Genomic DNA, 227,575 nt, shown 5'->3' on the forward strand with positions numbered 1-227,575 from the left:
CCATGAGCTCGCGGCGCTCGGCCGGGACCCAGACGTCGGCGCGGTCCTCGTCGACGAGGTGGATCGCGGTGGTGCCGGTGGCGTAGTCGCCGGTCGGCTCGGGGATCGCGAGCGGCGCTTGCGGTGCGGGCCCCTGGGCGGCCGCCGGGACGGCCCCGAGGCCGAGCGCGGCCGCGGCGGCGGCCGCGACGAGGACGGTGCGTCTCGTGCTGCGTTGCAAGATGCGTCCAATCGGGAGTGGGTGGCGCGGGCCCGGTCGGGCCCGCACCGTCAACTCTGGCCGCTGGAACGCCCGCCGCCCTGGGCAATTCGTCCGGAGTCCCTCCGTCTTTCGACGGATATTCGGGGCCGCGGACCCCTGACGTTCGTCAGGGGCGGGTTCAGCGCGGGCCGGGCGCGGGGGCGATCTTGACGGCGCAGACCTTGAACTCGGGCATGCGGGAGATCGGGTCGAGCACGTCGGAGACGGCGGCGTTCGCGTTGGCGGCGCCGGGGAAGTGGAACGGGCTGAACACGGTGTCGGGCCGGATGTCGGCGCTGAGCCGGGCCGGGGCGGTGTAGGAGCCGCGCCGGGAGGTGACGCGGACCAGGTCGCCGTCGCCGATGCCGTGGCGCACGGCGGTGTCGGGGTGGATCTGGAGGAACTGTTCGCCGTCGAGGGAGCCGATGCGGCGGGTCTGGGCCCCGGACTGGTACTGCGTGAGGATGCGGCCCGTCGTCAGGTACAGCGGGTACACCGAGTCGCGGCGCTCGGCGGGGTGGCGGTGGTCCACTGCCGTGAACCGGGCCCGGCCGTCCGGGGTGAAGAACCTGAGGTCGGTGAACATGCGCGGCGTGCCGTCGTGGTCCGGGGCCGGGACGGGCCACTGGAACGACTGGGTCTCCATGCGCCCGTAGGTGATCCCCGAGTAGTCGGCCTTGCCGCCCGCGGAGGCGCGGCCGAGTTCGGCGAAGACCGCCTCCGGGTCGGTCGAGTAGGCGCCGGGCGCGTCGAGGCGCGCGGCGAGCTCGCTCATGATCCACAGGTCGGAGCGGACCTCCCCGGGGGCGGGCCGCAGCGACCGGCGGCGGATGACGCGGCCTTCGAGGTTCGTCATGGTGCCGTCCTCCTCTGCCCACTGCGTCACCGGCAGCACGACCTCGGCGAGGCGCGCGGTCTCGGACATGACGAAGTCGAGCGACACGAGGCAGTCGAGGTCCTTGAGCCGGTCGGCGACCCGCGCGGCCCGCGGCGCTGACACGACCGGGTTGGAGCCGAGCACGAACAGCATCCGCACCTCCTCGCCGCACTTGCGCAGCAGCTCCACGGCCGAGACCCCGGGGCCGGGGATCGTCTCGGGATCGACGCCCCACACGCCCGCGACGTGCTCGCGCGCAGCGGGATCGGTGATCATCCGGTACCCGGGGAGCTGGTCGGCCTTCTGCCCGTGCTCGCGCCCGCCCTGCCCGTTCCCCTGCCCCGTGAGGCACCCGTACCCCGAGGACGGGCGTCCCGGCAGGCCCAGGGCCAGCGCCAGGTTGATCCACGCGGTGACCGTGTCGACGCCCTTGGCGTGCTGCTCGGAGCCGCGCGCGGTGAGGATCGCGGTCTTCCTGCCCGCCATGAGGCGCGCGGCGGCGTACAGGTCGGGGACGGAGACGCCGGTGATCCGCTCGACGAACGCGGGCCAGTACCCGGCGGCGGTCTGGCGGACCTCGTCGAACCCGGACGTGTGGTCGGCGATGTAGGCGCGGTCGAGGAAGCCCTGCTCGATCGCGATGTGCAGCAGGCCGTTCGCGAGCGCGAGGTCGGTGCCGGGGGCGGTCTGGAGGTGGAGCTGCGCGGCCTCGGCGGTGGCGGTGCGCCGCGGGTCCACGACGATGAGCTCGGCGTTCTGGAGGAACCGCATGAACGGCGGCATGGTCTCGGCGGGGTTCGCGCCGACGAGCACCACGACCTCGGCGTCCTTCAGGTCCTCGGCGGGGAAGGGCAGGCCGCGGTCGACGCCGAACGCGCGGTTGAGGGCCGCGGCGGCCGAGGACATGCAGAACCGGCCGTTGTAGTCGATGTGCTTGGTGCCCAATGCGAGCCGGGTCCACTTGCCGAGCTGGTAGACCTTCTCGTTGGTGAGCCCGCCGCCGCCGAAGACCCCGACGGCGTCCTTCCCGTGCGCGGCCTGCACGGCCTTGACGCGGGCCGCGACGTGGTCGAGGGCCTCGTCCCAGGACACGGGCCTCCCGCGAAGGAGCGGGGTCGTGATCCGGTCGGGGTGGTCGAGCAGCTCGGGGGAGGTCCACCCCTTCTTGCACATCCCGCCGCCGCGCGGCGCGGCCGTGACCGTGCCGTCCGCGTCCTCTTCGAGCCGCATGCCGCACTGGAGCGCGCAGTACGGGCAGTGCGTGTCGGCGCTGCGGAGGACGGGGAGGCGGGTGCGGGAAGAGTCCTGCATGGCGGAGCCATTCCGGTTCGGGGAAGCGAGCGAAGCGAGCGGCTGGGTGGGGCGACGGGTGCGGGACATTGGGCGAGTGTGCCCAGGGGGCGTTTCACGTTCACGTGAGCGGTGTTTCAGGAATGCTAAGTGGCCCGCAATCGCCGGGAGGCGGCGATTGCGGGCCGTGCGCGAAGGGTCAGACCTTGGCGTACGCGAGGCTCGGGGCCTTCGCGACGAGCACGGTGCGCTGGTAGCACCACCAGTTGAGGACCAGGAAGAACGCGTACGCGCCGACGAACGCCCACATCGCGGGGACCACCGACCCGGTCGTCTCGTTCGCGATCCGGAAGCCCTGGTTGATGAGGAACCCGCCGAACGCGCCGATCGCGGAGATCCACCCGAGCGCGGCCGCGGTGATCTTCTTGGCCTGCAGCACTTCCGCCTCGCTCGCCCGGCCGCCCGCCGCGGCGGCGGCCTCGGCCTGGAAGATCGCCGGGATCGACCGGTACGTGGAGCCGTTTGCGACCCCGGAGCAGACGAACAGGACCATGAACGAGGCGAAGAACAGCGCGAACGAGCCCGCGTTGATGCCCCAGATCGCGCCCATCGCGCCCACGGCCATGAGCGCGAACGCGCCGGAGGTGATCGGGGCGCCCGCGAGCCGGTCGGCGAACCAGCCGCCGACCGGGCGCGCCAGGGAGCCGACGAGCGGGCCGAGCGCGGCGATCCACAGGGCGTTGAACTCCGGGAACGCGAGCTTGATGACCAGCGGGAACGCGAACGAGTAGCCGATGAACGACCCGAACGTGCCGATGTACAGGACCGACATGATCCACGTGTGGCGCTTCGCCAGCGCCGGGACCTGCTCGCGCAGCGGCGTCCGCGACACCGCCAGGTTGTCCATCGCGCGCCAGGCCATGACCGCGGCGAACACGGACAGGACCAGCCACAGCAGCGGCACGTTGTGCAGGTAGAACGCCTGCCCGGTGTCGGTGGTCCCCTGCGAGGAGCCGAGGACGGCCGCGCCGATCACCAAGGGCCCGAAGAACTGCACGGCCGCGACGCCGATGTTCCCGCCCGCGGCGTTGACGCCGAGCGCGGAGCCGCGGTGGCGCTCCGGGTAGAAGTACGAGATGTTCGCCATCGACGACGCGAAGTTCCCGCCGCCGAACCCGGCCGTGACGCCCGCGACGACGAACAGCCAGTAGGGCGTGCCCGGCGTCATCACGCAGTACGCGAGGAGCCCGGTCGGGACCACCAGCAGCGCCGCCGAGACGATCGTCCAGTTCCGGCCGCCGAACAGGGCCACTGCCGCGGTGTAGGGGATGCGCAGGAACGCGCCGACGAGGTTCGGGACCGCGGTGAGCCAGAACAGCTGGCTGACGGTGAAGTCGTACCCCGAGGCCGCCAGGTACGGGGTGATGATGCTGAACATCGTCCACACCGAGAAGCCGAGGTGCTCGGCGAGCACGGACCACACCAGGTTGCGCCGGGCGGTCCTCCGGCCGGTCGACTGCCAGAAGCCCTCGTCGTCGGGGCGCCAGTTCGAGATCCAGCCTCTGCGGGGGGCGGCCGTGCCGGCCGGGGGCGTCAGTGTCGAAGTCATGGCGACAGCCTCTGCGGGCGGCGTTGCCTGGAGGTGCGGCGGCCGTGCCGGGCCCGTGAAGTTCACCTCACGGTCCTGTTACGGGCGGTGTGAACGCCGGGGCCGAGAACCCCGTCACATCGGCCGATGCCATAGGTTGGCCTCTATGGAAGCCGCCATCGAGGTCGCCGACCTCCGCAAGACCTACCGCGGCCGCCGGACCGGCGAGGTCCGCGCGGTCGACGGCGTCAGCTTCCGCGTCGAGCGCGGCGAGTTCTTCGGCATCCTCGGCCCCAACGGGGCCGGGAAGACCACCACCCTGGAGATCGTCGAGGGCCTGCGCCGGCCCGACTCCGGGGACGTGCGCCTCCTCGGCCGCTCGCCGTGGCCCCACTCCCCCGAGCTGACCCGCCGCCTCGGCGTGCAGCTCCAGGCGTCCGCGTTCTTCGAGTTCCTCACCGTCGCCGAGCAGATCGGGACGTTCGCGGAGCTGTACGGCGCGACGAAGGCGCGCGCCGCCGAGATGCTCGACCTGGTCGGCCTCTCCGAGCACGTGCACATGCGCTGCGAGAAGCTCTCCGGCGGCCAGCAGCAGCGCCTCTCGATCGCGTGCGCGCTCGTGGGCGACCCCGAGCTGGTGTTCCTCGACGAGCCGACCGCCGCGCTCGACCCGCAGGCCCGCCGCAACCTCTGGGACCTCATGCGCGCCATCAACGACGAGGGCCGCACCGTGGTGCTCACCACGCACTACATGGAGGAGGCCGAGGCGCTCTGCGACCGGGTCGCCATCATGGACGCCGGGCGCATCAAGGCCGTGGACTCCCCCGCCGAGTTCGTGCGGAAGCTCGACGCGCCCACCAGGGTCACCGTCGCCGCCGGGCAGCTCGACGACGCCCGCATCGCCGAGCTGGCGATCGACGGGACGGCCGCCGCCGCGGACGGCGCGGTCGTGTTCGAGACCCGCGACCCGCGCAAGCTCTTGACCGCGCTGGCCTCCGACGGGGCCCTGGAGGGCCTGGCGGTGCGCACGGCGAACCTCGAAGACGTGTTCCTGCACGTCACCGGACGGGAGTGGCGCGGATGAGCGCGGTGACCGAGGAGCGCACCGGGCGCGAGGCCCCGGCGGGCACGCGCGGCCGGGCGTTCTGGAGCCTGTTCAAGGCCCTGGGCCGCGGGTGGGTCCGCGACCGCAGCCAGATCTTCTTCACGATGCTCCTGCCGCTCATGTTCATGGTGCTGCTCGCGAGCGTCTTCGGCTCCGGCGACACCGCGGCCTCCCGGATCGTCGCCGTCGGCGACGTCGCGGTCCTGGAGGGCGCGGACGCCGACGAGTTCGCCGTGTCCGAGGCGCCCGACCTGGACGCGGCCCTGGAGATGCTCCGCGAGGGCGACGCGGACGCCGCGGTCGTCCAGGACGGCGCGACGGTGAGGATCTACCCGTCGGGGACGAACTCGACGTCCGGCGCGATCGCCGAAGGGCGGCTCTCGGCGCTCGTGGACGACGTGAACGTCGAGGTCCTCTCGGCCGCGGCGCCGGACGAGCCGGTGCTCGCCGCCGACGTCGAGGAGGCCGACGGCGGCGCGCTCCAGCCGATCCAGTACCTCGCCCCGGGCATCCTCGCGTGGGGCGTCGCCATCTCGGGCGTGTTCGGCGCGGCCGGCACGATCGTGGACTGGAAGCGCGACAAGCTCATGCGCCGCCTGCGCCTGACCCCCGCCTCGGTGGGCACGTTCCTGGGCGCGAAGGTCTCGGTGAACCTCGTGGTCGCGGTCGCGCAGACCGCGGTGTTCCTGGCCGTCGCGGCGCTCGGGTTCGGGCTGCACCTGTCGGCGTGGACGTGGTTCGCCGCGCCGCTGGTCCTGCTCGGCACGTTCGCGTTCCTGGCGATCGGCGTGGTCATCGGCGGCATCGCCCAGACCAGCCCGGCCGCGGCGGGCCTGTCGAACCTGGTGACGATGCCGATGGCGTTCGTCTCCGGCGCGTTCTACCCGCTCGCCCTCTCTCCGCAGTGGGTCCAGTGGCTCTCGTACGCCTCCCCGATGCGCTACCTCAACGAGGCCCTCCAGTCGGTCGTCGTCTACGGCGAGTCCCCGGCCGCGGTCCTCCCCCAGATCGGCTTCCTCGCGGCCTTCGCCGTCCTGGTCGCCCTCGTCTCCTGGAAGACCTTCAAATTCGACGAGCTGTGAGCACCGCGTCGTAGACGTCCCTGCGGGTGACGCCGAAGCGGACCGCGACCTCCTTCATGGCGGTCTTGCGGTCGGTTCCGGCGTCCTCCAGGGCGGCGACGGCGGCGGCCATGGCCTCGGGGGTGGCTTCGCTGGCGTCGGGGCCGGTCCAGCCGGAGAGGACGAGGGTGATCTCGCCGCGGGGCGGGTCGGCCTCGGCGCCTTCGGCGAGTTCGGCGAGGGTGCCGCGGCGGATCTCCTCGTGGGTCTTGGTGAGCTCGCGGCACAGGGCCACGGGGCGGTCGGGGCCGAAGGTTTCGGACATCGCCCGCAAGGTATCCGCTACACGGCGCGGCGACTCGAAGAACACCATCGTGCGCTTCTCCTCGGCGAGGTCGCCGAAGAGGCGGCGGCGCTCGCCGTCCTTGCGGGGCGCGAAGCCCTCGAAGCAGAACCGGTCGCACGGCATCCCCGAGAGGGCGAGGGCGGTCGTCACGGCGCTCGCGCCGGGCGCGCATGTGACGGGAACACCGGCGTCGATGGCGGCGCGGACGAGGCGGAAGCCGGGGTCGGAGACCGAGGGCATGCCGCCGTCGGTGATGACCGCGACCCGCTTGCCTTCGCGCAGCTGTTCGAGGAGGGTGTCGGTTCGCCCCGCCTCGTTCGCCTCGAAATACGAGGTGATCTGCGCCCCTGGGACCACATCCAGCTCACTGAGGAGCCGCCGCAGCCGCCGGGTATCCTCTGCGGCGATGACGTCGGCCCGGCCCAGCTCGGTCCGCAGACGTGATGAGGCGTCCTCTGGATTTCCCAGGGGCGCACCGAGAAGCACCAAAACGCCCGAATCAAGTGTCGACACCGGGACAGTATCCCCCACCAACGGCGGCGGGGGCCCGGGCCGGTGAACGCGCCGCGACGGGCCGCACATGCAGGATGCCGCGTCATGCTGTCGGGTACCGGACATTGCCCTTACGCGTGAGCGAACGGTAACGGATACTCGTAGTGACAACACAGGCGACATAACGCTAACCGCAAGCCCTCTGAACCCAATGGAGGCCGCCTTGTCCGTGATCCTCAGAGTAGGAGCGGGTCTCGCCGCTCTCATCATCGGCTACTACGTTCTGAGTTTCGTAGCGGACCATTGGGCATGGTTCGCTTCGGTGGCGATCCTGTTGGGGGGCACGGCGATAGCGGGATGGGTCCTGTTCCGCAGCCGCGGCCACGAGCACCGCGACCGCACGCTCACCGCCGAGCGCCACGAGCTCATGCGCAACGTCGACCGGATGAACATGCCCACGTTCGACGCCATGGTCGGCCAGCTCCTGGTGGGCCTGGACGCCAAGCGCGTCAAGAAGTTCGGCCACCGCAAGAACGACCTCGGCTGCAACTTCGTCGTCACCTTCAACAACGGCAAGCGCATCATCGTGCGCGCCAAGAAGGACGACAAGCAGCTGCGCCGCCGCAACGGCAACCGCCACGTGCAGATCCTCGGCGGGGAGATCAAGGCCCGCTGGGACTGCGACGCCGGCGTCATCATCACCAACGCGAACCTGCACTGGATGCACCACGCGGCCCGCAACGAAGCGGTCGCGCGCCAGCTGGGGGTCCTCATCGTGGACCGCGACCGCCTCGCGGAGTGGATCGACACCGGCCAGCCGCCGGCCGAGCTGCGCCCCGTGCGGGCCGCGATCCAGGCCGGGACCGGCGCGGCGCAATGACACGGCCGCGGCCCCGGGCTCTCGCCCGGGGCCGCGTCTGCGCGTGTCCGCGTTCAGGTGTCACGAGGCCGCGAGCGTCGCGTCCGCGGTCGCCTCCTGGCCGTCGCGCGTGTACGTGATGGCGACCTTCGTGCCCGAGGCCGTGCCCTGCACCGCCGCGACCACCTCGGAGGCGCTGGTGATCGGGTTGCCGTCCACGGCGGTGATGATGTCGCCCTCCTTCAGGCCCGCGGACTCGGCGGGCGAGCCGCCCTCCACGGACAGGACCATCGCGCCGTTGCCGTCGGTGTCGGCCACCGAGACCCCGAGGTAGCCCTGCTCGACCGAGCCGCCCTCGATGAGCTGCTCCACGACGCTCTGCACGGTGTTCGACGGGATCGCGAAGCCGAGGCCGATCGAGCCGGAGTCGGTGGTCGCGATCGCGGTGTTGATGCCGATGAGCTCGCCGTTGCCGTTGACGAGCGCGCCGCCGGAGTTCCCGGAGTTGATGGCCGCGTCGGTCTGGATGAGGCCGGTGAGCGTCGAGCTCGACTGCTGCTGGAAGCCCTGCTGCTCCTCGCCCGCGACGGTCATGGACCGGTCCAGGGCCGAGACGATCCCGGTGGTGACGGTCCCTTCGAGGCCCAGCGGCGAGCCGAGGGCCACGGCGGCGTCGCCGACCTGGATCGAGTCGGAGTCGCCGAACGTGATCGGCGTCAGGTTGTCCACGCCCGACACCTGGATGACCGCGAGGTCCTGGGTGGTGTCGGTGGCGATGATCTGCGCGTCGGCGGTGGTGCCGTCCGAGAAGCGGACCTCCACGGTCTGCGCGCCGTCGACCACGTGGTTGTTCGTGACGATGTAGCCGTCGTCGGAGTAGACGACGCCCGAGCCCTCCGCGGAGTCGGTGACGATCGTGACGACCGACGGGCTGACCTTGTTGACGATGTCGGTGTAGGTGAGGCCGTCCCCGGCGTTCATCGACACGGACTCGACCACGGTGGTGCCCGAGTTCCCGTCGTTGAGGAACCACCCGGCGACGCCCCCGGCGCCCCCGGCGACGAGCGCGAGGGCCAGCGCCCCGGCGACGATCCTGCCGCGGCCGCGCCGCGGCGGGGCGACGGCCGCGCCGTGGCCCTGGTACATCGGCGGGACCTGCGAGGGCTGCCAGCCAGGGGCGGGGGCGGCCATGTGCGGCGCGCCGACCGGGGCCGGTGCGGGCGCGCCCGCGGGGAGGACGCGGGTCTGGTCGGTGGCCGGGCCCTGGGGGCCCTGCGGGGCGGGCGCCTGGTGGACCGGCGGGTGGGCCGGGGCCTCCGGGTAGGCGGCGGGCGGGGCGGGCGGGAGGCTCGCCTCGGGGGCCGCGGGCGCGGCGGGGTGCTGGTCGGCGGAGGCGTGGTCGTGGAAGTGCTCGGGGAGCGGCTGGTCCGCGGCGGACGCGGCCTCAGCGGGGTTCGGAGCCCCGTCGGGGCCCTCCGGCGCGGTCCCCTCGGGGCCCTTGGTGCTCTCAGTGTTGCTCATGTAAGCAGCTTGCAGGGCCCAGCTCTCGGCCCGCTGCGAAAACGCCTTAAAACCCTTTAATGAACCGAGTCCCGCGCAGAGGCGGGCGCACTGGTCAGACGGGTCGGGCAGGCGCGGGCAAGCGCTGCCCTCGCGGAGCGCGCCTCAGAGGTTCCCAAGAATCGGCTCGGAGGGGCCTAGTCGTCCTGCTCGGCGGGCTCGGCCGCGAGGCGCACCGTGAACGCCGTGCCCTCGCCGGGCCGGGACGCGACCTGGACGGTCCCGCCGTGCGCCTTGACGATGGCCGCGACGATCGCCAGGCCCAGCCCCGAACCGGGGTGGACGACCGCGTCGGAGCGGAAGAACCGCTCGAAGACCCGGTCGGCGGTCTCCTGCTCCATGCCCGGCCCGTCGTCGGCGACGGTGAGGAGCACCGTCCCGTCCTCCGAGGCGAGCTCGACGCGCACGATCGTGCCCGCGGGCGTGTGCCGCAGCGCGTTCGACAGGAGGTTGTCGAGGACCTGCCGCATCCGGGCCCGGTCCGCGGCGACCACCGTCGCCGACCCCGGGACGCACGTGAAGCTCAGCTCGTGGTCCTCGGTCATGACCGCGTGCGCCGCGACCGCCTCGTGCGCGAGCGGCGCGAGGTCCACCGGCTCGGTCTCCACCGGCCGCTCCTGGCCCAGGCGCGCCAGGTGCAGGAGGTCGCCCACGAGCAGGCCCATGCGCTTGGCGGCCTCCTCGATCTGGCGGATGTAGTGCTGCCGGTCGGCCTCGGGCATCTGCGGGTTCGAGCGCACCAGCTCCGCGTACCCGCGCACGCTCGTCAGCGGCGTGCGCAGCTCGTGCGAGGCGTCGGCGATGAACTCGCGCATCCGCTCCTCGGAGTCGTGCGCGCGCTGCTCGGAGTACTCGCGGGCCCGAAGGGCCCCTTCGACCTTGGTGAGCATCGAGTTGATGGCCCGGCCCACCCGGCCGACCTCGGTCGCCGGGTCGTGCTCGGGGACGCGCCGCGAGTAGTTCCCCGCGGCGATCATCGCCGCGGTGTTCTCGATCTGCCGCAGCGGCGAGAGGCTCGCCCGCACCAGGCCCACGCCGATCGCCGCGAGGCCCGCGAGGACGCCCGCGCCGATGAGCAGGTCCACCCACACCAGGCCCGCGACGGTCTTGTCGAAGTGCGCGAGCTTGTACGACAGCACGTAGTAGGCGTCGCCCTGGAGGTTGTGGTCCTCGGGGTCGTACTCGGGGTCGTTGGTGCCGACCATGGACCCGGTCAGGCCCAGGACCCGCCACCGGGTGGTCCCGTCGGCCGAGAGCGCGGTGAACGCCTCCCCGTCGGCGGCCACCAGGTCCTCGTAGTCGAACACCGGGTAGTCGGCGCGGTCGGTGGGCCGGTCGAACCGGTTGCCCTCGCCGTAGAGGATCGAGAAGACGTACTGCTCGGGCCGCACGGTCGGGGTGCCCTCGTCCTCCATGTCCTCGGGGTCGAACACGTCGGGGCTGAAGTTGAGGAGCTGCGCCTCCAGCTCCTCGTCCACCGTGCCCAGGAAGTAGGAGTGCAGCGCCAGGATCGTGGACACGCTGATGAGGATGAGGGACCCGGCCACGAGGACGAGCACGGCCGCGGTGAGCCGGACCCTCAGCGGGGTGCGGTCCCACTTGTCGCGGGCGCCTTCAAGGACGCGCGGTGCGCTCAACGATGCTGCTCCCGCAGGACGTACCCGATGCCCCGGAGGGTCTGGATGAGCTTCGGCTCCCCCGTGTCGATCTTGCGCCGCAGGTACGACACGTACGACTCCACGATCCCGTCGTCGCCGCGGAAGTCGTAGCGCCACACGTGGTCGAGGATCTGCGCCTTCGACAGCACCCGCCCGGCGTTGATCATGAAGTACCGCAGCAGCTTGAACTCGGTGGGCGACAGCTGCACGGCCTTGCCCGCGCGCCACACCTCGTGCGTCTCCTCGTCGAGTTCGAGGTCCGCGTACTGGAGGCGCGAGGGCCGCGGCAGCTCGCCGGAGGAGCGGCGCAGCACCGCGCGGATGCGCGCCACGACCTCTTCGAGCGCGAACGGCTTGGTGATGTAGTCGTCGCCGCCGACCGACAGGCCCGTGACGGTGTCGGCGGTGTCGTCGCGGGCGGTGAGGAAGAGCACCGGCGTGTGGTCCGAGCCCGACCGCATCCGGCGCACCACCTCGAAGCCGTCGAAGTCCGGCAGGTTCACGTCGAGGACCACCAGGTCGGGGCGGTGGCGGGCCACCGAGCGGAGCGCCTCGTCGCCCGAGCCCACGGCGTGGACGGCGAACCCGGCGTACCGCAGCGACGTCGCGAGCAGCTCGCAGATGTTCTCGTCGTCCTCCACGACCAGGAGGGTCGCTTCGGTCTCGGCGCTCGGCTGGCTGGTCGAAAGCGGCATGTGCCTCATCTTCGCGGTCGGGGCGGGCCGGTCGGCACGACGGGCCGGTGCTCCGCTGGTCACAGGTGGTCCTGAAGCATACGCCGGGCGCCATGGCGTGCCAAGCGGTCGCGGCCCGCGCCCGCGGTGGGTGACCGTCCGCACTGATGCGGATCACGTTCGTGTGACCTTTTTCTGAAGAGTGCGTGGCTTTGCGGTCGTCCGGCGCGCGCGAGCTGTTTTCGGTCGGAGCCGTCGGATAGACTTCGTATTCCAGCCGAGTACGGCAGGTGTGCTCGGGCAAGGATCCCAACAGGGGCGAGGATCGCAATATGACGCTGTCTATCGAGACCGCCACCACCGACACCGGTGTCGTCACCGTCGAGCTCTCCGGCGAAGTCGACTACGCCACGGCGCCCCAGATCCGGGAGACGATCACCAACGCTCTCGAAGCGGGCGGCGCCACCGCCATCCGGGTCGACGTCGCGAAGGTGACGGTCCTCGACTCCACCGGCATCGGCACCATCGTCGTGGCCTACCGCATCGCCCGCGAGATGGGCGTCGCGCTGGCCGTCGTCAACCCCAACCGCTTCATCACGCGGCTGTTCACCGTCGTCGGCGCCGAGGAGCTCCTGGAGGAGCCGACCGAGACGTTCTCCGGCAAGGAGCCCAGCGCGGCGGGCTAGCGCGCGCCACCCCCGCACGCAGCGTGCCGAGAGGCTCCCGCAGGGCGCACCGCGCCGGTGTGTCGAAACAGACTTCCACCCGTATCCACCTGCTGCGCAGCACATACGCGACGGTCCTAGTGACCGGACCCGCAACGGCGTTACCGGTACTACAGTTCCTCCCCCTCCCGGTTACCCTTGAGTCCGGGGACTGCCGTCCCCGTCCACGCAGCGTCAAAGAAGAGGCGATTCAGTCGTGTCGAGTGCGACTCCGGGCAATCCGCTGACCGATTTCGGTGCCAATGAGTGGCTGGTCAACGAGATGTACGAGCGATACCGCGAAAACCCCGACAGTGTGAGCGCCGGGTGGCGCGAGTTCTTCGGGGGCGATCCGACGACCGCGCACCTCAACGGCGGGAAGCCGGCCGCGCAGGCCGCTCCCGAGCCGGCGGCTGCCGCACCGGCCCCCGTCAAGGCCGAGCCGGTCGCGCAGGCCGCGCCGCCGGTCGCGGCGGAGCCCGTGAAGCCCGCGCCCGCTGCCGTGGCACCCGAAGCTTCGACCGAGAAGGCGACCCCAGACGTGAACGAACCCGGTACCAAGCCGCTCAAAGGCGTCGCGGCCAAGGTAGCCCAGAACATGGACGCGTCCCTGGAGATCCCGACGGCCACGTCCGTCCGCGCGGTCCCCGCGAAGCTCCTGTTCGACAACCGGATCGTCATCAACAACCACCTCAAGCGCGGCCAGGGCGGGAAGGTCTCCTTCACGCACCTCATCGGCTACGCGCTGGTGCAGGCGGTCAAGGCCCACCCGGGCATGAACGCCTCCTACAAGGTGGTCGACGGCAAGCCGCAGCTCGTCACCCCCGAGCACGTCAACCTGGGGCTGGCGATCGACCTCGCCAAGCCCGACGGCTCGCGCACCCTCGTGGTGCCGTCCATCAAGAACACCGAGACCATGGACTTCCGCGAGTTCTGGCAGGCCTACGAGGACCTGGTCCGCAAGGCCCGCAACGGGAAGCTCACGATGGAGGACCACGCCGGGGCGACGCTCACGCTGACGAACCCGGGCGGCATCGGCACCGTCCACTCCGTCCCGCGCCTGATGAAGGGCCAGGGCCTCATCGTCGGCGTCGGCGCCATGGAGGTGCCCGCGGAGTTCGCCGGGGCCTCCGACGAGACCCTCTCGGACCTGGGCGTCTCCCGGATCATGACGGTCACCTCGACGTACGACCACCGGATCATCCAGGGCGCCGAGTCCGGCCAGTTCCTGGCGACCCTCCACAAGCTCCTGCTCGGCGACGGCTTCTTCGACGAGGTCTTCCGCTCGCTGCTCATCCCGTACGAGCCGGTCCGCTGGGTCCGCGACGTGTCGAAGACCCACGAGGGCCAGATCGACAAGAACGCGCGCGTCATCGAGCTCATCCACGCGTACCGGGTCCGCGGCCACCTCATGGCCGACACGAACCCGCTGCACTACGAGATCCGCCGCCACCCCGACCTCGACATCCTGTCGCACGGCCTCACCCTGTGGGACCTCGACCGGACGTTCCCCGTCGGCGGCTTCGCGGGCCAGCAGCGCATGAAGCTGCGCGACATCCTCGGCGTCCTGCGCGACTCCTACTGCCGCCGCATCGGCGTGGAGTACATGCACATCCAGGACCCGGAGGAGCGCGCCTGGCTCCAGCGGCGCATCGAGGTCCCCTTCGAGAAGCCGAAGGTCGAGGAGCAGAAGCACATCCTGGGCCGCCTCAACGCCGCCGAGGCGTTCGAGACGTTCCTCCAGACGAAGTTCGTGGGCCAGAAGCGGTTCAGCCTCGAAGGCGGCGAGTCGCTCATCCCGCTGCTCGACCGCATCCTCAACGAGGCCGCGGGCGCCGAGCTCGACGAGGTCGTCATCGGGATGCCCCACCGCGGGCGCCTGAACGTCCTCGCGAACATCGTCGGTAAGAAGCTCTCCAAGATCTTCACCGAGTTCGAGGGGCACATCGACCCCAAGAGCATCGGCGGCTCCGGCGACGTCAAGTACCACCTGGGCCTCAAGGGCCGGTTCACGTCCCCGAACGGCCGCGACGGCATCACGGTCTCCGTGGCCGCCAACCCGTCCCACCTCGAAGCGGTGAACCCGGTCCTCGAAGGCGTCGTGCGCGCCAAGCAGGACCGCCTCAACCTCGGCGAGGAGGGCTTCACGGTCCTGCCCGTCGCCATCCACGGCGACGCGGCGTTCGCGGGCCAGGGCGTGGTCGCCGAGACCCTGAACCTGTCGCAGCTGCGCGGCTACCGCACCGGCGGCACCGTCCACGCCGTCGTCAACAACCAGGTCGGCTTCACCACCGCGCCCGCGCACTCGCGCTCGTCGCTGTACTGCACCGACGTGGCCCGCATGATCCAGGCGCCGATCTTCCACGTCAACGGCGACGACCCCGAGGCCGTCACCGAGGTCGCCAAGCTCGCGTTCGCCTACCGGCAGCAGTTCCGCAAGGACGTCGTCATCGACATGGTCTGCTACCGCCGCCGCGGCCACAACGAGGGCGACGACCCGAAGATGACCAACCCGGAGATGTACCAGGTCATCGACGCGAAGCAGTCGGTCCGCAAGCTGTACACCCGCGCGCTCATCGGCCGCGGCGACATCACCATGGAGGACGCCGAGGAGTCCCTGGCGGACTACCAGGCGCAGCTGGAGCGGATCTTCCGCGAGACCAAGGAGGCCCTGGCCGGGCAGACCGGCCCGCTGCCGTGGCGCCACCAGCCCGAGCCGGTCGCCGACATCGACACGTCCGTGGACGCCGAGACGATCGCCATGATCGGCAAGGCCCACACCACGCTCCCCGACGGCTTCGCGCCGCACAAGGCCGTGCGCCGCGTGCTGGAGAAGCGCAGCGAGATGTCCACCTCCGGCAGCGTCGACTGGGCCTTCGCCGAGACGCTCGCGTTCGGCTCGCTCCTCATGCAGGGCAAGGCCGTCCGCCTCGCCGGGCAGGACTCGCGCCGCGGCACCTTCGTGCAGCGCCACTCCGTGGTCATCGACCAGGAGACCGGCGGCGAGTACACGCCGCTGTCGAACCTGGGCGAGCACACCGCCAAGTACTTCGTGTACGACTCGCTGCTCAGCGAGTACGCCGCGCTCGGCTTCGAGTACGGCTACTCGGTGGAGAACCCCGAGATGCTGGTCCTGTGGGAGGCCCAGTTCGGCGACTTCGTCGACGGCGCCCAGACCGTCATCGACGAGTTCATCTCCTCCGGCGAGGCCAAGTGGGGCCAGCACTCCAGCGTCTCGCTGCTGCTGCCGCACGGCCACGAGGGCGCCGGCCCGGACCACACCTCCGGGCGCATCGAGCGCTTCCTCCAGCTGTGCGCCGACGAGAACATGCGCGTGGTCAACTCCACGAGCCCGGCGAACTACTTCCACCTGCTGCGCCGCCAGGGCCTCGACCCGGTCAAGAAGCCCCTCGTGGTCTTCACGCCGAAGTCGCTGCTGCGCCACAAGGCCGCCGTCAGCCAGCTGGAGGAGTTCACCACCGGCCGCTTCCAGCCCGTCCTCGGCGACCCGGCGCTCGCGTCCGGCGAGATCCGCGCCGAGAACGTCAAGCGCGTGCTCCTGTGCTCCGGCAAGGTCTACTACGACCTGGCCGCGGCCCGGGCCGCCCGCGGCGTCACCGACACCGCGATCCTCCGCGTCGAGCAGCTGTACCCGCTGCCCGCCGAGGAGCTCAAGGCCGCGCTCGGCGCGTTCCCGAACGCCGTCGAGACCGCCTGGGTCCAGGAGGAGCCCGCGAACCAGGGCGCGTGGTCGTTCATCGCGCTCAACCTGCTGGAGCAGCTCGGCGGGGTCCACCTGCGCCGCATCTCCCGCCCGGCCGCCGCCGCGCCGTCCACCGGCTCGCCGAAGGTCCACGAGGTCGAGCAGCAGGCGCTCATCGACGTCGCGGTCCCGCAGCCGCAGTAAACGACGAGAACCGAAGGGGGAGGCCGTTCCCGGCCTCCCCCTTTCGGCGTCCCCGGGGCCGCGTGCGGCGCCCCGGGGAAAACAAGTTGCGCATCGGTAGCGCTTCCATGTATGCGCACTCTTGACTCCTTCGATGAGACCGATAACAATGGCGGAACGGCTCACCCTTCGATCGGCCGTCCCGACAAAGATCACATTGGAGTGATGCATAGATGCCGAACCATCCCCCGCCGCCTGGAGCGGTCTCCAGGCGGGCGCTCCTCACCGGGACGGCGGCCGCCGCGGGCCTGGGCCTCACCGGATGCGGCTCCCTCGCGGTCTCGCTCAGCGACAAGACCGTCGTCAAGCAGTGGAACCTCCTCGCCGGCGCCGACGGCGCCATCATGACCGACCTGCACACCCGCTTCGAGGACGAGCACCCCGACATCGACCTCCAGGCCACCACCCTCGGCTGGGGCACCCCGTTCTACACCCGGATCGTCATGGGCGCCTCCGGCGGCAACGGCGCCGACGTCGCCACCGCCCACGTCTCCCGCATCAAGAGCCTCTCCCCCGCCACCCTCCTCGACCCCTACGACCTCCAGGAGGTCGAGGACGCCGGGCTCGACCCCGACGCGTTCCCCGCCGAGATCTGGGAGAAGTGCTCCGTCGACGGCGACCTGTACGCCATCCCGCTCGACACGCACGCCCTCGTCAACTACTACAACCGCTCGATCTGCGAGCAGATCGGCGCCCTCAACCCCGACCGGACCCTCCTGGAGACCCAGGGCCGCGAAGACTACTTCGACCTCCTCCGCGAGGCCAAGGCCGTCACCGGCGAGTACGGCACCTCGCTCGACACCTTCGGCGGCTGGCGGCAGTTCTGGGCCTGGTACCGCCAGGCCGACGGCGAGATGACCTTCGGCGACGGCGACTACGAGATGGACGACGACAAGGCGCTCCAGGCCATCGAGACCATGTACCTCATGGCCGAGGAGGGCCTGTGCCCCACCTTCGCCGACGGCGCCCAGTGCGCCGCCAACTTCGAGAACGGCGCCGCCGGGTTCGTCCAGGTCGGCAACTGGGAGATCACCCGCTTCCGGGCCTTCGACGAGGCCCAGGGCCTCGACTTCTCCATGGCCGAGATGCCCGACTTCTACGGCAACCGCCGCACCCAGGGCGACAGCCACTCCTTCGTCCTCCCCCACCACAACCAGTGGGACCCCGAGGTCCGCCGGGCCACCATAGCCTACGTGGCCTTCATGATCCAGAACTCCTTCGACTGGGGGGCCGGGGCCGGGCACACCCCCGCCTACCTGCCCGTCACCGAGAGCCCCGAGTACCAGGCCCTGGAGCCGAACGCGGAGTACTCCGGGGTCGTCGACAACGTCCAGCTCGACCCGGACGTGTGGTTCTCCGGCTCCGGCGCCCGGCTCTTCGACGAGTCCGGCTCCGTGTTCCAGCAGGTCTACAGCCTGGCACTGAACCCCGAGGAGGCGCTGGCGCTGCTCAAGGAGCGGATCCAGGACCTCGTCTCGCTCCCGAACCCGGTCGATTGAAACGATCCAAGGATCTCCCCATGACTGCGCAAACCGAGACGCCCGCCGAGGCGCAGGCCGCGACGACGCGGCCCCCGAGCACCCCGAACGCCAAGCGGCGCGACTGGACCGGACTGTGGTTCGTCCTCCCGTTCTTCGCCGCCTACGCGCTCTTCCTGATCTGGCCGACCGTCCTCGGCCTCTACTACTCCTTCACCGACAAGTCGATCACCGGCCGCACCCCCAGCTGGGTGGGCCTGGACAACTGGGCCGAGGCGTTCGCCGACGACCGCGCCTGGAACGCCCTGTGGAACACCGCGGTGTTCACGCTGTACTCGACGCCGCCGCTGGTGGTCCTCGCGATCGTCTTCGCGCTGCTGGCGAACCGGGCCCGCCGGGCCGGGTGGTTCCTGCGCCTGGCGTTCTTCGCGCCGTTCGTCGTCCCCGTCTCGGTCGTCACGACCATCTGGACGTGGATCTACCAGCCCGACGGGGGCCTGCTCAACCACTACCTGGAGCTGTTCGGGATCCAGAGCCCGGACACCCCGACGATCTGGCTCCAGGACGAGCACCGCGCCATGTGGGCCGTGGTCATCACGACCGTGTGGTGGACGCTCGGCTTCAACTTCCTGCTGTACCTGGCGGCGCTCCAGACGATCCCGCAGGACGTCTACGAGGCGTCGGCGATCGACGGCGCCGGCTGGTTCCGGCAGCTGCGCAGCATCACGCTCCCGCTGCTCAGCCGCACCACGGGCCTGGTGATCACGCTCCAGCTGATCGCGTCCCTGCGCATCTTCGACCAGATGTACCTCATGACCGGCGGCGGCCCGAACCGGGCCACCGAGGTCGCCATCCACTACATCTACATCGCGGGCTTCGAGGGCTACCGGATCGGCTACGCGTCCGCGCTGTCGTACGTCCTGTTCGTGCTCATCCTGCTCGTCTCGATCGTCCAGTTCCGGCTGTTCTCACGGAAGGGGGCCTGACATGACCGCAGTGCTCGACAAGCCCGCCGAAGCGCCCGCGCAGGAGCCCCCGCGCCGTCGCAGGTTCAAGCGCCCGTCCGTGGGCGCGGTCATCGTGTACGTCGCGGTGGTGCTGCTCGCGGTCCTGTGGCTGCTGCCGCTGCTGTGGGCCCTGTCCACGTCGCTGAAGACCGAGACCGAGGCGAGCCTCGGCCAGGACGTGCACTGGATTCCGCGCGACTGGTCGCTGGAGGGCTACCGCACCCTGTTCCAGCAGGGCGACCACCTGGTGTGGATGGTGAACTCGACCGTGGTGTCCACGATCGTCACGGTCCTGACGCTGGTCCTGTGCGTCCTCGCGGCGTACGGGTTCTCGCGGTTCGACTTCCCGGGGAAGAACGTGGTCTTCGGGATCATCATCGCGGGCCTCATGGTCCCCGGCCAGGCGCTCATCATCCCGCTGTTCGACATCGTGGGCTTCCTCAACCTGTCGAACACGTACTGGGGGCTGGCGCTCCCGCAGGTGGTCGCGCCGGTCATGGTGTTCATCCTGAAGCGGTTCTTCGACGCGGTCCCCCGCGACTACGAGGAGGCCGCGAAGATCGACGGCGCCGGGCACCTGCGGGTGCTGTGGAGCGTCATCCTGCCGCTGTCGGGGCCGATCCTCGCGGCGGTCGGGATCTTCACGTTCATCGGCTCGTGGAACAACTTCCTGTGGCCGCTGCTGGTCGCCACCGACCCGTCGATGATGACCCTCCCGGTCGGCCTCGGCGTGGTCACGGGCGGGTACGGCCTGCTGTACGCGCAGAACATGGCGTCCGCGGTCGTGGGCGCGCTGCCGCTGCTGGTGGTGTTCATGATCTTCCAGAAGCAGATCGTGAACGGCGTGGCGGGCGTGGGCCTGAAGTAGCGCACGTGGACGGGGCCCGGAATCGAGTTCCGGGCCCCGTCGTCGTTCGTCTCTCAGAGCGGTCCCCGCGTGCTCCAGCGGTCGCCGCTCACTCCGGCACTGCCGTCAGATCCGGTCCCTTCATAGAACCCCCTCCTTGACGAGGCACGACGCCGGGCTGTAGCCGACGGTGTCGCCCGACTGGACCCTGATCCACTCGGTCTCCCAGCGCAGGCCCGCGCAGCCGATGGTCCTGCCGCCCTGGGTCGGCTCGCACGCGCCGTTGACCTCGGTCTTGTTGTGCAGCCGGAGCAGGCGCCGCGCGCCCATGTCGGTCTCGGTGAACACCGAGACCCCGAACGTGGCCTTCACCGTGTACTTGCACGACAGGTCCTGCTCGTGGGTCCAGCCCTCGGAGAGGATGGCGTGCTGCGCCGCGATCGGGCGGGCCTCGGTGCCGGCGGCCCCGGCCGCCTCGGAGGCCGAGCTCTCGCCGTTCCTCGCCAGTGCGATGGCGACGACCATGATCGCCGCCGCGATCGCGACCCTGACCAGGATCTTCCTGGTCACGGTCCACGTGCTTCCGGCGGCGGACTTGATGCCGCCCTTGACCCGTCCCATTACCGACATGGCCGCTGCTCCCTGCTTTCGGAGTGACCTCCATTACAGGGTGGGGGCAGCCGGGACCGGCCGCGGGAGAACCCCGCAGAAACCGGCCCCACTGTCGTACTTACGACGCTGTCGCGCGGGGGCCTCAGCCGTTGGCGACGACGACCTTCCCGAACGCGTCGCCCGAGGCCAGGCGGCGCAGGGCCTGTTCGGCGTCGGGGAGGGCGTGCACGGAGTCGATGACGGGCTTGAGGCCGCTCTCGGCGCAGAACAGGAGCAGTTCCCGCAGCTCGGTGAGGGTGCCCATGGTCGAGCCGACGATCTCCAGCTGCTTGAAGAAGACGTGCCGCATGTCCACTTCCGCGACGGGCCCGCCGGTGACGCCGCAGTTGACGAGGCGCCCGCCGGGCTTGAGGGACTTGATCGAGTGCGCCATGACGGGCGCGCCGACCGAGTCGACGACGACGTCCACGCGCTCGGGCAGGCGGCCCCCGGCCTCGACGGGCACGGCCCCGAGCGCTTCGGCCTTCTCGCGCCGCTCGGGGGTGCGCCCGGTGGCGTACACGCGGGCGCCGAGGGCCCCGGCGAGGACGATCGCGGCGGTGGCGACGCCGCCGCCGGTGCCCTGCACCAGGACGGCCCCGTCGGCGCCGAGGCGGCCGCGGGAGGTGAGCATCCGCCAGGCCGTGAGGTACGCGGTCGGCAGGCACGCGGCCTCGGCGGCGGTCCAGCCCTTCGGCACGGGCACGAGGTTGCGGGCGGGCACCGAGACGTACTCCGCGAGCGTCCCGGGGTGGAGCTCTGAGAGCAGGGTGCGCTTGGGATCGAGGGTCTCGTCGTCGAGCGAGGGGTCGGCGATGACGGGGTAGACGACGACCTCGTCGCCGTCGTCGGTGCGCCCCACGGCGTCGGTGCCGAGGATCATCGGGGTCTGCTCGGCGCGCAGGCCGACTCCGGCGAGGGACCAGAGGTCGTGGTGGTTGATCGAGGCCGCGACGAGTTCGACGCGGGTCCAGTCCTCCGGCACCGCCGGGGGTTCGATCTCACCCACCGAGAGCGCGTCGAACGGGTCCTCGGGATTCACGTTGCGGGCGTAAGCGGCGAGCATCGGGACTGACCTCCGTCTCGTTGTTTTCACTGTCCACCATGGTGTTCTGTGAGCAGCGCTGTCGCGTACCCAACTCTAGGGGCCGGGCCAAATGGGGCGGCCGGAGAGGTAGGGTCGGCGGTGGAATCACAACCCACTGAAGGAAGCTGGAGGGGCGCATGTTCAAGCCTCTGTTCAAGCGGCTGCTGCCGCAGATCTCGGCTTCCGCTCACTGCGACCTGCCGTGCGGGGTCTACGACCCCGCCCAGGCCCGCATCGAAGCGGAGTCGGTCAAGGCCATCTGCGAGAAGTACCAGGCCAACGAGGACCCTGAGTTCCGCACCCGGGCCCTGATCATCAAGGAGCAGCGCTCGAACCTGGTCAAGGAGCACCTGTGGGTGCTGTGGACCGACTACTTCAAGCCGCCGCACTTCGAGAAGTACCCGCAGCTCCACACCCTCGTGAACGAGGCGACGAAGCTCGCGGGCGCCTCGGGCGCCAAGGGCTCGGCCGACCCGAAGGTCGCCGAGGAGCTGCTGGCGAAGATCGACCAGATCGCCGAGATCTTCTGGGAGACCAAGAAGGCCTAGCGCCTTCGCGAATCGTGTGGAGCGCCCCCGTCCCGAGCCGCGGGAGGGGGCGCTTCTCCGTTCGGGCCGTCCCCGCGAGTGGGATTTCGCCCGGGGTGTTCCGCACCCGGGCCGCGGTCCGATTATCCTTTGCAGCGAGAGGGGTCCGCGGTCTCGGGCTCCTCGGTCACAGGAAGCGGTTATGCCGGTGAGCGATGAGCGCGACGACGTGCTGCTGCTCGACGTCCCCTCGACGGGCGACTACCTGTCGGTGCTGCCGACCGCGACCGCGGCGGTGGCGACCCGCCTCGGGTTCTCGCTCGACGAGATCGAGGACCTGCGGGCGGCGGTGAACGCCGCCGTGGCGCTCCTGATCCCGCCCGACCCCGGCCGTCCCCGGCCGTTCCGCCGCAAGGGCGGCGACGAGCCCCTCAAGTGCCGCCTGGAAGTGGGCGAGGAGGCCCTCCAGATCGTCCTCAGCCGCCCCAAGGGCGAGCCCCTCCCCGACGCCGGGTCCTACCAGTGGCAGGTCCTCAGGGCCCTCACCGACGAGGTCGAGGCCGAGGTCCACGACGCCACCACCACGATCCGCATCCGCCAGCGCCGCCCCGCCACGGAGGCCGACGCCGACACCGAGCGCCACCAGATCCACTAGCGCCCGCCGCCGCCCCGCGGAATGTCATACCCCTCCGGCACTATCGAGACCGGGGGCCCTTCCCAGCGCCGGAGCCCGGCCGTTGCGATGCCTCCGGAGCACTGGGATGTCATACCCCTCGGGAACCATTGAAAACCGGGGGCCCACCCCACCGCCTTCGGCGGGCCGTCAGCGTGTCCGGGGCCGGACAAGCTTGAAGGCCCGGCGGGCGGCCGGGCCTTCCAAGCTTCTGTTGTCGCAAATTCGAGGGATGGGTTACATCAAGGGATTGCGCAGTACTAGCCGACGACCTGGGTGGCGAGCGTGCGCAGCGCACCGGAGCGGCGCTTCACCTCGCGGCGCTCGATCTCGCTCATGCCGCCCCACACGCCCGCGTCCTGACCGCTTTCGAGCGCCCACCGCAGGCACTCCTCGGTCACGGGGCAGCGCCGGCAGACGTTCTTGGCCTGCTCGATCTGTACCAGTGCCGGACCGGTGTCCCCGATGGGGAAGAACAGCTCGGGGTCCTCGTCGCGGCAGATGGCCTCGTGGCGCCAATCCATCAAAACATCTCCTTGCTAAGCATCAAGCATCTTGCTTTCACGGTGTTATGAGTCAGTTCTTGTGTTCGGGCGTCGCGGGCCGCTGGGGCCACGCGCCGGGCGTTCAGGTCGCGCTCCGCTCGCACGCCGAACCGTGTTCCGCCGGGCGTGAAGCCGCGGCGGTCGCACCACACGGAAGGGGCGCTGACGGGCACTCGGCACGGATCGCGGTTCCCCGTAAAGGGAATCGTTGTCACCGCGGGCTCGGAATGCCCTCGCGTCGCGCCAGCACCGTTGCTGAACGCTCTGGGCCGGGGGGCACACCCGCCTACGGCGTCGGCCGCCCAAATGGCGACTGCAAACTTACAGCTCCGCGAGCGGATCTGCGACAAGTCCGCACCGTGACCCGGGCCCTTGTGAATACTTTCACAAGGTTGTGCTTTGTCAAGGGTTCGACTCCGGAAATGAGCACGAAGTGAGTGAACTCACCGTGCTACCTCGAAGAAGACTCCGGGAACTCGTTCCGCCGTGTCGCGGGGACCCCTACCGCGGGCCCTCGTGCGACACCCGCCACACGTTCCCTCCGCGCGAGCCGAAGCCGTTGTCCGGCTTGCAGGCTTCGTAAAGGAGGGGGTCGGTGACAGCCAGTCGAACCGGTTTGACACACTGGTACTCAAGGTTGGCAGACACACCTGCTAGGAAAGTCCGCCAGGGCAGAAGTACCCACAACGCCCGGTCTATACGCACCGAAAAGACGATATTCGGTTGTAAGTCTCACGCCGTCCCGGAAGGGATGGCGAAATCAACCTTGCCTGCTCACGGGCGACTTGTCAACACCCACCTAGAGGTTTTCCCAAGTTGTTAGCAGGCCACCCGCAGCGCCTTCGGCACCGAGCCGAGTTCGAGTTCGGTGCGCTCTCCGAGATAATCCCCGTCGAGCTGGAACGCCTGCGGGAGCGACGCGCGCAACCGGATCCTGGAGAGATCGTGATGCGTCACCGCGTGCTTCCCGTCGGGTCCGTCACGTCCCACCAGCAGTGAAGCGGCGGTCCGAGCGGCGTCCGACAAACCCAGTTTACGCAGAATCAGGACATCAAGTCCAGCATTAAAGGACGCCCGCGCGTTGAGATTCACCGGAAGGGCGCCGAGGTACGTCCACGGTGCGCAGTTCTGCACCACGACCATCCCGGTCGATTCGATCTCCTCACCCGTGGACAACTCCACTTCGATCGAATCCCCTTCCACACCATGCTCATTCAGTTCCGCCATGACGGCGCGGGCGTAGTGCGCGCCGAGATTGCGCTTCTTGCGGTACGACTCGACCTTCTTGATGATCGACGCGTCCCAGCCGAGCCCGGCGCAGAACGTGAACAGCCGGTCGACCCCTTCCCCCTGCGCGCGACCGAGACTGACGGTCCGGGTGCGCGGCGAGTCCACCAGCGCCGACACGATCGCCATCGACGCGCGGCGCCGGTCCCACGGCAGGCCGAGAGCCCGCGCGAACACGTTCGTCGAACCGGCCGGGATCGGCGCGAACACCGGGGCCTCCTCGGCGGGCCGCCCGTCGGCGACCAGGCCGTTCACGACCTCGTTGACCGTGCCGTCGCCGCCGAGGCTCAGGACCACGTCGTACCCGGCGTCGGCACCGCGGCGGGCGAGCTCCTCGCCGTGGCCGCGCCCTTCGGTCTTCTGCACCGTCAGGTCCAGCACCTGGTCGAGCTTTTTCACGACCCAGCGCGTGCGGCGGCGCGAGCCGGTGGAGGCCTTCGGGTTCACGATGAGCAGGCCGCGCTGTGGCGCTGCTTTCAGGTCGCGCATAGGCGCAGCGTAGCCCGGGATACGGTTGGCGTGTGAACGAAACCGACGCCGACATGGGCGCGGTCACCGAAAGCCACGGTGACAGCGCACGTCCGTGGACCCTGACCGCAGCCGCCGGCGTGTTCTGGCTCCTCGCAACGGGACTCGTCGCGGCCGGGGCCTGGGGCCTGATCGAGATCCTCACCGGCCACGTCGACACCGTGAGCGGGGCCGTCGGCATCGCGCTCATGGCGTGGCTCGCGGCGCTGTACTACTGGTTCATCGGGCGCCGGCTCCTCCAGCGCCGCGACATCGTCGCGCAGGCGGTGTTCCAGGCGCTCCTGTGGCTGCCGGTCGGGTACTACCTGCGCGAGGCCGCGCACCCGGTGATCGGGGTCGCGGCGTGGGCCCTGGCGGCGGTGATGCTGGCGCTGGTGCTGTGCGGCCCGAGCCGCCGGGCCGTGGGCTTCGGCGAGCACCGGCCGTTCAGCGAAGGCGAATAGCCGGGCTTGAACCGGCGACCGCTTGGACCACAACCAAGCGTTCTACCGGCTGAGCTACGCTTCCGCGGCGCGTTTGGCGATGAGGTCGAGCAGTTCCGGTGCGGGGCCCAGAGGTTCACCCGTGTGGACGACGCCCGCGTCGCGTGCCGAGGCGAGCGCGGCGTCGCACAGGACGCCGGGGGCGATGAAGTAGCAGACGGCCGCGACGCGCTGGGCGCCTTGGGCCTTCAGCGCGGCGACGGTGTCGGCCGGGCGGGGGCCGGGGCCCGAGGCGAAGCCGGGGCCGGCGGGGACGCCGAGGAGGCGGCCCGCTTCCTCCGCGACCGCGGCGACGTGCGCGCGGCCCGCGTCGACGCGGGTGCCCGCGGCGCACACCACGAGCCCGTCGACGCCGTAGGGCAGGTCGCGGATCAGGGCGTGCGCGAGGGACGGGTCCCCCACCGGGCGGGCGACGGCGACCGCGAGCCCCGGGCGGGACGCCTCGGCGCGCTTGGCGACCTCGGGGAGGTCGGTGCGGGAGTGGTAGGCGTCGGTGAGCAGCAGCGGGAGCGCCACGGCCGCGCTCTCGCCGGTGTCGGCGATGGTGTGCAGGACCTCCACCGGGTGCGGCTCGTTGAACTCCAGGAAGCCGACGTCGGCTCCGGCCGCCCGCGCGATGGCGCGGACGGCCTCCGGGGAGCGCGGGTCGGGGCTGCCGTGGGCGACCAGGACGATCGGGCGCGGCGGTCCCGAGGGCGCCGGTCCCGCCGCGGCCCCGGCCGCGGCGGGGTCCGGCGCCGGGCGGTCAGACATGCAGTCCGCACTCGGTCTTGTCGAACGCGGCCCAGCGGCCCGCGCGCGGGTCCTCGCCGGGCGCGGTGCGGCGGGTGCACGGCCAGCAGCCGATGGATCGGAAACCGTCCTTGAGCAGCGGGTTCACCGGGATGTTGTACCGCTCGATGTACGCCTCCTGGTCGGCCTCGGTCCACTTCGCGATCGGGGAGACCTTGACCTTGCGGCGCGAGAGGTCGAAGTCGACGACCTTCGTGTTCGCGCGGGTCGGGCCCTCGTCGCGGCGCAGGCCGGTGGCCCAGCCGTCGTAGTCGGCGAGGGCCGCGTTGAGCGGCAGGACCTTGCGGAGGGAGCAGCACTCGTCGGGAGCGCGGGAGAACAGGCGCGGGCCGAACTCGGCGTCCTGGGACAGGACGCTCTGGTCGGGCTGGATCGAGCGCACGTTGACGTCCATGGTCGAGGCGACGAAGTCGCGGACCGCGAGGGTCTCCGGGAAGTGCAGGCCGGTGTCGAGGAAGACCACGTCGATGCCGGGGGCGACCTCGCTGGCGAGGTGGACCACGGCGGCGTCGGCCATCGAGGAGGTCACACAGAAGCGCTCGCCGAACTCGCCGACCGCCCACTCGACGATCTGGTGGGCCGTGGCGTCTTCGAGGCGCTCACCCGCCGCCATGGCGAGGTCACGGAGTTCGAATGGGTCTCTCTCTATCCCGTTGCTGCTCATGCTGCTTCACTCCGATCGGGGTGTTCGCTCCGGCGCGGGGCCGTGAGTCTCTGCGGGCGCGGAGCGCCCTCGTTGTCGGGTGGGGGCGGGTGACGGGTGGGAAGGCGGCGCGATGATCGGCGCGGCCGCCATCCCGTGGTATTTGACGGCGAAGACGCGGGTGCAGTCCGCGCAGTGCCATCCGCCCTTGATGTCGACGTCGCTGTCGTCATCGGGCGCGTAGGGCCTGAGGTCTTCCTCCCCGCAGTACGGGCAGTGGTAGGGGACGACGCGGCCGCTCACTGGAGGTCCGTCTCCTCCGCGCGGTGGACCCACTGCGCGAAGGTCTCGCCCTCGGTGCGGCCCGCGAGGTAGCGGCGGGTGACGCGCTCGACGTAGTCGCCGAGGTCCTCGGAGGCGACCTTGAGGCCGCGGGACTTGCGGCCCAGGCTCGCCGCGGCGGCATGGCCGCCGCCGAGGTGGACCTGGAAGCCCTCGACCTGCCGGCCGTCCTTGACGACGAGCTGGCCCTTGAGGCCGATGTCGGCGGTCTGGGTGCGCGCGCACGCGTTCGGGCAGCCGTTGACGTGGACCGACACGGGCGTGTCGAGCTCGGGGACGCGCTTCTCCAGTTCGGCGACGAGGTCGCGGGCGCGGTCCTTGGTGTCCACGATCGCGAGCTTGCAGAACTGGATGCCGGTGCAGGCCATGGTGGACCGGCGCCACGGCGACGGGTTCGCCTCCAGGCCGATCGCGCGCAGGTCCTCGACGGCCTCGTCCACCTTGTCGGCGGGGATGTCGAGGAGCAGGAGCTTCTGGAGCGGCGTGGCGCGCACGCGGTCGGAGCCGTACTTCTCGGCGATGTCGGCGAGCTGGCCGAGCATCGTCCCGGAGACGCGGCCGACGACCGGCGCGAGGCCGATGAAGTACTTGCCGTCGTTCTGCCGGTGGACCCCGATGTGGTCGAGGAGCTTCTCGGGGACCGGGGGCTGCTCCAGGTCGGGGAGCTTGCGGCCCAGGTACGCGTCGGATTCGAGGACCTCGCGGAACTTCTCGGCGCCCCAGTCCTTGACGAGGAACTTCAGGCGCGCGCGGGTGCGCAGGCGCCGGTAGCCCCAGTCGCGGAAGATCTTGACGACGTTGACCCACACGTCCACGATGTCGTCCTGCGAGACCCAGGTGCCCAGGCGCTGCGCGAACATCGGGTTCGTGGAGAGGCCGCCGCCGACGTACAGGTCGAAGCCCGGTCCCAGCTCGGGGTGGTGGGCGCCGACGAGCGAGATGTCGTTGGTCTCGTAGGGGCTGTCGGGGAGCCAGCCGATCGTGGACTTGAACTTGCGCGGCAGGTTCGAGAGGCTGCGGTCGCCGATGAAGCGGTCGTAGATCTCCTGGATCTGCGGCGTGGCGTCGATGACCTCATCCACGGCGACGCCCGCGACCGGGGAGCCGAGGATGACGCGCGGGCAGTCGCCGCAGGCCTCCTGCGTGTCGAGGCCGACCGCTTCGAGGCGGCGCCAGATCTCGGGGACGTCCTCGACGCGGATCCAGTGGTACTGGACGTTCTCGCGGTCGGTGACGTCGGCCGTGTCGCGCCCGAACTCCTTGGAGATGTCGGCGACGGTGCGCAGCTGCGCCAGGTTGAGCTGGCCGCCGTCCATGCGCACGCGCATCATGAAGTACTTGTCGTCCAGCTCCTCTTCTTCGAGGATGCCGGTCTTGCCGCCCGCGATGCCGGGCTTGCGCTGCGTGTACAGGCCCCACCAGCGGAAGCGCCCGCGCAGGTCGGCCGGGTCGATCGAGTCGAAGCCGCCGTGCGAGTAGATGGTCTCGATGCGCTGCCGCACGTTCAGCGGGTTGTCGTCCTTTTTGGACTGCTCGTTCTTGTTGAGCGGCTCCCGGTGGCCCATGGCCCATTGGCCCTGGCCTTTGGGGCGGGACGGTTTGCGCGTTGGCGTTGGCACGGTACTCCTCATCGCGGACACAGGTGTGGCGTGGTTCGTCGGCGGAAAGCCGGAAGGAATTAAGCGCGCATCAGACAAGCGGCGCTGAACACACGGCAGAAGTCGACGTGGCGGCGTGCCACCAGTCGGAGCCCGTGTGCGCGAGACATGCCTAGAAGCATGACACAGGTTCCCGTCCACTGCACTCGACGTCCCGCTCCCTGGACAGCAGGTCACATGAGCGTGACACGCGTATGGCCGGGCCCCGTGGTCGCGGGGCCCGGCCGTACCGGTGTGCGGGACGGTTGTTACACCTCGCGCGCGTCACCGCCGGGCGGTCACTCCTCGGCGGTGCGGCGGCTCGCAGCGAACGCGACGATGGCGCCGACCGCGGCGAGCGCCGCGCCCACGCCGAGCGGCAGGGCGAGACGCGCGCCGGTCCCGGCGAGGCCGCCGGGCCCGCCGCTGGTCACGAGGGTCGCGGGCTCGCTCGTGGCGGTCCCGGTCGAGGGCCCCTCGCTGGTGCCTCCGGTGGTCGGGCCGTCGGTGGTCGGTTCGTCGGTCGTGGGCCCGTCCGTGGACGGCTCCTCGGTCGTCGGGCCGTCCGTGGTGGCGTCGTCGGTGGTCGGCACGTCGGTGCTGTTGACCGGGACCGTGGAGGGGTTGTCGTCCTCGCACTCGGGCAGGTCGCCGTCGAACGGGTAGGCGTGGAGCTCCTGCCCGGAGCCGCCCTGAGAGCTGGAGCCGTGGACGAGGTTCCCGGTGAGGAGCATGCGGCCGTTGGTGCCCGACATGGTGACCTCGGTGGTGGACGACTGCTCCCCGGCGAGCACGGAGCCCTGGAACTGGGTGGTGCCGCGCAGGTTCACCTCCGCGGCGTCGGGGAAGTTCCACAGCAGGCGCGAGCGGTACTGGACTTCCGGCCCGGAGTTGACGTTCAGCGTGCGGGCGTCGCCGTAGAGGTTGACGAGGATCGTCGCGCCCGCCGGAATGCCCGCGAAGCGCAGCGCCTGCTGGCCGCCGGTGCCCGAGACGAGGTCGGCGTCGACGGCGAAGACCTGGAGCGAGGAAGTGCCGTCACCGGTGAACACGGTCTCGTAGCCGAGGTTCTGGACGGTGCCGGTGGTGGTGCGCCGGACGCCGTCCCTGGGGTAGGCGTAGCAGTGGCTGGCGGCCGAGAGGTCGTCGCGCAGGCCGTCGTAGGGGTCGACCGCGGCCGCGTCGGTGACGGCGTCCGGATTCACCTCGCCCGTCGCGGTCCCGGCCACGCGGACGACGCCCGAGTGCGAGCCCTCCTCCGCGAGGAGCCGCTGCCCGGAGGCGACGCTCAGGTCCCCGCCCACAGCGAGGTAGTCGGAGCCGTCCGGCGGGGGCACGCGGGAGCCGACCCCGGCGATGCCCACGTTGTACGCCGCGCCGCCGCCGCTCTTGGCCTGGTCGAAGTCGCCGAGGACCACGTTGCGGCCCTCGGACTCGGCGGCCGTGCCGCGCACGTGGAAGTACCCGCCGACGAAGACGTTCACGGAGTCGTCGTAGCCGATGACGCCGCCGTTGTTGTTGTCGTCGGGGTACTCGTCAGGGCAGTCGAGTCCGGCGCACGGGCCGATGTCGCCGGGCAACGGCGCGGCCAGCGCGCCGGGGACGGCGAGCATGTACGCGGCGCCCGCGACGAAGACCGCGGCGGCGGTGACGGCCGCCCGCAGCGCGACGGGGCGCGATCGGGTCGCGGGCATGGCGTCCTCCAGTCCACAGTGGCGACTACTGGGACTGTTGTAGCAGGTTCAGGGCCCGAACCCGGGGAGAACGCCGGGTGCTCCTACTGGAGTGCGCCGTGCCGACCGCTTCGCCCGTCCGGCTCCTTCGTCACTGGAGGGCGAAGTCCACGACCGCCTCGGTGCCGCCTTCGGCGCGCGGGCGCATGTCGATGGTGCCGCGCAGCTCGCCCGTGACGAGCGTGTGGACGATCTGGAGGCCCAGGCGGGTCGAGTCGGCGATGCGGAAGCCCTCGGGGAGGCCCTTGCCGTGGTCGGAGACGGTGACGCGGAAGTGGTCGCCGTCGCGCTCGACGCCGATGACGACCTCGCCGTCCTGGCCGGGCGGGTAGGCGTGCTCGACCGCGTTCTGGATGAGCTCGTTGACGACCATGACCAGCGGCGTCGCGTACTCGGAGGGCAGGACCCCGAAGGTGCCCTCGCGGCGCAGCGTCACCTTCGACTCGGCCACGGAGACCTCGACGGCCATGGAGGCGACGCGGTCGACGATCTGGTCGAAGCCCACGGACTCGTCCGAGGACTGCGAGAGCGTCTCGTGGACGAGCGCGATCGAGGCGACGCGGCGCACCGACTCCTCCAGGGACAGGCGGGCCTGCGGCGAGCCGACGCGGCGGGCCTGGAGGCGCAGGAGCGCGGCCACGGTCTGGAGGTTGTTCTTGACGCGGTGGTGGATCTCGCGGATCGTGGCGTCCTTGGTGACCAGCTCGCGGTCGAGGCGGCGGACCTCGGTGATGTCGCGGACGAGGACGAGCGCGCCCGCGGCCTTGCCGCCGGGGCGCAGCGGCAGCGCGCGCATGAGGACCGTGGCCCCGCGGGCCTCGATCTCCTTGCGCCGCGGCGTGCCCCCGGCGAGCGCGTCGGCGATGCGGCGCGCGGCGTCGGCGCCCGCATCGGGGCTGGAGGGGAGGCTGCGGGTGAGCTCGGCGAGGTCGCGGTCGCGCAGGTGGCCGGTGACGCCCATGCGGCGGTATGCGGACAGCGCGTTCGGGGAGGCGTAGCGGACGAGGCCGTCGGCGCCGATGCGGACCAGGCCGTCGCCGATGCGGGGGGCGGTGGTCGGCTCGCCGGGCAGCAGGGGGGGCGGGAAGCCGCCGTCGGTGAGCATCTGCACCAGGTAGTCGGCGGTCTTGAGGTAGTTGAGTTCCAGGTGGGAGGGGCTGCGGGTGTCCGAGAGGTTGGTGTCGCGGGCGGCCACGGCGATGACCTGGCTGCGGTCGCGGCGGCGCACCGGGATGGCCTCGTGGCGGGCGGCGACGTCGCCGCGCCAGACCGGGTCGCCCTCGCGGAAGATGCGGCCCTCGGTGTACGCGACGCTCAGGTGCTTCGCGTCCTCGCCTTCGAGGAGGCGCCCGACCTGGTCCTCCTCGTACGCGGTGGGGCCGGTCGTGGGCCGGACCTGGGCGAGGCACACGTACCGGCCCGGGTGGTCCTTGACGGCGCCCCAGAGGAGGAAGTCGGCGAAGGAGAGGTCGGCGAGGAGCTGCCATTCGGCGACGAGCCGTTGCAGGTGGGCCGCGGAGTTCGACGTGAGGTCGGTGTGCGCGCTGATCACATCACGGAGTGTGGACACCGGACCAATGGTAGCGGCGGGCCGCGGGGCGCGGCCCGTCCTCTACGGCAGGGTCATGTCGGGCTTGTCGAGCTCCTCGACGTTGACGTCCTTGAAGGTCAGGACCCGGACGTGCTTCACGAAGCGGGCGGGGCGGTACATGTCCCAGACCCACGCGTCGCTCATCTCGACCTCGAAGTAGGTCTCGGCCTCGGCCCCGCGCACGTTGACCTCGACCGCGTTTGCCAGGTAGAACCGCCGCTCGGTCTCGACGACGTAGGTGAACTGCCGCACGATGTCCCGGTACTCCCGGTACAGCTGCAACTCCATGTCGGTCTCGTACTTTTCGAGGTCCTCGGCGCTCAACGCTCCTCCTTCAATGCGACGGTAACCACGATAGTGCGCGCATGCCCCGCCGCGGACGCGGCTTGCCTTGCAAGCCCCGGATTCACGCCGGGCGGACCCGGTCGGCCGGGTTCAGGCGGGGGCGGGTACGGCGAGCGCGGCGACGTTGGCGTACGAGAAGCGGTGCTCGTCGCAGGGGCCGAAGCGGCGCATGGCCTCCTCGTGCGCGGGCGTCCCGTATCCCTTGTGGACTGCAAAGCCGTATTCGGGGCGGCGGGCGTCGAGCTCGGCCATGATCCGGTCCCGGGTCACCTTCGCGACCACGCCCGCGGCGGCCACGCACGCGGCCGTGCGGTCGCCCTTGACGACTCCGAGGCTCCCGGGCAGACCCGGGACGGGGAAGCCGTCGGTGAGCGTGTACCCGGGCCGCTCGGGCAGGCGCGCCACGGCGACGCGCATGCCCTCCAGGTTGCAGACGCCGACGCCGCGCCGGTCGATCTCGCGCGGCGTGTAGCTGACGACGGCGATGAGCGCCCGGGAGCGGTGGAGCCGCTCGAAGACGCGCTCGCGCGCGGCCTCGGTGAGCAGCTTCGAGTCGTTCAGCTCCTCCAGTCGCGCGCTCGGCGGCAGGATCACCGCCGCGACCACCAGGGGCCCGGCGCACGCGCCGCGGCCGGCCTCGTCGGTCCCGGCGACCGGCCCGAGGCCGCGCCGGGTCAGGGCGGCCTCCAGCGCGTACAGGTCGCCGTCGCGCCGCATCCGGGAAGGGGCCGGGCGGAGCACGGTCAGGAGGGGTCCGGGACGTCGTCGAAGGTCTCCGGGATGGAGAACCAGTTGAAGTCGCCGAAGGGCCAGAACAGGACGAACGCCTTGCCGATCACGGCGTCGACCTCGATGGTGGAGGCGTCGACGTTCCCGCCGGTGCGGATGAACCGCTCGCGCGAGTCGCCCGAGGCCGAGCGGTGGTCGCCCATGACCCACAGGCGCCCCTCGGGGACGACCACGTCGAACGGGTCCTGCGAGGGCGGGTCCTGCTCGCCGGTGACCGGGTTGGTGAACAGGTACGAGTCCTCTTCGAGGGCGACCCCGTTGACGGTGATCCGCCCCTGGTCGTCGCAGCACACGATGTGGTCGCCGCCGACGGCGATGACCCGCTTGATGAACTCGTCCTCCTCCATGACCGACCGCCACGACTCGGGCGCGGTGAAGACGATGATCTCGCCGCGCTCGGGTTCGGAGAAGTCGTACACGAGCTTGTTGACGAGCACCCGGTCGTTGATCTGGAGGGTGTTCTCCATCGAGCCGGACGGGATGTAGTAGGTCTGGACGACCCACGTGCGCACCACGATCGCCACCAGGATGGCCACGCCGAGGAGGATGGGCAGTTCCTTCCAGAACGACCCCTTCTTCTTCGGCTGCTGCTTGTCGGAGGTCTCCTCGGCGCCCTCGCCGTCGGCGCCGGGCGCCTGCCCTTCTTCGATCACGGTGCGAGTCTACGCGCTCGCGCTCCGACGGCAGGGGCGGTGGTCGCGGTGGCGGGCAACGAAGGCGGTGCGTGCCAGGCGGTGCCCCACGCCGCCGGGAGGCCGTCCCCGGCGGTGGCCGAGGCGGACTGGGCCCCTTCGGTTCCGGTGGTCCCGTCGAGCGCGTCGAACGAGTCGGGGATCTCCAGTTCGGTGGCCCGGTCGGTGGGCCACACCAGGGCGATGGCCCGGCCGATGATGTTCTCCACCGGGACCGGGCCCTGGCACCGCGAGTCCTTCGAGTTGCCGCGGTGGTCCCCCATCACCCACACCTCCCCCTCGGGGACGGTGACCTGGTCGAAGCGGCGCGAATGGCACGTGCCGGGCTCGGGTTCGACGGGCGCGTTGTCGTACACGTACTCGTCCTCGTGGAGCGAGACCCCGTTGACGACGACGTTCCCGTCGGCGTCGCAGCACATGACGGTGTCGCCGCCGACGCCGATGACGCGCTTGATGAAGTCCTTCTCGTCGGGCTCGGCGAGGCCGATGAGGTCGAGGACGCCGGTGGTGATGTCGTCGAGGACGCCGCCGTCGCCGCCCGCGGGCCGGTACTCGGGGTCCCAGGAGTCGGTGCCGCGGAAGACGACCACCTCGCCGCGCTGGGGGGTGCGCAGCGTCGTGGTGAGCTTGAGGACGAGGACCTTGTCCCCCTCCTGGAGGGTCTGCTCCATCGAGCCGGACGGGATGTAGAAGGGCTGCACAGCGAACGTGCGCAACAGGACCGCCGCGGAGAACGCGACGACGAGCAGCAGCGGCAGCTCGATCCACAGCGACAGGTACTGGCGCTTGTGCGGCTGCGAGAGGCGGGACTCGGACTCCTGCTTCGGCTTCCCGACGGCATCGTGCGCGCCGGACACGACGCGGTGGGAGGCGGAGACCCGGTCGTGCGATCCGGTGACGCGGTCGTGGGAGGCGGAGACCCGGTCGCGCGCGCCGGTCGGTCCCTCCGGGCCGCGGAGGCGCTGGGTGGCGTCGGTGGCGGCCGGGCGGCCCGCGAACGGGACGCCGGGGCGGCCCTGCGGCTTCGCGGGGCCCTTGGGGGGCACGGGGGCGCCGGGCCCGCCGGGGCCGGGGAGGCGGCTCCAGTCGATGCGGCGGGGTCCCTTCGCCCCGTCGGAGGAACCGGGACTCATGCGGTGAGCGTAGCGGAGAACACGGGAAATGGAAAAACCCCGGGCGGGTGCCCGGGGCCTTCCGACGACGCGTGAGGATCAGACCTCGCGGCGCTCCTTGATCTTGGTCGCGGCCTTGCCCTTGCGCTCGCGCAGGTAGTAGAGCTTGGCGCGGCGGACCTTGCCGCGCATGGCGATCTCGATCGAGTCGACCATGGGGCCGTGCACCGGGAAGGTGCGCTCGACGCCGATGCCGTAGGAGATCTTGCGGACCGTGAAGGTCTCGCCGAGACCGCCGCCGTGGCGGCGGATCACGACGCCCTGGAACACCTGGACACGGGACCGGTTGCCTTCCTGGATCCGGACGTTGACCTTGACGGTGTCGCCGGGACGGAAGTCCGGCACGTCGGCGCGCATGGAGGCGGCGTTCAGCTCATCCAGAATGTTCATTGGTTTCAACCCTCGTTGACGAAGAAGTTCAGAAGTTCCGATCCGGGAGAGGTACCGCTTGAACGGGCGGGACGTCACGGGGAACCGTCTTACTCTGCCACACCCTGCTCCGGGGCGGCGAGCCCGGCTCCTTCGAGGAGGACCCGGTCACGTTTGTCGAGGCTACCCGGGTCGAGCCGTTCCAGCAAATCCGGGCGGGCCCGCGCGGTGCGAAGGAGCGCCTGCTCACGGCGCCACCGGTCGACCTTGCCGTGGTCCCCCGAGAGGAGGACGGGCGGGACCTCGTGGCCGCGCCACTCGGCGGGCCGCGTGTAGGCGGGGGCTTCGAGGAGGCCCGCGTTGTGCGACTCGTCGTCCAGGGACGCGGCGTTGCCGAGGACCCCGGGGACCAGGCGCGCCACGGCCTCGACGATCGCGAGGACCGCGACCTCGCCGCCGAAGAGCACGTAGTCGCCGATGGAGACCTCGGTGACCTCCATCGACTCGGACGCGTACTCGACGACCCGCTGGTCGATGCCCTCGTAGCGGCCGCAGGCGAACATGAGCCACGGCTCGGCCGCCAGCTCGTGCGCCATCGCCTGCGTGAAGGGCCTGCCCGCGGGACTGGTGACGAGCAGGCGCGGCTTCTCCTCGCCCGGCACGAGCTCGTCGAGGCACTCGCCCCACGGCTGCGGCTTCATGACCATCCCGGCGCCGCCGCCCGCGGGGGCGCCGTCCACCGAGTGGTGCACGTCGTGGGTCCAGCGGCGCAGGTCGTGGACGTTCAGGTCGAGCAGGCCCCGCTCGCGGGCGCGCCCGATGAGCGAGAGGTCGAGGGGGGCGAGGTACTCGGGGAAGACGGTGACGACGTCGATCTTCACTACAGCTCCAGCAGGCCCGGGGGCAGGTCCACGGTGATGACCTCGGCCTCGAAGTCGATCTCGGTGACCATCTCGGCGACGAACGGGATGCGCGCCGGGTGGGTGCCGGGCCGCCGGACCACGAGGGTCTCGTGGCCCGCGCCGTGCTCGACGCGCGCGACGGTGCCGACCTCGGCGCCGTCGGCCTCCACGACCTTGAGCCCTTCGAGGTCGTCGTCCCGGAACTCGTCGTCGGCGAGGTCGTCCTCGTCCACGTCGACCGAGAGCAGCACGCCGCGCAGCAGCTCGGCCTCGGTGCGGCCGGGCACGCCCTCGAAGCCGACCATGGGCCGGCCCTGGTGCCAGCGCACCGTGACGGCCTTCAGGGGGCCGTTCTTGGTGGCGTACTCGACGCCGGGCTGGAACCGGGCTTCGGGATCGTCGGTGCGGACCTCCACGACGAGTTCGCCGCGCAGCCCGTGGGGGCGCACGATCCGGCCGACCACGACCTCTGCCATTGCTTGCCTCTCCATGCAGCACGACAGCCCCGAGGCGAACCCCGGGGCTGTCGTGTCAGGACTCAGTAGGAATCGACGACCTCGACGCGGATGCCGCGACCGCCGATCGAGCCGATGACCTGCCGCAGCGCGTTGACGGTGCGGCCGCCGCGGCCGATCACCGTGCCCAGGTCGTCCGGGTTGACCCGGACTTCCAGGCGCTTGCCGCGACGCGAGTCGACCAGACGGACACGGACATCGTCAGGGTGATCGACGATGCCTTTCACAAGGTGTTCAAGCGCTGGTCGCAGCACGGTCTACTCCCCTTTTTCGTCGGACGCCTCGGCGGCCTCCGCCTTGACCTCTTCAGTCTTAGCGGATTCGTCGGCCTTCTCGGCGGACTTCTTGGACTTCGACGCGGGCTTCGTGTCGCCGGCCTTGGCGGCCTCCTCCGACACGTACGCCTTCGACGGGTCGATACCGGACTCCTTGAGGGCCGCCACGTACAGCGACTCCTTCTCGGGCTTCGGCTCGGCGACCTTCAGCGGTCCCGGCTCGGGCAGGCCCTTGAAGCGCTGCCAGTCGCCGGTCTTGCGGAGGATGGCCTTGACCTGGTCGGTCGGCTGGGCGCCGACGGAGAGCCAGTGCTGGACGCGGTCGGACTTGACCTCGATCCGGGACGGGTTCTCCTTCGGGTGGTAGATCCCGACGTTCTCAATGACCTTGCCGTCTCGCTTGACCCGCGAGTCGGCGATGACGATGCGGTACTGGGGAGTACGGATCTTCCCCATGCGCGTGAGGCGAATCTTCACTGCCACGTTCTTGTTACTCCTGTAATAAGGATCACGCAGCGCGCACGCCTTCCAGGGGAATCACTCCGGATTGCGTTCGCACTGAAACCTGGCTTTGCGTCACGGTTGTTGAGAGGGCACCCGTCCCAAAGCTCATGTACAGCGACCGAGTCTAGCGCACGGGTCGATCAGTACGACCGGGCGAGGTAGGCGATGAGACCGGGTTCATCCAGGGAGTCCGGAACGGAGCCGTCCTCGCGTTGCAGGACCCGCACGGTGACCGAGGATTCGGCGGCCTTGCGCTCCCCCTCGACGCCGCAGGCGTCCCAGGGCAGGCGGGCGTAGCCGGTCTGGGCGGCCTCGACGGCCTCCTCGACGGTGGCCGCGTCGGCGGTGTGCGACTCCCGGAACTCCAGGGCCTCGTTCCACAGCTGCTCCTGCGCGCCCTGGAGCGCGGCGGCGACGGCCTCGGCGAGCATCCCGAGCGGGATCGTCTGCTTGGAGCCCTCGACGCGCGAGACCACGGTGGCCTCGCCGTTCTTGAGGTCGCGGGGGCCGATCTCGATGCGGACCGGGTAGCCCTTGAGCTCGGCGTCCACGGCGCGGCGGCCGAAGGCCACGTCGGCGCGGTCGTCGAGGCGCACGCGCAGGCCGTCGCCCTTGAGCTCGTCGAAGACCTTGCGCGCGGCGGTCTGGACCTCGTCGGTGTCCTTGACGGCCATGACGCAGACCTGGACGGGCGCGAGGTTCGGGGGCACGCGCAGCCCCGCGTCGTCGCCGTGGCCCATGATGAGCCCGCCGATCATGCGGGTGGAGGTGCCCCAGGAGGTGGTCCAGCCGTGGGCCTGCTTGCCGTCCTTGCCCTGGAACTGGATGTCGAAGGCCTTCGCGAAGTTCTGGCCCAGCTCGTGGGAGGTGCCCATCTGGAGGGCCTTGCCGTCGCGCATGAGCGACTCGACGGCGAACGTGTTCAGGGCCCCGGCGAAGCGCTCGGCCTCGGTCTTGATGCCGCGCAGCACGGGCAGCGCGAGCACGTTCTCCATGAAGTCGGCGTAGACCTCGTGGAGGATGCGCAGCGTGAACGCGTGGGCGTCCTCATAGGAGTCGTGGACGGTGTGGCCCTCCTGCCACAGGAACTCCGAGGAGCGCAGGAACAGGCGGGTGCGCAGCTCGTAGCGCATGACGTTGCACCACTGGTTGAGCAGCAGGGGCAGGTCGCGGTAGGAGTTCACCCACTTCGCCATGTACTCGCCGATGACGGTCTCGGAGGTGGGGCGGATCGCGAGCTTCTCTTCGAGCTCCTTGCCGCCGCCGTGCGTGACCATCCACAGCTCGGGCGCGAAGCCCTCGACGTGGTCGGCCTCGCGGGTGAAGTAGGACTCGGGGATGAGCAGGGGGAACGAGGCGTTCTCCGTGCCGGTCTCCTTGATGCGGGCGTCCATCTCGGCCGTCATGCGCTCCCACAGGGCGAAGCCGGTCGGACGGATCACCTGCGAGCCGCGCGCCGGCCCGTTCTCTGCCAGCTGGGCCTTGGCGATGACGTCCTGGTACCAGCGAGGGAAGTCCTCGCCCTGCGGTGTGAGTACATTGGCCATAATCAGGGATTCTACGGGCCGGGCCCCGCCCGGCCGCAATCGGATTCCGCCGCCGCGGCATCGGTCGGACGGCCGATGGGGCGATTGCGAAATCCCGGTCCTTCGGCCCTGATACAGGACGGCGAACGTCGCATAAGCTGTCGACGTGACAACACCCATGCTGGCAGGCGACCGCGGCCTGACGGCCGCAGAGGTTGCCGAGCGCGTCGAGGCCGGAGCCGTCAACGAGGCCAAGCGGCACACGAGCCGCCCGTTCTCGGCCATCCTGCGCGCCAACCTGTTCACCCCGCTGAACGCCGTCATCGGCGTGCTGGCCGTGATCGCCGTGACGTTCGGCGGCTGGAAGCAGGGCCTGTTCGCGGGCGTCATCATCGCGAACATCCTCATCGGCACGATCCAGGAGCTGCGCGCCAAGCGCACCCTCGACAAGCTCTCGCTCATGAACCAGGCCAAGGCGAAGGTCCTGCGCGACGGCGAGGTCCAGGAGATCGACCCGAACCGGATCGTCAAGGACGACCTGGTGCTCGTCGAGCCGGGCGACCGCGTCGTCGTGGACGGGCCCGTCGTGGAGTCCCGGAACCTGGAGATCGACGAGTCGCTGCTCACCGGCGAGGCCGACCCGGTCGCGAAGGCCCCCGGGGACGCCGTCAGGTCCGGGTCCTTCGCCGTCGCGGGCACCGGCCTGTTCCGGGCCGAGCACATCGGCGCGGACTCCTACGCCGCCAAGCTCGTCGAGGAGGCCAGCAAGTTCACGCTGGCCCGCTCGGAGCTGCGCGAGGGCATCAACCGGTTCATCAAGCTCATCAACTGGCTCATCGTCCCGATCGCGATCCTCCTCATCGTCAGCCAGGCCGCCGACGCGCAGAACTGGCGCGACATCATCGTCTCCACCGTCGCCGGGATCGTCCCGATGATCCCCGAGGGCCTGGTGCTCCTCACCTCCGTGGCGTTCGCCGTCGGCGTGGTCCGCCTCGGCGCCCGCAAGTGCCTCGTGCAGGAGCTGCCCGCCATCGAGGGGCTCGCCCGCACCGACGTGCTGTGCCTGGACAAGACCGGGACGCTCACCGAGGGCGGCATGGACGTGGACGAGATCCGCCCCATCGAGGGCGGCGACCGGGCCGCGTCCCTGGAGGCCCTCGCGGCGCTCGCCGCGGCCGACGACAGCCCCAACCCGACCATGCAGGCCGTCGAGGCCCACCTCGCCGAGGAGTCGGTGGCGGACCCGCGGTGGCGGGTCATCGACGTCATGCCGTTCTCCTCCGCGCGCAAGTGGTCGGGCACGCGCTTCACCGACCACGGGACCTGGCTCCTCGGCGCGCCCGACGTGCTCCTGGACGCCGGCGACCCGGTGCTCCTCGAAGCCGACATGCTCGCCGCGCAGGGCCTGCGGGTCCTCTCGCTCGTCACCGCCGAGTCCGCGTCCACCAAGGGCGGCGTCACCGGCGTGAAGGCCCAGGCCCTCGTGGTCCTGCGCCAGCGCCTGCGCTCCACCGCCGCCGCGACGCTCGCCTACTTCAAGGAGCAGGGCGTCGCCGTCAAGATCATCTCCGGGGACTCCCCGGCGGCGGTCGGCGCGGTCGCGGCGCAGCTCGGCGTCGAGGGCGCCGCGGACACCGTGGACGCCCGGCGCCTCCCCGAGGACCCCGAGGAGCTCGCGGACCTGCTGGAGCGGGCCACGATCTTCGGGCGCGTGAAGCCGCACCAGAAGCAGGCGTTCGTCAAGGCCCTCCAGTCGCGCGGGCACACCGTGGCCATGACCGGCGACGGCGTCAACGACGTGCTCGCCCTCAAGGACGCGGACCTGGGGATCGCGATGGGCTCGGGTTCGGCCGCGGCCCGGTCGGTCGCGCAGGTCGTGCTGCTGGACGACGAGTTCGCGACGCTCCCGCACGTGGTGGCCGAGGGCCGCCGGGTGCTGGGGAACATCGGGCGGGTCTCGAACCTGTTCCTCACCAAGACCGTGTACGCGATCGCGCTGGCGCTGTTCATCGCCGTGGGCGCGTCGATCGCGTGGTTCGCGGGCAACGACCCGCTGCCGTACCCGTTCCTGCCGATCCACCAGTCGCTCATCAACGCGTTCACGATCGGCATCCCGGCGTTCTTCCTGGCGCTGGCGCCGACGTTCGACCGGGCCCGGCCCGGGTTCGTGAAGCGGGTCCTGAAGTTCGCGATCCCGGCGGGGATCTGCTGCGCGGTGCCGACGTTCGCGGTGTACCTGGCGTCGCTCGCGCACGACGGCTACGACTCGAAGCAGCCGCAGACGACGGCGGCGATCACGCTGTTCAGCCTCGCGCTGGTGGCGCTGGCGATCGTCGCGAAGCCGTACACGTGGTGGAAGGGCCTGCTGGTCGGGGTGTGCGCGGGCGCGTTCGTCCTGGTGCTGGCGGTGCCGCCGTTCGCGCGGTTCTACGAGCTGTCGCTGCCGGGCGTGTGGAACACCACTGCGGCGGCGATCGCGGTCGGCTGCGGCGTGGCGGCCCTGCTGTTCTGGCTGGTCGTGCGCCCGAAGCACCTCGCCGACTGACGCCGTCTCGACCCGTTCCCGGGCCCCGCTACATCCGGTGTAGCGGGGCCCGGCGGTTTCTGGCGGGCGTGTAGCGCCTCTGGAGTGAAGGCAGATATTCACTCAGGAGGCCGACCATGGCAAGCGAGACCGCGATCCGGGCCGAGGGGCTCGTCAAGCACTTCAAGGACATCAAGGCCGTCGACGGCGTGGACCTGGAGGTCCCGGCGGGGACCGTGTACGGGGTGCTCGGGCCGAACGGGGCGGGGAAGACGACGACGGTGCGGATGCTGGCCACCCTGCTGCGTCCGGACGCGGGGACGGCGACGGTGTTCGGGAACGACATCGTGTCGGACCCGTCGGCGGTGCGCACGCAGGTGAGCCTGACGGGGCAGTACGCGTCGCTGGACGAGGACCTGACGGGCGCGGAGAACCTGGTGCTGCTCTCGCGGCTGTACGGGTTCGGGAAGCCCGCGGCGCGGTCGCGCGCCGGGGACCTGCTGGACGCGTTCGGGCTCTCGTACGCGGCGGGCAAGCAGGTCAAGTCGTACTCGGGCGGGATGCGGCGGCGCCTGGACATCGCGGCGTCGATCATCATCACGCCGAAGCTGCTGTTCCTGGACGAGCCGACGACGGGCCTGGACCCGCGCAGCCGCAACCAGGTGTGGGAGGTCATCCGCACGATCGTCGGCGAGGGCACCACGGTGCTGCTGACGACGCAGTACCTGGAGGAGGCCGACCAGCTCGCGTCCCGCATCGCGGTCATCGACACGGGGAAGGTCATCGCCGAGGGCACCCCGGGGCAGTTGAAGTCCTCGGTGGGCGCGGGCTCGATCAAGCTGCGCCTGCACCACACCGACCAGCGCGAGCACGCCAGGACCGTCCTCGCCGAGGCCCTGGACGCGGAGGTGGAGCTGGACGACGACCCGGTGGCGCTCACCGCGCGGCTGCTGCCCGGGCAGGACAACGCCGTGCAGGGCGCGCACGCGCTGAGCGAGCTGGCGAAGGCCGGCATCCTCGTCGACGACTTCTCGCTCGGCCAGCCGAGCCTGGACGAGGTCTTCCTCGCCCTCACCGAGCGCGTCGGCGCCTAGACAGCCCACTTGAGAGAGACAGAGGACGAACCGATCATGGCTTTCACCGAGACGAAGACGAGCACCGATCAGGACGCGCCGGCGCCTGTTGAGAAGGAGCGGCTGCGCAAGCTCCTGAACCAGGGCGAGCGGCCGGCGCCGCCGAGCGCGTTCGCGTCGGCGCGGGCGTTCGCGTGGCGCTCGATGCTGAAGATCAAGCACGTGCCCGAGCAGCTGGGCGACATCCTGGTGTTCCCGATCATCATGCTGCTGATGTTCACGTACCTGTTCGGCGGCGCGATTGCGGGCGGCACCGGCGACTACCTGCAGTTCCTGCTGCCGGGGATCATGGTCATGAGCATCGTCATGACGACGATCTACACGGGCATGTCGGTGAACATCGACATCAACAAGGGCGTCTCGGACCGGTTCCGGACGCTGCCGATCTGGCGGGCCGCGCCGATGGTCGGGTACCTGCTGGCGGACATGTTCCGGTACGCCGCGGCGGGCGCGATCATGTTCGGCACGGGCATGATCATGGGCTACCGGCCCGAGGGCGGCGCGGCGGGCGTGCTGCTGGGCGTGGGGCTCCTGCTGGTGTTCTGCTTCGCGTTCTCGTGGGTGTGGACCTGGCTGGGCCTGATCACGCGGTCGGAGAAGACCGTCATGTCGATCTCGATGTCGATCATGTTCCCGCTGACGTTCCTGTCGAACATCATGGTCGACCCTTCCACGATGCCCGGCTGGCTCCAGCCGGTCGTGAAGAACACGCCGATCTCGCAGCTCGTGGACGGGGTGCGCGGCCTGTTCGACGGGACGTCCCCGTCGGGGGCGGTCCTGACGACGCTCATCTGGTCGGCCGGGTTCATCGCGGTGTTCGGCTTCCTGACGCTGCGGGCCTACAACCGCAAGTGAGCTTCATCGAAAACACCCGGCGGGGCCGGGAGGGCTGAAGCCCTCCCGGCCCCTTCGCGTCACAGGCTCCATTTCGGGGCGTCGGGTCCGGGCCGGTAGGCGCACGAGGAGCCGGTGGTGACGGCGGCGCGCAGGTGGCCGCCGAGCGCGGGGTGGCCGTCCTCGATCTTCTTGAGGGTGTTGCGGATGCGGTTGGTGACGGACTTGCGGGCCCGCTCGTGGTTGTCGCCGAGGCGCCGGGACCGGCCGCCGAGCCCGGTGGCGGCCTTGAGGTGCTCGATGAGGGCCTGGCGCTCGGCGTCGAGCGCGGCGGCGCGGGCGTCGTCGCCGATCGCGGCTGCGGTGTCGATCTGCTCGTCGAGCGTTTCGAGGTGCTCGCGGAAGCGGGTGCGGGACTCGGGGTCGAGGAGGGCGTCCCCGCCGAGGCGGGCGTCGGCGGCGACGGCCTCGGACGGGTCGAGCAGGTCCGCGGCGGCGATCTCCTCGCCGGGGCGCGAGAGGAGTTCGCGCAGGTCGGCGAGGCCCTTGGCGTGGGGCAGGTGGAGGACGGCCCCGGCGTAGGCGAGGGTCCAGGTGGCGCCGTCGCGGCGGAACACGTTCCCGGCGGCGGGCGCGAGAGGCGAGCGCAGCTCGCGTTCCCGGTCGCCCCCGCTTGCAACGGTGCCCGGCGGGTACGACAGTCCCCGGCCGCCGACGGGGCCGGTCGAGTCGAGGGCGGGGTCGGCGACGAGGGCGGTCCGGCCGCGGGCGGGACCGGTGCGGTCGGCGAGGCGGGCGGCGTGCTCGCGGGCGAGGTCGGCCCAGGGGCGGGCGCCGAGGAGGTCGGACTGCTTGGCGGCGGCGGCGAAGTGGGCGGCGGCGCGGTCGGGTTCACCGAGGAAGGCGGCGAGGGTGCCGAGCCAGTGGCTGACGGGGCCGCTGATGCTGGTGCCCCACATGGCGACGAGCCATTCGCCCGCGTAGGGCGCGAGTCGGTCGTGGACGTCCCGGGCGAGGTCGGGGTCGTCGTCGGCGACGGCGAGTTCGGCCTCGAAGCGGAGCATGAGGGACTCCCAGGACCCGAACAGGTCCTCGGCGGCGAGGAGTCGCTCGTGGACGGCGCGGGCCCGCGCCGTGTCCCCCGAGCGCAGGGCAGCGATGGCGGCCAGCAGGTCGCCGTGCCAGTGGCCGAAGGTGCCGTGCCGGACGCCGTGGACGTCGTCGGGCACCCCGCCGCGGGCGAGCTGGAGCTCCCAGCGCAGGTGGGCCAGCAGGTCCTGGTAGGCGCGGTCGTCGGAGACGAGCCCCGCGGCGCCGTCGATGTGGGCCTCGGCCTCCGCGAAGCGGCCCTGGACGATGTCGATGACCGCCTGGTCCACGTGGGACCCGCCGTGCCAGCGCTCGGACTCGCCGGCCTCGGCGAGGGAGCGGAACTCGGCGAGCTGGGCGAGGAACGCCGGGTCGCCCTGCTCCAGGAGCACGACCCACCGCAGGGAGGAGGCGAGGAGGCGCATCTCCTCGTCGCCGGTGCGGCGGGTGATCTCGGCGAGCTCCTCGACGATCTCCTGGCGGCGGGCGGCGGTGCCGGGGCCCCAGGTGGCGGCGTGGGTGGCCCACAGGCCGAAGGCGATCTCGTCGTCGTCGCCGCGTTCGCGGGCGGCGATCATGAAGCGGTACAGGAGCTGCCGGGTGAGGGCCTCGTGCTCCAGGGCGGGGTCGGCGGGCTCCCCGGCGAGGCCCTCGTAGGCGATGGCCTTGAGGCGCATGAGGTCGTCGATGCGCTCGTTCTGAGGGACGTCCATGGCGGCGCGGGTGAGGAGCATCGGGTCGCCGTGGTCCTCGGCCTCCTGGAGGGCGAGGGCGTAGAGGGCGCGGGCCTCGGGCTCGCGTTTGAGCCACTGGAGGGCCTCGCCGAGCTGGAGGCGCAGGACGACGCGCTGGCGGACCATCGCGGGGGTGCAGCGCTCGACGGCGCGGCGGAAGTACTTCTCGGCGCCGCCGAAGCTCATGCAGGAGCTGGACCTGGCGCCGGCGCGGGAGATGAGGTCGACGGCGGTCTCCGGGTCGAGGTCGTCCCCGGCGAGCCAGGCGTGGTGGGCGATCTCGGTGATGAGCATGTGCTTCTGGAGGGACTCGTCGGCGACGAGGGCGCGGACGACGCAGCCGTGGTGGTGGGCGGCCTCGTCGGTCTCCATCGTGTTGTAGAGGGTCTCGCGGACGAGGTCGTGGACGAACACGTACCGGTCGCGCTCGCGGCGGACGAGGCGGGTCTGGCAGGCGGTGTCGAGGGCGCACTCGATCTGCTGGAGGTCGATGCCGGAGGCCTGGGACATGATCCCGGCGTGGAACTCGCGGCCGCCGACGGAGGCGAGGACGAGCATCTTCAGGATCGGTTCGGGGAGCTGGTCGAGGCGGCGGCGCAGGGCGTCGCGCATCCCGGCGCTGGTGGCGTCGACGGGCTGGCCGGATGCCCACAGGAGGGCGGTCTGCTCGACGAAGAACGGGTTGCCGCCGGTGCGGCGGGTGATCTCGGCGACCGTGCCGGGGTCGGGGGCCGAGCCGACGGTGGCCTCCACGAGGGCGGCGACGCCGTCGTCGGCGAGGCCGTCGAGGCCGACCATGGCGGCCTTGGAGACGAGCTGGAGCATGCGGCCGCGGAGGCGGTGGCCGGGGTCGATCTCGGAGTCGCGGTAGGTGCCGACGAAGAGGATGCGCTCGAAGAAGGTGTGCTGGCAGGCGAACTTGAGCAGTTCGATGCTGGCGGTGTCGGAGAAGTGCAGGTCGTCGAGGACGATGAGGAGGGGCCGCACGCGGGAGGCGTTGATGAGCAGCTGGGTGACGGCGTCGTGGAGTTCGAACTCGACGGGCCGGGCGCCTTCGCCCTCGCCGAGGAACACGTCGACGGCGGGGGCGGGGCGCAGGGACCGCCAGACGTCGTCGCCGAGGCGCCCGCGCAGGGAGCGCAGGACCTGGAGCCACAGCCAGTTGTCGGGGACGGCCTCGGACTCCCAGGAGGTCGCGAAGGCCACGAGGAGGTCGTCGCGGCGGCCCGCGGCGGCCTCGGTGACCAGGGCGGTCTTCCCGATGCCGGCCTCGCCGACGACGAGGACGAGGCCGCCGTGGCTGGCCGCGGTGCGGTCGGCGGCCGCGCGCAGGGCGGAGGCGGGGTGGTCGCGTCCGATGAGCAGCGAGTCAGTCACCCGACCAGTGTGGCCGAAGGGTCCGACGCCCGCCAATCGCTTCTGTTTTCACTGTCGGGTTTCGGACGAAGCGATTTCGCGGCGATCCCCCTGCTCAGGGCGGTCCGGTCGGGCAGGATGTCGGTATTTGCCCGGTGGATTCTCTCGAACCTGTGCGCGGTTTCCGGCGAGTACCTAAAGTCCTACGGAAAGTTAGGCATCCCGGTGCCGACGGGGCGGTCGGGCCGTTCTCACCGACGGTCAAGGCAGGACCGCACCTGAGCCGGGGGCGCCGACGATCCACAGGAGCAATCCTCATGGCACAGTCCACGTCCAACGGAGCACGTAAGAACACCTGGCGAGCGGTCCTCATCGGGGCCGCCGTACCGTTCGCCGTCCTCGCCGCCGCACCGGCGGTCGGGGCCGCCGAGACCGCAGAACCCGTCCAGACCGTCGCCAGCGAGCAGCTTCCGCCGCTCCCGGTCGACCCGCCGCCGCTGCCGGGCGGGCTGCCCGACCCGACGGCGCTCACCGACCTCGCGACCTGCCTCACGGACCTCCAGGCGGCGCTCGACGCCGGCGCGGAGATCCCCGCGGAGAGCCAGGACGAGTACGAGCAGCTCCCGCCGCTGCCGGTGCCCGCGCCGGACCTGCCGGTGCCCGGCGGCGACTCGCCGCTCCCGGACATCGGGGCGCTCGCCCAGACCTGCCAGGACATCCTCGCCACCGTGACCGGCGCCGTGCCGGACCCGGGCCTGCCCGTCGACCCGCCGGTCGACGTGCCCGCGGTCCCGAAGGACTAACGGACGCAACGTGGAAGGGGCCCGCAGCATCCTGCTGCGGGCCCCTTTCCCGCGTCTTGTCCGCGGCGCCGTCTCACTTGAGGCGCTGCGCGGCGTCCGCGACGGCCTCGTCGGTCGCGGTCAGGGACAGCCGCACATGGCGGTTCCCCTTGGCGCCGTAGAACTCCCCCGCGGCGGCGAGGATGCCGCGGTCGGCGAGCCAGGCGACGGTGTCCCAGCAGTCCTCGTCGCGGGTGGCCCACAGGTACAGGCCCGCGCCCGAGTGGTCGATGCGCAGCCCGGCGGACTCGACGGCGGCGCGCAGGACCTCGCGGCGGCGCCCGTACCGCTCGCGCTGGGCGATCGCGTGCTCCTCGTCGTGGAGGGCGGCGATCGTGGCGCGCTGGACGGCCCACGGGACCATGAAGCCCGCGTGGCGGCGGATCTCCAGGAGGTCGGCGACGAGCGCGGGGTCCCCGGCGAGGAACGCGGAGCGGTACCCGGCGAGGTTCGAGCGCTTCGAGAGCGAGTGCGCGGCGAGCAGGCCGGTGAGGTCGCCGTCGTTGACGCGCGGGTCGAGGACCGACACCGGCGGGCGGTCGTCGTCCCAGCCGAGCGTCAGGTAGCACTCGTCGGAGGCGAGGACGATCCCGGAGTCGCGGGCCCAGCGGACCAGGCCGCGCAGGTGCTCGACGGACGCGGTCTCGCCGGTGGGGTTCGTCGGGTAGTTGATCCACGCCAGGCGCAGGCGCGAGGACGCGGCGTCGCGCGGGTCGGCCACGGGGACCGGCTCGGCCTTCGCGAGGATCGCGCCGATCTCGTACGTCGGGTAGGCGATCTCGGGGTAGGCGACGGTCTCGCCGGGCCCGATCCCCAGCTGGAACGGCAGGTTCGCGACCAGTTCCTTGGAGCCGACGGTCGGCAGGACCGCGACGTCCTCGGCGACGCCGGTGTGGCGGTGCAGCCAGGAGCGCATCGCCGCGCCGAGCTCGGGTGGCCCCGCGACCGTGGGGTACCCGGGCATCGCGGCGGCCTCGTGCAGCGCCGCCTGGATCGAGTCGGGCACCGGGTCGACGGGCGCGCCGACGGTGAGGTCGACGAGGCCGTCGGGGTGCGCGGCCGCGCGCTCCTTGTACGGGGCCATGCGGTCCCACGGGAAGCGCGGCAGCCGCCGCGCGGGCGAGGCGCCGTGGAGGCGGCGCAGCGCCACGGGGCTACTCCGCCTTCGCGGGCAGCTCGGCCACGAACGGGACGTCGCTGTCGATCTTGCCGACCTTGGAGGCCCCGCCGGGGCTGCCGAGGTCGTCGAAGAAGTCCACGTCGGCCTTGGTGTAGGCGGCCCACTCCTCGGGGACGTCGTCCTCGTAGAAGATCGCCTCGACCGGGCACACCGGCTCACACGCACCGCAGTCGACGCACTCGTCGGGGTGGATGTAGAGCTTGCGGTTGCCTTCGTAGATGCAGTCGACGGGGCATTCTTCAATGCAGGCCCTGTCGAGCAGGTCCACGCACGGCTCGGCGATTACGTAAGTCACGAGTCGTCCTTCCTACAGCGCGCAGTCGGGCGGACTGCGCTGAGATGAGCCTAAAGCTTATTTCCTCTACGAGACCCGAAGGCTTGGGGTGCGCCAGATGCTGGGACCGGAACACGTCGGCCGCCGCGTGGCGGTTCGGATCAGACTGCGCGACGCCCGGCCCGGCCGGCGGTTCACGGACGTCACGGGGGAGCTTATCGAGTTCGGCCCGGACCACTGGCTCGTGCGGCCCGCCGCAGGGGCAGCCGTCACCATCGACGCGGCCGCCGTCGTCGCGGCCCGCCCGATCCCCCCGAAGCCGACCCCGTTCTCCGAGATCATCGGGCTGGAGCGCCTCCTCGCCCAGACCTGGCCCGCGACCGAGACCGCCCCGCTCGGCGGGTGGCTCCTGCGGGCCGCCGCCGGGTTCACCAACCGTGCGAACTCGGTCCTGGCGCTCACCGCCCCCGAGGGCGGCACCGACGCGGCGGCCGCGGCGGTCGTCGCCTGGTACGAGGCGCGCGGCCTGGTCCCGAAGATCTCCATGGCCGGGCCCGTCACGCGCCGCCTCGAAGACGAGCTGGCCGAGCGCGGCTGGACCCCGGAGCTGGACACCGTCGTGATGGTCAAGGCCCTCAAGGACAACCGCTACGACGGCGAGGCGGTCCTCACCCGCGCCCCGAGCGCGGCGTTCCTCGCGCAGACCGACCGCGGCGCCCCCGAGACCGCCCCGCTGGTCCTCGGCTCCGGGCCCGACCGCGCCTACGCCGAGATCCGGCGCGGCGGCGTGCTCGCCGCCCGCGGGCGCGGGGCCCTCGCCGGGGACATCCTCGCCGTCACCAGCGTCGGCACCGACCCCGGGCACCGCCGCCAGGGCCTGGGCGCCGAGATCGTGGCCGCGCTCGAAGCATGGGGCGCGGAGACGACGGCGGCGCGCGCCGTCCTCCAAGTGGAGGCCGACAACGCGCCGGCGATCGCGATGTACGAGCGGCTCGGGTACGCCGAGCGCTACCGGTACCGCTACCGGGTCAGGCGTCAGGCCTTAGCGGCCGCGGTCCTCTTCGAGGGGCTGGCCTTGCGCTCGAACGCGATCCGCGTGGCCTTCAGCTCGCGGCCGTACACGTCCACGCCCAGGGCCATGACGATGAGGAACCCCACCCAGCCCGACAGGGCCAGCAGCGCGAAATAGATCGGGATCTGCGAGAACACGCCCTGGAGGTCCGGGTAGTCCACGCGCGCGATCAGCGGGTTGACGAGCACCGCGAACAGGGTCGCGACCAGGAAGATCACGAGCAACTCGCCGGTGATCTCCTGGCGGCGGCGGCGCACGCCCCACCAGATCCCGGCCGCGATCGCCACGGCGGCCATCGCGCCGAAGGTGTACAGGCCCACGAGGTCGCCGACCGCGGTGCCCTCGCCCCACACGTTCGAGGCGATCCGGCCCGCGAGGTTCGCGGCGATCAGGCCCAGCGCGAAGCCGTAGATCGACGGCCAGTGCGGCATCAGGAGGCGGCTGAGGAGGGTCACGGTCGGGACTCCTTCGGGGCAGAGGGGGCTTTGCTCGGTCTGGGACGAAAATACCGCCACAGCGCGACGGCGATCCCGGCGGTACCGGCCAGGAGCAGCGCGTAGCCGTTGAAGCCGCTGGTGATGACGAGCGACCCCGCCTCCGTCGGCATCGAGGCGGCCAGGACCACCGCGAACCACGCCAGCGACGTCAGCAGCGCGCCCCACCTGGTCCCCGTCCACCACACCGCCAGCGCGGCAAGCGACCAGTTCCCGGCGAACGCGAGCGCCCCGGCGAGGGGGATCGCGACGCCGTCCCAGTAGGTCGGGACCAGGAACGATTCGATCAGGGCGGCGAGGGCCGCCGCGGCCGTCACCACGACCGCGCCGCCGACCCGGACCGCCGTCTCCAGACCTCTCTCACGCACGGTGGCGATCCTACGGCAGCAAGCTAAGTGGGCGCCGCCCCGGCGCGTTGGAGGCGCCCTCCCGTACCACCGGACGGGACAATACGCTCATGACCACGATACGAGAGACAACTGCCACGAAACGCCGACGATTCCGACAGCTGTTTCCCGAACGGTCCGACTTCCAGCACGTCCGCCGCCACTGGCACACCGACCTCCTCGCCGGGGTCACCGTCGCGGTCGTGGCCCTGCCGCTCGCACTGGGATTCGGGATCGCCTCGGGTCTGGGGGCCTTCGCGGGCCTCATCACCTCCATCATCGCCGGGGTGCTCGCCGCGCTCCTGGGCGGCTCGAACCTCCAGGTCACCGGCCCGACCGGGACGATGGCCGTCGTCCTCGTGCCGCTCGCGGCGACCCATTCGCACACCGGCGTCATGCTCGTGGGCATCATGGCCGGGCTCATGCTCGTGGCGCTCGCGCTCACGGGCGCCGGCCGGTACGCGCGGTACGTGCCCGTGCCGGTCGTGGAGGGCTTCACCGCGGGCGTCGCGATCGTCATCGCCGTCCAGCAGTTGCCGTCCGCGCTCGGGCTGCCACCGCAGAACGAGCACATGCTCACGGGCGCTTGGGAATCGCTCCAGGCGTTCGCGGCGAGCCCGGACTGGGCGCCGGTCGGGGTCGCCGCGGGCGTGGTCGTCGCGATCCTCCTCGGCTCGCGCCTGCACTCGCAGATCCCCACGCCGCTGCTCGCGGTCATCGCCGCCAGCGCCGCCGCGTGGTTCGCGGACCTGGACGTGGCGGTCATCGGGTCGCTGCCGCGCACGATCCCGGCCCCGGACGCCGGGTTCCTCGCGTTCGCGGCGGAGGCCCCGCAGCTCGTGGCCGCGGCGGTCGCGATCTGCGCCCTGTGCGCGCTCGAATCGCTCCTGTCGGCCACGGTGGCCGACAACATGACCGTGGGCCGCCACCACAACCCCGACCGGGAGCTCCTCGGGCAGGGCGTGGCGAACCTGGTGACCCCGTTCTTCGGCGGCATGCCGTCCTCGGGGGCACTCGCGCGGACCGCGGTGAACGTCAGGTCCGGCGCGGCCGGGCGGCTCGCGTCGCTCACGCACGCGCTCGTGCTGGCGGTGATGATGCTGGCGCTGGCGCCGCTGGTCGCGCACATCCCCCTGGCGGCGCTCGCGGGCGTGCTCATCGCGACGTCGATCCGGATGATCGAGGTCGGGTCGATGCTCGCGCTGGCGCGGTCGACGCGCGCGGACGCGGCGGTCATGTGGCTCACCCTCGGCGCGACGGTGGTGTTCAACCTGGTGTGGGCGGTCGCGGTGGGCATCGCCCTGGCGGGGCTGCTGGCGCTGGGCCGGATCTCCCGGTCCGTGTCGGTGGAGGAGGAACCGATCGACCACGACGACCACCACGACGAGGAGGCGGCGCTGCTGCACGAGCACATCGTGGCCTACCGCCTGGAGGGGCCGCTGTTCTTCGCGGCCGCGCACCGGTTCCTGCTCCAGCTCCTGGACGTGGCGGACGTGCGGGTGATCGTGCTCCGCATGAGCCGGGTGTCCACGATGGACGCGTCGGGGGCGACGGTCCTGGCCGACGCGATCAAGCGCCTGGAGCACCGCGGCATCGCCGTGTACCTCTCAGGCCTCGAACCAGTCCACGCCAAACCCCTTGAGGCCCTTGGAATCCTGGAGCCGCTGTGGCAGCAGGGGCGACTGTTCGAGCACACCAAGGAGGCGATAGCGGCCGCCCGCCAGCGCCTCAAGGCCGACGGCCTCCTGGAGCAGCTCGAAGCCCTAGAGCAGTTCGAAGCGGAGCCGCGAGGGTTCGGCGGGGAGGCCGAAGCGGAGCGCCCATAGGCGGTCGGCGGTCCCGCGGTGGTCGGCGGTGTCGACCGAGTCGACCACCGCGTCGTCGGGGTTGACGCCGTGGAGGACGAGGGTGCCGCGCTCGCCGGTCCACACGGCGCGGTCCCCTTCGAGCTCGGGCCTGATGCGGCTGACGAAGACCTCGGTCAGCTCGGGCCCGAAGTCGCGCAGGGCGATCCCCTCGTCGGTCCAGGCGAACTTGCGGATGAGCGCGCCGTCGCCGTACGCGTCGACGTACACCTCCAGGCCCTCGGGCCCGTCCACGAGCTCGGCCCGCGAGTCCTCGCCGGGCTGCTGCGCGGCGCCCTCGACGGTGGGCACGGAGTGCCATGCCGCGGACGGGTGGACCTGCTCGTACCGCTCGTCGCCGAAGTACGCGGCGGTGTACTCGCCCGCCCCGGCGTCGCACAGGAGCTGCTCGCCGTCCACGGCGATGATGAACGAGCCGAGGTCGAGGTGGTTGTGGGGCTCCTCGTTGTACCCGCCCTTGACGGCCAGCGCCCACAGGCGCCGCCCGATCTGGCGGCGCTCCACGAACCAGCCGACCTCGGGCAGGAGGGTCCTCGCGGGGCCGACCTCCTCGGGGAGCGGGCGGCCCCATTCGAGGGTGCGGGTGAGCGGGGCCCACCGCGCGCACTCGTCCTCGGCGAAGGTCTGCGGCCGGTCGGCGGCGGGCGGGACCGCGCCGAGCCGGTCGTGGAGGCGGGTGAGCAGGCCCGCGGGCAGGACCGGGTCGGCGTCGGTGTCCCCGAACGTCGCGAACGACCCGGGGTAGAGCTGGGCGCGGGCCGGGAACGCGGCGATGGCCTCGTTCCCTTCGAGGAGGTCCTCCCCGGTGGCCTCGCGCCAGGCCTCGGCGAAGTACGTGAAGTACCCGAAGCCGTAGATCCAGTAGTAGACGCCCTCGACGCAGCCGCCGTCGGGCCCGAAGGAGAACAGGTAGCTCTGGAGCGCGGGCAGCACCCGGCCGCGGATGACGTCGGTGTCGTACCCGAGCGCGAGCGCGGCGAGACCGGCGGCCCCGGCGCACACGGCGGTCCAGTTGGAGATGCGCAGCTCCCACCACAGCGGGAACTCCGACTCGAAGAACGGGTCGAGCACGCGCTCGCGGATCTCGGCCTCGACCTGCTCGGCGCCCTCGACGTCCTCGCGCAGGCGCAGGATCTCGGCGAGCGTCTGCGCGGTCTCGCACGCGAACAGGTCGACGCACGTGCGCGGGTCGAAGTCCTCGCCCCAGTGCGCGGGCAGGGCCCAGGACCGCTCCTGGCAGACGTCCTTGACGAGCGAGGAGAGCGCGGCGGCCTCCCCGGTGATGGCGAGCGCGGCGAGGTGGCGGCGGCGCGCGAAGTACTGGACCTCGTAGGGGAGGCGGCGGCCGGTGGCGGCGAAGTCGTCGGCGAGCGCCGGATCGAAGTCCGGCACGGGCCTCGCGGCGATCTCGCGCAGTTCTTCGAGAAGCGCCGTACGAAGGTCACTCATCGACCAACGCCTTTCCGGGTGCGGGGTGGAGATCGGGCGGGGGATCCGGCCGTGGCTCAACGGTAACGCGGGCCCGCATTCCGTCATAGACTCCCTCGTATGCGCATCGGCGAGCTGTCGGAGCGGACGGGCGTCCCGGCCGCCACGATCAAGTACTACCTGCGGGAGCACCTCCTCCAGGCGGGCGAGCACGGCGAGGGCAACACCGTCGAGTACGGGCCCGAGCACGTGCACCGGCTGACGCTGATCCGGGCCCTCTCCGAGACCGCGGGCCTCTCGGTGGCGCAGATCGGCGAGGTCCTCACTGTGCTTGCGCGCCATCCGGAGTCGGCCTTCCAGGCCCTCGGCGCGACCCTCGCCGCGACCCACCGCGACCCGACGTTCTCCCTCGCCAGCGAGGGCACCACGGAGGCCGCGGAGCGGACCGTGGACCAGCTGCTGGGCGAGTACGGCTGGGCCGAGGTGGCGCCGCCGATGTACCGCGACGCCATGGTCACGGCCCTGACCGCGTTCTACCGCTTGGGGAACCCGGACCCGCAGGAGGTCCTGGAGCACTACGCGGACGCGGCGGCGGCCCTGGCCTCGGCCGACATGGAGGCCGTCGCGGAGGCCACGAAGGTCGAGGGCGTCGACGTCGAGCAGGCCGTCACGGCCACCGTCCTCGGCGAGACCGTCTTCGCGGCCCTGCGCCGCATCGCCCACATCGCCGCCTCCGCGCGCACGCAGGCCGCCCAGGGCCCCTCGGGCACAATCTAGGACGTGAACGCACTCCGCTTCGACCGCGACCCGAGCCGCCCGAACCTCCTCCACCTCGTCTACGACGAGGTCGTGCAGGCCACGATCGACCTCGACGACCCGTCCTACCTGGACGCGGAGTACATGCAGCGGATCGCGTACCTCGTCGACGCGGCCGCCGAGCCGAAGCGGCCCCTGCGGGTCCTCCACCTGGGCGCGGGCGGCCTCGCGATGGCCCGGTACGTGGCCGCGACCCGGCCCGGCTCCTACCAGCAGGCGGTCGAGACCAACGACGACCTCATCGAACTGGTCCGCGCCGAGGCCCCGCTGCCGCGCGGCGTCAAGGTGAAGATCCGCCGCACCGACGCCCGCGAGGCGATCGAGTCGGCCCCCGACGCCTCCTACGAGCTGATCATCACCGACGTCTACGACGGCGCCCGCGTCCCCGCGCACGTCACCAGCACCGAGTTCCTCCACGGCGCGAACCGCGTCCTGCGCCCCGGCGGCCACTACGCGGTGAACCTCTGCGACGGCGGCCAGATGAAGTTCCTCAAGCCCGCCCTCGCCGCGATGCGCGAGGTCTGGCCCCACGTCGCGGTCATGGCCGAGCCCGCGGTCCTGCGCGGCCGCCGCTTCGGCAACGTCGTCGCCGTCGCCTCCAGCACCGAACTGCCGATCGCCGAACTGCGCCGCCGCTGCGCCGGCGCCGCCTTCCCCTGCCGCGTCGTCGAGGGCGCGGAGCTGCGCGAGTACATCGCCGGCGCACCCCCGGCCACCGACACCACCGCCATCAAGTCCCCGCCCCCGCCCCGCTCCCTCCGCAGCTTCTGACCGCCACCCGGCTTCGGACCGCCGCCGAGCCTCCGCCACCGAGCCCCCGCCGCCGAGCCCCCGCCGCCGAACCGCTGTCGTACCCCTCGGGCACGTTTGAAAGCGGGGGCGACTCGCGACGCGAGGGGTCCTCGCGAACCGTCCCGGCGGACGGTCCAGCCGCGGGTGGGCCGTTCGGACAATAAAGCCGCAGGATAGTGGCCCTGTCTCCCGTCGCGTCACGACTGTCCGGTCTCGATCGGTGAAGGCGCTCACAGAGGACTTGGCGATCCGGGTCACCCCGTACTAACGTCGGCGCCTGTTCCGGTCGGGTCCTCAGGGTTCCCCCAGAGACCCACCCGTCCGGACCGCCGAGCCGCGCAGCGCATGACGCCCGTTCCTCCCGGTGCAGGGCGAGACACCGCAACGCGGGCCGGGGACCCAGCCGCGCCGTCCCCCCATCCTGACGGCGCCGGGGTGAATCCCGCCGAGAGTCTCGGCGGGTAGGGCGATCTTCCCTGCCCGAACCCGACAGCTAACCCGGTAGGCGGCCGAGGAAGAAAGGCCACCTGGTGGCTCAAACCTGCACAGACATCGACCATCGCTCGCGCGCCAGCGCGATCCTCCGCCGCGTCGCCGCCTACACCGGCGTGACCGTCGCCACCGTCGGGCTCGTGACCGCGTTCGCCGGCAGCCGCGCCCACGCGGCCGACATCGACTACGACTCCGCTTCAGCCGCCGAGATCGAGGACCACCTGGAGGACCTCGAAACCGAGCGCGACACCACGGCCGCCACGATCACCGGCCTCCAGACCGACCTCGCCGCCGCGCAGGCCGTCATCGACGCCGCGGCCGCCGACTACGGCTCCTCCGACGTCCAGCTCACCTACGTCACCGCCGCGGTCGAGTCCGCCGAGGACGAGCTCGGCGCGAAGGTCTCCACGCTCGTCGCGTACGCGCAGGAGCAGACCGACAAGTACGCCGAGGCCGAGGCCGCCGCCGAGACCAGCGAGACCCTCACCGCGCAGATCGCCGACCTCACGACCGAGGTCGACGGGCTCGACGCGCAGATCGAGGAGGCCCAGGACGCCTACGACGAGGCCGCCGCGGCCGAAGCGGCTGCCGCAGCCGCGGAGGCCGAGAGCGAGAGCGCCTCGACCTCGTCGTCCTCCTCCTCTTCCTCTTCGTCCTCGTCCGGTTCGACGGCCGAGTACAGCGCCGACGCCGCGACCGCCGCGGTCCAGTTCGCGCGGGACCAGCTCGGCGAGTCGTACGTGTTCGGCGCCGCGGGCCCCGACACGTGGGACTGCTCGGGCCTGGTCACGGGCGCCTACGGCGTCTCCGGGATCTCCCTGACCCACTCGACGTGGGCGATCTGGGACGAGACCTCCTCGATCGGCCGCGACGACCTGAAGCCGGGCGACCTGGTCTTCTACAACGGCCAGAACCACATGGCGATCTACATCGGCGACGGCAAGGTCATCCACGCGCCCAAGCCGGGCGACGTCGTGAAGATCTCCGACCTCGACATGGGCATGTCGATCGACGGCTACCGCCGGGTCTGATCCGCTGCGGGGCGGCCGCTGCGCGAGCAACGCTCGCGTTCGCGGCCGCCCCCGCTTTCAAGCGTGCCGGCCGGGTACGACACGGCGGCGCGGCGCGATCCGCCGCAGACGGCAAGACGGAGGGCCGGGGCTTTCGCCCCGCCCCTCCCCCGTTCGTATCAGCGTTTACGCCTTCAAGCCGCCTCGGCCATGACCTGGTCGTTGGCGAGCTCCTTGAGGCGCGCGAGCGCCTGGATCTCCAGTTGGCGGATGCGTTCGCGCGACAGGTGGAACCGGTGCGCGACCTCCGTGAGCGAGTGCTCGCGGCCGTCTTCGAGCCCGTAGCGGGCCTTGACGATGCCGGCCGAGCGCTCGTCGAGGTGGTTGAGCATCATCTCGATCCGCTGCCGCTCCATCCCGGCGAGGACGACGTCCTCCGGGCTGGGCTCGTCGGAGTCGGCGACGAGGTCGCCGAGGTTGGTGTCGCCGTCGTCTCCGATCGGCGTGTCCAGCGAGACGGTGTCCTGGCTCCAGCGGATGAGCTCGTTGACCCGCTCGACCGTGACGCCGAGCGCGGCGGCCACCTGGTCGGGTTCGGGGTCGCCGCCGAGTTCACGGGTGAGCTGGCGGGTGACGTTGCGCATCCGGTTGACGTCCTCGACCAGGTGCACGGGCAGGCGCACGGTGCGCTCCTGCTGGGCGATGGCCCGGCTGATCGCCTGGCGGATCCACCACGTGGCGTAGGTCGAGAACTTGAAGCCGCGCGCGTAGTCGAACTTCTCGACCGCGCGGACCAGGCCGGTGTTGCCCTCCTGGATCAGGTCGAGCATGGGCATCCCGGAGCGGACGTACCGGCGGGCGATCGACACGACCAGCCGCAGGTTCGCCTTGATGAACTGCTCCTTCGCACGGGCGCCATCCTCGATCAGGCGCCCAAGCTCCTTCTCGGTGGCCCCGCCGAAGGTCTCCCCTTCACCGAGCAGGTGCTTCGCGAACAGACCCGCCTCGACCGCCTTCGCCAAGTCGACCTCGGCGGCCGCGTCGAGCAGCGGCGTCTTCGAGATCTCGTGCAGGTAGACGCCTACAAGGTCTCGTTCCTCAGCGACCTCTTGGGTGGTGAGGGTGGGTGTTTCAGTAGTATCCACGCTCAAGGTCTCCTCCAGCTTCCTCGTCCCCCGACACCGCGTGAACGGTGTACCAGTTACAACGACCGCTTCGTTGCGTGGAATTCCGTGCCCCGGTGTTCGATGCGCCACGGTTACGAAACTGATGCGAACGGGTGCCCTTTCGGGTGTTCGCGCAATCCCGTCGTCCGGTCTCGCGGGCTATGCTCGGTTCACGGCTCCTGTCACTGGGACGGGGGCGGGGATCGTTCATGATGCCTCTGAGACGGAGATCACCTCACCGGCGTCGCGGTGGGGCGATCCGATTCCTGGTCACGGTATCGTCTCCGGCCTGCTTCATCGCAAACCTTCAATCTCTAGGGGTACACGCGCCTTACCTTGAAAAAGTTGAGAGATCATCTCTTTGCGGCCCGAATCACTCGGATACCGGCCGGGAAGGCGGCGACGCTCTGATACCCGCACCATAGCGGACGGTAGCGGTGACAAGCAACACCATTCTCAGCTGTTGTTGTCGGATTCCGAGCACCCCTCGTTCCCCTTCAGTCTGCGCCTCCCCGGGCCGCCGCGGGGGCCTTCCGGGCCCGTGACGCGAAGATCACGCCCGTGACCGGCGGCGCGTAGAGTTGGCCGGGTGACAGAAGAACGCCTTGTGTGGGTCGACTGCGAAATGACCGGCCTCGACCCGGACACCGAAGCCCTCATCGAGATCGCCGTGCTCGTCACCGGGCCCGACCTCGAACCCCTGGACGAGGGCATCGACATCGTGATCGCGTGCGACGAGGCCGTCCTGGGGAACATGGGCGCGTTCGTGGCCGACATGCACGCCAAGTCCGGTCTCACCGACGAGGTGCGGGCCTCGAAGATCTCGCTCGCCGACGCCGAGGACCAGGTCCTGGAGTACGTGAAGCGCTTCGTCCCCGAGGCGCGCACCGCCCCCCTGTGCGGCAACTCCATCGCCACGGACCGCACGTTCATCACCAAGTACATGCCGGGGCTCGACGGGCACCTGCACTACCGGATGATCGACGTGTCCTCCATCAAGGAGCTCTCGCGGCGCTGGTACCCGCGCGTGTATTACAACCAGCCGCCGAAGGGCCTCGCCCACCGCGCGCTCGCCGACATCAAGGAGAGCGTGCAGGAGCTGGAGTACTACCGCCGCACCGTGTTCGTGCCGCTGCCCGGGCCGACGACCGAGGAGGCCAAGGCGGCCGCCGCGGCGCTGGTCGAGGCCTCCGGTGAGACCCCGAACACCCAACCCCGTTGACATCAGGCGCGGCCGGGTGGCTATTATTGTCCCCGGCTTCCTTGTTGAAGCCCGATGGTGGTCGTAGTTCAGCTGGTAGAACGCTTGGTTGTGGTCCAGGAGGTCGCGGGTTCAAGTCCCGTCGATCACCCCATCTGAAAAAGCCCCGCGGCGACGCCGCGGGGCTTTTCGCATGCCTGGTCAGCGGTTCCGCTTGCGGCGCAGGCGCTCTTTGCGCTTGCGCTCCTCGGCGGGGCGCATGATGAACCGCTCGGCGGCCGTCAGGGCCGTGCCGATGACGGCGAGCGGGACGATGACCCAGATGGGCCAGAAGTAGATCGAGCCCTCGGTGAGGGCCTCCACGACCGCCCACACGCCGAAGTTGATGCCGATCGGGATCGAGAACCCGAACCACAGCCACTTGATCCAGTCGGGGGTGCCGAGCTTCTCGGGCTCCTGGGCGTCGATGATCCGCTGGTACGCGGGCAGGTCCGAGAGGACCACCTCGGCGTCGCCGACGGTCTGGGCCGCGAGGAGCACGTCCACGCGCTTCTCGTACTCGTCGAGGTCGATGTACCCCTGGTCGACCGCGGCGCGGAGGATCTCGGTCAGGGCGCCGCGCTCGGCGTTGCCGATCCGCATCGTGCGGTCGCCGTACCGTTCGAGGGAGGACATGTCGGGGGCTCTCCTTGGGGGACGGGGGTTCGGGGCGGTTGAGTGGACGCGGTCGTCAGTGGCCGTAGTGCCTGCGGCGGTCGCGCCGCTCGTCGCGGCGGTCGCGGCGGCGCTCGTCCCGGTCGCGGTCGTCGTCGTCATCGTCGTCGCCGCCGAAGCCGAGGTTCACCACCTGGAGGACCGTGGCGATGCCGAGGCCGAGGATGGGCCAGATCGGCCAGAAGTACGTCGGCTCGCCGGAGCCGATCCAGGTCGCGAACCACACGCCGGTCGTGATCAGGCCGACCGTGATGAGGCCCTGGAGGGCCGGGATGCGGCGCAGGCCGCCGCGGCGGCGCTCGGCCGGGGCGGACGCGGTCGCCGGAGCGGCCTCGCCCGCGGGGACGACCTCGGACTCCTTCGGGCGGCCGCCCGGGAGGTCCTCGAAGATGAGGTCGAGCTCGGCGTTGGTCTTGGCGCCGTACGCCGCCTGGGAGCGCTCATCGAACTCGGCGAGGTCGATGCGCCCCTCGTCGAGCGCCGCGCGAAGCTGCTCGATCGCCTTGTCGCGGTCGGCGTTCGAGATGCGCAGCCTGCTGTGGTCTTCGGTCACGAGGCCATTATGGCACCGGGGGCCTATTCGCCGCGAGCCGCGCTCGCAGCGAGTTCGCCCAGTTGTTCGACCCCGCCGTCGGGGGCCGTCAGGACCCACACGCCGTCCTCGCAGAGGGCGATGGTGTGCTCGGTGTGGGCGGCGACGGAGCCGTCGTCGGTGACGATGGTCCAGCCGTCCTCCAGCTCCGCGGTGTCGGGCGAGCCGAGGGTGACCATGGGCTCGATCGCCAGGGCCATGCCGGGGCGGAGCTTCGGGCCCTCGCCGGGGCGGCCGTAGTTGAGGATGTGCGGGTCCTGGTGCATCTCGGTGCCGATGCCGTGCCCGCCGAAGCCGGTGACGATCCCGTACTCGCCCGAGTGCTCCACGGAGTGCTCGATCGCGTGCGAGATCCCGCCGAGGCGCTTGGACGTCGCCGCGGCCCGGATGCCCGCCCACATGGACGCCTCGCACGCCTCGCGCAGCGCCCGCAGCTCAGGGGCGACCTCGCCGACCTCGATGGTGATCGCCGCGTCCCCGTGCCAGCCGTCGACGATCGCGCCGACGTCGACCGACAGGAGGTCCCCCGCCTTGAGGACGGCGTCCTCGGACGGGATGGCGTGGACGACCTGCTCGTTCACCGACGAGCAGATCGAGGCGGGGTAGGGGCCGAAGCCGATGTCGTAGCCCTTGAACGAGGGGACCGCGCCGGAGGAGCGGATGACCTGCTCGGCGATGCGGTCGAGTTCCGCCGTCGAGACGCCGGGGCCCGCGGACTCGCGCATGGCCTGGTGGACCTCGGCGACCACGAGGCCCGCGGTCCGCATCTTGCGGATCTGCTCCGGGGTCTTGTACTGGATCCGGTCGCGACGGCGGAACACGCCGCTACTCCGCGGCGCCGATGGCGCCGAGCGCGCGCTCGGTCACCTCGGCGACCTCGCCGATCGCGTCGATCCGGACGAGCTTGCCCTGCGCCTCGTAGTAGCCCACGAGCGGCGCGGTCTGCTCCGCGTAGACCTTGAGGCGGTTCTTGATGGTCTCCGGCTGGTCGTCCGTGCGCTGGAAGAGGTCGTCGGAGTCCGGGTCCGCGGGCGGATCGAACTCCAGGTGGTAGACCTTGCCGGTGGACTTGGAGACGCGGCGGCCCGACAGGCGCCGCACGACCTCGTCGTCGCTGGCGACCAGTTCGAGCGCGGTATCGAGGACGGTCCCGGCGGCCTTGAGGATGCCGTCGAGGACCTTCGCCTGCTCGGTGTTGCGGGGGTAGCCGTCGAGGAGGAAGCCGTCCCTGGCGTCGTCCTGCGCGAGGCGGTCCGCCACCATGTCGTTGGTGACCTCGTCGGGGACGAGGTCGCCGGCGTCCATGTACTCCTTGGCCTTGAGGCCCAGCGGGGTGCCGCCGGAGACGTTGGCGCGGAAGATGTCGCCGGTGGAGATCTTGGGGATGCCGAGCCGCTCGGCGATGATCTCCGCCTGGGTGCCCTTGCCGGCCCCGGGCGGGCCTACGAGTACCAGTCGCAAAGAAGTTCCTCCCGTGTCGTGCTGCCGATCCTCGGCGTCCTGGCGTTCGCCGAGCGTGCCGATAGCGCGGCCTGGGCGGCCGCGCTGTGGCACCGAGTTCAATCCTGCGTCAGCGCAGGAAGCCCTCGTAGTGGCGCTGCATCAGCTGGGACTCGATCTGCTTGACCGACTCCAGGCCGACGCCCACCATGATCAGCACCGAGGTGCCGCCGAACGCGAACTGAGCGAACAGCTGCTGGTTACCGAACGCGATGATGGCCAGATTGGGAAGGATAGCGATCGCGGCCAGGTAGAGCGAGCCCGGGAAGGTCAGGCGTGACAGGACTCGCTGCAAGTAGGTCGCGGTCGGGTTGCCGGGGCGCACGCCCGGGATGAACCCGCCGGCCTTCTTCATGTTCTCCGCGACGTCGTCGACCTTGAAGGTGATGGAGACGTAGAAGTACGTGAAGAAGATGATCAGGAACGCGTACAGCGTGATGTAGACCCACGAGCCCTGGTTGAGCAGGTACCGGTCGATGAACTGGACCCACGACGCGTCGCTGTTCTGGTTGAGCTGGCGGAACAGCGTCGGGATGTACAGCAGCGACGAGCCGAAGATGACGGGCACGACGCCGGCCTGGTTGACCTTGAGCGGTATGTACGTGGACGTCCCGCCGTACATTCGGCGCCCGACCATCTTCTTGGCGTACTGCACCGGGATGCGCCGCTGCGACTGCTCGATGAAGATGACCGCCACCATGATGGCGATGCACAGGCCCACGATGACGGCGAACATGAACCAGCCCTCGGACTCCTGGAGGGACCAGAACTGGCCGGGCATCTGGGCGGCGATCGAGGCGAAGATCAAGAGGCTCATGCCGTTGCCGACGCCGCGCTCGGTGATCTGCTCGCCGAACCACATGATCATCGCGGAGCCCGCGACCATGACCGCCACGACGACCACGACGGACATCCAGTAGGGGATGTTCGCGTCGGTCTCGGACAGGTCGGGCAGGATCGGGCTCGGGCACGTGGTCTGGAACAGGATGCCCGACCGCGCCAGCGCGATGTAGCCGGAGGCCTGGAGCAGGGCGAGGCCCAGCGTCAGGTACCGGGTGTACTGGGTGATCTTGACCTGGCCCGGCTGGCCCTCCTTGCGGAGCTGCTCCAGCCTGGGGATCACGACGGTCAAGAGCTGCATGATGATCGACGCGGTGATGTACGGCATGACGCCGAGCGCGAAGACCGAGAGCTGGAGGAGCGCTCCACCGGTGAACAGGTTCAGGAGGCCGAAGACGCCGGCTTCATCCGTCGGCTGGATGTTCAGGCAGGACTGCACCGCGGCATAGTCGATGCCGGGGCTCGGCATCTGCGCACCCAGTCGGTACAGACCGATGATCATCAGGGTGAACAGGATCTTCTTGCGCAGATCCGGGGTCCGAAACGCGCTGATGAAGGCGGAGAGCAATGCGGTTCCTCCTGAACAAGACCCCCTGGCGGGGCCCATGGTGTTGCGGTGCAACACCTTTCGTTACCAGTGGGCGTGTGAAGTTCGTAGCGAGAGGGTCACGCGCCCGAGGAAGACGGTGGTCCTCGCCAAGGGAGCCTAGCAGGCGCATTCGGACGCAGAGTATTCGGCACTCAGCATGACGAAACGGGCCGGAGTTCCCTCCGGCCCGTTTGCGCAGATCAGTTGTCCGACCGCTGTGGCTGTCCGCCTACTCGGCGATCGCCTCACCGGTCTTCTTGTCCACCACGGTGGTCGAGCCGCCGGCAGCGGAGACCTTGGTGGTGGCGGAGGCGGAGAAGGCGTGCGCCGACAGGTCGAACTTGACGCCTTCCAGCTCGCCGGAGCCGAGGACCTTGATGAGCTCCTTCTTGTTGAGGACGCCCACCTCGATCAGCTGCTCGGGGCCGACCTGGCCGCCCTCGGGGAAGAGTTCCACGAGGCGGTCGAGGTTGACCACTTGGTAGACGAGCTTGTTGTGCGGCTTGAAGCCCTTGAGCTTCGGGAGGCGCTTCTGGAGCGGCAGCTGGCCGCCCTCGAACGCCGCCGGCACGGTCTTGCGGGCCTTGGTGCCCTTGGTGCCGCGGCCGGCGGTCTTGCCCTTGGAGCCCTCACCGCGACCGACGCGGGTCTTGGCCTTCTTGGCGCCGGGGGCCGGCTGCAGGTCGTGAATGCGGATGCTCATGACTACTCGACCTCCTCGACGTCGACCAGGTGACGGACGCGGTGGACCATGCCGCGGTACTGCGGGAGGTCCTCCTTGTAGACGGTCTGGCCGATCTTGCGGAGGCCGAGCGTCTGGATGGTCGCGCGGGCCTTCGGCTTCTCGCCGATGACCGACTTGTGCTGGGTGATCTTCAAACGTGCCATGTCAGATCCCCCTAAGCCTGCGCAGCCTGGGCGGCTTCGGCGCGGGCGCGGAGCAGGCCCTGGGGAGCGATGTCCTCCAGCGGCATGCCGCGGCGGGCCGCGACGGCCTCCGGGGATTCGAGCTGCTTGAGCGCGCGCACCGTCGCGTGGACGATGTTGATCGCGTTCGAGGAGCCCAGGGACTTCGACAGGACGTCGTGGACGCCGGCGCATTCGAGCACGGCGCGCACGGGGCCGCCCGCGATGACGCCGGTACCGGCGGAGGCGGGCTTCAGGAGCACCTTGCCGGCCGCGTCCTCACCGAACGTCTCGTGCGGGATGGTGCCGCCGATGCGGGGGACCTTGAAGAAGTTCTTCTTGGCCTCTTCCACGCCCTTGGCGATGGCCGCGGGGACTTCCTTGGCCTTGCCGTAGCCGACACCCACGTTGCCCGCGCCGTCGCCGACCACCACGAGGGCGGTGAAGGCGAAGCGCCGGCCGCCCTTGACGACCTTGGCGACGCGGTTGATGGTGACGACGCGCTCGATGTGCGGGGACTTCTCGGCGCGGTCGCGACCGCGACCGCCGTCGCGTCCTCCGCGACCCTGACCGCGACCGCCGCCGCGGCGGTCGCCGCCGCCGCCGTCCCGGCCGCCGGCCGCTTGCTGTTGATCAGCCACGAGACTGATTCCTTTCGTTCGCTAAGCGCCAGCCCGGAACCGGGCTGACTCGCATCGGATGTCCGGGTTCGGGACCCGGAGACGTCGCGCCGGAGCGCAACTTCTCGATTATGCCTGGTCAAGGGTCATGCGGCGAACGGCGGGGTGGGGATGAGGCAGGCGACACAGGCCGCCGCGCGTGTCCCGAACGCGCGGCGGCCTTATATATGGCGCGATTGCGCGGTCTACCGGACCGTGACGGCCCAGCGCTGACCGGCCGCGCCGGTGCAGGGGCTCTGGACGATGGCGGCGCCGTCGGTGGCGGAGGAGCCGCTGACCGAGACGCACAGCCCGGAGTGCTGGGCGACGATCAGGTAGCCGCCTCCGGCGGCGGCGCGGAGCGAGAAGCGCTGGTTGCCCCCGGCCCAGCAGCCCCACTGGCCGACGGGGGCGCCGCTGGCGGTGGACTGGTCGAGGACGTCCCAGCACTTGCCGGTGGCGGTGTTGGCGATGGAGCCGACCTTGGAGCCGGGGTAGACCGGGTCGAAGGTGAAGGCCTGGGGGGCGCCGTTCCAGCACCCGTACTGGATGAGCGTCGTCCCGTCGGCGCCGGAGCCGGAGGGCACGTCGATGCACTTGCCGGAGCCCGTGTTGACGAACTTGGTGGAGTAGGGGTTCCCGTCGTCGCTGCCGACGACGCCTTGGACGGTGCCCGCGGCGGCGTCGATGTTGAGGGTCGAGTACCAGGTGAGGCTCATGCTGGTCGAGCTGGGGAAGCTGATGGGGAGCCAGACGTACTCGCTGTCCATGGGCTTGCCGCCCCACTGGGGTCCCCAGCGGTCGCCCATGTAGAGGTAGCTGGTCCCGGCGGTGCCCTGGACGGTGGTGACGAAGGTCGGCTGGGAGCCGTAGGTGGTGGAGTTCCCGGCGTTGGACCAGCCGGACCAGGCGCCCTCGGGGAAGTTCGCGGTGGTCGCGTACTGGGTCTGGTTGGCGTTCCAGCCGGTGGCGCCGGAGGTGACGAGGAAGTAGACCCCGTTGCGGACGAAGACGGCCGGGGCTTCGCGGTGGTAGCCGTCGAAGACGTAGACGAGCTCGTCGATGGCGAGGTAGTCGTCGGTGAGGCGGTAGACGTTGAGGTCGTAGTTGACGTCGGCGGCGGAGATGAGGTAGCCGGTGCCGTCGGTGTCGACGAAGAGGGTCATGTCGCGGGAGTCGTACCCGGCGGGCCGGAAGGAGCCCTGGTACTCGTAGTCGCCGTCGACGGTGTCGGAGACGGCCACGGCCACTTCGGCGTCGCCGTAGTCGACGCCGTTCTCCTTGTGGGCCCACAGGACGTACTTGTCCGTGGCCGCGTTGTAGATGACTTTGGGCCGCTCGATGTTCGCGGGCGAGAGCTCGGGGTCGGACTCGGCGCTGAGGATGTCGTTGCGGAAGGTCCAGTTCACGAGGTCGGTGGAGCTGTACATGGTGACTGCATCGAAGAGGTAGCCGTCGCGCTGCTCGCCGACGAGGTAGTAGGTGCCGCCGACCTTGAGCATGCCGCCGCCGTGGGCGTGCATGAGGTTCCCGGAGGTGTCGGTGATGGTCTGCCCGTTGTCGAACGCCACCGCGGCGGCTTCGGCCGGGGCGGGGGCGCCGAGGCCGAGCACGGCGGTCGCGAGGGCCGTCGCCGCCGCGAGCGCGCCCAGTCGTGAGGACATCGTCGTCTCCTTCGCTTGGGCCCGTGAGGAAGGGCCTGATCGATCGATTTCGATATTTGCACAGATTTCCTTTCTTGTAAAGACCCTTCGACTAACGGGTTTAGTAACATATTCTTTCGATTCTCCGGCGAACTCGATAAAGCTACTCGCCAGTCATCCCCCGTTCGGGCAATTCTTAAAAGTCAACTACCTGACAGTCACCGGGGAAATGTAATCGCGACTTGTCCGAATCAATCGGATACGCGTGAGACGCGTGTAATCACGTAAATACTCAAACTGGACATTTGCCAACCCCCAAGTGACGCACCGTGATCGCAGGCCGGTGGCGACGGGACACATGGCCTGCTCAGGACTCTGTAGTGTGGTGGTCACAACCCGAATCGCCGAACGCACGACGCTCCATTGAAGAAGAGTCGATGCGCTTATCCGTCGTGCCTTCAGGAGGCTTATCGAATGCGTCGGCTCCGGCCGCAACTGATGCGGCTCGCCCGATTCTCAGGCGTCGGCCTGACCTGTTTCGCAATTCAAGCCGGGATACTCCTGGCGCTGAAGGGCTCCGGCGCGCCCGGCCCGGTCGCCAATGCGGTCGGGTTCCTCGCCTCGGCCCAAGTCAACTTCCTCTTGTCCACCTACTTCACCTGGGCCGACCGCCGGTCGCCGCACGTCCCGTGGCCCCGGCGCTGGGGGTCCTTCCAGGCCACCGTCGCGGTGAGCCTGGCCTGCAACACGGGCGTCTACGCCCTCGCCTCCGGGTTCCTGCCGCCGGTCGCCGCCGCCGCGGCGGGGGTGTGCGCCGGGGCCCTCCTCACCTACCTCGCGAGCGACCACCTCGTCTTCCGCCGCCGCAGGGCCGCGCAGACCGACCACTTTGGAGATTCAATTGACGATCATCGCCGACCAGCCGCAGCACTCCCCGGTCCGCACGGCGGCGCCGCCGCCGACTGACGGCGTCGCCGTGGTCATGCCCGCCTTCCGCGAGGAGGCGAACGTGGCCGCCACCGTGCAGGACTTCCTGTCGACGCTCGTGCGCGAGGGCGTCCCCCACGCCGTGATCGTCGTGGACGACGGCAGCGACGACCGCACCGGTGCGATCATCGACCGGCTCGCCACGGCCCACCCCGGACGCGTCATCGCCGTCCACCACGAGCACAACCAGGGCTACGGCGCCGCCGTGCGCACCGGCCTGGAGACCGCCCTGCGGCGCACCGGGTTCCGCGAGATCCTCCTGACCGACGCGGACTGCCAGTTCCGCGCCGGAGACCTGGTGCGCCTGCGCGAGCACAAGAAGGAGGAGCGCGCCGACGCCGTGATCGGCTACCGCCGCAGGCGCGCCGACCCGTGGCGCCGCCGCCTCAACGCGAAGATCTGGACCACCCTGTGCAAGGCCCTGCTCCAGGTCCCCGGCCGCGACGTCGACTGCGCGTACAAGCTCATCGACCGCTCGCTCCTCCAGGACCTGCGCCTGTCCGGCGAGGCCGCCGCCATCTCCCCCGAGCTCCTGTGCCGCATCTCCGGCGACGGCGCCCGCATCGTCGAGCACCCCGTCGAGCACTACCCCAGGGAGCACGGCGAGCAGACCGGCGCGCGCCTCTCGGTCGTCGTCAAGTCCCTCGTCAGCCTCGCGGTCGTCTACGCCCACATGGTCCGCGACGCGCGGCGCCTCGGATGGGCCCGGCGCCTGGCGACCCCGAAGGACCCCGGCGCGGCCCTGGTCGCCCTGGCCGCGTGCGCCGTCGCCGTGGCCGCCTACCTCTACTTCGCCGACCACGGGTACCTGCTGGCGTACAAGGACGCCAACTCGCACCTGCTCATCGCCAGACGCGTCGTCGACAGCCCCACCGCCGGGCTCGCGCAGCTCGGCGGCGTCTGGCTGCCGCTCCCGCACCTCCTGGCCGCCCCGCTGTCGCTGTGGGAGGGCCTGTACCTCAACGGGTTCGCCGGGGCGGCCGTGTCCATGGCGTCCTATGTGGTGGCGGTGCGGTTCCTGTTCGCCCACGCCCGGTCGCTCTCGGGCCACTGGGCCGGGGGCCTCACGGCCGCGGGGCTCTTCGCGCTCAACCCGAACGTGCTGTACCTCCAGGCCACGGCCATGACGGAGCTGCTGCTGTTCGCGTGCGCGATCGTCGCGCTCCACTACCTCCACGAGTGGTGCGCCGAAGGGCGCATCCGCGACCTCTCGCTGGCCTCGGGCGCGGTCCTCGCCGCGACCCTGACCCGCTACGAGGGATGGATCCTCTTCGCCGTCGCCGCCGCGATCGTCGCGCTCACCGCGCTGCGCCGCCACCGCAGGTACTCGCACACCGAGGGCTCCCTCGTCGTGTTCGGGTTCGTCGCCGGCGCCGGGGTCCTCGGCTGGATGGCGTGGAACCTCGCCATCTTCGGCGACGCCATGAACTGGAAGTCCGGCGAGTACGCCGACTCCTCCCTGTGGGTCGCCGACGGCGAGGCCAACGTCGGGTCGCTGCCGACCGCGATGGAGACCTACGGCCTCGCCTCGCTCCACAACCTCGGGATCGCCACGGCCGCACTGGGGATCGCCGGGCTCGTCCTCTACGCGGTCCACAAGCGTGCCCGGTCGCGGTGGCTGGTGCCCTACGCGATGCTCGTCTTCGCGCCGTTCTTCGTGTGGGCCCTGTACACCGGCGAGCGGCCCCTCCACGTCAGAGAGGTCATGGGCGCGCTCTACAACGTGCGCTTCGGCCTCATCATGCTCATCCCCGCCGCGGTCTTCGCCGGATACCTCATCGGGAAGCTGGTGCCCCTCCTCCCCGGCCGGCGCGTCGCCGCGGCCGCCCTGGCGGGGGCCGCCGTCGTCGGCGCCACGCTCGCCGTCGACGGCGCCGTCACCCTCGACGAGGCCGTCGAGTACCGCGCCAGCGGATGGGAGGCCGACAACGCCGCCGTCTCCGAGTGGCTGCGCGAGCACCACGACGGCGGCACCACGCTCATGATGTCGTTCGAGAACGAGTCCGTGACGTTCGAGTCCCAGGTGCCGACCGGCTCGCTCATCTACGAAGGCTCCTACCGGATCTGGGAGGAGGCGCTCGCGGACCCGCACGCCGCGGGCGTCGAGTGGATCTACATGCGGGCCGTGCCCGGCTCCGAGGACGACGTCTGGGAGGCCCTGTGGGGCACCGAGGCCCTCGACGACCACTACGACCTCGTCTACGACGAGGGCGACCGGTTCGTCTACCGCGCCGAGGACGGTGGCGCCGAATGAACCTCGACGCCCCGCCCGCCGGGCTCAGCGCCCAGCGGCTCCTCTCGACCGGCCAGACCGCCCTCGCGCTCTCGGTCGTCGGCGTCGTCGCCGCCGCGATCGCGATCGACCTGCTCACCGGCTTCGGGCCCAGCCCCCTCCAGTGGGCGCAGGGCGGCATGTTCGCCCTCATCGTCCTGTACCTGGCCGTCATCGGCTTCAAGCTCGCGATGGTCCTCGGCTCCGGCCGCTCGACCGCGATGCGCTTCGAGCCCGGTGCGCTGGAGACGTTCCCGGACTCCGAACTGCCCCGGTACACGGTGCTCGTGCCGCTGTACCGGGAGGCCGCGGTCGTCCCCGGGCTCGTCCGCCGCCTGTCCGCAATGGACTACCCGCCGGAGAAGCTGGAGATCCTCCTGCTCGTGGAGGCCGACGACGGCGAGACCCGGGCCGCCATCGCGCAGCAGCGGCCCGGGCGGACCTTCCGCACGGTCGTCGTCCCCGACTCGGGGCCGAAGACGAAGCCGAAGGCGTGCAACGTGGGCCTGGCCCAGGCCACCGGCGACCTGTGCGTCATCTTCGACGCCGAGGACCGGCCCGACCCCGACCAGCTCCGCAAGGCCGCCCTCGCGTTCCGGGTCCTCCCGGACCGGGTGGTGTGCGTGCAGGCCGAGCTCCAGTACTGGAACCCGTGGACGAACTGGCTCACCCGGTGCTTCTCGGCCGAGTACGCCACGAACTTCAGCCTCACCCTCCACGGCATGGACCGGCACCGGCTCGCGATCCCCCTGGGCGGCACGTCGAACCACTTCCGGATCGACGCGCTGCGCGACCTCGGCGGGTGGGACCCGTTCAACGTCACCGAGGACGCCGACCTCGGCATCCGCATCGCCCGGCGCGGCTGGGACGTCAGGATGATCGTCTCGGTCACCGAGGAGGAGGCGAACTCGCGGCTGGGCAACTGGATCCGCCAGCGCAGCCGGTGGATCAAGGGGTACCTCCAGACGTGGCTGGTGCACTCGCGCGAGCCGCTGAAGCTGTGGCGGGAGCTGGGGACGAGGAAGACCCTGGCGATCCACCTGACACTCGGCTTCTCGACGGTGACGACGCTGATCAACCCGCTGATGTGGCTGATGACGCTGTCGTACTTCGTGTTCGGGCCGGAGTGGATGGAGCCGCTGTTCCCGCCGGTCGTGCTCTACGGGGGCATGTTCGCGATGATCGCGGGCAACGCGCTCATGTGCTACGCGCTCATGCTCGGCTGCCTCAAGCGCGGCCTGTACGCGGCGGTGCGGGCGATGCTGACGGTCCCCTTGTACTGGGGCCTGATGAGCGTGGCGGCGTACAAGGCGTTCGGGCAGCTGCTGCGGCCCAGCAAGCGGCATTTCTGGGAGCTGACGGTCCACGGGCTGGACACGTCGGACGAGGTCGACGAGGAGGTCGTCCATGCTCGGTAAGAGGTTGGGCCGCTTGGCGGCCGGCGCCATCGTGGGCGCCGCGCTGCTGGTGGCGCCGGGGGCGGCGGAGTCGGCGCCCCCGGAGGAGTTCGAGCGGCTGCTCGTCGTGGGCGGCCTGGAGGAGCCGACCTCGTTCCGGTTCACGCCGGACGGGGACGTCCTGATCGCGGAGAAGAACGGCGCGATCCAGCTGCTGCACGACGGGGAGCTGCACGACCACCCGCTCATCGAGCTGGCGACGGCCGGGTCCGACGAGCGGGGGCTGCTGGGGATGGAGCTCGACCCGGACTTCGCATTGAACGGGTACGTGTACGTGGGGTACACGGCGTCGGACAACCTGGACCGGTTGAGCCGCTTCACGATGACCGGGCACGAGATCGACCCGGACTCGGAGCTGGTGCTCATCCAGTCGCAGCAGAACGCGAACGTGTTCCACCACTCCGGGAGCGTCAAGTTCGGTCCGGACGGGAAGCTGTACTGGACGCTCGGGATGAACACGAACAACCAGAACCCGCCGAACCTGGGGAACGTGCACGGCAAGATGCACCGCATCAACGCCGACGGGTCGATCCCCGCGGACAACCCGTTCGTGGACACGCCGGGCGCGGAGCCGTCGGTGTGGGCGTACGGGCTGCGGAACTCGTTCCGCTGGGATTTCGTCCCCAGTGGACCGAATGCGGGGAGCGTCCTCGCCGGGGACGTGGGCGGCTCGGAGTGGGAGGAGCTCAACCTCGTCGAGCGCGGCGCGAACTACGGGTGGCCGCACGTGGAGGGGGTGTGCGACGACTGCCCGTACGCGCAGCCGGTGTATGCCTACCCGCACACGGCGCCGCCCGCGAGCGCGGGCTCGATCTCCTCGGTCGAGGTGTACGAGGGCGGGCTGCTCGGGGAGCAGTACGAGGACGCGGTGTTCTTCGCGGACTACACGCTCGGGTTCGTGAAGTACCTGGAGATGGACGCGTCGTTCGAGTCGGTGGTGTCGGTGCACGACTTCGACCTGGACGCGGGGACGCCGGTGGAGCTCCAGACGGGCCCGGACGGGGCGCTGTACCAGTTGAACATCTACCCCGGGGAGCTGTACCGGATCGCGCCCTCGGGCGGGAACCGGACGCCGATCGCGAAGGCGAGCGCGACCCCCGACAACGGTTACGCGCCTTTGGAGGTGGAGTTCTCGTCGGCGGGCTCGTCGGACCCGGACGGGGACGCGCTCGACTACGCGTGGGACTTCGGGGACGGCGGCGTCTCGACCGCGGCCGACCCGGTGCACACCTACACCGAGGACGGGGTCTACCAGGCGGTGCTGACCGTGGACGACGGGGAGAAGTCGGCGCAGACGCAGGTCGAGGTCCAAGTGGGCAATACGAGACCGGAGGCGGTGGTGCTGACGCCCGAGGCGGGCCTGACCTACGACGGCGGGGACGCGATCGCGTTCACGGGGGCGGCGACCGATCCGGAGGACGGGGCGCTGGAGGGGGCGTCGCTGTCATGGACGGTGCAGTTCCACCACGCCGACCACGTGCACCCGTTCTACGGCCCGGCCGAGGGCGCTTCGGGTGAGATCGAGATTCCGCGGGCGCCGCACGGCGGGGACAACACGTTCTACCGGATCGCTTTGACGGCCACCGATTCCGGGGGCCTGACCGACACGGCGTACGTGGACGTGCATCCGAACACGGTGGAGGTGTCGATCGGCACGGACCCGCCGGGCCTGGAGTTCACGCTCGACGGGCGGCCGTACGAGGCGACGTCGAAGCGGATGGTGGTGGGCACCGAGTACGTGCTCGGCGCGGAGTCGCCGCAGTACGCGGAGGGTTCGCGGTTCGCGTTCGCGGGCTGGTCGACCGGCGCCGAGCAGCAGCACGTGTTCACGGTGCCCGACGAGGACGTGTCGGTGACGGCCGGGTTCGCGGAGCTGCCGTATCCCCCGGACCCGTGGGAGTCCCACGACATCGGCGAGCGGACCCAGTTGGGGCTCAGCAGCTTCGACGACGGCGAGTTCACGGTGACGGGCGCGGGCTGGGACGTCTGGGACCAGACCGACGAGTTCCATTTCGTGCACCGGCCGCTCGTCGGGGACGGGTCGATCACGGCCCGTCTGACCTCGCAGGAGGCGACGAACCCGTGGGCGAAGGCCGGGATCATGGTCAAGGAGGCGGCCGAGGAGGGCGCGACGTACGCGGCGGTCGCGGTGACCCCCGAGCACGGGGCGCACTTCCAGGCGGACTTCGGGACCGACGGCGGGGGCTTCGCGTACACCGAGGGCGAGGCGTGGCTGCGGTTGACGCGCGCGGGCGACGAGTTCACGGCCGAGCTGTCCGCCGACGGCGAGGCGTGGACGGTGATCGGCTCGGCCACGGTCCCGATGTCGGCGAACGCGCGGGTGGGCCTGTTCTCGACCGCGCACGACAACACGCGGTTCTCCACGGCGGTCTTCGACTCGGTCGAGGTCGCGGCGGCGGACCCGGGGCTGACGTGCGAGGACGTGGGCGACCCGGCGATCGCGGGCTCGGCGTCGTTCGACCCCGACGGGACCGCGACGCTCACGGGCGCCGGGGACGACATCTGGGGCGACGCGGACCAGTTCCACTACTGCCACAAGGCCCTCGAAGGCGACGGCGAGATCATCGCCCGGGTGGCCTCGCTGGAGGACACGAACGACTGGGCCAAGGCCGGGGTGATGGCCAAGTCCGCGGCCGAGGAGGGCGCCCCGTACGCGGCGGCCATGGCGACCGCAGCCGAGGGCGTGCACTTCCAGACCGGGTTCGACACCGATGTGGACGGACCCGACACGGCCGCGCCGGTGTGGCTGCGGCTGGTCCGGGAGGGGTCGCAGGTGACCGCGTACCACTCCCCCGACGGGCTGGCGTGGGAGCCGTTCGCGGCCGCTGCGCTCGCGGGCCCGGCGACCGTGGGCCTGTTCGTGACCTCCCACGACGGGAGCGAGGCGAGCACGGCCGTGTTCGACTCCGTCGCGGTCTACGACGCCGCGCCGCAGGTCCCGGAGCCGTGGACGTGCGAGGACGTCGGCGGGCCGCGGATGCCCGGCGACGCGGTCTTCTCGGGCGGCACCTGGACGATCGTGGGCGCCGGGGACGACATCTGGGGCGACGCCGACCAGTTCCACTACTGCCACCAGCCCCTCGACGGGGACGGGCAGATCACCGCGCGGGTGGCCTCGCAGGAGGACACCGACGACTGGGCGAAGGCCGGGGTCATGGTGAAGGCCGCGCCCCAGGAGGGCGCGGAGTACGCGCTGCTGGGGGTCACGCCCGCCAACGGCGTGCATCTCCAGTCCGGGTTCGACGCCGACACCGCCGGGACCGGCGACGGGGCGCCGATGTGGCTGCGGCTGAGCCGGACCGGCGACACCGTGACGGCCTCGTGGTCGGCCGACGGCGAGGTCTGGTCGGCGTTCGGGACGGTCGAGCTGGCGGGCGACGCGGTGATCGGCCTGTTCGTCACCTCGCACGACGGCTCCGACCCGGGCACGGCCGTGTTCGACTCGGTGGCCGTGTCGTAGACCGGCGCCGGGGGTCAGCGGAAGCCCCCGGCGCCGACCGCCGCTCGGGACGCGAAGGGGGCGTCCCGGGCGGCGGACTACTTGATGGCCCCGGCCGTCAGGCCCTCCTGGATCTGGCGCTGGAACAGCACGTACGCGACGAAGATCGGGATCATCGCGAGCACCGTCCCGGCGAACAGCGCGCCCGAGTCGCCCTCGTAGCCCTGGCGCATGGCGAGGTTCGCCAGGCCCTGGGAGATGACGGCGTCGTCGGGGTTGCGGCCCATGAGGACCAGCGGCAGCAGGAACTGGTTCCACTGCCCGATGATGTTGAAGATCGTGATCGCGATGAGGCCCGGCTTCGCCATCGGCAGCATCACCTGGAAGAACAGCCGGTAGTGCCCGGCGCCGTCCACGATCGCGGCCTCCGCGACCCCCGTTGGGAGCGTGCGGAAGAACGCGGTCAGGAAGAACACCGTGAACGGCAGCGAATAGGCGATGTAGACGATGATGAGCCCGGTGTAGGTGTTCAGCAGGCCCACGTTCCCGAGGGTCTTGAACAGCGGGAACAGGGCCAGGAACACCGGGAACATCATCCCGGCCGCGAACCCGAAGTAGATGACCCGGTTCCCGAAGAACTGGTACCTCGCGAGCACGTACGCGGCCATCGCGCCCAGGAGCATCGTCCCGGAGACGCTGAAGACCATGACCTGCAACGTGTTCAGGAAGAACGCGCCGATGTGCCCGTTCGTCCACGCGTTCGCGAAGTTCTGCCAGTGCAGCGACTCCGGCAGCGCCAGCGGCGCCGAGGCGATCTCCCGCGTCGTCTTGAACGAGGAGAGCACGATCCACACCACGGGCACGATGACCATGAGCGACCACAGCCACAGGAAGCCCTGGGAGAAGAAGTTGAGCACGGCGCCTTCGCGCGGGGCGCCGGAGGCGCGGGACTTCGCGGCGGGGGCCTTGACGGGGGTCTCGGTTGCCATGTCGAACCTCAGTACTCGATCTGCTCGCGGCGGCCGAACCGCAGCGACACCACGGCCAGGGACAGCGCGGCGAAGAACAGGACCACGCCGATCGCCGACGCGAACGCCTGCTCGCCGTGCTTGAACGCGTACTTCCAGATGACGCCGCCGACGACCTCGCTCGCCGTGTCGGGGCCGCCCTGCTCCGGTGTCATCAGGTACACCAGCACGAACACGTCCAGGGCCACGATGGACAGGTAGATCCACGCGGTCTGGACCGAGTCCCACAGCAGCGGCAGCGTGATCTTGAAGAACATCTGGAACCGCCCGGCCCCGTCGATGATCGCCGCCTCGTAGATGTCGCGCGGGATCGACGCCATCGCCGAGGAGAAGAACACCAGGTAGAACCCGACCGCGCTCCACACCAGGACCCCGATGACGGCCGCGAGCACGAACCGCTTGTCCGCGAGGAACCCGTTCACCGGCGTCGGCAGCCCGATCGCCCCGAGCGTCCCGGTGATGAGGCCGCCGAAGTTCTCCGGCGCGTACACCTGCTTCCACAGGATGCCGACGATCGCGACCGACAGCACCTGCGGGAAGAAGTACACGACCTTGTGGAACCGCGACCCGGCCACGCCCTCGATGCGGCCCTGGCGGCTGCGCCCGCCCAGGTTGAGCATGAACGCGAAGAACAGGCCCAGCGCGATCGTCACGACCGGCAGCACCACCAGGATGATCCCGGTGTGCCGCAGGGCGGGTAGGACGAACCGCTCGTCCTTGAACAGGTTCACGTAGTTGTCGAACCCGATGTAGTTGAAGGAGTTGCTCGACCCCGACCAGTCGGTCAGGGAGATCTGGAAGGCCTGGGCGAACGGCAGGATCACCAGCCAGGCGTAGAGTCCCACCGGCAGCGCCAGGAAACTCAGGATGAACGGGTACCTGCCGTGCTTCACGTCCCAGGCCCTCCTCTCGCTGCGGACCTAGTCCTCGTGGGTGAACTTGTCGATGGTGTCGTCGGCGGCCGTCTCGTCGGCCACCGCCTGCATCCGGTCGATGAACTCCGCCGCCGTCGACTCGCCCGACAGGAGCGATCCGAGCGCGGGCCGGACCTCCTCGTTCATCTTCGTGTACCAGAACCGGAAGAACGGCTGGAACAGGTCGTCGGGGTTGGACACCAGCGCGTCGGTCGCCTGCGCCGCGGGGTTGTCGAGCTCCACGCCCTTGACGATCGTCGCCGCCTGCACCGTGTCGCCGAAGATCTGCGCGCCCTCCTTGGAGAGCATGATCCGCAGGTACTCGTACGCCCCGGCCAGGTTCGTCGCGTTCTTCGGCACCACGAACGGCTCCTCGCCGCCCGCGCTGATCAGGCCCGGCTGCACCGAGCCCTCGAAGGCCGGGACGCCCATCGGCATGTACTCGAAGTCCGCGGGCGCGATCGACGCCTGCTCGTTCGGCAGCCACGACCCGCACGGGATGAACGCGGCCTTGCGCTCGTTGAACGCCGTCTGCGACTGGATGTGGTCGATGCCGGGCGTGCCTTCGAGGATGTACCCCTCGGTGTAGAGCGCGGCGAGCGCCTCGGCGGCCTTGACGACCGACTCGTGGCGCCACGCGTCGGGCTCCAGGTGGTCGATCGCCTTGAGGACCTCGACGCCGCCGTGGCGGCCCGCGAGGATCAGCAGCAGGTCGTACAGGTACACCGGGTGCTGCCCGGCGTACGTCCACGGCGCGATCCCGGCCTCCTTGATGGTCGGGCAGAGCGCGAGCATCTCCTCCCACGTCGTCGGCGGGGTCCAGCCCTGGTCGCGGAACAGCTTGGCGTCGTACCAGACCGTCCACGCCGAGAACACGTAGTTCAGGGCGTACACCTCGCCGTTGTAGGTGCCGGAGGTGAGCACGCCGTCGCGCAGGGTCTCGCGGACCGTCACCGCCGGGTCGTCGTACGAGGGCGCGTCGAGCAGCGGCGTCAGCTCCGCGAGCTCCCCGTCGGAGACGAGGGAGTCCATCGGGATCTGCTGCGCGCCCGAGTTGTCGAGCACGTCGGCGGGCTTGCCCTCGGCGAAGCGCGGCTGCTGCGTCTCGGCGATCGCCTGCGTGGCGAGGAAGGTGATCTCGGCGTCCGGGAACGCCTCGTTGTAGATGGCCTGGTGCGCGACGGCGTACTCGTTGCCGAAGCCGCCGTCGAAGATGACGACGTCCAGGGGCGCCGACGGGTCGACGCTGAACGGGTTCTCGGCGTCGTCGCCGACCTCCACGTCGTCGACCTCGTCGTCGCTGCCGCTGGTCGCGCACGCGCCCAGCGAGGAGGCCGCGAGTCCGGCGGCGGTGGCCCCGAAGAGATTGCGGCGGTTGAAAAGCGGGCGGTTGTTCCTCATGGGTATCGCTCCTGAGCGGGGGTAGAGGGTGTTGGTGCAGATCGGTCGGGCGGTCAGCCGGCGCCGTTCCGGGGCCGCGGCGTCGGTCGGTGGCCGACCACGGCTCGCGCACGCGATTCCAGGGCCTCGCTGGCCTCCGGGAAGCGCCGCTGCGCGACGGCTATGTGGACGAGATCGGCCACCAGGAGCTGGGAGTGCCTGGCGGCCAGCAGGTCCGCGCGGTGCCCGGTCTGGCGGGACGCGGACACGAGCACGACGTCGGCGATCTCGGCGATCGGCGAGTCGGGGAACGCCGTGAGCGCCACGGTCAGCGCGCCCCGGCTCCCGGCCTCCGAGAGCATCTCGACGATCTCCACGGTCGTGCCGGACATCGAGGCGGCGATCGCCACGTCCCGCGGGCCGAGGATCGCGGCGCTGGCGAGCGCGTCGTGGACCTCGGTCCAGGCCCACGCGGCGACGCCGGTGCGGTAGAAGCCCATCTGGAGCTCGCGGGCGACGATGGCGCTGGAGCCGACGCCGTAGACGTCGACGCGGCGGGCGCTCGCCACGGCGGCGGCGACGCGCTCGACGGCGGCGATGTCGAGGAGGTCCATGGTGCCGCGGAGCATCGCGGCGTCGATCGTGATGAGCTGCTTGAGGACTCGGTCGAGCGGGTCCTCGGGGCCGATCTCGCGGCCGATGTTCACGTCCCAGCCGGTCTCGTGCCTGGCCGAGGCCCTGCCGGTCTCGGTGGCGATGGCGACCCGGAGGGCCGCGTAACCGTCGTATCCGAGGTGACGGCAGAATCGTGTGATGGTTCCTGGGGAGGTGCCCGAGAGCTCGGCGAGATCCATGATCGTCGCCCGGGCCGCGGCTTCGGGGTCGGCCAAGACCTGGTCGGCCACTTTGGACATTGCCTCGGAGAGGTCGTTCGCGCCCAAGCGGATCCGTTCGAGGACACCCGCGTCCGCTGGGGCAGGCGGGGCATCTGTCCGGGTTCGGTCCATGGGCGACCCTTTCGGGAGGTGGATTCAAGAAAAACTATTACCTATGCCACACTCGTGTCAAGTTCATGAGAATTATTTTTACTGGTTTGCACCTAGAGCGGATACTGCTGGTAGCGCGAGAAGCGAGGACCCTCATACATGCATGCAAGACTCGCCGTCGGCCTAGACGCCGGCGGGACCAGCAGCCGCGCCGTCCTCATCGATGAGAGCGGAGCGGTGCTCGGCACCGGCGCGTCCGGCCCGGCCAACCCGGTCGGCGGCGACCGGGAGATCGCCCTGTCCAACATGGCGCTGGCGTTCCAGCGGGCCCTCGGCGGCATCGACCCGGCCGAGGTCGGCTCGGTGTGCGTCGGCACCGCGGGCGCGCTGTCCCTGACCGAGGAGGTGCGCGAACTCTCCGCGGACCTCAAGCGGCGCTTCGCGACCGCCTGCGAGGTCGAGGTGGTCTCGGACGCGGTCATCGCGTTCGCGGCCGGGTCCTCGGCCGCCGACGGGACCGTGATCGTCTCCGGGACGGGCGCGGTGGCGTTCGCGATCCGCGACCGCACCCCGGCGCTGCGCTCCGACGGCTACGGCTGGCTGTTCGGCGACGCGGGCTCGGGGTTCTGGCTCGGCCGCGAGGCCGTGCGGGCCGCCCTGCGCCACATCGACGGCAACGGCCCCGGCGGCCGCCTCGTCGAGGCCATCATCGCCGCCATCGCCCCCGACAAGCGCCGCTCCGGCGCGCTCGTCGCCAAGTGCATGGCGGACCCGCCCGTCCGCCTCTCGCGCTTCGCGGCCCTGGTCTGCGAGGCCGCCGACGGCGGCGACGCGGTCGCCGAGTCGATCGTCGCGCGGGCCGTGGGCCACCTGGCCGAGTCGGTCTCCTACGTCGTCGACCGCGAACTGCCGATCGTCATGGCCGGCAGCCTCCTCACCCGACCCACCCCCATCGCCGCGCTCCTCCAGGAGCGCTTCCGCCTGGTCTACCCCAAGGCCGGCATCAGCAAGGCCACCGATCCCGCCATCGGCGCGGCCTGGATGGCCGCCAGCGCCTTCGTCACCGACCCGGCCGAACGCGCCCGCCTCCACCGCCAGCTCGCCTGGCGCTGACACCCGCCCACGACGAAACGCCGCCCCCGCCCCGACTGTCACACCCATCAGTGACACTCGAACCGGGGGCGGCGCCGTTCACCCGCCGACGCGGCGTACCCGAATGCCGCCGCAGCCAGCGAATGTCGTACCCCAGGGGCACAGTTGAACCGGGGGCGCAAGCGCCCCCCTCCATTCGGCGACCCCGCGAACCGCCGGGGCCGCCGCGCCGCCCGCCGCCGTACCAGTGACGCCGCCGTAGCAGTGACACTGTCGTACCCGGCGGGCATCGTTGAACCGGGGGCGGCCGGCGGCCGCGCCCGATCCGGCGCGCCCTCAGGCCGCCAGCGCGCCCGAGAGCCTGCCGTCGGCGCGCTCCAGGCGCGCCTCCGCGTCTGCGGCGCCGACGCCGAGTTCGAGCATGACGACCGCGGTCTTCACGCGGTTGCCGGAGGCCGCCAGGGCGGCCTCGGCCTCGTCGGGGCCGGCGCCGGTGATCTCGCGGATCATGCGGACCGCGCGGGCGGCGAGCTTCTGGTTGGCGACCTTCATGTCCACCATGTAGTTCCGGTAGACCCTCCCGAGCCGCACCATGCTGATCGTCGAGATCATGTTGAGCACGAACTTCTGCGCCGTCCCCGACTTCAGCCGCGTCGAGCCGGCCACGACCTCCGGCCCCACCTCGACCTCGATCCGGTGCTCGGCCGCCTCCGAGAGCACCGTGCCCGTGTTGCACGACAGCCCCACCGTCAGCGCACCGCGCCGCCTGGCCTCGCGGACCGCTGCGACGACGAAGGGGGTGCGGCCGCTCGCGGCCAGTCCGACGACCGCGTCGGCCGGGCCGATGCCGTCGTCGGCCATCGCGGCCTCGCCCGCGGCCGCGTCGTCCTCGGTGCCCTCGACCGCGCCGCCCTCGGCGGCCTTGCCGCCCGCGATGACCGCCTTGATCAGGTCCGGGTCGGTCGAGAACGTCGGCGGGCACTCGGCGGCGTCCATCACGGCCATCCGCCCGGCCGTCCCGGCCCCGACGTACCGCAGCCGCCCGCCCTTGGCGAGCCGGTCGGCCACGGCGTCGATCGCGGCGGCCACGTCGGGCAGCACCGCGGCGACGGCGGCGGAGACGCTCGCGTCGGCCTCGTTCATGGTGCGCGCCAGGTCGAGGGTCGACAGATCCTCTATCCCCGCGTACCGGGGGTCGGCGCGCTCGGTCGCCAGCATTGCCAACAGGGTTCGCGCTTCAAGGCGCTCGGTCGGTTCACTCACAGTTGCGAGCGTAGCGCAATGAAGTAAAATTTCACCCATCAAGGTTGGAGTGAAGAATCGCGCCGCACCGTGACGAATCGCCCGCGGGTGTACCGTGACGTCATGCCAGCAAGCCGCACCGAAGCGCCCAACCTCCTGGTGCTCATCAAGTCGGTCCTGCCTTCGCTCTCGAAGGCCGAGACCAAGGTCGCCCAGGAGATCATCCGCGAGCCCGAGGCCGCCTCCACGCGCACCATCACCGAACTCGCCCGCGCCGCGGGCACCTCCGAGGCCACGGTCGTCCGCTTCTGCCGCTCCCTCGGCCTCGCCGGCCACCGCGAGCTGCGCATGCGCGCCGCCCAGGCCGTCATCGGCACCGGCGACGGCCCCGACCGCGAGATCGCGGGCGGCGACATCCCCACCGGCGCCGACATGTCCCGCATCATCGCCACGATCTCCTACGCCGACGTCGGCGCGATCACCGACACCGCCAACGCCCTCGACACCGCCGCCTGCGAGGCCGCCGTCGCCGCGCTCGCCGCCGCCGGGCGCATCGACGTGTTCGGCGTCGAGGCCTCCGGGATCGTCGCCGCCGACCTCGTGAAGAAGCTGCACCGCATCGGGTCCGTGGCCTTCAGCTGGCCCGACGTCCACTCCGCGCTCGTCGCCAGCGCCCTCGCCGGGCCCAAGGACGTCGCCGTCGCGATCTCCCACTCCGGCGCGACCACCGAGACCGTGGAGTTCCTGGAGGCCGCCCGCGACCGGGAGGCCGTCGCCATCGCGATCACCAACCACGCCCGGTCGCCGCTGGCGCAGGCCGCGGACCTGGTGCTGACGACCGCCGCGCGCGAGACGACGTTCCGCTCCGGCGCGACGGTCAGCCGCATCGCGCAGCTCATGGTCGTGGACTGCCTGTTCGTCGGCGTGGCCGCCAAGCAGCGCAAGCGCACCGCGAAGGCCCTCGCGGCCACCGCCGCGGCGGTGTCGCACCGCCAGCGGACGTGACGATCGCGCGCGGCGGTCACCGCGCCGCGCGCGATCAGCTCGTGGGCCGCGCTACCAGTCGCGGGCCGCGTCCACTTCGTCCCGCAGCTGCGGGAGCCGGTCGTGGAAGATCCCGGGGCACTGGGTCGAGTTGAAGTCCATGTGCCCGTAGATCTCGCTCGACGGGATGCCGTACTGCTCGCACGCATACGCGCACAGCGTCACCAGCGACTCCCATTGGGCCGCAGTGGGTACGGCGCCGTCGTGGTAGGCGCCCTCGTTGGAGATGCCGAGGGCGCTGCCGTTCTGGCCCGAGGTGTGGATGCCCATGATGAAGCGCTGCCCCGAGCGCAGGGCCGCGAGGCTCCCGGTGGTGCCCTCGGTGATCCAGCCGCCGCGGCTGACCACGAAGTTGTAGCCGGAGTCGCGCCAGCCGTTGCCGTCCATGTGCAGGTCCTGCACCCATTTCGCGTGGGCGTGGGCCTGCGCGCGGGAGTAGTCGGTGGTGTTCGCCGAGACCGTGTGGTGCACGATCAGCTTCGCGGGGCTCCCCTGGATGACGGGGTTGGTGCCGTTCGGGGGCCGCGCGCCCCAGACGGTGGTCGCGTCGACGTCGGGTTCGACGGCCGCGAAAGCGGGCGAGGCGCTCGCGGCGGTCACGCCCGCGGCGGCGATGAGGGCGCCGGTGCCAAGGAGGGCGCGGCGGCGGATGCGGTGGTCGTCCATGGTCTGCCTCCAGGAACGCCGTGGGCCGGGCCCCTCGGCCCGGCCCACGCGTCGCGCTAGGTGTTGTTCGCCAGCGCGAGGAGCCGCGCGGTCGAGCCGTTGAAGTAGTTCCGGTCGACGTTCCCGGAGATGCCCGAGACCGAGCCGGTGGACGTGTACTGCCAGAACGTCCAGGTGGTGCTGCTCCATCCGGCGGGGAGCGACGGGGTCGAGGCGCCCCAGTGCGCGACCCACAGGGGGCTCTTGGAGGCCATGCCGGTCCAGGAGCCGGTGCAGGTGTTCCACCACGAGGCGGTCGTGTAGATGACGACGTCGCGGCCGGTCCGGGACTTGTACGTGTTGTAGAAGTCGGTGATCCAGTTGCGCATCGAGGTGGTGCTCAGGCCGTAGCAGGCCGCGCCCGAGGGCGGGGCCTCCAGGTCGAGGGCCCCGGGGAGGGTGAGGCCGTCGGCCGACCAGGCGCCGCCGTTCGAGGCGAAGTAGGTCGCCTGCGCCGCACCGGTGGACGAGTTGGGCCGCGCGAAGTGGTAGGCGCCGCGGATGACGCCCGCGGCGTGCGCGGCCGGGTAGTTGGTGTTGAACCGGGCGTCCTTGAAGGTGGTGCCCTCGGTCGCCTTGATGTAGGCGAACTGGATGCCGGAGTTCTTGACGGACGTCCAGTTGATGGCGCCCTGGTAGTTCGAGACGTCGATGCCCGCCAGGCCCTGGGCCTGGGCGGGGCTCGCGACGGCGAGTCCGGTCGCGGTCAGGACCGCGGAGAGGAGGACCACGACCGCTGCGCGCAGTCCGTGGCGTCTTCTGAGGTTGCGGAGGGTTGCGAAGAGGTTCACACGATGCTCCCTGCTTGTCAGGAGATCTCACAAATGGGGGGAGTGCCTGGTTTGGCACTTGGCCCCAGTATGTAGATAAGTTCCACGAACAGTCAAGCCTGTGAAAATAACTTTCCGTTGCGTGGCGGTGAACGTGCTACTTGTAGCCGAGGCCGTGGCCGAAGGGGTAGAGCACGCCGCCCGAGGCGCTCGGGACGTCGACCGGGAGCGTCCCGGTCGGCTCGACCGCGCCCGCGATGACTTTGGCGAGGGCGGCAAGGGAGGGCGCGGCGTAGGAGTAGGCGGCGAGGCTCGCGTTGGCGCCGGGGAGCTGCGCGGCGTCGTAGGGCGTGCCGACCGCGGCGGTCACCACCGGGGCGGCGCCGTCGAGGAGGGCCGCCACGAGGTCGGCCTGCGGGGAGCCGGCGCGCACGTTGCGGGTGGCGACGACGACGAGGTCGCGCCCCGCGGCGGCGGCCACGGCGGCCGCGACGGCGTCGGCGTCCGGGTCGTCGCCCGTGGTGAGCGCTTCGGCCTGGAACCCGTTGGCGCTCAAGGCGGCCGCGAGCCGCTGGGTGGTGTTCTCGCCCCACCCGGTGACCAGGACCGAGCCGGAGGCGAGCGGCAGCGTGCCGTCGTTGGCCAGGAGCGTGACGGAGCGGTCGGCGATGTCCTCGGCGGCGGCGCGGTTCGCGTCGGTGCCGACGGCCTCGGCCGCCGCGCCCTCGTCGGCCTCCGGATCGTCCACAATGCCACGTGAATGCTTCAAGTCGAGAATGCGCCGCACCGATTCATCGATGCGCTCCTCGGTGAGCTCCCCCGCGGCGACGGCGTCGAGGACGGCCCGGTGCGCGAGCGGGAAGTCCGGGGGCATGAGCAGCAGGTCGGCCCCGGCCAGGAGCGCGAGGACCGGAACGCGGTCGTCGCCGTACTCGGTGCGCACGCCCTGCATGTCGAGCGCGTCGGTGACGACGACGCCGGTGAACCCGAGCCGCTCGCGCAGCAGCCCGGTGAGGATCGGCGGCGACAGCGTCGCGGGCTTGAGCGAGTCGTCGAGCGCGGGGAACTGGAGGTGGGCGGACATGACCATGTCGGTCCCGGCCGCGATGGCGGCCTTGAACGGCGGCGCGTCGACCGCCTCCCACTCCTCGGCGGTGTGCGTGATGACCGGCAGGTCCGCGTGGCTGTCGGTCGAGGTGTCGCCGTGGCCCGGGAAGTGCTTGGCCGACACCGCGACGCCCCCGGCCTGGTACCCGCGCACCTGCGCGGCCGCGAAGTCGGCGACGAGATCCGGGTCCGAGCCGAACGAGCGGACCCCGATCACCGGGTTCGCGGGGTCCACATTGACATCCGCATCGGGAGCGAAATTGTGGTTCAGGCCCATCGCGCGCAATTCCGCGCCCGCGATCCGCGCCGCCTCTTCGGCGGCGGCGGTGTCCCGGGTCGCGCCCAGCGGCATCGCGCCGGGGAACTGCGTGGCGGGCTCGCCGATGCGCACGACCGAGCCGTACTCCTGGTCCGTGGCGATGAGCAGCGGCACCGCCGAGGCGTCCTGAAGGCCGTTCGAGAGCCGCGCGACCTGCTCGGGGTCGGCCAGGCCGTTGGCCCAGTCGAAGTAGATGACGCCGCCGGGGCGGTAGGCCGCCACGAACGCGGCCCCGTTCTCGGCCCCGAGCCGCTCCAGGTTCGAGGCGACCGCGTCGGGGTCGGCGGTGTCCGCGGACTCGCCGTGGACGTACACCATGAACAACTGGCCGACCTTGTCCTCCAGGGACATCGACGCGAGCAGCTCCCCCACCGGGTCCGCGGTCGTCTCCTCCACCGGCTGGTCCCCCTCGGGCTCGTCGGGCTCGTCGCCGCCCGCGGTGGCCTCGGCGATCACGGCTCCGCCGCCGACGACCGCGAACGCGGCCGCGACACTGGACAGGAGCACGGTCTTTCGGGAGAGCTTCACCGGACGCACCCGCCCATGGTCGCTCAAGGCCTCCCGGCGCCCGCGCCCGCCCCCCTCCGGGGACGCCCAAATCACCCTGACGGGAAGTTTTCCGGCACAGTGCAGGCAAGACGAAAGCCGGGCCGGAGCAGATGCTCCGACCCGGCTTCAAGCCGTCCTAGCGGACTAGAACTTCAGACCGGCCTCGCGGGCGGCGTCGGCCAGGGCCGCGACGCGGCCGTGGTACTTGACGCCGCCGCGGTCGAAGACCACGGTCTCGACGCCGGCGGCCTTGGCGCGCTCGGCGACCAGCTTGCCGACTTCCTTCGACTTCGCCGTCTTGTCGCCCTCGAAGGCGCGCAGACCGGCCTCCACCGTCGACGCGGCGGCCAGCGTGCGGCCCGTCACGTCGTCGATGACCTGGGCCACGATGTGCTTCGAGGAGCGGAAGACCGCCAGGCGCGGCTGAGCGGCCGTGCCGGTGATCTTCTTGCGGCCGCGGAAGTGGCGGCGGTTCTTGCCGATCCGGCGGCGCTCGGACACCGACCCGGACGGGCGGCGGTTTTCGAGTTTGCTCGCCATTACTTACCTGCCTTCCCGGCCTTGCGGCGGATGCGCTCGTCGACGTACTTGACGCCCTTGCCCTTGTAGGGCTCCGGCGGACGCAGACGGCGGATGTTCGCGGCGACCTGGCCGACGAGCTGCTTGTCGATGCCCTCGACGTGCAGCAGGGTCGGCTTCTCGACGGTGAACGAGATGCCTTCCGGAGCGTCGACCTGGATGGTGTGGGAGAAGCCGAGGCTCATCTCCACGCCCTTGCCCTTGGCCTGCGCCCGGTAACCGGTGCCGTTGATCTCCAGGGACTTCTTGTAGCCCTCAGAGACGCCGACGACCATGTTGTTGACGAGGCTGCGCGCCAGGCCGTGGAGGGCCCGGGACTTCCGCTCGTCGTTCGGGCGGGTCAGGGAGTAGGTCCCGTCCTCGCCCTTCTCGATGCCGATGGGCTCGGGCAGCTCATGGCTGAGCTGGCCCTTGGGGCCCTTGACGGTCACCGTCGCGCCATCGACCTTGACGTCGACGCCGGAGGGCACCAGAATCGGCTGCTTCCCAATGCGGGACATGCTTAATACCCTCCTGCTACCAGACGTAGGCGATGACTTCGCCGCCCACGCCGCGCTTGCGAGCCTGGCGGTCCGTCAGCAGGCCCTGGGACGTGGACACGATGGCCACACCCAGGCCGCCGAGGACGCGCGGCAGCTCAGTGGACTTGGCGTAGACCCGCAGGCCCGGCTTGGAGACGCGGCGCAGGCCCGCAAGGGACCGCTCGCGGCGCTCGCCGAACTTCAGGTCGATGACCAGGGTCTTGCCGACCTTGCCCTCTTCGGGCTCCTCGGCGCGCCAGTCGGCGATGTAGCCCTCCTGCTTGAGGACCTCCGCGATGGAGGCCTTCATCTTGGAGTGCGGCATCGCGAGCTGGTCGTGGTACGCCTGGTTGGCGTTCCGCAGACGGGTCAGCATGTCTGCGATCGGGTCGGTCATTGTCATTAGCGTTGTTTACCTTTCTCACCCCGGTTCCCCGCCTTGTAGAGCGCGGCGGGGCCTGTGGCGATCGGAGCTATGGGCCCTGGGTTACCAGGAGGCCTTGTGGACGCCCGGGAGTTCACCCGCGTGGGCCATGTCGCGCACGCAGACGCGGCACAGGCCGAACTTGCGGTAGACGGCCTTCGGCCGGCCGCACTTCTGGCAGCGGGTGTAGGCGCGCACGGCGAACTTCGGCTTCCGCTTGGCCTTCGCGATGAGGGCTTTCTTCGCCATTAGTCGTTCTCCTTGAACGGGAAGCCGAGCAGCTTCAGGAACGCCCGGCCTTCGTCGTCGGTCTTCGCGGTGGTCACCAGCGTGATGTCCATGCCGCGAACCCGGTCGATCTTGTCCTGGTCGATCTCGGGGAACACGGACTGCTCGGTGAGACCGAAGGTGTAGTTCCCGTTGCCGTCGAACTGCTGGTCCGAGAGCCCGCGGAAGTCGCGGATGCGCGGCAGCGCGATCGCCAGCAGGCGGTCGAGGAACTCCCACATGCGGTCGCCGCGGAGGGTCACCTTCGCGCCGATCGCCTGGCCCTCGCGCAGCTTGAACTGCGCGATCGACTTCTTGGCCAGACGCACGAGCGGCTTCTGGCCGGTGATCGTGGCCAGGTCGGCCAGGGCACCGTTGATGAGCTTCGAGTCGCGCGCGGCCTCGCCGACACCCATGTTGACCACGATCTTGGTCAGACCGGGGATCTGGTGGATGTTCGCGTACTTGAACTGGTCCTGGAGCGCCGGGCGGATGTCGGAGCGGTAGGTCTCCTTCAGCCGGGGCTCGATCTTCTCTGCAACGTCAGTCATTACAGGTCCTTACCCGTCCGCTTCGAAATGCGGACCTTGCGGCCGTCGTCGCCGAACCGGTAGCCGACGCGGGTCGGCTGGTTGTCGGCGTCGAGCACCTGCACGTTGGACACGTGGATCGCGGCTTCCTGGGTGACGATGCCACCCGTCTTCGATCCACGCGCCGTCTGGCCGGCCTTGGTGTGCTTCGTGATGCGGTTGACACCCTCGACGAGCACGCGCTCGCGGTCGGGGTACGCCTCCAGCACCAGGCCCTCGGCGCCCTTGTCCTTGCCCGCGATGACGCGGACTCGGTCGCCCTTCTTGATCTTCATCTCTTACAGCACCTCCGGTGCGAGGGAGATGATCTTCATGAACTGCTTGTCGCGCAGTTCGCGGGCGACCGGCCCGAAGATACGGGTCCCTCGCGGTTCGCCGTCCTTGACGAGGACGGCGGCGTTCTCGTCGAACTTGATGTACGTGCCGTCGGGACGGCGCGTCTCCTTGACCGTGCGGACGATGACGGCCTTGACGACGTCGCCCTTCTTCACCCCGGCACCCGGGGTGGCGTCCTTGACGGAGGCCACGATCGTGTCGCCGATCCCGGCGTAGCGTCGGCCGGAGCCGCCGAGCACCCGGATGCACAGGATCTCCCGCGCCCCGGTGTTGTCGGCGACCTTGAGCCGCGACTCTTGCTGAATCACGTCCCGGTCCCCCTACTTCGCCTTCTCAAGGATCTCGACGATGCGGAACCGCTTGGTCTTCGACAGCGGGCGGGTCTCCATGATGGAGACGCGGTCGCCGATCGAGGCCTCGTTGTTCTCGTCGTGAGCCTTGTACTTCTTGTTGGACTTGATGACCTTGCCGTAGAGGGCGTGCTTCTTGCGGTCCTCGACCTCGACGACGGCGGTCTTGTCCATCTTGTCGCCGACTACCAGGCCTTCGAGGACCTTGCGGCGGCCGCGAGTCTGAGTTTCCTCGCTCACTTCTCAACCTCCTCCGGCGCGGCGCTCAGGCCCAGCCGGCGCTCGTTCATGACGGTGTAGATCCGCGCGATCTCCTTGCGGACCAGACCGAGCTCGTGGTTGTTCTCCAGCTGGCCGGTGGCGTTCCGGACCCGCAGGTTGAACAGCTCTTCCTTCTTCTCCACGAGCTTCGCCTGGAGTTCCTTCTCGTTGAGCTCGCGCAGCTCACCGGTGTCGATACCAGTAGCCATCACTACTCACCTGCCCCTTCACGAGAGACGATGCGGCACTTCATCGGGAGCTTGTGGATCGCCCGCTGAAGGGCCTCGTGGGCCGTCTCCTCGCTCGGGTACGAGAGCTCGAACATGACGCGGCCCGGCTTGACGTTCGCCACCCAGAACTCGGGCGAGCCCTTGCCGGAGCCCTGACGGGTCTCCGCGGGCTTCTTGGTGATCGCTCGGTCCGGGAAGATCGTGATCCACACCTTGCCGCCACGCTTGATGTGGCGGGTCATGGCGATACGAGCGGACTCGATCTGGCGGTTGGTCACGTAGCTGTGCTCCAGCGCCTGGATGCCGTACTCGCCGAAGGAGACCTTCGTGCCGCGAGTGGCCTTGCCCTTGCGCTTGGGAGCGTGAGGCTTCCGGTAACCGCGCGGCGGTTTCCGTGGCATGAGCATGTCGCTTAGCCCTCCTGCTTCTCAGTGGCGGGCGCGGCGGCAGCGGCCTCCGCAGGCTGAGCGGCGGCCCCGCGGCCACCAGGGACGAGACCGCCACGGGCGCCCCCGCCGCCGGCACCGCCGCGGCCGCCGCGTCCACCGCGGTCGCCGCCGGCGTCACGACGACGCTGCACCTGCTCGGCCTGCTCCTTGAGCGTGGCCTCACCCTTGTAGATCCACACCTTCACGCCGATGCGGCCGAAGGTCGTGGCGGCCTCGAACAGGCCGTAGTCGATGTTCGCGCGCAGCGTGTGCAGCGGGACCTGGCCCTCGCGGTACTGCTCGGAACGGCTCATCTCGGCGCCGCCGAGGCGGCCCGAGCACTGCACCTTGATGCCCTTCACGGTCGGGTTGCGCATGGCCGACTGAATGGCCTTGCGCATCGCGCGACGGAAGTTGACACGGCTGGACAGCTGCTCCGCGACGCCCTGGGCCACGAGCTGCGCATCGATGTCGGGGTTCTTGACCTCGATGATGTTCAGCTGGACCTGCTTGCCGGTCAGCTTCTCCAGGTTGCCGCGCAGACGATCGGCCTCGGCGCCCTTGCGGCCGATGACGATGCCCGGGCGGGCGGTGTGGATGTCGACGCGGACCCGCTCGCGGGTGCGCTCGATGTCGACCTTGCTGATCCCGGCGCGCTCCAGACCCTGGGTCATGAGCTTGCGGATCTTGACGTCCTCGCCGACGTACTCGGCGTACTCCTTGTCGGCGTACCAACGCGAGGTCCAGTCGGCGCTGATGCCGAGGCGGTACCCGTGCGGGTGGATCTTCTGACCCATTAGGCGGTCTCCTCCTCTTCAGCGGACTCGGTGGACTTCGCCTCGGCCTCGACCGGCTTCGGCGCGGCCTTCGGGCGGCGCACCGACGGAGCGGCGCTGGAACCCTTGGCCTGGACGGACTCGACCACCACGGTGATGTGGCTGGTGCGCTTGTTGATCCGGTAGGCGCGACCGTGGGCGCGCGGACGGTACCGGCGCATGGTCGGGCCCTCGTCGACCTTGATCTCGGACACCAGAAGCGATTCCGGGTCCAGACCGAGGTTGTTCTCGGCGTTCGCCTGAGCCGACGCGATGACCTTGTAGACGACCTCGGCCGCGCTGAACGGCGCGAACTCCAGGGTCGTCAGGGCCTCGTCCACAGGCAGGCCACGCACGAGGTCGACGACGCGGCGCGCCTTGCGGGGTGCTACGCGGACGTACCGCGCCACCGCGCGCGCCTTCGGAGCCTCCTGCTCCACTGTTGCCATCGTTCTAATCCTTCGTTCGTTTCTCAAACCCGTGGCCTAGCGGCGACGGCTCTTCCGGTCGTCCTTCTCGTGCCCGCGGAACGTGCGGGTCGGGGCGAACTCGCCGAGCTTGTGCCCGACCATGTTCTCCGTGACGTAGACCGGAACGTGCTTGCGACCGTCGTGGACGCCGAAGGTCAGCCCGATGAAGTCCGGGGTGATCGTCGAACGGCGCGACCAGGTCTTGATGACGTTCTTGCTCTTGGTCTCGACGGCGACGTCCACCTTCTTCTGGAGGTGGTCGTCGACGAACGGGCCCTTCTTGAGGCTGCGAGCCATGGCTTACTTACCCCGCTTCCGGTTGGCGTGGCGACGGCGCACGATGAGCCGGTCGGTCGGGTGGTTCTTCTTCCGGGTGCGACCCTCGGGCTTGCCCTGCGGGTTCACCGGGTGGCGACCACCGGACGTACGGCCCTCGCCACCACCGTGCGGGTGGTCGACCGGGTTCATGACGACACCGCGGACGGTCGGGCGCCAGCCCTTCCAGCGCATGCGGCCGGCCTTGCCCCAGTTGATGTTGCCCTGCTCGGCGTTGCCGACCTCGCCGACGGAGGCGCGGCAGGTGACCTGGACCAGGCGGATCTCGCCGGAGGGCATGCGCAGGTGCGCGTACTTGCCTTCACGGGCGAGGAGCTGGATCGAGGCGCCGGCCGAGCGGCCCAGAGCGGCGCCGCCGCCGGGCTTGAGCTCCACCGCGTGGACCGTCGTACCGACCGGGATGTGGCGCAGCTCCAGCGAGTTGCCGGGCTTGATGTCCGCGCCCGGGCCGTTCTCGATGGTGTCACCCTGCTTGATCCCCTTGGGGGCCAGGATGTAGCGCTTCTCGCCGTCCGCGTAGTGCAGCAGCGCGATGTTCGCGGTCCGGTTCGGGTCGTACTCGATGTGCGCGACCTTCGCCGGCACGCCGTCCTTGTCGTGGCGACGGAAGTCGATCACGCGGTAGCGACGCTTGTGGCCGCCGCCGCGGTGACGGGTCGAGATCTTGCCCGAGTTGTTGCGGCCGCCGGTCTTGGAGATCGGGCGCAGCAGCGACTTCTCGGGGGTCGAACGGGTGATCTCGGCGAAGTCGGAGACGCTGGAGCCACGACGCCCAGGCGTCGTCGGCTTGTACTTGCGAATAGCCATATCGGTTAACTCCCTGCGTCTCTTAGGCGATCTGTCCGCCGAAGATCTCACCGAGACGACCGGGGTCGCCCTCGACGGTGACGATCGCGTGCTTGACGCTCTTGCGCTGGCCCCAACCGGTACGGGTGCGCTTGCGCTTGCCCGAGCGGTTCAGGGTGTTGACGCTCTTGACGTCCACGTCGAAGATCTCCTTGATGGCGATCTTGATGTGGCTCTTGTTGGCGCGCGGGTCGACCTCGAAGGTGTACTTGCCCTCGCCGAGGAGGGTGTAGGTCTTCTCCGAGATGACCGGCTTGATGATGATGTCGCGCGGGTCGGCGACGGTCACTTCGCTGCTCACGCCGCGACCTCCTCGTCGGTCCGGTCCGCGATGAACGCCTCGATGGCGGCCTCGCTGAACACGATGTCCTCGTTGTTGAGCACGTCGTACGTGTTGACCTGGCCCCAGTCGAGCAGGTGCACCTCGGGGAGGTTGCGCAGGCTCTGGGCCGCGGTCTCCTCGTCGCGGGAGAGGACCACGAGGACCTTCGACGCGCCGGTGATCGCCGCGAGGGCGGCCTTGGCCGTCTTGGTCTTCGGGGTCTCGTCCGCGATGAACGAGTCGATGACGTGCACGTTCTCGCCGCGCACCCGGTCGGTGAGGGCGCCCGCCAGAGCGGCCGCCTTCATCTTCTTCGGGGTCCGCTCGGCGTACGAGCGCGGCTGCGGGCCGTGGACGACGCCGCCGCCCGCGAACTGCGGGGCGCGGGTCGAGCCCTGGCGCGCGCGGCCGGTGCCCTTCTGGCGGTACGGCTTGCGACCGCCGCCGCGGACCTCGCCGCGGGTCTTGGTCTTCGCCGAACCCGAGCGGGCGGCCGCGAGCTGGGCCGTCACGACCTGGTGCATGAGCGGGATGTTCGGCTCGACGTCGAAGATCGACGCCGGAAGCGCGATGGTCTTCCCGGTCTCCTCACCAGAGGCGTTCTTCACGATGATTTCAAGGCTCATGCTTATGCCACCTGCTTCACTGCGGAGCGGACGAGCACCAGGCCGTTCTTCGGGCCGGGCACGGCACCCACGATGAGCAGGAGCCCGCGCTCGGCGTCGACCGCCTGGACGCGCAGGTTCTGCGTGGTGTGGCGCGAGCCGCCGTGGCGGCCGGCCATGCGCATGCCCTTGAACACGCGGCCCGGGGTCGCGCAGCCGCCGATGGAACCGGGGGCGCGGTGGACCTTGTGCGCACCGTGCGAGGCGCCGAGGCCCTTGAAGCCGTGGCGCTTCATGACGCCGGCGAAGCCCTTGCCCTTGGTGGTGCCCGTGACGTCGACGATCTGGCCCGCCTCGAAGGACGTGGCCTCGACGGTCTGGCCCAGCTCGTAGTCGGCGGCGTCCGAGGTGCGCAGTTCGACGAGGTGGCGACGCGGCGCGACGCCCGCCTTCTCGAAGTGCCCCTGGAGCGGCTTGGTGACGTTCTTGAGTTTGATGTCGCCGAAGCCCAGCTGGACGGCCGAGTAGCCGTCGACGTCGGGCTTGCGGACCTGGGTGACCACGTTCGGGCCGGCCTGCACCACAGTGACGGGAACGGCGCGGCCGTTCTCGTCCCAAACCTGGGTCATGCCGAGCTTGGTGCCCAGGATTCCCTTGATCTGCCTGTCCATTGGTCCCCTACAGCTTGATCTCGATGTCGACGCCGGCCGGGAGGTCAAGGCGCATCAACGAGTCGACCGTCTTCGGGGTCGGGTCGAGGATGTCGATGAGGCGCTTGTGCGTGCGCATCTCGAAGTGCTCTCGCGAGTCCTTGTACTTGTGCGGCGACCGGATGACGCAGAAACGGTTGATCTCGGTCGGCAGCGGCACCGGCCCGGAGATGGCAGCACCGGTACGGGTGACCGTCTCCACGATCTTGCGGGCCGAGGAGTCCACGACCTCGTGGTCGTAGGCCTTCAGCCTGATGCGGATCTTCTGTCCCGCCATGTGTCCTAACCTAACGTAAATTGGCTGTTCAGACCGCTCCACGCGGTCGGGCGTGTCGCGAGTTTGAGACTGGCTCGGGCACGCGAATGCCCTCTGCTGGTCTTTCTGGCTCGCCCGCCTGCCCGTCGTGAACGGTCCCTCTCAGCACAGCAACAGCGCCTACTAGGGCCCGCGGGCCGGGCGTGAGCACCGCGCACGTCGAAAGCGCGCTGGTGCGAACGCAACCTGAATATTATGCCTGCTCCCCCGAATGCCCAGCAAGCTGGGGTCGGGGAACAGTGGGGCAGGTTACGCGGATGCAGCTATATCGGCGTCCGGAACGTCACGAGGCGACGCCCTCCGGAAGCGAATGAACCGGGGCGGCTCTCGCGAGCCGCCCCGGAACGGGTCTTACTTGACGACCTTGGTCACACGGCCGGAGCCGACCGTGCGGCCGCCCTCGCGGATCGCGAAGAGCAGGCCCTCGTCCATGGCGATGGGCTGGATGAGCTCCACCTTCATGTCGGTGTTGTCGCCCGGCATGACCATCTCGGTGCCCTCGGGGAGGGTCACGACGCCGGTCACGTCGGTGGTGCGGAAGTAGAACTGCGGGCGGTAGTTGTTGAAGAACGGGGTGTGGCGTCCGCCCTCGTCCTTCGACAGGATGTACACCGCGGCCTCGAAGTCGGTGTGCGGGGTGGTCGTGCCAGGCTTGACGACGACCATGCCGCGCTCGACCTCTTCGCGCTTGGTGCCGCGGAGCAGGAGGCCCACGTTCTCACCGGCGCGCGCGTCGTCGAGGGTCTTGCGGAACATCTCGATGGCGGTCACCTTGGTGGTGATGGCGCCCTCGCGGATGCCGACGATCTCGACTTCCTCGTTGGGGAGGAGCACACCGCGCTCCACACGACCGGTGACCACGGTGCCGCGGCCGGTGATCGTGAAGACGTCCTCGATCGGCATGAGGAACGGCAGCTCGGTGGCGCGCTCCGGCTCCGGGACCGAGTCGTCGACGGCCTGCATGAGCTCGGCGACGGCGTCGACCCACTTCTGCTCGCCTTCGAGGGCGCCCAGCGCGGAGACCTGCACGACCGGGGCGTCGTCGCCCGGGAAGTTCTGGTCGGACAGCAGCTCGCGGACCTCCATCTCGACGAGTTCGAGGATCTCCTCGTCGTCGACCATGTCGGCCTTGTTGAGCGCCACGACGACGTAAGGAACGCCGACCTGGCGGGCGAGCAGGACGTGCTCGCGGGTCTGCGGCATGGGGCCGTCGGCCGCGGACACGACCAGGATCGCGCCGTCCATCTGGGCCGCGCCGGTGATCATGTTCTTGATGTAGTCGGCGTGACCGGGGCAGTCGACGTGCGCGTAGTGACGCGCCTCGGTCTGGTACTCGACGTGCGAGATCGAGATCGTGATACCGCGCTGGCGCTCCTCGGGAGCGTTGTCGATCTCGTCGAACGGCGTGTACGGGTTGAGGTCCGGGAACTTGTCGTGCAGGACCTTGGTGATCGCGGCGGTGAGCGTGGTCTTGCCGTGGTCGACGTGACCGAGCGTGCCGATGTTCACGTGCGGCTTGGTCCGCTCGAACTTTTCCTTAGCCACTTCGTCCTCCTGTGGACTGGGTAAATCTGGTTTGACTTATCTGACCTATTGCGTCGCTTCGGATTTCAGCGCCTCTGCTGGCAACAGGTGGTCAGCGGTCCCGCCCAGGCTCGGGCGGGGAGCCGCTTACTCGCCTGTCGCCTTGGCGATGATCTCCTTGGCGACGTTCGTCGGGACTTCGGCGTAGGTGTCGAACTGCATCGAGTAGTTCGCGCGCCCGGCCGTCTTCGACCGCAGGTCGCCGACGTAACCGAACATCTCCGACAGCGGCACCTTGGCCACGACCGTGCGGTCGTTGCCGCGCTCGCCCATCTCCTGGACCATGCCGCGACGGGAGTTGATGTCGCCGATGACATCGCCCATGTTCTCTTCGGGGCAGATGACCTCGACGGCCATCAGCGGTTCGAGGATCACCGGACGAGCCCGCTTCGCGGCCTCCTTCAGCGCCATGCGACCCGCGATCTTGAAGGCCATCTCCGAGGAGTCGACCTCGTGGTACTGGCCGTCGACCAGTTCCATCTTGACGCCCACCAGCGGGTAGCCCGCCAGGACGCCGTCCTCCAGCGCGGACTCCGCGCCGGCCTTCACCGACGGGATGTACTCGCGCGGGATGCGGCCGCCGGTGATCTTGTCGTCGAAGGCGAAGATCTCGTCCTCGTTCGACTTCATCTCCAGCGGTTCGAGGTTGACGAGTACCCGCGCGAACTGACCGGAACCGCCGGTCTGCTTCTTGTGCAGGTATTCGACCTTCTCGACGCGCTGCGTGATCGTCTCGCGGTACGCCACCTGCGGCTTGCCGATGTTCGCCTCGACGTTGAACTCCCGCTTGATGCGGTCGACCATGATGTCGAGGTGCAGCTCGCCCATGCCCGAGAGCACGGTCTGCCCGGTCTCCTCGTCGGTCTTGACGCGGAAGGTCGGGTCCTCCTCGGCCAGGCGCTGGATCGCGGTGCCCAGCTTGTCCTGGTCGGCCTTCGACTTCGGCTCGATGGCCACGTCGATGACCGGCTCGGGGAAGATCATCGACTCCAGGATGACCTGGTTCGACGAGTCCGACAGCGTGTCGCCGGTGGTGGTGCCCTTGAGGCCCTGCACCGCGATGATGTCGCCCGCCTGCGCCGACCCGCGCTCTTCGCGCTTGTTGGCGTGCATCTGGTAGATCTTGCCGATGCGCTCCTTGCGGCTCTTGGTCGAGTTGATGACCTGAGTGCCGGTCTCGACCGTGCCCGAGTAGATCCGGACGTAGGTGAGACGACCGAGGTGCTTGTCGGTCTGGATCTTGAACGCCAGCCCCGCGAAGGGCTCCTCGACGTCCGCGTGGCGCTCGGCCGGGGTCTCGTTGTCGGTGAGGGTCCCCTGGATCGCCGGGATGTCGAGCGGGCTCGGCAGGTAGTCGATGACCGCGTCGAGCAGGGGCTGGACGCCCTTGTTCTTGAACGCGGTGCCGCAGATGACCGGGTTGATCTCGTTCGCGATCGTGGCCTTGCGGATCGCGGCCTTGACGTCCGCGACCGAGATGTCCTCGCCCTCCAGGAAGCGCTCGGCGAACTCGTCGTCGACGTCCGAGAGGGTCTCAAGGAGCTTCTCGCGGTACTCGGCGGCCTGGTCGGCCATGTCCGCCGGGATCTCCTCGATCTCGTAGTGCTCGCCGAGGCCGGTCTCGCCGCGCCACACCTTGGCGTGCATCTCGACCAGGTCGACGACGCCGATGAAGTCGGCCTCGTTCCCGATCGGGAGCTGGATCACCGCGGTGTTGGAGTTGAGGCGGTCGCGCATCATCTCGACGCACCGGAAGAAGTTCGCACCCGTGCGGTCGAGCTTGTTGACGAAGCACATGCGCGGGACGTTGTACTTGTTCGCCTGCCGCCACACGTTCTCGGTCTGCGGCTCCACGCCGGCCACGCCGTCGTAGACGGCGATCGCGGAGTCGAGCACGCGCAGCGAACGCTCCACCTCGACGGTGAAGTCGACGTGGCCGGGCGTGTCGATGATCTGGATGATGTGGTCGTCCCACTCGCACTTGGTCGCAGCGGAGGTGATGGTGATACCCCGCTCCTGCTCCTGCTCCATCCAGTCCATCGTGGCAGCGCCGTCGTGGACCTCACCGATCTTGTGCGACACGCCCGTGTAGTACAGGATGCGCTCGGTCGTGGTGGTCTTACCGGCATCGATGTGGGCCATGATGCCGATGTTGCGGAGCTTGGCGAGCTCTGCGTTGGCTTTGTTAGCCACGATGTCTCCTTCTCACTACCAGCGGTAGTGCGCGAACGCCTTGTTGGAATCGGCCATCTTGTGCGTGTCCTCGCGCTTCTTGACCGCGGCACCGAGACCGTTCGAGGCGTCCAGGATCTCGTTGGTCAGACGCTCGACCATGCTCTTCTCGCGGCGGTCGCGGGAGAACCCGACGAGCCAGCGCAGGCCCAGGGTGGTGGCGCGCTGCGGGCGCACGTCCACGGGGACCTGGTAGGTGGCGCCGCCGACGCGGCGGGAACGGACCTCAAGGGTCGGCTTCACGTTGTCAAGGGCGCGCTTGAGGATCACCACGGGGTCCGAGTCGGCCTTCTTGCGGCAGTTCTCAAGGGCCTCGTAGACGATCCGCTCGGCGAGGCGGCGCTTGCCGTCCTTGAGCACCTTGTTGATGAGCTGGGTGACGAGCACCGAGTTGTAGACCGGGTCGGCGGTAAGCGGCCGGCGCGGCGCGGGACCTTTACGCGGCATGGCTTACTTCTCCTTCTTCGCGCCGTAGCGGCTGCGGGCCTGCTTGCGGTCGCGGACACCCTGGGTGTCCAGCGCGCCGCGGATGATCTTGTAGCGGACACCCGGGAGGTCGCGGACACGGCCGCCGCGGACCAGCACGATGGAGTGCTCCTGGAGGTTGTGGCCGACGCCGGGGATGTAGGCGGTGACCTCGGTGCCGTTCATGAGGCGCACGCGGGCGACCTTGCGCATGGCCGAGTTCGGCTTCTTGGGCGTGGTCGTGTACACGCGCGTGCACACGCCGCGGGCCTGCGGCGAGCCCTTCAGCGCGGGCGTCTTGTTCTTGCTGGTCTTGGCCTGGCGGCCTTTGCGGACCAGCTGCTGGATAGTCGGCACTAGGCGGACCCCTCTCAACAGTGCGGTTGCGTACTCTGTTCCGACGCCATCTGTTCCCCGTGCCAGAGCAGGCGTAAGCGCTGCTCAGTGGCGTGGGTTCCTGTCCCCCGCGTTCGGGCGTGTCGCGTCTCTCCGGACCCATACCCGCGCCCGGCGGACCGGAGTCCGCCAGATTGCGAGTTCAGACGCGTTCGCGAAGCGATCTCCTCGGAGACCGGCTAAAGAGCCGTGTTCGCGAAGCCCCCAGTGCGAGGGATGCGTGCCGATGGCGCCGGCCCGCGGGACCTGGGTCCCGAGTGCCTTGCAGACACGCAACCTGGCCTGGCTCTCACGGGGACCGAGCTGCCGGAGTTGACAGGGCCACCATGCCGCTCAAAGCGGTGTCCAGGCGCAAGGGAGAAGCCTACCTAGCCTAACGAACAAGGTCAAAGCCGATTTCGCCCTGAGCGGCATCCGTGTCCAGTGTCACGGAGCCCGGGGAGAAAGGGCGCTGTCTCGTCCATGCGGCGCGGTAAGCACACCGCAGCCATCTTATCTCGCGGGACGCGCGCGCCCCGCGCGGGGAGCCCGGTGGGAGTGCTTGTTCACCAGGGCTTCCCCTGGACGTCAGGCGACCCCGCCGCCGTAGGGCTCCTGGCCCGCCGAGCGGGCCATCGCGACCACCCAGACCAGCAGCGCCGCAACGACAACGGCCCCCGCGATCCCGAGCGCCGCCCAGGCCGTGCGCCGGATGCCCGGCAGCCTGGAGGCCCCGAGCAGGAACCCCTCCGAGGCCCGGATGTCGGCCTCGGCCTGCCGCGCGAGCATGAGCGCGATCACCGCCGGCACCGCGCCGCCGACGAACACCGACAGCGCCGCCCCGACCCCGGCCAGCATCCTGGCCGCCACGACCTTCGTCGACTCCACCGGCTCCGGATCATCCGGATGCCGCACCCCCTGCTGCATCCGCCCATCCTATGGGCCGACGGCACGCGTGGCGCGACACACCCTCCACACGCCCTGAAGGTTCCCTCCAGTAAGGCATACCCTCGGGTAGCAATTGAGAGTATGGTGACATGTATGAAAGTAAGCCTGAGCATCCCGGACGAGGACATTCGCTTCCTCGACAAGTACGCTCACGACCACGGCTTCCCCTCACGATCCGCGGCGGTGCAGCACTGCATCGCACTGCTGCGCAACGCTGAGCTCAAGCAGCAGTACAAGCTCGCAATGCAGGAGTGGCGGGACTCGCCCGACTCCGAGCTCTGGGAGAGCACGGTGGGAGACGGCCTCACCGATGCGTAGAGGAGACATCTACCGCGTCGACTTCGATCCCATCCGCGGCGCCGAGGCCAACAAGATCCGACCGGCGGTCGTCGTCAGCAACAACATGCTCAACGAGGCGGTCGGAGAATTGGGGTACGGCGTGATCACCGTTGTGCCGCTGACGTCGAACATCAAGCGGGTCTTGCAGTTTCAGACCCTGCTCCGCTCGGCCGACACCGGGCTCCCCTCCGACTCCAAGACGCTGACGGAACATGTCCGGTCGTTGAGCTTCGATCGATTCATCCAGCGGGTGGGCGGCCTCAACGCCGAACTGCTCGCCAACGTCGACGCCGACCTTCGGCTGTATCTCGACCTGTGACGACGGCTCCCCCGTAGCCGCCGCGGCAGACAGCGAAAGAAAGACCGGTGGGCCGGTGGCGCGAAGCGCCACCGGCCCACCGGTTTCTTGCATGCCGTCGGGAATCGGCGGGTGTTGCTAGAAGGTCCCCAGGTCGTACGAGTCCTCAAGGCTCACGGCCGGGCCGCCGCCGTAGGCGAAGGCCGAGGCGGTGGTGTCCTCGTAGCCGCCGAGGGAGTAGACCGCGGCCTTGGCTTCCTCGGTGGGCTCGACGGAGACGTTGCGGTACTTGGCGATGCCGGTACCGGCCGGGATGAGCTTGCCGAGGATGACGTTCTCCTTCAGGCCGACCAGCGAGTCGGACTTGCCGGAGATCGCGGCCTCGGTGAGCACCCGGGTGGTCTCCTGGAACGAGGCCGCGGACAGCCACGACTCCGTCGCCAGGGAGGCCTTGGTGATGCCCATGAGCTGCGGGCGGCCGGAGGCCGGCTCGCCGCCGTTGGCGATGATCTTGCGGTTCTCCTCCTCGAAGGAGAGCCGGTCGACCAGGGAGCCCGGCAGGAACTCCGAGGTGCCCGAGTCGATGATCGTGATCCGCTTGAGCATCTGGCGCACGATGATCTCGATGTGCTTGTCGTGGATCATCACGCCCTGCGACCGGTACACGTCCTGGACCTGCTCCACCAGGTGGCGCTGAACCTTCCGCGGACCGAGCACGCGCAGCAGCTCGTGCGGGTCGATCGTGCCCTCGACGAGCTTCTCGCCGACCTCGACGTGCTCGCCCTCGCCCACGCGCAGGCGCAGGCGGCGCGGCACCTTGTCGACCACGATCTCCTCGGAGCCGTCGTCCGGCGTGATGATGATCTTCCGCGACTTCTCCGCGTCCTCGATGCGCACGGTGCCGCTCGCCTCCGCGATCGGCGCCTTGCCCTTCGGGATGCGGGCCTCGAAGACCTCCTGCACACGCGGCAGACCCTGCGTGATGTCCTGCGACGTCGCCGCACCGCCGGTGTGGAACGTGCGCATGGTCAGCTGGGTGCCCGGCTCGCCGATGGACTGCGCCGCGATGATGCCCACGGCCTCGCCCAGGTCGACCTTCTCGCCCGTGGGCATCGAACGGCCGTAGCAGGCCGCGCACACGCCCTGGCGGGACTCGCAGGTCAGGACCGAGCGGACCTTGACGTTCTGCACGCCCGCTTCGAGCAGCGTCGCGATGTGGTCGGAGTTGAGCGAGGTGTTCCGCTCCAGGACCACCTTGCCGTCGACCTCGACGTCCTCGGCGAGGTTGCGCGCGTCGATCGAGGAGTCGACGATGTCGGACTCGATCAGGCGCCCGTCGACCTCGGTCGCGAACTGGAAGTCCAGCGCCCGGTCGGTCCCGCAGTCGTCCTCGCGGATGATGACGTCCTGCGACACGTCCACCAGACGACGGGTCAGGTAACCCGAGTCGGCGGTCCGCAGCGCGGTGTCCGCGAGGCCCTTGCGCGAGCCGTGCGTCGAGATGAAGTACTCCAGCACCGTCAGGCCCTCGCGCAGCGAGGACTTGATCGGGCGCGGGATGATCTCGCCCTTCGGGTTCGCCACCAGGCCGCGCATGCCGGCGATCTGGCGGAGCTGGAGCATGTTGCCCCGGGCCCCGGAGTTGATCATCTGCCACAGCGGGTTCTCCGGCTGGAGCGTCTCGTTGAGGTCTTCGAGCACCTCGGCCGTGGCCTTGGTCCAGATCTCGGTGAGCTCGCCGCGCCGCTCCTCGGCCGTCATGAGGCCGCGGACGTACTGCTTGTCGATCTTCGCCGAGTCCGCCTCGTACTTCTCCAGGATCTCGGCCTTGTGCGCCGGCTCCACGACGTCCTCGATGCCGATGGTCACACCGGACCAGCCGGCCCAGCGGAAGCCCGCGGACTTCAGCGCGTCCAGGCAGGCGCCCAGCTGCACCTTCGAGTAGTGCTCGGACAGGTCGTGGATGATGTTCGACAGCTGGCCCTTGCGGACCTCGTAGTTGACGTACTCGAAGTCCGGCGGCAGGCACTCGTTGAAGAACACCCGGCCCAGCGTCGTCTCCACCAGCAGCGGCTCGCCCGGGGTCCAGCCCTCGGGGGCCGTCCACGGCTCGGCGCCGGCGCCGTTGTTGATGTGCTGGATGCCGTCCAGGCGGATCCGGATGGGCGACTGGAGGTCCAGTTCGCCGCGGTCCTTCGCCATCTGCGCCTCGCCGACGTCCGAGAACGCCCGGCCCTCGCCGACCCGCCCCTCGGAGCGGTGCGACAGGTAGTACAGGCCGATGATCTGGTCCTGCGTGGGCAGGGCCACCGGCTTGCCGTCGGAGGGCTTCAGGATGTTGTTCGACGCCAGCATCAGGATGCGGGCCTCGGCCTGGGCCTCGGCGGACAGCGGCACGTGCACGGCCATCTGGTCGCCGTCGAAGTCCGCGTTGAACGCGGTGCACACCAGCGGGTGGAGCTGGATGGCCTTGCCCTCGACCAGCTGCGGCTCGAACGCCTGGATGCCGAGGCGGTGCAGCGTGGGCGCGCGGTTGAGCAGGACCGGGTGCTCGGAGATGACCTCTTCGAGCACGTCCCACACGACCGGGCGCGCGCGCTCGACCATGCGCTTGGCCGACTTGATGTTCTGCGCGTGGTTCAGGTCCACCAGGCGCTTCATCACGAACGGCTTGAACAGCTCCAGCGCCATCTGCTTCGGCAGACCGCACTGGTGCAGCTTCAGGCGCGGGCCGACCACGATGACCGAGCGGCCCGAGTAGTCCACGCGCTTGCCGAGCAGGTTCTGGCGGAACCGGCCCTGCTTGCCCTTGAGCATGTCCGAGAGCGACTTGAGCGGGCGGTTGCCCGGACCGGTCACCGGACGCCCGCGGCGGCCGTTGTCGAACAGCGCGTCCACCGACTCCTGGAGCATGCGCTTCTCGTTCGCCACGATGATCTCGGGCGCGCCGAGGTCCATCAGGCGCTTGAGGCGGTTGTTGCGGTTGATGACGCGGCGGTACAGGTCGTTCAGGTCCGAGGTCGCGAACCGGCCGCCGTCGAGCTGCACCATCGGGCGCAGCTCCGGCGGGATCACCGGCACGCAGTCGAGGACCATGCCCAGCGGCGAGTTGCCGGTGGCCTGGAACGCGGCCACGACCTTCAGGCGCTTGAGCGCGCGGAGCTTCTTCTGCCCCTTGCCCGTCGCGATCGTCTCGCGCAGGTTGATCGTCTCGGCGTCCAGGTCGAGGTTCTCCAGGAGGTTCTTGATGGACTCCGCGCCCATCCCGCCCGTGTAGTACTCGCCGAAGCGCTGCTGGAGCTCGCGGTACAGCATCTCGTCGCCGATGAGCTGGCGCACGTCCAGCTTGCGGAACGTGTCCATGACCTCGTCGAGGCGGTCGATCTCCCGCTGGGCCTTGTCGCGGATCTGGCGCATCTCGCGCTCGCCGCCGTCCTTGACCTTGCGGCGGACGTCGGCGCGGGCGCCCTCGGCCTCCAGCTCGGCCAGGTCGGCTTCGAGCTTCGAGGCGCGCTCCTCGATCGCGGCGTCGCGCTGCTGCTCCAGGTGGCGCTTCTCGGCGACGATCTCGTTCTCCAGCGTCGGCAGGTCGCGCTGGCGCGCCTCGTCGTCGACGGCGGTGATCACGTAGGCCGCGAAGTAGATGACCTTCTCAAGGTCCTTCGGCGCCAGGTCCAGCAGGTAGCCCAGGCGCGAGGGGACGCCCTTGAAGTACCAGATGTGCGTCACGGGCGCGGCCAGCTCGATGTGGCCCATGCGCTCGCGGCGGACCTTCGAGCGCGTCACCTCGACGCCGCAGCGCTCGCAGATGATGCCCTTGAAGCGGATGCGCTTGTACTTGCCGCAGTAGCACTCCCAGTCCCGGGTCGGACCGAAGATCTTCTCGCAGAAGAGACCGTCCTTCTCGGGCTTGAGGGTCCGGTAGTTGATGGTCTCGGGCTTCTTCACCTCGCCGTGAGACCACTGCCGGATGTCCTCCGCGGTGGCGAGGCCGATCTTCAACTTGTCGAAGAAGTTGACGTCGAGCACTGAACTCTTCTTCCCCTTGTGCTGCTTCTGTAAGGATGGGATGAGACGTAAGGCGGGGGCCCTGAGCGGGCCCCCACTCGACGTCAGGCGCTCTCGAAGTCCACGCTTGAGGGCTCCTCGTGGGACAGGTCGATCCCGAGCTCCTCTGCCGCGCGGAAGACCTCGTCGTCGCTCTCGGTCATCTGGATGGCCTGCCCGTCGGCGGACAGCACCTCCACGTTGAGGCAGAGCGACTGGAGCTCCTTGAGCAGCACCTTGAACGATTCGGGAATGCCCGGTTCGGGGACGTTCTCGCCCTTGACGATCGCCTCGTAGACCTTCACGCGGCCCACGACGTCGTCGGACTTGATCGTCAGCAGCTCCTGGAGCGCGTACGCCGCGCCGTAGGCCTGCATGGCCCAGCACTCCATCTCACCGAAGCGCTGGCCGCCGAACTGGGCCTTGCCGCCGAGCGGCTGCTGGGTGATCATCGAGTACGGACCGGTCGAACGCGCGTGGATCTTGTCGTCGACCATGTGGTTCAGCTTCAGGATGTACATGTAGCCGACCGAGATCGGGTCCGGGAACGGCTCGCCGGAGCGGCCGTCGAACAGCTGCGCCTTGCCGGTCGGGGCGACCATGCGCATCCCGTCGCGGTTGGGCAGCGTGTTCGCCAGGACGCCCTGGACCTCCTCGGGGTGGGCGCCGTCGAACACCGGCGTCCCGACCTTGGAGTCCGCCGGGGCCTCGTCGGCGCCGATGGCCTTCAGGGCCTGCTGCCAGGCCTCGTCGAAGCCCTCCAGCTTCCAGCCCGTCTTCGCCGCCCAGCCCAGGTGGACTTCCAGCACCTGGCCGATGTTCATTCGGCCGGGCACGCCCAGCGGGTTGAGCAGGATGTCGATCGGGGTCCCGTCGGGGAGGAACGGCATGTCCTCCTGCGGCACGACCTTCGAGATGACGCCCTTGTTGCCGTGGCGGCCGGCGAGCTTGTCGCCCACGCCGATCTTGCGCTTCTGCGCGATGTACACGCGGACCAGCTCGTTCACGCCCGGGGACAGCTCGTCGCCGTCCTCGCGGCTGAAGGTGCGCACCCCGATGACCGTGCCGGCCTCGCCGTGCGGGACCTTCAGAGACGTGTCGCGGACCTCGCGGGCCTTCTCGCCGAAGATGGCGCGGAGCAGGCGCTCCTCCGGGGTCAGCTCGGTCTCGCCCTTGGGCGTGACCTTGCCGACCAGGATGTCGCCGTCCTCGACCTCGGCGCCGATGCGGATGATGCCGCGGTCGTCCAGGTCGGAGAGCATCTCCTCGCCGACGTTCGGGATGTCCCGGGTGATCTCCTCCGGACCGAGCTTCGTGTCGCGGGCGTCCACCTCGTGCTCGTCGATGTGGATCGAGGTGAGCACGTCCTCTTCGACCAGGCGCGAGGAGAGCACGATGGCGTCCTCGAAGTTCTGGCCCTCCCAGGTGGTGAACGCGACCAGCAGGTTCTTGCCGAGCGCCATCTCGCCCTTGTCCGTGGACGGGCCGTCGGCGATCGGCTGGCCGGCCTCGACGCGCTCCCCCTCGGTGACCAGGGGCACCTGGTTGATGCACGAGCCCGCGTTGGAGCGGCGGAACTTGTGCAGCAGGTAGGTGCGGCGCATGCCGTTGTCCTGCGCGATGGTGATGTAGTCGGCGCTGGAGTCCTCGACGGTCCCGTCGGCCTCGGCGACGACGACGTCGCCGGCGTCGACCGCGGCGCGGTACTCCATGCCGGTGCCCACCAGCGGCGAGTCGGTCTTGATGAGCGGCACGGCCTGGCGCTGCATGTTCGCGCCCATGAGGGCGCGGTTGGCGTCGTCGTGCTCCAGGAACGGCACCAGCGCGGTCGCGACCGAGGTCATCTGGCGCGGCGAGACGTCCATGTAGTCGATCTCGTCGGCGGTGAGGAGCTCGGCCTCGCCGCCGCGGCCGCGGGCCAGGACCTGCGCGTCGACGAACGAGCCGTCGGCATTCAAGAGCTGGTTCGCCTGCGCGATGGTGAAGCGGTCCTCTTCGTCGGCCGTCAGGTAGTTGACCTCGTCGGAGACCTTCCCGTCCACGACCTTCCGGTACGGCGTCTCGATGAAGCCGAACGGGTTGACGCGGGCGAAGGTGGACATGGCGCCGATGAGGCCGATGTTCGGGCCTTCCGGCGTCTCGATCGGGCACATGCGGCCGTAGTGCGACGGGTGCACGTCGCGCACGTCCATGGCGGCGCGGTCGCGGGACAGACCACCGGGGCCGAGCGCCGAGAGGCGGCGGCGGTGGGTCAGGCCCGTGATCGGGTTGACCTGGTCCATGAACTGCGACAGCTGCGAGGTCCCGAAGAACTCCTTGATCGCGGCCACGACGGGGCGGATGTTGATCAGGGTCTGCGGCGTGATCGCCTCGACGTCCTGGGTCGTCATCCGCTCGCGCACGACGCGCTCCATGCGCGAGAGGCCCACCCGGATCTGGTTCTGGATGAGCTCGCCCACGGTGCGCAGGCGGCGGTTGCCGAAGTGGTCGATGTCGTCGGGCGCGTAGCCCGGCTCGGCCGAGTGCAGGCGCAGCATGAACTCGATCGTCGACGCGAGGTCGTCCTCGGTGAGGACACCGGTCGAGATCGGGTGGTCCAGGCCGAACTTCTTGTTGACCTTGTACCGGCCGACCTTGGCGAGGTCGTAGCGCTTCTTGTTGAAGAACAGGTTCTCCAGCAGCGACTGCGCGTTGTCCTTCGTCGGCGGCTCGCCCGGGCGGAGCTTGCGGTAGATGTCGAGCAGGGCCTCGTCCTGCGAGTTGATGGTGTCCTTCTCCAGGGTCGCCATCATGAGCTCGGACCAGCCGAAGCGCTCGCGGATGCGGTCGTTGTCCCAGCCGATGGCCTTGAGCAGCACGGTCACGGCCTGGCGGCGCTTGCGGTCGACGCGCACGCCGACGGTCTCGCGCTTGTCCACGTCGAATTCGAGCCACGCGCCGCGGCCGGGAATGACCTTCGCGCTGGTCAGGTCGCGGTCCGAGGTCTTGTCGGGCTGCTTGTCGAAGTACACGCCGGGCGAGCGGACGAGCTGCGAGACGACCACGCGCTCGGTGCCGTTGACGATGAAGGTGCCCTTCGGGGTCATCATGGGGAAGTCGCCCATGAAGACCGTCTGGCTCTTGATCTCGCCGGTGGTGTGGTTGATGAACTCCGCCGTGACGAACAGCGGGGCGCAGTAGGTGAGGTCCTTCTCGCGGCACTCCTCGATCGGGGCCTTGACCTCGTCGAAGCGAGGGTTGGAGAAGGACAGGCTCATGGTGCCCGAGAAGTCCTCGATCGGGCTGATCTCCTCAAGGATCTCGTCGAGGCCGCTCACTGCGTCTTCGCCCACCCGGGCGCGGTAGGTCTCGTTGCCGACGAGCCAGTCGAACGAGTCGGTCTGGAGCGCCAGAAGGTTCGGGACTTCGAGTTTCTCTTCGATCCTGCCGAACGAGATACGGCGGGGAGCGTGCTTGCTCTTGCTGGAGCTGGTCTTGCCAGTGCGGGAAGCTGCCAAGATTCGTCCTTCCGAGGACCTGAGTGTTACGACGGCCGGCGCATGCCACAGTCACCGCATCGATGCGGGATCGACGAGGACAGCCGGATACGGGCATCGAAACGAGCGGTCATGCTGGGCATGACGTCAAACGTGAGTCGAAAGCCTGGAATCCCCACCGTCCGCGACCCTCACCGCGTCAAGAAGGCGTGAAGGAGGCAGCGCAAATTATTACCCTAGCGTACACTCCGGCAGACTGTCAACTGCCCCGCCGTGCGGCGGGGTGAGTGGTGACGACCATCTCTCTGGCTGCCGAAGTTCCTCCCGGTCCGGGCCGGTCCCGCGTGGGGGCCGTCGTGCTGTCCTGCCTCTGCGCCACACAGTGGCGCTTGAGGAACTAGTTTGCAGGATCAAGTCACACTTCGTCAAGTCAGGCGTCTCATTCGCCCGGATGCGCCCCTTCGCCCCGGTCGGGCGGAGCGGGCGGGAAGCAGGCACGATGCGTCCCCCGGGGGCGGCGGAACGCGCCGCGCGCCCCGGGCGTGTCGCGGAAGGTGCGGGCGCGGGACGCCTGCGCGTCGCCCGCGGCCGGGTCCAGCCCGGCCGAGAAGCGGCGTCTCGCGCCCGGGCACCTGCGGCGGCGAGGCCGCCGCACTTGTACAACGAGCCCGCGCCGGGAAGGTGACGCGGGCTCGGCGGCGGGAACGGGGCGGCCCGGGCCGCGCCCCATCTGCGCGACCCGGGCCTTTTCTTCCCCGATAGAGAGGTGGTCTCTGGTGGTGCGAACGGCGCGCTAGGCGTCCAGGAGCTCCTGGGCCTTGCTGATCGCGTCGTTCATCTCCTCCTGCCAGGCGTAGACGTCCTGCTCGATGGCCGCGTAGGCCTCGACGTGGACCTCTTCGTAGGCCTTCTCGGAGGCGTCGACGTAGCCGACCTCCTCGCCGCAGGCGTCGAAGTCGACGGCCGTCTGGATCTCGTAGGCCTTCCAGTCCTCGTAGGAGTCGCCGGCGTCCTCGGGGAGCGGCGGGATGACGGCGTCGCTGTCGCCGAGCATCATGTCCTGCTCCTCCTCGGAGGCGTCCTGGTAGTAGAGCGCGTTGAAGAACTCGTAGACGGGGAGCGAGTTGTACTCGTCGAACTCCCAGCCCTCGTAGCCCTTGCCGGTGATGCAGTCGACGAGCTCGCCCTGGAGGTCGGCCATCTTCGCGCCGTACGCGGCCTCGATGTCCTCCCACATGGTCTCGTCGGCCCAGGAGGGGTTCTCGGGGCGGTAGGACCAGTAGGAGTAGGACTCCTCGGAGCCGCCCTCGCCCTCGTAGGTCTCCTCGACGAGCTCGGGCTCGCCGTAGAGGGCCTCGATCATCTCCAGCTGGCAGCCGCCGGGCTTGGGCTCCTCGTCCATGTCGTCCTCGCCGACGTCGATCGAGCCGTCGTCGACCTCTTCCTCACCCTCCTCGGCGGACTCGTCGACGCCCTCCTCGGACCACTCGCCCTCGCCGGACATCATGTCGGCGTAGTCCTGGGCGGTGCCGTACTGCCACTCGGCGTACTCCTGGCCCTGGTAGGCGACGTACCAGCCGTACTGGTCCTCGGGGGCGAGGGCGTCCCACTCGGTGGTGTCGGGCTCCTCCCAGGTGCCCTCCTCCTCGTACTCCTCCTCCTCGGCGGCGTAGTAGTCCTCGGCGGCCGGGTCCTCCCAGCCGTCGGGGCTGTTCGCCCACTGGCCGAAGCCGTACTCGGCGGCCTCGTCGGCGCCGACGAGGAAGGCCTCGTGGGGGTAGTAGGAGGTGAGCGAGTCCTGCACCTCGGGCTCGTAGGCCTGCATCATCCACGGCTCGTGGACGGTGTACCCCGCGGCCTCCAGGCACTGCTCGACGATCCGGAACTCGGCGGCGGCGAGCTCGGAGTCGACGCGGTTGCTCTCGTTGAGCATCTCGACCAGACGGTCCGCATCGGACTTCTCGGCGTCCTCGCCGAGGCCGAGCATGCCGCAGCCGGCGGTGAGCGCCAGCACGGCGGCCGCGCCTATCGCGGCGGCCCCTCTTGTCCCGGGCATCGTCGTTCTCCTCGCGTGTCAGGTGTGTCTACCGGCAAGACGAGGCGGTGCCCGGATTTCGTTGCAAGGCTTCGGGGAATCTTCTGAAAATCTCTCAGGCGGCACGAAACCGGGGCCGCACTGCGCGATGCAGTGCGGCCCCGGTCTCCGTACGCAGGGCTGGGAGGCCCCTGGCGTCTAAGGGAAGTGCTACTTGAGCGACACGGTGGCGCCGGCGCCTTCGAGGGCCTCCTTGGCCTTCTCCGCGTCGTCCTTCTTCGCACCTTCGAGGACGGCCTTGGGGGCGCTCTCGACGAGCTCCTTGGCCTCCTTGAGGCCGAGCCCGGTGAGGGCGCGCACCTCCTTGATGACCTTGATCTTCGACTCGCCGGCCGAGTCGAGGACCACGTCGAAGGTGTCCTTCTCGACAGCGGCTTCCTCGCCGCCGGCGGCGCCGGCGACGGCGGCCACGGCGACGGGGGCGGCGGCGGTGACGTCGAACTTCTCCTCGAACGCCTTCACGAAGTCGGAGACCTCGAGGAGCGTCATGCCCTCGAACTGCTCGAGCAGCTCGTCGGTGGACAGCTTAGCCATGGTGTGTTCCTTTCTGTAAAGTCTCGGGCCCGCCCGGGATTACTCCCCGGCGGCCGCTTTCTTGTCCTGCAGCGCCGCACCGAGTCGTGCCACCTGCCCGGCGGGGGCGGCGAGCACGGAGGCGGTCTTCTGCGCGGTGGCCTTGAGCGCACCGGCGAGCTTCGCCAGCAGCACCTCGCGGGATTCGAGGTCGGCGAGCTTGTTGATCTCATCGACGGAGAGGGGCTTGCCCTCCATGTACCCGCCCTTGATCACCAAGGCCTCGTGCGACTTCGCGAACGCTCGGAGCCCCTTGGCGGCCTCGACCGGGTCACCCTGGATGAAGGTGATCGCGGTGGGGCCGACGAACAGCTCGTCCAGGCCGGTGACACCGACCTGGTTGGCGGCGCGCTTGGCGAGGGTGTTCTTGGCGACGCGGTACTGCGTCCCCTCGCCGAGGGAACGCCGGAGCTCGCGCAGTTCGGCAACGGTCAGCCCGCGGTACTCGGTGAGCACCGTGGCGGTCGCGTTGGAGAAGTCGTCGGCGAGTTCGGCGATGGCGGTCGTCTTGCCCGCCGGGTATTCCCTGTCAGCCATGTTTCCCTCCTTTCTCGGCTGGTCAATCCACAACCGTGCGGAGGCGACAAAAAAGGCGCCCTCGCGGACGCCTCATCACTGGGACCTTCGGGCCGGAGCCCGCACCATGGTCGCTTCGAGTAGTCGCCCTACGTCGGTCCCCGGAGGGTTTACAACCGCGCAAGGCGGTGACCGAACGGTCTATGGGTTGTTCTCCGCCACGGTACACCCCTGACATGCGAAACCCCGGCGCAGGAGGCCTGCACCGGGGCTACGTCACACCTTGGGGGCGCTACTTGATCTTGACCGCCTGCGGGTCGACCGGGATGCCCGGGCCCATGGTGGTGGAGATCGTGGACTTCTTGATGTAGACGCCCTTCGAGCTGGCGGGCTTGAGCCGCTGGACCTCTTCGAGGGCCGCGTTGTAGTTCTCCGCGAGCTGCTCGGCCGAGAAGCTGGTCTTGCCGATCGGCAGGTGCAGGTTCGCGTGCTTGTCGACGCGGAACGCGATCTTGCCGGCCTTGATCTCGGTGACGGCCTTGGCGACGTCCGGCGTGACGGTGCCGGTCTTCGGGTTCGGCATGAGGCCGCGCGGGCCCAGGATCCGCGCGATCCGGCCGATCTTGGCCATCTGGTCGGGGGTGGCGACGGCGGCGTCGAATTCGAGCCAGCCCTCGGAGATCCGCTTGACGAGCTCGTCGGAGCCCACCTCGTCGGCGCCCGCGGCGACGGCCGCCTCGGCCTTGTCGCCCTCGGCGAAGACGATGACGCGGACGGTCTTGCCCGTGCCGTGGGGCAGGGAGACGGTGCCGCGGACGAGCTGGTCGGCCTGGCGCGGGTCGACGCCCAGGCGGAGCGCGACCTCGACGGTGGCGTCGAACTTCGTCGGGGAGGTCTCCTTGGCGAGGCCGGTGGCCTCGACCGGGGCGTAGAACTGCGTCCGGTCGACCTTCTTGAGCAGGTCTTGGTACTTCTTGCTGCGCTTCATGTTCCATCCTTCGGATGTCGTGGTGAGGGCGGGCGCGCGCCCCTCCACTGGGTTCGCCGCCGGCGGCGCCGGCGGAAGTGACGTTCGGGTGGCGCTAGCCCTCGACGGTGATGCCCATGGAGCGGGCGGTGCCGGCGACGATGAGCGACGCGGCGTCGAGGTCGTTGGCGTTGAGGTCGGGGAGCTTCTTCTCCGCGATCTCGCGCACCTGGGCCGAGGTCACCTTGCCGACCTTGACGCGGTGCGGCTCGCCCGAGCCCTTGGGGACGCCGGCGGCCTTGAGCAGGAGCTTCGCGGCCGGCGGGGTCTTGAGGACGAACGTGAACGAACGGTCCTCGTACACCGTGATCTCAGCGGGGAGGACTTCGCCGCGCTGGGATTCGGTGGCCGCGTTGTAGGCCTTGCAGAACTCCATGATGTTGACGCCGTGCTGACCGAGGGCGGGGCCCACCGGCGGAGCCGGAGTGGCCTGACCACCCTGGAGCTCCAGCTTGAACGTCACAACGGCCTTCTTGTTGGGAGCCATCGTGTCCTTCTCTTCCTGGGATTACGCGGGGCCGTTCCCCCGCGTCTTCTTGCGAGCGCAGCAGCGCCTAGCTGCTGCGCAACCGCTCCAGGGTACCCCGTGAAGCTTTGGGTCCCTGGAGCGAGGTGTGTGAGCTGTAGCTCGTGCTACAGCTTCGAGACCTGGTTGAAGTTGAGCTCGACCGGGGTCTCGCGGCCGAAGATCGACACGAGGACCTTGAGCTTCTGCTGCTCGGCGTTGATCTCGGCGATCGTGGCGGGCATCGAGGCGAACGCGCCGTCGACCACGGTGACCGACTCGCCCTCGGCGAAGTCGACCTTGATGTCCGGGTCGGACGAGGAGGCGTCGGCCGAGGACTCGTCCTTCGGCTTCTGCTCGGGCGGGAGCAGCCACTGGATGACCTCGTCGAGCGGGAGCGGGCTGGGCCGGTCGGTGCGGTCGACCACGCCGACGAAGCCGGTCACGCCCGGGGTGTTGCGCACGACCGAGTAGGACTCGGGCGTCATCTCCATGCGGACGAGCACGTACGAGGGGAAGACCTTGGCCTCCACCTTGGAGCGCTTGCCGTTCTTGATCTCCACCTCGGTGTGGGTGGGGACCTCGATCTGGTAGATGTAGTCCTCCATGTCGAAGGACTGGATGCGGTTCTCCAGGTTCGAGCGCACGCGGTTCTCGAAGCCGGCGTAGGAGTGCAGCACGTACCACTCGCCGGGGGCGAAGCGCAGCTTCGCGCGCAGCGCCTCGGCCGGGTCGACCTCGGGCTCGGTGGGCTCCGCGGACTCCTCGTCGGTCTCCGGCTCGTCGTCGACGTCCGCGACCTGGGCGGCAGCGGCCTGCGCCGCGGCTTCTTCCTTCAAGGCCTCGTCGAACTCAGACACGCTTGACTCTCATTCCGGCTCGGTGCCCGCGGACGGCGGGACACTGCGACTGTGCTTCGGTTTCTCGGATGCGGCGGCGCCGCGCCGCCGAACGGCCTCGCCGCCTCGGACAGGGCCGCCTGTGAAGTCGCGCGCCGGCGGAACCGGCGCGCGTCATACCCACTAGGGTAGCCGCTCCGCGGCGCGCCGCGACTCAGGCACCGTCGAAACGGCGCAGGTCACGCGAACCGGTCGGCCCCCCGGGCCGGGAAAACTCAGGAGTCGGCGCCGAAGGCGCGGCGGACGAGGTCGCCGAAGAGCAGGTCGAGCCCGCCGATGTACGCCATCATGATGCCGACGAAGACGAGCACCACGATCGAGTAGGTGATGAGCTGGCGGCGGGTCGGGTAGACGACCTTGCGGAGCTGCTCGACCACCTCGCGCAGGAACCGTCCGAGCTTCTTGAAGGGGTTGCGCTCGGCGGTCTTCTCGCCCTGCTTGCGGGTGGGACGACCCTTGTCGGCGGTCGCATCGGAGCGGCTGGTGTCGTCGGCCACGTCGGCTTCCTCCAGGGTTCGTCGCTGATCGGGGCGGTCAGGCTTGCAGCATACCGGACTAGCCGGACGCCCCCGCGTCGCGGCGTCGCGCTTCGTATGCGGCGCTGATCTCCAGCTTGCGCTCCCGCCAGTGCTCGTGCATGAGCCGCATCTCGACCTTGATGAACTCCATGAACGCGGCCGTCTGGATGAGACGGTCGCGGCCCGGCCCCTCGGGGAGGCTCTCGATCCCGATGACGGCGGTGTCGCGGTAGCGGTCGAGGAAGCCCGAGCGGTCGAGCATGATGCCGCCCCAGATGTCCTCGTCGTTGAGGCGGTAGACGTCGGCGCGGGTGGAGGGGCGGCGGGTCTTGAAGACCAGCCCGGCGGCGAGCAGCTCGCGCACCGCGCCGGAGACGGCCGCGAGGCTGATGCTCAGGCCCTCGGCGATCTCGGCGGCCGTGTAGGTCTCGTCGTCGTCGACCAGGATGTACGTGAAGACGCGGGCGGCCATGCGCTGCATCCCGCTGCTGATCAGGATCGCGGAGAACTGCTCCACGTAGTCGAGCATGGCCTTGCGCTCCGCGCTGTGCTCTTCCATGACTCTCCTTCGCCGCGTCCTGATGCGTGTTGATGATATCTTGACGCTCTACATGTTTCACAAATTTGTGAAAACTATGATAGCTTGAGCGCATGAACGCAGTGATCCGCACTGAGAACCTGGTCAAGCGCTTCGGTCACGTGACCGCGCTCGATCATCTCAACCTCGAAGTGGCCCAAGGCGAGACCCACGGATTCCTGGGCCCGAACGGCGCCGGCAAGTCCACCACCATCCGCGTCCTGCTCGGGATGCTCAGGTCCGACGAGGGCCGCGCCGAACTCTTCGGCGCCGACCCCTGGAAGGACGGCGCCGAACTCCACAAGCGCCTCGCCTACGTGCCCGGCGACGTCGCCCTGTGGCCCGGCCTCACCGGCGGGGAGACCATCGACCTGCTCGGGCGCCTGCGCGGCGGCGTCGACAAGGGCAAGCGCGACGAGCTCCTGGAGCGCTTCGACCTCGACCCGCGCAAGAAGGGCCGCTCCTACTCCAAGGGCAACCGGCAGAAGGTCGCCCTCGTCGCCGCGTTCGCCGCCGACGTCGACCTCCTCCTGCTCGACGAGCCCACCTCCGGCCTCGACCCGCTCATGGGCGCGGTCTTCAACGAGTGCGTCAAGGAGGCCGCCGCCCAGGGCCGCACCGTGCTCCTCTCCAGCCACATCATGAGCGAGGTCGAGGCGCTGTGCGAGCGGGTGAGCATCATCCGCAAGGGCGTCATCGTCGAGACCGGCTCGCTCGCCGAGATGCGGCACCTGTCGCGCTCGCGGCTGCGCGCGACCCTGAAGAACCCCGTGCGGGGCCTGGAGGACAACGAGGGCGTCCACGACCTCGCGGTCGACGGCCTCGACATCGACTGCACCGTCGACGCCTCGGCGCTCGACGACGTGCTCGCGCAGCTCGCCGTCGCGGGCGTCGCCGGGCTCACCTGCGAGCCGCCGTCCCTGGAGCAGATCTTCATGCGCTTCTACGGCGACGAGCTCGCCGCGTCGGGCGTCCACGAGGGGAACGGCAGATGACCACCGCAGCAGCGGAGATCGAGTCCGGCCTCGGGACGCTCGCCGGGACCGGCAAGATCCTCCGGTTCCAGCTCCGCCGGTCCCGCATGTTCCTGTTCTGGTGGATCGCGGGCATCGCCGGGTTCACCTGGATGGTCGTGCCCGTCATCGCCGACCAGTACACGACCGAGGCCGAGCGGGCCGGGTTCGCGGCCACGATGAGCTCCCCCGCGATGCTCTCGATGAGCGGGCCCGCCGAGTACGTCCACGCGTACGCCGAGAGCGTCGGCGCGCTGTTCGCCCACCGGATGATCCTGTGGACCTGCGCGATGACCGCCGTCATGTTCGTCCTGCTCGTCACGCGCCTCACCCGCGCCGACGAGGAGACCTCCCGTTCGGAGGTCATCCGGTCGCTGCCGATCGGGCGCCGCGCCGACCTGGCCGCCGCGCTGCTCGTCAGCGCCGGGGCCGCGGTCGTCCTCGGCGGGCTCCTGGCCCTCGCCGCCACGGGCCTCGACGGCGGGGACGGGACCAGCCCGCTCCTGTTCGGAGCCGTCCACACCGCGGTCGGCCTGGTCTTCGCGGGCCTCACGGCCGTCGCCGCGCAGCTCAGCGAGAACGCCTCCACCGCGACCGGGTACGGACTCGCCGCGCTCGGCGCGTCGGTCCTGTTCGCGGGCGCCGGGAACGCCGAGGGGAACTGGGCGACCTGGCTCTCCCCGATCGGCTGGTCGCAGCTCACCTTCGTGTACACGCCCGAGCAGCGGTGGTGGCCGCTGCTGGTGTCGGTGCTCGTCGCGGTCGCGGCGGTGCTCGTGGCGTTCACGCTGGTCGCGCACCGCGACTTCGGGCAGGGCATGTTCGCGGCCCGCCGCGGCCGCGCCGAGGCCAAGCCGGGGCTGAGGTCCGCCGGGGCGCTGACGCTGCGCCTCACCCGCGGGCTCATCTGGACCGGCGCGATCACGCTCCTGCTGCTGGGCATGGCGTACGGCTCGGTCCTCGGCGGCGCCGACGACTTCGCCGACGGCCTGTCGGCGGCGCAGAAGGAGATCCTCGACCGGGGCGGGGCCGACCTGAAACTGAGCTTCGCGACCACGTTCATCTCGATCAACGCGATCGTCGCGGCCCTGTTCGGCGTGCTCGTCGTCGGCCGCGGCCGCAAGGAGGAGACCGTGGGGCGCGGCGAGCTCGTCGCCGCAGGGCCCGTGTCGCGCCTCGGCTGGCCCGGCACGTACCTGCCGGCCGCGCTGTTCGCCGCCACGGTCACGAACATCCTCGGGGGCCTCGGGCTCGCCGCGGTCGGCGCAGGCGGCGACGGCGGCCTGTTCGGGAAGATCATGACCGGCACGCTCGTGCAGCTCCCGGCGATCTGGGTGCTCGTCGCGTTCGTGTTCGCGGCCTTCGCGTGGCTGCCGCGCGCGGGCTGGCTGCGGTGGCTCGCGTGGACGTGGACGCTCCTGGTCGTCTACTTCGGCGGGCTGCTCAAGCTCCCGGAGTGGGCGAAGGCGGTCTCCCCGTTCGACCACCTCGGGAACTACCCGGCCGAGGACTTCTCGACCGCGGCCCTGGTGGTGCTCACCGTGATCGCCGCGGCCCTGGCGGCCTTCGCGTACGCGGGGCTGCGCCGCCGCAACCTCAGCTTCAACTGATCGCAAGGGAAACCAGGCGCCGCCGGTCCGTCAACACCCCGGACCGGCGGCGCCGCCCTATGCGCCCCTCCGGGGGCGGGATTGTCGTACCCCCGTGCTTCGCTGTGGTTCCATGGGCAGCGTGCTGGACCTCCGCTATGAGTTGACCGATCCGCCCGCCGAGGAGGAGTCCCCACTCGACCCGGCGCAGCGGGCGGCGGTGGAGCACGCCGCCGGGCCGCTGCTGGTGCGCGGCGGGCCCCAGACCGGGAAGACCGAGGCGCTCCTGCGGGCCGCCGCCGCGAAGGTGGAGGCCGGGGCCGACCCGGCGTCGATCCTGTTCTTCGGCCTGCGCCGCCAGGACACCGCGTACTTGCGGGCCCGCCTCAACGCCGCCACGGCCCACCGCTCGGCCGCCGAGGTCGGCGTGTACACCTTCCCCGCGTTCGCGTTCGCGCTCCTGCGGTCCGCCGCCGCCGCGGAGGGCCGCGAGGAGCCGCGGCTGCTCACCGGCCCCGAGGCCGACGCGCTCATCCGCTCGATGCTCGAAGGCGAGGACTTCGGGTGGCCCGAGGGGTTCGAGGAGGCCGTGCGCACCTACGCGTTCGCGCAGCAACTGCGCGACCTGGTGCTGCGCAGCGGCGAGCGCGGGCTCTCCGCGCCCGAGCTGACGCGGCTCGCGCTCGACCACGACCGGCCCGAGTGGGGCGCGGCCGCGCGCTTCTACGACCGGTACGTCACCACGCTCGCGCTCCAGTCGATGTCGAGCGCCCTGTACGACTCCGCGGAGATCGTGCGGGCCGCCGCGGCCGCGCTGCGCGCGCGTCCCGAGCTGCTCCCGCGGCCCTCGTGGGTGTTCGTCGACGACCTCCAGGACGCGACCCCCGCGCACCTGGGGCTGCTGCACCTGCTCGCGGGCGAGGGCGGGAACCTCGTCGCCGCGGGCTCCCCCGACGCGGCCGTCTTCGGCTACCAGGGCGGCGACCCGGAGTCGGTGCGGGAGTTCCCCGACCGGTTCCCCACCGGCGCGGGCGAGGAGGCCCCGGTCGTCCAGTTGAACGACGTCCACGACACGGCGCTCGCGCCGCTGGCGGCGACGACGGTCCTGTCGCGGCGGCTGCGCGGCTCCGACCGCGACCGGCGCCGCGGCACCCGCTCGGAGGAGCCGGGCCGCGCCGAGGTCGTGTACCTGCCCTCGCCGACGCGGGAGGCCGTGTACATCGCCGACACCGCGCGCCGCGCCCACCTGCTCGACGGGGTCCCCTACGGCGACATGGCGGTCGTCGTCAAGTCCGCGTCGGCGATCCCGCACCTGCGCCGGGCCATGCAGCACGCCGGGGTGCCGACCCGCCAGGCCGCCGACGACGTGCCGCTCCCGGCCCACCCCACGGTCCGGGACCTGCTGCGCACGGTCCTGGTCGGCCGCCACCCCGAGCGGCTCGACGAGGCCGTCGCGGCCGGCCTGCTGCACTCGCAGTTCGGCGGCGCCGACCCGTTCGCGGAGCGGCGGCTGCGCCAGGAGCTGCGGCGGCTGGCCGTCGCGGCCGACGACTTCTCCCCCGGCGCGGACCTGCTCGTGGAGGCCCTCGCCGACCCCGCGCGCATCGCGGCGCTCCCCGACGAGGAGTGGGCCGCGCCCGCGCGGCGGCTCGACGCGCTGTTCACCGCCGCCCGCGCGGGCACCGGCATCACCGAGACGCTGTGGACGGTGTGGGAGGCGTCGGAGCTGAGCGAGAAGCTGCGGCGGCGGGCCCTGTCCTCGGACCGGCGGGCGCAGCGCGCCGACGCCGAGCTGGACGCGGTCATCGCCATGTTCGACCTCGCCGCCGACTACGAGAAGAAGCAGCCGGGCGCGGGCGCGGAGGTCTTCTGCGAGCACGTGCTGCACCAGCAGCTCCCCGGCGACTTCCTCTCGGCGCGTGCGGAACTGGGCGACGCGGTGACGCTCGCGACCGCGCACGCCGCGCACGGGCGGCGCTGGGACTTCGTCGTCGTCGCAGGCGCGCAGGAGGGCGTGTGGCCGAACCTGCGGCCGCGCGGCTCGCTCCTGGGCGCGGAGGCGCTCGTGGACGTCCTCGACGGGCGCGCCGACGTCGACCAGGTCGCGCAGCTCCTCGACGAGGAGCGGCGGCTGTTCTACAACGCGTGCACCCGCGCGCGCACCCGGCTGCTGGTCACGGCCGTGGACTCCGACGACGCGCAGCCGAGCCGGTTCTGCGGGGAGCTGGGCGTCGAGCCCGCGGCGGCGCCGCGGCGCGGGCGCCCCCTGAGCCTGGCGTCGCTCGCGGCGCGGCTGCGGGAGGCGGTGGTGGACGCCGGGCACGCCGAGCGCGACGCGGCCGCCGCCGGGCTGCGGCGGCTCGCCGGGACGGGCGTGCCGGGCGCGGACCCCGCGAAGTGGTGGGGGCTCGCGCAGATCTCGGACGAGCGGGCGCTCGCGCTCGCCGGGGAGACGGTCCGGATCTCGCCCTCGCAGGTGGAGACGACGCAGCAGTGCGGGCTGCGGTGGGTCCTCGAATCGCACGGCGCCGACGACGGCGACCTGCTGCCGCGCCACCTCGGAACGCTCCTGCACGCGGCCGCGGAGGCGGTCACGGTCGATCCGGGGGCCGACCCGAAGGCGGTCATGGAGCAGGTCGTGGGCGAGCACTTCGACCGGCTGCCGTTCGAGGCGCCCTGGCACGCCGAGCAGCAGCGGCGGCGCGTCTCGGGCGCGGTGGAGCGGTTCGCGGCCTGGCTGGGCGCGAACCAGAGGGAGCTGATCGGCGCGGAGCGGTCGTTCCGGGTGAAGCTCGAACTGGGGCCGCCGGGCGTGGAGGTCGTCATGTCGGGGCAGATCGACCGGTTGGAGCGCGACGGCGACGGGCGGCTGTACGTGGTGGACCTGAAGACCGGGAAGACCGCGCCCACCAAGGCCGAGGTGGAGCAGCACGCGCAGCTGGGCGTGTACCAGCTGGCGGTCGCGGAGGGCGCGTTCCCCGAGGGGGGCGAGCCGGGCGGCGCCGAGCTGGTGTACCCGAACATCGAGAACAAGTCGACGAAGACCGTGGCGCAGGGCCCGCTCGGGGAGGCCGAGAACCCGGACTGGGCGCGGAACCTGGTGGCGGACACGGCGAACCGCATGGCCGGGTCGGTGTTCGAGGCCCGCAACACCAGCAAGTGCGAGACCTGCTCGGTCAAGCACTGCTGCCCGATCGCGGACGAGGGACGGCAGGTCACCGATGAATGAGGCGCGGGTGAGCGAGGCGCGGGTGGGCGGCCAGGTGGGCGAGCGGGTCGCGGGGCACCGGAGCTTCGGCGCCGTCGGGCTCGCGAACCGGCTCGGGCAGCCCTCCCCCACCGAGGAGCAGCGCGCGGTCATCGAGGCGGGGCGGGACCCGCTGCTGGTCATCGCGGGCGCGGGCTCGGGGAAGACCACGACGATGGCCGACCGGGTGGTGTGGCTCATCGCCAACCGGGTGGTGCGGCCCGAGCACATCCTCGGCCTCACGTTCACGCGCAAGGCCGCCGCGGAGCTGGCCGCGCGCGTGCGCGACAAGCTGCGGCGGCTCACCGAGTCGCTCCCCGAGCTCGCGGAGCTGCACGGCGAGCCCACGGTGTCCACGTACAACGCGTACGCGGGCGGCCTGGTCGGCGAGCACGGGCTGCGCATCGGCATCGAGCCGGGCACGCGCGTGGTCACCGACACGGGCCGGTGGCAGCTCGCGCGGGACCTGGTGTGCGCGTGGGACGGCGAGATGAGCGAGTTCGACGTGAGCGTCGACCGCGTCACCGAGCTGGTGCTCCAGCTCGCGGAGCAGCTCGCCGAGCACCTGCGGGACGGCGCCGACCTGCGCCGCTTCGACCGGGACCTGTACGAGCACTTGGAGGAGCGGTCCTCCGCGCGGTTGAACGACGAGTTCCGGAACCTGATGTCCCTGCGCCGCAAGCGGGACCAGCTCCTGCCGCTGGTGGAGGCGTGGGACCGGCGCAAGCGCGAGCTCGGCGTCATGGACTTCGCCGACCAGCTCTCGCTGGCCGCGCAGCTCGTCGCGGGCGCGCCCGAGATCATCCGCACCGAGCGCGACCGGTGGCGCGTGGTGCTCCTCGACGAGTACCAGGACACCTCGTTCTCGCAGGTGTCGCTGCTGCGGGACCTGTTCGGCGGCGGGCACCCGGTGACGGCCGTGGGCGACCCGAACCAGTCGATCTACTCGTGGCGCGGGGCCTCGGCGGGCACGCTCCAGCGGTTCCCGCAGGACTTCCCGGCCGCGGGCGGGACCCCCGCCACGGTCACGTACCTGACGAAGTCGTGGCGCAACCGCGAAGCGGTCCTGGAGACCGCGAACGCCGTGTCCGAGCCGCTGCGCGCGGGCGCGGTCCCGCCGCTCACGGTGGGCGCCAAGTTCGACGACGAGCACGGCATCGGCTCGGTCGAGGCGGCCATGCACCTGACGGCCGCCGACGAGGCCGAGTGGATCGCCGCGCGCCTCGCCGCCGTGTGGGAGCCCGGCGCCGACGAGACCGCCGCGGTCCTCATCCGCAAGCGCCGCCAGATCCCGGCCCTGCACCGGGCGCTCACCAATGCGGGCCTGCCCGTGCAGGTCGTGGGCTCGCTCGGGCTGCTGTACTACCCGGAGGTCGCCGAGACCGTGGCGATGCTGCGGGCCGCGGCCGACCCGATGAACGGGCCCTCGCTCATGCGGCTGCTCGCGGGGAACCGGTGGCGGATCGGGCCGAGGGACATCGCGGCGCTGTGGACGCGCGCGCGGGAGCTCGCCCCCGACTCGCGCGGGTTCGAGCCGGACGCGGGCGCCGACGCGGAGGCGTCCCTGGCGGACGCGCTCGCCGATCCCGGTGCGGCCGAGCGGTACTCGACGCTCGGGTACCTGCGGTTCGGGCAGCTGCACGAGGAGCTGAGCTGGATTCGCGGGCGGCTCGGGCAGAGCCTGCCCGACGTGGTGGGCGACGTGATCGCCCACTCGGGTCTCGACGTGGAGGTCATGCTCCACCACGGCGACCTGTCGAATCTGGACGAGTTCACGGACATCGCGGCGTCCTACGAGAACGACACGCTCGGGGCGAGCGTCCCGGGGTTCCTGTCGTACCTGGAGTCGGCGGCGAAGCGCGAGCGCGGCCTGGTCGTGGAGGGCGCGAACCCGGCGGGCGGGGTGGTGCAGCTGATGACGGTGCACGCCGCGAAGGGCCTGGAGTGGGACGTGGTGTCGGTGCCGGGCCTGTGCGAGGGGGTGCTGCCGACGTCGGTGAAGCGCGACTCGACGTGGGTGTCGGACGCGGCGCGGCTGCCGTACGGGCTGCGGGGCGACGCCGAGAACCTGCCGGTCCTGTACCTGGACGAGGCGCACACCCCCGCCGACGTGAAGAAGGCCGTGCAGGACTTCAAGACCGACGACCGGGAGGCGCGGCTCGACGAGGAGCGGCGGCTCGCGTACGTGGCGCTCACGCGGGCGCGGCGCTCGCTCCTGGCGTCGGGGTACTGGTGGGACGCGGAGGCGCGGTCGGCGCGCAAACCGGCGCCGTTCCTCCAGGAGGCGCGGAACGCGGGCGCGGAGGTGCCGGTGTGGACGGACCCGGGGCCGTCGAACCCGCTTGAGGACCAGGCGCGGACGGCGCAGTGGCCGGCCAAGGCGCCCTTGGGTTCGCGGCAGGCGGTGTTCGCGGAGGCCGCGGAGCTGGTGCTGTCGGCGCCGGAGCCGGAGCGGGAGGGGCCGCTGGCGCGGCAGTGGCGCGAGGAGGCGGAGCTGCTGCTCGCGGAGCGGGACGAGCGCGAGTCGGGGGTGGTGCGGCTGCCGCGGCCCGCGCGGCTGTCGACCTCGCAGCTCATGGCGATGCGCGCCGACGAGGAGGGCTTCGCGGCCGAGCGGCGGCGGCCGATGCCGCAGCCGCCGCGCCCGGCGACGCAGCGGGGCACGGAGTTCCACTCGTGGGTCGAGGAGTTCTTCGGCGGCGGCACCCTGTTCGACCCGGTGGACCTGCCGGGCGCGGCCGACGAGGCCGTGGACCAGGCGGACCTGGAGCGGCTCAAGGCCGCGTTCCGGGCCTCGGCGTGGGCGGGGCGGCGGATCGCCGCGCAGGAGGTGCCGTTCGTGGTCGAGTACGAGGGGACGGTGGTGCGCGGGCGCATCGACGCGGTGTTCCACCGCGACGGCGGCGGGTACGACATCGTGGACTGGAAGACGGGCCGCCCGCCGCGCGGCGAGGCCGCCGAGCACGCGGCGCTCCAGCTGCGCGTGTACCGCAAGGCGTGGGCGCGGCTCAAGGGGATCGACGAGGCCGAGGTGCGCACGGCGTTCCACTACATCGCGGCCGACCACACGTGGTGGCCCGACGTTTAGCGCCCCGTTCAGCCGCAGCTCGCCCCGGGTTTGCACCGCCCCGTTAACGTGACGGGCGAGTTACACGGCCCTACCCGGGGCCGAGCCCGACCCCCCGATTGATTGGACCCGATGGACATCAACGTCAAACTCCGCCGCGCCACCGCCCTGACCGGCGGCGCCTTCGCCCTCGCCCTGACCCTGGCCGCGTGCGGCGCCGGGAACGACACGCCCGAAGGCGCGGTCGAGGGCTTCCTCAAGGACGGCGCCGAGGACATGGTGAACGCCATGCTCGACGGCGACGGCGAGAAGGCCGCCGACATCGCGGGCGACTACTTCTGCGCCGACGACATCACCGGCGTCGAGGACGCCGCGGCCCAGTTCGAGGGCATGACCGACGAAGAGAAGCAGCAGTTCGAGGAGATGGCCGGCGACACGTTCTCGATGTTCGAGGACATGTCCTACGAGATCGGCGAGACCACCGAGGACGGCGACACCGCCACCGTCGAGGTCTCCATCACCGCGAACGACGAGACCACCGACGAGTCCTTCGACCTCGTCAAGGAAGACGACGCCTGGAAGATCTGCGGCTACATGGCCTAAGGCTCCCGACGGGGAAGGGCCCGGCGACCTCTCGGTCGCCGGGCCCTTCCCCGTCTCCTGCTGCTTCCCCTACCGCTTCACCACTGCGGCCTTCACGGTCTCGCCCTCCCCGGCGTCGCCGGAGGTCGCGGTGTCGGGCAGGTCCGCGAAGTCGAGCGCCAGCGCGAGCGTCTCGGCCTTGACGAAGTCCAGGTGGGCTTCGACGGCCTCGCGCACGGCCGCGGAGGCGTCGACGGTGACGGCCACGCGGTCCGAGACGTCCAGGTCGGCGTCCTTGCGGGCCTGCTGGATGACGCGGACGAGGTCGCGGGCGAGGCCCTCGGCGGCGAGCTCCGGGGTGACCTCGGTGTCGAGGACGAGCACGCCGCCCTCGTTCGGGAGGGCCTCGGTGTGGTCGGCGTCGACGGCGACCATGGTGAGCTCGTACTCGCCGTCTTCGAGGGCGACGCCTCCGGCGGTGACGGCGCCGTTCTCGGCGGTCCAGTCGCCGGACTTGACGGCCTTGATGACGCGCTGCACGTCCTTGCCGAGGCGGGGCCCGAGGACGCGCGGCACCAGCTTCAGGTCGGACTTGGAGTAGGCCTCGACGTTCGCGTCGAACTCGACGGCCTTGACGTTCAGCTCGTCCTTGAGGAAGTCCGCGAACGGCGCGAGCCGCTCGGCGTGCGGGGTCGCCACGGTGACCTTCGCGAGCGGCAGGCGCACGCGGAGCTTGCGGGCCTTGCGCATGAACAGGCCCACGGAGGCGATGTCGCGCACGGCGTCCATCGCCTCCACGAGGGCGTGGTCGGCGGGCAGGTCCGCGGGGTCGGGCCAGTCGACAAGGTGGACGGAGCGGCCTCCGGTGAGGCCCTTCCAGATGTCCTCGGCGACCATCGGCAGCAGCGGCGCGGCGACCTCGGTGGCGGTCTTGAGCGCCGTCGCGAGCGTCGCGAACCCGGCCTCGTCGCCCTCCCAGAAGCGGTCGCGGGAGCGGCGCACGTACCAGTTGGTGAGGCTTTCGAGGTAGGAGCGGAACGCGGCGGTGGCGGCGACGAGGTCGTAGCCGTCCATGGCCTCGGTCATGGCCTCGACGAGTTCGCGGGTCTTGGCGAGCAGGTACTTGTCGAGGCGGTGCTCGGAGGCGAGCGCGGCGGCGCGGGCCTCGGCGGGGCTCGCCTCGTACCCGGCGGCGCCGGCGTAGAGCGTGTAGAAGTACCAGACGTTCCACAGGGGCAGGACGATCTGGCGGACGGCGTCGCGGAAGCCGGTCTCGGTGACGGGCATGTCGCCGCCGCGCAGGACCGGGGACGAGACGAGGAACCAGCGCATGGCGTCGGAGCCGTACTGCTCGTAGGACTCGCGCACGTCCGGGTAGTTCTTCAGCGACTTGGACATCTTCTGGCCGTCGGCGCCCAGGAGGGTGCCGTGGACGAGCGCGGTGCGGAACGCGGGCCGGTCGAACAGGGCCGTGGAGAGGACGTGCAGGAGGTAGAACCAGCCGCGCGTCTGGGCGGTGTACTCGACGATGAAGTCGCCGGGGAAGTGGTGCTCGAACCAGTCGGCGTTCTCGAACGGGTAGTGGACCTGCGCGAAGGGCATGGACCCGGACTCGAACCAGCAGTCGAGGACCTCGGGGACGCGGCGCATGACGGACTTGCCCGTGGGGTCGTCCGGGTTGGGGCGCACGAGGTCGTCGATGTGGGGCCGGTGGAGGTCGGTGACGTGCACGCCGAAGTCGCGCTCCAGTTCGGCGAGGGAGCCGTAGACGTCGGTGCGCGGGTAGGCGGGGTCGTCGCTGACCCACACGGGGATCGGGGAGCCCCAGAAGCGGTTGCGGCTGATGTTCCAGTCGCGGGCGTTGGCGAGCCACTTCCCGAACTGGCCGTCCTTGATGTGGCCGGGGGTCCAGTCGATCTCCTGGTTGAGCTCGACCATGCGGTCGCGGAAGCGCGAGACGGCCACGAACCACGCGGAGAGGGCGCGCTGGATCAGCGGGGAGCCGCAGCGCCAGCAGTGCGGGTAGTTGTGGTTGTAGGTGTCGTGGCGCAGGAGCCGCTGGGTGGCCTTGAGGTCGTTGATGATGAGCTTGTTGGCGTCGAAGACGTGGACGCCCGCGTACGGGGGGACCTCGTCGGTGAACTTGCCGGAGTCGTCGACGGGGACGACGGGTTCGATCCCGGCGGCGTCGGTGACGACCTTGTCCTCCTCGCCGAAGGCGGGGGCGATGTGGACGACGCCGGTGCCGTCCTCGGTGGTGACGTAGTCGGCGGCGAGGACCTGGTGGGCGTTCTCGCGGCCGGTGAAGAAGTCGAACGGCGGGTTGTAGCGCAGGCCGATGAGGTCGGCGCCCTTGTGGCGGGAGACGACTTCGGGGGCCTCGCCGAGTTCGCGGGCGTAGGCGCCGAGGCGGGCCTCGGCGAGGAGGTAGCGGCCGTCCTCGTTGGCGACGACGACGTAGTCGACGGCGGGGTGGACGGCGGCGGCGAGGTTCGACGGGAGCGTCCAGGGCGTGGTGGTCCACACCAGGAGCTTCACGCCGTTCAGGGGGCCGTCGGCGACGACGTCGAGGCCGACGGTGACGGCCGGGTCCTGGCGGTCCCGGTAGGTGTCGTCCATCTTCGTCTCGGTCGCGGCCAGCGGCGTCTCGCAGCGCCAGCAGTACCAGAGGACGCGGTAGCCCTCGTAGATGAGGCCCTTGTCGTACAGCTCCTTGAACGCCCACATGACCGACTCCATGTAGGTGAGGTCGAGGGTCTTGTAGTCGTTCTCGAAGTCGACCCAGCGGGCCTGGCGGGTGACGTAGTCGTGCCATTCGCCGGTGAACTGGAGGACGGAGGCCTTGGCGGCGGCGTTGAACCGGTCGATGCCGTAGGCCTCGATGTCGGCCTTGGACTTGAGGCCGAGCTCCTTCTCGGTGGTGACCTCGGCGGGCATGCCGTGGGTGTCCCAGCCGAAGCGGCGCTCGACGCGCTTGCCGCGCATGGTCTGGTAGCGGGGGACGATGTCCTTGACGTACCCGGTGAGCAGGTGCCCGTAGTGGGGCAGGCCGTTGGCGAAGGGCGGGCCGTCGTAGAAGACGAACTCGTTGGCGCCGTCCTCGCCGGCGGGGCGGGCCTCGATGGAGGACTGGAAGGTGTCGTCCTTGGTCCAGAAGTCGAGGACGCGGCGCTCGACCTCGGGGAGGTTCGGGCTCGCGGGGACGCCCCGCTTGGGGTCGTCGAGTGGATAGGCCATGGGACCCGGGTCTCCTCACACACGCGTTTTGTTTCCGTGTGCGAGGACGAGACGCGCCCTCTGGGGGGCGGCCCGCGGTACCACCTCGCTTGGCGCACTGGTGCGCCCGCTCGTTCGGCGGCGGTGACGGGCCGCGTCCGTCCGGTTCTAGTGGGGCCCGCCTCGCGCGGGGCGCGGTGGGCCGGTTCTTCCGGAAGCTCGCCGGTGATGGCCGGGTCGACGCTGTTGCACGCAAGTGTAGCGCTGCCGGGCGGGGCGGTCGCGGGCGTTTCGCCGCGGCGCGCGGGCGCGGTCACCGGTCGGCGTCCCACCGTGCGGGCATGTAGTATTCGGCCTGTGAGATTCCACGCGAACAACTGGTGGTGGCGTCGCTGAGGCGGCGTCCGGCTTTCGCGTGCGAGTGAAGCGAGCGACCGTCTGGTAGGCGGTCGCTTCGTCGTATCCGGGGTCGGCCGCCTCAGGACGGGACTATTGACCCAGTTTCTTTCGAGGAAGAGGCCCTTGATGACCTTGTTCAAGACCCCGTCGGGCGTGACGGTCGAGCGGACGGTGTCCGAGCTCGACTCGCCCGACCTCACCGCGGTGGTGGCGCAGGTCGAGGCCCGCCGCGGCGGCGTCCTCTCCAGCGGCATGGAGTATCCCGGGCGCTATTCGCGCTACCACCTCGCGTACGTCGACCCCTCCCTGGAGGTGGTGGCGCGGGGCCGCTCGGTGACGGTGCGGCGGCTCAACGCCCGCGGCTACCTGCTCGTGGACGTCCTCGCCGACGCGCTGGCCGCGGCCGGGGTGGGCGAGGTGACGCGCGAGGACGGCGAGGTGCGCGTGGACGTGCCGGCGCCGACCGGGCGCGTCCCCGAGGAGCTGCGGTCGAAGCAGCCGACGGCGTTCTCGGCACTGCGGGTGGTGCTCGACGCGCTCCGCTGCGACGACCCGTACCTGGGCCTGTGGGGGGCGTTCGGGTACGACCTGGCGTACCAGTTCGAGCCGATCCCGTACGCGAAGGACCGGCCCGCCGACCAGCGGGACCTGGTGCTGCACCTGGCCGACGAGCTGTACGTGGTGGACCGCAAGCGGGAGACCGCGCAGGTGCGCCGGTACGAGTTCTCGCTCGGGGACCGGTCGACGAAGGGCCTGGCGCGGGAGACCGAGTCGCTCGACTACGTCGCGGCCGAGGCGGTCCCGGAGGGGCCGGTGCCGGGCGTGTACGCCGACACGGTGCGGCGCGCGAAGAAGGAGTTCAAGGCGGGCAACCTGTTCGAGGTCGTCCCGGGCCACGAGATGTACGCGGCGTGCGACTCGCCGACGGCGTTCTACGAGCGGCTGCGCACGGCCAACCCGGCGCCGTACGAGTTCCTGTTCAACCTGGGCGAGCGCGAGTACCTGGTGGGGGCCTCGCCGGAGATGTTCGTGCGGGTCACCGGGGACCGGGTGGAGACGTGCCCGATCTCGGGGACGATCGCGCGCGGCGCGGACCCGCTGCACGACGCGACGCAGATCGCGGCGCTCATCGGCTCCGCGAAGGAGGAGTCGGAGCTGACGATGTGCACCGACGTGGACCGCAACGACAAGGCCCGCGTGTGCGTGCCCGGTTCGGTGAAGGTCCTGGGGCGCAGGCAGATCGAGATGTACTCGCGGCTGATCCACACCGTGGACCACATCGAGGGGCGGCTGCGGGAGGGCATGGACGCGCTGGACGCGTTCCTGACGCACATGTGGGCGGTGACGGTGACGGGCGCGCCGAAGACGTGGGCGATGCGGTTCATCGAGGAGCAGGAGACGACGCCGCGGCGCTGGTACGGCGGGGCGGTCGGGTTCGTGGGCTTCGACGGGACGATGAACACGGGGCTGACGCTGCGGACCGCGCAGATCCGCGGGGGCGTGGCGTGCGTGCGCGCGGGCGCGACGCTGCTGTACGACTCCGACCCGGCCGCGGAGGAGGCCGAGACGCACCTGAAGGCGCGCGCGCTGCTGGAGACGGCGGCGGGCGGCCTCGGCGCGGCGGCCCCGGTGCCCGAGCCGATCGAGGTCGCGGGCGGACCAATGGGGGTCGGGCGGAGGGTCCTGCTGGTGGACCACGAGGACTCGTTCGTGAACACGCTCGGCGACTACTTCCGGCAGCACGGCTGCGAGGTGACGACGCTGCGGTTCGGGTTCGACGTGCCGTCAGTGCTCGACGAGCTCGCGCCGGACCTGGTGGTGCTCTCGCCGGGGCCGGGGCGGCCCGAGGACTTCGACACGGCGGCGCTGCTCGGCGAGATCGAGCGGCGCGGGCTCCCGGCGTTCGGGGTGTGCCTGGGGCTCCAGGCGATGATCGAGCACGCGGGCGGGCGGCTGTCGCTGCTCGACGAGCCGAGCCACGGCAAGCCCGGGAACGTGAAGGTCAACGGCGGCGGCCTGTTCGACGGGCTGCCCGACGAGGTGACCGCGGCCCGGTACCACTCGCTGTACGCGACGGCCGACCAGGTCAGGGGCGAGTTCACACCGACCGCGGCGATCGGCGGCGTGGTGATGGCGATCGAGGCGCCCGCCAAGCGCTGGTTCGCGGTGCAGTTCCACCCGGAGTCGATCCTGACCGCTTCGGGCGCGCACGGCCACCGGATCGTGGGGAACGCGCTGCGCCTGACGGCGTGAGGGCTTGAGGACGGGGCCGGGGAGCGATGCTCCCCGGCCCCGTTTCCGTTGTCCCGCTATCGGTCTAGGAGGTGAACTCCCAGTCCTGGACGCAGCCCCACGCGCTGTGGCCCCAGTTGCCGTTCCAGTAGACCTCCATCCAGAAGTCGCTGGAGAGGCCGCACGCGGTGTATTCACCGCCGGCGACGCGGGTGCAGGACGTCTGCACCCAGGTCCCGGCCGGGATCGACCCGATGATCGCCGACTCCGCCTCGGCGCGGAGGCGGTGGTTGACCCCTTCCGCGAAGCGGGCCCGGCAGGTGCGCTGCTCGGCGGCGGCGTCGGGCGCCGCCGCGTTCTCGATGCGCGACTTCACGGGCGTCGGCGCTTCGACGGGAGCCGCCGCGGCCGAGGATGTGGTGGACAGCGACAGTGCGAGCGCTGCCGCCGCGACACCGATGGCAGTGAAGATCCTCTTCATTACCATGATCACCCCTTTGGTGAACTTGATCAGGACTGCGCCTTGTGACGCACTCACTACCTAAGTACGACCAAGTGCTTAATTTGGTGCAAAACGGTCAATGTCGGGAACCTGACAGAAATCGCCCGGCGCGTCGGATCGCATCGACGGGGATGCGGGGCTCGCGTGTTCGAATGCGGCCATTTCAGGATCGCCCGCGGCATGTCGGTCGACCGTGATCGGATGGCGGGATGGCGAAAACCGTGTACAACACCGCGACCACCGTCGACGGGTTCATTGCCGATCCCGACAACTCCCTGGAGTGGCTCTTCACCGTCCCGGGCGGCTCGCCCGAGGCGGACGACGGCGAGGAGACGCCGCTCGACGAGTTCGCCGAGTTCCTCAAGGGCGTCGGCGCGATCTGCATGGGCTCCACCACCTACGAGTGGATCCTCGAACACGAGCACCTCCTGGAGCACCCGGAGAAGTGGGAGTACGAGCAGCCCGCGTGGATCTTCACCAGCCGGGACCTCCCGGCGGTCCCCGGCGCCGACATCACCTTCGCCTCGGGCGGCGTCGCCGCAGTCCACGCCGCGATGACGGCCGCCGCGGGCGGCAAGGACCTCTGGATCGTCGGCGGCGGCGACCTCGTGGGCCAGTTCTTCGACGCCGGCCTCCTCGACGAGGTCCGCGTCAGCCTCGCCCCGGTCTTCCTCGGCGCGGGCGCGCCGCTCCTCCCCCGCCGCATCCTCTCCGACCGCCTCGAACTCATCGAGGCCAAACCCAGCGGCCAGTTCGCCACCCTCGCTTACCGGGTGAAGAACTAAGGGCCGCTCGGGAACCCGGCCGGCCGCCCACCGGCCCGCCGGGCTCCCGACCGCCCCGGGCCGCCACCGGCGGCCGGAGACTCGCCCGGCCGCCCCGGTCCCGGCCCGCCCCGTTTTGTTCGCGTCGTCGCCCGTCCGGCCGGATCGCCGCCGGGCGTCGACGCTGTTCGTGGCTCTCGATGCCGGGGCCGATCTCGCCCGCCCCGGGCTCGGGTCTTCCTGCCGGGTTCCGGCCCGGCCTATGCGGCCGGGCCGGAGGCGTTAGTCGTCGTCGCGGTCGTCGTCGTCATCGTCGTGGCGGTCGCCGCCGTGATCGTCGTTGTCGTCATCGTCGTGGTCGTCGTCATCGGAGTCGTCCGAGTCGTCGTCCTGGTGGGTGCCGAGGATCGAGCCGTCGAGGGCGTTGACCGCGACGTCCCACTCGATGCCGTCGGCATCGGTGATGTCGATGACCCACACCGGGAAGTCGGCGCTGCCTTCGAGGTCGACCTCGCGGACCGTGCCGTCGATCTCGGCGAGCGCGGCCTCGACGGCCGCGTCCTCGCCGATCGCGGCGTCGGGGAGGACGAAGTCGTCGTCGCCGTGGTCGTCCCAGGCGTCGTCCCAGTCGCCGCCGTGGTCGTCGCCGGTGGTCGGGTCCGTGCTCGTGCCGGACTGGTCGCCGCCCGAGTTCGCGGACTCGAAGGGGTCGTCGTCGGCCGCGAACGCGGCGGCGGTGCCGCCGCCGAGGAGGAGGGCGCCTGCGGCGCCCGCGATCACGAGGGTGCGGTGGCGGCCGGTGAAGCTGCGGGCCTTCGCGAACTTCGTGAGGTTCTGGGTCGGGGTCTGGTCGTTCATGGCGGGTCCTTTCGGGCCGTGCTGATCGGATGCAGGCAACCATGCGCCGCCGAACCTGAAGCCAAGCTGAAGTCACCTGAAGACGGCTTCAGGTTGGGGGCGTGGAGAAAGAAGCATCCGGTGTTTGCACTGGCAGGCGTCGAAATCGCGGGCCGCGCCCCGACTTCAGCTTGGCTTCAGGTTCGCTGTGCCAAGCTTCGGAACATGCGTTTGCTGATGGTGGAAGACGAGCAGCGGCTGGCCGAAGTGGTCGCCGCCGGGCTGAAGGCCGAGGGGTACGCCGTGGACCTCGCCCACGACGGCCGCACCGGCCTCTCGATGGCCCGGAGCGGCGGGTACGACGCGATCATCCTCGACATCATGCTGCCCGGCCTGAACGGCTACCAGGTGTGCGCGGCCCTGCGCGAGGCCGGCGTCGAGACGCCGATCCTCATGCTCACGGCCAAGGACGGCGAGTACGACGAGGCCGAGGGCCTCGACACCGGCGCCGACGACTACCTCACCAAGCCGTTCTCCTTCGTCGTCCTCCAGGCCCGCATCCGGGCCATGCTGCGCCGCGGCAGGGCCTCGCGCCCGGCGGTGTGGCGCTTCGGGGACCTCGCCGTCGACCCCGCCACCCGCACCTGCCGCCGCGGCGACACCGCCGTGGAGCTCACCGCCAAGGAGTTCGCCGTCCTCGAATACCTCGCCACCCGCGCCGGGGAGGTCGTGTCCAAATCGGAGATCCTGGAGCACGTGTGGGACTTCGCCTACGACGGCGACGTCAACATCGTCGAGGTCTACATCTCCAACCTGCGCCGCAAGATCGACGCGCCCTTCGGCAGGGCCGCCATCACCACCGTCCGCGGGGCGGGCTACCGGCTGGCGGCCAATGGTGGATAGGGCGACGCGCAAGGCGCTCAAGGAGTCCCGGCGGCACTCCCGCGGCAAGCGGCTCCTGTGGCAGCCCGAGTCCGTGCGCGCCCGCACCACCGTCGGCGCCACGGTCGTGGTCGCCATCGCGCTCGTCGTCGCCGGGTTCCTCGTCGTCACGCTCCTGCGCGACAACCTCTACGGCCGCGCCGAGCTCACCGCCGAGGTCAGCGCCCGCTCGATCGCGGGCCAGCTCGCCTCCGGCACCGCGCCCGCCGCCGTCGAACTGCCCGACGACGACGAGGCCGCGCAGATCCTCGCCGCCGACGGCACCGTCGTCGCCTCCAGCGAGGATCTCGCCGGGCTCGGCCCGGTCGGCGACTTCGCCCCAGCGCCCGACCCGGTCGAGGAGACCTCCGCAGAGTCCACCGGGGACGAGACCCCCGCGCGGGACGACGACTCCACCGATGACGACTCGGACGACGATGACGACGACGACCGGACCGAGGACGACGACCACGGCGGCAGCGACGACGATGACGAGACCACCGCAGAGGACACCCCCGCCGAAGACGTGGAGGACTCCCGCGGCGCCGTCGGGTCGTCCGTCGAGTACGCCACGGTGACGCTCCCCGGCGAGGACGCCTCCTACCGGTTCGCGGCCATGAACGCCACCGCGCCCGACGGCACCGCGTACACCGTCTACTCCGGATCGTCGCTGGAGACGCAGGAGGAGGCCGTCGACAGCGTCACGGCCATCATGTGGTGGACGCTGCCCGCGCTGGTCGCGGTCGTCGCGCTCGTGACCTGGCTGGTGACGCGGCGGGCGCTGCGCCCGGTCGGCGCGATCCAGAAGGAGCTCATGTCGATCACCGGCGGCGACCTGTCCCGGCGGGTGCCGGTGCCCGCGAGCCGCGACGAGATCCACAGCCTCGCGGTCACCACGAACACCACCCTGACGGCCCTCGACCACGCGGTGTCGCAGCAGCGGCGCTTCGTCGCCGACGCCTCCCACGAGCTGCGCAGCCCGCTCGCGATCCTCCGCAGCCAGATCGAGATCGCCAGGGAGCACCCGGAACTGCTCGACCTCGACGCCACGCTCGCCGACGTCATCCGGCTCCAGGACCTCTCCGCGGACCTGCTGCTCCTCGCGCGCCTCGACGCCGGGGAGCGGCCGCCGCACGTCGCGGTGCCCTTCACCGAGCTGGTGCGCGAGGAGGTCGCGCGGCGCGCCGCCGCCGACCGGGTGCCGGTGCGGCTAAACGTGGAGGAGGACCTCGCGGTCTTCGGCGTGCGCGGGCACCTGGCGCGCGCCGTCGGGAACCTGCTCAACAACGCGCAGCGGCACGCCGCGTCCGCGGTCACGGTGACCCTCGCCGCCGAGGACGACGAGTGGCTGCGCCTCGACGTCGGCGACGACGGCAACGGCGTCCCCGAAAGCCAGCGCAGGCGGATCTTCGACCGGTTCGTGCGGCTCGACGAGTCGCGCAGCCGCGACGACGGCGGCGCCGGGCTGGGCCTGGCGATCGTGCAGGACGTGGTGCTCGCGCACCGCGGCATGGTCCGGGTCCTCGAATCGCCGGAGGGGGGTGCGTTGTTCAGGGTCGCGCTGCGCAGGGCCGACCGCCGGTCCCCGCGCGAGGACGCGGAGGCCGAGGGGGCTTAGGCGGCCGGGTCCTCGGGCGGCCTGCGGCGGCGGGCGGCGGCGAAGAGCACGATGCCGAGGACCAGTGCGCCCGCGGCGACCGCTGTGAAGGCGATCGTGGGCGAGCCGGTGTCGGGCAGGGGGCGGCCGTCGACGGTGAGGGCGGCCGAGTTGTCCGCGGGGTCGCCGTCGAGGTTGACGCCGTCGACGCCGCGGAAGAAGGCGTCGACCTCGACGCGGCCGGGCGCGCCGGTGGCGTCCGTGGCGTCGACGGTGACGGTCACGTGGATCGATTCTCCGGGGCCGAGTCCCCAGAAGGCGCAGGCGAAGTCGATGCGGTCGAGTTCGGTGCCGGCTTCGAGCGCCTCGCGGCGGGCGTCGAGTTCGGCGTCGTCGAAGCAGCGCCAGCCGGGGCTGCCCTCGGTGTCGGCGGCTTCGACGGAGAGGATCTCGGCTCCTGCGGGGAGTTGTCCGCGCAGGAAGTAGGACGGCTCGCCTTCGGAGGCGGGGCGGGTGAGGGCCCTGGCGGGGCCGTCGTTGCCGATGGGGACGGCCAGTTCGGTCTCGTCGCGGTCGAGGTCGGCGCCTTGGACGGTGAGGTCGTAGGGGTTGCGGGCGGTCTCGATGATGAGGGCGCCGTCGCCGTCGCCGGTGAGAGGGTCTTGGTCGGGGGCGGGGTCGAGGGTGAGGAGGTCGGGTGAGTCCGGGTCCCACCAGGGTTCGCCGAAGTCGCGGTCGAAGACGTCCCGGTTGATCGCGAACAGTTCGTAGCCGCATCCGCAGACGGCGAGCGGGCCGGGCGCGTCGGGGTCGACGGTGTACTGGATCGGTTCGGCGAGTTGGAAGGTGGTGCCGGGGGCGTCGTCGTGGTCGAGGAAGAAGCAGAACTGGGTGGCGAACACGGGCTCCCAGATGTTCGGCGAGCAGTTGTCCCAGGGGGCGTCGTGGCCGACGCCTTCGGCGCCCATGTTGGCCAGTCCCGCGCCGAACGCGGCCACGACGGCGTAGGTGTCGTCGGGGAGGGCGCTGTTCTGGGTGAACCGGGGCTGCACGTCCACGATCGTTCCGGCGGGGACGTCGGTGAAGGCGAGGTCTTCGGCGGCGTAGTCGCGGAAGACGCCGTCGTAGCGGTCGGCGACGACGTCGACCGTGCCGGTCGCGGTGTGGACGGCGGCGTCGTCGAGGAGCACGGTGAGCGTGTAGTCGTATTCGCCGAGGGGCGTGCCGGTGGCGGCGGCGATGGTGAACGTGAAGCGGTTCGCGGTGCCGGGGTCGGCGGTGGCGCATTCGATGAGGGGGACGTTGTCGGGCGTCTCGCAGCCGGGTCCGGCGCCGAAGTAGATCGTGGCGTCGGCGGTGTCGACTTCGAGGCGCATGGCGAGGACGCCGGTCGGGTCCTGCGCGAAGTCGACGTCGAGGGTGGCGTCCCGGGGCGGGTCGCCGGGGACCTGCGGGTTGTCGAGGTCGAGGAGGACGTTGGCGGGCACCGGTTCCTGCGCGGCGGCGGGGGCGGCGGTCAGGCCCGCGGCGGCGGTGGCCGCGAGTGCGGCGGCGACCGCCGCCGCGAGGCGCCGGGTTCGGGTTGCGGTCATGGCGGGCTCCCTGAGGGGTGGCCCGGGCCGTTGGGGGCGGGCCCGGGCGTGTCGTGCCTGTACTGGGGAGACGTCGCCGCGGGCCGGCGGGTTGCGGGTCCTTTGGGGAACAGCGGGTGAACCGGGGTCAGGAGATGCGGGCGCCGATCGGGACGTCGGCGTCGGGGGCGAGGAGCACGACTTCGTCGGTGCCGTCGACGGGGACGCCGAGGACGAGCACTTCGGACATGAAGTCGGCGATCTGGCGGGGCGGGAAGTTGGTGACGGCGACGACGGTGCGGCCGACGAGCTCGTCGGGGGTGTAGCGGGCGGTGATCTGGGCACTGGAGCGTTTGACGCCGAGGTCGCCGAAGTCGATCCAGAGCTTGTAGGCGGGTTTGCGGGCTTTGGCGAAGACTTCGGCGCGTTCGATGCGGCCGGTGCGGATCTCGGTGCGGAAGAAGTCGTCGGCGCTGCTGTGCCCGGGTGTCTGGTGTGCCATGCGGGGAGGATATCGCCGCGCGTTCAGGCGCGGAACCGGGTTTCGAGGTCGCGGAGGGCGTCGGGGGTGAGGCGGCCGTAGAGGCGCAGGCGGGCGATGCCGCCGTCGGGGAAGATGTTGAGCCGCACGGCGGTCGCGGGGCGGTCGCCGGCGAGGAGGAACCGGTGGGGCGTGTCGGGTTGGAGGGCGGTGCGTTCGAGGAGGGGGAACGTGTCGTCGCCGTCGGCGGCGTCGAGGGAGGCCCAGCCGGGGGCGTTGTGCTTGAGGTGGGTGGTGTCGAGTTCGGCGATGCGGACGGTGCCGCGTCCGGCGAGGCGCACGTCGAGCCATTCGTGGCCGGGGGTGCGGCGGCGGGCGGTCTCCCAGCCGTCGGCCTGGCTGGCGGGGAGGCCGGGCATGATGGCGCCGGCCGGGTTGGAGTAGAAGGCGTTGGAGGCGCCGGTGACGGTGGCGCCGTTGGCGAGTGCGGCGAGGTCGAGGGGCAGGTCGGCGAAGCCCGCGGGGTCGGGGACGGGGGTGCCGTGGACGCGGAGCCGGGCGACGCCGCCGTCGGGGTGGAGGTTGAGGCGGACGTGGGTGTAGCGGGTGGGGTCGTCCACGTCGTACTCGTTGCGGTGGTCGCCCTTGGCGTCGGCGACGGGGACGACGGTGCGCCAGTCGGCCTCCAGGAGGTCGGCGAGGGCGGGGTGGCCGTCGGCGCGGCAGGCGTCTACCGAGATGCGGGGCGGGTAGTTGCCGGTGAAGTAGGCGGTGTCGACGGCGACGGCGCGGATGACGCCGGGGACGCCGAGGCGGACGATCGCCCAGTCGTGGCCTTCGTCGCGGCGGCGGCGGGTCTCCCAGCCGTCGTAGACCTGGCCTTTGGCGCCGAAGGTGTGCGCGCTGTGGACGACGGGGTAGGGGCGGATGAGGTGCTCCTTCTCGGCGAAGGACTCGTCGTTGGCGGCGATGACGGCGCCGCCGAGGGCGCGGGCGGCGAGGTCGGGAAGGCTCCAGGCGGTGCCGTTCATCGGGGGCTCCTTCGCAGTTGGCGGCCGCGCGGTGCGGCCGCGGTGTCGATGCGCTTGCCGCGCAGCCAGGTGGCGGCGACGCCGCCGGTGAGGCGGCGGCCGTCGTAGGGGGTGACGGGGTGGCGGTGGTGGAGGTCGGCGGCGCGGACGGTCCATTCGCGCTCGGGGTCGAAGGCGACGAGGTCGGCGTCCGCTCCGGCGGCGATGCGGCCCTTGCGGTGGAGGCGTGCGAAGTCGGCGGGGCCGCGGGAGGTCCAGGCGGCGAGGTCGGCGAGGCCGTGCCCGCGGGTGCGGGCCTCGGTCCACAGGACGGGGAGGCCGAGCTGGAGGGAGGCGATGCCGCCCCAGGAGGTGGCGAAGTCGCCGGTCTTCATGGCCGGGGGGCTGGGCGAGTGGTCGGAGACGACGAAGTCGATGCGGCCCTGGGCGAGGCCGTCCCAGAGGGCGTCGCGGTTGGCGGCGCCGCGGATGGGCGGGCAGCATTTGAACGCGGTGGCGCCGTCGGGGATCTGCTCGGCGGTGAGGGCGAGGTAGTGGGGGCAGGTCTCGGCGGTGACGGCGACGCCGTCGCGGCGGGCGCGGGCGAGCGGTTCGAGGGCCTCGGCGGCGGACAGGTGGAGGAGGTGGACGCGGGCGCCGGTCGCGCCGGCGGCGTCGATGACGTCGCGGATCGCGTCGGTCTCGGCTTCGGGCGGGCGGGTGGCGAGGAAGTCCGCGAAGGCCGGGGCCGCGGGGGTGTCGCGGAGGCGGGCGGGGTCCTCGGCGTGGACGAGGAGGACGGCGCCGAGGGCGGCGACGGCGGCGCAGGCGCGGCGCAGGCCCTCGCGGTCGAGGGGCGGGAACTCGTCGACTCCCGATGGGGCCGTGAAGCATTTGAAGCCGAAGACGCCCGCGTCGTGGAGTGCTTTCAGTTCGGTCTCGTTGCCGGGGATCGCGCCGCCCCAGAAGCCGGTGTCGACCCAGGTCTTGCCTTTGGCGGCGGCGCGCTTGGCGGCGAGCGCGGGGGCGTCGACGGTGGGCGGGAGGCTGTTGAGCGGCATGTCGATCAGGGTGGTGACGCCGCCCGCGGCGGCGGCGCGGGTGGCGGTCGCGAAGCCCTCCCATTCGGTGCGGCCGGGTTCGTTGACGTGGACGTGGGTGTCGACGAGCCCGGGGAGGAGCGCGAGGTCGCGGAGGTCTTCGGTGCGGCGCGCGGGGATCGGTTCGTCGTAGTCGCCGATGACGGCGATCCGCTCGCCCGCGACGGCGACGGCCGCGGGCCGCTCGCCGTCGGGGAGGACGGCGCGCCGGGAGCGGAGCACCAGGTCGTAGACGACGGGCCCGGAAATGTCGGAGGGGTCGGCCATCATGGTGACTCCAGGTGCGGGAGTGATGACGGGAAGGGGGTGGGGCCGGAGCGGCCGGGAGCGGCGAGGCGGCTCATCGGGGTTCGGCTTTCGCGGCCTTGTAGGCCCGCCAGGAGCCGTGGGCGGTGATGTCGGTCAGGCCGGGGAGGCCGGCGCAGTCGTCGCGCAGGCGCATGCCGAGGGCTTCGGCGCCGTCGGCGAGGCCGACGACGCCGAGTTCGAGGTCCGGGGGTTCGGCGGGGAGCAGGGAGGTGCGCAGCACGAGCAGGTCGATGTCGTAGAGCTCGCCGGTGACGGCGGCGCCGTCGGTTCCGGGGGGCGCCGCCTGGAGGGCCGGGTGGTCGTCCGCGACGCCGTCGAGGGGCACCGAGTGGAGCCGGTAGATCGGCAGGGTCGTGGCCGGTCCGATGAACGGGGCGCCGCCGATGAGGTGGTGGAGGTTGCCGCCTTTCATGCCGCCTCCGTTGAGGAACATGTGGACCATGGTCGGCTCCTTCGCTCAGTGGTGGATGGGGCCTTGGGCTTCGGTGAGGAAGCCCGCGGCGGCGCCGTTGCGGACGGCGGTGATCTCGGCGAGGATCGACAGCGCGGTCTCCTCGGTGGTGCGGCCGTTGAGGTCGAGGCCGATCGGAGACCTGAGGCGGGCGAGCGCGGCCTCGGGGACGCCGGTGTCGCGCAGGCGCGCGAGGCGGGCCCGGTGGGTGGCGCGCGAGCCCATGGCGCCGATGTACCCGGCGTCGGAGGCGAGGGCGCGTTCGAGAAGGGGGACGTCGAACTTCTCGTCGTGGGTGAGGACGCACACCGCGGTGTCGGCGTCGGCGTCCGCCTTGTCGAAGTGGCGGTGCGGCCAGTCGACGACGACGTGGTCGGCTTCGGGGAAGCGGATCGCGGTGGCGAAGACGGGGCGGGCGTCGCAGACGGTGACGCGGTAGCCGAGCTGCTTGGCGATCCTGACGAGCGGCCCGGCGAAGTCGACGGCGCCGTAGACGAGCAGCCGCGGCGGCGGGGTGTGCACTTCGACGGCGAACTCGCCGGTGCGCCCGGAGGCGGCGGGCAGGTCGGGGCCGCCCAGTTCCAGCGGTCCCGTGCCGTGCCCTTGGAACACCCCTTCGGCGGTGATGGCGACGGCCTGGCCGATGCGGGGCCCTTCGACGGCGCGGAAGAGGGTGACCGGTTCCCCGGCGAGGATCGCGTCGAGGGCGGCGGCGACGGCGGTGTCGTCGGGGGCGACGCGGACGATGAGGACGTCCATGGTGCCGCCGCAGGTGAGGCCCACGGCGAGGGCGTCCTCGTCGCTGTACCCGAAGGACTCGACGGCGGGCTCGCCGGTGTCGAGCACGTCCTGGCAGCGGAGGTACACGGCGGCTTCGACGCAGCCGCCGGAGACGCCGCCGACGGCCGCTCCCTGGCCGTCGACGGCGAGCGCGGTGCCGAGCGGGCGCGGCGAGGACCCGGTGGTCCCGATGAGGGACGCGAGCGCGAAGGGGCGGCCTTCGCGCATCCAGGCGCGCAGCACGGCGGCGATGGTGTTCATGAGGGCCTCCCGACGGTGAGGTGCTCGGGTCTGACGGGGACGCGGGTGAGCGCGAGCCCGGTGGCGTCCCGGATCGCGGCGACGATCGCGGGCGTGGAGGACAGCGTCGGGGGCTCTCCGGCGCCGCGGAGCCCGTACGGCGCTTCGGGGTCGGCGTTCTCGACGATGACCAGGCGCATCGGGGGCATGTCGAGGATGGTGGGGATGAGGTAGTCGGTGAAGGACGCGTTTTTGACGCGGCCGTCGTCGGTGACGATCTCCTCCATGACGGCGAGGCCGAGCCCTTGGGCGCTGCCGCCCTGGATCTGCCCTTCGAGGGCGACCGGGTTGAGGGCCTTGCCGACGTCCTGGACGCACGTGAGGTCCACGACCTTGACGAGCCCCAGCTCCACGTCGACGTCCACGGTGGCGCGGTGGACGCAGAGCGCGAGCTGCACGTGGCTCTCGCCCTGGCCGGTGACGGGGTCCATGGGCTTGGTGGCGCGGTGGCGGAACACGCGGGTGGCCTCGATGGGGCCGTCGGCGAGGTCGCGGTCGCGCCACAGTTCGCGGACGGCCTCGCACGCGGCCTTGACGGCGCCGCCGGTCATGTACGACTGGCGGGACGCGGAGGAGGACCCGGCGGACCCGGCCTTGGTGTCGTTGGGCAGCAGCACGACCCGTTCGATCCCGAGTTCGGTGCGGGCGATCTGGGTCTGGAGGTTCCAGTGGCCCTGCCCGACTTCGGCTGCGGCCGTGTGGATGTAGGCGACGGGTTCGCCGTCGTGCTCGGGCCCGCCGAGTTCGAGGCGGACGCGCGCGGTCGAGTAGTCGTCGAAGCCTTCGGAGTAGCAGATGTTCTTGAGGCCGACGCCGTAGCCGACGCCGCGGCGCACGCCTTCGCCGTGGGTGGTGTTGCCGGTCCCGCCGGGGAGTTCGACGATGTCGCGCCCGGGGGGCACGGGCGGCACCGGTATGTCGGCGAACCGGTCGAGGAGGTCGCGCAGGGGCGAGAACGGCTGCCCGTCAACGGCTCTCGCGGGGTCGTAGGCGTCGACGACCTGGCCGTTGACGAGCTTGTCGCCTTGGGCGAGGGCGTTGCGGCGGCGCACTTCGAGGGGGTCGAGGCCGAGCGCGTCGGCAATGGCGTCCATTTGGGACTCGTAGGCGAAGCAGGTCTGCACGCCGCCGAAGCCGCGCATCGCCCCGCACGGCGGGTTGTTGGTGCGCGCGCCCCATGCGTCGACGCTGACGTGCTCGACCTTGTAGGGCCCCACGGCGAGCGACGCGGCGTTGCCGACGACGGCCTCACTGGTGGAGGCGTACGCGCCGCCGTCGAGGACGATGTGCGCCTTGACGTACACGAGCCGCCCCTCGGCGTCGGCGCCGTGCTCGTACCGCATCCGCGCGGGGTGGCGGTGGACGTGGCCGAGGAACGACTCGGCCCGGTCGTACATCATCTTCACGGGCCGCTTCGTGCGCAGGGCGAGCATCGCCATGTGGACCTGCACGGACAGGTCCTCGCGGGCGCCGAACGCGCCGCCGATCCCGGCCATCGCCAGGTGGAGGCGCTCGGGCGGCAGGCCCAGGCACGGCGCGATCTGCTCCAGGTCGGAGTGGAGCCACTGGGTCGCCACGTGCAGCACGAGACCGTCCTCAGTGGGCACCGCCACGCCGGACTCGGGGCCGAGCGGCGCCTGGTCCTGCATGCCGACCTCGTACTCGCGGGCGACCACGACGGCCGCCGCGGCGGTCTCGGGCTCGCCGAGCCGCACCGGCTGGTACCGGAAGTACTCCCCCGCGGCGACCGCTTCGCCTGCGTCGCAGCACGGTTCGAGGACCTCGTACTCGACCTCGACGAGCTCGGCGGCGCGTCGGGCGAGGTCGAGGGTCTCGGCGGCGACGACCGCGACCGGCTCCCCCTGGTAGTTCACTTCACCGGACGCGAGCACCGGCTGGTCGGCCTCGATGAGTCCGTAGTGGAGCTTCCCGGGGACGTCGGCGGCGGTGAGCACCGCGGCGACCCCGGGCAGCGCCAGCGCGGCGGCGGTGTCGACCGACCGGATCAGCGCCCGCGCGTGCGGGCTGCGGAGCGTGTGGCCCCACAGCATCCCCGCGAACGCGAGGTCCGAGGCGTACTCGAAGGCCCCGTTGACCTTCGCCTCCGCTTCGGGCCGGATCGGCGACTGCCCGACCCGGCCGTCGGTCACCCGCACGGACGGAGCACCCGGCTGCGGGGCGCGGGCCGACGCCCCGCCGACGCCGCCGCCGACCGCTTCTCCGGTCGGAGCGCCGGAGTGCCGCACGCCGCCGTCACCGGCCCGCGAGCGCGCGGCGGGCACGGCCCGCCCGGCGCTGCCCTCGCTTCCGGAGGCTCGGAGCACGGACGGCTGCTCGGCGGCTCCCTCGACCCGTGTCCGCCCGACGGCGGTCACGCGGCCGGGCGAGTCCCCGGCGACCGCATCGGCAGACGTGCGCCCTGCGGAGGAGCCGGGGGTGTGCCCGACCCCGCCGGCTGCCCAGGGCGGCGGGGTCGGAGTCGTCGCGGGTTCAGGCATCGCGTGCCTCCCTCAGGTCGGCGCTGGCGGCGGCGAGGTCCTTGGCGAGCGTCTCGGTGTCGGCGGTGCGCAGCTCCCCGTCGGCGACGACGGTCCGCCCGGCGACGGCGAGGAGCCGCAGGGGCGCGGCGGGCCCGAGGACGAGGGCCGCGACGGGGTCGGCGATCCCGGCGTGGCCGAGGCCGGTGAGGTCCCACAGGGCGACGTCGCCCTGCTTGCCGGTTTCGAGGGAGCCGATCTCGGCCTCGCGGCCCAGCACCCGCGCGCCGCCGCTGGTGGCCAGGCGCAGGGCCGTGCGGGCGTCCATCGCGTGCGGGCCGTGGAGCTGCCGCGCGGTGTAGACCGCCTGCCGCAGCTCCTCCCCGAGGTGCCCGGCCTCCTGGCTCGCGGCGCCGTCGACGCCGAGGCCCACGGGGACGCCCGCGGCGAGCATCCCGGGGACGTCGGCGAGCCCGGTCCCCAAGCGGGCGTTGGACGAGGGGCAGTGCGCGACCCCGGTCCCGGCCGCGCCGAGGCGGGCCCGGGAGCGGTCGTCCAGGTGGACGGCGTGCGCCAGCCAGACGTCGTCGGCGATCCAGCCGACCCGGTCCATGTACTCGACCGGGTCGCAGCCGTGGACCCGCGCGCAGAACTCGGCCTCGTCCACGGTCTCGCACAGGTGCGTGTGGAGCCGCACGCCCTTGTCGCGGGCCAGCGCCGCCGATTCGCGCAGCAGCTCGGTGGAGACGGAGAACGGCGAGCACGGCGCGACGCTGATGCGCAGCATCGACCCGGGCGCCGGGTCGTGGTGGCGGTCGACGGCCTCGGCGGTTGCCGCGAGCGCGGCGTCGAGGTCCTCCACGATGCGGTCGGGCGGCAGGCCGCCGTCGGCGACGCCGCGGTCCATGGAGCCGCGGGCGAGCTGCAAGCGGACGCCGACGCGGGCGGCGGCGGCGATCTGCACGTCGACCAGCTCGGCGGCCTGGCCGCCGGGGTAGACATAGTGGTGGTCGGCGGCGGTGGTGCAGCCGGACATGGCGAGCCATGCGAGCCCGGCGGTGTTGGCGGCGGCGACGTGGTCGGGGCGCAGGCGACCCCACACGGGGTAGAGGTCCACGAGCCATTCGAAGAGGGTGTGGTCGGTGGCGTATCCCCTGGTGGCCCATTGGTACAGGTGGTGGTGGGTGTTGACGAGGCCGGGGGTGGCAAGGCAGCCGGTTCCGTCGATGCGCTGCGCGCCTTCGACATGCGGGGCGGGGCCTGGCCCGACGGCGGTGATGACGCCGTCTTCGACGACGACGTGCCCGGCGGCGTGCTCGGTGCCCGCGGCGTCGACGGTGGCCACAAAGGAGTTCTCGATCACGATCGCGGTCATCGGGCACGCTCCGGGGTCGGATTGTCACACCCGGCGGGGAGGCTTGCGGTCCCCGGAGCGAATGCGGAAGGAGGTGGCGGGATGCGGTGATTCACGGGCGCTCACCGGCCAGGGCGGCGGCGGCCGTGTGGACGGCGTCGATGATCTTCTCGTAGCCGGTGCACCGGCACAGGTTCCCGGCGAGGGCTTCGCGGATGTCCGCGTCGCCCGGGTCGGGGTCGCGTTCGAGGAGGTCGGCGACGGACACGAGCAGTCCCGGCGTGCAGAACCCGCACTGCACGGCCCCGCACTGCACGAAGGCGTCGCGCACGGGCCGCGGGACCGCGCCGACGACGGTCTTGACCTCGCGGCCTTCGCACTGGGCGGTGGCGACGAGGCACGCGCACACGGGCGCGCCGTCGAGCAGGACCGTGCACGACCCGCACTCGCCCTGCTCGCAGGCGTTCTTGGCGCCGGTGAGTCCGAGCCGGTCGCGCAGTGTCGACAGGAGGCTCTCGCCGGGCCGGTCGATCTCGGCGGCCAGTTCGGCGCCGTCGACGTGCATGGTCACGCGCATCGCGGCCTCCTCGGGTCGGCGGGCCGGGCGATGCCGCGGTGCGCGGCGCGGTCGCGCTCGGCCGGGTTCGGCACCCGGCGGGGGCGGTCTGCGTGCTGGTAGGCCGCGGTGTCGGCGCGTCGCGCCGCCGGGATCATCGCCCGGCGCGGGCGCTCCGGGTGCCGGACGGCCGCGGTGTGGGCGCTTCGCGCCGCCGGGTTCGCCGCCCGGGGTGTGCGGGCCAGGTGCGGCGCGCGGCCGGTGGTGCCGGTGGGTGCGGTCATCGGGACCTCCTCGGCCGGACCGGTCGGGGCACCGCCGCCATGGCGGGGCCGGGTCGGTCGGACGGGTCGTCTTGGGTGCGGCCGGTGGTGCGGGTGGGTGCGGTCATCGGGGGCTCCTGTCGTGGGCTGCGGTCCAGACGCGGCGGAGGGCTCGGGCGGCGCAGACGGCGAGGGCGTGGCGGCGGTAGGCGGCGGTGCCGCGGACGTCGTCGATGGGGCGGGCGGCCGCGGCGACGCGGCGGCCGAACTCGGCGGCGAGGGTGTCGTCGAGGCGGCCCGGGTCGGCCCAGGGCAGGTCGATCGCCTCGGCGTCGGGTGCGGTGAGGGGCACGGGTCCGGCGGAGCCGATGCCGGTGCCGAGGCGGCGGGCGTCGAGGTCGAGCGCGAGGGCGAAGGAGCAGACCGCGATGACCATGGCGTTGCGGGTGCCGACCTTGAGGAACTGCTGCGGCCCGGCGGCCTTGGGGACGGTGACGGCGGTGACGAGTTCGCCCGGCCGGAGCGCGGAGCGCTTGGGGCCCAAGTAGAACTCGCCGATCGGGACGGTCCGCACGCCGCCGGTGGAGGTGAGCTCCACGGTCGCGCCGGTGGCGAGGAGCGGCGGGTGGCCGTCGCCCGCGGGCGAGGCGGTGGCGAGGTTGCCGCCGAGGGTGCCCCTGTTGCGGATCTGCGGGGAGCCGACGGTGCGGGCGGCGGCGGCCAGGCCCGGGAGGACCGTCGCGAGCTCGGCGGTGATGCGCGCGTACGGGACGCCCGAGCCGATGCGGATCGCCGGTCCCTCGTCGGTCCACTCGCGCAGCTCCGCGAGGCCGGTGAGGTCGAGCATCGCCTCGGGCCGGGTGTGCCGGTAGTTGACGGCGACCATCAGGTCGGTGCCCCCGGCGACGGGGACGGCCTCGGGGTGCTCGGCGAGGAGGCGCACGGCCTCGCCCACCGCCGCCGGGCGGTGGAAGTCGAACCGGGTCGCGACGGTCACGGCGCCTCCCTTCGGACCGTGCCCTCGATGAGCCCGTAGGGCAGGTCGCCGGCCTGGAAGACCGCGCCGGGGTTGTCGAGGCCGAACGGCGCGAGGTCGACGAGGTAGTGGTGCCGGTTCGGCAGGGACAGGCGCACGTCGCGGGCCTCGGGGACCGCCTTCAGTATGCGCTCGCCGACGGCGTAGAGGGTCTGTTGCAGCGAGAGCGAGTAGGTGTCGGCGAACGCCGCGGCCAGGGCGGCGCGGGCGGCGTCGAAGGCGGTGTCGTACGCCGCGGGTACGGTCGCGTAGTCCCAGGTCGCGGTGACCGCGGTCGCGAGGATGCGGTCGGCGGTCTCGGGGAGGGTCGTGTACCCGTCGGCGAGGAAGCCGCCGAACTCGGAGTCGGTGGTGTTGAGGAGCAGGAGGTCCTCGACGCCGGCGGTGATCGCGGCAGCCCCGCCGTCGTAGGCGGCCTCAGCGGTGCGGATCTCGCCGCCGTCGCCGCGGGCGAAGGAGTGGTCGCCGATGCGGGTCCACGGGTGCTCCTCGACGCGGACGCGGGCGTGCGTGATGGAGGGGGTGGTGTCGACGAAGTGCCGGGCCAGGCGCTCGGCGAACGCCTCGACGGTGCCGATGCCGTCCCGTGCGAAGGCGTACGCGGTGTTCTTCTGCGTGTCGGTGGGGAGGACGCCGGTGTTGTCGCCGGAGTAGTGGGTGGCGTCGAGGTCCCCGGCGAGCGCGGTGTGCACGGTGAGGTCGCGGATCGTGTGGCGCGCGGTGGCGCGGTCGACGTGGACGAGCCGGATGCCGGACTTGCCGTAGCTGTTGGGGCCCAAGGTGAACCCTGGCGCGGGTGCGTTCATCTAGCTGCCTCGATACGTGGAGTAGGCGAAGGGGCTCAGCAGGAGCGGGACGTGGTGGTGCCCGTCGGCGACGGTGAAGGCGACGTCGACTTCGGGGTAGAACGTGTCGGTGCCGCGCGCGGCGAACCACGCGCCGGTGTCGAACCGGAGCCGGTGGACGCCGGGCGCGGTGCGCCAGGCGGCGACGCGGCCGTCGGCGTCGGTGCTCCCGGTGCGGACCACCATGTAGGCGTCCCCGCCGGGTGCGCTGTCCTCGCGGCGCAGGAGCGTGAGGCGCACGCCCGCGGCGGGGCGGCCGGTGGCGGCGTCGAGCACGTGGGAGGAAACCGTGGGGGCGGGTGCGGCGGCCGCGCTCAGGGCGTCGGTGGCGGCGGGAGCCGCGTCGTGGTCGGCGGTGCTCATCGGTCCTCCCCGAACGCCTTGCCGAGCCGGAAGGCGACGATCTTGCGGAGTTCGGCGCGGGTCTCGGCGCGTTCGGTCGGTTCGTCGTTGGCGAGGCGGCGGCGGGCCGCGGCGAGGATGTCCTCGGCGGCGAGGCCGGTGGCGCAGATGAGGAAGACACGGCCGAAGCGCTCTTCGTAGGCGGCGTTGGCGTCGGCCAGCTCGGCCCGGACGGCGGCGTCGGCGGTCATCGCGCGGGCCTGCTCGCTCCGCGACCACTCGGCCTCGGGCCCGGCGGGTACGGCCGGTTCACGATCGCCGACGGGTGCGGGGAGGCCGGCGGCGCGGTCGGCCGACACCCCTGACACCGGTTCGGTGCCGTTCGGCGCGGCCGCATCGAAGCCGGTGGCGCGGTCGGCCAACGGTCCCGGCGCCGGTTCAGCGCCGCCCTGCGCGCCCGGTGCACCGAATCCTGGAGCGTCGACACGCCCGGCCGGGACCGCCGCCGGATGCGGGCGCCCCGCGCCGCCGCCGATGCGCGGGTGGGCGTCCACGGCGCGTTCGACCTCGGTGTCAGCGAGGGCGTCGAAGGCCGCGAGGGCGGCGGCGGTGAGCGCGTCGAGGGACTCGTAAGGCCGGTCGGCCGCGAGGCGCCGGGCCCAGGCGGGCGAGGCGCAGCAGGCCGTGAGGACCCGTGTCGCGGACTCGGGGTCCGCGGTGTTGAACCCACCGAGCGTCCACATCGGCGCCTCCCGTTCACGTCCGGTCCTCCGCGGTGTCCCCACAGCGTCGCAGGTTTGTCACCGCGTCGGGCAATTGAAGCCGAAACGCGAGGCAGAAGGCATTGTCAACGCCTATGAAACCTTGGTTTCCCGGTCGTTAAATGCTGGAGGATCGTCCAAAGCCGGCGCGTCGGCGGGGCTATGGTGGGCTGTATCCACCGCGTCCCGAACCCGCCTGAGAAGGCCGGACCCCCTGGGGGCCACCATGCGACTGCGTACCCTGCTTCAGATGCCGGAACTGGGCCTGACCCTCGTGTCGGGCCGCCACCACCTGGACCGGGAGGTCCGGTGGGTCGTGCCGACCGACCTGCGCGACCCGCGCCGGTACCTGTCCGGCGGCGAGCTGGTGCTCACCGGGATGATGTGGCGCCGGGCCGAGCGGGACTCGGACGCGTTCGTGCGCAACCTGACCGCCGCCGGGGTGACCGCGCTCGGCGCGGGCGACCACCCGGACTTCCACTCGGTGCCGTCCGATCTGGTCGACGCTTGCGCCGCCCACGACCTGCCGCTGTTCACCGTGGACGCCGAGGTCGCGTTCGCGGAGATCACCGAGCGGATCGTGCAGCGCCTCTCCGCGGGACGCTCCGGCGACCTCGCCTCGCTCCTGGACCGGCACCGGCGGCTCATCGCCGCCGACGGCATCGGCCAGATCCTCGAACTCATCGACCGCGAACTGGGCATGGAGTGCCTGGTCCTGTCCCCCGCGGGACGGGCCCTGCGCGGGAGCCTCGAACTCGGCGAATCGGAGCGGGCCGCCGTCGTGGCCCGCGCGCACGCCGCGGACCGGCTGCCGCAGAAGGTGACCCTGGACCGGCACCGCTGCTGCTCGGTGTTCGGCATCGGCTCCACCATCCACACCGGACGCTTCCTGGTCGTGGACGACGACCACACCCGCTGGCCGCCCGAGCGCCGCCTCGTCGCCGAGCAGCTCTCGGCACTGCTCATGCTCGAACTGGACGACCCGTCGCAGCGCCCCGCCCCCCACGTCGAACTCGTCACCGCGCTCCACGAGGGCCGCGCCGACGCGCACCTGCTGCGCTCCGCGGGCCTGCCCGCCGACGGCCCCGCCACCGTCATCGCCGCGACCGGCGACCCCGAGGCCCTGCGCGAGGCCGTCGTCGCCGAGACCCTCCACTACGCAACGGCCGCAACGACCGAAGACCCGCTGCGCCCGCCGACGGCCGCATGGGCGAGCCGCGGCGGCGAGACCGTCGCCGTCCTCACCGGCATAGCCGCCGGACCCGAGGAGCGCGCCCGCCTCGTCGCGTGGGCGAGGCGCGCCGCCGCCGTCCTCCAAGCCGCGCACCCGGGCGGGACCGGCGCCGTCGGCGTCGGCATCGCCGACCCCGTCGCCTCCCCCGGTGGGCTCGGCGGCGCCCTCGAACAGGCCCGGCACACCGCCGCGCTCGCCCAGCCGCGGCCCGGCCGCATCGAGGTCGCCGAACCCGACCACCTCGTGTCCCACCGGATGCTCCTGGCGGCCGTCCCCCCTGACGTGTCCCGCGCGTTCCGCACCCGCGTCCTCGACCCGCTCCTCGAATACGACGCCCGCCACCGCTCCGACCTGCTGCCGACCCTGCGGCGGTTCCTCGAATGCGACGGCTCCTGGCGCCAGTGCGCCGTGAGCCTCCACGTCCACGTCAACACCGTCCGGTACCGCATGCGCCGAGTCGAGGAGCTCACCGGCCGCGACCTGCGCAATCCCCTCGACCGGATGGACCTCGCACTGGCGGTCAGCCTCGACTGACCGCCCCCAGACGGGCGGCGCAGGGGGCGCCGCCGCACATTCCGCCGCGAGGCGGGACCAGCACAAGGGGGATCGACACATGGGGAACACCGCGGGGCTCGTGCTCGCCGCAGGCGCCGGAAGGCGCTTCGGCCAGCCGAAGGCCCTCGTCGAATACGACGGCCGCAGCCTGCTCGACCGGGCCGTGGCCACACTGCGGGACGGCGGGTGCCGCCAGGTCCTGGCCGTGCTCGGCGCCGGGGCGGAGCAGGCGCTCTCCGCAGCGACGGAGGCGTTCACGCCGGTCGTGAACCGGCGCTGGGGGCAGGGGCTGTCGACGTCGCTGAAAGCGGGGCTCGCGGCCGTGCCCTCGCGCTACGACGGGGTCGTCGTGACCCTCGTCGACCAGCCGCGCATCGAGGCCGAGGCGGTGCGGCGGCTCATCGCGGCCGCCGCCGAGGGGGCCACGGTCGCGATCGCGACCTACGCGGGCCGGCGCGGCCACCCGATGTACTTCGCGCGCGAGCACCTCGACGGCATCGCCGCCGGGGCCGTCGGGGACCGGGGGGCCCGCGACTTCATCGCCGCGAACGGGGACCTCGTGGCCGAGGTCGCGTGCCCGGGCGACCCGGTCGACGTCGACACCCCGGCCGACCTGGCGGCGCTCCAGCACCCGAGCCCCGCCTAGCGGGGCGCCGGGCGCACTGCTGCCAGCGTCGTCAGCGGTGCACCCTAAGCGGTGAACCAGAGGTCGATCTCGCGCTTCGCGGACTCCTCGGAGTCCGAGGCGTGGATGAGGTTCTGCTGGTTCGACACCGAGAAGTCCCCGCGGATCGTCCCCGGCGCGGCCTTGCGGCCGTCGGTGGCGCCGGCGAGCAGCCGCACCACCGGGATCGCCTCGTCCCCGGACACGACCAGGCTCACCAGCGGACCCGACGTCATGAACGACTTCAGCCCCTCGTAGTACGGCCGCCCCACGTGCTCGGCGTAGTGCGCGTCCGACAGCGCCTCGTCCATCGTCCGCAGCCGCAGCTCCTCGACGCGCAAGCCCTTGCGCTCCAGGCGGGACAGGACTTCGCCGACGAGCCCGCGCCTGACGGCGTCGGGTTTGATCAACACGAGCGTGCGCTGCTCGGCCACGTGGAACTCCTTGGAAGCGTCTGTCGGATCGGTGGCTGCCATCGTAAGCGATGTTGTGCCGGTTGCCTCACCCACGTACGATTCACGTTGAAACCCGGTTTCCCAGTTGCGGATGAGGTGTCCCAGATGCCCCCAAGACAGCCACCCCGTCCCGCCCCGCGGCCTTCCAAGGCCCCCAGCCGGGGCGGCGCGAAGGGCGGGGCCGCCCGCGGTGGGACAAAAGGTGCGGCGAAAGGCGGCGCCGCCAAGGCCGGGGCCCGCAAGGCCGCGCCCGCCAAGGCGCAGCCGCGCAGCGTGCGCCAGCAGCAGGCCCGCGGCCAGACCGCCGAGCAGCTGCGGCAGCAGCGCCTCCTCCAGGACCAGCAGCGCCGCCAGCAGCAGGCCCGCTGGTGGGCGATCAACCAGCACGCCATGAAGGATCTGCACTCGCGCCAGCACCACGCGGCGGGCGGCGAGGCGATCGGCACGGTCCTCAACGCGGACAGGCGGATGCGGTGGCGCACCTCGCGGGCGATCGGCGCCATCACTTTACTGATCCTGGCGTTCTTCTTCACCTCCATGGCGATCGGCGCGCAGAGCGTCGGCATCGCCGTGCTCGCGTTCCTGTGCCTCGCGGGGTGCATCGCGTTCTTCACGATCGAGCACTCGGCCCGGCGATTCCCGCAGCCGGTCCCCGCGCCGCCGCTCATCGGGCAGCACCGGCTCGAAGACCTCATCGTCGAGGACGACCCGCCGCGCGGCGCCCCCGTCAAGAAGGAGCCCGAACGCGGCTCCCTCGACGACCTCTTCCAGCCCGACCGGCCCGAGACCGCGCCGATCCCGGAGCCGCCCAAGGCACCTGAACCCCCGGCCGCGGCGGTCCCCGAGCCGCCGGCCGCGACGCCGATGACGGCGGTGGCCGAGCCCGTCGAGGCGGAGCCGCTGACCGAGTCGGTCGAGGCGCCCGAGACGGCTGCCCCGGCCGCCACGCCTGAGCCCGTCGCAACTGACGAGGCCGCGCCGGAACCGGCCGCATCGAGCGAGACCAAGGACGAACCCGCTGCGGCCGAAGGACTTCCGCAGCGCGAGCCCCCGGCTCCCGCCCGGGACGCGGCCGCCCCCGGACCCCCGCTGTTCGTGGTGTCCGAAGCGCTCAAGGCCGCGTCCGAGCCGTCCCCGGAGCGGCGGGCCGAACCGGTCGAGGCCGCCGAGGAACCCGCGGCCGAGCCCGGACCCGCTGCGGCGCAAGCCGAAGCGCCCCCGCTCGCCGAGGCGCCAGTGGACTCGGCGTCCTCGGAGTCGGCCCCGCTGCCCGCCGACCCGCCCCCGGGGTTCACGCTGCCGAGCGAGCAGATCGGCGGGGAGACCAAGGTCGAGGTCGTCGACATGCCGCTCGACGCGCCCGCCGACGACGAGCCGCCGTCGAAGGGCCCCATCGCCGAAGCCGCGTCGAAGCTCCGCTCGCCGTCCCCGCCGCGCCCGCGGGCCTCCGACGAAGGGAGCAGCCTCGCGCGCGACCTCGCCGAACTGCTCCTGTCGGAGCAGCGGCTCGGGGGCACCGACGTCACCGACGTCGCGGCCACGCTCGTCGTCGCCGACTTGGAGCGCTCCGTCGAGTTCTACAGGGACGCTTTGGGCCTGGCGATCTCCGACCGGACCGCCGAAGCGGCCGTCCTCGACGCGGGCTTCGGGAAGATCCTGCTGTGGGAGCGCCCCGACGCGCCGCCCGGCGAGACCGGGATCATGCACCTCACCTTCGAGGTCGGCGACATCGACGCCGCGTTCACGCAGATGAACGAGGCGGGCGTCCAGTTCCTGCACCTGCCGCGGACCGCGCTGCTGGGGCAGAACTACGAGATGCGGGCGGCCGCGTTCCGGGACCCGGACGGGCACGGCCTGGCGATCACCGAGCACCGGGAGCGCGACTAAACATCTGATCGAAGCCGTTCCCGCCCTTGCGAACCGGAGTGTGCCCAATGCTCATCGTCGGCGAGATCCACACCGCACTGCTGCCGCACTCGCGACCGCTGACACCCGAGGAGGCCCGCGCGGCCCTGTCGCTCGCCGTGGGCGAGACCGTCGTCCAGTGGGCGCGGCCCGTCCCGCACACGGCCTCGCCGGTGCTCCTGCACGGCGTCGACTGCAAGCTGCCGCTCGCGCCCAAGCAGGACAACCGGCACGCCGACGACAAGTCCGCGAACGGCACGGTCCGGGCCGTGGGCACGGTCTGCTCGCGGGCGGTGCTCACCGGCGGGCACCTCCTCCAGGGCTCGGCGTGGACGGCCGTCGCCCCGCCGCAGCAGCCGCGGCGGATGCCCTGGTCGTACTACCTGGCGCGGCCCGGGACGCTGGAGACCATCGGGAACTTCGAGGCCGAGCGCCTCGCCCGCGCGTTCCTCGTCGCCGAGAACCGCAGGGACCGCTCCGAACTGCTCGACACCGCCGCCATCGCCCGCCACTCCATCCACGACGTGCTCTCGCGCCCCGTCCTCGACCAGCGCCCGCCCGTCAAGACCGGCTCGACCCGCCTGCGGTGGGCCGCCATCGCCGACCCCGGCACGCGCCGGGCCGTGGCGTTCCGCCTGGTCGGCAACGACCGGCGGCGCATGAGCATGGTCACCGGCGTGGTCGACCCCGAATCCATAGCGGCCGCCGCAGAGGATCTGGCGATCCACGACTGGCTCCTGACGGCCGTCGCCGCGCGGATCGCGCTCGCGAAGATCGGCGACGACCCGCGGCACACCCTGCGGACCCTCCGCCCGGTCGTGGACCACCTGCTGCACCTGTGGTCGGCGGGCGCGCGGACCTCCCGCGACCTGGAGTTCATGTGGGACTCGCTGGAGCGGCGCCCGGGACTGTCGCGGCAGTGGGCCACGATGACCGAGCGCGTGCGCTCCCAGATCGACTACGGCGCGGCCGATCTCGCCGCGAAGATGCTCGACATGATGGAGCAGAACCAGCGCCAGGGCGGGTCCGCGGATCGGTTCTTGCGCTAGAGCGGCCCCTGGAAGATGTAGGACAATCGGTCCACCAGCTCGTCCGGGAGCGACATGCCCTCGCGCTCGGCGGACTTGCGGATCTGGTCGAGTGCGCCCGTGTCGGGGCGGACGCTCCCGCAGATGACGCGCACCGCGTGCTCGACCTCCAGGAAGTCCACCGACAGGACCGACACGGTCCGGTACGCGGGGAACGGGAACGCCTTCTTGTTCAGCTGGAGGATCGGCGGCATCTCCGACCACCGGTCGGGGAAGCGGTTCCCGAGTCGCTGACCGGGCACGTGGCCGTGCTCGGCGGGCACGAGCGACTCGACCGGCTCGGGCACGCCGATGCGCTTGCCCTGGTCGCGCAGCACGCCCAGGCGGATGAGCTGCCACACCGCGGCGAGCATCGGGCACGACCAGCGGCGGCCCTTCGGGGTGTCGTTCCACAGCTCCACGTCGAGGAACACCGAGTGCTCGCGGCGGGCGTTCTGGCTCGGCGGGATCCACCGCAAAGGCGCGCCCATCGCGATGCCGCGCGGCTTCGGCGTGGGCACGCCGTTGGGGAGCCAGCCGAGGTCCGAGACGGGCGGGCGCGAGCCGTTCGTGCCCGGCGGCGGCTCGAACACGATCCGGTCGGCCACGAGCGCCGCGAGCTGCAAGGGCCCCATGCGGTCGCACGCGGACTCGCGGGCCAGGTAGTCGATGCGCAGGCCCGCGTCCGCGGCGGCCTCCGAGACCTGGGCGATGAGGTGCTCGGGGTCGGGCAGGTCCTGGTGGAAGTAGTCGTCCACGAGGTAGCAGGTGCTCACGCGCGGCGTGCGCCCGCCGAGGCGCTTCGACAGGGCTTCGGTGGTGCCGTGGACCCACGCGGCCGCCGACGCCATCTGCTCCTTGAGCGCGTCGGGCCGGGCGAGGTCGTCGGCGTACAGGTGCCCGACCTCAATCGAGAGGTGGGACATGCCGAACCGCTCGGTGCGCTGCTTGGCGCTGGTCTCCTCGTACGTCATTCGATCCCCCGGACGCTCGCTTCGAGTCCGGGCACGAACAGCTCCTCCGCCGAGCGGGACGCCAGGTCGGAGAAGGCCCGGACGGTCTCCTGGTTGGCGATCCGCAGGGTGACCGTGTCGGCGTCGGTGATGATCTGCTCGCGCCACTGGAGGACCGGGTCGAGCGGCACCGAGCCGAGGAGGTTCATGCGGCCGAGCTTCAGGCGCGCGGCCATCTGGTGCAGGTCGGCGTCGATCTTGCGGAGCCACCGGATCTGCGTGGCCTCCAGGCCCTTGAGGTCGGCCCCGTCGGGGTCCACGACCGCGGTGCGCACGTAACGGATCGAGGCCAGGAGCTTGCGCTGGTACTCCTCGCCGTAGGACTTCGCGGTCTCGACCAGGCCGCGTTCGCCGTAGACGAGGGAGTGGGCGGCGATGACGTGCTGCTTGGTCCAGCGGTGGTAGACGATCCACCGCCACGGGAGGTTCGCCAGCTCGGGGCGGGCGGTGGCGGCCATGACCATCTCGGTGGCGTGCGAGCGCCCGGCGGAGAGGTCCACGATGACGAGGTCGAACTCGCGCGAGAGCTCTTGCAGGAGTTTGACGCAGCGGTCCACGGTGTTCTCGTCGCCGGGGAACTCCGAGCCGTCCGCGTCCCCGGGGCACAGGACCAGCTCCCCGGCCCCGTCGGGGCGGGCCTGGAGCTCGGTGCGGTCGCTCACGGCCCATACCGAGTGGCGCTCGGGCTCGGAGGCGAGGTCCTGGAGGTACTCGTGGATGCCGTTGCCGTACGTGCCGTGCTCCAGGTCGTCGATCCCGAAGATCGCCCCGGCCGTGGGCGAACCGAAGTCGAAGTCCACATAGCACACGTTCATGCCCTGGACGGCCCGCCGGTACGCGAGGTTGCACGAGGAGACCGACCGGCCCGTGCCGCCCTTGTCCGAGGTCGCGAACAGCAGCATCGTCACACTCCGGTCTCGGCGTCGCGGCCGGCCGAGATGAGCCGGTCGAGGTCGATGAGGGCCTTGACGCCCAGGGAGAACGCGGTCGCGGGCCGCTCGTCCACGACCTCCTTCGCATGGCGGATCGTCAGCCCCACCGACCGGATCTCCTGCGCCAGCGCGGGCCCGGCGTTCCCGGAGCCGCGCAGCAGCTCCTGGTCGTAGATGTGCTCGGCCTCCACGAGGAGCTCGTGCGCCAGGGTCTCCAGGCTGCGGGAGCGGGCGGGTTCGGAGCCGGCGAACTTCGCGGCGAGGACCATGGCCTCGACCACGCGGATGGTGAAGTGCCAGGACGGGTCCTCGAACCAGTTCGGCAGCTCGGTGAAGACCTGCTTGGGCTGGTCCCACAGGCGCGCGGCGCCGCCGTCGCGGATGCGCCTGCGCGCCAAGTGGTCCCAGACGAGGTCGGCGACTTCGAGGAGTTCGGCGCGGGCGTCGATGGTGACCAGGAGCCCGGCGGCGTTGTAGATGCGCTTGAGCAGCAGGGGCGCGAAGTCGACCATGTTCCAGATCATCGCGGGGCCGTCGAGCTTCTCGATGCCCGCGAGTTCGGCCTTCACCCCGGGGAAGTGCATCTCGATGGACCGGTCGCCCACGAGGGGGCGGCGGGTGATGCGGCCGCGGTTGGCGAGTTCGACCAGGACGTCGGCGAGGCGGATGAGGTCGTCGTCGCCGCCGCGGCTGGAGCCGAAGGTCTCGGTGGCGACGGCGCAGACCAGGAGCGTGTAGTAGTCGTACTCCAGGCCGTCGGTGGTGCGCCAGGGGACGTCCTCCAGGGGCCATTTGGAGCCGCCGCCGAAGGACGCGACCATGGCCCAGTAGCGGCGGGTGACGTCGAGGCGGATCTGGAGCGACTGGGCGAGGCGGCGCTCCTCCTCGGTGAGGAGGTTGCGGCGCATGACGAGGTCGGAGTAGAGGGTGGCGATGGCCTCGATGGCGACCACGGTGAAGTAGAGGTACGGGGCGTCCTCGGCGCGGCCGGTGCGCTGGGTGGAGGTGTCGGAGACGTCGGGGATGTCGGGGGCCTTCTCCACGACGGACCAGGACCAGCCGATCTCGAAGAGCTTGGTGGGGGCCTCGACGCCCGCGGTGCCGCCGGAGCCGACGGTGATGGTGCGGAGGGTCGCGATGATCTCCTCGGCCTCTTCCCTGAAGCGGCGCACGATCTTGCGGTCGGGCTGGCCGTCGACGTTGATGAGGGCGATGAGCTGGCGGCCGAAGTCGTCGTCGGCGTCGAAGGTGGAGACGGCGAAGGACCGCAGGAGGCCGGTGATAGCGCCGAGGAGGCGGCGGTGGACGGTCTGCTCGACCTGCGCGAGCTCGTTGACGAGGTCGGCGCGGCCCATGCGGTCGACGGTGGGCGAGAAGTCGGCGAGGAACGTGAGGGCGGTGAGGCTCAGGGGGATCGCGAGCGCGAAGCCCTCGGTGACGTCGATGGCGCGCTGCTCGGCGGTGGCCTTCTGGCTGCGGTCGACGCGGTGCATGTTGGAGCCGCCGGAGTAGACGGGGACGCCTTCGGCGTCGACGTGCTTCTCCATGTAGTCCCTGATGAGCCGCATGATGCGGATGGGGATCTCCACGGCGTCGCCGAGTCCGGAGAGCGCTTCGAGGACGGCGTCGCTGGTCGCGTCGGGGTCGGCGTAGCGCAGGTCCTGGAGTTCCTGGGCGGGGTAGAGCAGGCACAGGAGCTGCTGGGCGTCGCCGACGGCGTCGGAGTCGTTGCGCCCGCCCCAGTGCCACTCCTTGCGCCGGGAGCCGTCGTCGGCGGGCCGCCAGCTGTAGGCCACCTGGGCCTTCCAGATGTCGAGGAGCTGTTGCCGAGGCTGCATCTTCACAGGGGATCACCGCCGTGCGCTCTGGGCCGAAACGGACAGCTTCACTATGTCACGCCCAAGCGACGCAATCGGACTCGCAGAACGCGTTCTGTCGGCTACCCGACAGACCGCTTCTCGTAGACGCGGCAGGGCACCTCGTGCACCGGGACGACGGTCTCGCGTTCGAGGCTCATGCCGAGCTTCTCGGCGACGCGGACCGAGGCCGCGTTGTCGGCGTGGATGCAGGAGACGACCCGGTCGAGGCCGAGCTCCCCGAAGGCGAAGCCGACGACGGCGCGGGCGGCCTCGGGGGCGTAGCCGCGGCCCCAGCGGTCGCGGGCGACGCGCCAGCCGACCTCGGTGGCCGGGAGGATCTCGGGCAGGAACGAGGGGGTCGCGAGGATGCCGAGCCCGACGAGGTCGCCGGTCGCCCGCTCGGTCACCGCGAACGCGCCCCAGCCGTGCTCGTTCCAGTGGGCCGCGGCCTTCGCGCACAGGGCCTCGGTCTGCTCCAGGGTGCGCGGCTCGCCGGACCCGATGTAGCGCATGACCTCCGGGTCGGCGTTGACCGGGGCGAGGGCCGCGGCGTCGCCGGCGGCCAGGGGCCGCAGGAGGAGCCGTTCGGTTTCGAGGACGGTCATCGCTTCGGGGGCTTCGCGAGCTGGCGCTTCACCGACCAGCAGTAGGCCCACACGAGCGCGAAGACGATCCCGGCGACGCCGAGGGACCAGTGGAGGGGCCAGCAGGCGACGACGGCGAGCTGGAGGACGGCGCCCGCGGGCCAGACCCACGGGCGCTTCGCCATGCCCGACAGGGCGATGCACAGGACCACCAGGACCACGATCGCGATCGTCGCGGGGGCCGGGTCGTCGAGGATCATGCGCATGGGGACGATCGCCATGAGCAGCGCCAGGGCCTCGAAGACGAGCGCGAGGGCCGCGAGGCTGCGGGCGGCGCGCTCGGGGTCGCGCAGGCCGGAGCGGTTCGGGTCGAGCGCCTCGGGGGCGGCGTCGGGGGCCGGGCCGTCGGGGTCAGCCACGGCGGCCGACCAGGATCTTGCGGGCGTCGGCGACGGTGAAGACCGAGCCGGTGACGAGGACGCCGCCGCCGGACTCGTACAGGTCGTCGGCCTCCTCGGCGAGCTCGATGCCGCGGGCGACGGCGTCGCGCAGGTGCGGGTAGACGTGGACGCGCTCCTCGCCGAAGACCTCGACGGCGAGCTTCGCGAGGGTCGCCGCGGGCATGGCCCGGTCCGAGGAGGACTTGGTGACCACGATCTCGTCGAGGACCGGCTCCAGGAGTTCGAGCATGTGGTCGACCTCCTTGTCGGCGAGCATGCCGACGACGCCGACGAGCTTGCGGAAGTTGAACTCCTCCGCGACGGCCTTCGTCATGGCCTCCATGCCCGCCGGGTTGTGCGCGGCGTCGAGGATCACGGCGGGCTCGGAGCGCACGACCTCCAGGCGGCCCGGGGAGGTGAACTCCGCGAACGCCTGGCCGACCACTTCGGCGTCGAGGGCCTTCGGCTCGCCCGCGCCGAGGAGCACCTCGACGGCGGCGAGCGCGAGGGCCGCGTTGTGCGCCTGGTACTCGCCGTGGAGCGGCAGGAACAGGTCCTGGTAGCGGGCGGCGCGCGTCTCGATGGTGAGGAGCTGGCCGCCGACGGCGACCTCGCGGGCGGTGACCTCGAAGCCGCGGCCCTCGGGGACGAGCTTCGCGCCGACGGACTGGGCGCGGCGCAGCAGCGGCTCCATCGCGGACCGCTCCTGCACGGAGGTCACGAGCGTCGAGCCCTCGTGGACGATCCCGGCCTTCATGGTCGCGATCTCCGCGAGCGTCTCGCCGAGCCACTTGGTGTGGTCGATGCCGATCGGGGTGATGACGGCGACCTCGGCGTTCAGGATGTTCGTGGAGTCGGTCTCGCCGCCGAGGCCGACCTCGATGACGCCGACGTCGATCGGGGTGTCGGCGAAGGCGCCCATGGCGAGCGCGACGGTCATCTCGAAGTAGGTGAGCGGCTCGGACGCCTCGCGGTCGACGAGCTCGGCGAGCGGCGCGATCTCGTAGTACTGCTGGGCGAGGCGCTCGGGGCTGATGGGCTCGCCGTCGACGTTGATGCGCTCGGTGACGTCGTTGAGGTGCGGCGAGGTGAACATGCCGGTGCGCAGGCCGTGCCCGCGCAGGAGCCGCTCGATCATGCGGCTGGTCGAGGTCTTGCCGTTCGTCCCGGTGATGTGGACCGAGCGGAACGACCGCTGCGGGTCGCCCATGAGGTCGAGCAGCTGCTTGATGCGGTCGAGCGTGAAGTCCCAGCGGGAGAACCCGCGGGACTCCAGCGCCGCTTCGACCTGCGCCAGTTCGGCGTTCAAAGTGTCAGTCCCCCAGTGAGAAAGAGGAGGCCGGGGCCGGATGCGGCCCCGGCCCCCGCCTAAGCGAGTCGTGCGAGCTGCGCGGTGGCGCGGGCGATGTCGGCCTCGGCGGTCGCCTTGCGCGCCTTGATCTTGTCGACCACGGCGTCAGGGGCCTTCGCGAGGAACGCCTCGTTGCCGAGCTTCGCGGCCGTCCCGGCGAGCTCCTTCTCCGCGGCCTTCAGGGCCTTTTCGAGCCGCGCTCGCTCGGCGGCGACGTCGATCGTGCCCGACGTGTCGAGCGCGACCGCGGCCTGGTCGGAGACGGCGAGCTCGGCGGTGGGCGTGAAGCCCTCGCCCTCGGCCTCCAGCCGGACGAGCGCGCGGATGAGCGGCTCCTGGTCGGCCAGGCCCGCCGCGTCCAGGCCCGTCAGGCGCGCGGGCACCGGCTGGCTGGGCTTGACGCCCTGGTCCGAGCGGAAGCGCCGCACCTCGGTCACGAGGTGCTGGAGGGCGCCCACGAGGCGCTCGGCCTCGTCGTCGGCGCCCGCCGCCGTCGGCCACGCGGCCACCGTCAGCGAGCCGCCGTCCTCCTCGGTCCCGGTGAGCGTGAGCCACAGCTCCTCGGTCACGAACGGGATCACCGGGTGCAGCAGGCGCAGGAGCTGGTCGAAGACGTGGCCGATGACGCGGCGGGTCTCCTCCGCGCGCGGCCCGCCCTCGGCGAGCACCGGCTTCGTCAGCTCCAGGTACCAGTCGAACACGTCGTCCCACGCGAAGTGGTACAGCGCGTCCATCGCCTTCGCGAACTCGTACTGCTCCAGGAAGGAGTCGACGGCCTCCACGGTGTGCGAGAGCCGCGAGAGGATCCACCGGTCGATGAGCGACGGGTCGGTCGGCAGGTCGCCGTCGACCGTGGCGCCCGACATGAGCGCGAACCGCGTCCCGTTCCACAGCTTGTTGCAGAAGTTCCGGGAGATCTCGGCCAGGCCGATCGAGGCGATGCCGTCGGCGCCCGGGTTGGCGTCGCGGGCGAGCATGAACCGCAGCGCGTCCGCGCCGTACCGGTCGACCACTTCGAGCGGGTCGATGCCGTTCCCGGAGGACTTCGACATCTTCTTCCCGTGCTCGTCGCGCACCAGGCCGTGCAGCACGACCTCCGCGAACGGGGCCTTGCCCATGGCGTACGTCCCGAACATCATCATCCGGACCACCCAGAAGAAGATGATGTCCCAGCCGGTGATGAGCGCCGCGGTCGGATAGAACTTGTCCAGCGCCGGAGTCTCCTCCGGCCACCCGAACGTCGAGAACGGCCACAGGCCCGAGGAGAACCACGTGTCGAGCACGTCGGGGTCCTGCACGTAGCCCTCGGGCGCGGTCTCGCCCGGTCCCACGCACACCTCTTCGCCGTTCGGGCCGTACCAGATCGGGATGCGGTGGCCCCACCACAGCTGGCGCGAGATGCACCAGTCGAGGAGGTTGTCCACCCACGAGAAGTAGCGCTTCTCCATCTCCGGCGGGTAGATCTTCGTCTCGCCCGAGCGCACCGCGTCCCCGGCGAGCTTCGCGAGCCGCTCCACCTTCACGAACCACTGGAGCGACAGGCGCGGCTCCACCGTGGTGTCGCACCGCTCGCAGTGGCCGACGGCGTGCACGTACGGGCGCTTCTCGGCCACGATGCGGCCCTCGGCGCGCAGCGCGGCGGCGATCGCCGAGCGGGCCTCGAACCGGTCGAGCCCCTCGAACGGCCCGTGTGCGGTGATGACGCCGCGCTCGTCCATGATGAGGATCGACTCCAGGTCGTGGCGCTGGCCGATCGCGAAGTCGTTCGGGTCGTGCGCGGGCGTCACCTTCACGGCGCCGGTCCCGAACTCGGGGTCGACGTGCGCGTCGGCCACGATCGGGATGCGGCGGCCCGTGAACGGGACCTCCACGGTCGTCCCCAGGAGGTGCTTGTAGCGCTCGTCGTCGGGGTGGACGGCCACGGCGGTGTCGCCGAGCATCGTCTCCAGCCGGGTCGTGGCGACCACGATCGACTCGTCCCCGTCGCCGTAGCGCATCGACACGAGCTCGCCCGCGTCGTCCTGGTGCTCCACCTCGGCGTCCGAGAGCGCGGTCATGCACCGCGGGCACCAGTTGATGATGCGCTTGGCACGGTAGATCATGCCGTCGTCGTACATGCGCTTGAACATCGTCTGCACGGCGGACGAGAGCCCGTCGTCGAGGGTGAACCGCTCGCGGTCCCAGTCGACGCCGTCGCCGATCTTCTTCATCTGCGAGGTGATGCGCTCGTGGTAGACGTCCTTCCACTCCCACACGCGCTCGATGAAGCCCTCGCGGCCGAGGTCGTGGCGGGACAGGCCCTCCTTGTCGGCGAGCTGGCGCTCCACCACGTTCTGCGTGGAGATGCCGGCGTGGTCGGTGCCGGGGAGGAACAGGGCCTCCTTGCCGCGCATGCGCTCGCGCCGCACCATCCAGTCAATGAGGGTGTGGTTGAGCGCGTGCCCCAGGTGGAGCTGCCCCGTCACGTTCGGCGGGGGGATCACGATCGCGTAGGGCTCGCGGTCGGAGTCGTCGGCAGCCTTGAACCGGCCGTCGGCTACCCACTTCGCGTAGCGTCGCGCCTCTACCTCTACGGGCGCGTACGTCTTCGGCAGGTGGGTTTCCGGGGCCGGTGTCTGCTCAGCTGCGTCTGTCACCGTTCCAGTCTACGAAGCCGCATGGTGAGAAGGCGAAGAGGTTTAGCCGGTGTCGCCGAGAACGCTCCGCGCGGCCGAGGCGACGTCGGTCTCCCCGTTCGCGACGGCCTCCGCCAGCGCGTCCGTGACCCGGTAGCGGCGGCGCAGGTCGGCGTCCACGCGGGCGCGGATCTCGGCGGCGGCCCGCTGGCGGCGCTTGAGGGCGAGCCGGTCGCCCTCGGAGAGCCAGTCGCGGTGCTTGCCGATGGCGGCGACGAGGTCGTCGATGCCCTTTCGCTCGGAGGCGACGGTGGTGCAGACGGGCTGGCGCCATTCGCCGGGTTCGCGGCGGACGAGGCTCATCATGGCCTTGAGGTCGCGGACGGTGCCGTCGGCGCCGGGCCGGTCGGCCTTGTTGACGACGTAGACGTCGGCGATCTCCACGACCCCGGCCTTGACGGCCTGGATGCCGTCGCCCATGCCGGGGGCGAGCAGGAGGAGCGTCGTGTCGGCGAGCGAGGCGATCTCGACCTCCGCCTGGCCGACGCCGACGGTCTCGACGATGACGGTGTCGAAGCCGAGCCCTTCGAGGAGGCGCACGCCCGCGGTGGTGGTGGCGGTGAGGCCGCCGAGGTGGCCGCGGGTGGCGATGGAGCGGATGTAGACGCCGGGGTCGAGGGCGTGGTCGGCCATGCGGACGCGGTCGCCGAGGATCGCGCCGCCGGTGAAGGGGCTGGAGGGGTCGACGGCGAGGACGCCGACGCGCAGGCCCTGCTCGCGCCAGGCGGCGATGAGCGCGGACACGAGCGTGGACTTGCCGACGCCGGGCGAGCCGGTGATGCCGACGATCTGCGCGTCGCCGCCCTTGACGAGCCTCGACAGCTCGGGGGCGGCGGCGGTGTTGTTCTCCACGACGGTGAGCAGGCGCGCGGTGGCGCGGCGGTCGCCGGCGCGGGCCGCGGCCACGAGGTCGGCGAGGGCGGGTTCAGTGCGGGCCATCAGGCTCCCTTGAGGACGATGGCGTCGCCCTGGCCGCCGCCGCCGCAGAGCCCGGCCGCGCCGAGCTTCCCGGGGGCGAGCTGGCGGGCGAGGGTCTGGGCGAGGCGGGCCCCGGAGGCGCCGATGGGGTGGCCGAGGGCGATGGCGCCGCCGTCGGGGTTGACGCGGTCGAGGCCTGCGCCGAGGGTCTCGGCGGAGGCGAGGACCACGGCGGCGAAGGCCTCGTTCATCTCGATGACGTCGAGGTCGGCGACCGTGGCGCCCGCGAGGCCGAGGGCCTTGGCGATGGCGCCTGCGGGCTGGTCGAGCAGGGAGTTGTCGGGTCCGGCGACCGTCGCGTACGCGAGGATCTCGGCGGTCCAAGCCCAGCCGTTGGCCTCGGCGGTGGACTTGCGGGCGAGGACGAGCGCGGAGGCGCCGTCGGAGATCTGGGACGCGGAGGCGGCGGTGATGGTGCCGTTCTCGGTGAACGCGGCGCGCAGTTGCGCGAGGCCCTCGGGGGTGGACTCGGGGCGGACCCCTTCGTCGGCGTCCACGTAGCCCTTGCGGGTCTCGACGGGGGTGATCTCCTCGGCGAGGCGCTCGGCGGCCTTGGCGGCCCGCTGGTGGGACTCGGCGGCGAACGCGTCCTGGGCCTCGCGGGTGATGGCGCGGCCCTTGAGGTGGCGCTCGGTGGACTCGCCCATGGAGATGCCGTCGTAGGCGTCGGTGAGGCCGTCGTGGGCGAGGTGGTCGAGGAGGACGGCGTCGCCGTACTTGAAGCCGCGGCGCGAGCCGGGCAGCAGGTGCGGGGCGCGGCTCATCGACTCCATGCCGCCTGCGACGACCACGTCGGCGGCGCCGCCGCGCAGGATCTGGTCGGCGAGGCCGACGGCGGTGAGCCCCGAGAGGCACACCTTGTTGACGGCGAGGGCGGGCACGCGCATCGGGAGCCCGGCGGCGACGGCGGCCTGGCGGGCGGGGTTCTGGCCGCACCCCGCGGACAGGACCTGTCCGAGGAGGACCTGGTCGACCAGGTCGGGCGCGACGCCCGCGCGTTCGATGGCGGCTCGGATCGCGGTCCCGGCCAGGTCGGTGGCCGGGATGTCGGCGAGCGCCCCGTTGAAACGCCCGATGGGTGTCCGGGCGGCGGCGAGGATGACTGTCCTGTCTTCAAAAGCCGTGTCGTTCATGGCGGACCTCCGTTGGTCGATTCGCTCGATACGCTCGATCGTATGACTTACACGGACGGAATCGGATTGCGGCGCATCGATCACGTGGGCATCGCGGTCCCCGACCTCGACGCGGCCCTGGAATGGTACGAGGGCGCGCTGGGGGGCCGGGCGGTGCACCGGGAGGTCAACGAGGCGCAGGGTGTCGTGGAGGTCATGGTCGCGTGGCCCGAGGGGGGCGCGCAGGTGCAGCTGCTCGCGCCGCTGACGCCGGAGTCGACGATCGCGAAGTTCCTGGGGTCCAAGGGCCCCGGTCTCCAGCAGCTGGCGTTCACCGTCGAGGACGTGGAGAAGGCCGCGGCGGTGCTGCGCGCGAGGGGCGCGCGGCTGCTGTACGACGAGCCGCGCGGGGGCACCGCGGGGTCGCGGATCAACTTCGTGCACCCGAAGGACGCGGGCGGCGTCCTGGTGGAACTGGTCGAACCCGCTTAGGGCCCTTGCAGGTCAGGAACCCGCATCACCGGCAGTGTCGGATAGATGACGCCATTCGGGTGATACCTGGAGGACACCGAAACTTCACCGCGTTCGACATCCGTGTCGTTCCAAGGGATTCGCCCGATTTGCGGCTAGTGTTGCGGGTGGTTCGACCTCCACAAACCCCTGACCTTGCTGTCGACATTCGCAGTCGCGTCTGCAAGTATTGGTCCATGTCGCAGCAGCCCTCCAGCAGTACCTTTTTCGACAACGACCAATCGGTGCCGGAGTTCCCCGTGCAGTTGCGGGGGTACGACCGTCACCAAGTGGATGACTTCATCCAGAAGAACATCGCCAAGCTGACGCAGACCGAGCAGCAGCGGACCGAGGCCGAGCAGCGGATGACCGACGCGCAGCGTCGCCTGCGCCAGGCCGAGCAGCGCATCCAGGGTCTTGAGCAGCGCCTCGCCGAGCAGCAGAAGCAGCTTGAGGAGAACACGCGCCCGACCCTGTCCGGTCTGGGCACACGTGTGGAGCAGATCCTGCGTCTGGCCGAGGAGCAGGCCAACGAGCACCGCGCCGAGGCGAAGCGCGAGACCGAGGGCATCCTCTCGGCCGCCCGCCTTGAGTCCCGCGAGATCACCGACGCCGCCCGCGGCGAGGCCGGCTCCCTGAAGCAGAACGCCGAGCGCGAGGCCAACGCCCTCCGCACCCAGGTGGAGCGCGAGGTCGCGGAGCTGCGGACCAACGCCCGCCGCGAGTGCGAGACCCTCCGCGCCGACGCCGAGCGCGAGACCAAGCAGCTGCGCACCGCGACCGGCCACGAGGTCGCCGAGCTCAAGGCCTCCGTCGAGCGCGAGGTCGCGACCCTCCGCGCCACGGCGGACCGCGAGATCACCCAGCTGCGCGCCAAGGCCGCCCGCGAGGCGGAGGAGAAGCGCGCCGAGGCCGCGAAGCTCTTCGCCGAGGCGAAGGAGAAGCGCGACAAGGACCTCCAGGCCCTCGACCTCGAACTGGCCGAGCGCAAGGAGAAGGCCGAGCGCGAGGAGTCGGAGCGCCACACCCGCGCCGTCGCCGAGACGCAGAAGCTCGTGTCGGACGCCGAGAACCGCGCCCGCGACGCCGAGGAGCGCGCCAAGTCCGCGGAGACCCGCGGCGAGGAGAAGCGCTCGGAGGCCGACAAGTACGCCGAGGACACCACGTCCAAGGCCAAGAAGGACGCGAACAAGCTCGTCACGGACGCCAAGTCCGAGGCCGAGCGGCTGCTCGCCGACGCCAAGTCCGACGCGGAACGGGTCACCAAGGACGCCGAGACCAAGGTGTCCGAGCTCACCGCGAAGCGCGACCAGGTGCAGGAGACCCTGCGGAACCTCAGCGGTCTGGTCAGCGGCGCCCTCGGCGGGGCGCTCGGGCAGCAGGACGGCGACAAGTAGAAAAACCCGACGAACAAGTAAACCTGGCGAATCCGCGTTACCGTCGAGACCTACGACAGTGAAGAATGATCGTAGGCGTAGGTCGACGGTGGAGGAACCACAGCTCGGCCGCGTCCCGTCACATCCGGTCCCTATCCGGAGGTGGCGGGACGCGGCTTACGTGAGGATGAGGGCATGGCGCGTGAAGACAGACTCGACGATTCCGAACTCCTGACCGGCTTCGATGAGGGCGGACCCATCGACCGGGGGTTCGAGACGGCCCTGCGCGGCTACGACAAGCGGCAGGTGGACCGGTACCTCCAGCAGATGCAGCTCCAGATGGACACATTGGCGGGGGAACGCGCCGAGGCGCTCGCGCAGATCGACCGGCTCGTGGTCCAGATCCAGCAGTTGCAGGCGCAGATCCAGGAGCTGCGGCGCCGCAGCGCCGCGGGCGACAACGCCTCCTACCGGCACCTCGGCGTGCGCATCGAGCACATGCTCACCCTCGCCGAGGAGCAGGCCGAGGAGATCAAGGCCAACGCGCACGCCCAGACCCAGCACCTGCACCAGCGTGCCGACCAGCGCCTGCGCGAGGCCGAGGCGCAGATCGAGCAGGCCCGCAAGGACTTCGAGACCACGCTGAAGGCCCGCCGCGCCGCCGCCGAGAAGGCCGAGGCCGACCGCCGCGCGATCATCGACGCCGAGATCAACAAGCGGGCCCGCGAGGCCCAGGCGATGGTCGACCAGGCGAAGGAGCGCGCCGCCGCCCTCGTCGCCGAGGCCGAGCAGGACGCCGAGAACAAGCGGGCCGCCGCTGACGAGCAGACCCGGCAGCTGGTCGCTCACGTCGAACGCCTCCGCACCGAGGCCCAGCAGCTCAAGGACGACGCCGCCCTCGCCTCCGAGCAGGCCGTCGCCGAGGCCCGCGAGAAGGCCGACCGGATCGCCGCCGAGGCCGAGGCCGAGGCCGAGCGCAAGCGCGCCGAGCACGAGGCGGAACTGCGAGACCTGCGCACCGAGGCCGTCGAGAACCTGGAGCGGTTCAAGCAGGAGACCGAGACGTTCGCGCAGACCGTCCGCACCGAGGCCGAGAACGAGTCCACGCGCCTGCGCGCCGAGGCCGCCGACAACGCGACCCTCACCCGCACCGAGGCCGCCGACGAGGCCAAGCGGCTCCGCCAGGAGGCCCAGCGGCGCGTCGAGGAGGCCGAGGCCGAGGCCCAGCGCGTCACCGCCGAGACCGAGGAGAAGGTCGCGGCCCTCGCGGCCGAGGCCGCCGAAGCCGCCCGTCTCCAGCGCGAGACCGCCGAAGCCGAGGCCCTGCGCCTCACCGAGGAGACCGAGCGCGAGACCCAGCGCCTGCGCGACGAGGCCGCCGACGCGAGCCGCCAGGAGCGCGAGGCCGCCGAGACCGCCGCCCGCCGCCTCACCGAGGAGACCGCCGCCGAGACCGAGCGCCTCCGCGGGGAGGCCGCCGCCGAAGCGGACAAGATCACCGCAGAGGCCGCCGCCGAGGCCGCCCGCATCCGCGAGCACGCCGACCAGGCGAAGGTCGAGGCCGAGGCCGACGTCGAACGGGCCCGCGCCGAGCTCGCCGAGATCGAGGCCGAGCGCGAGCGGCTCGTCGCCGAAGCCAAGGCCCAGGCCCAGAAGATCCTGGAGCAGGCGAACCTGGAGGCCGAGCAGGTCCGCAGCGAGCGCGACCAGTACGTCTCGGAGGCCGAGAAGAAGGCCGACAACGCCAAGCGCCGCGCCGAGGAGCTCTCCAAGTCCGCCAAGCAGACCGCGCGGCGCGACTCCGAGGCGATCCTCTCCACCGCCCGCGCCCAGGCCAAGAAGCTCGTCGAGGAGGCCCGCGCCGGCCGCACCGAGGAGCCCCAGGACGCGCCGGTGAACAAGCCCGCCGCCAACAACGGCCGCAAGCGCCCGCAGAACGGCGGCAAGCAGGCCAGCAGCAGCGAGGCGGCCGAGAAGGTCTCCTCCTCGTAAGACAGGGACACGGAAGGGCCCCGCACCGATCCGGTGCGGGGCCCTCCTGCTACCGAGGGGAGCCTCGGTCCCTAAGTGCTGGAAGCCTTCTCGGGCTCCTTCGCGTCGGGTTTCGCCGCCCGCTTGGCCTCGCCCGAGCCCCCTGGGGTGACCCCCACGAGCGGGACGTTGCCGCCGCCGGTGGCGCGCTTCTTGTTCCACACGTCGAACAGGACCGCGGCCAGCACGACCAGGCCCAGGATGACCTGGACGGTGTCGGTCGCGATGCCGAGCACGGTCATGCCCTGGTTCATGATGCCCATGACCAGGCCGCCGATGACGGCGCCGATGATGGTGCCCACGCCGCCGGTGACCGACGCGCCGCCGATGAACGACGAGGCGATGGCCGACAGCTCCAGCGTGTTGCCCGCGCCCGGCGTCGCCGAGTGCAGGCGGGCGGTCACGATGACGCCGGCCAGGCCGGCCATCGCGCCCATGATCACGAACACCCAGAACGTCGTCTGCTTGGTCTTCACACCGGAGAGCAGCGCGGCCTTCTCGTTGCCGCCGCCCGCGTAGATGTGGCGGCCGAACACGGTGCGGTTCGCGATGAACGTGAACAGCAGCACCAGCGCCAGCAGGATCCAGCCGATGATCGGCAGGCCCTTGTACGAGTAGAACGTGTACGCGGCCACGACGATGACCGCCGCGACGACCACGGTCTTCACCAGCCACCCGATCTGGGAGGAGCCGGCGATCCCGGCCTTGTTCTGGCGGGCGCGCCCGCGCACCTGGAAGAACACCCACAGGACCGCGCCCAGCAGGCCCAGCACCAGGGTCGGGATGCGCAGCTCCACGCCGCCGACGTCGTACCCGGAGGCGAGCGTGTTGAACGTGCCCGTCGTGCCGATGGTCTCGGCGTCGAGGACCTTCAGGGTCAGGCCGCGGAAGATGAGCATGCCCGCGAGCGTCACGATGAACGCCGGGATGCGCACGTACGCGATCCAGAACGCCTGCCAGACGCCGATGAGCGCGCCGATGCCGATGGCGAACAGGACCGCCGCCCACCACGGCCAGTCCCAGCGCGACAGCGCGATCGCCGACATGGCGCCGGAGAACGCGAGGACCGAGCCCACCGACAGGTCGATGTGGCCGTTGACGATCACCAGCATCATGCCGATCGCGAGGATCAGGATGTACGAGTTCTGGAGGATCGCGTTGGTGAGGTTCTGCGCCGTGATGAAGTTCTGGTTCTGGATCGCCACGGAGAGCACCTGGAACAGGATCATGATCAGCACGAGCGCGACGATCATGCCGTAGGCGCGCAGGTTGATGTTGCGCAGCGCGCCGAGCAGGCTCGGACGCGGCTTGGTCTGGACGGTGGTCATTGGCGTTGCTCTTCTCCCCCGCTGGCGGTCTCAAGGGTCATGAGGCGCATCAGCTCTTCCTGTGTGGCATGTTCCCGGTCGACCTGACCGGTGATGTGCCCGGCGCTCATCGCGTAGATGCGGTCGCACATGCCGAGCAGCTCGGGCAGTTCGGAGGAGATCATGAGGACCCCCTTGCCCTGGTCGACCAGCCGGTGGATCAGCTCGTAGATCTCGTACTTCGCGCCGACGTCGATGCCTCGCGTCGGCTCGTCGAGGATGAGCAGCTCGGGTTCGGTGAACACCCACTTGCCGAGCACGATCTTCTGCTGGTTGCCGCCGGAGAGGTTCCCGGCGAGCGAGTGGACCGACGGCGCCTTGACCCCGAACTCCTTGCGGAGGCGCTCGGAGACCGAGTCGACCCGGTCCTGGTCGACCACCCCGCGCTTCGACAGCTTGTGGAGGCCGGGGAGGGTGAAGTTCTCGCGCAGGTCGTAGTCGAGGTGCAGGCCGTAGTGCTTGCGGTCCTCGGTGGCGTAGGCCAGGCCCGCCTCGATGGCCTCGGGGACGTTCCGCAGCTGGACCGCCTTCCCGTCCATGAGCGCGGTGCCGGAGATGTTGGACCCCCAGCTGCGCCCGAACAGGCTCATGGCGAACTCGGTGCGGCCCGCGCCCATGATCCCGGCCAGGCCCACGATCTCGCCGCGGGCGACGTTCAGCGACGCCCCGTTGACGATGACGCGCTGGCGCTGGTCGGGGTGGTGGACCGTCCAGTCCTTCACCTCGAAGAAGACCTTGCCGGTCTTCGGCTCGTGCGGCGGGAACAGGTGCTCCAGGTCGCGGCCGACCATGGCCTTGATGAGCCGGTCCTGCGTGACCGCGTCGGCCTCGGTGTCGAGCGTCTCGATCGACTTGCCGTCGCGCAGCACGGTGATCCGGTCGGCGACCGCCAGCACCTCGCCCAGCTTGTGGGAGATGATGATGCTGGTGACGCCCTCCTCGCGGAGCTGCCGGAGCAGGTCGAGGAGGTTGTCGGAGTCGGTGTCGTTCAGGGCCGCGGTGGGCTCGTCGAGGATGAGCAGCTTGACGTCCTTGGAGAGCGCCTTCGCGATCTCGACGAGCTGCTGCTTGCCGACGCCGATCTTCTCGACCAGCGTGGCCGGGCTGTCCTGGAGGCCGACCTGCGCCATGAGGCGGGCGGCCTCGGCGTTGGTGCGGTCCCAGGAGATGATGCCGCGCTTCTTCTGCTCGTTGCCGAGGAAGATGTTCTCGGCGATGGAAAGCTCGCCGACCAGGGCGAGCTCCTGGTGGATGATCACCACGCCGGAGGCTTCGGAGTCGCGGATGCTGCGGAACTCGGCGGGCGCGCCGTCGAACTCGATCCCACCCTCGAAGTCCCCGTGCGGGTACACGCCCGACAGGACCTTCATCAGGGTCGACTTGCCGGCGCCGTTCTCGCCGACGAGTGCGTGGATCGTGCCCCGCTTGACCCCCAACTCGACCCCGGACAGTGCGAGCACGCCCGGGAACCGCTTGGTGATCCCCCGCATTCGGAGGATGTCTTCAGACATTGATTCGTCCTATTTGGAGAATTGGACTGCTCTGGGGAGAGAGGTTCGGGGGCACCCTAGGCGTGCGGGGCGCCCCCGAGAGCAAGGGTTGCGGGTCGGCTACTGGAGCTGGTCCTCGGTGATGTAGCCCGAGTCGATCAGCTCGGCCTGGTAGTTCGTCGCGTCGACGCTCACCGGCTCCAGCAGGTACGCCGGGACGACGTGGTCGCCGTTGTCGTACGTGGTGTCGTCGTTGATCTCCGGGTCCTTGCCCTCAAGGATGTCCACCGCCATGTCGACGGTGACCTCCGCGAGCAGGCGGGTGTCCTTGTAGACGGTCATCGACTGGGTGCCGGCGATGATGTACTTCACGGAGTCGACCTCGGCGTCCTGGCCGGTCACGATCGGCATCGTGGTGTAGCCGGCCCCGTCCAGGGCGGCGATGATGCCGCGGCTGATGCCGTCGAAGGGCGCCAGCACCGCGTCGACCTGCTGGCCGGCGGTGTAGAACGAGGTGAGGATGGTCTCCATGCGGTCCTGGGCGACGGCGCCGTCCCAGTTCTCGGTGGCGACCTGCTCCAGGTCGGTCTGGCCCGAGAGGACGACGAGCTGGCCGCCGTCGATGTAGGGCTGGAGGACCGCCATCGCGCCGTCGAAGAAGTACCTGGCGTTGTTATCGGTCAACGCGCCCGCGAACAGCTCGATGTTGAACGGGCCGGCCTCGCCGGCGTCCAGGCCCAGCTTCTCGGCGATGTAGGTGCCCTGGAGCGTCCCGACCTTGGTGTTGTCGAAGCTGGTGTAGTAGTCGACGTCCGGCGTGTCCAGGATGAGGCGGTCGTAGGCGATGACCTTGATGTCCGCCTCCTTCGCCTGCGCCAGGGCCCCGCTCAGGGACTTGTTGTCGATCGCGGCGATGACCAGCACGTTGACACCCTGGCCCACCATGGTCTCGATCTGGGAGACCTGGTCGGCGGCCACGTCGTTCGCGTACTGGAGGCTCACCTCGTAGCCCTTGTCCTCGAACGCGGCCTTCAGGTTGTCGCCGTCCAGGATCCAGCGCTCGGAGGTCTTCGTGGGCATCGCGATGCCGACCTTCTTGCCACCGCCCGAGCCCGAGTCGCCGTCCTCGGACGCGCAGGCGGAGGCGACGAGGGCCACGGCGGCCGCGCCGATGGATCCGGTAAGCAGGTGGCGTCGGTTGACGTTCATCTGTTAGTACTCCTTCGTACCGGGCGGTGCCGGGGCATGACCGACGTCGCCCTGGGGTCAAGACGGATTCGATAGTTCAACGTTTTTCCACAACCGTCAACAGCGGATGCGTCTCGTGTCCGAATCGTTGCTTTTCCAGTTCACCGAATTCCGACACTCGATCCCCACAGGGCACATCGGACTCCGGACGGGATCAAGGATATGACCGTGCGTACCGGTTCGGTCACCCTTTCGTGCCACATCCGGATGGCCGACTACCGCTCGACCGATCGGATGGGATAGCCTCACATTTAGTGCCAAATCACGACACCGATCAGCGGACCCCCTGAGGAGGTGAGGATGTCGAGCACCCAGACCGTCGGACCCGCCGCCGTCGACCGTTTACTGCACCGGGACGCGGTGTGCAGCGTCTTCAGCGGCACCGTCGCGGCCGACCCCGCCGACCTCCTGTGCGTGACCGTCGCGCACGAGCGCGTCGACGGCTCCCGGCGTGAAGTCTTCCTCGAATGGGCCGCGAAGCTCACCGGCCTCCCCGCCCATCCCCATCTGTCCCCCAGCTCGGCCGTCGGCCTGACCGAGAACGGCCGCCCGTACCTCGCGGTGGGCACGGCGCGGCGCACCCTCGCCGACCTCCTCGCCGACCAGGGGCCCATGCCCCCCGGGCAGGTGCGCGCCCTCGGCGTGGCCCTGAGCGACGCCGTCGCGGTGTACCACCGCGCGGGCCTCATCCACGGCGCGATCCAGCCCTCGCACATCCTCGCCGGGTCCGGGCACCACCTCCAGCTCACCGCCTACGACGTCACCGCCCCCGTCCTGGCGGCGCCCCTGCCCCCCTCGCCCTACACCGCCCCCGAGCACCTCGACGCCGCCGTCGCGGGCGAGGTCGCCGCCAGTCCCGCGGGCGACGTGTACGCGCTCGCCACCGTCCTCTACGCCGCCCTCGGCGGGCGGCTGCCGTGGGTGCGCCACGCCCGCGAGGACGCCGCCGACCCGCTGCTGCGCGCCGCCCCCGTGCCGCACGTGCCCGGCGTCGTCTCGGACCTCACCGACCTCATCGGGGCCGCCCTCAGCCCCGACCCCCGGCGCCGCCCCACCGCCGACGTCTTCCGCGAGCACCTGACCCGCATCCCCCTCGGCGGCCCGCTCGCCCCGGGCCCGCGCCCCGACGCGGTGGCCGCCGGCCTCCTCCCTCGGCGCGGGCTGCGCCCCGTGACCGTGGCGCTCTCGACCGAGCTGGCGCCCTACCGGCCGGGCCGCGAGCGGGTGGGCCTGCGCCCGCGCCTGCGCTCGATCGCCACCGCGACCGCGGGCATCGCCCTGACGGGAGCGCTCCTCGGCGGGGCCGCGCTCGCGACCTACGCCGCGACCAATCCGGAGAGCACCGGCACCGTCTGCACCGATCCGGCCGTGCTCGGCATGCGCATCAGCGAGCAGCTTGAGGACGGCGAGGTCGTGGAGAGCTGGTGCGCCGACGGCGGCGGCTATGTCGCGGCCACAGTGGACTATCCGGGCGGGTCGGGCGGCGACGGCGAGGGCTCGACCGAGCGCCGCGTCTGGCGCATCGAGGGCGAGGACCTCGTGGCCGTCACCGGCTGCACCGACACGGCGATGCCCCCGAGCATCATCGAATTCCTCGAATGCGTCTGAGCCCGGGGGCGGGTCGGCGGACCTGAGTGCAGGTCAGTCCCGCTCGGGCTTGGGCAAGAAGCCGCCGAAGGCGGCCACGGTCTTGTCGGCGTAGGCAGAGGTGTCGCCGCGCTCCATCGGTCCGTCCCATGTGGTCGGCAGCGGGCCGTGCCCGGGGAGGATGCGGGAGACGATGCGGTCCAGGGCCTCTTCGGCCTTGCCGACCCACAGGTGCCCGCCGCCGGGGATCTCGACGACCTCGGCCTGCGGGACGGCGGCGAAGCGGCGCTTGGCCTCCGGGTACTGGAGGTAGTCGTCCTGCTCGGGGATGAGCGCCAGGAGCGGGCGGCCGTCCTCGGCCCACCGCTCCAGATCCTCCTCTTTGGAGTAGCGCAGGGGCGGGGAGAGGAGCACCGCGCCCTCGACGCCGGGCTCCAGGCCGTACTTGAGGGTGAGGTCGGTGCCGAAGGACCACCCGACGAGCCACAGCCGCGGGAGCTCGGCGAACTCGGCGTGCTCGACCGCGGCGGCGAGGTCGAAGCGCTCGCCCACGCCGTGGTCGAACGCGCCCTGGCTCTTCCCTTGCTGCGACTCGGTGCCGCGCGTGTTGAAGCGCAGCACCGCGATGTCGGCGAGGGCGGGGAGCCGCCACGCGGCCTTGCGGAAGACGTGCGAGTCCATCATGCCGCCGTGGGTGGGCAGCGGGTGGACGCACACGATGGTCGCCACTGGCTCGCGGTCGGCGGGCAGGGCGAGTTCGCCGACGAGTTCGAGCCCGTCGGCGGTGTGGAGCGTGAGCGCCTCGCGTCTGGCGGGGAGCATGCTCGCGGATCTGATGACAGCCACGCCGGAATTATCCCCGCCGAGGCCCGTGCGGGGCCACCCGCTGTGTCGCACCCCTCGCCGCGTGGGTTCCTACCGTCCCTAAACGGGCTCAGCGCCAGCGGCCGGGCTTGCGGCGGTCGCGGGCGTTCCAGCAGCCCGTGTGCCAGTGGCGGCGGTCGTCGCCGTCGCCGTCGTCGGCCCATGCGACGACGTGCGGTGTGCCCGGCTGGATCTCAAGGTCGCAGCCGGGGCACCGGTAGACCTTCTCGGCGCCCGCGCCGGGGATGCGGCGCACGCGGACGGGGCCGCCGGGACCCTCGACGAGGCTCGGGTCCTGGGCGCCGGAGGTCGGCCGCCGGGGCGAGTCCCGGCGGCGGTTCTTTCGGGGCACGGTCTAAGCGGGTTTGGCGTCGTCTTCGGCCGCCGTCGCGGCGGCCGTCGCCTCAGCGGCGGCGGCCTCGCGCGCGACGCGCTCGTTGAGCCGTCTGACGTGCTTGTTCATCCCGCGGATGAGGAAGATCGTCACGACGACGAGGAAGACGGTCACGAACAGCCCGAGCGGCCCGGCCATCGCCTGGTCGCGTTCCGGCCCGAACTCTTGTGCCAGGATCTCGATTCCCACGGTCCAACCGTATCCCGGCCGCTCAGCCCTCGTTCAGGGCCGGGAGCCGCCAGTCGACCGGCTCACCGCCCTGCTCGGCGAGGAGCTCGTTGACGCGGCTGAACGGCTTGGAGCCGAAGAAGCCGCGGCGGGCGCTCAGCGGGGACGGGTGCGCGGACTCGATCGAGGGGATCGGGCCGAGGAGGTCCTTGAGCTTGCGGGCGTCGGCGCCCCAGAGGACGGCGACGGCGGGGCCGCCGCGCTCGGCGAGGGCCTTGATGGCCTGCTCGGTGACGGCCTCCCAGCCCTTGCCGCGATGCGAGGCCGGGGTGCCGGGCGCGACGGAGAGGGAGCGGTTGAGCAGCAGCACGCCCTGGTCGGCCCAGGGGGTGAGGTCGCCGTTGGCGGGGAGGGGGTGGCCGAGGTCGTCGCGGTACTCGTTGAAGATGTTGACGAGGCTCTTGGGGAGGGGGCGCACGTCGGGGGCGACGGCGAACGACAGGCCGATGGCGTGCCCGGGGGTCGGGTAGGGGTCCTGCCCGACGATGATGACCTTGACGTCGTCGAAGGGCTGCTGGAAGGCGCGGAGGATGTGCTCGGAGGCCGGCAGGTACTTGCGGCCCTCGGCGACTTCGTTGCGGAGGAACTCCCCCATCTTGGCGACGTCGTCGGCGACGGGGGCGAGGGCCTTGGCCCAGCCCGGTTCCATGAGTTCGTCCAGAGTTTTCGTCATGCCTCAGATGCTAGGACCCTCCACCGACACGAAGTACCCCGCGTCGCGCAGGGCCGCAACGATTTCGGTCGCGTGTTCGGAACCGCGGGTCTCGATCGAGAGGTCCACGGAGACCTCGCCGACGCTCAGGCGCGGGTCGGAGCGCTGGTGGTAGACGTCGACGATGTTGCCCCCGTAGCGGCCCACGAGCCTGAGGACCGTCGCGAGCGCGCCGGGGCGGTCGGCGCAGCGCAGGCTCGCGCGCATGAAGCGGCCCGAGGCGCCGAGGCCGTGCTCGATGAGGCGCATCAAGAGGAGCGGGTCGATGTTGCCGCCGGAGAGGACGGCGACGCACGGCTCGTCGTAGGCCACCGAGTAGTTGAGGAGCGCGGCGTACGCGGTGGCCCCGGCGGGCTCGACCACGAGCTTGTTGCGCTCCAGGAGCGACAGGAGCGCGCGGCTGATGTCCTCCTCGGTGACGGTGACGATCTCGTCCACGAGGCGCTCGACGTGCACGAACGGCACGTCGCCGGGGCGCCCGACCGCGATCCCGTCGGCGATGGTGTGCATCTTGTCGAGCTTCACGGGCCGCCCGGCGGCCAGGGACGTGGGGTAGGACGCGGCGCCCTCGGCCTGGACGCCGACGATGCGGATGCCGGGCTTGAGCTGCTTGGCCGCGGCCGCGATCCCGGCGATGAGCCCGCCGCCGCCCACGGAGGTGACGATCGTGGCGGTCTCGGGGAGCTGTTCGAGGACCTCCAGGGCGATGGTGCCCTGCCCGGCGACGATGTCGCGGTGGTCGAAGGGGTGGATGAGGGTCGCGCCGGTCTCCTCGGCGAAGCGGTGCGCCGATTCGAGGGCGTCGTCCACGGTGAGGCCGCCGAGGACGACGTCGGCGCCGTACCCCTTGGTGGCGGCGACCTTCGGGAGCGGCGCGGCCTCCGGCATGAACACCGTGGAGCGGATGCCGAGGGTCGAGGCGGCGAGGGCCACGCCCTGGGCGTGGTTGCCCGCGGAGGCGGCGACGACGCCGTGGCGGCGCTCGTCCTCGCTGAGGCCGGAGACGCGCATGTAAGCGCCGCGGATCTTGAACGACCCGGCCCGCTGGAGGTTCTCGCACTTGAGGTGGACCCCGGCGAGGACCGGGTCGCGGGAGGGTTCCAGCGGGGTGCGCCGGACGATCCCGGCGAGCGCGTCCACGGCTTTGCGGACGTCGGAAAGGGTCACGAGCTCCGTCACGCCTCGATCGTAGTGCCCGCGGTGCGGACGGTGCCCGCACCTGGTTCCGGGGCCGGTTCCGCGCTTCTCCCGAACGCCCCGAAAACGATTGCCAGCGACCGAAATGTCGATTCCGGTGCCCCTTGGGCGGTCATTTTCGGGTTCCGAAACCCCAGCTCGCACCCAGGGTGAATCGTCGTTCACCTCACGCGACCGCACTACTGCAACAGCGGGTGACCCCCGTTACCCAGGGAGACCGGAAGGCTTAAGCTACGAGCAGTCATCCCGTAACCGTGGCGAAGCTCGCGGGACACGTACCGGCCGCCCGCCCAGCGCCGCCGCCCGGCATGGCCGTCCGGCCCGCCACCCGACCGCAACCCGTCCATCCCCTTGAACCCCTGGAGTCAACGGTGACTGCTGTCACGCTGAAGAACGTGTCGAAGGTGTTCCCCGGCGACACCCTGGCCGTGGACTCGCTGAGCATGGAGGTCAACCACGGCGAGTTCCTCGTCCTGCTCGGCCCCTCCGGCTGCGGCAAGTCCACCGTGCTCCGCATGGTCGCCGGACTGGAGACGCCCTCGGACGGCGAGATCCTCCTCGACGGCGAGTACGCGAACGACCTGCCCCCGCGTGAACGCAACGCCGCCATGATCTTCCAGACCTTCGCGCTCTACCCGCACATGACCGTCGGCGACAACATCGGCTTCCCCCTCAAGCTCGGGAAGGGCAACGGCGCGCAGTCCGTGCCCGACGCCGTCGGCGACATGGCCGGGGCCCTGGGCATCTCGGACCTGGTGGACCGCAAGCCGAGCCAGCTCTCCGGCGGCCAGCAGCAGCGCGTCGCGATGGGCCGGGCCCTGGTGCGGCGCCCCAAGCTGTTCCTCATGGACGAGCCGCTGTCCAACCTGGACGTCGGTCTGCGCGCGGAGCTGCGCACGGAGATCTCCTCGCTGGTGCGCCGCCACGACGCGACCACCCTGTACGTCACGCACGACCAGACCGAGGCCCTGACGATGGCCGACCGGGTCGCGGTCATGCGCAAGGGCGTCCTCCAGGACGTGGGCACCCCCGACGAGGTGTACGAGCGGCCCGCGACCATGTACGTCGCGGCGTTCCTCGGCACCCCGCGCATGAACCTCCTCGAAGCGCGCGTGAACGTCTTCCTCGACCGCTACGTGGCGCTCGACTTCGGCGACCAGGAGCTGCGCCTGCCCTGGCACGACCTGCGCGGCCGGGCCGTCGCCCGCTACCACGGGGAGAACATCGTCGTCGGGATGCGCGCGGAGGCGCTCGCGCCCGTCGCCGAAGGCCACCCGGGCCAGTCGATCCAGGGCCGCGTCCGCTTCTACGAGCACCACGGCCACGAGACGCTCGTGTTCCTCGACATCGGCGCGACCGCGGTCGTCCCCGACGGCATCGGCGACAAGCCGGACCTGGCGCGCTCGGGCTCCAAGCCGCGGCGGCGCCTCGGCGGCCTGTTCTCCGGCTTCGGGCAGGCCCCGGCCGAGCGCCGCGGCGAGACCGACAACGGCCCCATCCGCAAGCCCGCGGACCTCGTCTTCCGCCTCCCCCCGCACATCCCGGTGTCCGCGGGGCAGCCGATCACCGTCGCCGTCCACATGGACGCGCTGCACTACTTCGACAAGTACGGCAAGCGGATCGACGTCGGCTGGACCCAGCGCGCGTAGGAACGCCGAAGGGGGCCCTCCGCGGAGGGCCCCCTTTCGCGCGCGGTGCTAACCGAGGAACTTCTCGGCCTCGACGATCTTGACGGAGATCTCGATCTCCTTGGGGGTCTTGTAGACGACGGTCTCGCCGATCTTGTGGCCCAGGATCGCCGCGCCGAGCGCGGAGTCCGGGCTGTACACCGTGAGGTCGGTGGTCGCGGCGATCTCGCGGGAGCCGAGGAGGAACTTCTCGGTGTCGTCGGGGTCGCCGTCGAACGCGATGGTGACGACGGTGCCGATCTGGATCTCGTCGGAGTCCTTGGCCTCGCCGACCTTCGCGTTGCGCAGCAGGTCTTCGAGCTGGCGGATGCGCCCCTCCTGCTTGCCCTGCTCGTCGCGGGCGGCGTGGTACCCGCCGTTCTCCTTGAGGTCGCCCTCCTCGCGGCGGGCGTTGATCTCCGCGGCCATGAGGGGTCGGTTCGCGACGAGCTCGTCCAGCTCGTCCTTGAGGCGGTCGTAGGCCTCCTGGGTCAGCCAGGTGCCCTGGTTAGCGTCGGTAGCCATGTGTTCTCAATCCTCCGATTAGTGCGATCCGTAGTGCGGGTCCCGCCTCAGCGCGCCGCGTGCCGGGCGCGGGCCCCGGATAGCGAAAGGCCCGCCGACCGGAATGCGGTGCGACGGGCCGGAAGTCTGTGCTCAATCGGCCTGCCAGCACCTCAGTACTTCACCGGTGTTGGCGTCGCCCTCCACCGGGAGGACGTAGGTCATCTCCACGCGGGTGGAGTCGTCCGCCGGGACCTCCACCTCGGCGTAGCCGATCTCGGCCCCGGCGAGGTCGCGGGAGCGGACGGCGCAGGTGGCGCCCTCGCCCGCCGGCTTGTAGACCTCGAACGTGACGGCGACCTGGCCCTCGATCGAGTCGTCGTAGGCGAGCAGGCGCTCGGTGACGTCGTTCTGGCCGTTCGCCTGGACCAGGAGCCAGGCGGCGACGACGCCCGCGGTGATCACCCCGGCCGTGAGGACCGCGGTCACCCCCGGGCGGCGCTTGGAGGGTTCGCGGCGGTGACCGTAGCGACCGTCGGGGAAGGACACGTCAGCCGTTTCCGGCACGCGTCCGTCCGTGGTCTGCGTCTCAGTCATTGGCGCGGCTTTCCTTCGCGATCAGCGGCTTCGCCGCCGGGAGTCCGGATTCCGGGAGAAACCGGGAAGCATTGATTATCGAGTATCGTTGCACAGAATGCCGGAGCCGACAACTACCGCGGTGCGCGAGTCGGTCCGAGCGATGAGGATCCCTGTCTCCCAGCCAGCGAGGTCGACTGCTGTGACGAACCGAAGCACCCTGCGTCTGATGTGCGTGCACGCCCACCCCGACGACGAGTCGAGCAAGGGCGCCGGGACGATGGCGCGCTACGTGCGCGAAGGCATCGAGGTCCTCGTGGTCACGTGTACCGGCGGCGAGCGCGGCGACGTCCTCAACCCCAAGATGGACCGCCCCGAGATCCAGGAGAACCTCCCCCGCGTGCGCAGCGAGGAGATGGCCCGCGCCCGCGAGATCCTCGGCGTGCAGCAGCACTGGCTCGGGTTCACCGACTCAGGCCTGCCCGACGGGTGGCTCCCCGACTCCGGCATCGCGCTCCCCGACGACGCGTTCTACCTGGTGCCCACCGAGGAGGCGGCCGCGCCGCTGGTGGAGATCATGCGCTCGTTCCGGCCCCACGTCGTCACCACGTACGACGAGGAGGGCGGCTACCCGCACCCCGACCACGTCAAGACCCACGAGATCTCCGTGGCGGCCTTCGACGCCGCCGGGGACCCGGAGCGGTACGCCGACCGCGGCGAGCCGTGGCAGCCGCTGAAGCTGTACTACAACCACGGCTTCGGCAAGGCGCGCATCGAGGCCCTGCACTACGCGATGGTCGACGCGGGCCTGGAGTCGCCGTACAAGGACTGGATGGACGCCGGGGACTGGACCCGCGACAAGAGCGAGCGGGTGACCACCCGCGTCGAGTGCGCCGAGTACTTCGAGATCCGCGACGCGGCCCTGAAGGCCCACGCGACCCAGGTCGACCCGGACGGGTTCTGGTTCGCCGTGCCGCGCGCGATCCAGGAGAAGGCGTGGCCGACCGAGGACTACGAGCTCGTCGAGTCCCGCATCGAGTCGCGCCTGCCCGAGGACGACCTCTTCGCCGGGCTCCGGTAGCGCCGGTCTTATATCACTTGGGCCCCAGGGGAACCTGGGGCCCCTTTCTCCACTTGCGACGACCTCCTCGACGGCGGATCGTCCCCTCCTGCGCACCCTCCGTGAGGAAACAACTGTCGGGCTCCCGACACCACGGTGTAATTCTCCGGAAAGTGCGAGAACCTTGCTGCAAGCGCGCTCCCGCGGGATACCGTGCGGGTGAAACCGGGCCGCACCCAGGACCCCGAGCACTCCTTGCTGAGGCGGGCGCAGAACGGAGGTGGAGCCATGGTGAGCCGTGAGACGACGCCCGCGCGGACGAGGTCGTTCGTGGGCAGTCTGCTCGTCGCCACGCCGAGTCTTCAGGACCCCAACTTCGACCGCACCGTCGTCATCGGGGTCGGGCACGAGTCCGACGGCGTCCTCGGCGTGGTCCTCAACCGCGCCACCGAACGCAAGGTCGCCCACTACCTGGACCAGTGGGCGGTGCTCGCCGGGCACCCGGCGGTCCTGTTCGAGGGCGGGCCGGTCCAGCCCGACGCCGCGATCGGCCTCGGCTGGCGCAAGGCCGACGCGCCCTTCTCCGACGCGTTCCGGCCCGTGCTCGGGCGACTCGGCACCCTCGACCTGTCCCGGGACCCCGACGAGGTCGCGCCGCTGCTGGAGGGCATGCGCGTCTTCACCGGGTACGCGGGCTGGTCGCCGGGCCAGCTGGAGTCCGAGATCGAGGCGGGCGCGTGGATGGTCTTCGACGCCCTCCCCGCCGACCCGTTCTCCGCGAGCCCCGAGGACCTGTGGTCGATGGTGTGGAAGCGCCAGGGCGGCATGCTGTCCGCGGTCGCGCACTACCCGTCCGACCCGGCGATGAACTGACGCGCCGGGACGCGGCCACGGCGAACGCCTGCGGAGCCGTAAATTCGCACCGGGCCGCCAGGCCATGAGGATGACCACGGCGGTGTAGAAGACGAGGTTGAGGCCGGAGAGGGCCAGGAGGCGGCCGCGGTGCTGCTCCAGCAGCTCCCCGTCCATGACCCCGTGCGCGTCCTGGAGCTCCTTGCCGATGCGCGCGAGCACCGCGGGGATGACGGCCGCGCCGTTGACGACGGCCACGACGTACAGGGTCGAGGCGATGATGAGCCAGGCGTCGGCGAAGGAGTAGCGGTCGCTGGTGGTCGTCGCGAGCACCCCGAACAGGGCCGCGACCAGGGTGAGGGCGTTGAACAGCATGGTGCGCCGCCCGGCCTGGTGAACGCGGTCGCCGTCCCTCTCGCGCAGCCCCCGCTCCCCCAGCCACGGCATGAGCATGGCCGGGCCGACGCAAACGACCACGCCCAGCACGTGCAGGACCACCAACAACGTGTGCATAGTGTGATCTTAAGGACATAGCACTCAGCGGGCGGTGGAAACGGCCGCTCCGAGGACGCGCAGCGACCACTCCTCCCCGGCCCGGTGCCCGGCGGCGCGGTGCGCGTCGCGGGCGGACTCGGCGAGGGCGCGGGCGCCGTCCGCGTCGCCGCGGAGGAGCCTCACCTCGGCCGTCAGGTTGCGCGCCATGGCCTCAGCGGTCCGGTACCCGCCGTCCTCGGCGAGCGCGAGGAGCTGCGCCGCGTCGGCTTCGGCGGCGTCGGCCGCGCCGAGCGCGATCCGCGCGGCGGACCGCTCGACGAGGGCCCTGATCCGGGTGGAGGCGAGTTCGCCGCGGACGAGGCCGAGGACCTGCGCGGCGGCGGCCACGGCCTCCTCGTGCCGCCCGGCCCCGTTGAGCGCGGCGGCGGCCGCGGCGAGCCCGATGGCCTTGCTGGCGCGGTCGCCGCGCAGGTCAGCCTGGCGGACCACCATGTCCGCGTAGGCGAGCGCGTCCTCGTGGCGGCCCTGCGCGGCGCACAGGTCCGCGAGGAACGCAGCGGTCGAGGCGCCGAGCTCCCGCTCCCCCGCGCCGACCTCGATCGCGGTGACCCGGTCGAGCGCGCGTGCGGCGGCGGGCACGTCGCCGAGGGCGATCGACACGGCCGCGAGGCCGCGCAGGTGCGAGGCGGCCAGCGCGGTGTCCCCGGCGGTCTCGGCGAGCGCGAGGGCCTCGGTGAGGAGGCGGTGCCCGGTGCGGGGTTCGCCGAGGTCGGCGGCGATGACGGCGAGGGCGCCGAGGTTGACGCTGGCGGCGCGGGTGCGGCCCGCGGCGCGGTTCATGGCGAGGGCCGCTTCGCCGTGGTCCCGTGCGGTGCGGGGGCGGCCGAGGTTCCAGGTGGCGAGGGCGAGGTTGTGGCGGGCGGAGGCTTCGCCGAAGTCCCAGCCGAGGCGGCGGGCGCGGTCGGCGGCGCGTTCGGCGTGGCGGGCGGCGTCGGTGAAGTCGCGGGACTTGACGTAGGCGGTGGACATGCACAGTTCGGCGGCGGCCTCGCCGGGGAGGCTGCCGTCGGCGTGGTGGAGGGCGGCTTGGCCGAGGGCGAGGAAGTCGGCGGCGCCGAGTTCGGCCCAGGCGTGGCCGCGGAGGATGTCGGCGAGGCGCCAGGCGGTCTCGCCGCTGGCGGTGCGGGCGACGGCGACGAGTTCGTCGCGTTCGCCGTCGAGCCAGCGGGCGGCCTGCTCGGGGGTGTCGGGGGCGGTGCGGGCGGGTCCGGGGAGGCGGGCGTAGCCGGGGTGGCGGGTGCGGCAGGCGGCGTCGGCGCGGTCGAGGTACCAGTGGTGGAGGCGGTCGAGGGCGGCGGCGCGCTCGGCCGGGTCGGCGAGGCCGCGGGCGTGGTCGCGGATGAGGTCGTGGAGGACGAGTCTGCCGCGGGGGTCGCGGTTCGCCATGTGGGCGTGGACGAGTCGTTCGGCGGCGGTGTCGGCGGCGGTCGGGTCGAGTCCGGCGAGGACGCCCGCGGCCTCGGTGGAGAGGGACCTGACGGGGACGGGGGCGAGGAGGCGCAGGATGCGCCGGGCGTCTTCGGGGAGGGCCCGGTAGGAGCGGTCGAAGACGGCGGCGACGCCTTCGGCGGGGGCGCCGGGGCGGTCGGGGTTGGCGGCGGCGAGGCGCAGGGCGAGCGGGAGGTATCCGGCGGCGCGGGCGAGGTCGGCGAGGTCGGGCCGGTCGGCGGCGCGGGGGAGGCGCATGAGGGCCTTGAGGAGCGCGGTGGCGTCGGCGGGGGCGAGGGGTGCGAGGCGGAGGCGGTGGGCGCCGTGGGGGGCGAGGTCGTCGAGGCGGTCGCGGCTGGTGGCGATGACGAGGGAGCCGGGTCCGGCGGGCAGGAGCGGGGCGATCTGGGCGGCGGACTCGGCGTCGTCGAGGAGGACGAGGAGGCGCCGTCCGGCGGTGGCGGTGCGCAGGCGGGCGGCGGCTTCGTCGGGGTCGGCGGGGACCTGGTCGCCGGTGCGGCCGAGGGAGCGCAGGAGGGCGGCGAGGGCTTCGGCGGGGGCGAGCGGCGGGAGCGCGGTGCGGCCGCGGAGGTTGAGGTAGAGCTGGCCGTCGGGGTAGTCGGCGGCGATGCGGCGGGCCCAGTGGACGGCGGTCGCGGTCTTGCCGACTCCGGCCATGCCGGTGAGGGCGATGAGGGGCGCGGGCGGGATGCCGTCGGCGTCGCTGCCGGTGCGGGCGGCGTCGAGGTCGCGCAGTTCGGCGGCGCGGCCGGTGAACCCGGCGGCTTCGGCGGGCAGTTCGCGCGGGACGGTGCGGGCCGCGGCTCTTGGCTCGGTCCGGTTGCGGGCCATGGGGGTCCAGGTGCCGTCGAGGGTCGCGGCGGCGAGGCCGCCGAGGCGGTCGTCGTCGCGGAGGACGGCTTCGTGGAGGCGCTGGAGGAGCGGCCCGGGGTCGATGCCGAGCCCGTCGGCGAGGGCGGCGCGGGCCTCGCGGTAGACGTGGAGGGATTCGGCGCGGCGTCCGGCGCGGTGGAGGGCGAGCATGCGCAGGGCCGCGAGGCGTTCGCGGTACGGGTGGGCGCGGGCGAGGTCGGCGAGTTCGGCGGCCGCGGCATCGTGGTCGCCGAGGTCGAGGCGGGTTTCGAGGTGCTCCTGGCGGGCGAGGAGCCGATCCTCGCCGAGCCGGGCGGCGGCGTCGCGGAGGGGGCCGGTGTCGGCGAGGCCCTCGTAGGCGTCCCCGCGCCAGAGGCGCTCGGCGGCGGCGTACTCGTCGGCGGCGGTGTCGAGGCGTCCGGCGGCGCGGTCGCGGCGGGCGGCGGCGGTGCGGGCGGCGAACACGGCGGCGTCGAAGTCCGACTCGCTCACGTCGATGCGGTATCCGCTGGGGCCCAGGGCGATCCGTTCGGGTTCGCCGAGGGCGCGGCGGAGGCGGTGGAGGCACACGAGGAAGGCGTTGCGGGCGTCGCGCGGCGGGCGGGCGTCCCACATCGCCTCGGTGAGGTCCTCGACCGGGACGGGCCGTCCCGCACGGGCCAGGAGCGCCGCGAGCAGCCGCCGCTGGAGGGGCCCGCGCAGCGGCAGGGGTCCGCCGCGGGTCACCTCCAGGGGCCCGAGGACGCCGAACCGGAGCGCCTCCGTGTCTGCCTGCACTCGCTTCACCGACCTCGTGGAACACCGTCCGGCCCAGGCTAGCGGGCGCGGTGTAAGCGGGCCGTAAGCAGGGCCCGGGAGGATGGCCGCGACCGCCGGGGCAGCAGGGCCCGCGGCGAGTGAGGAGTGGCCGTGGCGAAGGTGGGATGGCTGGTCCGCGGGCGTGGATCGGAGCAGGTGATCATCACCGCGCCCGACGCGGGCCCGGGGGTGCGCGAGGCGGTCGAGCGGCTCGCGGAGGCCCTCGACGGGTTCCCGGGGCGCAAGCCCGCGTGGTTCCGGGTGCTGGAGCGGGTCGGGTACTGGTGGTACCTGGTGTGCATGGTCGCCACCGCGGCCGTGTTCGCGGTGTGGGGCGCGAACGGCCTCGCGCTGAACCTCGTCTACGGGTTCTTCTCGGGGGTCACCGTCGCCGTGGTCACGGGCGTGGTCCTCACCGGGGCCGCGCACCTCCAGACCCGGATCGGCGGCGGGAAGTCCGCCGAGCAGGTGCGCCGCGAAGTCGCGGCCCTCGCCCGGCCGGGCGGCGGCGTGGCCGAGCGGGTCGAGGCGGTCCTCGCGAAGGACCCGTCGCTGGAGCGCCGCGTTCATCTCCTCGCGTGGGACGCGGCCGAGATCCACGGCGTGGAGCGCAGCGCCGCCGACGACGAGCTCACCGACCTGTGGGAGCTCGCCGACCCGGCCGCGGCCGCCGAGCTCGACGAGGAGATGCGCCGGATCCGGGAGATCGCCGCACGGCTCGACAAGCGGAAGAAGGACAAGCGCTGACCGCGCTCCGGGCCCTGTGGTGGGCCGCGCTGACGGGGGCCGTCCCCGCGCTGATCCTCGCGATCGGGGGCGGCCTCGTCGGCGCCGTCGTGTACGCGTTCACCGTGTCCCCGTGGGGAGGCGCGAAGATCGCGGTCGGGCTGCTGCCGGTCCTGGCGGCCCTCGGGTACGGGCTGTGGGCGCTCGCCGCCGCCGACCGCGCGCCGCACGGCGGCGCGGTCGTGGACGAGCGCGCCCAGCCGCGCCTGTGGGCGCTGGTCCGCGCGCTCGCCGCGGCCGCGGGGACCGGCCCGCCCGACGAGATCCGCCTGACCGGGGACGCGAACGCCTCGGTGCGCGAGGACCGCCGCCGGTTCCGGACGCACCGGAGCATGGCCGTCGGCGCACCGCTCGTCGCCGCGATGACGGCCGCGCAGCTCGCCGCGGTCCTCACCCACGAGCTCGCGCACTACGCCAACGGGGACACCCGGTTCGCCGGGGCCGTCCACCGCTCCCGCCGCTCCTACGTGCGGACCCTCGACGCGCTCGACCGGGACGACCTCCTCCAGCGGGGCCTGCACGCCGTGCTCCACCGCTGGGGCGCCGTCGTGCTGCGCGCCTCCGCGGGGCTCGCGCGCCGCCAGGAGGAGGCCGCGGACCGCGCGGCGGCGCTCGCGGTCGGCTCGGCGGCGACGGTCAACGCGCTCTGGGCGCTCGGCCCGCTCGACGCGTCCCCGGCGGGCCCGTTCGACACGCACCCGCCGAGGGCCGAGCGCATCGCGGCGGTCGCAATGCTCAAGGCGCCCGGGACCGTCCCGGTCCCCGCGGGGGACGCGGCCGGGCTGCTCGACGACCCGGGCCCGCTGTTCGAGGCGGTGCTCCGCGGACCCGCCCCGCCTTCACCCGCCGACGCGCTGCTCGCGGGCGCGGCCCGCGCCACCGGCCGCGAGCCGTCCCTTCCCTCGCTCCTGGACGCGCTCGACCGGGGCCTCCTGCTCGAACTGGCCCCGGGCCGCCCGGGGGACCCGCCTCGGGTGCGCCGCGAGCGCGCCCGCCTCGCCGTCCGCGACGGCCTGGCGTCGGCGCTGCCGAACGCCTCCCCGGAGGCGCTCGACGCCGCCGTCGCCGACCGCCCCGACACCGCGCCCCTGCGCGCACTGCTCACCACGACCACCTGAAAGGCGAACACAACGTGGCACTGCTCCTGAAGGCCAAGACCCGTGTGCTGATGGCCATGCGGAAGGAGGCGAAGCGCCGCGGCCAGTCCCTGTCCGCGTACATGGGCGCCGTGTCCCAGTCGGAGATCATCGCGCTCATCCAGTCGACCGATCCGACGGTCAACCCCGCCGACGTCATCCCGGGCCTGCCCGACGTCCCGCCCGTGGACGTCACCAGGTGGGGGATGCCCCCGGCGGCCGCGCTCCGCACCGACACGGGCCAGGCGGTCCCGGTGATCGCCGCCGCGGTCGCGGCCGCCCGCGGCGGGGACTGGCGGCCCGCCGCCGACCTGCTGCACCGCTCCTACGGCGACTGGGCGATGCGCGCGGCCGCCGTCCACGCCCTCGGCGAGGCCGCGGCCGACGACGGCACGTGGCTCCAGGCGTGGCGCGGCGCGGGCGGGGCGGAGCGCGACCTCGCGGCGGTCGACGCGCACGGGACGTTCTGGCTCGCATGGAAACTGCGCGGGAACCGGCCCCCGGAGGAGACGACGCCCGAGCAGCACGAGGCGTTCTACCGCACGGTCGCGCGCACCGAGGCCGCCGCGCAGCACGCGGCCCAGGCCGCGCCCGAGGACCCGACCCCGTGGTTCACGCTCGTGGTCCTCGCCCGCGCCCGCGGCTACGACCCCGAGACGTTCACCGGCATCTGGAGCGAGCTCCAGGCCCGCGACCCGCTCCACCGCGCCGGGCACGAGTTCGCGCTCATGTACTGGTCCCCCGAGGGGAACGGCTCCTACGACCCGCCGTTCGCGTTCGCCGAGCGCGCCGCCGCCGCGCACCCGTCCCTCGCGTTCCTCACGGTGCAGGCGGCCTACGACTACGAGGACGTCGACGAGCACGTCTGGAAGGACGCCCGCGTCCAGCACGCCGTCGACGCGGTCCTGCGCCACCTCGGCACCCGCGAGGGCGCCGCCGGCCCCTACGCCAACGCCGACCGCGGCTGGGCCGCCTACGGCCTCGTCAACTCCGGCCGCGGCCCCGAGGCGATCCCCCTCTTCACCGCCCTCGCCGCCGACGCCTCGGCCCGCCCCTGGGAGGACTTCGGCCCCGACGCCCGCACCGTCTTCGACGCCTACCGCCGCAGAGCCTGCGCCGCAGCCTGACCGAACCCCGGACACGACTGAACCCCGAACACGGCCGAACCCCGGACACGACGAAGGCCGGGACGCGTGAGCGTCCCGGCCTTGTCTTCTGTGGAGCTGCAGGGAATCGAACCCTGGTCCTCCGCGGCCTTCATGAGGCTTCTCCGGGTGCAGTCCGCTGTGCCTTTTATCGAGCCCCACCGATCACGCGGACGAGTCGGTGAGACGGGCTCTAATCGCCGAAAGTCTCGGACGGCGTCCCAGCGATCAAGACGACGGCCACAGCATCCTTAGATGATGCCGCAGGTCCAGGGCGGATGCGCCCCTGGTGCGGCAAACTTCACGCTCGCTTAGGCAGCGAGGGCGAAGTCAGTGCGTTGCTTTGCGTTGGCACTTGTTGGTTTCCAACATCGGTTTACGAGACGGCGTTGGCTTCCTCGACCCGCTTCCCTCACGTCAACGTACGGAGTCGAAACCGATCAGCCCCTGGATGGATGCCAGGCGCAACGTCGAGTGAGTATTTCACCCTGTTCAGTTGTACTGCGGAATTCTACCCCGTCTCAACGGGCGGGGTCGACCCGATATTCCCGTCAGCTCCCGCCGCGCTTGTTGGCGCGGCCGATGGCCCGCTCGATCTCGCGGTCGGACTCGCGCTTGGCGATGGCCTGGCGCTTGTCGTAGTTCTTGCGGCCGCGGCCCAGGCCCAGCTCCATCTTGGCGTACCCGTTCTGGAAGTACACCGAGAGCGGGACCAGCGTCAGGCCGGCCTCGTCGAGCTTCGGGGCGAGCTTGTCGATCTCGGAGCGGTGCAGCAGGAGCTTGCGGATGCGCCGGGGCGGGTGGTTCGTCCACGTCCCGTAGTCGTACTCGGGGATGTGGAAGTTGTGGACGCGCGCCTCGCCGTTGCGGATCTCGGCGTACGCGTCGACGATGTTCCCGCGGCCCTGGCGCAGCGCCTTGACCTCGGTCCCCGACAGGACCATCCCGGCCTCGAAGGTGTCCAGGATCTCGTAGTCGTGGCGGGCCTTCCGGTTGGTGGTCACCACCGAGCGCTCGGGACCCGAGTGCTTGACCTTTTCCTGCTTCTTCTTGGACACCAGGCAAGCTTAACGATCGAACAGTCGTACGTCGAAACCTTATCGGCACAGGCAGGACGGGAGGTACGGCACCGGGTTGACGCGCTCGCCGTTGACGCGCACCTCGAAGTGCAGGTGCGGGCCGGTGCTGTCGCCGGTGGTGCCGACCGCGCCGATGCCCTCGTCCTTGTCGACGTGCTCGCCGTAGGACACCCAGATGCTCGACTGGTGCGCGTAGCAGGACGTGACGCCGCCGCCGTGCGAGATGCACGTGAGCTTCCCGTAGCCCGAGCTCCAGCCCGCGTAGACCACCTTGCCGGAGGCCGCGGCGTGGATCGTGGTGCCCGAGGACGCCGCGAAGTCGGTGCCGCCGTGGAGGCGCGCGTACCCGAAGATCGGGTGCATGCGCCAGCCGAAGTCCGAGGACTTCCAGCCGTCGACCGGCACGACCCAGCCGCGCCCGCCGCCACCGCCGCCCGAGGACGAGCCGCCCCCGTGGTCGCCGCTGTCGTCGTCGTCCTCGCGGCGGAGCTGGTCGGCGAGGCGCTCGGACTCGGCTTCGAGGTCGTCGTAGTCGGCCTGGGCCTCGTCGCGGGAGGACTCGGCGACCGCGAGCGCGGCCTCCTGGTCGGCCTGGAGCTGCTGGACGGCGAGCTGCGCGGCGTGCGCCTCGGCCTCGCGGGCCTGGGCGTCGGCGAGGGCCTGCGCGGCTGCGGCCTCGGCGGCCTCGGCGGCGGCCTGGGCCGTGGCGGCGGCGTTCTCGGCGTTGGCGGCCTCGCGGCGCGAGAGGGTGACCTCCTGGACGGCCTGGTCCTTGCCGTCCATGAGGAATTCGAGGTAGGTGAGGCCGTCGATGGCCTCGGCGGGGTCGTCGGAGGAGAGGATCGCGTCCACGGTGAGCAGCTCGGCGCCGCGGGCGGTGGCGTTGAACAGGGAGGCGCGGGCCTCGCGGGCCTCGTCGACGGCCGCGGCGGCGGCCTCGTACTCGGCTTCGGCCGCGGCGAGCGCCTCGCGGGCGGCCTCGGCCTCGCGGGCGGCCTGCGCGGACTCGGCCTCGGCGGCGGCGACGCGGCCCTGGGCCACGTCCACCTCGTGCTCGGCGCCGGGCAGGCGGGCCTCGGTCTCGGCGAGGACGGCGCCTGCGGCGCGGACCTCGTCGGAGGCGTCCTCCAGCTCGGCGGCCATCTCGGCCTTCTGCCGGTCGACCTCGTCGAGATCGGACTGGGAGACCCCGAATGCGGGGCTGCTCGCGGTCCCCGCCGTCAGGAGCAGGGCCGCGAGCAGCCATCCGATTCGCCTCATAGCGCCAGAATCTAGTCCATCTGCGACGGATCTTCAGGCAGATCGGCGCGAGCGCCCCGATCAGGTGAGGGTCAGACCTTGATGTTGAACCGCAACGTGATCCACGCGGTGACCGCGGAGATGAGCGCGGAGATGCCGGTGAGGATCGGCAGCAGCATGAGGATCGACTGCATGCTGATCGGCGGCATCAGGGAGAACAGGTCCTTGAACTGGCCGTCGATGACGAGGAACTTCGCGGCGATGAGCGTCGCGAACGCGAAGATCGCGCCGATGACGCCGGCGAAGACGGCCTCCAGGACGAACGGCGCCTGGACGAACCAGTTCGGGGCGCCCACGAGCTTCATGATGGCGACCTCGCGGCGCCGCGAGTAGGCGGCGACCTGGATCGTGTTGGCGACCAGCATGAGGGCGGCGATGCCCTGGACGAGCGCGACGATCAGGGTGAGGCGCTGGGCTCCGCCGAGGATGTCGAACACCTGCTGGAGGATGTCGCGCTGGTTGGTGACCTGGTAGACGCCTTCGCGCTCCTGGAAGTCGGCGATGAGCTTCGGCGCGTCGTCGATGTTCTTCATCTTGATGCGGAAGGCCGCCGGGAGGACCTCGGGGTCGACGGAGTCGACGAGGTCCTTGGACTCCTCGAACGTGTCCTTGAACCGCTCGTAGGCCTTGTCCTTGGACTCGAACACGACCTGCTCGGCGTAGCCGGAGGCCTCCAGGTCGGCCTTGAGCTGGTCGGTAGTCGGCTGGTCGATGTCGCGGTCGAGGTAGACGACCACTTCGAGGTTGGTCTGGTAGTACTCCTCGATCACGTCGACCTGGTTGTACAGCAGCAGGCCCGCGCCGAGCATCGTCAGCGAGACGGCCATGGTGATGATCATGGCGACGGTCATGGAGATGTTGCGCCACAGTCCGAGGAAGACCTCGGACATCACGTACTTCGCGCGCATTAGCTCTGGTTCTGCCTTTCGCTCAGCCGTAGACGCCGCGCGCCTGGTCGCGGACGATCTGGCCGTTCTCGATCTCGATGACGCGGCGGCGCATCTGGTTCACGATGTTGGAGTCGTGGGTGACCATGAGGATGGTGGTGCCCGTCCGGCTGATCCGGTCGAGGAGCCGCATGATCTCGATCGAGGTGTCGGGGTCGAGGTTACCGGTGGGCTCGTCGGCCAGCAGGAGCAGCGGGCGGTTGACGAACGCGCGGGCCACGGCGACGCGCTGCTGCTCGCCGCCGGAGAGCTCGTGCGGGTAGCGGTGCTCCTTGCCGCCGAGGCCGACCAGTTCGAGGACCTCGGGGACGACGCGGCGGGCCACGGACTTGGGCTTGCCGATGACCTCCAGCGCGAACGCCACGTTCTCGGCGGCGGTGCGGTTCGGCAGCAGCCGGAAGTCCTGGAACACGCAGCCGATGCTCCGGCGGTACGCCGGGGTCTTCCAGCGGCGCAGCCGGGTCACGTCGGTGTCCCCGACGGTGATCTTGCCCTTGTCCGGGATCTCTTCGCGGAGCAGGAGCTTGATGATCGTGGACTTACCCGCACCGGTCGGGCCGATGAAGAAGACGAACTCTCCCTTGTCGATGAAGACGTTCATGTCCTCGACCGAGGGCCGGTTCGACCGGGGGTAGTGCTTGGTTACACCCTCAAGCTGAATCACGAGGCGGAGTCTATCCGCCGAATTCCGGAGCCGGTCCGGCGGCTCCAGTACAAGCGTGGCATATTCCGTCGTTTCCGACCCATATGTCGCGACCGCCCGGTGGTAACGACGCGATTTCGCCCGAACGGGGGAAGCACATGTGGTCAGGAGGCCCATGCACGCGCGTCGAAGGGTCACCGGGCGGGCACGGGCCGTCCACAGCGGATCGTAGATCCTATAGGAAATACGATCTACGATCCGGGGCTACTCGGCGTTCTTCTCGCCGCTCTTGCGCCAGCGGATGCCCGCCTCCAGGAACCCGTCGATGTTGCCGTCGTAGACGCCCTTGACGTCGGCGGTCTCGAAGCCGGTCCGCAGGTCCTTGACCATCTGGTACGGGTGCTCGACGTAGGAGCGCATCTGGTCGCCCCACGAGGCGGTGGCCGAGCCGCGCAGCTCGTCGACCTTGGCGCGCTCCTCGTCGCGGGTGCGCTGGAGGAGCTTGGCCTTGAGGACGGCCATCGCGGTGGCCTTGTTCTGGAGCTGCGAGCGCTCGTTCTGGCAGGAGACGACGATGCCGGTCGGGAGGTGGGTCAGGCGCACCGCCGAGTCGGTGGTGTTGACGCCCTGCCCGCCGGGGCCGGAGGAGCGGTAGACGTCCACCCGGATCTCGTCCTCGGGGATCTCGTCGATCTCGTCGGTCTGCTCCAGGGCCGGGACGACCTCGACGGCGGCGAAGCCGGTCTGGCGGCGCCCCTGGTTGTCGTATTTCGAGATGCGCACGACGCGGTGCGTGCCCTGCTCGACGGAGAGGTGGCCGTAGGCGTACGGGCCCTTGACGGCGAAGGTCGCCGAGCGGATGCCGGCCTCCTCGGCGTAGGACACGTCGTACACCTCGGTGCCGAAGCCGTGCGGCTCCGACCAGCGCAGGTACATGCGCATGAGCTGCTCGGCGAAGTCGCAGGCGTCGGCGCCACCGGCGCCGGAGCGGACGGTCACGACGCAGTCGCGCTCGTCGTACTCGCCCGAGAGGAGGGTGCGGACCTCCAGCTCGTCCACGGCCTTGCGGATCGAGGCGAGCTCGGCGCCGGCCTCGGCGGCCGCGCTCGGATCGTCCTCGGCGTCGGCGAGCTCGAACAGGACCTCGACGTCGTCCATGCGCCCGTGCAGCGAGGCGAGCTTCTTGAGCTCGGCCTGCACGGCGGAGAGGCGGGAGGTGAGCTTCTGGGCGTGATCGGGGTCGTCCCACAGCCCGGGGTCGGCGGCCGCGGCCTCAAGCTCGGACAGCTCGCGCCGGAGCGCGGGGAGGTCGAGGACGGCCTCGACGCTGGCGAGCGTCGCCTTGAGTTCGCGGAGATCGGCGGAAACATCGACACTGGTCACAACAGATCAGGGTACGCCTGTATTCGGGCTCATACGAAACGGGACGCGAGCCCTGCTGGGCCTGCGTCCCGTTCCGTGCTTGATGTCGTGCGTCCGGCTCGGCGCCGGGGTCCGGCGGTCTACCGCTTCTTCAGCCAGCTGAGGGCCGAGCGGTGGTAGCCGATCGCGAACTCCATCGCGACGGCGGCGTTCGGGTCCTCGTCGGCGTAGTCCTTCGCGGCGGCACGGGCCTCTGCCAAGGCCTCCTGGTGCTGCTCGACCGCGTCGGCGAACATCTCGTCGGCAGTGTCCTTCGAGAGGTAGTCGAGGAAGGCCGTGCGCAGCGCGACGGGGTCGCGCAGCTGGCCGATCCGGGCCGGCTCGTTGAGCCAGCGGGTGAACGCCCGCTTGCCGTTGGCGCTGATCGTGTAGGGCACCGAGGCGCGCGGCCCCGGCTTCCCGACGCGCACCAGGCCGCCTTCGGCGAGGGCGGGGAGTTCACGGTAGACCTGCGAGCGCGTCATGGTCCAGTACGGACCGAGGCGACGGGTCGCCTCGGCCATGAGTTGTCCGCCGGTCATCGGTCCTTCGTGCAGCAAGCCCAGCAATGCTGCTGAGGTCGCGTTGAGTTCTTTTCCTGCCATGCCCGACAGGATGCCATGTGGATGCCGCCCTGACAAGTGGACAGCTCCAATGTGTCGATAGACCCCGACCGATGGTTCGTGCTGCGTGACCACGGAAAGCACTGCAAGCCTTGTGAATCCGACGGCGAGCGATACGGGATTGCAACGCCTGATCGGAGAATTCCAATCGTGTGATCCCCATCGCCCTCATCGGTTCGGGCGACGCGGCGTCACTCGCCGCGCATGGATCATTATCGACTGTCGCGGCCGTTTTCACTTGTCGGCATGGGGGAACCGATGAGGTCCGATCCGGGCGAGTCGTCGTCGGAACCGTCCTCGGTGGAGCCTCCATTTTCATCCTCTGATCCGGACATATCAGGTGATTCCGCCCCGTTGTCGGGGCTCTCCGACTCCGGCCCTTCAGGAGTGGCCGACTCCGCGTCGGCGGTGGCCGAGGCGCTCGGGTCCGGTTCCGTTGGGTCCGCAGAGGACTCGTCCTCGACGGGGGCGGACGTTCCGGCCTCTTCAGACGGATCGCCCGCATTCTCCGCATTCGGGACGTCGGGTCCGGTGAGGGCCGCGACGGCCCAGACCGCCGCGGCCGCGAGTCCCACGAGGACCAAGGCGGCCACGAGGAACCGGCCGCGCCGCGCGGGCTCGGCGGGCGGCTCCTGCCCGGCGGCCAGGAGCGCGCCGATGCCCTCGGCGGCGTGGGGCGTGACGGGCTCGTAGGAGAAGGACTTCGTTGCGTCCCGTTCGCGCAGTTCGGGTTCGATGGGCGCGGTGGCCTGGCGGGAGAGGCGCGGGGCGAGGCGGCGCAGCTCGGCGGCAATCGCGTCGAGGTCGCCGCGGGCGCGCGGGTCGAGCGCCAGGAGCGTCTCCACGACCTGCCACAGGTCGCGGTCGACCGCCGCGGGCCTGACGGGGATGCGGGTGAGGTGGCGCTCGACGACCTCGGTGATGGACCCGCCGCGGTAGGCGCTGTGCGCGGTGAGCGCCTCGTAGAGGACGAGCCCGAGCGCGTAGTTGTCGACGCCGGTGCTCGCCGAGTCCCCGGAGGCGACCTCGGGGGCGATGTACTCGGGGGTGCCGTGGGAGGGCGCGGTGCGGGAGGCGGCGGCGCGGGCGATGCCGAAGTCCACGAACTTGACCCCGTCGGTCCCGTCGAGCATGAGGTTGCCGGGCTTGACGTCCGAGTGGCGGTAGCCCGAGCGGTGGACCGCGGCGAGGGTCTCGGCGGCGCTGGCGCACCGCAGGGCGGCCTCGGCGGCCGGGAGGGGCCCGTGGACGCGCAGGTGCTCGCGCAGGTCCAGGCCGTCGATGAACTCCAGGACGACCGCGCAGACCGCGTCGGTGACGATGAAGTCCTTGACCGCGACGACGCCCGGGTGGTCGATGGTCCGCAGGATCTCGGCCTCGGCCCGGAAGGACTCGAAGATCTCCGCCTCGCCGCGCAGCTCCTCGCGGAGGACCTTGACGGCGACCCACTCGCCGGTGATCCGGTCGAACGCCCGCCAGACGACGCCCACCGCGCCCCGGGCGATCTCGTGCTCCAGGACGTAGCGGTCGGCCAGCACGGACTTCATGGCAGCTCCCGGGGGTGGGTGGCGAAGCGGGCTGAATCCAGTGTAATCGGGACGTCACCGCAGCTCAGCGGCGGGTTGGCAGGGTGGCACGATCGGGGGATACAGCGCGGGGCGCGTCCGGTGCGCGGACCGGGGCTCAACGGTCGCGTCCTGTGAGTGCGGGACCACTACACTTGCGCCCATGTCCCTCGAACGGCCAAGCTTTGAACAGACTGCCGAAACTCAGTGCCGAATCAGTGGTGATCGCCTGTGACCGAATTGCGATGGCGCTACGGCGCCGCCACCGACGTGGGCAAAGTCCGCGACCTGAACGAGGACTCCCACCTCGCGTCGCGGCGGCTGCTCGCGGTCGCCGACGGCGTGGGCGGCGCCGCCGCCGGCGAGGTCGCCAGCGGGGTGACCATCGCCGAGGTGACCCGCCTGGCCCGCCGCTCCCCCGCGGACGCCCACGCGGAGCTGGGCGAGGTCGTGGAGGCCGCCCGCGACCGCATCCGCGCCGCCGTGGCCGAGAACCCCGAGTCCGAGGGGATGGCGACGACCCTGACGGGCCTGTGGCTCGGCGACGACGCGGTCGACATCGTCCACATCGGCGACTCCCGGGCCTACCAGGTCCGCGGCGAGGACTTCGTCCAGGTGACCGTGGACGACTCCTACGTGCAGCACCTGGTCGACGAGGGCGCCATCACCCCCGCCGAGGCCCAGGACCACCCCTACAAGTCCGTCGTCACCCGCGTGCTCCAGGCCAACCCCGCCCCGGCGCACTTCGAGACCCGGCCCGCGCAGATCGGCGACCGGTACATGCTCTGCTCCGACGGGCTCAGCGACGTCGTGGACGACGCCGTGATCGAGAACGTCCTGCGCGACTTCGCCGACCCCCAGGCGGCCGCGGAGGAGCTGGTGCGCCTCGCCCTCGAAGGCGGCGGCCCCGACAACGTCACCGTCGTCGTCGGCGATGTCTCCGAGCACCGCGCGCGCCGCCGCTGGCCCTGGGTGCTCGCCGCGGTCGCGGCGGTCCTCCTCGTGGCCGCGATCGCCTTGGGCCTGTACTTCTTCTAGGAGGCCGGTTCGACGCACGGCCTCCGGGACTCCGCGCGAGGGCCGTCCGGCATCCGCCGGGCGGCCCTTCGGCGTTCAGTCGAACGCGAGGCCGAGGTTGGCGCCCTCGGCGCGGGCCGCGTAGTCGAAGTACGCGGCGTCGTCGGCGGTCACGTTCTTCAGGTGGCCGTGCAGCTCGTAGCCGATGATCCCGACGAGGCGGTTCCAGGCGAGGATGAGCCGCGCGGTCTCCTCGACGGTGAAGGCGCCCTCTTCGAGGAGCGCGAGCATGGCGGGCTCGATCGCGGCCGGGTCGCACTGCGGGCCGGTGTAGGGGCGCAGGCCGGGGCCGCGCTTGGCGTCCGCGACGATGCGCGCGAGCGTCAGGGGCATGCGCGCGGCGATCTCGGTGGTCAGGTGCGGGGCGGCGTACCCGGGGACGGGGGTGCCGAACAGCAGCGCGTACTCGTGCCGGTTGGCGAGGGCCCAGTCGCGCACGCCGTTCCAGACGCCGGTCCAGCGGTTCTCGGGCACGGCCTTCGGGCGGTCGGCGCGCTCGGCGGCCTCGCCGACCTCGTTGTAGGACTCGATGAGGAGCGCGGTGAGCAGCTCGTCGCGGCTCGCGAAGTAGCGGTACACGGCCGAGGAGGCCATGCCGAGGTCGCGCGCGACCGAGCGCAGCGACAGCCCCGGGGCCCCGACCTCGCCGAGCTGGCGGCGGGCGGTCGCGAGGATCTCCTTCGTGAGCTCGGCACGGGCGCGTTCTCTGGCGGTTCTCGGCGCGTTCATGAGACCAGTGTACAGAAACGAGAGCACCGCTCTTGCATCCTTGGAAACGATGTGCAATCATTGCTCTCAACAGAGAGCACCGCTCACCAAAGCGAGCGGTGGACCCCCAAGGAGCATCCATGACCCGCACCGCCCCCGATCCCCGAGCCCGCATGGGCGCCTTCGCCTTCGCGCTCGCCGGGGTCCTCTTCGTCGTCTACGAGGCCGTCGCCCCGCGCGCCGACCAGACCACCCTCGAAGGCGCCGCCTCCTGGGCCAGCGCCGGATGGTCGATCGCCCACGTCTCGGCCATCGTCGGCCTCATCCTCATCCCCCTCGGGTACGGCGCCCTCCGCGGCTTCCTGGAGGGGACGAAGAACGAGAAGACCGCGTTCCTGGCCGCTACGATCGGCTACATCGGCTCGGGCCTGACGATCTCGTACTACGGCGCGGAAGTCTACGGCCTCAAGGCGATCGGCGAGCGCGCCGTGGCCGACGGGGACGCGACCCTGACCGAGGTCGGCGACGCGTTCCGCTACGACGCGACCGCCATGACCGTGTTCGCGATCGGCCTGGCGCTCATCGCGGTCGCCGGCGTCCTCGCCGCGGTCGCGGTGTGGCGCTCGGGGGTCCTGTCGAAGTGGTCCGGCGTGCCGTTCGCCGTCCTCATGGTGACGTACCTGCCGCAGTTCTTCCTGCCGCAGTCGGGCCGGATCGCCTGGGGCGCACTGGTGACGGTGTCGGCGCTGTGGCTCGCGGCCGAGCTGTGGCGGGCCTCCTCGAAGGCCCCCGCGAGGGAACTGCAAGCAGTGTAAGCGGATACGGGAGCGGCCCCCTGCGAATCGTCGCAGGGGGCCGCTCCGTACGTCCTAAGCGGACAGCGCGATGCCGTCGAGGATGTCGTGCTCCGAGATGAGCACCTCGCCGATGCCGCTGCGCTCCATGACGGTCCGCAGCACGAGGACGCCGCCGACGATGACGTCGGCGCGGCCCGGGTGCATGACGGGGATCGCCAGGCGCTCGTCGAGACCGGCGGCGGCCAGGTCGTCGGCGACCTGCGCGACCTGCGCGTAGGTCAGGCGCGTGCCGTCGATCGCGTCGGGGTCGTAGGCGGGCAGGCCCAGGGAGATCGCGGCGACGGTGGTCGCGGTCCCGGCGACGGCCACGAGCTCGGTCGCCTCGCGGCCGGGGTCGGCCACGGCGAGCGCCTTGTCGACGATGCCGGTGACGTCGGCGACCGCGGCCCCGATCTCGCCGCTCAGCGGCGGGTCGGAGTGGAGGTGGCGCTCGGTCATGCGGACGCAGCCGACGTCGACGGAGATCGCGGCGACGACGTCGCCGCCGGTGCCGCGCACGAACTCGGTGGAGCCGCCGCCGATGTCGATGAGGAGGCGCTGGCCCTCGTGGGCGGGGAGGGTGGCGACGGCGCCGGTGAAGGACAGGCGGGCCTCCTCGTCGCCGGTGATGACCTCGGGGGCCTGGCCGAGCACCTGTTCGACCATGGCGGTGAAGTCGGCGGCGTTGGCGGCGTCGCGGCTCGCGGAGGTGGCGACCATGCGGACCGCCTCGGCGCCGTGCTCCTTGATCTGCGCGGTGTAGTCGGCGAGCGCGTCGCGGGTGCGCGTCAGTGCGGCCGCGGAGAGGCGGCCGGTCTGGTCGACGCCTTCGCCGAGGCGCACGACCTCCATGCGGCGCACCACGTCGTGGAGGCGGCCCTCGTCGTCGACGTCGGCGATGAGGAGGCGGATGGAGTTGGTGCCGCAGTCGATCCCGGCGACGCGTCGGGCGCTCATTCGGCGGCCTCCTGCTTCGTCGCGCAGCTTGAGGTGCGCCACCACTCGGGGAGCGCCTCGATCGCCTCGTCGCCCATGGGGCTGACCCCGGGCCCGGCGGCGAGCGCGTGGCCGACGAGGGCGTGGAGGCATTTGACGCGGTCGGGCAGGCCCCCGGCGGAGACGCCCGCGATCTCGGGGACGTCGCCGAGGCGGGCGCGGCGGGCGAGGTAGTCCTCGTGGGCGCGGCGGTGGTGCTCGGCGAGCTCGGGGTCGGCGTTCAGGCGCTCGTTCATGTCCTTCATGACGCCGCCGCCTTCGAGGCGGCCGATCGCGGAGGCGGCCTTGGGGCAGGTCAGGTAGTACGTGGTGGGGAACGGCGTGCCGTCGGGCAGGCGCGGTTCGGTCTCGACGACGGCGGGCTGCCCGCAGGGGCAGCGCCAGGCGACGGCGCGGGCGCCGCGGATGGGGCGTCCGAGCTGCTTGGTGACGGCGGCCGCGTCGGCCTCCGTCACCGGCTGCGGGTCCTGCGGCCACGCTTCGGGCTTCACTCGGTTACTCCCCCGGTTCCTCGGTCTCGTCCGGATCAAGCTGATCGGCGTCTTCAAAGGTATCGGTGAGCGCTTCGTACCAGGGCTTGTCGGCCCCGGATTCGTCGTCCTCGCCACCGGTGTGCTTCGGGTCGTCCTCGTCGATGACGATGACGAGGTCCTCGCCGGGGGGCACGAGGAGGAGGCTGGAGCGGATCTGGGCCTCGACGTACTCGGGGTCGTCCCATTTGAGGCGCTCGGCCTCCAGGTCGTCGATGCGGTCCTGCTGGGCGGACTGCTCGGCTTCGAGGCGGTTGATCTCGATGCGCTGCTCGACGTAGGTGCGCAGGGGGTAGGCGTAGGCGAGGGCGAGCGCGGAGAGGACGAGCGCGAGGACGGCGGCGCGGCGGGAGACCTTCTTCGCGGGCCGGTACCGGACCCGCTTGACCTCGGCGCGGCCCGCGGCGCCGGGGGCGGGGCGCCGGGCGGCGCGGGTGCGGCCGGGACCGGTGGATCGTCCTCCGGGGCGGCTGGGTCGGCGGCTCGCGTTCACGGGCCCAGCCTAGTCGATGCGGCAAGGCGGAGGCCCCCGCGCCGAAGCACGGGGGCCTTCACTTCAGGTTCCCTTCAGGCGGCTTCAGGTCCGCTTCAGGTTCCCCTGGATACGTTCTTGCTCGCCGATCCGACTACTTGCCGAACTTGGGGAAGGCCGAGGCGCCCGCGTAGCGGGCCGCGTCGCCGAGGTCTTCCTCGATGCGCAGCAGCTGGTTGTACTTGGCGACGCGGTCGGACCGGGCCGGGGCGCCGGTCTTGATCTGGCCGCAGGTCATGGCCACGGCCAGGTCGGCGATGGTGGTGTCCTCGGTCTCGCCGGACCGGTGGCTCATCATGCAGCCGAAGCCCGCGCGGTGGGCCATCTCGACGGCGTCGGTGGTCTCGGTGAGCGAGCCGATCTGGTTCACCTTGACCAGCAGGCCGTTGGCGGCCTGCTCGTCGATGCCGCGGCGGATGCGCTCGGGGTTCGTCACGAACAGGTCGTCGCCGACGATCTGGAGGCGCGAGCCGACGGCGGCGGTGAGCGCGGACCATCCGGCCCAGTCGTCCTCGGAGAGGGGGTCCTCGATGGACACGAACGGGTAGGCGCCGATGAGCTCCTCGTAGTAGGCGCTCATCTCGTCGCCGGTCTTCTTCTGGCCCTCGAAGAGGTAGGCGCCGTCGGTGAAGAACTCGGTGGCGGCGACGTCCATCGCGAAGGCGATGTCGGTGCCGAGCTTGTACCCGGCCTTCTCGACGGCCACGGCGATGAGGTCGAGCGCGGCGCGGTTCGACTCCAGGTTCGGCGCGAAGCCGCCCTCGTCGCCGAGGCCGGTGGACAGGCCGCGGTCCTTGAGGACCGACTTGAGCGCGTGGTACGTCTCGGCGCCCCAGCGCAGGGCCTCCTTGAACGTCGGCGCGCCGATCGGGGCGATCATGAACTCCTGGACGTCCACGTTGGAGTCCGCGTGGGAGCCGCCGTTGAGGATGTTCATCATCGGCACGGGCAGGAGGTGCGCGTTCGGGCCGCCCACGTAGCGGTACAGCGGCAGCTCCGCGGAGTCGGCGGCGGCCTTGGCGGCGGCGAGGGACGCGCCGAGGATGGCGTTCGCGCCGAGGTTCGACTTGTCCGGGGTGCCGTCGGCGTCCAGGAGCGCCTGGTCGACGAGGCGCTGCTCGGAGGCCTCGATGCCGATCAGGGCGTCGCGGATCGGGCCGTTGACGTTGTCCACGGCCTTCTCGACGCCCTTGCCGAGGTAGCGGGACTTGTCGCCGTCGCGCAGCTCGATGGCCTCGAACGCGCCGGTGGAGGCGCCGGAGGGCACCGCCGCGCGCTGAAGCGTGTCGTCGTCGAGCAGGATCTCCACTTCGACCGTGGGGTTCCCGCGGGAGTCGAGGATCTCCCTGGCGCGGATGTCTTCAATTGCAGCCACTGTCACTCCTGAGATAGCCGAATCATGACTATCGGCCCGATTACGGGGCCGTGTCCGAAGGATTTCGGCCGACCCGACACTGCGCCGGCCACAGCACCCCAGCCTACGCCCCGGCCCCGGCGGCAGTGCCTCCGAGCCGCGAAAACGCGATGGCGGCGACGGGCCCGCGTCGTGTTACATGGAGGCTGGATAGGGCGCTATAAGGTGGAGTCCTATCTCAGATCAGACACCTGTGCTAGGCGTGCCCCCCGGATGCCGACGCCCGAACCGCGGCTCGCGAGCGCAGCCGAGAGCGGCCCCGGCGCCTCCATCGCCGAGCACTACGGAAGTGGAGCCCCATGATCGTGCAGAACCCCCTCCGGCGCTGCGCCGCCTTCGGCGCGGCGGCGCTGCTGGCGCTCGCCGCCGGCTGCTCCGGAGGCGAAGGCGGCGAGGAGACGGCCTCGGAGGACCAGGCCGCCCTCACCGAGCTGAGCGAGCGCCTCGTCGACGGCGAGGGCCACGCCTACACCGCCGAGTACCTCGTCGAGGGCTCGGACGACGCCCTGCTCGTGGCCGTCGACCCCGACGCGGGCACCGCCGCCGTCGTCGTCGGCGACCGCCCGTCCCTGTGGGCGGGCGAGGACGCCGCCGACCTCGCCGTCTGGCTCGGCCAGGAGCTCGACGGCCTCCTGCCCACCGACGAGGACGTCGCGTCCTGGCTCGCCGCCGCCGCGGCCGACGCGGCCGCCAGCGCCGAGTTCTCCGACACCACCCTCGCCGGCGAGCTCGCCGACTGCGTGGACGTCCAAGGCGCCGCCGACGCCCCCGTCGGCTCCTTCGAGGTCTGCGTGACCACCGTCGGCGTCATCGCCAGCATCACCGCCAAGGTCGGGGACGACGCCTTCGGCGCGAAGCTCGTCAACTACCACGACGGCGTCGACTCCGCCTGGCTCGACGGCATCACCGGACAGACCACCACCAGCAACCAGTGAGAATCACGCCGCACCTCCCGCCCCGGCGCGTTACAGTCGCCCGGCGGGCCGGGACGGGCGCAACGGGGGTTCACCTGAAAAGGTGTCGGCGCCACGCCCGGCCCGCACTCCCCTGACGTAGGCCACATCACAAGCCATATCCCGCTTGCGCACCCCCTCCCCCGACCATGTACAGTTGTCTCCGTTGCCGCGGCCAGCCCGCGAACAACAAGGCAAGCTCCCGTCGTCCAGGGGCCTAGGACGCCGCCCTCTCAAGGCGGAAACGGCGGTTCGAATCCGCTCGGGAGTACGTATATAGCTCAGGGACCAACTTCGGTTGGTCCCTGAGCTTTTTGGTGTTTAAGGGTTGGTTTTGGTGGGGCGGAGGGTGAGGGCGGCGAGGAGGGCTGCTGCCAGGGCGAGGGTGGCTGCGGCGGTGAAGGCGGTGGAGAAGCCGTCGGTGAGGGCGGGTTTGTCGCCGATGTCGGCGGCGCCGTTGGCGACGGCGAGGGCGGTGATGACGGCGAGGCCGAGGGCCGAGCCGATCTGGTAGCCGGTGTTGACGATGCCGGAGGCGAGGCCGCCCTGCTCGGGGCGGGCGCTGGAGATGGCCAGTTGGAGCGAGGGGATGAACGCCAGGGCCATGCCGAGCGCCGCGAGGAGCGAGGCGGGGAGGACGTCGGCGGCGAAGGTGCCGTCGGGGCGGATGAAGGAGAGCCAGAAGAGGCCGCCGGCGAGGAGGACCAGGCCGGTGATGACCATGGCCTTGGCGCCGAAGCGGGCCATGAGGCGGGGCGCGAGGGCCACCATGCCGATCATGATGAGCGCGGTCATCGGCAGCAGCGCCGCACCGGAGGGGAAGGCCGAGAAGTCGAGGACCTGCTGGAGGTAGAGGTTCAGGAAGAACCACATCGGGATCCAGGCCGCTCCGAGGAGGAGCTGCGCGAGGTTGGCCGCGCCGAGGTTCGGGGCGCGGAAGATCGCGAGCGGCATGAGCGGGTTGGCGCGCTTCGCCTGGAGGGCGAGGAACGCGGCGATGAGGACCGCGGCGCCCAGGAGGGTGCCCCAGGTGGCGGGTGCGGCCCAGCCGACTTCGGCGGCGCGGACGATGGCGAAGACCGCGGCGGCGAGGCCGAGGGTCGCGGTGAGGGCGCCGAGGAGGTCGATCGATCCGCGCTGGGCGCGGCCGCCGGGCAGGAGCGCCGGGGCGGCGGCGAGGGCGAGGAGGGCGATCGGGATGTTGATGTAGAAGACCCAGGGCCACGAGGCGTACTCGGTGATGAGGCCGCCGAGGAAGACCCCGGCGGTGCCGCCCGCGGGCGCGGCGGCGCCGTAGAACGCGAACGCCTTGGTCAGCTCCTTCGGGTCGGAGCCGAACAGCATCATGAGCAGTGTGAGCGCCGAGGGGGCGATGAGCGCGGCCCCGGCTCCCTGGACGCCGCGTCCGGCGAGTTCGGCGGCGGGGTTCTGGGCGAGTCCGGCGACGAGCGAGCCGGCGGCGAGGATCAGCCAGCCGAGGCCGAACATCCGGCGGGCGCCGAGGAGGTCGGAGAGCCTGCCGCCCAGCAGGAGCAGGCCGCCGAAGACGACGACGTAGGCGTTGAAGACCCAGGAGAGGCCCTCCTGCGTGAAGCCGAGGTCCTCCTGGATCTTCGGGAGGGCGACGCCGATGATCGAGGTGTCCATGATGACGGTGAACTGGGCCAGGGCGATGAGCGCGAGGGCGATCCAGCGCCGTGAGGCCGGTGGGGTCGCGGTGGACGACATGTCCGTCTCCTATACCGGTAGGGGGTATGCCTGAGGGGCACTACTCCGTTGGTGCGCATGAGCTCCGAGGACCGGCGCTCCGCATGGAAGTAGTTCTAACATACCCCCCGGGGGTATCCGCAACCGATGTGGCGCAGATCGCCGAACGGCGAGGGCCCGGCCGAACGGCCGGGCCCTGTCGTTCACTGCGCCTTGGTGATCGCGGCGGCGACTTGTCTGACCTCGTCGATGCCCTGGCGGCCGAAGGGGTCGCGGACCTCGACGGCGAGGCCGGGGGCGAGGAGGCGGGCGGCCTCGTGGTCGCTGACGAGGCCGTCGGCGCCGAAGGGCTCGGGCTTCCAGTCGTCGCCGCGCTCGTGGTACTCGGCGAGGAACGCGCGCAGGGCGTCCATGTCGGCGAGGGCCTCGCCGCGCATCGCCTGGATCTGGAGGTCGACGCGCCAGGCTCCGGAGTCAAGGCGCGTCTCCCAGACGCGCTGGACGAACTTGACGTCGCCCCATTCGAACTCGAAGTCGGAGGCGGAGCCGAGCCGGTCGGGCAGGTACCCGATCGCGAGGCCGCCGATGTGCGTTTCCTGGCTGCTCACAGTCATGTCTCCATTGTAGGTATTTGCGTGTGGAGTGTGCTATTGCCTCTAAATCCTGCTTGTCCGTGAATCAACTGTTGCGTAAGTTCGCCATGTCTTGTGGGTAAAAGATGTGATTCACCCCTTGCGTCGCTTCGTCATCCCATGATTCGATGATTTCCGGTCCCCCGCACTCCCCCACTTCCCCCGCAGGAGCCTCCATGCAGACACTCAAGCGCGCGGCCGCAGTCGTCTCGGCCGCGGCCCTCGCCGTGTTCACGGTCCTCGTCCTCGACGCCGCCCCGGCCCAGGCCGTGCGGCCGCCGGGCATCCCGTCCCTGTCCACCGCGCAGTCGGAGCTGAACGCGCTGACCGTCGCCTCCGAGTCCCACGGCGACTCGTACGACCGGGACCTGTTCCCGCACTGGTCGAGCGTGGGCGACGGCTGCACCGCGCGGCAGTACGTCCTCAAGCGCGACGGCAGCGACGTCGAGACCGGTTCGGACTGCCAGCCCGACTCCGGCTCGTGGCAGTCGGACTTCGACAACCAGTGGACCTCGACGGTCTCGAACGCCACGGTCGACCACGTGGTGGCCCTCTCCGAGGCGTGGGCGTCGGGCGCCTGGGCCTGGAGCACGGCCGAGCGCGAGGACTTCGCCAACGACATCAGCTCGCCGCAGCTGTGGATCGCGACGACCTCGGCGAACTCCTCGAAGAGCGACTACGACCCGGCCGAGTGGATGCCGACGAACACCTCGGTCCGCTGCGACTACGTGAAGGCGTGGACGCACGTGAAGTACCTGTACGACCTGACGGTCGACGCGGCGGAGAAGTCGGCCATCCAGTCGCACTTCGACGCCTACTGCTAAGGCCCGGAACCGGCGGCGCCCTCGGACTCCGGGGGCGCCGCCGCCGTTCACAGGAAGTTCGCGGTGGTGATGAGCCCGGTGATCGCCGCGAGGGACAGCGCGACGACGGCGATGACGAGGCCGGTCGTCGCGAGGCCCTTGCCGGAGATCCCGCCGCCCGCGCCGCGGATCTGCTTGCGCGCGTGGAGGGCCAGGAACAGCGAGCCGATCCCGAACAGGGCCGAGCTCATGAAGAAGGTGAGCCCCGCCCAGGGGGTGACGATCGCGAAGATCATGCCCGGCAGCGCGCCGAGGACGGCGCCGATGCCGGCGACCAGGGAGCCGATCGCCGGGCCGGACGGGATGGGCCGCAGGCGCGGCTGCACGATCATGAAGCCGTCGATGGTGACCGGCGCCGGGACGGGCGGCCAGTACGCGGCAGGTTGGAACTGCGGGACCTGCTGGTACGGCTGCGGGTGGCCGTGGACCGGCGGGCCCGGATGGGCGGGCTGCATGTGGGGTTGGTTCACGGGAGCCGGGGGCGGCTGGAGATGAGGATGGTACGGATCCTGCGCGGTCACGCCCCCAGACTATCCGCCGCGGAGCGTCCTCGCGACCTCGGCGAAGTACTCGTCGACCTCCGCGGTGTCGTAGCCGCGCAGAGTGAGCTGGAAGCCCATGTTCGTGAGCGAGTCGGGGTGGGGCGGGGCACCGGCGTCCGTCGCGGTTCTGATGCGGGCGACCGCGCGGTCGACTTGGGCGCGGTCGTATCCGCGGAAACGGACAGAGAAGAAGGGGTTCTCCATGCGTCACAGTCTGCCAGGTCAGCGCCACGCTTTGGGATCGGGCCGCCGTCTGATGAATTTGTGGGGAAATATCAACTTCTAACGGGCACAATCTAAGTGAGGAAGCGTTTCCACCTTTTCACCTGGTGCCGGATCCGCCCGGAGTATTCGGACGCGACGGCCGCGGCGGCGTCGGCGTCGGCCTCCGAGACCGCATGGGGGGCGAACGCCGCGGCGTTGACCAGACGCGGCAAAGGACCGATATCGGCCTTCAGCGTCGACAGGCGCGCCGCCGCCTCTTCCGCGTTGGCGTGGCCGGGGACCTTCACGCCCGCCCGCGACGCCGCCGCGAGGACCTCCGCCCACGCGCCCGCGACCCGCTCGGCGGGCGTCCCGCGCGTGAGCCTGCGGCGCCGGCGCAGGGCCCGGCGGGCCTTGAGGAGCAGCGGGACGCACGCGAGCAGGAGCGCCCCGAGCGCGTACCAGACCCACACCGGCAGGCCCCCGGCCTCCTCGGCGAGCGCGTCGTCGAAGTCGCCGTCCTGCTCCAGGGCCTCGTCGTTGAAGTCCTCGGCCTCGCCCCCGCCGCCGGAGTCCTCCTCGGGGCTGGGGGTCTCCTCCTCCATCTGCTCCAGGGTGTCCTCGGGCGGCACGGGCACCGCGTCGGGCGCGGGCATCGGGTCGAAGCGGACCCACCCGACCCCGTCGAAGTCGACCTCCGGCCACGCCGACCCCTGGGCGGCGGTGACGGTGCTGGAGCCGCCGGGGACCTCGAAGCCGACGACGACGCGGCTCGGCAGGCCGATGAGGCGCGCGATGATCGCGTACGCGGCCGCGAAGTGCTCGCTGGTGCCGCGCTGCCCGCCCGCGTCCACGGGGCTGCCGAGGAAGAACCCGAGCGAGGGCAGGTCGTGGCCCGAGGGCGCCTCGGGGTTGTACGCGTAGTGCCCGGCGAGGAAGTCCGCGAGCCCTTGGGCGCGTTCGTAGGGCGTGTCGTACGTGGTGCGGATGTAGTCGGCGATGGTCGCCATGATCTCGGGCGTGCCGGGCGGGACCGCGACGGTGGCGGCGTCGGCGAGGTTCGCGCGGGCGGTCTCGGCGGCGGCCGCATCGACCGCGACCAGCGCGGAGTCGACGTGGTACGTCGAGCCGGTGGCGAGCCCGTCGGGGGTGAGGAGGCACCGGGTGCCGAGGTTGACGGCGATCGGCAGGCCGGTCACCGACGCGGGGTCGGCGGCGGCGGGGACGAGCTTCCCGCCGAGGCCGATGATCTCGACGTCCGCGGAGTAGTCGGCGTCGCCGCTGCCGGGGATGACGGTGCCCGCGGTGCGGAAGTCACCCGCGGCCTGCCAGGTGGTGCCGTCGTACTCGGTGAGGACGGCGAGGCGCATCCACGCGTCGGCGCTGGTGTCGGCCTTGAAGAGGTCCTGGTCGGGGTACTTGGACCACTCGGCGATGCGCACGAGCGGGTTGAGGTCGATGTCGGTGAGGCGCGGCGGCTCGACGTACTCGCGCGGGTCGCCGGGGCTGGAGGTGACCAGGCGGGCCGCGACCGGGACGAGCAGCGCCATGACGGCGAGGAGGACCGCGGCGGTGGCGACCATGCCCATGAGCGCGGGCGCGCGCGAGGGCGCGGGGCCGTCCACGACGGCGTCGGTGTCGGGGCGGCGCTCGGGCGGGGCGGCGGTGACGGCGAGCGCGGCGGCGGCCAGGACGCAGAACGCGACGGCCCAGACGGTCCCTGCGGCGGCGTTGGGGCCGACGAGGTACAGCCCGGCGCCGTACAGGAGCGTCGGCGGCAGGCACCCCAGGAGCGTGCGGCCGTAGCGGATCGCGAACTCGCACGCGAGGGTCGCGGCGAGCCAGGTGAGGAAGACGGGGACGACGACCGTGTCGGGGGCGGGCTCGACGGGGATGAGCGCGGTGAGCGTGCGGGGCACGGCGTTCACGAGCGCGTCCGCGACCGTGGCCGGGAGCGGGTCGGCCCCGTCGGAGGTGATCGCGACGGCGCCGAGGAGGTACGCGGCGAGGCCGACGAGGGACGCGGAGGGCGCGAGGAACGCGGGCCGGTTGCGCAGCGCGAAGCCGATCGCGAACGCGCCGAAGGCCGCCCCGGCGACGAGGAGCAGGAGCGTCTGCCCGTGGTAGACGCGGGCGGCGACGGCGCCCGCGAGGGCGCACATGAGCGTCAGGGCGGACGCGACGGCGGCGACGCGGAGGCGGTAGCGGACGCGGCGGCCGCTGCGCTCGGGGCGGACGCGCTCGATCGGCGGGGCGGTCACAGGCGGGTCCCGCCGCTGTTCCAGGCCGCGGCGAACTGGTCGCCGTCGGCGGCGCGGACGGTGGGGAGGCCGCCCGCGAGGGACGCGGACGCGGGGAGCCCGGCGGCGAGGTGCACGGCGATCACGGTCGGGTAGGCGCGCTTGAGGAGCGCGAGGCGGTCGGTGGGCGGCTCGGTCCCGGTGATCCACACGAGCGTGTCGCCGTAGCGGGCGGCGGTGAGGCGGGCGACGTACCCGTCGAGGGTGTCGGTCGCGTCCGGGGCGAGCTCGGCGAGCAGGTCGCCGTAGGAGTCGCGCCCGGCGCCGGAGAGCACCGCGCCCGAGGCGGGCACGAGCGCGGCGTGGTACTCGGCGCGGAAGCACGCGGTGAGGACCGAGTAGGCGGCTTCGCAGGCGGCTTCGAACGGGTCGAGGAGCGGGTTCGGCGCGGGCTCGGCGGGCCAGGACCCGGGGCGGTCGTCGATCGCGATGGCAACCGTGGGGAGCGAGGTGTCGAGGTGCTCCTTGACCATGAGCTTCCCGATGCGCGCGGAGGTGCGCCAGTGGACGTGGCGCAGCTCGTCGCCGATGACGTACTCGCGCAGCGCGTGGAACGTCTGGGAGCCCTGCTCGATCTTGTCGGCGGTCCCTTCGAGGGAGCGGGCGAGGCCGTCGGGGGTGCGGGCGAGCTGGTGGAGGCGCGGGTGGATCCACAGCCGCGCGGAGGGCCCGAAGTTCCCGGCGGTCGCGGCGAGGCCGAGGAGATCGCGCTTGCCGATGCCGAGCGGCCCGGCGTCGACCGCGCCGCGGCGCTCGGCGCTGATCACGTAGCTGGCGGAGGCGCTCTTGCCGGGGCGCAGGCGCGCGAGCGGGACGGCGACGCGGCGCGTCTCGATGCCCGTGCCCGGCGGCGCTTGCGAGCCGGGCTTGAGCGCGGTGCCGTAGGTGTCCACGGCGCGGGCGTTGACGGCCCGCCAGCGCCCGGTGTTGGTGACGGTGAGCTGCACGGTCGCGGTGTGGCCCACGGAGACCCGGTCGGGGTGGACGGTGCGTTCGACGCCGAGGCGGGGCCGGGCGGCGATCACGGACCCGGCGGCGACGCAGGCGAGGGCCCCGGCGGCGCCGATCGCGGCGAGCTCGGGGTAGCCCCAGGCCCATCCGGCGGCGAGGAGCGCGAGCGCGGCGGCCGCGAGGCCCGCGCCGCGGGCGGTGACGGGGACGGCGAGCAGTCGTTCGGCCAGAGTGAACCGTGACGCCGCGGGCTCCTGCGGTGCCGCGGCCGGACCGGTCTCGCTCATGCCGCCGAGGCGGGCAGCGGGACCGAGACCTGGTTGAAGGCGTCGGCCACTACTTGGGCGCCGGTGGCCCCGCGCATCGCCGCGTCGGGCGCGAGCTGGATGCGGTGGGCGAACACCGGTCCGGCGAGGGCCTTCACGTCCTCGGGGATGATGTAGCTGCGGCCCTGGGACAGTGCGAACACGCTCGCGGCCCTGGTGAGGGCGATGAGCCCGCGGGGACTGACGCCGACGGCGACCTGGGGGTGGTTGCGGGTGGCGTTCGCGAGCTGCACGAGGTAGGCGTACAGGGGCTCGGCGATGTAGACGTGCTTGGCCATCTCGGCCATCTGCGCCACGGTGTCGGTGTCCACGACGGCGGCGAGCTGCTCGGGGCTGCGCTGGTGCGTGCCGCGCAGGACCTCGATCTCGGCGGCCTCGACGGGGTAGCCGACGGAGAGCTTCACGAGGAAGCGGTCGAGCTGGGCCTCGGGGAGGCGGTAGGTGCCGTCCATCTCGACGGGGTTCTGGGTCGCGACGACGAGGAACGGCTGCGGCACCTGGTGCGGGCGGCCGTCCACGGTGACGCGGCCCTCCTCCATGACTTCGAGGAGCGCCGACTGGGTCTTGGGGCTGGCGCGGTTGATCTCGTCGGCGATGACGATGTTCGCGAAGACCGGGCCGGGGTGGAACTCGAACGCGCCGCTGGCCTGGTTGAAGATCGTCACGCCGGAGACGTCGGAGGGCAGCAGGTCGGGCGTGAACTGGATGCGCCGCCACTGCCCGGAGACGGCCGCGGCGATGGCGCGGGCCATCGTCGTCTTGCCGGTCCCGGGCACGTCTTCGAGGAGGATGTGGCCTTCGGCGAACATGGCGGTCAGGGCGAGCCTGACCACCTCCTGCTTCCCGAGCACGACGGTGTCGACCGCCGCCCCGAGCCGCTCGAACGCGGCGGCGAACGACTCGGCCTGCGCGGCGCCCAGCTGGACCTGCTGCTGCATGCGCTTAGGCACCCGCAGCGGGTGGGTCTGCTCGGTGTCGTGCATTCATGTCTCCTGCTAGCACTCCGGGAGGTCCCCCGTGGAGTTCTTCCCGACCCCATCGATGTTGAACCAAATGAATGGAATGTACGCGTTGGAAGCGTAGTCGATCTTGATCCATTTGTTCGAGGCGTCTTTTCCGGGGTGGTAGTCGACGGCCTGGCCGCCCTCGGTGCCGCGCGGGGGGATGGTGTCGGGCCCGGTCGTCCAGCAGTACGCCTTGTAGCTGGTGGGGGTGTTCGTGGTGCCGAGCGAACTGCCGGACTGGTCGGGCTGCGGATATACACCGACGCCGTCGACCGAATCGCAGTAAGCGGTGTCGTAGCCCTCATCGCACCTGAAATAGACCTTGCCCGTGATGGTCGTGGTCGACGCGTTGTAGGTCGAGGAGGTCATGTTGCCGGCCGGGTTGGAGATCTTGATCTGGAAGCTGTAGCTGGTAGAGGCCTTCAGACCCGTCACGGCGTAGACGTCGGGACAGGACACGGTCTCCTGGGTGACGCCGTCGCTGAGCAGGGTGCACTGCGCGTCGCTGCTGCCGCCGTCGTCGATCGCCAGGGTCAAGTTGACCTGGTTGGCGAGCGACTCGTGGCTGGAGATCTGGACCGTTGGTGCGCTCATGGTGTTGGAGGTCGTGGTGGCGGGCTCGGACTGTCCGGCCTCGTTCACTGCGACCACCGAGACGTTGACCTGCTCGTTGTTGCCGAAGCCGGAGAGGCTCGCGGTGGTCCCGCTGGTGACCTCTTGGGTCTGCGATCCGGCGGTGACGATGTACTTCTCGATGTTGCGGCCGTTGTTGGACGGCTGGCTCCATGAGACGTCGATCGTTCCGGCCGCCGAGCCCGAGCTCTGGGCGAGGAGGTCGCCCGGAGCGTCCGGGACGTTGAACGGAACGACAGTGGCCGACAGCTCCGAGGGAGCCGAAGCCGCGGCCCCCGAAAGGGTCGTCACCTGGAACGCGTACTGGGTCCCGTAGTCGAGAGTCCCCGCAGCGGTCTTCAGCTCGGTCCCGTTGGCCTGGCCGACCACGGTCCGCTCGCCCGTGCCCGACACGGACTCGACCTGGTAGCCGGAGATGTCGTTGCCCTGGCCGTCGGCCTCGTCCCACTTCACGGTGACCGTGCCGTCCGGGTTCGCGGTGGCCTCGACGCCGCTCGGGGCGCCGGGGACCTCTGCCGAAGGCGTGATGGTCGGGGAGGTGACGGTGTCGCCGGCGCCTTCGGCGTTGTGGGCGGTCACGGTGAACGTGTAGCCCTGGCCGTTGTCGAGGTCGCCGATTTCGATGACGCGCTGACTGGGTGCGATCTCCCAGGTCTGGCCCGCGCCTTCGACCACGTACTTGGTGAGGGCGGAGCCGTTGTTGGGGGCGGCGTCCCAGGAGAGGTTGATGGTGCCGTCGCCGACGGTGCCGTCGAGGTTGGTGACGGCGCCGGGCGGGCCGATCTCGGGGGCGGACTCCTCGTCGCCGTTCTCGTCGCCTTCGTCGCCGCCGTCGTCCTCTTCGGTGGGCGGGGCGTCGCCGCCGAGGATGTCGTCGCGGTTCTTGGGGGCGAGGGCGGCCACGCCGTCGGCGGAGACGACCACGGCGGCGTTCGTGTTGACCGCGTTGGCGAACAGCGTGTCGCCGGTGTGGTAGAGCTCGACGGGGCCGCCGCCGGAGTCGATCTCGATGCGCTGGAGCTCGTTGCCGTCGAGGTCGTAGACCCAGACGAGGCCGGAGGTCCCGTCGGGCACGTAGATGCGCTCGTGGAACTCGACGGAGGCGCCGAGGAGTTCGGAGGACCCGGCTCCGATGGCGAAGCTGCGGGTCTGGTCGTCGTCCACGGTGACGATCGAGGGCGGGTCGGTGACGGTGACCGAGGCGATGGTGCCGGGGCTGGTCACGGCGGTCTCGGTGGGTCCGGCGAGTTCGATGGGGGTGACGGCGCGGCGGCCGTCGGTGCGGATGGTCGTCATCTCCTTGGCGGTGGAGTTGAGGACCGCGACGCCGTCGCCGAGGACGGTGAGCGCGAGCTCCTGGCGCGGCTGGGCGACGACCTCGGTCGAAGCGGTCCTGGCGCCGGAGTCCTGCGGCTCGATCTGGACGATGGTGCCTTCGCGGGGGACGCCGACCCACAGCATCCCGTCGCCGTCGAAGGCGCCGCCGGTGAGCCCGGCCGGGAACTGGAGGGGGTCCCCGATCGCGGAGAGCGTCTGGGGGTCCACCTGGTTGACCAGGCCCTGCGTCTGGTCGATGATGAACGCGCCCTCGTCGGAGAGGGCGACGCGCACGCCTTCGCCGGGGGCGGTCTCGGCGTTGCCGGTGACTTCGAGGGTGGAGAGGTCGATCGCGGAGACCTTGCCGGTGGCGATTTCGCGCAGCAGCAGGTGGGAGTCGGTCTGCTCGATCTGGACGGCGTTGCCCGCGGCGTCGGTGATGTCGAGGCGCACGTCGGTGGCGGCGGTGAGGCCGTTGACGCGGGCGATCTCGCCGAGTGGGGTGGTCCAGAGCCAGAGGCTGGCGTCCTCGCCCTCGTTCTCGCGGCTGAACGCGCCGGTGCCCAGGAGCGTGGCGACGAGCGCGCCCACGAGGACCACCGGGAGGCCTACGGCGATGAGCAGCCCCTTGACGTTGAGTCTTCGGGCGTCGACGTTCCGAGTGGTCATAGGGGGGTTTCCTCTGCGCTTCTGGTGCAAGTCGGCGGCTCGCTGGCCTGCGCGGGTCTCACGCGGGCGGGGTGCGGTCAGGGAAGGCGCACGAACCCGAGCCTAATTCGCGGGTGCAACTAGGACTAGGCTGCCATTGTCACAAGACGGTATCGGTCTCGGGTATCCCCAAGTGACACAAGCCGGTCAGGTTACCCGCACGTAGCGGAAGGCCCCGGGGCACAGAGGTGGCGGTGCGCCTCGCGCACCGCCCGTCGGGTTCCTGCGGTTCAGTTGTCTCTCGCCGAGGCGGCGCATCTGCTGCTGCGCCGCCGTCGGTCCTGCCGGAGTAGTAGGTGCAAGTGGTGGGTCAGGCGGCCTCGCCGAGTTCGAGGACGCCCGCGCGCCGCGCCCGCGAGACGCCGGCCATCGCGAGGATCTCCGCGGCCACTTCGGGCGCGGCGAGCTCGTTCGGCGTGTACACCGGAGCGTCCATGCCCGCGACGGCTTCGCGGATGGCGAGCTGGGACTGGGTGAGGCGCCCGGAGGCGGCGATCACCGGGAGGCCGAGCGCGCGCAGGTGCTGGGCGCCGTAGCGGGCCCCGGCGGCGTCGGCGGCGGCGAGGACGACGCCGTCGACGAGTTCGCGCACGAGCGGGAACTCCAGGAGCGCCGAGGTCTCGGACTGGAGGATGCCGTCGGCGATCTCCATGACCACGGCGTCGACGTCGTGCGCGGCGGCGTGGTGGTAGAGCGTCTGGGCCAGCTCGGCGAGTTCGGGAACGGGGACGCCCGCGGTCGTCGGGTAGCCGCCGTCGGTGAAGTCGGCGGCGACCACGGCGCCGGAGTCGCGGAACATCCACGGGTCGCCGCCCGCGCCGGTCCCGGTGATCTTGATGCCCGCGACGCGGCGGCCGGAGCGGGACAGGCCCCGGATCACGGACGCGGCGGTCGTGGACTTCCCGGCGTTCATCGAGGTCCCGACGACGCACACCACCGGCGGGTGGTCGCCCAGGCCGAACGGGGCGAGCACGCTGAAGCGGCGCAGGTCGACGGGGGTGCCTTCGCGGTCGGCGAGGATGCCGATGGGCTCCAGGCGGGTCGGCGGGCGCATGTCGCCGTGCCGGGAGAGGACCTCCCCGGCGACGCCGCCCGCGGCGACGAGGTCCACGGACGTGCCGAGGACATCGGGGATGCGGGACTCGTACTGGTCGGGGGCGTAGCGCTCGCCGAAGGCCAGGAGGATCTCGTCCCCGGGGTAGATCGCGGCCTTGCGGCCGGTGGAGAGTTCGAGCCAGTTGTGGTGCCCGATGGCGTCGACCCGGGCGGCCAGGATATGGCCGGCGCGGGGGGCGCATTCGTCCACCAGGGTCAGTCCGGGCAGCGTCAGGTCGACGTTGCGGACCGCGTACGCGACTTTGAGCCGCGAAGCGAGCTCGGCAGGGAACTCACGAATGCGCATGCACACTCCAAAGAGGACAAAAAGGGTGAGCGAGAGACCCCGCTCATTTGGAAGTACACCAGTGGTCCAAGACCTGGCCACGGTGGCAGACACGGCGATCGCCGCGCTGTTGATGGACGAATATTACGGCCTGGGTTCAGGCTTGTAAAGGGTGGATTAGGTAAAACTGCGGCGGCGCCGAAGTGACACTTCGACGCCGCCGGAAAACCGGGTCCTAGCTGGGAGAACTCACAGCGTGCGGCCGCGCGCGGCGACCGCCCCGATGACGATGACGGACGGGTGGTGCGCTTCGGTGACGCCGAGGTCGGACAATTCGCATTCGCGGACCGTCTGGTTCTTGGTGGTGGCGTTCTCGACGATCCGCACCGGGGTGTCCCCGGGCCGCCCGCCGTCCATGAGCGCGGCCGCGATGGCGGCGCGGTTCTTGACGGCCATGAGGAGGACGACGGTGCCGTTGCCCGCGCCGAGGGCGTGCCAGTCGACGAGGCTCTGCGGGCCGGGCGGGACGTGCCCGGTGGCGACGGTGAAGTCGTGGACGACGCCGCGCTCGGTCACGGGGATGCCCGCGGCGGCGGGCCCGGCGATCGAGGAGGACAGGCCCGGGACGACCTCCACGGGCACGCCCGCGTCGAGGCACGCGTCCAGTTCCTCCGCGCCGCGGCCGAACACGAAGCCGTCGCCGCCCTTGAGGCGGACCACGAACTTCCCTTCGCGGGCGCGCTCGACCATGACGGCGTTGATCTGCTCCTGGGTGGTGTGGCGCCCGTAGGGGAGCTTCGCGGCGTCCACGATCTCGACGTCGTCGCCGAGCATGTCGAGGAGCTCCTGCGGGGCGAGGCGGTCGGAGACGACCACTTCGGCCTGGCGGAGCAGTTCGAGGCCGCGGAGGGTGATGAGGTCGGCGTCGCCGGGGCCCGCGCCGACGAGGGCGACGCCCGCGGGCCGGGTGCGGCGGGAGCGCGGGGCGTCGAAGTCGCCCGCGTGCAGGGCCGCGCTGATCGCGTCGCGGACAGCGGCGGCGCGGCGGGGGTCGCCGGAGGCGGAGACGGCGACGCTGACGCCGTCGAAGGCGGCGCGCGCGAGCGTCCACGCGTCGGAGGCCTCGGCGTCGTCGCTGCGGACGCACCACGTGCGCAGGTCCTCGGCCTCGGCGGCGACGGCGGCGTTCACGGCGGGGTCGTCGGTCGCGGCGAGCACGAACCAGGCGTCGTCGCCGTCGCCCGCGCGCCAGCCGCGCCGCTCCCACTGGAGCGCGCCGGAGGCGGCGAGGTCGGAGAGGGTGGTGGTGGCCTCGGGGGCGACGAGGCGGACGCGGGCGCCCGCGTCGAGCAGCCGGGGCACGCGGCGCCCGGCGATCGTGCCGCCGCCGACGACGAGCACGGTCTTGCCCTCCAGCCGCAGGCCGACTTCGTAGACCGACACGCGCGTCTCCTCCGCTGATCCGATGAGTCCTCGACAAGGGTAGGCAGGTTTCGTCGCGGGCATCTAACCGGCGGATTGCAAGCCTGTTACGCACGACTCCCGTGACGGGTCGGCCTGGAGTGATGCGAGTCCGGTTTGCGTTTCGTGCCTTGATGAAAGCGATACCGACCCTCGTGAGGATTTTCACCTTGACGTGATCCGTGTGCCCTAGGCTGGATATATGCGCGATCGACCCCGCCAGCACCGTGTGCCCGGACTGTCCGCACTCGGGAGCGACCGACCAGGACCGCCCGCCGAAGGGGTGTACGCCCTGCTGCGCACCAGCGTCCTCGCCGGCCTCGCGATAGCGGCCCTGCTGTTCCCGCTGGTGGCGATGGCCGGGCTGAGCGCGAAGGCCGGGTTCAACGCGATCGACACCCTGTCGGTCGAGGTGACCGAGACCGACCCGCCGCTGACGTCCTATGTGTACGCCGCGGACGGCGAGACGCTCATCTCGCTGTTCTACGACGAGTTCCGCCGCCACGTCACGCTCGACGAGGTCGCGCCCGTCATGCAGCAGGCGATGGTCGCGGCCGAGGACTCGCGGTTCTACTCCCACAACGGGGTCGACTACCGCGGCATCGTGCGCGCGTTCGTCGCGAACAACTCCTCGGGCGGGGTCGAGCAGGGCGCCTCGACGATCACCATGCAGTACGTGCGCGGCGCGCTCCAGCTCAACGCCGACTCGATCGACGAGGTCATCGCCGCAACCGAGCAGACCGCGACCCGCAAGCTCACCGAGGCGCGGCTCGCGATGGCCGTCGAGGAGCAGCTGTCGAAGGACGAGATCCTGGAGCGGTACCTCAACCAGGCGTACTTCGGGCACAACGCGTACGGGATCTTCGCGGCCTCCCAGGTGTACTTCTCCAAGCACCCCTCGGAGCTGAACCTCCAGGAGGCGGCCACGCTCGCCGGGCTCGTGCAGGCGCCCTCGGCGTACGACCCGATCGTGTCGGACCAGACCGACGCGCTCGCGCGCCGCAACTGGGTGCTCGACCGGATGATCGACATCGACTACCTCTCGCGCGGCGACGCGTCGGAGGTGCGAGGCCTGCCGATCGAGCTGGAGGTCTCCGACCCGCCGAACTCGTGCATCGGCGTGGAGGGCACCACTTCGGAGTACGGGTTCTTCTGCGACTACTTCCGCCGCTGGTGGCGCGAGCAGGACGCCTTCGGGGCGACCCCGGCCGAGCGCGAGCAGGAGCTGCGCCGCGGCGGGTACACGATCATCACGACGCTCGACCCGGACCTCCAGAAGCTCGCCAACGACACCGTGACGAAGCAGAAGGGCGAGGACTCCAAGCTCGCGCACGGCGCGGTCCTCATGGAGCCGGGGACGGGGCGGATCAAGGCCCTGGGCCTGAACCGCACGTTCTCGTACGACCAGAGCCACAACGGGCCGCACTCGAACCCGTCGTTCGACCGCAAGGGCAACTACCCGAACACGGTGAACCCCGTGCTGGGCGGGGGTGAGACCGGCGGGTACCAGGCCGGGTCGACGTTCAAGGTCTTCACGATGCTCGCGGCGCTCGACGCGGGCTACCCGCTCGACTACAACATCTACTCGCCCAACCAGGTGAGAACGAGTTTCGTGTCGGCGACGACGGCGTGCGGCGGGAACTGGTGCCCGAAGAACAGCTCGGCCGCGATGGCGGGCGACCGCGACATGTGGTCGGGCTTCGGGATGTCGGTGAACACGTACTTCGCGCAGCTCATCGACCGGGTGGGCGCGGACAAGGCCGTGGAGATGGCCGAGCGGATGGGCCTGCACTGGCGCAGCGAGGGCGACGCGTACTACGCGTCGGAGGAGCGTCGCTCGGGCTGGGGGCCGTTCACGCTGGGCGTCTCGGACGTGCAGCCCATCGAGATGACGAACGTGTTCAACACGCTCGCCGCCGAGGGGAACTACTGCGAGCCGATCCCGGCGCTGCGGATCATCGACCCGAACGGCCAGGAGCTGGACACGGCGGCACCGCGGTGCCACCAGGAGCTCGACAAGGACGTCGCGCGGGCGGCGACCGACGCGGGCCGGTGCGTCACCGAGACCGCGCGGCGCGGCGCGCAGTGCGGGTCGTGGGGCACCTCCCCGGTCGTCGGGAACCTCGCCGGCCGCCCGGTCGCGGGCAAGTCCGGCACGACCGACAACAACCGCACCTCGTGGTTCCTGGGGTACACGCCGCAGTTGACGGTGGGGGCGTTCATGGCCGACCCGGACTACATCTTCAACGCGGTGGGGACGGCGAACGCCACGAAGTCGAAGGAGACGGTGGGGACGATCTTCAAGGAGGCCCTGGACGGGGAGCCGGTGATCGACTTCAAGGCGCCGTCGCGGGAGATACAGTACGATGGCAAAGATTAGACGCTAAAGGGATTCGGCCGCTTCCGCTTCGGAGGCGGCCGTTTCGCCGCCCGCGGCGGCCTCGTCGAGGTCCTTGCGCTCGCGGCGCACCAGGGTCGCCCAGCCGAGCGGGACGAGCGCGGCGAACAGGGCCCACTGCACGGCGTACGAGTAGTTCTGCCAGTCCTTGAACGTGGGGGTCTCCAGGCGGGTGAGGCCCTCGACCGGCTCGATGTCGGCGATCCACGCGGAGCGGAACTCGTAGTCGTAGTAGGAGCCGAGCATGTCGAGGCTCAGGCGCCGCGACTCCAGATGCCCGTCGACCTCGGTGACCCCGCCGGAGGCCTCCTCGTACTCGTAGACGCGGCCGGTGACGGTGACCTCGCCGGTGGGGGCGGCCGGGTAGTCGGGGACGGTCCCGGTGTTCTCGGAGGGCACGAACCCGCGGTCGACGAGGACGGCGGTGCCGTCGGCGAGGACGAGCGGGGTGACGATCTCGAAGCCGTTGAGGCTGTCGTTCGTCTGGGCGCGCAGCACGACCTCCTGGTCGGCGTCGTACACGCCGGTGGCCTCCACGAGCGTCCACCGCTGATCGGGGTCGAGGCCCTCGGCGGCGGGGAGCGTGTCGTCGATCGGCTGCGACTCGGTGCTGGTCTCGATGACCTCGTTCGCGGCCGCCCGCTGCACGGCCCGGCCCCACTGCCACTGGGAGAGCAGGGCGCAGACGACCATCACGATCACGCCCGCGAGCGTCAGGAGGAGCCAGCGGGGCGTGAACACGAACCGGTATCGCTGCAACACGCCGCTTACTCTAGACCCGACCTAGAATTGCGCCCCATGAGCGATGTAGTGAATGCGGTGCGCGCCGCCCTCCCGGGGGTCCGCGCCGATCTGGAGGCCCTCGTCAAGATCCCGGCGATCGCCTTCGACGGACTCGACCACGAGCCGGTCCGGCAGGGTGCGGACGCCGTCCAGCGCCTCCTCGACGAGGCGGGCGCGGCCGAGTCGCGGCAGCTCGCGCACGGCGGCGGGCAGCCGAGCGTGTACGCGCACTTCCCGGCGCCCGAGGGGCAGCCGACGGTGCTGCTGTACGCGCACCAGGACGTGCAGCCGGTCGGCGACCTCGCGAAGTGGGTGCAGGACGACCCGTTCACGGTGGTCGAGAAGGACGGGCGCCTGTACGGGCGGGGCGTCGCCGACGACAAGGCCGGGGTCATGGCGCACGTCGCGGCGCTGCGCGCGCACGGCGGGCGGCCGCCGGTGGGCGTGAAGCTCCTCATCGAGGGCGAGGAGGAGTTCGGCTCCCCCACGCTCGAAGGGCTCATCCGCGACAACCAGGACCTGCTCGCCGCCGACGTCGTCGTCATCGCCGACTCCACGAACTGGCGCACGGAGGTCCCGGCGCTGACCACGACGCTCCGCGGGGTCATCAACGTGTACGTCGAGGTCGCGGTGCTCAACGTCGCGGTCCACTCGGGCGTATTCGGCGGGCCCGTCCCCGACGCGCTGACGGCGCTGGCGCGGCTGGTCGCGACGCTGCACGACGACGCGGGCGACGTCGCGGTGGAAGGCCTGGTCTCGGGCCCGTCGGCGGCGCTCGACTACGACGAGGCGGCGCTGCGCCACGAGGCGGGGCTGCTGCCGGGGACCGAGTTCATCGGGACGGGGCGGCTCACCGAGCGGCTGTGGACGAAGCCGACGGCGACGGTGCTGGGGATCGACGCGCCGGGCGCGGCGGAGTCGGCGAACGCGTTGCAGCCCAGCGCCCGCGCGAAGGTCTCGTTCCGCCTCGCCCCCGGCGACTCCGCGGAGAGCGCCCTGAAGGCGGTGCGCGCGCACGTGGAGGCGAACGCCCCGTGGGGCGCGCAGGTCACCGTCACTCCTGAAGGGGGCCTGGGGGACCCGTGCGCGATCGACGCGACGGGCCCGGCGTTCGACGCCGCCCGGGAAGCGTTCGCGGAGGCGTGGGACGGCACCGAGCCGGTCGAGATCGGCATCGGCGGCTCGATCCCGATGATCGCGACGTTCCAGGAGCTGTACCCCGAGGCCGCGATCCTGGTGACGGGCGTGGAGGACCAGTACTCGAACCCGCACGGCCCGAACGAGTCGCTCGACATCAAAATGTTCGAACGGGTCTGCACGGCCGAGGCGCTCCTGCTGGAGAAGCTCAAGCGCTGAGAGCAGACGGTGAACGGGCCCGGTCGGATGACCGGGCCCGTTCACCGTTCGTTCTAGAGGCCGTCGCGGAACTTTCGCAGGAGCTTCGCGAGCGGGTCGCCGGAGGTCTCGAAGAGGTCCTTGTAGGACTTCGCGGCGGCCTTGGCCTCGGCGGAGATCGAGGCGTCGCCGTCCTCGTCGCGGCGCGGGTAGGACCCGGCGAGGTACTCGCGGTACTCGCCCTCGTCGATCCAGGTCTTGACGGCGGCGGCGCGGGCGACGGCGAAGTCGTGGCTGCGCTGCTCCAGCAGGATGAGCTTGAGGAAGCTGTCGCGCAGGTCGCCGCCGGTCTCGAACTCCTTGGCCTGCTCCAGGAACGCCGCGGTGTCGACGTCGTGGAGGTCGCCGCCGCCGGCCAGCTTCGCCATGACGCGGATCGCGGCGGCCGGGTCCTGGACGGCGAGGGCCCCGGCCCGGTCGGCCGACAGCTCGGCCTTGCGGCTCCACTCGTAGAGCCCGGCGGTGATGACCCGCAGGCCCACGACGCCGACGGGGATCCACGCGACCGAGGTGGTCAGGCGCAGCAGGACCATGAGGAGCGTGCGGTACAGGCCGTGCCCGGAGAGGGCGTGGCCGAGCTCGTGCGCGAGGAGGAACCGCAGCTCGGCCTCGTCGAGGAGGTCGAGGGACCCGGAGTTGATGACGATGACCGGCTTGTCGATGCCGATGCACATGCCGCCGAGGTCGGGGTTGCGGGTGATGTACAGGTCGGGGAGGTCGGCGGCGTCGAGGACCGCGCCGACGGAGAGGTACGCGTCGTGGACGCGGGAGTACTGGTGGCGGTCGACCTTGATCGCGGAGCCCATGAGGCTCAAGCGGAGTGTGCGCTCGGAGATCATGCTGGAGAGCTTGCGCAGGACGATGTCGAAGCCGCGGAGCTCGCGCAGCGCGACCAGGGCGCCGCGGTCGGCGGGGTGCTCCCAGGCCCGGGTCGATATGCCGCGCAAGATGACCGGTTCGCGCCCGTTCTCACGCGGTTCGATCGGGGCGTCCTCGGCCGGTTGACGCTCGTCGCTCATGCCCGCTCCTCACAGTCGGCTCTCCCGCAAGTGTGGCACGGCTGCGCCAGGGGCGGCCCGCGGCGAACTCGGGGGGCCGCGGGAGGCCCGAACGCGCACGCTCCGTGCTCGTTCCGTGCGTGCCTGATTTCACCCAGGGTGTCCAATAGGGCCGCACGCAGTGAGGACGCATAGCGGGCATTGCCGCCCACTTAGGGCAAGATAACGAATCGGTGTCAACACGCCGCGCGCCGCTTGACACTTGAGCGCTCAAGGACTACTCATTGATGTGGGTCAGCAATTCCGGGGCGTCGTGGAGAATCGTTTGGGGTGTTCTCACGACGCCCCGTATCCGTGCCCGCTCACCCGCCCCGTTCCCCCGCGAAGGCCCGGCCCCGGGTATTCTTACCGCTGGCGCGGCGCCGTGTGCTCCCCGCCGTGCCTCAGTAGCTCAGCTGGATAGAGCACCGGACTTCTAATCCGATGGTCGCAGGTTCGAATCCTGCCTGGGGCGCGCTCACCCCCCGCCGTCACCGGGCTTCTTCGGCCGCTCGGGGCGCACGTGCTTGGCGAGCCAGTCCTCCACCGGCGCGAGTCCCGCGACCACGAGCAGGTGCATGACGGCGACGGCGACCGCGATCCAGTACAGCCCGGCGGCGCACGCGACCGCGATCGCGGTGACCGACCAGATCGAGGCGGCGGTGGTCATGCCGTACACGAGGTTGCGGTGGAAGAAGATGACGCCCGCGCCGAGGAAGCCCACGCCCGTGACGACCTGCGCGGCGATGCGCGCGGGGTCGACGCCGGGGGTGCCGGGCTCGATGCCGCCGAAGCCGTAGCGGCCGGCGAGCACGAACAGGGCCGCGCCGACGGCGATGAGCGCGTGGGTGCGCATCCCGGCGGGCTTGCCCTGCCATTCGCGTTCGGCGCCGACCAGGATGCCGAGGACCAGGGCGAGGGCGACCGGTCCGAGCTGGTTCAGGAAGTCGTCCATGGCATCCCGGATACCCCGCGGGGGCCCGCGCGAACCGCGGCGCTACGCCAGGAGGTCGGACTCCCAGCCGTTCGGACCCTCGCCGGGGCCCTGCTCGCCCTTCACCAGGATGTAGTGCTCGGCGGCGACCGCGCCGTCCCCGAGCTTGTCGCCGAGGACGTCGAGCCAGTCGCCGGGGGCGATCTGCGTCGCGTACGCGGCCATGGCCTCGCGCTTCTGCTCCGCGGCGGTCGGCCCGGCCGTGACGCACGCGTGGATCTCGTCGTCGCGGGACCCGAACGGGAGGTCGTCCACGGACGCGGCGTCGGCGAACGGGTTGTCGCTGGCGCCCGCGAAGGCCGCGAACTGGGCCTCGACGACGGCGCGGGGGACGGTCGTCCAGTAGATCTTGCGGACCTCGTGGGCCTCCCCCAGATCGGGGCGCCACGCGGGGTCGGCCGCCAGGTCGGCGGCCCGCATCGCAACGCGGTGGGCCTGGATGTGGTCGGGGTGGCCGTAGAACCCGACGGGGTCGTAGGTGACGAGCACTTCGGGCCGCCGGTCGCGCACGACCGCGACGAGGTCGGCGGCCGCGTCCTCGACATCGGCGCCCCAGAACGCCCGCGGGTGCCCGTTCGAGGGCAGGCCCGCCATCCCCGAGTCGCGCCAGCGCCCGACGCCGCCGAGGAAGTGCGTGTCCTCCACGCCGAGCGCAGCAGTGGCCCGGCGGTACTCCCAGTAGCGGTAGCCGCCGAGCTGGTCGGCCTGGTCCGCGGCGAGCTGCGCGAGGTGCGGGACGCGGACCTCGCCCTCCTCGCCGAGGGTGCAGGTGACGACGGTGAGGTGCACGTCGGGGCGGGCGGCGTAGTGGGCGAGGGTCGATCCGGTGGAGACGGTCTCGTCGTCGGGGTGGGCGTGGACGAACAGGATCCCGTGTGCGCTCATGGGCCCAAGCCTATCGGCGCGAGCGTCGGGCCGGCTGCTCATGCGCCCCACAAGACGCGTCGGGGCCTCAAATGAAACTTTGCAATCTACAGCCCCAGTAAGAGAAAAGCTCGTAATTGTGATGTACCCCATGGACTTACGTCACAGGTTCAGGGATATCCTGCGCTGATGACCACGACCGAAGACAGCGCCGTCTCGTCACCGCGGGCCGCGATCAAGGCGCGGAACCTGCGGACCGACAACTGGCGGCGCGGCCCGATCCTGACGGTTCTCGGCATCACCGCCTGGGTCGCCTACGCGACCTTCCGCGTCTTCTACCAAGGCGACTACTGGGTCGCCGACTACCACTACCTGACGCCGTTCTACTCCCCGTGCGTCTCCACCGGCTGCGTCCCCGAGGCCGCCCACTTCGGACGGTTCCTCCCCGACCACCCGCTGATCCCCTACGCCGCCCTGAGCCTGCCGTTCCTGCTGGCGTTCCGGCTGACCTGCTACTACTACCGGAAGGCGTACTACCGGTCGTTCTGGCTGTCGCCGCCCGCGTGCGCCGTCCCCGACGGGCACACGAGCTACAGCGGCGAGACCCGCTTCCCGCTCATCATGCAGAACTTCCACCGGTACTTCTTCTACGCCGCGTTCCTCATCTCCGTCGTCAACACCTGGGACGCGATCCTCGCGCTCCACTCCCCCGACGGGTTCGGCCTCGGACTGGGGAACCTGGTGCTGTGGGCCAACGTGGTCCTGCTGTGGTGCTACACGCTCGGGTGCCACTCGTGCCGCCACGTCATGGGCGGGCGCCTCAAGCACTTCTCCAAGCACCCGGTCCGGTACCGGTTCTGGACGCTCTCCAGCGCCCTCAACGCCCGCCACATGATGTGGGCGTGGATCACGCTGGCGTCCCTGGCGCTCACGGACTTCTACGTCATGGCCGTGGCCGCCGGGTGGATCACCGACCTCCGGTTCATCGGGTAAAGAGGA

General features: G+C 71.2%; 205 protein-coding genes, 3 tRNA genes, 1 other RNA gene, 1 pseudogene and 1 riboswitch (1 of these 211 cut by a window edge). Of the genes and pseudogenes, 62 read left to right on the plus strand and 148 right to left on the minus strand.

The window, feature by feature from the left end; all coding sequences use genetic code 11:
• The 3 genes from ACFFXY_RS13585 to ACFFXY_RS13595 form a co-directional block, all read right to left on the minus strand.
• Window positions 1–220, minus strand: partial view of an alpha/beta hydrolase family protein gene (locus tag ACFFXY_RS13585; RefSeq protein ID WP_382351189.1) — the 5' portion only. 887 nt of this gene lie to the left of the window's left edge; the window shows 220 of its 1,107 coding nt (coding positions 1–220); it begins with the start codon at window positions 218–220; the stop codon falls past the left edge of the window.
• Window positions 221–380: 160 nt separating this feature from the next.
• The gene (locus ACFFXY_RS13590; protein ID WP_382351192.1) at window positions 381–2,429 is read right to left on the minus strand and encodes a molybdopterin oxidoreductase family protein; all 2,049 of its coding nucleotides are present in this window, start codon (window positions 2,427–2,429) and stop codon (window positions 381–383) included.
• Between the two features lie 178 nt (window positions 2,430–2,607).
• Complete coding sequence (locus ACFFXY_RS13595; RefSeq protein WP_382351194.1) at window positions 2,608–4,017, minus strand: MFS transporter; 1,410 nt, start codon at window positions 4,015–4,017, stop codon at window positions 2,608–2,610.
• Between the two features lie 145 nt (window positions 4,018–4,162).
• Between ACFFXY_RS13595 and ACFFXY_RS13600 the strand changes: the two genes are divergently transcribed.
• Both ACFFXY_RS13600 and ACFFXY_RS13605 read left to right on the plus strand, forming a co-directional pair.
• Window positions 4,163–5,080, plus strand: a complete 918-nt coding sequence (locus tag ACFFXY_RS13600; RefSeq protein WP_382351196.1) for an ABC transporter ATP-binding protein — start codon at window positions 4,163–4,165, stop codon at window positions 5,078–5,080.
• Window positions 5,077–6,183, plus strand: coding sequence for an ABC transporter permease (locus ACFFXY_RS13605; RefSeq protein ID WP_382351199.1), 1,107 nt, complete (start codon window positions 5,077–5,079; stop codon window positions 6,181–6,183). Before ACFFXY_RS13600 ends, ACFFXY_RS13605 begins: the two co-directional genes overlap by 4 nt.
• On the opposite strand, the gene rsmI is transcribed toward ACFFXY_RS13605, so the two are convergent.
• Window positions 6,164–7,021: a 16S rRNA (cytidine(1402)-2'-O)-methyltransferase gene (rsmI, locus tag ACFFXY_RS13610; RefSeq protein WP_382351202.1), complete on the minus strand. Its 858-nt coding sequence runs from the start codon at window positions 7,019–7,021 to the stop codon at window positions 6,164–6,166. The genes ACFFXY_RS13605 and rsmI overlap by 20 nt on opposite strands.
• Window positions 7,022–7,322: 301 nt before the next feature.
• Here rsmI and ACFFXY_RS13615 point away from each other — a divergent pair, with 301 nt between their 5' ends.
• Window positions 7,323–7,880 (plus strand): restriction endonuclease, encoded by a 558-nt coding sequence (locus ACFFXY_RS13615; protein WP_382351204.1) that lies wholly within the window; start codon window positions 7,323–7,325, stop codon window positions 7,878–7,880.
• 60 nt (window positions 7,881–7,940) lie between these two features.
• Here ACFFXY_RS13615 and ACFFXY_RS13620 read toward each other — a convergent pair whose 3' ends face one another.
• The 3 genes from ACFFXY_RS13620 to ACFFXY_RS13630 all read right to left on the minus strand — a co-directional run bounded on the left by ACFFXY_RS13620 (window position 7,941) and on the right by ACFFXY_RS13630 (window position 11,772).
• Complete coding sequence (locus ACFFXY_RS13620) at window positions 7,941–9,380, minus strand: S1C family serine protease (RefSeq protein ID WP_382351207.1); 1,440 nt, start codon at window positions 9,378–9,380, stop codon at window positions 7,941–7,943.
• A gap of 176 nt (window positions 9,381–9,556) precedes the next feature.
• Entirely contained in the window at window positions 9,557–11,056 is a 1,500-nt protein-coding gene (locus ACFFXY_RS13625) for a sensor histidine kinase (RefSeq protein WP_382351210.1), read from the minus strand.
• A complete protein-coding gene (locus ACFFXY_RS13630) occupies window positions 11,053–11,772 on the minus strand; it encodes a response regulator transcription factor (RefSeq protein WP_091053582.1) in 720 nt (239 codons plus the stop codon). The genes ACFFXY_RS13625 and ACFFXY_RS13630 overlap by 4 nt, the downstream gene beginning before the upstream one ends.
• Window positions 11,773–12,083: 311 nt before the next feature.
• On the opposite strand from ACFFXY_RS13630, the gene ACFFXY_RS13635 reads away from it, so the two are divergent.
• From ACFFXY_RS13635 to ACFFXY_RS13655, 5 genes are all read left to right on the plus strand, one after another.
• Window positions 12,084–12,437 (plus strand): STAS domain-containing protein, encoded by a 354-nt coding sequence (locus ACFFXY_RS13635; protein ID WP_382351214.1) that lies wholly within the window; start codon window positions 12,084–12,086, stop codon window positions 12,435–12,437.
• A gap of 235 nt (window positions 12,438–12,672) precedes the next feature.
• On the plus strand, window positions 12,673–16,362 hold the full coding sequence (locus tag ACFFXY_RS13640; RefSeq protein ID WP_382351217.1) for a multifunctional oxoglutarate decarboxylase/oxoglutarate dehydrogenase thiamine pyrophosphate-binding subunit/dihydrolipoyllysine-residue succinyltransferase subunit: 3,690 nt from the start codon (window positions 12,673–12,675) through the stop codon (window positions 16,360–16,362).
• Window positions 16,363–16,574: 212 nt separating this feature from the next.
• On the plus strand, window positions 16,575–17,900 hold the full coding sequence (locus ACFFXY_RS13645; RefSeq protein WP_382351220.1) for an extracellular solute-binding protein: 1,326 nt from the start codon (window positions 16,575–16,577) through the stop codon (window positions 17,898–17,900).
• Window positions 17,901–17,920: 20 nt separating this feature from the next.
• On the plus strand, window positions 17,921–18,865 hold the full coding sequence (locus ACFFXY_RS13650) for a carbohydrate ABC transporter permease (protein ID WP_382351223.1): 945 nt from the start codon (window positions 17,921–17,923) through the stop codon (window positions 18,863–18,865).
• Between the two features lies 1 nt (window position 18,866).
• Complete coding sequence (locus tag ACFFXY_RS13655) at window positions 18,867–19,754, plus strand: carbohydrate ABC transporter permease (protein ID WP_382351226.1); 888 nt, start codon at window positions 18,867–18,869, stop codon at window positions 19,752–19,754.
• Between the two features lie 120 nt (window positions 19,755–19,874).
• On the opposite strand, the gene ACFFXY_RS13660 is transcribed toward ACFFXY_RS13655, so the two are convergent.
• A complete protein-coding gene (locus ACFFXY_RS13660) occupies window positions 19,875–20,363 on the minus strand; it encodes a hypothetical protein (protein WP_382351229.1) in 489 nt (162 codons plus the stop codon).
• Window positions 20,364–20,487: 124 nt separating this feature from the next.
• Entirely contained in the window at window positions 20,488–21,450 is a 963-nt protein-coding gene (locus ACFFXY_RS13665; protein WP_382351232.1) for a zinc-binding dehydrogenase, read from the minus strand.
• Between the two features lie 158 nt (window positions 21,451–21,608).
• Between ACFFXY_RS13665 and sodN the strand changes: the two genes are divergently transcribed.
• Both sodN and ACFFXY_RS13675 read left to right on the plus strand, forming a co-directional pair.
• On the plus strand, window positions 21,609–22,019 hold the full coding sequence (gene sodN / locus ACFFXY_RS13670) for a superoxide dismutase, Ni (protein ID WP_359943720.1): 411 nt from the start codon (window positions 21,609–21,611) through the stop codon (window positions 22,017–22,019).
• A 187-nt stretch (window positions 22,020–22,206) separates the two neighbouring features.
• The gene (locus ACFFXY_RS13675) at window positions 22,207–22,653 is read left to right on the plus strand and encodes an ATP-binding protein (protein WP_382351235.1); all 447 of its coding nucleotides are present in this window, start codon (window positions 22,207–22,209) and stop codon (window positions 22,651–22,653) included.
• A 278-nt stretch (window positions 22,654–22,931) separates the two neighbouring features.
• Here ACFFXY_RS13675 and ACFFXY_RS13680 read toward each other — a convergent pair whose 3' ends face one another.
• Entirely contained in the window at window positions 22,932–23,195 is a 264-nt protein-coding gene (locus ACFFXY_RS13680) for a WhiB family transcriptional regulator (protein ID WP_112134386.1), read from the minus strand.
• A gap of 840 nt (window positions 23,196–24,035) precedes the next feature.
• Window positions 24,036–24,992, minus strand: coding sequence for a diacylglycerol/lipid kinase family protein (locus ACFFXY_RS13685; protein ID WP_382351239.1), 957 nt, complete (start codon window positions 24,990–24,992; stop codon window positions 24,036–24,038).
• Between the two features lie 32 nt (window positions 24,993–25,024).
• Between ACFFXY_RS13685 and ACFFXY_RS13690 the strand changes: the two genes are divergently transcribed.
• Window positions 25,025–25,474, plus strand: coding sequence for a hypothetical protein (locus tag ACFFXY_RS13690; RefSeq protein WP_382351242.1), 450 nt, complete (start codon window positions 25,025–25,027; stop codon window positions 25,472–25,474).
• Between the two features lie 54 nt (window positions 25,475–25,528).
• Here the strand turns inward: ACFFXY_RS13690 and ACFFXY_RS13695 are convergent, their stop codons facing one another.
• The 15 genes from ACFFXY_RS13695 to proS form a co-directional block, all read right to left on the minus strand.
• A complete protein-coding gene (locus ACFFXY_RS13695; protein WP_382351245.1) occupies window positions 25,529–26,266 on the minus strand; it encodes a sirohydrochlorin chelatase in 738 nt (245 codons plus the stop codon).
• Window positions 26,259–26,969, minus strand: coding sequence for a phosphoadenylyl-sulfate reductase (locus ACFFXY_RS13700; RefSeq protein ID WP_382351248.1), 711 nt, complete (start codon window positions 26,967–26,969; stop codon window positions 26,259–26,261). Before ACFFXY_RS13700 ends, ACFFXY_RS13695 begins: the two co-directional genes overlap by 8 nt.
• A gap of 278 nt (window positions 26,970–27,247) precedes the next feature.
• On the minus strand, window positions 27,248–28,921 hold the full coding sequence (locus ACFFXY_RS13705) for a nitrite/sulfite reductase (RefSeq protein WP_382351251.1): 1,674 nt from the start codon (window positions 28,919–28,921) through the stop codon (window positions 27,248–27,250).
• 305 nt (window positions 28,922–29,226) lie between these two features.
• Window positions 29,227–30,621: a choice-of-anchor A family protein gene (locus tag ACFFXY_RS13710; RefSeq protein ID WP_382351253.1), complete on the minus strand. Its 1,395-nt coding sequence runs from the start codon at window positions 30,619–30,621 to the stop codon at window positions 29,227–29,229.
• A 130-nt stretch (window positions 30,622–30,751) separates the two neighbouring features.
• Window positions 30,752–32,230, minus strand: coding sequence for a sensor histidine kinase (locus ACFFXY_RS13715; protein WP_382351256.1), 1,479 nt, complete (start codon window positions 32,228–32,230; stop codon window positions 30,752–30,754).
• Between the two features lie 42 nt (window positions 32,231–32,272).
• The gene (locus ACFFXY_RS13720; protein ID WP_382351259.1) at window positions 32,273–32,575 is read right to left on the minus strand and encodes a DUF2469 domain-containing protein; all 303 of its coding nucleotides are present in this window, start codon (window positions 32,573–32,575) and stop codon (window positions 32,273–32,275) included.
• A 111-nt stretch (window positions 32,576–32,686) separates the two neighbouring features.
• Window positions 32,687–33,313 carry a ribonuclease HII gene (locus tag ACFFXY_RS13725; protein WP_382351262.1) on the minus strand — a complete coding sequence of 209 codons (627 nt, stop codon included), beginning with the start codon at window positions 33,311–33,313 and terminating at the stop codon, window positions 32,687–32,689.
• A 26-nt stretch (window positions 33,314–33,339) separates the two neighbouring features.
• Window positions 33,340–34,038: a signal peptidase I gene (lepB, locus tag ACFFXY_RS13730; RefSeq protein ID WP_382351265.1), complete on the minus strand. Its 699-nt coding sequence runs from the start codon at window positions 34,036–34,038 to the stop codon at window positions 33,340–33,342.
• Entirely contained in the window at window positions 34,035–35,210 is a 1,176-nt protein-coding gene (gene lepB / locus ACFFXY_RS13735; protein ID WP_382351268.1) for a signal peptidase I, read from the minus strand. The genes lepB (ACFFXY_RS13730) and lepB (ACFFXY_RS13735) overlap by 4 nt, the downstream gene beginning before the upstream one ends.
• 78 nt (window positions 35,211–35,288) lie before the next feature.
• The gene (gene rplS, locus ACFFXY_RS13740) at window positions 35,289–35,639 is read right to left on the minus strand and encodes a 50S ribosomal protein L19 (RefSeq protein ID WP_359943764.1); all 351 of its coding nucleotides are present in this window, start codon (window positions 35,637–35,639) and stop codon (window positions 35,289–35,291) included.
• A gap of 89 nt (window positions 35,640–35,728) precedes the next feature.
• Entirely contained in the window at window positions 35,729–36,499 is a 771-nt protein-coding gene (trmD, locus tag ACFFXY_RS13745) for a tRNA (guanosine(37)-N1)-methyltransferase TrmD (RefSeq protein ID WP_382351271.1), read from the minus strand.
• Entirely contained in the window at window positions 36,499–37,011 is a 513-nt protein-coding gene (gene rimM, locus ACFFXY_RS13750; RefSeq protein WP_382351274.1) for a ribosome maturation factor RimM, read from the minus strand. Before rimM ends, trmD begins: the two co-directional genes overlap by 1 nt.
• Before the next feature lie 47 nt (window positions 37,012–37,058).
• The gene (locus ACFFXY_RS13755) at window positions 37,059–37,289 is read right to left on the minus strand and encodes an RNA-binding protein (RefSeq protein ID WP_026922808.1); all 231 of its coding nucleotides are present in this window, start codon (window positions 37,287–37,289) and stop codon (window positions 37,059–37,061) included.
• A gap of 3 nt (window positions 37,290–37,292) precedes the next feature.
• Window positions 37,293–37,793: a 30S ribosomal protein S16 gene (rpsP, locus tag ACFFXY_RS13760; protein ID WP_382351278.1), complete on the minus strand. Its 501-nt coding sequence runs from the start codon at window positions 37,791–37,793 to the stop codon at window positions 37,293–37,295.
• A gap of 161 nt (window positions 37,794–37,954) precedes the next feature.
• The gene (gene proS, locus ACFFXY_RS13765; protein WP_382351281.1) at window positions 37,955–39,361 is read right to left on the minus strand and encodes a proline--tRNA ligase; all 1,407 of its coding nucleotides are present in this window, start codon (window positions 39,359–39,361) and stop codon (window positions 37,955–37,957) included.
• A 145-nt stretch (window positions 39,362–39,506) separates the two neighbouring features.
• Between proS and ACFFXY_RS13770 the strand changes: the two genes are divergently transcribed.
• From ACFFXY_RS13770 to ACFFXY_RS13780, 3 genes are all read left to right on the plus strand, one after another.
• Entirely contained in the window at window positions 39,507–41,885 is a 2,379-nt protein-coding gene (locus ACFFXY_RS13770; protein WP_382351284.1) for an HAD-IC family P-type ATPase, read from the plus strand.
• Between the two features lie 116 nt (window positions 41,886–42,001).
• Complete coding sequence (locus ACFFXY_RS13775) at window positions 42,002–42,958, plus strand: ATP-binding cassette domain-containing protein (RefSeq protein WP_382351287.1); 957 nt, start codon at window positions 42,002–42,004, stop codon at window positions 42,956–42,958.
• Between the two features lie 36 nt (window positions 42,959–42,994).
• Window positions 42,995–43,852 (plus strand): ABC transporter permease, encoded by an 858-nt coding sequence (locus ACFFXY_RS13780; protein ID WP_382351290.1) that lies wholly within the window; start codon window positions 42,995–42,997, stop codon window positions 43,850–43,852.
• Window positions 43,853–43,911: 59 nt separating this feature from the next.
• Here the strand turns inward: ACFFXY_RS13780 and ACFFXY_RS13785 are convergent, their stop codons facing one another.
• Window positions 43,912–47,031 carry an ATP-binding protein gene (locus ACFFXY_RS13785; protein ID WP_382351293.1) on the minus strand — a complete coding sequence of 1,040 codons (3,120 nt, stop codon included), beginning with the start codon at window positions 47,029–47,031 and terminating at the stop codon, window positions 43,912–43,914.
• A 296-nt stretch (window positions 47,032–47,327) separates the two neighbouring features.
• On the opposite strand from ACFFXY_RS13785, the gene ACFFXY_RS13790 reads away from it, so the two are divergent.
• Entirely contained in the window at window positions 47,328–47,813 is a 486-nt protein-coding gene (locus ACFFXY_RS13790; RefSeq protein ID WP_382351295.1) for a hypothetical protein, read from the plus strand.
• Window positions 47,814–47,886: 73 nt separating this feature from the next.
• On the opposite strand, the gene dapC is transcribed toward ACFFXY_RS13790, so the two are convergent.
• Both dapC and fdxA read right to left on the minus strand, forming a co-directional pair.
• The gene (dapC, locus tag ACFFXY_RS13795) at window positions 47,887–49,002 is read right to left on the minus strand and encodes a succinyldiaminopimelate transaminase (protein WP_382351298.1); all 1,116 of its coding nucleotides are present in this window, start codon (window positions 49,000–49,002) and stop codon (window positions 47,887–47,889) included.
• A 4-nt stretch (window positions 49,003–49,006) separates the two neighbouring features.
• Entirely contained in the window at window positions 49,007–49,327 is a 321-nt protein-coding gene (gene fdxA / locus ACFFXY_RS13800; RefSeq protein WP_382351301.1) for a ferredoxin, read from the minus strand.
• 97 nt (window positions 49,328–49,424) lie between these two features.
• On the opposite strand from fdxA, the gene ACFFXY_RS13805 reads away from it, so the two are divergent.
• Complete coding sequence (locus tag ACFFXY_RS13805; RefSeq protein ID WP_382351304.1) at window positions 49,425–50,495, plus strand: GNAT family N-acetyltransferase; 1,071 nt, start codon at window positions 49,425–49,427, stop codon at window positions 50,493–50,495.
• 334 nt (window positions 50,496–50,829) lie between these two features.
• Here ACFFXY_RS13805 and ACFFXY_RS13810 read toward each other — a convergent pair whose 3' ends face one another.
• Window positions 50,830–51,240 (minus strand): hypothetical protein, encoded by a 411-nt coding sequence (locus ACFFXY_RS13810; protein ID WP_382351307.1) that lies wholly within the window; start codon window positions 51,238–51,240, stop codon window positions 50,830–50,832.
• Between the two features lie 89 nt (window positions 51,241–51,329).
• On the opposite strand from ACFFXY_RS13810, the gene ACFFXY_RS13815 reads away from it, so the two are divergent.
• Entirely contained in the window at window positions 51,330–53,084 is a 1,755-nt protein-coding gene (locus ACFFXY_RS13815) for a SulP family inorganic anion transporter (protein ID WP_382351310.1), read from the plus strand.
• On the opposite strand, the gene ACFFXY_RS13820 is transcribed toward ACFFXY_RS13815, so the two are convergent.
• Entirely contained in the window at window positions 53,022–54,572 is a 1,551-nt protein-coding gene (locus ACFFXY_RS13820; protein ID WP_382351313.1) for a heparinase II/III domain-containing protein, read from the minus strand. The two genes, ACFFXY_RS13815 and ACFFXY_RS13820, sit on opposite strands and share 63 nt — an antisense overlap.
• A gap of 99 nt (window positions 54,573–54,671) precedes the next feature.
• Here ACFFXY_RS13820 and ACFFXY_RS13825 point away from each other — a divergent pair, with 99 nt between their 5' ends.
• From ACFFXY_RS13825 to ACFFXY_RS13835, 3 genes are all read left to right on the plus strand, one after another.
• Entirely contained in the window at window positions 54,672–55,328 is a 657-nt protein-coding gene (locus ACFFXY_RS13825) for a MerR family transcriptional regulator (protein ID WP_382351316.1), read from the plus strand.
• A 3-nt stretch (window positions 55,329–55,331) separates the two neighbouring features.
• The gene (locus ACFFXY_RS13830; protein WP_382351319.1) at window positions 55,332–56,138 is read left to right on the plus strand and encodes a spermidine synthase; all 807 of its coding nucleotides are present in this window, start codon (window positions 55,332–55,334) and stop codon (window positions 56,136–56,138) included.
• 388 nt (window positions 56,139–56,526) lie between these two features.
• Window positions 56,527–56,682, plus strand: a riboswitch (cyclic di-AMP (ydaO/yuaA leader).
• A gap of 7 nt (window positions 56,683–56,689) precedes the next feature.
• The gene (locus ACFFXY_RS13835; RefSeq protein WP_382351322.1) at window positions 56,690–57,682 is read left to right on the plus strand and encodes a C40 family peptidase; all 993 of its coding nucleotides are present in this window, start codon (window positions 56,690–56,692) and stop codon (window positions 57,680–57,682) included.
• Window positions 57,683–57,855: 173 nt separating this feature from the next.
• Here ACFFXY_RS13835 and ACFFXY_RS13840 read toward each other — a convergent pair whose 3' ends face one another.
• Window positions 57,856–58,806, minus strand: coding sequence for a sigma-70 family RNA polymerase sigma factor (locus ACFFXY_RS13840; protein WP_382351325.1), 951 nt, complete (start codon window positions 58,804–58,806; stop codon window positions 57,856–57,858).
• A gap of 610 nt (window positions 58,807–59,416) precedes the next feature.
• Here ACFFXY_RS13840 and orn point away from each other — a divergent pair.
• A complete protein-coding gene (gene orn, locus ACFFXY_RS13845) occupies window positions 59,417–60,049 on the plus strand; it encodes an oligoribonuclease (protein ID WP_382351328.1) in 633 nt (210 codons plus the stop codon).
• A gap of 57 nt (window positions 60,050–60,106) precedes the next feature.
• Window positions 60,107–60,182, plus strand: a tRNA-His gene (locus ACFFXY_RS13850).
• A gap of 47 nt (window positions 60,183–60,229) precedes the next feature.
• Here the strand turns inward: ACFFXY_RS13850 and ACFFXY_RS13855 are convergent.
• From ACFFXY_RS13855 to ACFFXY_RS13895, 9 genes are all read right to left on the minus strand, one after another.
• Window positions 60,230–60,703, minus strand: a complete 474-nt coding sequence (locus ACFFXY_RS13855) for a DUF1707 SHOCT-like domain-containing protein (RefSeq protein ID WP_382351331.1) — start codon at window positions 60,701–60,703, stop codon at window positions 60,230–60,232.
• Window positions 60,704–60,758: 55 nt separating this feature from the next.
• Entirely contained in the window at window positions 60,759–61,295 is a 537-nt protein-coding gene (locus tag ACFFXY_RS13860) for a DUF1707 SHOCT-like domain-containing protein (protein WP_382351334.1), read from the minus strand.
• Between the two features lie 23 nt (window positions 61,296–61,318).
• Entirely contained in the window at window positions 61,319–62,155 is an 837-nt protein-coding gene (gene map, locus ACFFXY_RS13865) for a type I methionyl aminopeptidase (RefSeq protein ID WP_382351337.1), read from the minus strand.
• Between the two features lie 4 nt (window positions 62,156–62,159).
• Complete coding sequence (locus ACFFXY_RS13870) at window positions 62,160–62,795, minus strand: adenylate kinase (protein ID WP_382351340.1); 636 nt, start codon at window positions 62,793–62,795, stop codon at window positions 62,160–62,162.
• Between the two features lie 109 nt (window positions 62,796–62,904).
• A complete protein-coding gene (gene secY / locus ACFFXY_RS13875) occupies window positions 62,905–64,242 on the minus strand; it encodes a preprotein translocase subunit SecY (RefSeq protein WP_382351343.1) in 1,338 nt (445 codons plus the stop codon).
• A gap of 250 nt (window positions 64,243–64,492) precedes the next feature.
• Complete coding sequence (rplO, locus tag ACFFXY_RS13880; protein ID WP_382351346.1) at window positions 64,493–64,966, minus strand: 50S ribosomal protein L15; 474 nt, start codon at window positions 64,964–64,966, stop codon at window positions 64,493–64,495.
• Window positions 64,967–64,968: 2 nt separating this feature from the next.
• Window positions 64,969–65,151, minus strand: a complete 183-nt coding sequence (rpmD, locus tag ACFFXY_RS13885) for a 50S ribosomal protein L30 (protein WP_106361906.1) — start codon at window positions 65,149–65,151, stop codon at window positions 64,969–64,971.
• 11 nt (window positions 65,152–65,162) lie between these two features.
• Window positions 65,163–65,810, minus strand: a complete 648-nt coding sequence (gene rpsE, locus ACFFXY_RS13890) for a 30S ribosomal protein S5 (protein ID WP_382351349.1) — start codon at window positions 65,808–65,810, stop codon at window positions 65,163–65,165.
• Between the two features lie 224 nt (window positions 65,811–66,034).
• Window positions 66,035–67,492, minus strand: a complete 1,458-nt coding sequence (locus ACFFXY_RS13895; RefSeq protein WP_382351352.1) for an RICIN domain-containing protein — start codon at window positions 67,490–67,492, stop codon at window positions 66,035–66,037.
• 477 nt (window positions 67,493–67,969) lie between these two features.
• Here ACFFXY_RS13895 and ACFFXY_RS13900 point away from each other — a divergent pair, with 477 nt between their 5' ends.
• Genes ACFFXY_RS13900 through ACFFXY_RS13915 form a run of 4 tightly spaced genes read left to right on the plus strand, consistent with a single transcriptional unit; the run spans window position 67,970 to window position 75,668 of the window.
• The gene (locus ACFFXY_RS13900; RefSeq protein WP_382351355.1) at window positions 67,970–68,437 is read left to right on the plus strand and encodes a GtrA family protein; all 468 of its coding nucleotides are present in this window, start codon (window positions 67,970–67,972) and stop codon (window positions 68,435–68,437) included.
• Window positions 68,373–70,712: a glycosyltransferase gene (locus ACFFXY_RS13905; protein WP_382351358.1), complete on the plus strand. Its 2,340-nt coding sequence runs from the start codon at window positions 68,373–68,375 to the stop codon at window positions 70,710–70,712. The genes ACFFXY_RS13900 and ACFFXY_RS13905 overlap by 65 nt, the downstream gene beginning before the upstream one ends.
• Window positions 70,709–72,148 carry a glycosyltransferase gene (locus tag ACFFXY_RS13910; RefSeq protein WP_382351361.1) on the plus strand — a complete coding sequence of 480 codons (1,440 nt, stop codon included), beginning with the start codon at window positions 70,709–70,711 and terminating at the stop codon, window positions 72,146–72,148. Before ACFFXY_RS13905 ends, ACFFXY_RS13910 begins: the two co-directional genes overlap by 4 nt.
• Window positions 72,138–75,668 carry a PQQ-dependent sugar dehydrogenase gene (locus ACFFXY_RS13915; protein ID WP_382351364.1) on the plus strand — a complete coding sequence of 1,177 codons (3,531 nt, stop codon included), beginning with the start codon at window positions 72,138–72,140 and terminating at the stop codon, window positions 75,666–75,668. Before ACFFXY_RS13910 ends, ACFFXY_RS13915 begins: the two co-directional genes overlap by 11 nt.
• Window positions 75,669–75,745: 77 nt before the next feature.
• Here the strand turns inward: ACFFXY_RS13915 and ACFFXY_RS13920 are convergent, their stop codons facing one another.
• From ACFFXY_RS13920 to ACFFXY_RS13935, 4 genes are read right to left on the minus strand one after another with little or no spacing between them, the layout of a single operon-like run.
• Complete coding sequence (locus ACFFXY_RS13920) at window positions 75,746–76,636, minus strand: carbohydrate ABC transporter permease (protein WP_359943864.1); 891 nt, start codon at window positions 76,634–76,636, stop codon at window positions 75,746–75,748.
• A gap of 8 nt (window positions 76,637–76,644) precedes the next feature.
• Window positions 76,645–77,568: a carbohydrate ABC transporter permease gene (locus ACFFXY_RS13925; RefSeq protein ID WP_382351368.1), complete on the minus strand. Its 924-nt coding sequence runs from the start codon at window positions 77,566–77,568 to the stop codon at window positions 76,645–76,647.
• 27 nt (window positions 77,569–77,595) lie between these two features.
• A complete protein-coding gene (gene ngcE / locus ACFFXY_RS13930) occupies window positions 77,596–78,990 on the minus strand; it encodes an N-acetylglucosamine/diacetylchitobiose ABC transporter substrate-binding protein (protein WP_382351371.1) in 1,395 nt (464 codons plus the stop codon).
• Between the two features lie 53 nt (window positions 78,991–79,043).
• The gene (locus ACFFXY_RS13935; protein WP_382351373.1) at window positions 79,044–79,976 is read right to left on the minus strand and encodes a MurR/RpiR family transcriptional regulator; all 933 of its coding nucleotides are present in this window, start codon (window positions 79,974–79,976) and stop codon (window positions 79,044–79,046) included.
• Window positions 79,977–80,114: 138 nt separating this feature from the next.
• Here ACFFXY_RS13935 and ACFFXY_RS13940 point away from each other — a divergent pair, with 138 nt between their 5' ends.
• Window positions 80,115–81,068: an N-acetylglucosamine kinase gene (locus ACFFXY_RS13940; RefSeq protein WP_382351376.1), complete on the plus strand. Its 954-nt coding sequence runs from the start codon at window positions 80,115–80,117 to the stop codon at window positions 81,066–81,068.
• 315 nt (window positions 81,069–81,383) lie between these two features.
• On the opposite strand, the gene murQ is transcribed toward ACFFXY_RS13940, so the two are convergent.
• The gene (gene murQ / locus ACFFXY_RS13945) at window positions 81,384–82,265 is read right to left on the minus strand and encodes an N-acetylmuramic acid 6-phosphate etherase (RefSeq protein WP_382351379.1); all 882 of its coding nucleotides are present in this window, start codon (window positions 82,263–82,265) and stop codon (window positions 81,384–81,386) included.
• A 114-nt stretch (window positions 82,266–82,379) separates the two neighbouring features.
• Between murQ and ACFFXY_RS13950 the strand changes: the two genes are divergently transcribed.
• Window positions 82,380–83,294: a MurR/RpiR family transcriptional regulator gene (locus ACFFXY_RS13950; protein ID WP_382351382.1), complete on the plus strand. Its 915-nt coding sequence runs from the start codon at window positions 82,380–82,382 to the stop codon at window positions 83,292–83,294.
• Between the two features lie 51 nt (window positions 83,295–83,345).
• On the opposite strand, the gene ACFFXY_RS13955 is transcribed toward ACFFXY_RS13950, so the two are convergent.
• The 26 genes from ACFFXY_RS13955 to ACFFXY_RS14080 form a co-directional block, all read right to left on the minus strand.
• Window positions 83,346–83,999 carry a peptidoglycan recognition protein family protein gene (locus ACFFXY_RS13955; protein WP_382351385.1) on the minus strand — a complete coding sequence of 218 codons (654 nt, stop codon included), beginning with the start codon at window positions 83,997–83,999 and terminating at the stop codon, window positions 83,346–83,348.
• Between the two features lie 56 nt (window positions 84,000–84,055).
• Entirely contained in the window at window positions 84,056–84,748 is a 693-nt protein-coding gene (locus tag ACFFXY_RS13960; RefSeq protein ID WP_382352003.1) for a GH25 family lysozyme, read from the minus strand.
• A gap of 217 nt (window positions 84,749–84,965) precedes the next feature.
• On the minus strand, window positions 84,966–86,762 hold the full coding sequence (locus tag ACFFXY_RS13965; RefSeq protein ID WP_382351388.1) for a glycoside hydrolase family 3 protein: 1,797 nt from the start codon (window positions 86,760–86,762) through the stop codon (window positions 84,966–84,968).
• Between the two features lie 165 nt (window positions 86,763–86,927).
• A complete protein-coding gene (gene rplR / locus ACFFXY_RS13970) occupies window positions 86,928–87,323 on the minus strand; it encodes a 50S ribosomal protein L18 (protein ID WP_382351391.1) in 396 nt (131 codons plus the stop codon).
• On the minus strand, window positions 87,323–87,862 hold the full coding sequence (rplF, locus tag ACFFXY_RS13975; RefSeq protein WP_359943894.1) for a 50S ribosomal protein L6: 540 nt from the start codon (window positions 87,860–87,862) through the stop codon (window positions 87,323–87,325). Before rplF ends, rplR begins: the two co-directional genes overlap by 1 nt.
• Window positions 87,863–87,878: 16 nt before the next feature.
• On the minus strand, window positions 87,879–88,286 hold the full coding sequence (rpsH, locus tag ACFFXY_RS13980) for a 30S ribosomal protein S8 (RefSeq protein WP_112137307.1): 408 nt from the start codon (window positions 88,284–88,286) through the stop codon (window positions 87,879–87,881).
• Between the two features lie 84 nt (window positions 88,287–88,370).
• A complete protein-coding gene (locus tag ACFFXY_RS13985; RefSeq protein ID WP_030155111.1) occupies window positions 88,371–88,556 on the minus strand; it encodes a type Z 30S ribosomal protein S14 in 186 nt (61 codons plus the stop codon).
• Window positions 88,556–89,125, minus strand: coding sequence for a 50S ribosomal protein L5 (gene rplE / locus ACFFXY_RS13990; RefSeq protein ID WP_106361888.1), 570 nt, complete (start codon window positions 89,123–89,125; stop codon window positions 88,556–88,558). The genes ACFFXY_RS13985 and rplE overlap by 1 nt, the downstream gene beginning before the upstream one ends.
• Entirely contained in the window at window positions 89,125–89,439 is a 315-nt protein-coding gene (rplX, locus tag ACFFXY_RS13995; RefSeq protein WP_360056605.1) for a 50S ribosomal protein L24, read from the minus strand. The genes rplE and rplX overlap by 1 nt, the downstream gene beginning before the upstream one ends.
• Before the next feature lie 3 nt (window positions 89,440–89,442).
• Complete coding sequence (gene rplN, locus ACFFXY_RS14000; protein WP_091039823.1) at window positions 89,443–89,808, minus strand: 50S ribosomal protein L14; 366 nt, start codon at window positions 89,806–89,808, stop codon at window positions 89,443–89,445.
• Between the two features lie 12 nt (window positions 89,809–89,820).
• On the minus strand, window positions 89,821–90,090 hold the full coding sequence (gene rpsQ / locus ACFFXY_RS14005; RefSeq protein ID WP_112137313.1) for a 30S ribosomal protein S17: 270 nt from the start codon (window positions 90,088–90,090) through the stop codon (window positions 89,821–89,823).
• Window positions 90,087–90,320, minus strand: coding sequence for a 50S ribosomal protein L29 (rpmC, locus tag ACFFXY_RS14010; protein WP_106361886.1), 234 nt, complete (start codon window positions 90,318–90,320; stop codon window positions 90,087–90,089). Before rpmC ends, rpsQ begins: the two co-directional genes overlap by 4 nt.
• A 2-nt stretch (window positions 90,321–90,322) precedes the next feature.
• Window positions 90,323–90,748 (minus strand): 50S ribosomal protein L16, encoded by a 426-nt coding sequence (gene rplP, locus ACFFXY_RS14015; protein WP_106361885.1) that lies wholly within the window; start codon window positions 90,746–90,748, stop codon window positions 90,323–90,325.
• 5 nt (window positions 90,749–90,753) lie between these two features.
• Window positions 90,754–91,566, minus strand: a complete 813-nt coding sequence (gene rpsC, locus ACFFXY_RS14020) for a 30S ribosomal protein S3 (protein ID WP_382351400.1) — start codon at window positions 91,564–91,566, stop codon at window positions 90,754–90,756.
• Entirely contained in the window at window positions 91,566–92,033 is a 468-nt protein-coding gene (rplV, locus tag ACFFXY_RS14025) for a 50S ribosomal protein L22 (protein ID WP_382351403.1), read from the minus strand. The genes rpsC and rplV overlap by 1 nt, the downstream gene beginning before the upstream one ends.
• 36 nt (window positions 92,034–92,069) lie before the next feature.
• Entirely contained in the window at window positions 92,070–92,351 is a 282-nt protein-coding gene (gene rpsS, locus ACFFXY_RS14030; RefSeq protein ID WP_091053653.1) for a 30S ribosomal protein S19, read from the minus strand.
• Window positions 92,352–92,354: 3 nt separating this feature from the next.
• Window positions 92,355–93,197, minus strand: a complete 843-nt coding sequence (gene rplB / locus ACFFXY_RS14035) for a 50S ribosomal protein L2 (RefSeq protein WP_359943911.1) — start codon at window positions 93,195–93,197, stop codon at window positions 92,355–92,357.
• Between the two features lie 22 nt (window positions 93,198–93,219).
• Window positions 93,220–93,537, minus strand: a complete 318-nt coding sequence (gene rplW, locus ACFFXY_RS14040; RefSeq protein ID WP_245888830.1) for a 50S ribosomal protein L23 — start codon at window positions 93,535–93,537, stop codon at window positions 93,220–93,222.
• Window positions 93,534–94,184, minus strand: coding sequence for a 50S ribosomal protein L4 (gene rplD / locus ACFFXY_RS14045; protein ID WP_382351408.1), 651 nt, complete (start codon window positions 94,182–94,184; stop codon window positions 93,534–93,536). Before rplD ends, rplW begins: the two co-directional genes overlap by 4 nt.
• Window positions 94,185–94,186: 2 nt before the next feature.
• Entirely contained in the window at window positions 94,187–94,834 is a 648-nt protein-coding gene (gene rplC / locus ACFFXY_RS14050) for a 50S ribosomal protein L3 (RefSeq protein ID WP_382351411.1), read from the minus strand.
• A gap of 7 nt (window positions 94,835–94,841) precedes the next feature.
• Window positions 94,842–95,150 carry a 30S ribosomal protein S10 gene (gene rpsJ / locus ACFFXY_RS14055; RefSeq protein WP_026922761.1) on the minus strand — a complete coding sequence of 103 codons (309 nt, stop codon included), beginning with the start codon at window positions 95,148–95,150 and terminating at the stop codon, window positions 94,842–94,844.
• A gap of 390 nt (window positions 95,151–95,540) precedes the next feature.
• Window positions 95,541–96,734, minus strand: coding sequence for an elongation factor Tu (tuf, locus tag ACFFXY_RS14060; protein ID WP_359943920.1), 1,194 nt, complete (start codon window positions 96,732–96,734; stop codon window positions 95,541–95,543).
• A gap of 126 nt (window positions 96,735–96,860) precedes the next feature.
• Window positions 96,861–98,966, minus strand: a complete 2,106-nt coding sequence (fusA, locus tag ACFFXY_RS14065; RefSeq protein ID WP_382351415.1) for an elongation factor G — start codon at window positions 98,964–98,966, stop codon at window positions 96,861–96,863.
• 15 nt (window positions 98,967–98,981) lie between these two features.
• Window positions 98,982–99,452 carry a 30S ribosomal protein S7 gene (rpsG, locus tag ACFFXY_RS14070; protein WP_359943922.1) on the minus strand — a complete coding sequence of 157 codons (471 nt, stop codon included), beginning with the start codon at window positions 99,450–99,452 and terminating at the stop codon, window positions 98,982–98,984.
• Between the two features lie 3 nt (window positions 99,453–99,455).
• A complete protein-coding gene (gene rpsL / locus ACFFXY_RS14075) occupies window positions 99,456–99,827 on the minus strand; it encodes a 30S ribosomal protein S12 (protein WP_091053661.1) in 372 nt (123 codons plus the stop codon).
• A gap of 606 nt (window positions 99,828–100,433) precedes the next feature.
• Window positions 100,434–100,772 carry a hypothetical protein gene (locus tag ACFFXY_RS14080; RefSeq protein WP_382351419.1) on the minus strand — a complete coding sequence of 113 codons (339 nt, stop codon included), beginning with the start codon at window positions 100,770–100,772 and terminating at the stop codon, window positions 100,434–100,436.
• Between the two features lie 114 nt (window positions 100,773–100,886).
• On the opposite strand from ACFFXY_RS14080, the gene ACFFXY_RS14085 reads away from it, so the two are divergent.
• Together ACFFXY_RS14085 and ACFFXY_RS14090 are read left to right on the plus strand one after the other, a co-directional pair.
• The gene (locus tag ACFFXY_RS14085) at window positions 100,887–101,111 is read left to right on the plus strand and encodes a ribbon-helix-helix domain-containing protein (RefSeq protein ID WP_382351421.1); all 225 of its coding nucleotides are present in this window, start codon (window positions 100,887–100,889) and stop codon (window positions 101,109–101,111) included.
• Window positions 101,104–101,451, plus strand: coding sequence for a type II toxin-antitoxin system PemK/MazF family toxin (locus ACFFXY_RS14090; RefSeq protein WP_382351424.1), 348 nt, complete (start codon window positions 101,104–101,106; stop codon window positions 101,449–101,451). The genes ACFFXY_RS14085 and ACFFXY_RS14090 overlap by 8 nt, the downstream gene beginning before the upstream one ends.
• Window positions 101,452–101,568: 117 nt before the next feature.
• Here the strand turns inward: ACFFXY_RS14090 and ACFFXY_RS14095 are convergent, their stop codons facing one another.
• From ACFFXY_RS14095 to ACFFXY_RS14140, 10 genes are all read right to left on the minus strand, one after another.
• Entirely contained in the window at window positions 101,569–105,459 is a 3,891-nt protein-coding gene (locus ACFFXY_RS14095; protein WP_382351427.1) for a DNA-directed RNA polymerase subunit beta', read from the minus strand.
• Window positions 105,460–105,542: 83 nt separating this feature from the next.
• Window positions 105,543–108,974: a DNA-directed RNA polymerase subunit beta gene (gene rpoB / locus ACFFXY_RS14100; protein ID WP_382351430.1), complete on the minus strand. Its 3,432-nt coding sequence runs from the start codon at window positions 108,972–108,974 to the stop codon at window positions 105,543–105,545.
• Window positions 108,975–109,746: 772 nt separating this feature from the next.
• On the minus strand, window positions 109,747–111,009 hold the full coding sequence (locus ACFFXY_RS14105; RefSeq protein WP_382351433.1) for a hypothetical protein: 1,263 nt from the start codon (window positions 111,007–111,009) through the stop codon (window positions 109,747–109,749).
• A 189-nt stretch (window positions 111,010–111,198) separates the two neighbouring features.
• Entirely contained in the window at window positions 111,199–111,582 is a 384-nt protein-coding gene (rplL, locus tag ACFFXY_RS14110; RefSeq protein ID WP_382351436.1) for a 50S ribosomal protein L7/L12, read from the minus strand.
• 39 nt (window positions 111,583–111,621) lie between these two features.
• Window positions 111,622–112,158, minus strand: coding sequence for a 50S ribosomal protein L10 (gene rplJ / locus ACFFXY_RS14115; RefSeq protein ID WP_382351438.1), 537 nt, complete (start codon window positions 112,156–112,158; stop codon window positions 111,622–111,624).
• Between the two features lie 271 nt (window positions 112,159–112,429).
• Entirely contained in the window at window positions 112,430–113,125 is a 696-nt protein-coding gene (gene rplA / locus ACFFXY_RS14120; RefSeq protein WP_360056577.1) for a 50S ribosomal protein L1, read from the minus strand.
• Window positions 113,126–113,219: 94 nt separating this feature from the next.
• Window positions 113,220–113,651: a 50S ribosomal protein L11 gene (gene rplK, locus ACFFXY_RS14125; RefSeq protein WP_106361868.1), complete on the minus strand. Its 432-nt coding sequence runs from the start codon at window positions 113,649–113,651 to the stop codon at window positions 113,220–113,222.
• A gap of 146 nt (window positions 113,652–113,797) precedes the next feature.
• Complete coding sequence (gene nusG / locus ACFFXY_RS14130; protein WP_382351442.1) at window positions 113,798–114,529, minus strand: transcription termination/antitermination protein NusG; 732 nt, start codon at window positions 114,527–114,529, stop codon at window positions 113,798–113,800.
• Window positions 114,530–114,783: 254 nt separating this feature from the next.
• Entirely contained in the window at window positions 114,784–115,065 is a 282-nt protein-coding gene (secE, locus tag ACFFXY_RS14135; RefSeq protein ID WP_198667517.1) for a preprotein translocase subunit SecE, read from the minus strand.
• Between the two features lie 58 nt (window positions 115,066–115,123).
• Window positions 115,124–115,645, minus strand: a complete 522-nt coding sequence (locus tag ACFFXY_RS14140) for a GbsR/MarR family transcriptional regulator (protein WP_382351446.1) — start codon at window positions 115,643–115,645, stop codon at window positions 115,124–115,126.
• A gap of 92 nt (window positions 115,646–115,737) precedes the next feature.
• Here ACFFXY_RS14140 and ACFFXY_RS14145 point away from each other — a divergent pair, with 92 nt between their 5' ends.
• The 5 genes from ACFFXY_RS14145 to ACFFXY_RS14165 all read left to right on the plus strand — a co-directional run bounded on the left by ACFFXY_RS14145 (window position 115,738) and on the right by ACFFXY_RS14165 (window position 125,182).
• Window positions 115,738–116,658 (plus strand): ABC transporter ATP-binding protein, encoded by a 921-nt coding sequence (locus ACFFXY_RS14145; protein WP_382351449.1) that lies wholly within the window; start codon window positions 115,738–115,740, stop codon window positions 116,656–116,658.
• Window positions 116,655–118,286: an ABC transporter permease gene (locus ACFFXY_RS14150; protein WP_382351452.1), complete on the plus strand. Its 1,632-nt coding sequence runs from the start codon at window positions 116,655–116,657 to the stop codon at window positions 118,284–118,286. The genes ACFFXY_RS14145 and ACFFXY_RS14150 overlap by 4 nt, the downstream gene beginning before the upstream one ends.
• Before the next feature lie 112 nt (window positions 118,287–118,398).
• Complete coding sequence (locus ACFFXY_RS14155) at window positions 118,399–121,494, plus strand: PD-(D/E)XK nuclease family protein (protein WP_382351455.1); 3,096 nt, start codon at window positions 118,399–118,401, stop codon at window positions 121,492–121,494.
• Between the two features lie 7 nt (window positions 121,495–121,501).
• Window positions 121,502–124,600, plus strand: coding sequence for an ATP-dependent helicase (locus ACFFXY_RS14160; protein WP_382351458.1), 3,099 nt, complete (start codon window positions 121,502–121,504; stop codon window positions 124,598–124,600).
• 111 nt (window positions 124,601–124,711) lie between these two features.
• Window positions 124,712–125,182: an Rv0361 family membrane protein gene (locus ACFFXY_RS14165; RefSeq protein ID WP_382351461.1), complete on the plus strand. Its 471-nt coding sequence runs from the start codon at window positions 124,712–124,714 to the stop codon at window positions 125,180–125,182.
• A 69-nt stretch (window positions 125,183–125,251) separates the two neighbouring features.
• Here ACFFXY_RS14165 and ileS read toward each other — a convergent pair whose 3' ends face one another.
• Window positions 125,252–128,398 (minus strand): isoleucine--tRNA ligase, encoded by a 3,147-nt coding sequence (gene ileS / locus ACFFXY_RS14170; protein ID WP_382351464.1) that lies wholly within the window; start codon window positions 128,396–128,398, stop codon window positions 125,252–125,254.
• Between the two features lie 504 nt (window positions 128,399–128,902).
• Here ileS and ACFFXY_RS14175 point away from each other — a divergent pair.
• The gene (locus tag ACFFXY_RS14175) at window positions 128,903–131,029 is read left to right on the plus strand and encodes an anthranilate synthase component I (RefSeq protein WP_382351467.1); all 2,127 of its coding nucleotides are present in this window, start codon (window positions 128,903–128,905) and stop codon (window positions 131,027–131,029) included.
• Between the two features lie 64 nt (window positions 131,030–131,093).
• Here the strand turns inward: ACFFXY_RS14175 and ACFFXY_RS14180 are convergent, their stop codons facing one another.
• Window positions 131,094–131,495: a hypothetical protein gene (locus ACFFXY_RS14180; protein WP_382351470.1), complete on the minus strand. Its 402-nt coding sequence runs from the start codon at window positions 131,493–131,495 to the stop codon at window positions 131,094–131,096.
• 224 nt (window positions 131,496–131,719) lie between these two features.
• Between ACFFXY_RS14180 and ACFFXY_RS14185 the strand changes: the two genes are divergently transcribed.
• Window positions 131,720–132,295, plus strand: a complete 576-nt coding sequence (locus tag ACFFXY_RS14185; protein ID WP_382351473.1) for a dihydrofolate reductase family protein — start codon at window positions 131,720–131,722, stop codon at window positions 132,293–132,295.
• A gap of 261 nt (window positions 132,296–132,556) precedes the next feature.
• Here ACFFXY_RS14185 and ACFFXY_RS14190 read toward each other — a convergent pair whose 3' ends face one another.
• Window positions 132,557–133,132, minus strand: a complete 576-nt coding sequence (locus ACFFXY_RS14190; RefSeq protein WP_382351476.1) for a PepSY domain-containing protein — start codon at window positions 133,130–133,132, stop codon at window positions 132,557–132,559.
• A gap of 204 nt (window positions 133,133–133,336) precedes the next feature.
• Between ACFFXY_RS14190 and ACFFXY_RS14195 the strand changes: the two genes are divergently transcribed.
• A complete protein-coding gene (locus tag ACFFXY_RS14195; protein WP_382351479.1) occupies window positions 133,337–134,014 on the plus strand; it encodes a response regulator transcription factor in 678 nt (225 codons plus the stop codon).
• Entirely contained in the window at window positions 134,007–135,650 is a 1,644-nt protein-coding gene (locus tag ACFFXY_RS14200) for a sensor histidine kinase (RefSeq protein ID WP_382351482.1), read from the plus strand. Before ACFFXY_RS14195 ends, ACFFXY_RS14200 begins: the two co-directional genes overlap by 8 nt.
• On the opposite strand, the gene ACFFXY_RS14205 is transcribed toward ACFFXY_RS14200, so the two are convergent.
• The 14 genes from ACFFXY_RS14205 to ACFFXY_RS14270 form a co-directional block, all read right to left on the minus strand.
• Window positions 135,647–137,221, minus strand: coding sequence for an LPXTG cell wall anchor domain-containing protein (locus tag ACFFXY_RS14205; RefSeq protein WP_382351485.1), 1,575 nt, complete (start codon window positions 137,219–137,221; stop codon window positions 135,647–135,649). The two genes, ACFFXY_RS14200 and ACFFXY_RS14205, sit on opposite strands and share 4 nt — an antisense overlap.
• A gap of 127 nt (window positions 137,222–137,348) precedes the next feature.
• On the minus strand, window positions 137,349–137,702 hold the full coding sequence (locus tag ACFFXY_RS14210; protein ID WP_382351488.1) for a tRNA-binding protein: 354 nt from the start codon (window positions 137,700–137,702) through the stop codon (window positions 137,349–137,351).
• A gap of 23 nt (window positions 137,703–137,725) precedes the next feature.
• A complete protein-coding gene (gene alc, locus ACFFXY_RS14215; RefSeq protein ID WP_382351491.1) occupies window positions 137,726–138,712 on the minus strand; it encodes an allantoicase in 987 nt (328 codons plus the stop codon).
• On the minus strand, window positions 138,709–140,061 hold the full coding sequence (gene allB / locus ACFFXY_RS14220) for an allantoinase AllB (RefSeq protein WP_382351494.1): 1,353 nt from the start codon (window positions 140,059–140,061) through the stop codon (window positions 138,709–138,711). Before allB ends, alc begins: the two co-directional genes overlap by 4 nt.
• A 70-nt stretch (window positions 140,062–140,131) precedes the next feature.
• On the minus strand, window positions 140,132–140,542 hold the full coding sequence (locus tag ACFFXY_RS14225; protein WP_382351497.1) for an allophanate hydrolase-related protein: 411 nt from the start codon (window positions 140,540–140,542) through the stop codon (window positions 140,132–140,134).
• Between the two features lie 15 nt (window positions 140,543–140,557).
• Window positions 140,558–141,592, minus strand: coding sequence for an XdhC family protein (locus ACFFXY_RS14230; RefSeq protein WP_382351500.1), 1,035 nt, complete (start codon window positions 141,590–141,592; stop codon window positions 140,558–140,560).
• Complete coding sequence (locus tag ACFFXY_RS14235) at window positions 141,589–143,787, minus strand: molybdopterin cofactor-binding domain-containing protein (RefSeq protein WP_382352006.1); 2,199 nt, start codon at window positions 143,785–143,787, stop codon at window positions 141,589–141,591. Before ACFFXY_RS14235 ends, ACFFXY_RS14230 begins: the two co-directional genes overlap by 4 nt.
• 334 nt (window positions 143,788–144,121) lie before the next feature.
• Window positions 144,122–145,483 (minus strand): 8-oxoguanine deaminase, encoded by a 1,362-nt coding sequence (locus ACFFXY_RS14240; protein ID WP_382351503.1) that lies wholly within the window; start codon window positions 145,481–145,483, stop codon window positions 144,122–144,124.
• Window positions 145,484–145,574: 91 nt separating this feature from the next.
• Window positions 145,575–146,039, minus strand: coding sequence for a (2Fe-2S)-binding protein (locus tag ACFFXY_RS14245; protein WP_382351506.1), 465 nt, complete (start codon window positions 146,037–146,039; stop codon window positions 145,575–145,577).
• Complete coding sequence (locus tag ACFFXY_RS14250; protein WP_382351509.1) at window positions 146,030–146,302, minus strand: hypothetical protein; 273 nt, start codon at window positions 146,300–146,302, stop codon at window positions 146,030–146,032. Before ACFFXY_RS14250 ends, ACFFXY_RS14245 begins: the two co-directional genes overlap by 10 nt.
• Window positions 146,303–146,405: 103 nt before the next feature.
• Window positions 146,406–147,278, minus strand: coding sequence for an FAD binding domain-containing protein (locus ACFFXY_RS14255; protein ID WP_382351512.1), 873 nt, complete (start codon window positions 147,276–147,278; stop codon window positions 146,406–146,408).
• Complete coding sequence (pucL, locus tag ACFFXY_RS14260; protein ID WP_382351515.1) at window positions 147,275–148,123, minus strand: factor-independent urate hydroxylase; 849 nt, start codon at window positions 148,121–148,123, stop codon at window positions 147,275–147,277. The genes ACFFXY_RS14255 and pucL overlap by 4 nt, the downstream gene beginning before the upstream one ends.
• Entirely contained in the window at window positions 148,124–148,525 is a 402-nt protein-coding gene (gene uraH / locus ACFFXY_RS14265; protein WP_382351518.1) for a hydroxyisourate hydrolase, read from the minus strand.
• The gene (locus ACFFXY_RS14270) at window positions 148,522–149,247 is read right to left on the minus strand and encodes a 2-oxo-4-hydroxy-4-carboxy-5-ureidoimidazoline decarboxylase (RefSeq protein ID WP_382351521.1); all 726 of its coding nucleotides are present in this window, start codon (window positions 149,245–149,247) and stop codon (window positions 148,522–148,524) included. Before ACFFXY_RS14270 ends, uraH begins: the two co-directional genes overlap by 4 nt.
• 268 nt (window positions 149,248–149,515) lie before the next feature.
• On the opposite strand from ACFFXY_RS14270, the gene ACFFXY_RS14275 reads away from it, so the two are divergent.
• Window positions 149,516–151,033: a PucR family transcriptional regulator gene (locus ACFFXY_RS14275; protein ID WP_382351524.1), complete on the plus strand. Its 1,518-nt coding sequence runs from the start codon at window positions 149,516–149,518 to the stop codon at window positions 151,031–151,033.
• A 79-nt stretch (window positions 151,034–151,112) separates the two neighbouring features.
• Window positions 151,113–151,700, plus strand: coding sequence for a nucleotidyltransferase family protein (locus tag ACFFXY_RS14280; protein WP_382351527.1), 588 nt, complete (start codon window positions 151,113–151,115; stop codon window positions 151,698–151,700).
• A gap of 44 nt (window positions 151,701–151,744) precedes the next feature.
• Here ACFFXY_RS14280 and ndk read toward each other — a convergent pair whose 3' ends face one another.
• Window positions 151,745–152,152: a nucleoside-diphosphate kinase gene (gene ndk / locus ACFFXY_RS14285; protein WP_382351530.1), complete on the minus strand. Its 408-nt coding sequence runs from the start codon at window positions 152,150–152,152 to the stop codon at window positions 151,745–151,747.
• 126 nt (window positions 152,153–152,278) lie between these two features.
• Here ndk and ACFFXY_RS14290 point away from each other — a divergent pair, with 126 nt between their 5' ends.
• A complete protein-coding gene (locus ACFFXY_RS14290) occupies window positions 152,279–154,060 on the plus strand; it encodes a VOC family protein (RefSeq protein ID WP_382351533.1) in 1,782 nt (593 codons plus the stop codon).
• A gap of 47 nt (window positions 154,061–154,107) precedes the next feature.
• Complete coding sequence (locus ACFFXY_RS14295; protein WP_382351536.1) at window positions 154,108–155,127, plus strand: SCO2521 family protein; 1,020 nt, start codon at window positions 154,108–154,110, stop codon at window positions 155,125–155,127.
• Here ACFFXY_RS14295 and ACFFXY_RS14300 read toward each other — a convergent pair.
• From ACFFXY_RS14300 to ACFFXY_RS14340, 9 genes are all read right to left on the minus strand, one after another.
• Window positions 155,124–156,119 carry an SCO2522 family protein gene (locus ACFFXY_RS14300; RefSeq protein WP_382351539.1) on the minus strand — a complete coding sequence of 332 codons (996 nt, stop codon included), beginning with the start codon at window positions 156,117–156,119 and terminating at the stop codon, window positions 155,124–155,126. The two genes, ACFFXY_RS14295 and ACFFXY_RS14300, sit on opposite strands and share 4 nt — an antisense overlap.
• Window positions 156,116–157,060: an SCO2523 family variant P-loop protein gene (locus tag ACFFXY_RS14305; protein ID WP_359944047.1), complete on the minus strand. Its 945-nt coding sequence runs from the start codon at window positions 157,058–157,060 to the stop codon at window positions 156,116–156,118. Before ACFFXY_RS14305 ends, ACFFXY_RS14300 begins: the two co-directional genes overlap by 4 nt.
• Before the next feature lie 2 nt (window positions 157,061–157,062).
• On the minus strand, window positions 157,063–158,928 hold the full coding sequence (locus ACFFXY_RS14310) for an SCO2524 family protein (protein WP_382351542.1): 1,866 nt from the start codon (window positions 158,926–158,928) through the stop codon (window positions 157,063–157,065).
• Between the two features lie 101 nt (window positions 158,929–159,029).
• The gene (locus ACFFXY_RS14315) at window positions 159,030–159,554 is read right to left on the minus strand and encodes a GNAT family N-acetyltransferase (RefSeq protein ID WP_382351545.1); all 525 of its coding nucleotides are present in this window, start codon (window positions 159,552–159,554) and stop codon (window positions 159,030–159,032) included.
• Window positions 159,551–159,952, minus strand: a complete 402-nt coding sequence (locus ACFFXY_RS14320; protein ID WP_382351548.1) for a DUF4233 domain-containing protein — start codon at window positions 159,950–159,952, stop codon at window positions 159,551–159,553. Before ACFFXY_RS14320 ends, ACFFXY_RS14315 begins: the two co-directional genes overlap by 4 nt.
• Complete coding sequence (locus ACFFXY_RS14325) at window positions 159,945–161,282, minus strand: bifunctional folylpolyglutamate synthase/dihydrofolate synthase (RefSeq protein WP_382351551.1); 1,338 nt, start codon at window positions 161,280–161,282, stop codon at window positions 159,945–159,947. Before ACFFXY_RS14325 ends, ACFFXY_RS14320 begins: the two co-directional genes overlap by 8 nt.
• Window positions 161,283–161,341: 59 nt before the next feature.
• Entirely contained in the window at window positions 161,342–163,960 is a 2,619-nt protein-coding gene (locus tag ACFFXY_RS14330) for a valine--tRNA ligase (RefSeq protein WP_382351554.1), read from the minus strand.
• A gap of 42 nt (window positions 163,961–164,002) precedes the next feature.
• The gene (meaB, locus tag ACFFXY_RS14335; protein WP_382351557.1) at window positions 164,003–164,938 is read right to left on the minus strand and encodes a methylmalonyl Co-A mutase-associated GTPase MeaB; all 936 of its coding nucleotides are present in this window, start codon (window positions 164,936–164,938) and stop codon (window positions 164,003–164,005) included.
• Window positions 164,938–166,110: an acetyl-CoA C-acyltransferase gene (locus ACFFXY_RS14340; RefSeq protein ID WP_382351560.1), complete on the minus strand. Its 1,173-nt coding sequence runs from the start codon at window positions 166,108–166,110 to the stop codon at window positions 164,938–164,940. Before ACFFXY_RS14340 ends, meaB begins: the two co-directional genes overlap by 1 nt.
• 42 nt (window positions 166,111–166,152) lie before the next feature.
• On the opposite strand from ACFFXY_RS14340, the gene mce reads away from it, so the two are divergent.
• The 3 genes from mce to ACFFXY_RS14355 all read left to right on the plus strand — a co-directional run bounded on the left by mce (window position 166,153) and on the right by ACFFXY_RS14355 (window position 169,967).
• The gene (gene mce, locus ACFFXY_RS14345; protein WP_382351562.1) at window positions 166,153–166,581 is read left to right on the plus strand and encodes a methylmalonyl-CoA epimerase; all 429 of its coding nucleotides are present in this window, start codon (window positions 166,153–166,155) and stop codon (window positions 166,579–166,581) included.
• 215 nt (window positions 166,582–166,796) lie between these two features.
• Window positions 166,797–167,996, plus strand: a complete 1,200-nt coding sequence (locus tag ACFFXY_RS14350; RefSeq protein WP_382351565.1) for a cell division protein DivIVA — start codon at window positions 166,797–166,799, stop codon at window positions 167,994–167,996.
• A 174-nt stretch (window positions 167,997–168,170) separates the two neighbouring features.
• The gene (locus tag ACFFXY_RS14355; RefSeq protein WP_382351568.1) at window positions 168,171–169,967 is read left to right on the plus strand and encodes a DivIVA domain-containing protein; all 1,797 of its coding nucleotides are present in this window, start codon (window positions 168,171–168,173) and stop codon (window positions 169,965–169,967) included.
• Window positions 169,968–170,038: 71 nt separating this feature from the next.
• On the opposite strand, the gene mmsB is transcribed toward ACFFXY_RS14355, so the two are convergent.
• The 3 genes from mmsB to chvE form a co-directional block, all read right to left on the minus strand.
• Complete coding sequence (gene mmsB, locus ACFFXY_RS14360; RefSeq protein WP_382351571.1) at window positions 170,039–171,334, minus strand: multiple monosaccharide ABC transporter permease; 1,296 nt, start codon at window positions 171,332–171,334, stop codon at window positions 170,039–170,041.
• On the minus strand, window positions 171,331–172,884 hold the full coding sequence (gene mmsA / locus ACFFXY_RS14365) for a multiple monosaccharide ABC transporter ATP-binding protein (protein ID WP_382351574.1): 1,554 nt from the start codon (window positions 172,882–172,884) through the stop codon (window positions 171,331–171,333). The genes mmsB and mmsA overlap by 4 nt, the downstream gene beginning before the upstream one ends.
• 99 nt (window positions 172,885–172,983) lie before the next feature.
• Window positions 172,984–174,072 carry a multiple monosaccharide ABC transporter substrate-binding protein gene (gene chvE, locus ACFFXY_RS14370; RefSeq protein WP_382351577.1) on the minus strand — a complete coding sequence of 363 codons (1,089 nt, stop codon included), beginning with the start codon at window positions 174,070–174,072 and terminating at the stop codon, window positions 172,984–172,986.
• 339 nt (window positions 174,073–174,411) lie between these two features.
• On the opposite strand from chvE, the gene ACFFXY_RS14375 reads away from it, so the two are divergent.
• Entirely contained in the window at window positions 174,412–175,719 is a 1,308-nt protein-coding gene (locus ACFFXY_RS14375; protein WP_382351580.1) for a protein kinase domain-containing protein, read from the plus strand.
• Between the two features lie 33 nt (window positions 175,720–175,752).
• Here ACFFXY_RS14375 and ACFFXY_RS14380 read toward each other — a convergent pair whose 3' ends face one another.
• From ACFFXY_RS14380 to ilvA, 5 genes are all read right to left on the minus strand, one after another.
• Complete coding sequence (locus ACFFXY_RS14380) at window positions 175,753–176,520, minus strand: alpha/beta hydrolase (protein ID WP_382352008.1); 768 nt, start codon at window positions 176,518–176,520, stop codon at window positions 175,753–175,755.
• Window positions 176,521–176,632: 112 nt separating this feature from the next.
• Window positions 176,633–176,914 carry an Rv1322 family protein gene (locus ACFFXY_RS14385; protein WP_382351583.1) on the minus strand — a complete coding sequence of 94 codons (282 nt, stop codon included), beginning with the start codon at window positions 176,912–176,914 and terminating at the stop codon, window positions 176,633–176,635.
• 3 nt (window positions 176,915–176,917) lie between these two features.
• The gene (locus ACFFXY_RS14390; protein WP_382351586.1) at window positions 176,918–177,145 is read right to left on the minus strand and encodes a hypothetical protein; all 228 of its coding nucleotides are present in this window, start codon (window positions 177,143–177,145) and stop codon (window positions 176,918–176,920) included.
• A 22-nt stretch (window positions 177,146–177,167) separates the two neighbouring features.
• Complete coding sequence (locus ACFFXY_RS14395) at window positions 177,168–177,857, minus strand: uracil-DNA glycosylase (protein ID WP_382351589.1); 690 nt, start codon at window positions 177,855–177,857, stop codon at window positions 177,168–177,170.
• A 3-nt stretch (window positions 177,858–177,860) separates the two neighbouring features.
• The gene (ilvA, locus tag ACFFXY_RS14400) at window positions 177,861–179,075 is read right to left on the minus strand and encodes a threonine ammonia-lyase (RefSeq protein ID WP_382351592.1); all 1,215 of its coding nucleotides are present in this window, start codon (window positions 179,073–179,075) and stop codon (window positions 177,861–177,863) included.
• A 389-nt stretch (window positions 179,076–179,464) separates the two neighbouring features.
• On the opposite strand from ilvA, the gene ACFFXY_RS14405 reads away from it, so the two are divergent.
• Window positions 179,465–180,742, plus strand: coding sequence for an ABC transporter ATP-binding protein (locus ACFFXY_RS14405; protein ID WP_382351595.1), 1,278 nt, complete (start codon window positions 179,465–179,467; stop codon window positions 180,740–180,742).
• A 48-nt stretch (window positions 180,743–180,790) separates the two neighbouring features.
• Here the strand turns inward: ACFFXY_RS14405 and greA are convergent, their stop codons facing one another.
• Both greA and ACFFXY_RS14415 read right to left on the minus strand, forming a co-directional pair.
• Window positions 180,791–181,285 carry a transcription elongation factor GreA gene (gene greA, locus ACFFXY_RS14410; protein WP_382351598.1) on the minus strand — a complete coding sequence of 165 codons (495 nt, stop codon included), beginning with the start codon at window positions 181,283–181,285 and terminating at the stop codon, window positions 180,791–180,793.
• A 132-nt stretch (window positions 181,286–181,417) separates the two neighbouring features.
• Window positions 181,418–181,861, minus strand: a complete 444-nt coding sequence (locus ACFFXY_RS14415) for a DUF4307 domain-containing protein (RefSeq protein WP_382351601.1) — start codon at window positions 181,859–181,861, stop codon at window positions 181,418–181,420.
• Between the two features lie 208 nt (window positions 181,862–182,069).
• Here ACFFXY_RS14415 and mca point away from each other — a divergent pair, with 208 nt between their 5' ends.
• On the plus strand, window positions 182,070–182,921 hold the full coding sequence (mca, locus tag ACFFXY_RS14420; RefSeq protein WP_382351604.1) for a mycothiol conjugate amidase Mca: 852 nt from the start codon (window positions 182,070–182,072) through the stop codon (window positions 182,919–182,921).
• Between the two features lie 267 nt (window positions 182,922–183,188).
• Window positions 183,189–183,773 carry a YqgE/AlgH family protein gene (locus tag ACFFXY_RS14425; protein WP_360056441.1) on the plus strand — a complete coding sequence of 195 codons (585 nt, stop codon included), beginning with the start codon at window positions 183,189–183,191 and terminating at the stop codon, window positions 183,771–183,773.
• Window positions 183,774–183,884: 111 nt separating this feature from the next.
• Here ACFFXY_RS14425 and ACFFXY_RS14430 read toward each other — a convergent pair.
• Together ACFFXY_RS14430 and ACFFXY_RS14435 are read right to left on the minus strand one after the other, a co-directional pair.
• Window positions 183,885–184,265, minus strand: a pseudogene (locus ACFFXY_RS14430) (DUF2269 family protein); the annotation flags it as partial.
• 24 nt (window positions 184,266–184,289) lie between these two features.
• On the minus strand, window positions 184,290–187,385 hold the full coding sequence (locus ACFFXY_RS14435; RefSeq protein ID WP_382351607.1) for an AfsR/SARP family transcriptional regulator: 3,096 nt from the start codon (window positions 187,383–187,385) through the stop codon (window positions 184,290–184,292).
• A 132-nt stretch (window positions 187,386–187,517) separates the two neighbouring features.
• On the opposite strand from ACFFXY_RS14435, the gene ACFFXY_RS14440 reads away from it, so the two are divergent.
• The 3 genes from ACFFXY_RS14440 (at window position 187,518) to ACFFXY_RS14450 (ending at window position 190,455) form a co-directional block, all read left to right on the plus strand.
• A complete protein-coding gene (locus ACFFXY_RS14440; protein ID WP_382351610.1) occupies window positions 187,518–188,153 on the plus strand; it encodes a hypothetical protein in 636 nt (211 codons plus the stop codon).
• 104 nt (window positions 188,154–188,257) lie between these two features.
• Window positions 188,258–189,310 (plus strand): M48 family metalloprotease, encoded by a 1,053-nt coding sequence (locus ACFFXY_RS14445; RefSeq protein WP_382351613.1) that lies wholly within the window; start codon window positions 188,258–188,260, stop codon window positions 189,308–189,310.
• Window positions 189,311–189,324: 14 nt separating this feature from the next.
• Window positions 189,325–190,455, plus strand: coding sequence for a hypothetical protein (locus tag ACFFXY_RS14450; protein WP_382351616.1), 1,131 nt, complete (start codon window positions 189,325–189,327; stop codon window positions 190,453–190,455).
• An 88-nt stretch (window positions 190,456–190,543) separates the two neighbouring features.
• Here the strand turns inward: ACFFXY_RS14450 and ssrA are convergent.
• From ssrA to ACFFXY_RS14490, 8 genes are all read right to left on the minus strand, one after another.
• Window positions 190,544–190,921, minus strand: a transfer-messenger RNA (tmRNA) gene (ssrA, locus tag ACFFXY_RS14455).
• A gap of 103 nt (window positions 190,922–191,024) precedes the next feature.
• Window positions 191,025–191,531 carry an SsrA-binding protein SmpB gene (smpB, locus tag ACFFXY_RS14460; RefSeq protein WP_382351619.1) on the minus strand — a complete coding sequence of 169 codons (507 nt, stop codon included), beginning with the start codon at window positions 191,529–191,531 and terminating at the stop codon, window positions 191,025–191,027.
• 39 nt (window positions 191,532–191,570) lie between these two features.
• Window positions 191,571–192,812 (minus strand): M23 family metallopeptidase, encoded by a 1,242-nt coding sequence (locus tag ACFFXY_RS14465; protein WP_382351622.1) that lies wholly within the window; start codon window positions 192,810–192,812, stop codon window positions 191,571–191,573.
• Window positions 192,813–192,883: 71 nt separating this feature from the next.
• Window positions 192,884–193,759 carry a permease-like cell division protein FtsX gene (gene ftsX, locus ACFFXY_RS14470; protein WP_382351625.1) on the minus strand — a complete coding sequence of 292 codons (876 nt, stop codon included), beginning with the start codon at window positions 193,757–193,759 and terminating at the stop codon, window positions 192,884–192,886.
• A gap of 22 nt (window positions 193,760–193,781) precedes the next feature.
• Entirely contained in the window at window positions 193,782–194,462 is a 681-nt protein-coding gene (gene ftsE, locus ACFFXY_RS14475; RefSeq protein ID WP_106362569.1) for a cell division ATP-binding protein FtsE, read from the minus strand.
• Between the two features lie 243 nt (window positions 194,463–194,705).
• Window positions 194,706–195,824, minus strand: a complete 1,119-nt coding sequence (prfB, locus tag ACFFXY_RS14480) for a peptide chain release factor 2 (protein ID WP_382351629.1) — start codon at window positions 195,822–195,824, stop codon at window positions 194,706–194,708.
• Between the two features lie 119 nt (window positions 195,825–195,943).
• Complete coding sequence (locus ACFFXY_RS14485) at window positions 195,944–196,447, minus strand: PadR family transcriptional regulator (protein ID WP_106361802.1); 504 nt, start codon at window positions 196,445–196,447, stop codon at window positions 195,944–195,946.
• Window positions 196,448–196,677: 230 nt separating this feature from the next.
• The gene (locus ACFFXY_RS14490; RefSeq protein WP_382351632.1) at window positions 196,678–198,012 is read right to left on the minus strand and encodes a protein kinase domain-containing protein; all 1,335 of its coding nucleotides are present in this window, start codon (window positions 198,010–198,012) and stop codon (window positions 196,678–196,680) included.
• A gap of 249 nt (window positions 198,013–198,261) precedes the next feature.
• On the opposite strand from ACFFXY_RS14490, the gene ACFFXY_RS14495 reads away from it, so the two are divergent.
• A complete protein-coding gene (locus ACFFXY_RS14495; protein ID WP_382351635.1) occupies window positions 198,262–199,068 on the plus strand; it encodes a PP2C family protein-serine/threonine phosphatase in 807 nt (268 codons plus the stop codon).
• A 75-nt stretch (window positions 199,069–199,143) separates the two neighbouring features.
• Here ACFFXY_RS14495 and ACFFXY_RS14500 read toward each other — a convergent pair whose 3' ends face one another.
• Entirely contained in the window at window positions 199,144–199,836 is a 693-nt protein-coding gene (locus ACFFXY_RS14500) for a TetR/AcrR family transcriptional regulator (protein ID WP_382351638.1), read from the minus strand.
• Between the two features lie 119 nt (window positions 199,837–199,955).
• On the opposite strand from ACFFXY_RS14500, the gene ACFFXY_RS14505 reads away from it, so the two are divergent.
• Entirely contained in the window at window positions 199,956–200,630 is a 675-nt protein-coding gene (locus tag ACFFXY_RS14505; RefSeq protein WP_382351641.1) for a hypothetical protein, read from the plus strand.
• A gap of 54 nt (window positions 200,631–200,684) precedes the next feature.
• Here ACFFXY_RS14505 and ACFFXY_RS14510 read toward each other — a convergent pair whose 3' ends face one another.
• The 4 genes from ACFFXY_RS14510 to eno form a co-directional block, all read right to left on the minus strand.
• Entirely contained in the window at window positions 200,685–201,608 is a 924-nt protein-coding gene (locus ACFFXY_RS14510; protein WP_382351644.1) for a Ppx/GppA phosphatase family protein, read from the minus strand.
• Entirely contained in the window at window positions 201,605–202,138 is a 534-nt protein-coding gene (locus ACFFXY_RS14515; protein WP_382351646.1) for a DUF501 domain-containing protein, read from the minus strand. The genes ACFFXY_RS14510 and ACFFXY_RS14515 overlap by 4 nt, the downstream gene beginning before the upstream one ends.
• A gap of 4 nt (window positions 202,139–202,142) precedes the next feature.
• Window positions 202,143–202,670, minus strand: coding sequence for an FtsB family cell division protein (locus tag ACFFXY_RS14520; protein ID WP_359944193.1), 528 nt, complete (start codon window positions 202,668–202,670; stop codon window positions 202,143–202,145).
• A 133-nt stretch (window positions 202,671–202,803) separates the two neighbouring features.
• Window positions 202,804–204,084, minus strand: a complete 1,281-nt coding sequence (gene eno / locus ACFFXY_RS14525) for a phosphopyruvate hydratase (protein ID WP_382351649.1) — start codon at window positions 204,082–204,084, stop codon at window positions 202,804–202,806.
• A 338-nt stretch (window positions 204,085–204,422) separates the two neighbouring features.
• On the opposite strand from eno, the gene ACFFXY_RS14530 reads away from it, so the two are divergent.
• On the plus strand, window positions 204,423–205,058 hold the full coding sequence (locus ACFFXY_RS14530; RefSeq protein ID WP_382351652.1) for a hypothetical protein: 636 nt from the start codon (window positions 204,423–204,425) through the stop codon (window positions 205,056–205,058).
• Window positions 205,059–205,274: 216 nt separating this feature from the next.
• Window positions 205,275–205,347, plus strand: a tRNA-Glu gene (locus tag ACFFXY_RS14535).
• A 50-nt stretch (window positions 205,348–205,397) separates the two neighbouring features.
• On the opposite strand, the gene ACFFXY_RS14540 is transcribed toward ACFFXY_RS14535, so the two are convergent.
• Window positions 205,398–206,804 (minus strand): MFS transporter, encoded by a 1,407-nt coding sequence (locus ACFFXY_RS14540; protein WP_382351655.1) that lies wholly within the window; start codon window positions 206,802–206,804, stop codon window positions 205,398–205,400.
• Between the two features lie 182 nt (window positions 206,805–206,986).
• Complete coding sequence (locus tag ACFFXY_RS14545) at window positions 206,987–207,397, minus strand: hypothetical protein (protein WP_382351657.1); 411 nt, start codon at window positions 207,395–207,397, stop codon at window positions 206,987–206,989.
• 194 nt (window positions 207,398–207,591) lie between these two features.
• Here ACFFXY_RS14545 and ACFFXY_RS14550 point away from each other — a divergent pair, with 194 nt between their 5' ends.
• On the plus strand, window positions 207,592–208,239 hold the full coding sequence (locus tag ACFFXY_RS14550) for an HNH endonuclease family protein (protein WP_382351660.1): 648 nt from the start codon (window positions 207,592–207,594) through the stop codon (window positions 208,237–208,239).
• A gap of 47 nt (window positions 208,240–208,286) precedes the next feature.
• Here ACFFXY_RS14550 and ACFFXY_RS14555 read toward each other — a convergent pair whose 3' ends face one another.
• The 8 genes from ACFFXY_RS14555 to cobA all read right to left on the minus strand — a co-directional run bounded on the left by ACFFXY_RS14555 (window position 208,287) and on the right by cobA (window position 219,087).
• Window positions 208,287–208,733, minus strand: a complete 447-nt coding sequence (locus ACFFXY_RS14555; protein WP_382351663.1) for a hypothetical protein — start codon at window positions 208,731–208,733, stop codon at window positions 208,287–208,289.
• Between the two features lie 75 nt (window positions 208,734–208,808).
• Entirely contained in the window at window positions 208,809–209,024 is a 216-nt protein-coding gene (locus ACFFXY_RS14560; protein WP_106366157.1) for a DivIVA domain-containing protein, read from the minus strand.
• Window positions 209,025–209,116: 92 nt separating this feature from the next.
• On the minus strand, window positions 209,117–211,285 hold the full coding sequence (locus ACFFXY_RS14565; RefSeq protein WP_382351666.1) for a transglutaminase TgpA family protein: 2,169 nt from the start codon (window positions 211,283–211,285) through the stop codon (window positions 209,117–209,119).
• Entirely contained in the window at window positions 211,282–212,562 is a 1,281-nt protein-coding gene (locus ACFFXY_RS14570; protein ID WP_382351669.1) for a DUF58 domain-containing protein, read from the minus strand. The genes ACFFXY_RS14565 and ACFFXY_RS14570 overlap by 4 nt, the downstream gene beginning before the upstream one ends.
• Window positions 212,559–213,539: an AAA family ATPase gene (locus ACFFXY_RS14575; RefSeq protein WP_359945541.1), complete on the minus strand. Its 981-nt coding sequence runs from the start codon at window positions 213,537–213,539 to the stop codon at window positions 212,559–212,561. Before ACFFXY_RS14575 ends, ACFFXY_RS14570 begins: the two co-directional genes overlap by 4 nt.
• Before the next feature lie 57 nt (window positions 213,540–213,596).
• On the minus strand, window positions 213,597–216,224 hold the full coding sequence (locus tag ACFFXY_RS14580; RefSeq protein ID WP_382351672.1) for a fibronectin type III domain-containing protein: 2,628 nt from the start codon (window positions 216,222–216,224) through the stop codon (window positions 213,597–213,599).
• A gap of 349 nt (window positions 216,225–216,573) precedes the next feature.
• Window positions 216,574–217,665 (minus strand): DUF1611 domain-containing protein, encoded by a 1,092-nt coding sequence (locus tag ACFFXY_RS14585; RefSeq protein WP_382351675.1) that lies wholly within the window; start codon window positions 217,663–217,665, stop codon window positions 216,574–216,576.
• A gap of 228 nt (window positions 217,666–217,893) precedes the next feature.
• Window positions 217,894–219,087: a uroporphyrinogen-III C-methyltransferase gene (cobA, locus tag ACFFXY_RS14590; RefSeq protein ID WP_382351678.1), complete on the minus strand. Its 1,194-nt coding sequence runs from the start codon at window positions 219,085–219,087 to the stop codon at window positions 217,894–217,896.
• Window positions 219,088–219,307: 220 nt separating this feature from the next.
• On the opposite strand from cobA, the gene ACFFXY_RS14595 reads away from it, so the two are divergent.
• Window positions 219,308–221,485, plus strand: coding sequence for a transglycosylase domain-containing protein (locus ACFFXY_RS14595; protein ID WP_382351680.1), 2,178 nt, complete (start codon window positions 219,308–219,310; stop codon window positions 221,483–221,485).
• Between the two features lie 3 nt (window positions 221,486–221,488).
• Here ACFFXY_RS14595 and ACFFXY_RS14600 read toward each other — a convergent pair whose 3' ends face one another.
• Complete coding sequence (locus tag ACFFXY_RS14600; RefSeq protein WP_382351683.1) at window positions 221,489–222,265, minus strand: SURF1 family cytochrome oxidase biogenesis protein; 777 nt, start codon at window positions 222,263–222,265, stop codon at window positions 221,489–221,491.
• A 36-nt stretch (window positions 222,266–222,301) separates the two neighbouring features.
• Between ACFFXY_RS14600 and ACFFXY_RS14605 the strand changes: the two genes are divergently transcribed.
• A complete protein-coding gene (locus tag ACFFXY_RS14605) occupies window positions 222,302–223,642 on the plus strand; it encodes a dipeptidase (RefSeq protein ID WP_382351686.1) in 1,341 nt (446 codons plus the stop codon).
• A 53-nt stretch (window positions 223,643–223,695) separates the two neighbouring features.
• Here ACFFXY_RS14605 and ACFFXY_RS14610 read toward each other — a convergent pair whose 3' ends face one another.
• The gene (locus tag ACFFXY_RS14610) at window positions 223,696–224,700 is read right to left on the minus strand and encodes a M48 family metallopeptidase (protein WP_382351689.1); all 1,005 of its coding nucleotides are present in this window, start codon (window positions 224,698–224,700) and stop codon (window positions 223,696–223,698) included.
• 419 nt (window positions 224,701–225,119) lie between these two features.
• Here ACFFXY_RS14610 and ACFFXY_RS14615 point away from each other — a divergent pair.
• Window positions 225,120–225,193, plus strand: a tRNA-Arg gene (locus ACFFXY_RS14615).
• A gap of 3 nt (window positions 225,194–225,196) precedes the next feature.
• Here the strand turns inward: ACFFXY_RS14615 and ACFFXY_RS14620 are convergent.
• Together ACFFXY_RS14620 and mshB are read right to left on the minus strand one after the other, a co-directional pair.
• Window positions 225,197–225,673 (minus strand): MgtC/SapB family protein, encoded by a 477-nt coding sequence (locus ACFFXY_RS14620; RefSeq protein WP_382351692.1) that lies wholly within the window; start codon window positions 225,671–225,673, stop codon window positions 225,197–225,199.
• Window positions 225,674–225,715: 42 nt separating this feature from the next.
• Window positions 225,716–226,597 carry an N-acetyl-1-D-myo-inositol-2-amino-2-deoxy-alpha-D-glucopyranoside deacetylase gene (gene mshB / locus ACFFXY_RS14625; protein ID WP_382351695.1) on the minus strand — a complete coding sequence of 294 codons (882 nt, stop codon included), beginning with the start codon at window positions 226,595–226,597 and terminating at the stop codon, window positions 225,716–225,718.
• Window positions 226,598–226,765: 168 nt separating this feature from the next.
• Between mshB and sdhC the strand changes: the two genes are divergently transcribed.
• Window positions 226,766–227,569 (plus strand): succinate dehydrogenase subunit SdhC, encoded by an 804-nt coding sequence (gene sdhC / locus ACFFXY_RS14630; protein WP_382351698.1) that lies wholly within the window; start codon window positions 226,766–226,768, stop codon window positions 227,567–227,569.
• The last annotated feature ends 6 nt before the right edge of the window (window positions 227,570–227,575 follow it).

It is taken from the genome of Glycomyces mayteni (assembly GCF_042428885.1).
Classification (GTDB): domain Bacteria; phylum Actinomycetota; class Actinomycetes; order Mycobacteriales; family Micromonosporaceae; genus Glycomyces; species Glycomyces mayteni.

Coding starts and splice junctions, on each gene's coding strand:
- ACFFXY_RS14465 (WP_382351622.1), bottom strand. CDS start 192,812: ATGAGGCGAATCGGATGGCTGCTCGCGGCCCTGCTCCTGACGGCGGGG.
- ACFFXY_RS14620 (WP_382351692.1), bottom strand. CDS start 225,673: ATGGACGACTTCCTGAACCAGCTCGGACCGGTCGCCCTCGCCCTGGTC.
- rplD (WP_382351408.1), bottom strand. CDS start 94,184: ATGAGCCTTGAAATCATCGTGAAGAACGCCTCTGGTGAGGAGACCGGG.
- rplJ (WP_382351438.1), bottom strand. CDS start 112,158: ATGGCTGACAGGGAATACCCGGCGGGCAAGACGACCGCCATCGCCGAA.
- rplL (WP_382351436.1), bottom strand. CDS start 111,582: ATGGCTAAGCTGTCCACCGACGAGCTGCTCGAGCAGTTCGAGGGCATG.
- rpmC (WP_106361886.1), bottom strand. CDS start 90,320: ATGGCTACTGGTATCGACACCGGTGAGCTGCGCGAGCTCAACGAGAAG.
- meaB (WP_382351557.1), bottom strand. CDS start 164,938: ATGGCCCGCACTGAACCCGCCCTCGCCGACCTCGTGGCCGCGGCCCGC.
- murQ (WP_382351379.1), bottom strand. CDS start 82,265: ATGCTGGCGACCGAGCGCGCCGACCCCCGGTACGCGGGGATAGAGGAT.
- rpsC (WP_382351400.1), bottom strand. CDS start 91,566: ATGGGTCAGAAGATCCACCCGCACGGGTACCGCCTCGGCATCAGCGCC.
- ACFFXY_RS13935 (WP_382351373.1), bottom strand. CDS start 79,976: ATGGACCGAACCCGGACAGATGCCCCGCCTGCCCCAGCGGACGCGGGT.
- ACFFXY_RS13900 (WP_382351355.1), top strand. CDS start 67,970: ATGCGGCTCGCCCGATTCTCAGGCGTCGGCCTGACCTGTTTCGCAATT.
- greA (WP_382351598.1), bottom strand. CDS start 181,285: ATGGCTACCGACGCTAACCAGGGCACCTGGCTGACCCAGGAGGCCTAC.
- ACFFXY_RS13630 (WP_091053582.1), bottom strand. CDS start 11,772: ATGCCGCTTTCGACCAGCCAGCCGAGCGCCGAGACCGAAGCGACCCTC.
- ACFFXY_RS13660 (WP_382351229.1), bottom strand. CDS start 20,363: ATGTCGGTAATGGGACGGGTCAAGGGCGGCATCAAGTCCGCCGCCGGA.
- ACFFXY_RS14210 (WP_382351488.1), bottom strand. CDS start 137,702: ATGGCACACCAGACACCCGGGCACAGCAGCGCCGACGACTTCTTCCGC.
- mce (WP_382351562.1), top strand. CDS start 166,153: ATGACTTACACGGACGGAATCGGATTGCGGCGCATCGATCACGTGGGC.
- ACFFXY_RS14585 (WP_382351675.1), bottom strand. CDS start 217,665: ATGCGCATTCGTGAGTTCCCTGCCGAGCTCGCTTCGCGGCTCAAAGTC.
- ACFFXY_RS14175 (WP_382351467.1), top strand. CDS start 128,903: ATGACCTTGTTCAAGACCCCGTCGGGCGTGACGGTCGAGCGGACGGTG.
- ACFFXY_RS14290 (WP_382351533.1), top strand. CDS start 152,279: ATGCCCCCAAGACAGCCACCCCGTCCCGCCCCGCGGCCTTCCAAGGCC.
- mca (WP_382351604.1), top strand. CDS start 182,070: ATGTGCGTGCACGCCCACCCCGACGACGAGTCGAGCAAGGGCGCCGGG.
- ACFFXY_RS13620 (WP_382351207.1), bottom strand. CDS start 9,380: ATGAGCAACACTGAGAGCACCAAGGGCCCCGAGGGGACCGCGCCGGAG.
- uraH (WP_382351518.1), bottom strand. CDS start 148,525: ATGAGCACCGCCGACCACGACGCGGCTCCCGCCGCCACCGACGCCCTG.
- ACFFXY_RS14485 (WP_106361802.1), bottom strand. CDS start 196,447: ATGGCAGGAAAAGAACTCAACGCGACCTCAGCAGCATTGCTGGGCTTG.
- ACFFXY_RS14105 (WP_382351433.1), bottom strand. CDS start 111,009: ATGCCCGGGACAAGAGGGGCCGCCGCGATAGGCGCGGCCGCCGTGCTG.
- ngcE (WP_382351371.1), bottom strand. CDS start 78,990: ATGAGGAACAACCGCCCGCTTTTCAACCGCCGCAATCTCTTCGGGGCC.
- ACFFXY_RS13855 (WP_382351331.1), bottom strand. CDS start 60,703: ATGTCCTCCCTCGAACGGTACGGCGACCGCACGATGCGGATCGGCAAC.
- ACFFXY_RS13820 (WP_382351313.1), bottom strand. CDS start 54,572: ATGAGTGACCTTCGTACGGCGCTTCTCGAAGAACTGCGCGAGATCGCC.
- rplB (WP_359943911.1), bottom strand. CDS start 93,197: ATGGCTATTCGCAAGTACAAGCCGACGACGCCTGGGCGTCGTGGCTCC.
- ACFFXY_RS13790 (WP_382351295.1), top strand. CDS start 47,328: ATGGCACAGTCCACGTCCAACGGAGCACGTAAGAACACCTGGCGAGCG.
- ACFFXY_RS13635 (WP_382351214.1), top strand. CDS start 12,084: ATGACGCTGTCTATCGAGACCGCCACCACCGACACCGGTGTCGTCACC.
- ACFFXY_RS14310 (WP_382351542.1), bottom strand. CDS start 158,928: ATGCAGCCTCGGCAACAGCTCCTCGACATCTGGAAGGCCCAGGTGGCC.
- ACFFXY_RS13655 (WP_382351226.1), top strand. CDS start 18,867: ATGACCGCAGTGCTCGACAAGCCCGCCGAAGCGCCCGCGCAGGAGCCC.
- ACFFXY_RS14415 (WP_382351601.1), bottom strand. CDS start 181,861: ATGACTGAGACGCAGACCACGGACGGACGCGTGCCGGAAACGGCTGAC.
- ACFFXY_RS13780 (WP_382351290.1), top strand. CDS start 42,995: ATGGCTTTCACCGAGACGAAGACGAGCACCGATCAGGACGCGCCGGCG.
- rplE (WP_106361888.1), bottom strand. CDS start 89,125: ATGACTGACGTTGCAGAGAAGATCGAGCCCCGGCTGAAGGAGACCTAC.
- rplP (WP_106361885.1), bottom strand. CDS start 90,748: ATGCTCATGCCACGGAAACCGCCGCGCGGTTACCGGAAGCCTCACGCT.
- ACFFXY_RS14355 (WP_382351568.1), top strand. CDS start 168,171: ATGGCGCGTGAAGACAGACTCGACGATTCCGAACTCCTGACCGGCTTC.
- ACFFXY_RS14225 (WP_382351497.1), bottom strand. CDS start 140,542: ATGGTCCACATGTTCCTCAACGGAGGCGGCATGAAAGGCGGCAACCTC.
- ACFFXY_RS13985 (WP_030155111.1), bottom strand. CDS start 88,556: ATGGCGAAGAAAGCCCTCATCGCGAAGGCCAAGCGGAAGCCGAAGTTC.
- ACFFXY_RS14280 (WP_382351527.1), top strand. CDS start 151,113: ATGGGGAACACCGCGGGGCTCGTGCTCGCCGCAGGCGCCGGAAGGCGC.
- rplS (WP_359943764.1), bottom strand. CDS start 35,639: ATGAACATTCTGGATGAGCTGAACGCCGCCTCCATGCGCGCCGACGTG.
- rpsG (WP_359943922.1), bottom strand. CDS start 99,452: ATGCCGCGTAAAGGTCCCGCGCCGCGCCGGCCGCTTACCGCCGACCCG.
- ACFFXY_RS14575 (WP_359945541.1), bottom strand. CDS start 213,539: ATGCAGCAGCAGGTCCAGCTGGGCGCCGCGCAGGCCGAGTCGTTCGCC.
- ACFFXY_RS13920 (WP_359943864.1), bottom strand. CDS start 76,636: ATGGCAACCGAGACCCCCGTCAAGGCCCCCGCCGCGAAGTCCCGCGCC.
- ACFFXY_RS14380 (WP_382352008.1), bottom strand. CDS start 176,520: ATGCTCCCCGCCAGACGCGAGGCGCTCACGCTCCACACCGCCGACGGG.
- lepB (WP_382351268.1), bottom strand. CDS start 35,210: ATGAGTCCCGGTTCCTCCGACGGGGCGAAGGGACCCCGCCGCATCGAC.
- ACFFXY_RS13910 (WP_382351361.1), top strand. CDS start 70,709: ATGAACCTCGACGCCCCGCCCGCCGGGCTCAGCGCCCAGCGGCTCCTC.
- ACFFXY_RS13705 (WP_382351251.1), bottom strand. CDS start 28,921: ATGAGGAGTACCGTGCCAACGCCAACGCGCAAACCGTCCCGCCCCAAA.
- ACFFXY_RS13695 (WP_382351245.1), bottom strand. CDS start 26,266: ATGTCTGACCGCCCGGCGCCGGACCCCGCCGCGGCCGGGGCCGCGGCG.
- ACFFXY_RS14560 (WP_106366157.1), bottom strand. CDS start 209,024: ATGGAGAACCCCTTCTTCTCTGTCCGTTTCCGCGGATACGACCGCGCC.
- ACFFXY_RS14540 (WP_382351655.1), bottom strand. CDS start 206,804: ATGTCGTCCACCGCGACCCCACCGGCCTCACGGCGCTGGATCGCCCTC.
- rpsJ (WP_026922761.1), bottom strand. CDS start 95,150: ATGGCGGGACAGAAGATCCGCATCAGGCTGAAGGCCTACGACCACGAG.
- rplK (WP_106361868.1), bottom strand. CDS start 113,651: ATGGCTCCCAACAAGAAGGCCGTTGTGACGTTCAAGCTGGAGCTCCAG.
- ACFFXY_RS14605 (WP_382351686.1), top strand. CDS start 222,302: ATGAGCGATGTAGTGAATGCGGTGCGCGCCGCCCTCCCGGGGGTCCGC.
- rpmD (WP_106361906.1), bottom strand. CDS start 65,151: ATGGCACGTTTGAAGATCACCCAGCACAAGTCGGTCATCGGCGAGAAG.
- ACFFXY_RS14315 (WP_382351545.1), bottom strand. CDS start 159,554: ATGACCGTCCTCGAAACCGAACGGCTCCTCCTGCGGCCCCTGGCCGCC.
- ACFFXY_RS14245 (WP_382351506.1), bottom strand. CDS start 146,039: ATGCGCGTGACCATGCACGTCGACGGCGCCGAACTGGCCGCCGAGATC.
- ACFFXY_RS14570 (WP_382351669.1), bottom strand. CDS start 212,562: ATGAGCGAGACCGGTCCGGCCGCGGCACCGCAGGAGCCCGCGGCGTCA.
- ACFFXY_RS14150 (WP_382351452.1), top strand. CDS start 116,655: ATGACCACCGCAGCAGCGGAGATCGAGTCCGGCCTCGGGACGCTCGCC.
- ACFFXY_RS14305 (WP_359944047.1), bottom strand. CDS start 157,060: ATGCTGCTGTTCGCGACCTCGGACAAGGGCGGCACGGGCCGGTCGGTC.
- mmsA (WP_382351574.1), bottom strand. CDS start 172,884: ATGTCTGAAGACATCCTCCGAATGCGGGGGATCACCAAGCGGTTCCCG.
- ACFFXY_RS14185 (WP_382351473.1), top strand. CDS start 131,720: ATGGCGAAAACCGTGTACAACACCGCGACCACCGTCGACGGGTTCATT.
- ACFFXY_RS14270 (WP_382351521.1), bottom strand. CDS start 149,247: ATGTGGACGCTCGGTGGGTTCAACACCGCGGACCCCGAGTCCGCGACA.
- rplO (WP_382351346.1), bottom strand. CDS start 64,966: ATGAGCATCCGCATTCACGACCTGCAGCCGGCCCCCGGCGCCAAGAAG.
- ACFFXY_RS14085 (WP_382351421.1), top strand. CDS start 100,887: ATGAAAGTAAGCCTGAGCATCCCGGACGAGGACATTCGCTTCCTCGAC.
- ACFFXY_RS14530 (WP_382351652.1), top strand. CDS start 204,423: ATGATCGTGCAGAACCCCCTCCGGCGCTGCGCCGCCTTCGGCGCGGCG.
- rimM (WP_382351274.1), bottom strand. CDS start 37,011: ATGGAGAGGCAAGCAATGGCAGAGGTCGTGGTCGGCCGGATCGTGCGC.
- ACFFXY_RS13825 (WP_382351316.1), top strand. CDS start 54,672: ATGCGCATCGGCGAGCTGTCGGAGCGGACGGGCGTCCCGGCCGCCACG.
- allB (WP_382351494.1), bottom strand. CDS start 140,061: ATGATGGCCGACCCCTCCGACATTTCCGGGCCCGTCGTCTACGACCTG.
- ACFFXY_RS14375 (WP_382351580.1), top strand. CDS start 174,412: ATGTCGAGCACCCAGACCGTCGGACCCGCCGCCGTCGACCGTTTACTG.
- ACFFXY_RS14190 (WP_382351476.1), bottom strand. CDS start 133,132: ATGAACGACCAGACCCCGACCCAGAACCTCACGAAGTTCGCGAAGGCC.
- ACFFXY_RS14250 (WP_382351509.1), bottom strand. CDS start 146,302: ATGACCGCACCCACCGGCACCACCGGCCGCGCGCCGCACCTGGCCCGC.
- ileS (WP_382351464.1), bottom strand. CDS start 128,398: ATGGCCTATCCACTCGACGACCCCAAGCGGGGCGTCCCCGCGAGCCCG.
- ACFFXY_RS14140 (WP_382351446.1), bottom strand. CDS start 115,645: ATGGAAGAGCACAGCGCGGAGCGCAAGGCCATGCTCGACTACGTGGAG.
- ACFFXY_RS13915 (WP_382351364.1), top strand. CDS start 72,138: ATGCTCGGTAAGAGGTTGGGCCGCTTGGCGGCCGGCGCCATCGTGGGC.
- mshB (WP_382351695.1), bottom strand. CDS start 226,597: ATGAGCGCACACGGGATCCTGTTCGTCCACGCCCACCCCGACGACGAG.
- ACFFXY_RS14195 (WP_382351479.1), top strand. CDS start 133,337: ATGCGTTTGCTGATGGTGGAAGACGAGCAGCGGCTGGCCGAAGTGGTC.
- ACFFXY_RS14180 (WP_382351470.1), bottom strand. CDS start 131,495: ATGGTAATGAAGAGGATCTTCACTGCCATCGGTGTCGCGGCGGCAGCG.
- ACFFXY_RS14340 (WP_382351560.1), bottom strand. CDS start 166,110: ATGAACGACACGGCTTTTGAAGACAGGACAGTCATCCTCGCCGCCGCC.
- mmsB (WP_382351571.1), bottom strand. CDS start 171,334: ATGACCACCGTCCAGACCAAGCCGCGTCCGAGCCTGCTCGGCGCGCTG.
- ACFFXY_RS14545 (WP_382351657.1), bottom strand. CDS start 207,397: ATGACTGTGAGCAGCCAGGAAACGCACATCGGCGGCCTCGCGATCGGG.
- ACFFXY_RS14165 (WP_382351461.1), top strand. CDS start 124,712: ATGGACATCAACGTCAAACTCCGCCGCGCCACCGCCCTGACCGGCGGC.
- rplF (WP_359943894.1), bottom strand. CDS start 87,862: ATGTCCCGCATTGGGAAGCAGCCGATTCTGGTGCCCTCCGGCGTCGAC.
- rplC (WP_382351411.1), bottom strand. CDS start 94,834: ATGGACAGGCAGATCAAGGGAATCCTGGGCACCAAGCTCGGCATGACC.
- rplA (WP_360056577.1), bottom strand. CDS start 113,125: ATGAAGCGCAGCAAGAAGTACCAAGACCTGCTCAAGAAGGTCGACCGG.
- ACFFXY_RS14300 (WP_382351539.1), bottom strand. CDS start 156,119: ATGACGTACGAGGAGACCAGCGCCAAGCAGCGCACCGAGCGGTTCGGC.
- ACFFXY_RS13940 (WP_382351376.1), top strand. CDS start 80,115: ATGCATGCAAGACTCGCCGTCGGCCTAGACGCCGGCGGGACCAGCAGC.
- proS (WP_382351281.1), bottom strand. CDS start 39,361: ATGGCCAATGTACTCACACCGCAGGGCGAGGACTTCCCTCGCTGGTAC.
- ACFFXY_RS13665 (WP_382351232.1), bottom strand. CDS start 21,450: ATGCTCGCCGCTTACGCCCGCAACGTGAATCCCGAGGACCCGTTCGAC.
- pucL (WP_382351515.1), bottom strand. CDS start 148,123: ATGAACGCACCCGCGCCAGGGTTCACCTTGGGCCCCAACAGCTACGGC.
- sodN (WP_359943720.1), top strand. CDS start 21,609: ATGTTCAAGCCTCTGTTCAAGCGGCTGCTGCCGCAGATCTCGGCTTCC.
- ACFFXY_RS13650 (WP_382351223.1), top strand. CDS start 17,921: ATGACTGCGCAAACCGAGACGCCCGCCGAGGCGCAGGCCGCGACGACG.
- ACFFXY_RS13645 (WP_382351220.1), top strand. CDS start 16,575: ATGCCGAACCATCCCCCGCCGCCTGGAGCGGTCTCCAGGCGGGCGCTC.
- ACFFXY_RS13710 (WP_382351253.1), bottom strand. CDS start 30,621: ATGCCCGCGACCCGATCGCGCCCCGTCGCGCTGCGGGCGGCCGTCACC.
- ACFFXY_RS13590 (WP_382351192.1), bottom strand. CDS start 2,429: ATGCAGGACTCTTCCCGCACCCGCCTCCCCGTCCTCCGCAGCGCCGAC.
- ACFFXY_RS14550 (WP_382351660.1), top strand. CDS start 207,592: ATGCAGACACTCAAGCGCGCGGCCGCAGTCGTCTCGGCCGCGGCCCTC.
- ACFFXY_RS14490 (WP_382351632.1), bottom strand. CDS start 198,012: ATGAAGTCCGTGCTGGCCGACCGCTACGTCCTGGAGCACGAGATCGCC.
- chvE (WP_382351577.1), bottom strand. CDS start 174,072: ATGAACGTCAACCGACGCCACCTGCTTACCGGATCCATCGGCGCGGCC.
- ACFFXY_RS14155 (WP_382351455.1), top strand. CDS start 118,399: ATGGGCAGCGTGCTGGACCTCCGCTATGAGTTGACCGATCCGCCCGCC.
- ACFFXY_RS13700 (WP_382351248.1), bottom strand. CDS start 26,969: ATGAGCAGCAACGGGATAGAGAGAGACCCATTCGAACTCCGTGACCTC.
- ACFFXY_RS14510 (WP_382351644.1), bottom strand. CDS start 201,608: ATGAGCGCCCGACGCGTCGCCGGGATCGACTGCGGCACCAACTCCATC.
- rpsH (WP_112137307.1), bottom strand. CDS start 88,286: ATGACAATGACCGACCCGATCGCAGACATGCTGACCCGTCTGCGGAAC.
- ACFFXY_RS13595 (WP_382351194.1), bottom strand. CDS start 4,017: ATGACTTCGACACTGACGCCCCCGGCCGGCACGGCCGCCCCCCGCAGA.
- ACFFXY_RS14610 (WP_382351689.1), bottom strand. CDS start 224,700: ATGAGCGACGAGCGTCAACCGGCCGAGGACGCCCCGATCGAACCGCGT.
- ACFFXY_RS14580 (WP_382351672.1), bottom strand. CDS start 216,224: ATGACCACTCGGAACGTCGACGCCCGAAGACTCAACGTCAAGGGGCTG.
- ACFFXY_RS14395 (WP_382351589.1), bottom strand. CDS start 177,857: ATGACGAAAACTCTGGACGAACTCATGGAACCGGGCTGGGCCAAGGCC.
- ACFFXY_RS14555 (WP_382351663.1), bottom strand. CDS start 208,733: ATGCAGCCCGCCCATCCGGGCCCGCCGGTCCACGGCCACCCGCAGCCG.
- rpsS (WP_091053653.1), bottom strand. CDS start 92,351: ATGGCTCGCAGCCTCAAGAAGGGCCCGTTCGTCGACGACCACCTCCAG.
- ACFFXY_RS14145 (WP_382351449.1), top strand. CDS start 115,738: ATGAACGCAGTGATCCGCACTGAGAACCTGGTCAAGCGCTTCGGTCAC.
- rplV (WP_382351403.1), bottom strand. CDS start 92,033: ATGGCAACAGTGGAGCAGGAGGCTCCGAAGGCGCGCGCGGTGGCGCGG.
- ACFFXY_RS14205 (WP_382351485.1), bottom strand. CDS start 137,221: ATGACCGCAACCCGAACCCGGCGCCTCGCGGCGGCGGTCGCCGCCGCA.
- ACFFXY_RS14295 (WP_382351536.1), top strand. CDS start 154,108: ATGCTCATCGTCGGCGAGATCCACACCGCACTGCTGCCGCACTCGCGA.
- ACFFXY_RS14350 (WP_382351565.1), top strand. CDS start 166,797: ATGTCGCAGCAGCCCTCCAGCAGTACCTTTTTCGACAACGACCAATCG.
- ACFFXY_RS13605 (WP_382351199.1), top strand. CDS start 5,077: ATGAGCGCGGTGACCGAGGAGCGCACCGGGCGCGAGGCCCCGGCGGGC.
- ftsX (WP_382351625.1), bottom strand. CDS start 193,759: ATGCGCGCGAAGTACGTGATGTCCGAGGTCTTCCTCGGACTGTGGCGC.
- ACFFXY_RS13895 (WP_382351352.1), bottom strand. CDS start 67,492: ATGTCCTCACGACTGGGCGCGCTCGCGGCGGCGACGGCCCTCGCGACC.
- ACFFXY_RS14500 (WP_382351638.1), bottom strand. CDS start 199,836: ATGAACGCGCCGAGAACCGCCAGAGAACGCGCCCGTGCCGAGCTCACG.
- ACFFXY_RS13815 (WP_382351310.1), top strand. CDS start 51,330: ATGACCACGATACGAGAGACAACTGCCACGAAACGCCGACGATTCCGA.
- ACFFXY_RS14230 (WP_382351500.1), bottom strand. CDS start 141,592: ATGAACACCATCGCCGCCGTGCTGCGCGCCTGGATGCGCGAAGGCCGC.
- alc (WP_382351491.1), bottom strand. CDS start 138,712: ATGAACGGCACCGCCTGGAGCCTTCCCGACCTCGCCGCCCGCGCCCTC.
- ACFFXY_RS14425 (WP_360056441.1), top strand. CDS start 183,189: ATGGTGAGCCGTGAGACGACGCCCGCGCGGACGAGGTCGTTCGTGGGC.
- ACFFXY_RS13955 (WP_382351385.1), bottom strand. CDS start 83,999: ATGGACGACCACCGCATCCGCCGCCGCGCCCTCCTTGGCACCGGCGCC.
- ACFFXY_RS13805 (WP_382351304.1), top strand. CDS start 49,425: ATGCTGGGACCGGAACACGTCGGCCGCCGCGTGGCGGTTCGGATCAGA.
- rplR (WP_382351391.1), bottom strand. CDS start 87,323: ATGGCGAGCAAACTCGAAAACCGCCGCCCGTCCGGGTCGGTGTCCGAG.
- ACFFXY_RS14080 (WP_382351419.1), bottom strand. CDS start 100,772: ATGCAGCAGGGGGTGCGGCATCCGGATGATCCGGAGCCGGTGGAGTCG.
- ACFFXY_RS14505 (WP_382351641.1), top strand. CDS start 199,956: ATGACCCGCACCGCCCCCGATCCCCGAGCCCGCATGGGCGCCTTCGCC.
- ACFFXY_RS13725 (WP_382351262.1), bottom strand. CDS start 33,313: ATGCGGCGCGACGGCGACCTGTACGCGCTGGAGGCCGCCCTGACCCGG.
- sdhC (WP_382351698.1), top strand. CDS start 226,766: ATGACCACGACCGAAGACAGCGCCGTCTCGTCACCGCGGGCCGCGATC.
- ACFFXY_RS14240 (WP_382351503.1), bottom strand. CDS start 145,483: ATGACCGCGATCGTGATCGAGAACTCCTTTGTGGCCACCGTCGACGCC.
- ACFFXY_RS13680 (WP_112134386.1), bottom strand. CDS start 23,195: ATGGATTGGCGCCACGAGGCCATCTGCCGCGACGAGGACCCCGAGCTG.
- ACFFXY_RS13685 (WP_382351239.1), bottom strand. CDS start 24,992: ATGCGCGACCTGAAAGCAGCGCCACAGCGCGGCCTGCTCATCGTGAAC.
- ACFFXY_RS13600 (WP_382351196.1), top strand. CDS start 4,163: ATGGAAGCCGCCATCGAGGTCGCCGACCTCCGCAAGACCTACCGCGGC.
- ACFFXY_RS14595 (WP_382351680.1), top strand. CDS start 219,308: ATGCGCGATCGACCCCGCCAGCACCGTGTGCCCGGACTGTCCGCACTC.
- rplX (WP_360056605.1), bottom strand. CDS start 89,439: ATGAAGATCAAGAAGGGCGACCGAGTCCGCGTCATCGCGGGCAAGGAC.
- ACFFXY_RS13775 (WP_382351287.1), top strand. CDS start 42,002: ATGGCAAGCGAGACCGCGATCCGGGCCGAGGGGCTCGTCAAGCACTTC.
- ACFFXY_RS14090 (WP_382351424.1), top strand. CDS start 101,104: ATGCGTAGAGGAGACATCTACCGCGTCGACTTCGATCCCATCCGCGGC.
- ACFFXY_RS14275 (WP_382351524.1), top strand. CDS start 149,516: ATGCCGGAACTGGGCCTGACCCTCGTGTCGGGCCGCCACCACCTGGAC.